At 38.2% G+C, this 230,686-nt stretch carries 227 protein-coding genes, 2 pseudogenes and 2 riboswitches (2 of these 231 only partly in view); of the genes and pseudogenes, 37 read left to right on the forward strand and 192 right to left on the reverse strand.

Annotated features, from left to right (window positions below; all coding sequences use genetic code 11):
• The 8 genes from FGL72_RS04045 to FGL72_RS04080 form a co-directional block, all read right to left on the reverse strand.
• Nucleotides 1–36, reverse strand: the beginning of a protein-coding gene (locus FGL72_RS04045) for a DUF1093 domain-containing protein (RefSeq protein ID WP_146992773.1). The gene continues 372 nt to the left of window position 1, outside the view; 36 of the gene's 408 nt are visible here — the first part of the coding sequence; its start codon is at nucleotides 34–36; the stop codon falls past the left edge of the window.
• Between the two features lie 24 nt (nucleotides 37–60).
• Nucleotides 61–1,002 carry a YdcF family protein gene (locus FGL72_RS04050; RefSeq protein WP_241652881.1) on the reverse strand — a complete coding sequence of 314 codons (942 nt, stop codon included), beginning with the start codon at nucleotides 1,000–1,002 and terminating at the stop codon, nucleotides 61–63.
• Between the two features lie 306 nt (nucleotides 1,003–1,308).
• The gene (locus FGL72_RS04055) at nucleotides 1,309–2,553 is read right to left on the reverse strand and encodes an ArgE/DapE family deacylase (RefSeq protein ID WP_085699062.1); all 1,245 of its coding nucleotides are present in this window, start codon (nucleotides 2,551–2,553) and stop codon (nucleotides 1,309–1,311) included.
• A 100-nt stretch (nucleotides 2,554–2,653) separates the two neighbouring features.
• Nucleotides 2,654–3,985 carry a dihydrolipoyl dehydrogenase family protein gene (locus FGL72_RS04060; RefSeq protein WP_085699060.1) on the reverse strand — a complete coding sequence of 444 codons (1,332 nt, stop codon included), beginning with the start codon at nucleotides 3,983–3,985 and terminating at the stop codon, nucleotides 2,654–2,656.
• A gap of 169 nt (nucleotides 3,986–4,154) precedes the next feature.
• Complete coding sequence (locus FGL72_RS04065) at nucleotides 4,155–4,721, reverse strand: hypothetical protein (RefSeq protein WP_223246003.1); 567 nt, start codon at nucleotides 4,719–4,721, stop codon at nucleotides 4,155–4,157.
• A gap of 10 nt (nucleotides 4,722–4,731) precedes the next feature.
• Nucleotides 4,732–5,592, reverse strand: coding sequence for a YceG family protein (locus tag FGL72_RS04070; protein WP_004903814.1), 861 nt, complete (start codon nucleotides 5,590–5,592; stop codon nucleotides 4,732–4,734).
• A complete protein-coding gene (locus FGL72_RS04075; protein WP_048801745.1) occupies nucleotides 5,573–6,697 on the reverse strand; it encodes a toxic anion resistance protein in 1,125 nt (374 codons plus the stop codon). The genes FGL72_RS04070 and FGL72_RS04075 overlap by 20 nt, the downstream gene beginning before the upstream one ends.
• A 103-nt stretch (nucleotides 6,698–6,800) precedes the next feature.
• Nucleotides 6,801–7,457 (reverse strand): cyclic nucleotide-binding domain-containing protein, encoded by a 657-nt coding sequence (locus tag FGL72_RS04080; protein ID WP_085699054.1) that lies wholly within the window; start codon nucleotides 7,455–7,457, stop codon nucleotides 6,801–6,803.
• A 105-nt stretch (nucleotides 7,458–7,562) separates the two neighbouring features.
• On the opposite strand from FGL72_RS04080, the gene FGL72_RS04085 reads away from it, so the two are divergent.
• From FGL72_RS04085 to FGL72_RS04100, 4 genes are all read left to right on the forward strand, one after another.
• Nucleotides 7,563–8,255, forward strand: a complete 693-nt coding sequence (locus tag FGL72_RS04085; protein WP_004903809.1) for a YjjG family noncanonical pyrimidine nucleotidase — start codon at nucleotides 7,563–7,565, stop codon at nucleotides 8,253–8,255.
• Nucleotides 8,256–8,373: 118 nt separating this feature from the next.
• Nucleotides 8,374–9,744, forward strand: coding sequence for an FAD-dependent oxidoreductase (locus FGL72_RS04090; RefSeq protein WP_085699052.1), 1,371 nt, complete (start codon nucleotides 8,374–8,376; stop codon nucleotides 9,742–9,744).
• 249 nt (nucleotides 9,745–9,993) lie between these two features.
• A complete protein-coding gene (locus FGL72_RS04095; RefSeq protein ID WP_085699050.1) occupies nucleotides 9,994–11,694 on the forward strand; it encodes an alpha-glucosidase in 1,701 nt (566 codons plus the stop codon).
• 40 nt (nucleotides 11,695–11,734) lie between these two features.
• Nucleotides 11,735–13,126 (forward strand): glycoside-pentoside-hexuronide (GPH):cation symporter, encoded by a 1,392-nt coding sequence (locus FGL72_RS04100; RefSeq protein WP_012305135.1) that lies wholly within the window; start codon nucleotides 11,735–11,737, stop codon nucleotides 13,124–13,126.
• Nucleotides 13,127–13,203: 77 nt separating this feature from the next.
• Here FGL72_RS04100 and FGL72_RS04105 read toward each other — a convergent pair whose 3' ends face one another.
• The 3 genes and pseudogenes from FGL72_RS04105 to FGL72_RS04115 form a co-directional block, all read right to left on the reverse strand.
• Complete coding sequence (locus FGL72_RS04105) at nucleotides 13,204–13,521, reverse strand: PTS sugar transporter subunit IIB (protein ID WP_085699048.1); 318 nt, start codon at nucleotides 13,519–13,521, stop codon at nucleotides 13,204–13,206.
• A gap of 19 nt (nucleotides 13,522–13,540) precedes the next feature.
• Nucleotides 13,541–14,842: pseudogene (locus tag FGL72_RS04110) on the reverse strand (PTS sugar transporter subunit IIC).
• Nucleotides 14,832–16,232 carry a glycoside hydrolase family 1 protein gene (locus FGL72_RS04115; RefSeq protein ID WP_085699044.1) on the reverse strand — a complete coding sequence of 467 codons (1,401 nt, stop codon included), beginning with the start codon at nucleotides 16,230–16,232 and terminating at the stop codon, nucleotides 14,832–14,834. Before FGL72_RS04115 ends, FGL72_RS04110 begins: the two are co-directional and overlap by 11 nt.
• A 168-nt stretch (nucleotides 16,233–16,400) precedes the next feature.
• Here FGL72_RS04115 and FGL72_RS04120 point away from each other — a divergent pair, with 168 nt between their 5' ends.
• Together FGL72_RS04120 and FGL72_RS04125 are read left to right on the forward strand one after the other, a co-directional pair.
• A complete protein-coding gene (locus FGL72_RS04120) occupies nucleotides 16,401–17,117 on the forward strand; it encodes a GntR family transcriptional regulator (RefSeq protein WP_004906438.1) in 717 nt (238 codons plus the stop codon).
• A 204-nt stretch (nucleotides 17,118–17,321) separates the two neighbouring features.
• Nucleotides 17,322–17,798, forward strand: coding sequence for an MscL family protein (locus tag FGL72_RS04125; RefSeq protein ID WP_040176890.1), 477 nt, complete (start codon nucleotides 17,322–17,324; stop codon nucleotides 17,796–17,798).
• A 65-nt stretch (nucleotides 17,799–17,863) separates the two neighbouring features.
• Here FGL72_RS04125 and FGL72_RS09890 read toward each other — a convergent pair whose 3' ends face one another.
• From FGL72_RS09890 to FGL72_RS04155, 9 genes are all read right to left on the reverse strand, one after another.
• Nucleotides 17,864–17,989: a hypothetical protein gene (locus tag FGL72_RS09890; RefSeq protein WP_004901579.1), complete on the reverse strand. Its 126-nt coding sequence runs from the start codon at nucleotides 17,987–17,989 to the stop codon at nucleotides 17,864–17,866.
• A gap of 70 nt (nucleotides 17,990–18,059) precedes the next feature.
• On the reverse strand, nucleotides 18,060–18,308 hold the full coding sequence (locus FGL72_RS04130; RefSeq protein WP_004901582.1) for a GlsB/YeaQ/YmgE family stress response membrane protein: 249 nt from the start codon (nucleotides 18,306–18,308) through the stop codon (nucleotides 18,060–18,062).
• A 98-nt stretch (nucleotides 18,309–18,406) separates the two neighbouring features.
• Nucleotides 18,407–18,541, reverse strand: a complete 135-nt coding sequence (locus tag FGL72_RS09895; protein ID WP_004901585.1) for a hypothetical protein — start codon at nucleotides 18,539–18,541, stop codon at nucleotides 18,407–18,409.
• Between the two features lie 40 nt (nucleotides 18,542–18,581).
• Complete coding sequence (locus FGL72_RS09900; protein ID WP_004901588.1) at nucleotides 18,582–18,707, reverse strand: hypothetical protein; 126 nt, start codon at nucleotides 18,705–18,707, stop codon at nucleotides 18,582–18,584.
• Nucleotides 18,708–18,803: 96 nt separating this feature from the next.
• Nucleotides 18,804–19,307, reverse strand: coding sequence for a pyrophosphohydrolase domain-containing protein (locus tag FGL72_RS04135; protein ID WP_012305131.1), 504 nt, complete (start codon nucleotides 19,305–19,307; stop codon nucleotides 18,804–18,806).
• Between the two features lie 31 nt (nucleotides 19,308–19,338).
• Nucleotides 19,339–20,226 carry a phytoene/squalene synthase family protein gene (locus FGL72_RS04140; protein WP_040176881.1) on the reverse strand — a complete coding sequence of 296 codons (888 nt, stop codon included), beginning with the start codon at nucleotides 20,224–20,226 and terminating at the stop codon, nucleotides 19,339–19,341.
• Nucleotides 20,226–21,710 (reverse strand): phytoene desaturase family protein, encoded by a 1,485-nt coding sequence (locus FGL72_RS04145; protein ID WP_085699042.1) that lies wholly within the window; start codon nucleotides 21,708–21,710, stop codon nucleotides 20,226–20,228. The genes FGL72_RS04140 and FGL72_RS04145 overlap by 1 nt, the downstream gene beginning before the upstream one ends.
• Nucleotides 21,711–21,832: 122 nt before the next feature.
• Nucleotides 21,833–22,678 (reverse strand): aldo/keto reductase, encoded by an 846-nt coding sequence (locus FGL72_RS04150; protein WP_040190209.1) that lies wholly within the window; start codon nucleotides 22,676–22,678, stop codon nucleotides 21,833–21,835.
• A 64-nt stretch (nucleotides 22,679–22,742) separates the two neighbouring features.
• Complete coding sequence (locus FGL72_RS04155) at nucleotides 22,743–23,618, reverse strand: SDR family oxidoreductase (protein WP_146992775.1); 876 nt, start codon at nucleotides 23,616–23,618, stop codon at nucleotides 22,743–22,745.
• A gap of 178 nt (nucleotides 23,619–23,796) precedes the next feature.
• On the opposite strand from FGL72_RS04155, the gene FGL72_RS04160 reads away from it, so the two are divergent.
• Nucleotides 23,797–24,057 carry a SemiSWEET family transporter gene (locus FGL72_RS04160; protein ID WP_004901606.1) on the forward strand — a complete coding sequence of 87 codons (261 nt, stop codon included), beginning with the start codon at nucleotides 23,797–23,799 and terminating at the stop codon, nucleotides 24,055–24,057.
• Nucleotides 24,058–24,176: 119 nt separating this feature from the next.
• Here FGL72_RS04160 and FGL72_RS04165 read toward each other — a convergent pair whose 3' ends face one another.
• From FGL72_RS04165 to FGL72_RS04200, 8 genes are all read right to left on the reverse strand, one after another.
• Nucleotides 24,177–25,403 carry an MFS transporter gene (locus tag FGL72_RS04165; protein ID WP_085699038.1) on the reverse strand — a complete coding sequence of 409 codons (1,227 nt, stop codon included), beginning with the start codon at nucleotides 25,401–25,403 and terminating at the stop codon, nucleotides 24,177–24,179.
• A 485-nt stretch (nucleotides 25,404–25,888) separates the two neighbouring features.
• Entirely contained in the window at nucleotides 25,889–26,353 is a 465-nt protein-coding gene (locus FGL72_RS04170; RefSeq protein WP_085699037.1) for a GNAT family N-acetyltransferase, read from the reverse strand.
• 4 nt (nucleotides 26,354–26,357) lie between these two features.
• Nucleotides 26,358–27,947, reverse strand: coding sequence for a glycosyltransferase family protein (locus FGL72_RS04175; protein ID WP_085699035.1), 1,590 nt, complete (start codon nucleotides 27,945–27,947; stop codon nucleotides 26,358–26,360).
• Nucleotides 27,948–28,196: 249 nt separating this feature from the next.
• Complete coding sequence (locus FGL72_RS04180; protein ID WP_085699033.1) at nucleotides 28,197–28,922, reverse strand: SH3-like domain-containing protein; 726 nt, start codon at nucleotides 28,920–28,922, stop codon at nucleotides 28,197–28,199.
• Nucleotides 28,923–29,095: 173 nt separating this feature from the next.
• Complete coding sequence (locus FGL72_RS04185; protein ID WP_085699031.1) at nucleotides 29,096–30,109, reverse strand: alpha/beta hydrolase; 1,014 nt, start codon at nucleotides 30,107–30,109, stop codon at nucleotides 29,096–29,098.
• Nucleotides 30,110–30,217: 108 nt separating this feature from the next.
• Nucleotides 30,218–30,427, reverse strand: a complete 210-nt coding sequence (locus FGL72_RS04190) for a hypothetical protein (protein ID WP_004901624.1) — start codon at nucleotides 30,425–30,427, stop codon at nucleotides 30,218–30,220.
• A 120-nt stretch (nucleotides 30,428–30,547) separates the two neighbouring features.
• Nucleotides 30,548–31,522 (reverse strand): S66 family peptidase, encoded by a 975-nt coding sequence (locus FGL72_RS04195; RefSeq protein ID WP_004901626.1) that lies wholly within the window; start codon nucleotides 31,520–31,522, stop codon nucleotides 30,548–30,550.
• Between the two features lie 82 nt (nucleotides 31,523–31,604).
• On the reverse strand, nucleotides 31,605–32,204 hold the full coding sequence (locus FGL72_RS04200; RefSeq protein WP_085699030.1) for an NAD(P)H-dependent oxidoreductase: 600 nt from the start codon (nucleotides 32,202–32,204) through the stop codon (nucleotides 31,605–31,607).
• Nucleotides 32,205–32,312: 108 nt separating this feature from the next.
• Here FGL72_RS04200 and FGL72_RS04205 point away from each other — a divergent pair, with 108 nt between their 5' ends.
• Nucleotides 32,313–32,774 carry a MarR family winged helix-turn-helix transcriptional regulator gene (locus FGL72_RS04205; protein ID WP_146992777.1) on the forward strand — a complete coding sequence of 154 codons (462 nt, stop codon included), beginning with the start codon at nucleotides 32,313–32,315 and terminating at the stop codon, nucleotides 32,772–32,774.
• A 57-nt stretch (nucleotides 32,775–32,831) separates the two neighbouring features.
• Here the strand turns inward: FGL72_RS04205 and FGL72_RS04210 are convergent, their stop codons facing one another.
• The 20 genes from FGL72_RS04210 to FGL72_RS04305 all read right to left on the reverse strand — a co-directional run bounded on the left by FGL72_RS04210 (nucleotide 32,832) and on the right by FGL72_RS04305 (nucleotide 51,767).
• Nucleotides 32,832–33,347 carry an Asp23/Gls24 family envelope stress response protein gene (locus tag FGL72_RS04210; RefSeq protein ID WP_085699028.1) on the reverse strand — a complete coding sequence of 172 codons (516 nt, stop codon included), beginning with the start codon at nucleotides 33,345–33,347 and terminating at the stop codon, nucleotides 32,832–32,834.
• 26 nt (nucleotides 33,348–33,373) lie between these two features.
• Nucleotides 33,374–33,568, reverse strand: coding sequence for a DUF2273 domain-containing protein (locus tag FGL72_RS04215; RefSeq protein WP_050809372.1), 195 nt, complete (start codon nucleotides 33,566–33,568; stop codon nucleotides 33,374–33,376).
• Between the two features lie 16 nt (nucleotides 33,569–33,584).
• On the reverse strand, nucleotides 33,585–34,139 hold the full coding sequence (gene amaP, locus FGL72_RS04220; RefSeq protein ID WP_085699026.1) for an alkaline shock response membrane anchor protein AmaP: 555 nt from the start codon (nucleotides 34,137–34,139) through the stop codon (nucleotides 33,585–33,587).
• 24 nt (nucleotides 34,140–34,163) lie between these two features.
• Nucleotides 34,164–34,409, reverse strand: a complete 246-nt coding sequence (locus FGL72_RS04225) for a GlsB/YeaQ/YmgE family stress response membrane protein (protein WP_085699024.1) — start codon at nucleotides 34,407–34,409, stop codon at nucleotides 34,164–34,166.
• A 177-nt stretch (nucleotides 34,410–34,586) separates the two neighbouring features.
• Nucleotides 34,587–35,711: a serine hydrolase domain-containing protein gene (locus FGL72_RS04230; RefSeq protein WP_223246002.1), complete on the reverse strand. Its 1,125-nt coding sequence runs from the start codon at nucleotides 35,709–35,711 to the stop codon at nucleotides 34,587–34,589.
• Between the two features lie 54 nt (nucleotides 35,712–35,765).
• The gene (gene msrB / locus FGL72_RS04235) at nucleotides 35,766–36,197 is read right to left on the reverse strand and encodes a peptide-methionine (R)-S-oxide reductase MsrB (RefSeq protein ID WP_004905680.1); all 432 of its coding nucleotides are present in this window, start codon (nucleotides 36,195–36,197) and stop codon (nucleotides 35,766–35,768) included.
• A gap of 332 nt (nucleotides 36,198–36,529) precedes the next feature.
• Complete coding sequence (locus tag FGL72_RS04240; protein WP_186727991.1) at nucleotides 36,530–37,810, reverse strand: NADPH-dependent oxidoreductase; 1,281 nt, start codon at nucleotides 37,808–37,810, stop codon at nucleotides 36,530–36,532.
• 13 nt (nucleotides 37,811–37,823) lie between these two features.
• Nucleotides 37,824–38,429: an NADPH-dependent FMN reductase gene (locus FGL72_RS04245; RefSeq protein ID WP_085699018.1), complete on the reverse strand. Its 606-nt coding sequence runs from the start codon at nucleotides 38,427–38,429 to the stop codon at nucleotides 37,824–37,826.
• A gap of 91 nt (nucleotides 38,430–38,520) precedes the next feature.
• Nucleotides 38,521–39,447, reverse strand: coding sequence for an FAD:protein FMN transferase (locus FGL72_RS04250; protein WP_085699016.1), 927 nt, complete (start codon nucleotides 39,445–39,447; stop codon nucleotides 38,521–38,523).
• Nucleotides 39,448–39,525: 78 nt separating this feature from the next.
• Nucleotides 39,526–40,725, reverse strand: coding sequence for an ATP-binding protein (locus FGL72_RS04255; protein ID WP_223246001.1), 1,200 nt, complete (start codon nucleotides 40,723–40,725; stop codon nucleotides 39,526–39,528).
• 83 nt (nucleotides 40,726–40,808) lie between these two features.
• Nucleotides 40,809–41,282, reverse strand: a complete 474-nt coding sequence (gene ribH / locus FGL72_RS04260; protein ID WP_085699014.1) for a 6,7-dimethyl-8-ribityllumazine synthase — start codon at nucleotides 41,280–41,282, stop codon at nucleotides 40,809–40,811.
• Between the two features lie 23 nt (nucleotides 41,283–41,305).
• Nucleotides 41,306–42,508 carry a bifunctional 3,4-dihydroxy-2-butanone-4-phosphate synthase/GTP cyclohydrolase II gene (locus FGL72_RS04265; RefSeq protein WP_004905688.1) on the reverse strand — a complete coding sequence of 401 codons (1,203 nt, stop codon included), beginning with the start codon at nucleotides 42,506–42,508 and terminating at the stop codon, nucleotides 41,306–41,308.
• On the reverse strand, nucleotides 42,498–43,097 hold the full coding sequence (locus FGL72_RS04270; protein ID WP_085699012.1) for a riboflavin synthase: 600 nt from the start codon (nucleotides 43,095–43,097) through the stop codon (nucleotides 42,498–42,500). The genes FGL72_RS04265 and FGL72_RS04270 overlap by 11 nt, the downstream gene beginning before the upstream one ends.
• Nucleotides 43,082–44,125 carry a bifunctional diaminohydroxyphosphoribosylaminopyrimidine deaminase/5-amino-6-(5-phosphoribosylamino)uracil reductase RibD gene (ribD, locus tag FGL72_RS04275; RefSeq protein WP_085699010.1) on the reverse strand — a complete coding sequence of 348 codons (1,044 nt, stop codon included), beginning with the start codon at nucleotides 44,123–44,125 and terminating at the stop codon, nucleotides 43,082–43,084. The genes FGL72_RS04270 and ribD overlap by 16 nt, the downstream gene beginning before the upstream one ends.
• A 114-nt stretch (nucleotides 44,126–44,239) precedes the next feature.
• Nucleotides 44,240–44,386: riboswitch (FMN riboswitch) on the reverse strand.
• A gap of 90 nt (nucleotides 44,387–44,476) precedes the next feature.
• A complete protein-coding gene (locus FGL72_RS04280; RefSeq protein WP_085699008.1) occupies nucleotides 44,477–45,472 on the reverse strand; it encodes an AI-2E family transporter in 996 nt (331 codons plus the stop codon).
• Nucleotides 45,473–45,515: 43 nt separating this feature from the next.
• Nucleotides 45,516–46,760, reverse strand: coding sequence for an LCP family glycopolymer transferase (locus FGL72_RS04285; protein WP_085699006.1), 1,245 nt, complete (start codon nucleotides 46,758–46,760; stop codon nucleotides 45,516–45,518).
• Nucleotides 46,761–46,888: 128 nt separating this feature from the next.
• Nucleotides 46,889–48,919, reverse strand: coding sequence for a KUP/HAK/KT family potassium transporter (locus FGL72_RS04290; protein ID WP_085699004.1), 2,031 nt, complete (start codon nucleotides 48,917–48,919; stop codon nucleotides 46,889–46,891).
• 141 nt (nucleotides 48,920–49,060) lie between these two features.
• Nucleotides 49,061–50,110 (reverse strand): lactonase family protein, encoded by a 1,050-nt coding sequence (locus tag FGL72_RS04295; protein ID WP_004905701.1) that lies wholly within the window; start codon nucleotides 50,108–50,110, stop codon nucleotides 49,061–49,063.
• A gap of 49 nt (nucleotides 50,111–50,159) precedes the next feature.
• Nucleotides 50,160–50,636: a glutathione peroxidase gene (locus FGL72_RS04300; protein WP_040176859.1), complete on the reverse strand. Its 477-nt coding sequence runs from the start codon at nucleotides 50,634–50,636 to the stop codon at nucleotides 50,160–50,162.
• Between the two features lie 81 nt (nucleotides 50,637–50,717).
• On the reverse strand, nucleotides 50,718–51,767 hold the full coding sequence (locus FGL72_RS04305) for a 2,3-butanediol dehydrogenase (protein ID WP_040190188.1): 1,050 nt from the start codon (nucleotides 51,765–51,767) through the stop codon (nucleotides 50,718–50,720).
• Between the two features lie 286 nt (nucleotides 51,768–52,053).
• Between FGL72_RS04305 and FGL72_RS04310 the strand changes: the two genes are divergently transcribed.
• Nucleotides 52,054–52,881 carry an Rgg/GadR/MutR family transcriptional regulator gene (locus FGL72_RS04310; protein WP_004901681.1) on the forward strand — a complete coding sequence of 276 codons (828 nt, stop codon included), beginning with the start codon at nucleotides 52,054–52,056 and terminating at the stop codon, nucleotides 52,879–52,881.
• Between the two features lie 66 nt (nucleotides 52,882–52,947).
• Here FGL72_RS04310 and FGL72_RS04315 read toward each other — a convergent pair whose 3' ends face one another.
• From FGL72_RS04315 to FGL72_RS04325, 3 genes are all read right to left on the reverse strand, one after another.
• Nucleotides 52,948–53,496, reverse strand: coding sequence for an NADPH-dependent FMN reductase (locus FGL72_RS04315; protein WP_004901684.1), 549 nt, complete (start codon nucleotides 53,494–53,496; stop codon nucleotides 52,948–52,950).
• A 130-nt stretch (nucleotides 53,497–53,626) separates the two neighbouring features.
• The gene (locus FGL72_RS04320; protein WP_004901689.1) at nucleotides 53,627–54,904 is read right to left on the reverse strand and encodes a 2-hydroxycarboxylate transporter family protein; all 1,278 of its coding nucleotides are present in this window, start codon (nucleotides 54,902–54,904) and stop codon (nucleotides 53,627–53,629) included.
• A gap of 14 nt (nucleotides 54,905–54,918) precedes the next feature.
• Nucleotides 54,919–56,547: a malolactic enzyme gene (locus FGL72_RS04325; protein WP_085699002.1), complete on the reverse strand. Its 1,629-nt coding sequence runs from the start codon at nucleotides 56,545–56,547 to the stop codon at nucleotides 54,919–54,921.
• Between the two features lie 145 nt (nucleotides 56,548–56,692).
• On the opposite strand from FGL72_RS04325, the gene FGL72_RS04330 reads away from it, so the two are divergent.
• Together FGL72_RS04330 and FGL72_RS04335 are read left to right on the forward strand one after the other, a co-directional pair.
• On the forward strand, nucleotides 56,693–57,580 hold the full coding sequence (locus tag FGL72_RS04330) for a LysR family transcriptional regulator (protein ID WP_004905711.1): 888 nt from the start codon (nucleotides 56,693–56,695) through the stop codon (nucleotides 57,578–57,580).
• A gap of 102 nt (nucleotides 57,581–57,682) precedes the next feature.
• Nucleotides 57,683–58,789, forward strand: a complete 1,107-nt coding sequence (locus FGL72_RS04335; RefSeq protein WP_085699000.1) for an SLC13 family permease — start codon at nucleotides 57,683–57,685, stop codon at nucleotides 58,787–58,789.
• Nucleotides 58,790–58,856: 67 nt separating this feature from the next.
• Here FGL72_RS04335 and pnuC read toward each other — a convergent pair whose 3' ends face one another.
• From pnuC to FGL72_RS04375, 8 genes are all read right to left on the reverse strand, one after another.
• Nucleotides 58,857–59,651: a nicotinamide riboside transporter PnuC gene (gene pnuC, locus FGL72_RS04340; protein ID WP_085698998.1), complete on the reverse strand. Its 795-nt coding sequence runs from the start codon at nucleotides 59,649–59,651 to the stop codon at nucleotides 58,857–58,859.
• 265 nt (nucleotides 59,652–59,916) lie between these two features.
• Nucleotides 59,917–60,489, reverse strand: coding sequence for a uracil-DNA glycosylase family protein (locus FGL72_RS04345; protein WP_004906957.1), 573 nt, complete (start codon nucleotides 60,487–60,489; stop codon nucleotides 59,917–59,919).
• A gap of 63 nt (nucleotides 60,490–60,552) precedes the next feature.
• Nucleotides 60,553–61,287 carry a 3-oxoacyl-ACP reductase gene (locus FGL72_RS04350; RefSeq protein ID WP_004901702.1) on the reverse strand — a complete coding sequence of 245 codons (735 nt, stop codon included), beginning with the start codon at nucleotides 61,285–61,287 and terminating at the stop codon, nucleotides 60,553–60,555.
• Nucleotides 61,288–61,289: 2 nt separating this feature from the next.
• Entirely contained in the window at nucleotides 61,290–61,847 is a 558-nt protein-coding gene (locus FGL72_RS04355) for a QueT transporter family protein (protein ID WP_004906961.1), read from the reverse strand.
• Nucleotides 61,848–61,955: 108 nt separating this feature from the next.
• On the reverse strand, nucleotides 61,956–63,254 hold the full coding sequence (gene rpoD, locus FGL72_RS04360) for an RNA polymerase sigma factor RpoD (RefSeq protein ID WP_004905722.1): 1,299 nt from the start codon (nucleotides 63,252–63,254) through the stop codon (nucleotides 61,956–61,958).
• A gap of 39 nt (nucleotides 63,255–63,293) precedes the next feature.
• Nucleotides 63,294–65,156, reverse strand: a complete 1,863-nt coding sequence (gene dnaG / locus FGL72_RS04365; RefSeq protein ID WP_085698996.1) for a DNA primase — start codon at nucleotides 65,154–65,156, stop codon at nucleotides 63,294–63,296.
• A gap of 450 nt (nucleotides 65,157–65,606) precedes the next feature.
• Nucleotides 65,607–66,587 (reverse strand): IS30 family transposase, encoded by a 981-nt coding sequence (locus FGL72_RS04370; RefSeq protein ID WP_139988081.1) that lies wholly within the window; start codon nucleotides 66,585–66,587, stop codon nucleotides 65,607–65,609.
• Nucleotides 66,588–67,278: 691 nt separating this feature from the next.
• Complete coding sequence (locus tag FGL72_RS04375) at nucleotides 67,279–68,208, reverse strand: Rgg family transcriptional regulator (protein ID WP_139988080.1); 930 nt, start codon at nucleotides 68,206–68,208, stop codon at nucleotides 67,279–67,281.
• A gap of 100 nt (nucleotides 68,209–68,308) precedes the next feature.
• Here FGL72_RS04375 and FGL72_RS04380 point away from each other — a divergent pair, with 100 nt between their 5' ends.
• Both FGL72_RS04380 and FGL72_RS04385 read left to right on the forward strand, forming a co-directional pair.
• Nucleotides 68,309–68,584: a hypothetical protein gene (locus tag FGL72_RS04380; protein WP_139988079.1), complete on the forward strand. Its 276-nt coding sequence runs from the start codon at nucleotides 68,309–68,311 to the stop codon at nucleotides 68,582–68,584.
• Nucleotides 68,565–69,803, forward strand: coding sequence for an MFS transporter (locus FGL72_RS04385; RefSeq protein WP_139988078.1), 1,239 nt, complete (start codon nucleotides 68,565–68,567; stop codon nucleotides 69,801–69,803). Before FGL72_RS04380 ends, FGL72_RS04385 begins: the two co-directional genes overlap by 20 nt.
• Nucleotides 69,804–70,333: 530 nt before the next feature.
• Here the strand turns inward: FGL72_RS04385 and FGL72_RS04390 are convergent.
• The 5 genes from FGL72_RS04390 to FGL72_RS04410 form a co-directional block, all read right to left on the reverse strand.
• Entirely contained in the window at nucleotides 70,334–71,386 is a 1,053-nt protein-coding gene (locus tag FGL72_RS04390) for a GW dipeptide domain-containing protein (protein WP_146992781.1), read from the reverse strand.
• Nucleotides 71,387–71,477: 91 nt separating this feature from the next.
• Nucleotides 71,478–73,664 carry an LPXTG cell wall anchor domain-containing protein gene (locus FGL72_RS04395; protein ID WP_146992783.1) on the reverse strand — a complete coding sequence of 729 codons (2,187 nt, stop codon included), beginning with the start codon at nucleotides 73,662–73,664 and terminating at the stop codon, nucleotides 71,478–71,480.
• A gap of 17 nt (nucleotides 73,665–73,681) precedes the next feature.
• The gene (locus tag FGL72_RS04400; protein WP_139988075.1) at nucleotides 73,682–74,563 is read right to left on the reverse strand and encodes a sortase family protein; all 882 of its coding nucleotides are present in this window, start codon (nucleotides 74,561–74,563) and stop codon (nucleotides 73,682–73,684) included.
• A gap of 12 nt (nucleotides 74,564–74,575) precedes the next feature.
• A complete protein-coding gene (locus FGL72_RS04405) occupies nucleotides 74,576–76,729 on the reverse strand; it encodes a coiled-coil domain-containing protein (protein WP_139988074.1) in 2,154 nt (717 codons plus the stop codon).
• A 23-nt stretch (nucleotides 76,730–76,752) separates the two neighbouring features.
• Nucleotides 76,753–77,139, reverse strand: a complete 387-nt coding sequence (locus tag FGL72_RS04410) for a hypothetical protein (protein WP_139988073.1) — start codon at nucleotides 77,137–77,139, stop codon at nucleotides 76,753–76,755.
• 487 nt (nucleotides 77,140–77,626) lie between these two features.
• Here FGL72_RS04410 and FGL72_RS04415 point away from each other — a divergent pair, with 487 nt between their 5' ends.
• On the forward strand, nucleotides 77,627–78,079 hold the full coding sequence (locus FGL72_RS04415) for a GNAT family N-acetyltransferase (RefSeq protein WP_139988072.1): 453 nt from the start codon (nucleotides 77,627–77,629) through the stop codon (nucleotides 78,077–78,079).
• A gap of 48 nt (nucleotides 78,080–78,127) precedes the next feature.
• Here the strand turns inward: FGL72_RS04415 and FGL72_RS04420 are convergent, their stop codons facing one another.
• From FGL72_RS04420 to FGL72_RS04455, 8 genes are read right to left on the reverse strand one after another with little or no spacing between them, the layout of a single operon-like run.
• A complete protein-coding gene (locus FGL72_RS04420; protein ID WP_139988071.1) occupies nucleotides 78,128–78,715 on the reverse strand; it encodes a hypothetical protein in 588 nt (195 codons plus the stop codon).
• A gap of 3 nt (nucleotides 78,716–78,718) precedes the next feature.
• A complete protein-coding gene (locus FGL72_RS04425) occupies nucleotides 78,719–79,282 on the reverse strand; it encodes a hypothetical protein (protein ID WP_139988070.1) in 564 nt (187 codons plus the stop codon).
• A gap of 3 nt (nucleotides 79,283–79,285) precedes the next feature.
• The gene (locus FGL72_RS04430; protein ID WP_139988069.1) at nucleotides 79,286–79,717 is read right to left on the reverse strand and encodes a DUF6568 family protein; all 432 of its coding nucleotides are present in this window, start codon (nucleotides 79,715–79,717) and stop codon (nucleotides 79,286–79,288) included.
• Between the two features lie 10 nt (nucleotides 79,718–79,727).
• Nucleotides 79,728–80,966 carry a phage tail tip lysozyme gene (locus FGL72_RS04435; RefSeq protein WP_146992785.1) on the reverse strand — a complete coding sequence of 413 codons (1,239 nt, stop codon included), beginning with the start codon at nucleotides 80,964–80,966 and terminating at the stop codon, nucleotides 79,728–79,730.
• Between the two features lies 1 nt (nucleotide 80,967).
• Complete coding sequence (locus FGL72_RS04440) at nucleotides 80,968–81,162, reverse strand: hypothetical protein (protein ID WP_139988067.1); 195 nt, start codon at nucleotides 81,160–81,162, stop codon at nucleotides 80,968–80,970.
• Nucleotides 81,163–81,165: 3 nt separating this feature from the next.
• Nucleotides 81,166–83,124 (reverse strand): type IV secretion system protein VirB4, encoded by a 1,959-nt coding sequence (locus tag FGL72_RS04445; protein ID WP_139988066.1) that lies wholly within the window; start codon nucleotides 83,122–83,124, stop codon nucleotides 81,166–81,168.
• A gap of 1 nt (nucleotide 83,125) precedes the next feature.
• Nucleotides 83,126–83,782, reverse strand: coding sequence for a hypothetical protein (locus tag FGL72_RS04450; RefSeq protein WP_139988065.1), 657 nt, complete (start codon nucleotides 83,780–83,782; stop codon nucleotides 83,126–83,128).
• A gap of 2 nt (nucleotides 83,783–83,784) precedes the next feature.
• Nucleotides 83,785–84,111 carry a hypothetical protein gene (locus FGL72_RS04455; protein ID WP_139988064.1) on the reverse strand — a complete coding sequence of 109 codons (327 nt, stop codon included), beginning with the start codon at nucleotides 84,109–84,111 and terminating at the stop codon, nucleotides 83,785–83,787.
• Between the two features lie 400 nt (nucleotides 84,112–84,511).
• Between FGL72_RS04455 and FGL72_RS04460 the strand changes: the two genes are divergently transcribed.
• Both FGL72_RS04460 and FGL72_RS04465 read left to right on the forward strand, forming a co-directional pair.
• On the forward strand, nucleotides 84,512–85,297 hold the full coding sequence (locus FGL72_RS04460; RefSeq protein ID WP_139988063.1) for a ParA family protein: 786 nt from the start codon (nucleotides 84,512–84,514) through the stop codon (nucleotides 85,295–85,297).
• Nucleotides 85,298–85,299: 2 nt separating this feature from the next.
• Nucleotides 85,300–85,584 (forward strand): hypothetical protein, encoded by a 285-nt coding sequence (locus tag FGL72_RS04465; protein WP_139988062.1) that lies wholly within the window; start codon nucleotides 85,300–85,302, stop codon nucleotides 85,582–85,584.
• A 37-nt stretch (nucleotides 85,585–85,621) separates the two neighbouring features.
• Here the strand turns inward: FGL72_RS04465 and FGL72_RS04470 are convergent, their stop codons facing one another.
• The 8 genes from FGL72_RS04470 to FGL72_RS04500 all read right to left on the reverse strand — a co-directional run bounded on the left by FGL72_RS04470 (nucleotide 85,622) and on the right by FGL72_RS04500 (nucleotide 96,198).
• Nucleotides 85,622–86,134: a hypothetical protein gene (locus tag FGL72_RS04470; RefSeq protein ID WP_243130165.1), complete on the reverse strand. Its 513-nt coding sequence runs from the start codon at nucleotides 86,132–86,134 to the stop codon at nucleotides 85,622–85,624.
• Between the two features lie 66 nt (nucleotides 86,135–86,200).
• Nucleotides 86,201–88,306 carry a pLS20_p028 family conjugation system transmembrane protein gene (locus tag FGL72_RS04475; protein WP_243130166.1) on the reverse strand — a complete coding sequence of 702 codons (2,106 nt, stop codon included), beginning with the start codon at nucleotides 88,304–88,306 and terminating at the stop codon, nucleotides 86,201–86,203.
• Nucleotides 88,299–91,331: a type IV secretory system conjugative DNA transfer family protein gene (locus FGL72_RS04480; RefSeq protein WP_146992788.1), complete on the reverse strand. Its 3,033-nt coding sequence runs from the start codon at nucleotides 91,329–91,331 to the stop codon at nucleotides 88,299–88,301. The genes FGL72_RS04475 and FGL72_RS04480 overlap by 8 nt, the downstream gene beginning before the upstream one ends.
• Entirely contained in the window at nucleotides 91,318–93,207 is a 1,890-nt protein-coding gene (locus tag FGL72_RS04485) for an AAA family ATPase (RefSeq protein ID WP_146992790.1), read from the reverse strand. The genes FGL72_RS04480 and FGL72_RS04485 overlap by 14 nt, the downstream gene beginning before the upstream one ends.
• A complete protein-coding gene (locus FGL72_RS04490; protein WP_146992791.1) occupies nucleotides 93,200–93,679 on the reverse strand; it encodes a hypothetical protein in 480 nt (159 codons plus the stop codon). The genes FGL72_RS04485 and FGL72_RS04490 overlap by 8 nt, the downstream gene beginning before the upstream one ends.
• 10 nt (nucleotides 93,680–93,689) lie before the next feature.
• A complete protein-coding gene (locus tag FGL72_RS09850) occupies nucleotides 93,690–94,610 on the reverse strand; it encodes an ImmA/IrrE family metallo-endopeptidase (RefSeq protein ID WP_243130167.1) in 921 nt (306 codons plus the stop codon).
• Between the two features lie 41 nt (nucleotides 94,611–94,651).
• Nucleotides 94,652–95,941 carry a toprim domain-containing protein gene (locus tag FGL72_RS09855; protein ID WP_243130168.1) on the reverse strand — a complete coding sequence of 430 codons (1,290 nt, stop codon included), beginning with the start codon at nucleotides 95,939–95,941 and terminating at the stop codon, nucleotides 94,652–94,654.
• Complete coding sequence (locus FGL72_RS04500; protein WP_139988057.1) at nucleotides 95,938–96,198, reverse strand: hypothetical protein; 261 nt, start codon at nucleotides 96,196–96,198, stop codon at nucleotides 95,938–95,940. Before FGL72_RS04500 ends, FGL72_RS09855 begins: the two co-directional genes overlap by 4 nt.
• A gap of 458 nt (nucleotides 96,199–96,656) precedes the next feature.
• Between FGL72_RS04500 and FGL72_RS04505 the strand changes: the two genes are divergently transcribed.
• The 6 genes from FGL72_RS04505 (at nucleotide 96,657) to FGL72_RS04530 (ending at nucleotide 99,164) form a co-directional block, all read left to right on the forward strand.
• On the forward strand, nucleotides 96,657–96,887 hold the full coding sequence (locus FGL72_RS04505; protein WP_139988056.1) for a hypothetical protein: 231 nt from the start codon (nucleotides 96,657–96,659) through the stop codon (nucleotides 96,885–96,887).
• On the forward strand, nucleotides 96,884–97,321 hold the full coding sequence (locus FGL72_RS04510; RefSeq protein ID WP_139988055.1) for a hypothetical protein: 438 nt from the start codon (nucleotides 96,884–96,886) through the stop codon (nucleotides 97,319–97,321). Before FGL72_RS04505 ends, FGL72_RS04510 begins: the two co-directional genes overlap by 4 nt.
• A 72-nt stretch (nucleotides 97,322–97,393) precedes the next feature.
• Nucleotides 97,394–97,570, forward strand: coding sequence for a hypothetical protein (locus FGL72_RS09725; RefSeq protein WP_180896893.1), 177 nt, complete (start codon nucleotides 97,394–97,396; stop codon nucleotides 97,568–97,570).
• Nucleotides 97,571–98,035: 465 nt separating this feature from the next.
• Nucleotides 98,036–98,293 (forward strand): hypothetical protein, encoded by a 258-nt coding sequence (locus FGL72_RS04515; RefSeq protein WP_243130169.1) that lies wholly within the window; start codon nucleotides 98,036–98,038, stop codon nucleotides 98,291–98,293.
• The gene (locus FGL72_RS04520) at nucleotides 98,256–98,567 is read left to right on the forward strand and encodes a hypothetical protein (protein ID WP_139988054.1); all 312 of its coding nucleotides are present in this window, start codon (nucleotides 98,256–98,258) and stop codon (nucleotides 98,565–98,567) included. The genes FGL72_RS04515 and FGL72_RS04520 overlap by 38 nt, the downstream gene beginning before the upstream one ends.
• Before the next feature lie 294 nt (nucleotides 98,568–98,861).
• Entirely contained in the window at nucleotides 98,862–99,164 is a 303-nt protein-coding gene (locus FGL72_RS04530) for a hypothetical protein (RefSeq protein ID WP_243130170.1), read from the forward strand.
• A gap of 89 nt (nucleotides 99,165–99,253) precedes the next feature.
• Here FGL72_RS04530 and FGL72_RS04535 read toward each other — a convergent pair whose 3' ends face one another.
• The 34 genes and pseudogenes from FGL72_RS04535 to FGL72_RS04705 all read right to left on the reverse strand — a co-directional run bounded on the left by FGL72_RS04535 (nucleotide 99,254) and on the right by FGL72_RS04705 (nucleotide 132,330).
• Entirely contained in the window at nucleotides 99,254–99,505 is a 252-nt protein-coding gene (locus FGL72_RS04535; protein WP_139988052.1) for a hypothetical protein, read from the reverse strand.
• A complete protein-coding gene (locus FGL72_RS04540) occupies nucleotides 99,498–99,866 on the reverse strand; it encodes a hypothetical protein (protein ID WP_139988051.1) in 369 nt (122 codons plus the stop codon). The genes FGL72_RS04535 and FGL72_RS04540 overlap by 8 nt, the downstream gene beginning before the upstream one ends.
• Before the next feature lie 18 nt (nucleotides 99,867–99,884).
• Entirely contained in the window at nucleotides 99,885–100,475 is a 591-nt protein-coding gene (locus FGL72_RS04545; protein ID WP_180896889.1) for a type 1 glutamine amidotransferase family protein, read from the reverse strand.
• A 13-nt stretch (nucleotides 100,476–100,488) separates the two neighbouring features.
• On the reverse strand, nucleotides 100,489–101,823 hold the full coding sequence (locus FGL72_RS04550) for a Y-family DNA polymerase (protein WP_139988050.1): 1,335 nt from the start codon (nucleotides 101,821–101,823) through the stop codon (nucleotides 100,489–100,491).
• Nucleotides 101,824–102,287: 464 nt separating this feature from the next.
• Nucleotides 102,288–102,752 (reverse strand): MarR family winged helix-turn-helix transcriptional regulator, encoded by a 465-nt coding sequence (locus tag FGL72_RS04555; protein ID WP_139988049.1) that lies wholly within the window; start codon nucleotides 102,750–102,752, stop codon nucleotides 102,288–102,290.
• On the reverse strand, nucleotides 102,742–103,164 hold the full coding sequence (locus FGL72_RS04560; RefSeq protein WP_139988048.1) for an SRPBCC family protein: 423 nt from the start codon (nucleotides 103,162–103,164) through the stop codon (nucleotides 102,742–102,744). The genes FGL72_RS04555 and FGL72_RS04560 overlap by 11 nt, the downstream gene beginning before the upstream one ends.
• Before the next feature lie 775 nt (nucleotides 103,165–103,939).
• The gene (locus FGL72_RS09730) at nucleotides 103,940–104,017 is read right to left on the reverse strand and encodes a putative holin-like toxin (protein WP_420870280.1); all 78 of its coding nucleotides are present in this window, start codon (nucleotides 104,015–104,017) and stop codon (nucleotides 103,940–103,942) included.
• A gap of 335 nt (nucleotides 104,018–104,352) precedes the next feature.
• Nucleotides 104,353–105,552 carry a restriction endonuclease subunit S gene (locus FGL72_RS04570; protein WP_146992793.1) on the reverse strand — a complete coding sequence of 400 codons (1,200 nt, stop codon included), beginning with the start codon at nucleotides 105,550–105,552 and terminating at the stop codon, nucleotides 104,353–104,355.
• Between the two features lie 16 nt (nucleotides 105,553–105,568).
• The gene (locus tag FGL72_RS04575; RefSeq protein WP_146992795.1) at nucleotides 105,569–106,504 is read right to left on the reverse strand and encodes a site-specific integrase; all 936 of its coding nucleotides are present in this window, start codon (nucleotides 106,502–106,504) and stop codon (nucleotides 105,569–105,571) included.
• A 74-nt stretch (nucleotides 106,505–106,578) separates the two neighbouring features.
• The gene (locus tag FGL72_RS04580; RefSeq protein ID WP_146992797.1) at nucleotides 106,579–108,120 is read right to left on the reverse strand and encodes a type I restriction-modification system subunit M; all 1,542 of its coding nucleotides are present in this window, start codon (nucleotides 108,118–108,120) and stop codon (nucleotides 106,579–106,581) included.
• Nucleotides 108,121–108,145: 25 nt separating this feature from the next.
• On the reverse strand, nucleotides 108,146–111,118 hold the full coding sequence (locus tag FGL72_RS04585) for a type I restriction endonuclease subunit R (protein WP_146992799.1): 2,973 nt from the start codon (nucleotides 111,116–111,118) through the stop codon (nucleotides 108,146–108,148).
• A 111-nt stretch (nucleotides 111,119–111,229) separates the two neighbouring features.
• Complete coding sequence (locus tag FGL72_RS04590) at nucleotides 111,230–112,495, reverse strand: hypothetical protein (protein WP_146992801.1); 1,266 nt, start codon at nucleotides 112,493–112,495, stop codon at nucleotides 111,230–111,232.
• Between the two features lie 58 nt (nucleotides 112,496–112,553).
• Nucleotides 112,554–113,369, reverse strand: a complete 816-nt coding sequence (locus FGL72_RS04595) for a hypothetical protein (protein ID WP_146992803.1) — start codon at nucleotides 113,367–113,369, stop codon at nucleotides 112,554–112,556.
• Between the two features lie 391 nt (nucleotides 113,370–113,760).
• Nucleotides 113,761–114,105 (reverse strand): hypothetical protein, encoded by a 345-nt coding sequence (locus FGL72_RS04600; RefSeq protein ID WP_146992805.1) that lies wholly within the window; start codon nucleotides 114,103–114,105, stop codon nucleotides 113,761–113,763.
• A gap of 681 nt (nucleotides 114,106–114,786) precedes the next feature.
• Complete coding sequence (gene pgmB, locus FGL72_RS04605) at nucleotides 114,787–115,458, reverse strand: beta-phosphoglucomutase (protein WP_146992807.1); 672 nt, start codon at nucleotides 115,456–115,458, stop codon at nucleotides 114,787–114,789.
• Between the two features lie 2 nt (nucleotides 115,459–115,460).
• On the reverse strand, nucleotides 115,461–116,444 hold the full coding sequence (locus FGL72_RS04610; protein ID WP_146992809.1) for an aldose epimerase family protein: 984 nt from the start codon (nucleotides 116,442–116,444) through the stop codon (nucleotides 115,461–115,463).
• Nucleotides 116,445–116,500: 56 nt separating this feature from the next.
• A complete protein-coding gene (locus FGL72_RS04615; protein ID WP_146992811.1) occupies nucleotides 116,501–118,759 on the reverse strand; it encodes a glycoside hydrolase family 65 protein in 2,259 nt (752 codons plus the stop codon).
• A 94-nt stretch (nucleotides 118,760–118,853) separates the two neighbouring features.
• A complete protein-coding gene (locus FGL72_RS04620) occupies nucleotides 118,854–120,206 on the reverse strand; it encodes an SLC45 family MFS transporter (protein WP_133286246.1) in 1,353 nt (450 codons plus the stop codon).
• Nucleotides 120,207–120,928: 722 nt separating this feature from the next.
• Nucleotides 120,929–121,018: a hypothetical protein gene (locus FGL72_RS09950; RefSeq protein WP_243130171.1), complete on the reverse strand. Its 90-nt coding sequence runs from the start codon at nucleotides 121,016–121,018 to the stop codon at nucleotides 120,929–120,931.
• 38 nt (nucleotides 121,019–121,056) lie between these two features.
• A complete protein-coding gene (locus FGL72_RS04630) occupies nucleotides 121,057–122,052 on the reverse strand; it encodes a LacI family DNA-binding transcriptional regulator (RefSeq protein ID WP_146992812.1) in 996 nt (331 codons plus the stop codon).
• Nucleotides 122,053–122,150: 98 nt separating this feature from the next.
• A pseudogene (locus FGL72_RS04635) lies at nucleotides 122,151–122,372 on the reverse strand (sugar ABC transporter permease); the annotation flags it as partial.
• A gap of 37 nt (nucleotides 122,373–122,409) precedes the next feature.
• Nucleotides 122,410–123,912: a MobP2 family relaxase gene (gene mobP2 / locus FGL72_RS09745; RefSeq protein WP_186727988.1), complete on the reverse strand. Its 1,503-nt coding sequence runs from the start codon at nucleotides 123,910–123,912 to the stop codon at nucleotides 122,410–122,412.
• Nucleotides 123,905–124,207, reverse strand: a complete 303-nt coding sequence (locus tag FGL72_RS04650; RefSeq protein WP_146992814.1) for a hypothetical protein — start codon at nucleotides 124,205–124,207, stop codon at nucleotides 123,905–123,907. Before FGL72_RS04650 ends, mobP2 begins: the two co-directional genes overlap by 8 nt.
• Entirely contained in the window at nucleotides 124,200–124,910 is a 711-nt protein-coding gene (locus tag FGL72_RS04655; protein ID WP_146992816.1) for a hypothetical protein, read from the reverse strand. Before FGL72_RS04655 ends, FGL72_RS04650 begins: the two co-directional genes overlap by 8 nt.
• Nucleotides 124,907–125,701: a DNA/RNA non-specific endonuclease gene (locus FGL72_RS04660; RefSeq protein ID WP_146992818.1), complete on the reverse strand. Its 795-nt coding sequence runs from the start codon at nucleotides 125,699–125,701 to the stop codon at nucleotides 124,907–124,909. Before FGL72_RS04660 ends, FGL72_RS04655 begins: the two co-directional genes overlap by 4 nt.
• Before the next feature lie 39 nt (nucleotides 125,702–125,740).
• Nucleotides 125,741–126,094: a hypothetical protein gene (locus FGL72_RS04665; protein WP_139988022.1), complete on the reverse strand. Its 354-nt coding sequence runs from the start codon at nucleotides 126,092–126,094 to the stop codon at nucleotides 125,741–125,743.
• A 203-nt stretch (nucleotides 126,095–126,297) separates the two neighbouring features.
• Nucleotides 126,298–127,281: a coiled-coil domain-containing protein gene (locus FGL72_RS04670; protein ID WP_146992820.1), complete on the reverse strand. Its 984-nt coding sequence runs from the start codon at nucleotides 127,279–127,281 to the stop codon at nucleotides 126,298–126,300.
• Complete coding sequence (locus FGL72_RS04675; protein WP_243130136.1) at nucleotides 127,281–127,709, reverse strand: single-stranded DNA-binding protein; 429 nt, start codon at nucleotides 127,707–127,709, stop codon at nucleotides 127,281–127,283. Before FGL72_RS04675 ends, FGL72_RS04670 begins: the two co-directional genes overlap by 1 nt.
• Nucleotides 127,687–128,046, reverse strand: a complete 360-nt coding sequence (locus FGL72_RS04680) for a hypothetical protein (protein WP_243130137.1) — start codon at nucleotides 128,044–128,046, stop codon at nucleotides 127,687–127,689. Before FGL72_RS04680 ends, FGL72_RS04675 begins: the two co-directional genes overlap by 23 nt.
• A complete protein-coding gene (locus FGL72_RS04685; RefSeq protein ID WP_146992824.1) occupies nucleotides 128,018–128,290 on the reverse strand; it encodes a hypothetical protein in 273 nt (90 codons plus the stop codon). Before FGL72_RS04685 ends, FGL72_RS04680 begins: the two co-directional genes overlap by 29 nt.
• Nucleotides 128,291–128,313: 23 nt before the next feature.
• Nucleotides 128,314–129,273: a replication initiator protein A gene (locus FGL72_RS04690; protein ID WP_243130138.1), complete on the reverse strand. Its 960-nt coding sequence runs from the start codon at nucleotides 129,271–129,273 to the stop codon at nucleotides 128,314–128,316.
• Nucleotides 129,257–129,544, reverse strand: a complete 288-nt coding sequence (locus FGL72_RS04695; protein WP_146992826.1) for a helix-turn-helix domain-containing protein — start codon at nucleotides 129,542–129,544, stop codon at nucleotides 129,257–129,259. Before FGL72_RS04695 ends, FGL72_RS04690 begins: the two co-directional genes overlap by 17 nt.
• 272 nt (nucleotides 129,545–129,816) lie before the next feature.
• A complete protein-coding gene (locus tag FGL72_RS04700) occupies nucleotides 129,817–131,556 on the reverse strand; it encodes an MFS transporter permease (RefSeq protein ID WP_223246000.1) in 1,740 nt (579 codons plus the stop codon).
• A 48-nt stretch (nucleotides 131,557–131,604) separates the two neighbouring features.
• Complete coding sequence (locus FGL72_RS04705) at nucleotides 131,605–132,330, reverse strand: SDR family NAD(P)-dependent oxidoreductase (protein ID WP_004899740.1); 726 nt, start codon at nucleotides 132,328–132,330, stop codon at nucleotides 131,605–131,607.
• Nucleotides 132,331–132,553: 223 nt separating this feature from the next.
• Between FGL72_RS04705 and FGL72_RS04710 the strand changes: the two genes are divergently transcribed.
• Entirely contained in the window at nucleotides 132,554–133,426 is an 873-nt protein-coding gene (locus FGL72_RS04710; protein ID WP_004906967.1) for a LysR family transcriptional regulator, read from the forward strand.
• 41 nt (nucleotides 133,427–133,467) lie between these two features.
• Here FGL72_RS04710 and FGL72_RS04715 read toward each other — a convergent pair whose 3' ends face one another.
• On the reverse strand, nucleotides 133,468–134,658 hold the full coding sequence (locus FGL72_RS04715) for an aminotransferase-like domain-containing protein (protein WP_004899744.1): 1,191 nt from the start codon (nucleotides 134,656–134,658) through the stop codon (nucleotides 133,468–133,470).
• A 256-nt stretch (nucleotides 134,659–134,914) separates the two neighbouring features.
• Here FGL72_RS04715 and FGL72_RS04720 point away from each other — a divergent pair, with 256 nt between their 5' ends.
• Nucleotides 134,915–135,460 carry a GNAT family N-acetyltransferase gene (locus FGL72_RS04720; protein WP_004899745.1) on the forward strand — a complete coding sequence of 182 codons (546 nt, stop codon included), beginning with the start codon at nucleotides 134,915–134,917 and terminating at the stop codon, nucleotides 135,458–135,460.
• A gap of 86 nt (nucleotides 135,461–135,546) precedes the next feature.
• Here FGL72_RS04720 and FGL72_RS04725 read toward each other — a convergent pair whose 3' ends face one another.
• The 9 genes from FGL72_RS04725 to FGL72_RS04765 all read right to left on the reverse strand — a co-directional run bounded on the left by FGL72_RS04725 (nucleotide 135,547) and on the right by FGL72_RS04765 (nucleotide 145,091).
• Nucleotides 135,547–135,846, reverse strand: a complete 300-nt coding sequence (locus FGL72_RS04725; RefSeq protein ID WP_004906971.1) for a hypothetical protein — start codon at nucleotides 135,844–135,846, stop codon at nucleotides 135,547–135,549.
• Nucleotides 135,847–135,863: 17 nt separating this feature from the next.
• Entirely contained in the window at nucleotides 135,864–136,703 is an 840-nt protein-coding gene (locus FGL72_RS04730; RefSeq protein ID WP_004899750.1) for a PTS system mannose/fructose/sorbose family transporter subunit IID, read from the reverse strand.
• 1 nt (nucleotide 136,704) lies between these two features.
• A complete protein-coding gene (locus FGL72_RS04735; RefSeq protein ID WP_004899753.1) occupies nucleotides 136,705–137,562 on the reverse strand; it encodes a PTS mannose/fructose/sorbose/N-acetylgalactosamine transporter subunit IIC in 858 nt (285 codons plus the stop codon).
• Between the two features lie 25 nt (nucleotides 137,563–137,587).
• Nucleotides 137,588–138,082, reverse strand: coding sequence for a PTS sugar transporter subunit IIB (locus FGL72_RS04740; protein ID WP_004906974.1), 495 nt, complete (start codon nucleotides 138,080–138,082; stop codon nucleotides 137,588–137,590).
• 14 nt (nucleotides 138,083–138,096) lie between these two features.
• Nucleotides 138,097–138,528 carry a PTS sugar transporter subunit IIA gene (locus FGL72_RS04745; protein WP_004904015.1) on the reverse strand — a complete coding sequence of 144 codons (432 nt, stop codon included), beginning with the start codon at nucleotides 138,526–138,528 and terminating at the stop codon, nucleotides 138,097–138,099.
• A gap of 202 nt (nucleotides 138,529–138,730) precedes the next feature.
• Nucleotides 138,731–140,824 carry a type I DNA topoisomerase gene (gene topA / locus FGL72_RS04750; RefSeq protein WP_085698990.1) on the reverse strand — a complete coding sequence of 698 codons (2,094 nt, stop codon included), beginning with the start codon at nucleotides 140,822–140,824 and terminating at the stop codon, nucleotides 138,731–138,733.
• A gap of 41 nt (nucleotides 140,825–140,865) precedes the next feature.
• Entirely contained in the window at nucleotides 140,866–141,735 is an 870-nt protein-coding gene (dprA, locus tag FGL72_RS04755) for a DNA-processing protein DprA (RefSeq protein ID WP_004899762.1), read from the reverse strand.
• Between the two features lie 71 nt (nucleotides 141,736–141,806).
• A complete protein-coding gene (locus FGL72_RS04760; RefSeq protein ID WP_133286214.1) occupies nucleotides 141,807–143,687 on the reverse strand; it encodes an ABC-F family ATP-binding cassette domain-containing protein in 1,881 nt (626 codons plus the stop codon).
• 156 nt (nucleotides 143,688–143,843) lie between these two features.
• On the reverse strand, nucleotides 143,844–145,091 hold the full coding sequence (locus FGL72_RS04765; protein ID WP_004899766.1) for an acetate/propionate family kinase: 1,248 nt from the start codon (nucleotides 145,089–145,091) through the stop codon (nucleotides 143,844–143,846).
• Nucleotides 145,092–145,249: 158 nt separating this feature from the next.
• On the opposite strand from FGL72_RS04765, the gene FGL72_RS04770 reads away from it, so the two are divergent.
• Together FGL72_RS04770 and FGL72_RS04775 are read left to right on the forward strand one after the other, a co-directional pair.
• Nucleotides 145,250–146,152 (forward strand): N-acetylmuramoyl-L-alanine amidase family protein, encoded by a 903-nt coding sequence (locus tag FGL72_RS04770; protein ID WP_085698985.1) that lies wholly within the window; start codon nucleotides 145,250–145,252, stop codon nucleotides 146,150–146,152.
• Nucleotides 146,152–146,451: a hypothetical protein gene (locus FGL72_RS04775; RefSeq protein ID WP_012305119.1), complete on the forward strand. Its 300-nt coding sequence runs from the start codon at nucleotides 146,152–146,154 to the stop codon at nucleotides 146,449–146,451. The genes FGL72_RS04770 and FGL72_RS04775 overlap by 1 nt, the downstream gene beginning before the upstream one ends.
• A 46-nt stretch (nucleotides 146,452–146,497) precedes the next feature.
• On the opposite strand, the gene FGL72_RS04780 is transcribed toward FGL72_RS04775, so the two are convergent.
• The 3 genes from FGL72_RS04780 to thrC all read right to left on the reverse strand — a co-directional run bounded on the left by FGL72_RS04780 (nucleotide 146,498) and on the right by thrC (nucleotide 149,884).
• Nucleotides 146,498–147,031, reverse strand: coding sequence for a 5-formyltetrahydrofolate cyclo-ligase (locus tag FGL72_RS04780; protein ID WP_085698983.1), 534 nt, complete (start codon nucleotides 147,029–147,031; stop codon nucleotides 146,498–146,500).
• A gap of 44 nt (nucleotides 147,032–147,075) precedes the next feature.
• Entirely contained in the window at nucleotides 147,076–148,308 is a 1,233-nt protein-coding gene (glyA, locus tag FGL72_RS04785) for a serine hydroxymethyltransferase (protein ID WP_004906989.1), read from the reverse strand.
• Nucleotides 148,309–148,423: 115 nt separating this feature from the next.
• On the reverse strand, nucleotides 148,424–149,884 hold the full coding sequence (thrC, locus tag FGL72_RS04790; RefSeq protein WP_004906990.1) for a threonine synthase: 1,461 nt from the start codon (nucleotides 149,882–149,884) through the stop codon (nucleotides 148,424–148,426).
• Between the two features lie 106 nt (nucleotides 149,885–149,990).
• On the opposite strand from thrC, the gene FGL72_RS04795 reads away from it, so the two are divergent.
• From FGL72_RS04795 to FGL72_RS04805, 3 genes are read left to right on the forward strand one after another with little or no spacing between them, the layout of a single operon-like run.
• Nucleotides 149,991–151,277 carry a homoserine dehydrogenase gene (locus tag FGL72_RS04795; RefSeq protein WP_004899783.1) on the forward strand — a complete coding sequence of 429 codons (1,287 nt, stop codon included), beginning with the start codon at nucleotides 149,991–149,993 and terminating at the stop codon, nucleotides 151,275–151,277.
• The gene (thrB, locus tag FGL72_RS04800; RefSeq protein WP_146992828.1) at nucleotides 151,274–152,149 is read left to right on the forward strand and encodes a homoserine kinase; all 876 of its coding nucleotides are present in this window, start codon (nucleotides 151,274–151,276) and stop codon (nucleotides 152,147–152,149) included. Before FGL72_RS04795 ends, thrB begins: the two co-directional genes overlap by 4 nt.
• Nucleotides 152,150–152,153: 4 nt before the next feature.
• Entirely contained in the window at nucleotides 152,154–153,515 is a 1,362-nt protein-coding gene (locus FGL72_RS04805; RefSeq protein WP_040176838.1) for an aspartate kinase, read from the forward strand.
• A 53-nt stretch (nucleotides 153,516–153,568) separates the two neighbouring features.
• On the opposite strand, the gene FGL72_RS04810 is transcribed toward FGL72_RS04805, so the two are convergent.
• The 9 genes from FGL72_RS04810 to FGL72_RS04850 form a co-directional block, all read right to left on the reverse strand.
• Nucleotides 153,569–154,531, reverse strand: a complete 963-nt coding sequence (locus tag FGL72_RS04810; protein WP_085698979.1) for an asparaginase — start codon at nucleotides 154,529–154,531, stop codon at nucleotides 153,569–153,571.
• Nucleotides 154,531–155,325, reverse strand: a complete 795-nt coding sequence (recO, locus tag FGL72_RS04815) for a DNA repair protein RecO (RefSeq protein ID WP_085698977.1) — start codon at nucleotides 155,323–155,325, stop codon at nucleotides 154,531–154,533. Before recO ends, FGL72_RS04810 begins: the two co-directional genes overlap by 1 nt.
• Nucleotides 155,326–155,383: 58 nt before the next feature.
• Entirely contained in the window at nucleotides 155,384–156,295 is a 912-nt protein-coding gene (era, locus tag FGL72_RS04820) for a GTPase Era (protein WP_085698975.1), read from the reverse strand.
• Between the two features lie 69 nt (nucleotides 156,296–156,364).
• On the reverse strand, nucleotides 156,365–156,841 hold the full coding sequence (locus tag FGL72_RS04825; protein WP_004899795.1) for a diacylglycerol kinase family protein: 477 nt from the start codon (nucleotides 156,839–156,841) through the stop codon (nucleotides 156,365–156,367).
• Nucleotides 156,825–157,307 (reverse strand): rRNA maturation RNase YbeY, encoded by a 483-nt coding sequence (ybeY, locus tag FGL72_RS04830; RefSeq protein WP_004899798.1) that lies wholly within the window; start codon nucleotides 157,305–157,307, stop codon nucleotides 156,825–156,827. Before ybeY ends, FGL72_RS04825 begins: the two co-directional genes overlap by 17 nt.
• A 2-nt stretch (nucleotides 157,308–157,309) precedes the next feature.
• Complete coding sequence (locus tag FGL72_RS04835) at nucleotides 157,310–158,296, reverse strand: PhoH family protein (RefSeq protein WP_004899800.1); 987 nt, start codon at nucleotides 158,294–158,296, stop codon at nucleotides 157,310–157,312.
• Between the two features lie 61 nt (nucleotides 158,297–158,357).
• Nucleotides 158,358–159,554, reverse strand: a complete 1,197-nt coding sequence (locus tag FGL72_RS04840) for an ammonium transporter (RefSeq protein ID WP_004907014.1) — start codon at nucleotides 159,552–159,554, stop codon at nucleotides 158,358–158,360.
• Nucleotides 159,555–159,696: 142 nt separating this feature from the next.
• Nucleotides 159,697–161,118, reverse strand: coding sequence for a pyruvate kinase (gene pyk / locus FGL72_RS04845; protein WP_004899803.1), 1,422 nt, complete (start codon nucleotides 161,116–161,118; stop codon nucleotides 159,697–159,699).
• 95 nt (nucleotides 161,119–161,213) lie between these two features.
• On the reverse strand, nucleotides 161,214–164,555 hold the full coding sequence (locus tag FGL72_RS04850; protein ID WP_146992830.1) for a DNA polymerase III subunit alpha: 3,342 nt from the start codon (nucleotides 164,553–164,555) through the stop codon (nucleotides 161,214–161,216).
• Nucleotides 164,556–164,682: 127 nt separating this feature from the next.
• Here FGL72_RS04850 and FGL72_RS04855 point away from each other — a divergent pair, with 127 nt between their 5' ends.
• Nucleotides 164,683–164,880: a YjzD family protein gene (locus tag FGL72_RS04855; protein ID WP_004899807.1), complete on the forward strand. Its 198-nt coding sequence runs from the start codon at nucleotides 164,683–164,685 to the stop codon at nucleotides 164,878–164,880.
• A gap of 28 nt (nucleotides 164,881–164,908) precedes the next feature.
• Here the strand turns inward: FGL72_RS04855 and FGL72_RS04860 are convergent, their stop codons facing one another.
• The 34 genes from FGL72_RS04860 to FGL72_RS05025 form a co-directional block, all read right to left on the reverse strand.
• Entirely contained in the window at nucleotides 164,909–165,793 is an 885-nt protein-coding gene (locus FGL72_RS04860; protein ID WP_085698971.1) for a type I 3-dehydroquinate dehydratase, read from the reverse strand.
• On the reverse strand, nucleotides 165,790–166,344 hold the full coding sequence (locus FGL72_RS04865) for a hypothetical protein (RefSeq protein ID WP_004904053.1): 555 nt from the start codon (nucleotides 166,342–166,344) through the stop codon (nucleotides 165,790–165,792). The genes FGL72_RS04860 and FGL72_RS04865 overlap by 4 nt, the downstream gene beginning before the upstream one ends.
• Nucleotides 166,341–167,141 carry a shikimate kinase gene (locus tag FGL72_RS04870; RefSeq protein ID WP_036058330.1) on the reverse strand — a complete coding sequence of 267 codons (801 nt, stop codon included), beginning with the start codon at nucleotides 167,139–167,141 and terminating at the stop codon, nucleotides 166,341–166,343. The genes FGL72_RS04865 and FGL72_RS04870 overlap by 4 nt, the downstream gene beginning before the upstream one ends.
• Before the next feature lie 10 nt (nucleotides 167,142–167,151).
• Nucleotides 167,152–167,994, reverse strand: coding sequence for a prephenate dehydrogenase (locus FGL72_RS04875; protein ID WP_085698969.1), 843 nt, complete (start codon nucleotides 167,992–167,994; stop codon nucleotides 167,152–167,154).
• Nucleotides 167,991–169,286 (reverse strand): 3-phosphoshikimate 1-carboxyvinyltransferase, encoded by a 1,296-nt coding sequence (gene aroA, locus FGL72_RS04880; RefSeq protein WP_085698967.1) that lies wholly within the window; start codon nucleotides 169,284–169,286, stop codon nucleotides 167,991–167,993. The genes FGL72_RS04875 and aroA overlap by 4 nt, the downstream gene beginning before the upstream one ends.
• Nucleotides 169,287–169,320: 34 nt before the next feature.
• Complete coding sequence (gene aroC, locus FGL72_RS04885; protein ID WP_085698965.1) at nucleotides 169,321–170,499, reverse strand: chorismate synthase; 1,179 nt, start codon at nucleotides 170,497–170,499, stop codon at nucleotides 169,321–169,323.
• Between the two features lie 27 nt (nucleotides 170,500–170,526).
• Nucleotides 170,527–171,609, reverse strand: coding sequence for a 3-dehydroquinate synthase (aroB, locus tag FGL72_RS04890; RefSeq protein WP_085698963.1), 1,083 nt, complete (start codon nucleotides 171,607–171,609; stop codon nucleotides 170,527–170,529).
• A 29-nt stretch (nucleotides 171,610–171,638) separates the two neighbouring features.
• A complete protein-coding gene (aroF, locus tag FGL72_RS04895) occupies nucleotides 171,639–172,634 on the reverse strand; it encodes a 3-deoxy-7-phosphoheptulonate synthase (RefSeq protein WP_085698961.1) in 996 nt (331 codons plus the stop codon).
• The gene (locus FGL72_RS04900) at nucleotides 172,618–173,463 is read right to left on the reverse strand and encodes a shikimate dehydrogenase family protein (RefSeq protein WP_040176829.1); all 846 of its coding nucleotides are present in this window, start codon (nucleotides 173,461–173,463) and stop codon (nucleotides 172,618–172,620) included. The genes aroF and FGL72_RS04900 overlap by 17 nt, the downstream gene beginning before the upstream one ends.
• A gap of 3 nt (nucleotides 173,464–173,466) precedes the next feature.
• Nucleotides 173,467–175,404 carry a transketolase family protein gene (locus FGL72_RS04905; protein ID WP_085698959.1) on the reverse strand — a complete coding sequence of 646 codons (1,938 nt, stop codon included), beginning with the start codon at nucleotides 175,402–175,404 and terminating at the stop codon, nucleotides 173,467–173,469.
• A gap of 314 nt (nucleotides 175,405–175,718) precedes the next feature.
• Entirely contained in the window at nucleotides 175,719–176,264 is a 546-nt protein-coding gene (locus tag FGL72_RS04910; RefSeq protein WP_004899844.1) for an ECF transporter S component, read from the reverse strand.
• Complete coding sequence (locus FGL72_RS04915; protein WP_085698958.1) at nucleotides 176,261–177,256, reverse strand: nucleoside hydrolase; 996 nt, start codon at nucleotides 177,254–177,256, stop codon at nucleotides 176,261–176,263. The genes FGL72_RS04910 and FGL72_RS04915 overlap by 4 nt, the downstream gene beginning before the upstream one ends.
• 157 nt (nucleotides 177,257–177,413) lie before the next feature.
• Entirely contained in the window at nucleotides 177,414–178,265 is an 852-nt protein-coding gene (locus FGL72_RS04920; RefSeq protein ID WP_085698956.1) for a DegV family protein, read from the reverse strand.
• Between the two features lie 8 nt (nucleotides 178,266–178,273).
• Nucleotides 178,274–178,774, reverse strand: a complete 501-nt coding sequence (locus FGL72_RS04925) for a dihydrofolate reductase (RefSeq protein ID WP_036069277.1) — start codon at nucleotides 178,772–178,774, stop codon at nucleotides 178,274–178,276.
• Nucleotides 178,761–179,972 (reverse strand): CCA tRNA nucleotidyltransferase, encoded by a 1,212-nt coding sequence (locus FGL72_RS04930; protein ID WP_085698954.1) that lies wholly within the window; start codon nucleotides 179,970–179,972, stop codon nucleotides 178,761–178,763. Before FGL72_RS04930 ends, FGL72_RS04925 begins: the two co-directional genes overlap by 14 nt.
• A gap of 80 nt (nucleotides 179,973–180,052) precedes the next feature.
• Nucleotides 180,053–181,315 carry a tetratricopeptide repeat protein gene (locus FGL72_RS04935; protein ID WP_085698952.1) on the reverse strand — a complete coding sequence of 421 codons (1,263 nt, stop codon included), beginning with the start codon at nucleotides 181,313–181,315 and terminating at the stop codon, nucleotides 180,053–180,055.
• 150 nt (nucleotides 181,316–181,465) lie between these two features.
• Nucleotides 181,466–181,693, reverse strand: a complete 228-nt coding sequence (locus FGL72_RS04940) for a CsbD family protein (protein WP_004899857.1) — start codon at nucleotides 181,691–181,693, stop codon at nucleotides 181,466–181,468.
• Nucleotides 181,694–181,814: 121 nt separating this feature from the next.
• Nucleotides 181,815–182,648: an aldo/keto reductase gene (locus FGL72_RS04945; RefSeq protein WP_085698950.1), complete on the reverse strand. Its 834-nt coding sequence runs from the start codon at nucleotides 182,646–182,648 to the stop codon at nucleotides 181,815–181,817.
• Between the two features lie 131 nt (nucleotides 182,649–182,779).
• Nucleotides 182,780–183,028 carry a hypothetical protein gene (locus tag FGL72_RS04950; protein WP_004899862.1) on the reverse strand — a complete coding sequence of 83 codons (249 nt, stop codon included), beginning with the start codon at nucleotides 183,026–183,028 and terminating at the stop codon, nucleotides 182,780–182,782.
• 176 nt (nucleotides 183,029–183,204) lie between these two features.
• Nucleotides 183,205–183,480: an HU family DNA-binding protein gene (locus tag FGL72_RS04955; protein ID WP_004899865.1), complete on the reverse strand. Its 276-nt coding sequence runs from the start codon at nucleotides 183,478–183,480 to the stop codon at nucleotides 183,205–183,207.
• A 215-nt stretch (nucleotides 183,481–183,695) separates the two neighbouring features.
• Nucleotides 183,696–185,009, reverse strand: coding sequence for a ribosome biogenesis GTPase Der (der, locus tag FGL72_RS04960; protein ID WP_146992833.1), 1,314 nt, complete (start codon nucleotides 185,007–185,009; stop codon nucleotides 183,696–183,698).
• 103 nt (nucleotides 185,010–185,112) lie between these two features.
• Complete coding sequence (gene rpsA, locus FGL72_RS04965) at nucleotides 185,113–186,303, reverse strand: 30S ribosomal protein S1 (protein WP_004899870.1); 1,191 nt, start codon at nucleotides 186,301–186,303, stop codon at nucleotides 185,113–185,115.
• A 95-nt stretch (nucleotides 186,304–186,398) separates the two neighbouring features.
• Nucleotides 186,399–187,076 (reverse strand): (d)CMP kinase, encoded by a 678-nt coding sequence (gene cmk, locus FGL72_RS04970; RefSeq protein ID WP_004899873.1) that lies wholly within the window; start codon nucleotides 187,074–187,076, stop codon nucleotides 186,399–186,401.
• A gap of 18 nt (nucleotides 187,077–187,094) precedes the next feature.
• Nucleotides 187,095–187,643, reverse strand: coding sequence for a brain acid soluble 1 family protein (locus FGL72_RS04975; protein ID WP_085698946.1), 549 nt, complete (start codon nucleotides 187,641–187,643; stop codon nucleotides 187,095–187,097).
• A gap of 76 nt (nucleotides 187,644–187,719) precedes the next feature.
• Nucleotides 187,720–188,304: an ECF transporter S component gene (locus FGL72_RS04980; RefSeq protein ID WP_085698944.1), complete on the reverse strand. Its 585-nt coding sequence runs from the start codon at nucleotides 188,302–188,304 to the stop codon at nucleotides 187,720–187,722.
• A gap of 66 nt (nucleotides 188,305–188,370) precedes the next feature.
• A riboswitch (FMN riboswitch) is annotated at nucleotides 188,371–188,506 on the reverse strand.
• Between the two features lie 51 nt (nucleotides 188,507–188,557).
• Entirely contained in the window at nucleotides 188,558–189,307 is a 750-nt protein-coding gene (locus FGL72_RS04985) for a pseudouridine synthase (protein ID WP_004899882.1), read from the reverse strand.
• Between the two features lie 4 nt (nucleotides 189,308–189,311).
• Nucleotides 189,312–189,899 (reverse strand): SMC-Scp complex subunit ScpB, encoded by a 588-nt coding sequence (gene scpB, locus FGL72_RS04990; protein ID WP_085699292.1) that lies wholly within the window; start codon nucleotides 189,897–189,899, stop codon nucleotides 189,312–189,314.
• Nucleotides 189,892–190,668 carry a segregation and condensation protein A gene (locus FGL72_RS04995; RefSeq protein ID WP_133286216.1) on the reverse strand — a complete coding sequence of 259 codons (777 nt, stop codon included), beginning with the start codon at nucleotides 190,666–190,668 and terminating at the stop codon, nucleotides 189,892–189,894. The genes scpB and FGL72_RS04995 overlap by 8 nt, the downstream gene beginning before the upstream one ends.
• Nucleotides 190,650–191,003, reverse strand: coding sequence for a hypothetical protein (locus FGL72_RS05000; protein ID WP_004904068.1), 354 nt, complete (start codon nucleotides 191,001–191,003; stop codon nucleotides 190,650–190,652). The genes FGL72_RS04995 and FGL72_RS05000 overlap by 19 nt, the downstream gene beginning before the upstream one ends.
• Before the next feature lie 33 nt (nucleotides 191,004–191,036).
• Nucleotides 191,037–191,933, reverse strand: a complete 897-nt coding sequence (gene xerD / locus FGL72_RS05005; RefSeq protein ID WP_004899891.1) for a site-specific tyrosine recombinase XerD — start codon at nucleotides 191,931–191,933, stop codon at nucleotides 191,037–191,039.
• Nucleotides 191,917–192,798, reverse strand: a complete 882-nt coding sequence (locus FGL72_RS05010) for a CvfB family protein (protein ID WP_004899892.1) — start codon at nucleotides 192,796–192,798, stop codon at nucleotides 191,917–191,919. The genes xerD and FGL72_RS05010 overlap by 17 nt, the downstream gene beginning before the upstream one ends.
• A gap of 120 nt (nucleotides 192,799–192,918) precedes the next feature.
• A complete protein-coding gene (locus tag FGL72_RS05015) occupies nucleotides 192,919–193,362 on the reverse strand; it encodes a GatB/YqeY domain-containing protein (RefSeq protein WP_004899894.1) in 444 nt (147 codons plus the stop codon).
• An 85-nt stretch (nucleotides 193,363–193,447) separates the two neighbouring features.
• Nucleotides 193,448–193,633, reverse strand: a complete 186-nt coding sequence (rpsU, locus tag FGL72_RS05020) for a 30S ribosomal protein S21 (protein WP_004899901.1) — start codon at nucleotides 193,631–193,633, stop codon at nucleotides 193,448–193,450.
• A 133-nt stretch (nucleotides 193,634–193,766) separates the two neighbouring features.
• Nucleotides 193,767–195,035, reverse strand: coding sequence for an MFS transporter (locus FGL72_RS05025; protein WP_004899904.1), 1,269 nt, complete (start codon nucleotides 195,033–195,035; stop codon nucleotides 193,767–193,769).
• A gap of 145 nt (nucleotides 195,036–195,180) precedes the next feature.
• Between FGL72_RS05025 and FGL72_RS05030 the strand changes: the two genes are divergently transcribed.
• Both FGL72_RS05030 and FGL72_RS05035 read left to right on the forward strand, forming a co-directional pair.
• Entirely contained in the window at nucleotides 195,181–196,728 is a 1,548-nt protein-coding gene (locus FGL72_RS05030) for a PucR family transcriptional regulator (RefSeq protein WP_004907208.1), read from the forward strand.
• A 120-nt stretch (nucleotides 196,729–196,848) separates the two neighbouring features.
• On the forward strand, nucleotides 196,849–198,243 hold the full coding sequence (locus FGL72_RS05035) for an amino acid permease (protein WP_004904071.1): 1,395 nt from the start codon (nucleotides 196,849–196,851) through the stop codon (nucleotides 198,241–198,243).
• Between the two features lie 36 nt (nucleotides 198,244–198,279).
• On the opposite strand, the gene FGL72_RS05040 is transcribed toward FGL72_RS05035, so the two are convergent.
• The 6 genes from FGL72_RS05040 to FGL72_RS05065 form a co-directional block, all read right to left on the reverse strand.
• Nucleotides 198,280–199,146 carry a YitT family protein gene (locus FGL72_RS05040; RefSeq protein ID WP_004904072.1) on the reverse strand — a complete coding sequence of 289 codons (867 nt, stop codon included), beginning with the start codon at nucleotides 199,144–199,146 and terminating at the stop codon, nucleotides 198,280–198,282.
• Between the two features lie 87 nt (nucleotides 199,147–199,233).
• Entirely contained in the window at nucleotides 199,234–201,003 is a 1,770-nt protein-coding gene (gene aspS, locus FGL72_RS05045) for an aspartate--tRNA ligase (RefSeq protein ID WP_085698940.1), read from the reverse strand.
• The gene (gene hisS / locus FGL72_RS05050; protein WP_004904074.1) at nucleotides 201,000–202,304 is read right to left on the reverse strand and encodes a histidine--tRNA ligase; all 1,305 of its coding nucleotides are present in this window, start codon (nucleotides 202,302–202,304) and stop codon (nucleotides 201,000–201,002) included. Before hisS ends, aspS begins: the two co-directional genes overlap by 4 nt.
• A 355-nt stretch (nucleotides 202,305–202,659) precedes the next feature.
• Nucleotides 202,660–204,336 (reverse strand): glycoside hydrolase family 13 protein, encoded by a 1,677-nt coding sequence (locus FGL72_RS05055; RefSeq protein ID WP_004907215.1) that lies wholly within the window; start codon nucleotides 204,334–204,336, stop codon nucleotides 202,660–202,662.
• Nucleotide 204,337: 1 nt separating this feature from the next.
• Complete coding sequence (locus FGL72_RS05060) at nucleotides 204,338–205,705, reverse strand: MFS transporter (RefSeq protein ID WP_004907216.1); 1,368 nt, start codon at nucleotides 205,703–205,705, stop codon at nucleotides 204,338–204,340.
• A 67-nt stretch (nucleotides 205,706–205,772) separates the two neighbouring features.
• Nucleotides 205,773–207,443 (reverse strand): glycoside hydrolase family 13 protein, encoded by a 1,671-nt coding sequence (locus FGL72_RS05065; protein ID WP_085698938.1) that lies wholly within the window; start codon nucleotides 207,441–207,443, stop codon nucleotides 205,773–205,775.
• A gap of 116 nt (nucleotides 207,444–207,559) precedes the next feature.
• Between FGL72_RS05065 and FGL72_RS05070 the strand changes: the two genes are divergently transcribed.
• Nucleotides 207,560–208,558, forward strand: coding sequence for a LacI family DNA-binding transcriptional regulator (locus FGL72_RS05070; RefSeq protein WP_004907221.1), 999 nt, complete (start codon nucleotides 207,560–207,562; stop codon nucleotides 208,556–208,558).
• A 43-nt stretch (nucleotides 208,559–208,601) separates the two neighbouring features.
• On the opposite strand, the gene pgmB (FGL72_RS05075) is transcribed toward FGL72_RS05070, so the two are convergent.
• From pgmB (FGL72_RS05075) to FGL72_RS05090, 4 genes are all read right to left on the reverse strand, one after another.
• Nucleotides 208,602–209,276 (reverse strand): beta-phosphoglucomutase, encoded by a 675-nt coding sequence (pgmB, locus tag FGL72_RS05075; protein WP_004907223.1) that lies wholly within the window; start codon nucleotides 209,274–209,276, stop codon nucleotides 208,602–208,604.
• 96 nt (nucleotides 209,277–209,372) lie between these two features.
• The gene (locus tag FGL72_RS05080; protein WP_004907225.1) at nucleotides 209,373–211,634 is read right to left on the reverse strand and encodes a glycoside hydrolase family 65 protein; all 2,262 of its coding nucleotides are present in this window, start codon (nucleotides 211,632–211,634) and stop codon (nucleotides 209,373–209,375) included.
• 39 nt (nucleotides 211,635–211,673) lie between these two features.
• The gene (locus tag FGL72_RS05085; protein WP_085698937.1) at nucleotides 211,674–213,017 is read right to left on the reverse strand and encodes an SLC45 family MFS transporter; all 1,344 of its coding nucleotides are present in this window, start codon (nucleotides 213,015–213,017) and stop codon (nucleotides 211,674–211,676) included.
• Nucleotides 213,018–213,121: 104 nt separating this feature from the next.
• Complete coding sequence (locus FGL72_RS05090) at nucleotides 213,122–214,069, reverse strand: LacI family DNA-binding transcriptional regulator (protein ID WP_085698935.1); 948 nt, start codon at nucleotides 214,067–214,069, stop codon at nucleotides 213,122–213,124.
• 119 nt (nucleotides 214,070–214,188) lie between these two features.
• Between FGL72_RS05090 and FGL72_RS09905 the strand changes: the two genes are divergently transcribed.
• Nucleotides 214,189–214,323 (forward strand): hypothetical protein, encoded by a 135-nt coding sequence (locus FGL72_RS09905; protein WP_004899940.1) that lies wholly within the window; start codon nucleotides 214,189–214,191, stop codon nucleotides 214,321–214,323.
• Between the two features lie 29 nt (nucleotides 214,324–214,352).
• On the opposite strand, the gene FGL72_RS05095 is transcribed toward FGL72_RS09905, so the two are convergent.
• The 6 genes from FGL72_RS05095 to FGL72_RS05120 all read right to left on the reverse strand — a co-directional run bounded on the left by FGL72_RS05095 (nucleotide 214,353) and on the right by FGL72_RS05120 (nucleotide 221,327).
• Complete coding sequence (locus FGL72_RS05095; protein WP_004904090.1) at nucleotides 214,353–214,811, reverse strand: hypothetical protein; 459 nt, start codon at nucleotides 214,809–214,811, stop codon at nucleotides 214,353–214,355.
• Nucleotides 214,812–214,834: 23 nt separating this feature from the next.
• Nucleotides 214,835–217,387, reverse strand: a complete 2,553-nt coding sequence (locus FGL72_RS05100; protein ID WP_085698934.1) for a GW dipeptide domain-containing protein — start codon at nucleotides 217,385–217,387, stop codon at nucleotides 214,835–214,837.
• Nucleotides 217,388–217,511: 124 nt separating this feature from the next.
• Complete coding sequence (locus tag FGL72_RS05105) at nucleotides 217,512–218,111, reverse strand: nitroreductase family protein (RefSeq protein WP_004899946.1); 600 nt, start codon at nucleotides 218,109–218,111, stop codon at nucleotides 217,512–217,514.
• Nucleotides 218,112–218,212: 101 nt separating this feature from the next.
• The gene (locus FGL72_RS05110) at nucleotides 218,213–218,737 is read right to left on the reverse strand and encodes a GNAT family N-acetyltransferase (protein ID WP_004899947.1); all 525 of its coding nucleotides are present in this window, start codon (nucleotides 218,735–218,737) and stop codon (nucleotides 218,213–218,215) included.
• Between the two features lie 143 nt (nucleotides 218,738–218,880).
• Nucleotides 218,881–220,068, reverse strand: a complete 1,188-nt coding sequence (locus tag FGL72_RS05115; RefSeq protein ID WP_004904099.1) for an aminotransferase class I/II-fold pyridoxal phosphate-dependent enzyme — start codon at nucleotides 220,066–220,068, stop codon at nucleotides 218,881–218,883.
• A gap of 125 nt (nucleotides 220,069–220,193) precedes the next feature.
• Nucleotides 220,194–221,327 (reverse strand): THUMP domain-containing class I SAM-dependent RNA methyltransferase, encoded by a 1,134-nt coding sequence (locus FGL72_RS05120; protein WP_004899951.1) that lies wholly within the window; start codon nucleotides 221,325–221,327, stop codon nucleotides 220,194–220,196.
• A 67-nt stretch (nucleotides 221,328–221,394) separates the two neighbouring features.
• Between FGL72_RS05120 and FGL72_RS05125 the strand changes: the two genes are divergently transcribed.
• Complete coding sequence (locus FGL72_RS05125) at nucleotides 221,395–221,682, forward strand: hypothetical protein (protein ID WP_012305111.1); 288 nt, start codon at nucleotides 221,395–221,397, stop codon at nucleotides 221,680–221,682.
• Here the strand turns inward: FGL72_RS05125 and FGL72_RS05130 are convergent.
• The 5 genes from FGL72_RS05130 to FGL72_RS05150 all read right to left on the reverse strand — a co-directional run bounded on the left by FGL72_RS05130 (nucleotide 221,674) and on the right by FGL72_RS05150 (nucleotide 227,974).
• Complete coding sequence (locus tag FGL72_RS05130; RefSeq protein ID WP_004899952.1) at nucleotides 221,674–222,312, reverse strand: DnaD domain-containing protein; 639 nt, start codon at nucleotides 222,310–222,312, stop codon at nucleotides 221,674–221,676. The genes FGL72_RS05125 and FGL72_RS05130 overlap by 9 nt on opposite strands.
• 126 nt (nucleotides 222,313–222,438) lie before the next feature.
• Nucleotides 222,439–223,746 (reverse strand): asparagine--tRNA ligase, encoded by a 1,308-nt coding sequence (asnS, locus tag FGL72_RS05135; RefSeq protein WP_004899955.1) that lies wholly within the window; start codon nucleotides 223,744–223,746, stop codon nucleotides 222,439–222,441.
• 58 nt (nucleotides 223,747–223,804) lie between these two features.
• Nucleotides 223,805–224,986, reverse strand: a complete 1,182-nt coding sequence (locus FGL72_RS05140; RefSeq protein ID WP_004904107.1) for a pyridoxal phosphate-dependent aminotransferase — start codon at nucleotides 224,984–224,986, stop codon at nucleotides 223,805–223,807.
• Between the two features lie 10 nt (nucleotides 224,987–224,996).
• Nucleotides 224,997–225,530, reverse strand: coding sequence for a cell wall elongation regulator TseB-like domain-containing protein (locus FGL72_RS05145; protein WP_004904109.1), 534 nt, complete (start codon nucleotides 225,528–225,530; stop codon nucleotides 224,997–224,999).
• Between the two features lie 38 nt (nucleotides 225,531–225,568).
• Nucleotides 225,569–227,974 (reverse strand): exonuclease domain-containing protein, encoded by a 2,406-nt coding sequence (locus FGL72_RS05150; protein ID WP_085698930.1) that lies wholly within the window; start codon nucleotides 227,972–227,974, stop codon nucleotides 225,569–225,571.
• A 154-nt stretch (nucleotides 227,975–228,128) separates the two neighbouring features.
• Between FGL72_RS05150 and mvk the strand changes: the two genes are divergently transcribed.
• Nucleotides 228,129–229,061: a mevalonate kinase gene (gene mvk, locus FGL72_RS05155; RefSeq protein WP_004907247.1), complete on the forward strand. Its 933-nt coding sequence runs from the start codon at nucleotides 228,129–228,131 to the stop codon at nucleotides 229,059–229,061.
• 35 nt (nucleotides 229,062–229,096) lie between these two features.
• Here mvk and FGL72_RS05160 read toward each other — a convergent pair whose 3' ends face one another.
• Nucleotides 229,097–230,071: a class A sortase gene (locus FGL72_RS05160; RefSeq protein ID WP_241652888.1), complete on the reverse strand. Its 975-nt coding sequence runs from the start codon at nucleotides 230,069–230,071 to the stop codon at nucleotides 229,097–229,099.
• A gap of 301 nt (nucleotides 230,072–230,372) precedes the next feature.
• Between FGL72_RS05160 and FGL72_RS05165 the strand changes: the two genes are divergently transcribed.
• Nucleotides 230,373–230,686 carry the start of a helix-turn-helix domain-containing protein gene (locus FGL72_RS05165; RefSeq protein ID WP_085698926.1) on the forward strand. It continues 790 nt past the right edge of the window, so only the first 314 of its 1,104 coding nucleotides appear in the window; the start codon lies at nucleotides 230,373–230,375; its stop codon lies off the right edge, out of view.

Below are 230,686 nucleotides of genomic sequence, written 5' to 3' on the forward strand. Positions count from 1 at the left end.
TAAAATAACAGCAATGATGATGGTATTCTTTTTCATATATTCTCCTATCTCTGATTAGACTTATGATATAAAAATCAAACTATTGATGATAATAATTAATATAACAGCACAAAAATGAAATTTCTTGTGTTTAACTAAGATTGCAATGTATTCTCTAATTAATGCATTAGGTAAAAAGTATTTACTTGTTTTTGATCCAATGCCATCGATATTTAAGCCCACTAATCTTGCAAAGCCAGCCGCTCGGAATACATGATAATCATTCGTTGTAAAAATACCTTTTTGTAAATCAAGCCCATTATCGATGATGATTTGTTTAGAAAACAACATATTTTGGTATGTGTTTTTTGACTGATCGTCAACTAAAATGTCAGATTCAGGGACGCCATTTTTGATAGCATAAGCTTTCATGGCAACTGATTCGGGTAATTTTTCATCTGAACCTTGGCCACCAGACATGATAAGAATCATTTTCTTCTTTGATTTCGCCAACTGCTTTGCTTTAAACTTGGCGGCAACTAGTATTCTTGAACCTAATAACGGCGAAACGGTATCCCCATTAATTAAGCCGGATCCTAGTACAATTGCATATTCTTTATTGTACTTCGGCTTAACAATTTTCGTCAAAAAATATGACGCCAAGAATGCCAAAACCCAAAATACAAGATAATTCTGACATGAGTAGGACACATTTTCAATGAAAGTCACAATCTTGTTATTTGGTAGATAATGATTCAGTAAATTAAACAGGACTGGCATCATAATGAGTAATATGCCAATGACTAAGGTCAGTAAATTACCTAAAGAATGACTTTCACGCCGCCAAACAATTAACCCATTCCAAATAAATAAAAAAGCACTGAAGATAGTCAGCAAAACAACAGGTATCAATATCAGTGCCATTAGGATCAAATACAGATAAATAACCAACTGGTTATTTATCTGCAGCACAAAAATGGACAGCGTCAGGAAATAGCTCATCATAGTTGCAATAAGTGCCATACCACAAAGTAAACGATACCTGTTTCTTTTAATTAGAAACCACGTCACTGCTGTTAGTAAAATAGAAACAAATAAACATAATATAGTAAAAATATAGTAAAAATTTGTCATACTTCCCATAAATTAACGCCCCTCTTTTCTCAAACCATTGTATCATGAAAAAAATTCAACTCAAACACAATAACCTAGTATCGCACTTGTTACTCATTGCATGAAAATAAAAAAGAACACTGCTTTAAAACAGTATTCTTTAACGGTTAAAATCTAAAAAAATGTCATAACAAGTCACGACGTATTTAAAAATAACTAAGCTAAATATTGGGACACAATTTCTTCATAAACTTTAATAAATTTATGATACATGTCGGCATACACAAATTCATTAACTTGGTGCGCTGTCACATTACCCGGACCAAAAACCAGTACTGCCATATCAGGATTAACTTTGATAAACTGTGAGGCATCGGTTCCACCAGAAACGCCAATAAAAGGTAACTTTTGCTCTAATATTTTTTCACCGACATTTTTAGCGATCTGACTCAACCTACTTTCTGGTGAGGATGATACTGGCGCATGTTTAATTGTGACATCTAAGCGAAGCGTTGCTGACAATGTATCATTCAACTGATTAATAATTGTCTCAATGTTTCGGATAATCAGCTCTTGACTTACTTCTGGAATTGTACGTATAAAAACAGTCATTGTTGCATGACCAGGTACAGTATTGGGTTGCTCGCCACCACTAATCTCGGTAATAACTGGTGTTGTAGTACCTAAAAAGTCGTTAGCTATACTAGTGAGTGACTCGAAATATTTTTTTTGCTGTGATATGAATACCAGCAATGCCTCTACCGCATTAATGCCTAGCTCGGGCATTGAACTATGTGCAGCACGTCCTTCACTTGTCACTTGATATGATAAAGCACCCTTATGTGCAATTTCCAAAAAATGTTGTTCCTGCGTATTATTTTTGACTATCAACTCATCCAGATTTTCTTGCAAAACAATACCCGGTAAAGCTTCTGAACTGTGGTTTTTTGGTAAACCGACAAGCGGTAAACCACTCGGTTCACCAATCAATAAGGCATCAATATGGCTAGCTAAGCCTAATTCAACCATTTGTTTGGCACCGATTTCACCACTTTCTTCGCCGACTGTTGCGTAAAATTTGAAAGTACCGTTTAGTTTGGATTCCTGTTTCTTTAAATTAACCATAGCAATTGCGGCTGCCATTAATCCAGACTTCATATCAGTTATACCGCGACCAAATATTTTACCATCGATTTTCTCACCGCTCAGTGGATTATGCTGCCATTTATTCATGTCGCCCAGTGCTACTGTATCTTCGTGTCCATCAAAAGCTAATATTGGTCCATTCCCATTGCCAATTTCAGCAATTACACCTATCCTCCTGTCAGATAATTTAACAAGTTTATTCGTAATATTGTGCTGATTAAAGAGCGCTTCTAGGTATGCTGCAACATCAGCCTCATGATTACCGGCTGTGTTCATCCCGACAATGTCTTGTAACATCTGTTCTGCTTGATTCATTCTTTCACACTTTCTAGATCATTAAGTTCATCAATACACATCACTAATAACGCTTAAAAAAAGCACCTTGTCATTATCATGAGAGACGCCTCTTGATTTTTTATAATTGTCCCCATGCAGATGAGGCAATGGTTGGAAATAGATGTACCATACGTTCAATTTCACTGGGTCCAAATTTGAATTCAATAGCAGGTAATAAGGCATTAATGACATCATCTGCTTTATGTGATACTTCAGTCGCGCCAACAAGTTTGTGATTTTTATCAAAAATTAATACATTATCACCCATTTGTTCTTGATCAACTTGTCGATACCAATCATCTGGTATGTGGTTTGTTTCCAGCGTGTAACTTTCCGGATGAGCCTTTGCTTCCTCCACCGTAACACCAACTTGCGCTAAACGTGGTGAAGTGAAGACAACTGACGGAATAACCGGATAAACAATTGGTTCTGTTGTTTCGCCTGCAAATGTGTGCATCAAATACAATGATTCAAAAATAGCTGTGGGCGTTAGCTTAGGCTGAGACTTATCAATAACATCCCCAGAAGCATAGATATTAGGGACCGAAGTGCGCAAATAATCATCAACGACAATACCCTTTGCGTTGTATTTCACACCAACTTCTTCTAGGCCAATATTTTCAACGTTGGGGATACGCCCTGTCGCATCAAGTACCCAATCGGTCTCAATCGTTGCACTGCCAGTATTAACAGTATATTGCTGCCCATTTTCAATGATTTCTTCGACAGTTACGCCACGCATAAAGGTTACACCGCGCTGGGTTAAATCGTTAATGATTTCTTCTACAAACGGCTGATGATATGCTCGAAGCGCTTTATCGCCTCGCAACAAGACTGTCACTTTTGCACCCGCTGCATTTGCCATCGTTGCAAACTCCATGGCAATATAACCCGCACCAATCACTGTAACGTGCTGTGGTATCTGCTCTAAGTTTAAAAATTCTTCAGAATCATGAGCAAAATTTGTGCCCGGAATATCTAATCGATTTGAGCGTAGACCTGTTGATATCACAATTTTATCTGCTGTCTTGGCTTGCCCCTTGATCTTTACCGTGTGCTCATCGGCTAAGATGCCACGGCCAAAGATAATATCAATATTATTGTTATCTAATAAACCTTGAATGAAGGCTGGCAAACCATCAATTACGGCATGCTTGTGTGCCTGATTAGCTGGCCAATTAATTGTTGTCTCACCAGTGACAACCCCATGCACATTTTCCATATGTCTTTGTAACGCAACTGGGGAATCAAGAATAATTTTCGCATTGCAACCACGATTAGGGCATGTGCCACCTACTAAATCTTGCTCCACCACGGCTACTTTTTTGCCTTTGGCACCTAAGGGAATAGCCCCATCAAAGGTACCGTGCCCACTACCAATGTACAAAACGTCATAATCATATGTTGCCATTTAGTTTTCCTCCAAGTTCATTCCGGGTGTTACAGACGATATGTCTCCAACTAACCTGTTAGTTATATTATATCGAAAAACACTATATATTCCTATTTTGAACCATTTATCACAAATAAAAAAGAAACGATAGTCATCGTTTCTAAGCATAATTAGACCTATTATCAGGTTAGTATTCATGGCGTCGATAATTATTTCCTGAGCGCCGTAGCAATTTAACCACCACTACAATGATGATAATTAATAAGATTAAGATAAACCAGCCAGCAAAACCACCCGATTGTGTTTGCATGCGACCGTCTTGATCATAGTAAGTGTTATTGCCAAATCCAAACATAGTATGCCATAAGGAATTTCCCATATGACTGCCAATCGACCAACCAACACCCCAACCGATGCCACGCGTTAAACTACGCCCAAAGTCAGACATGATGCCACCTTGTCTGGGTTGCGAACGATAAGATTGATAGCGTGTTTGCCTATTATTGTCGCGATTGATACGATACTTTTTTTGTTGCACTCTGTCAGTGCCAGAACGTGGTGTCTCTGATTTGGGTGTTTGATAGCTCCTAAACGTTGACGAGGGGTTTGAACGTGATGTGGTACGTCCACCACCAGTTGTATGGCTCCCACCACTGAAACTGCGAGCCGAAGCATTCTCCGGTGCAAAAGCGACCAATGGTGCAATCAATAATATTAGCCATAATTTGGCCATGTGATGTGTAATACTTTTCAATTTCTTTCTCCTAATTACCAAACCACTTTTGTAGGAAGGATTTTTTCGGATCACCAGTTGCTGATGAGGTTGTTCTGACTTTATCGTAACTGAATTTATCATAGCTGTCTGTTGTCATATAATTTTCCAACGATGCAAAAGCATGTGGTGAATAAACAACAACATCCCAACCTAGCTGATGAAACATGTTAAAAGCCACAATATCTTCGAATGTTAATTCACCCAGGGACTCTTGATGCACCACAGCCAATAATGGGACTTCTTTTGGATAGTCAACTTCCAGACTCATTTCTAATAACTCTTTAGGTAGGTCTAGCAATACCGATAAAACAAACTGCTGATTTTCGATTGTTTGCGAGACGCTGAACGGCCAATCACTAAGCAGTGCAACAATTGCTTCGGCAATTTGGTTTTGCAATAACTTATTCAGTAATTGATAAGCCCAAGCATCAGATTGTTGTAACGCTTGTGCCGTAAAATTAGACATAATAGCATTAAAGTCTTCTGATGAAATTCGCCAGTCACTTGTGTTCATATGACGCGTAACTAATGCTTGTAACCCATTTGTATCACGAATACTGTCAAGGTGTTGCCAATATGGTTTTTCATTAGCTGGCAGCCCATCAACCTTAGCAAAAACGGTCGGGATAGTGATTAATTTATTAGCATCATCTTGTACAAAACCAGAACGAATAACTGCTGGCATACCAAGCAAAATATTTAATTCAGCTAATGTTGTTTCAATCCGCACAACATCCATTTGATAAGCCTTTGTGGCAAAATCTTCCTGCAATAAAGCACTGTTCTGTGATTCTTCAAGAAGTTCATCTTGCGCCTGACGTGCTAATGTTTTAATTGTTTTCTTGACCATTATTGTCTACCTTAACATCATTAACGGCTGCTTTAAAATCAGTCATTATTTTGTTCATCTGCTGACGTGATGCTTCACGCTTTTTAGCATTCGCCTGCTCAATCGTTTTAGTTTCTTGAACTGCATCTAATATTGTTGTGACAATACTTTGCATATCTTCAACAGAGACCGTTGGTTGACCACTTGACTCCAAAATAAATTTATTGTTGACGGCCAAACGTTCCGCATTTTTCTTCATCAAGTCTGCTGTTGCCTGTTTTTGTGCATTAAGTCCCTGTTGCGCATAATTGCCTTGCAACGCTGTAACAGCTTGAATAAGGCCTGTCTGTAAGGCCGGAATCGTGTTAATAAATGCCGAATGGTACTGTTGAATTAAATTCAGATTGTTATCTTGGGTTTGTTTGATTTGAGGGGCTGTAATGGTTGCCATCGTTTTAGCCTGCTCTAAATCAAATGCGCGTTTATCCAAAACTTCAGCTGCTTGTTGCAACTTTGGTAATGCAATTTGCGCATCTTCGTCACCACCTTGTGCGGACAACAGTGTATTTTGAATCGTGATAGCTTGTCGATTACGCAAAATATAAATTAACGCAATATATTGATCCAAATTTTTAGCATATGTTGTATTGGCCACAGCAAGTTGATCCATATCATCCACACGTTTTTGAATGGTGTTTTCATAGGATTTGAGCTCAACAAATAACGTTTTAACCTCACCACCAATTGACTGGTATTTTGCTACACGTGCTTTCAGTGTTGCTTCTGCCTTATGAAATAAAGCCCTCAGTCCACGCTCTTGATCTAACTTAAGTTCCTTAAACTCAATTTGTTTTGTTAATTTGACTAATGCGTCTAGAATTTTAGTTGAGCCAATAGTATCAGCAACAGTGAGTTTATCAAGTAGTTTACCAGCAATGGCTGACATTTCATCTGCTGGTTCTTTCCCTAAATCATATAAAGCGACCGTATTTGTCAAATCAATACTGTCAGCTATTTTAATCACTTCAGGATCAGACATCAACGCCTTTGCAGTAACAGATTGCGGTTCATATTGATTATTATGTGGTTCGATAGCCGGTGTATCAACTGAAAATAAGTTTGACATGCACTTGACATCCTTTGTTTGATTTTTAAATTTCTTTATTATACAACGGTTGAGATATAAAACTCAATCAATTTGGCTACTTTATCTTAGGCTCTGTACTGTTTTAGCGCGAAATAGCTTTGCCAGCTAATTGTTTTAGTTTTGCAGTATTGACTTGGTAACGATTACGCCCGACTTTTATCAATAGCTGTGCCGTTTCAAACTGCTGATAGGTGTTTAATAGGTGCCTGTAACTGGTACCAAGATAAGCCATCACAACAGCGTGCGGTTCGCTATATTCACCGCGATAAGTATCAGCTAAAATAAATGATGCTAAACGAAATTTGAACGGGTACGATTGGCCAACAATCATCATGTCTGTACGCTCTAATAGTTTTCTTGTCAGGTATTGGTTCATGTTTTTTAAGTAGTCAACGTTAGTTAATAAATACTGATTGACCAGTACATTAGGTATTGTGATACACGTTGTATCCCCAATAGCAATAACCTGTTTTGAAGTATTTTCAGTCGTTAAAAATTCTAGTTCACCTATCCAATCATTGGGCTTTAGAAATTGAATCAAATTGGTCTGGCCTTCTTGTGATAAAAAAATGACTTTTGCACGACCCTTAACCATATAATATAGTCTGGCCGTGTGGTTATTGCTTTCTGAGGTGGTAATTATGTCTCCGTTTTTAAAATGTGTTAAAAAACTACCGTTAACGACTGCCGATGGTAGAAATTGTAATTGATTATCTTCAATAATTTTGACATCAAGCATAGTTACTCCAAATGTGCATTATAGCATATTGTTATTTTAACATATTCAGTATACTTACTTGTACTAGCAAAAAGATTGAACGATTGAACAGGAGCTATAATAACGATGCTTAAAAATATTATATTTGATTTGGATGACACCCTTTTAGATTTTAAACGTGGTGAATATGAAGGGTTACGTGACATTTTTATTGCCCAAGGGATCAAAGATTTAGACAAGGTTTTCCAAACCTATAACAAAATAAACACACAAGTATGGCTCCAAATTGAAAATGGGCATCCAGCACAACCATTACTTAACACCAGATTTTCAGACACACTTGCCCAATTCGGTATATCAGCTGACGGTGGGCAATTAGAAAAAACTTATCGCGCTAAACTAAACCAAAATTATCATGTTATCCCAGGAGCTATAGAGTTGCTTGATAGCCTGAAACAACAAAACTATCAACTTATCGTTGGCACAAATGGCGTTGCCAAAACACAATATGCGCGGTTACAAGGTGCAGGTTTAATGCCCTATTTTGATGATGTTTTCATCTCAGAAGAAATCGGTTATAACAAGCCTAATCCACAATTCTTTACCCATATATTAAAACATGGGCATCATATAACCCGAAATAATACTGTCATGGTTGGTGATCGTTTATCTGCAGATATACAAGGGGCAGTAAATGCTGCATTACCAAACATATGGTTTAATCCACGTAATGAACAATCAAGTACTACGATTCAGCCTGATTATGTTGCGCAAAACTATCATGATATGTTGACAATCATTACGCAAAACATGTCTTAACCTTAGAATTTATACAAGTCTTTTGTTACGGGTTTTTCATACCGCAAATATGCTGCAGTTATTCGAAACTTTCATTACAAGCGCAACTGTTTTACAATGATGTTAAGGAGGACATAAGATGTCAAAGACAAAAGTTATTGTAGTTGGTGCTTCACACGGTGGACACCAAGCTATTTTAGAGTTAACGCGTCAATATCCTGAGCTTGATATTAAGTTATTTGAAGCCGGAGATTTTGTGTCATTCATGTCATGTGGGATGGAACTTTATCTGGAAGATAGTGTAACTAACGTCAATGATGTTCGCAATTTCAGTCCGGAAAATATCAGTCACCTCGGTGCAGAAATTTATAATAACAGCGAAGTCATCGCAATCAATACACAACAGAAAACTGTAACAGTCAGGGACACAACGGCTAATCAAACACAAGAATATGATTATGACAAGTTGATACTAAGTTCTGGCGTTACACCTAAACGATTGCCAGTTGCCGGTAGTACACTTGAAAACGTTTATTTAATGCGTGGCAAAGATTGGGCGACAAAAATAAAAGCCAAATTGGAAGATCCCTCAGTTCAAAACATTACAGTGGTTGGTGCTGGTTATATTGGCATTGAGGCTGTAGAAGCAAGCGTCAAAGCAGGTAAAAACGTGACACTCATAGATGTCATCGATCGTCCTTTGGGTAACTATTTAAATGCACCGCTAACAACCATCATAGAAAAGGAACTAAAAGATAATGGTGTGACCGTTGTTACTGGCGCCAACATTCAAAGTTTTGAAGGTCAAGATAAAGTCACTGCTGTTAAGACCAACAACAATAATTATCCGACAGATCTGGTCATTCAAGCTGTTGGTGTTCAACCAAATACAAGTTGGTTAGATGGCGTTGTTGCACTTGATAATCGTGGCTGGATTAAGACTGATGAGTATTTACGCACGAATGTATCAGATGTATATGCTGTTGGAGATGCTGTTCTCTCCTACTCGATACCTGCACAAACTAAATTACCTATTGCTTTGGCATCAGTCGTTCGTCGTCAGGTACGTTATGTGATTACCCACTTGTTTGAAAATCAACCTGCATTACCTTTTAATGGTGTTGTGGGATCATCTGCATTGAGTGTCTTTAATTATAAATTTGCCACGGCCGGTTTAAATACAACTACAGCAGAAAAGGCTAACGTAACATTGCGGAGTGCATATTATCAAGATCAATTAAGACCAAATTATGTGCCCAAAAGTAAAGGAAACTGTGATGTCTATGTCACCTTAGATTATGAGCCACAAACTCATCGTCTTTTGGGCGGCGCAGTTCTCTCTACTTATGACATTACTGCCCAGGGCAATGTCATTGCGCTAGCTATTCAACATCATCTCCGCTTAGAAGATTTAGCTGAAGCAGACTTTTTCTTTCAACCAGAATTTGACCGTCAATGGAGTCTACTCAACTTAGCAGCACAACATGCCCTCGGAGAACCAGCTTTTTAAAATGTAAAACAATACGATTACGCTAAAGATTTTAGAAGTGATTACCAACAATGGTAATCACTTTTTTGTATACATCAATTGCCAATAAATGATAAATAATAAAATGTAAGCGCTTGCATTTTATTATTTTAAGCTATATAATTGTGGCATAACTTGGAACGTTCCATTTAGTATGTGATATTTATTTATCCTACAGCTAGTTATTTAAAGCATCGAATACGCACGAACTAACAAAAGGAGTAACCTATTATGACTTATGATAAGTGGTGGCAAAAGGCTGTTGTCTATCAAATTTATCCAAAAAGTTTTCAAGATAGCAATAACGATGGCGTCGGAGATATACAAGGTATTATTAATCGTTTACCCTATATCAAAGCATTAGGTGTTGATGTCATTTGGCTAAACCCTATCTATCAAACACCGGATATTGATGGCGGCTATGATATTTCTGATTATCAAAGTATCAATCCGCAACTGGGTACGATGTCTGACTTTGAGTCGTTAATTAGCGAAGCCCATCATCTAGATGTGAAAATCATTATGGACTTAGTAGTGAATCACACGTCATCTCAACATGAGTGGTTCCAAAAAAGTATGGTCAGCAAGTCAGCAACAAACAAATATCGTGATTATTATGTTTGGCGAGACCCAGTAAACGGACACGAACCAAATAATTGGGGCTCTTTTTTTTCGGGTCCTGCATGGACGTATGATGAGCCTACTGGTCAATATTACTTGCATTTATTCACAAAAGAACAACCTGATTTAAACTGGGATAATCCTGATGTTAGAGAATCTATTTTTGCAATGATGAATTGGTGGGCAGACAAAGGTATCGACGGATTTAGAATGGATGTCATTTCACTGATTTCTAAACCTAAGAATTTACCTGATGCCCCAGTCGAAGAAAATGATACCTACGGTAACCCAGGCGTAGTAGTTTCTAACGGTCCACGTGTCCATCAGTATATTCAAGAAATGAACCAAAAAGTGCTCTCAAAGCATCATTGGATGACGGTTGGAGAAACAACTGGTGTCACGACTGATGAAGCAAAAAGGTATGCAAGTTTGGATGGAAACGAACTGAACATGCTTTTTCAATTTGAACATGTTGGCTATGATGGCAACTCAAATGCAGCTTTAGGACAATTTTCCGGATACAAACCAACGTTGCATGACATCAGAAAGAGTCTCGTAAAATGGCAAAAGGCCTTTGCTGGTAGTGCTTGGACTAGTTTGTATTGGAGTAACCATGATCAGCCAAGGGCTGTATCCTGGTTTGGCAATAAAGCTCCGGAATTTCGCGACTTATCAGCTAAAATGCTGGCAGCACTCCTCCATTTCATGCAAGGCACACCGTATATTTATCAAGGTGAAGAACTTGGCATGACCAATAATGATAACTTTCAAGATATTTCACAATATCGTGATGTTGAAGCAATCAACCTATACCGTACTACCGTGCTAGAAAAAGGTTTGGCAACCTCAAATGACATGCTAGATTATCTTCGCGTACATTCTCGCGACAATGCAAGAACGCCTATGCAATGGGGTAACCAGTTATATGCTGGATTCAGCGCGCATAAACCTTGGTTAGAAGTTAATCCTAATTATAAAACCATTAATGCCGAGGCCGCCCTTGAAAATCAAAATTCCATCTTTTATTTTTACCAACAACTCATTGCCTTACGTCACAAATTGCCTGTCATCACAAATGGCCGATTTGATCTTGTAGCAAATAATGAAACAGATGATCACATTTTTGCCTATACGCGACAAAACAGTGACATGGTATTACTCATCATTGCTAATTTCACCGACAAAACGGTCAACCGGCACTTTGATTTACCAAAACATTATAAGTGTCTCATTCAAAATTATCATGATGATTTGTTAGATATAATCCGTCCATACGAAGTTAAAGTTTATCAATATGCCCCGAACGCTTAATGTTTCCATAGAAAATTAATGAATAAAGAAGGTTATTATTATGGCAAGTAATGTAAGTATTGAACAAAATAGCGGCAAGCTACCTTGGAATGAGCGTCTAAGCTATGGTATTAGTGATTTTGCTTGTAGCTTTAGCTTTAACCTTGTTGGCACCTATTTAATGTATTTTTATACTGATGTATTCGGTATTACAGCTAGTGCCGTCGGTACTTTAATGCTCGTAGCCCGCGTTATTGATGCTATTGACGGCCCAATTTGGGGGATTTTAATTGATCATACACACACAAGATGGGGGAAAAGTCGACCTTATTTTTTGTGGTTTAATGCCCCCTTCACTTTTTTCTCCATTCTTTGCTTCACAACGCCCGACTTACCCATGACTTGGAAAATTGTCTGGGCCTATGTCACCTATATTGGTGTAGACGTTTTATATTCAGCCATCAATATTCCATTAACATCAATTTTACCAAGTATGACAACTGATCCAAAAGAACGTGTTTTACTATCAACAATCCGTTCGTTGTTCTCTAACTTTGGTGGTACTTTAATATCCGTTATTGCCTTACCCTTAGTTACACTGATTGGTGGTAAAGATCAAAGCCGCGGTTTTTTCTGGGTAGCTGTACTAGGCGCCTCAGTATTCTTTGTACTCTATCTAGTCGCGTTTTTCAACTTAAGAGAACACGTTCAGACACGTTCATCGCAACAAGCTTTGCCAATTAAAGAGTCTTTAAAAGCACTAAAAAGAAATTGGCCTTGGTTAATTGTTGTTTTGGAAATTTTTATTTATTGGATTGGCATGAGTGCTAAGGGACAGGTAACGATGTACTTCTTCAAGTATAATCTAAACGCCCCAGGTTTAATTCCGTTAGCGCTATTCTTTAATGCAGCAGGTATCATTTCGGTTTTCTTAACGCCATATGTGGTTGGCAAATTAGGCAAGAAGAATACCATGCTGGCTGGGTTATTTATTGGCATTATTGGTCAAGCCATTCTAGGCATTGGCGCCCATATGTTAAATATTCCAATTGTTATTATTGGTATAATCGTCGGTAATTTTGGTAATGGCTTTGTGGGTGCACTACCAGCGGTATTGTTATCTGATGCTGTTGATTACGGCGAATGGAAAAACGGCGTACGTGCAGAAGGTATTGTCACTTCAGCCTCCAGTTTTACCGCTAAATTTGGTATGGGATTAGGTGGCGCAATCACAGGTTGGCTTTTAGCACTGGGACAATATGTTCCAAATAAGACGCAAAGTGCCTCTTCGCTGTTGAGTATCGAATTTAATTACGTTTGGATTCCTCTCATCGCTCTCTTTATTGGATTTATGCTTGTCGTTTTTTATAATTTAACTGCAGAGAAAGAAAAGCAGATGAATCAAGATTTAGCAATTAAACATCAGCGTGAAAACGATGAATATTCAATGTAGTCACAAACAAAAAAACGCCATTTTGGCGTTTTTTTGTTTGTGTTATATTTTTTGTAACACAATGGTATGGTAACAAGTTAATTCAACAAATCGAGTGCTTGTTTCAAAACGCGTTCACCATTCATCAGACCATAATCTTGCATACTGATTACAACCAAAGGAATGTTTCGTTCTGATAACTTTGCTTTAAAGTCATCCGCCATATAACTAACTTGTGGTCCTAACATCACACAGTCGACCTGTCGACTAGCCAGTTCTTGGTCAAAACCAGAAACAGCCGTCGCAAAAATATCAACATCAACTTTTAACGTTTCAGCTGATTTCTTCATTTTACTCACAAGTAAACTGGTACTCATACCAGCTGCGCAACATAGCATAATTGTTTTTTTTGACATAATAGTCTACTCCTATTTCTTAACGTTGCTTGGCCAAAACAGCCTCGCTTATCTTCATAAATGGTATATAAAACAAGACTCCAACGGTAAAACTAATAACTTGAACAACAATGGCTCGCCAATCGCCACCAGTTGCCAAAAAGCCATTAAGCAACGGCGGTGTCGTCCATGGCACTAATACCACCGTTTTATTCATTAGACCAAGGACAGTAGCAGAATAGGCAATTAACAACGAAATAATTGGTGTTAAAACGAATGGAATGAGTAGTGGAATATTAAAAACAATAGGATACCCATAAATAACTGGCTCGTTAATATTAAAAATACCAGGGACTATGGACAGTTTAGTAACTTCTCGACTTGCTTTGACTCGCGAGAATATGAACGTAACAACTAATAAACACAAGGTACTACCAGTCCCACCCATCATACCAAACGTATCTCTGAAAACACTGGTAATAATATATGGTACATGATCCCCGGCTGCGAAAGCCTGCATATTTTTATTTGTATTAATCAATAGTACCGGATCCAATAACGTCCCATTTATTACAGCCTGATGTATGCCAAATCCAAATAGTAGATTACCCACTGTGTAAATTAATAAAAAGCCAGGCAGACTGGTATTTACGCGTCGTAAAGGTTCTTGAATAATCGTTGTAATCAGCTTGATAAGATCAGTATGAAACACAACCAGTAAGACTGCAGAAATAATGGCCAAGATTGCAATAACAACTATGGTTGGAATCAACGTGAGAAAAGAGGCACTAACTGCTGGTGGTACGTTTTCGCCAAGATTAATTTTTATTTTTTCAATCCTAGACAGCTTGATAAATAATTCAGCGGCAAATAAACCAATAATAATGCCTGCAAACATACCTGTCACACCAATATTACTATAAGACAAGAAACCTGATATATCAACTAGTTTCTTTGTCCCCACTGGTAACGCTTGTATCGTTGTCGGCATCACGACAATTAAACCAGCTAATGCAACAATTGCTGTACCTAATGCATTTTTGTAATTACGATTTTGTGCTAGACAATAAGCAACAACTGGTGCAATCAGTAGTCCAGCTATATTTAGCGTACCATTAACTATCAGATTTCCAAAAGTTTGGTAATTTGTTAATAAACTGCCCTTTAAGAATAGTGGAAAAAACACATTGTTAATCAATACACCTAAACCGGCCAAAATAAATAAAGGCATAATCATCGCAAAAGCGTCCCTTAAGGATCTTAGATAAATTTAATTTCCCACTTTGATAGAAATTTGCGTGAACCTTTCTATGAAGCGTTGCCAAAGATTTTTAGTCGTCATTATACACTTCTCCTTTCTGACTCAGCTGAGTATCTTTTTCAGCTATGAACTTTTTAAACCAAAAATAACTTTTTTTAGGAATGCGTTTGAGATCTTTTGTATCTTTATTTGTACGATTAACATAGACTAGACCATACCTTTTTTCAACATTCCCTTTTGAACTTGGAATATCAATTAATCCCCAACCTAAATACCCAATAACATTTGCGCCATCTATCTCAATGGCTTTACACATTTCGTTAATATGCTCTTGATGATATGCTATACGGTAATCATCGTTAATCATGTTTTTGCCATCGTAATGTTCAATCGCACCAATACCATTTTCTGCAGCTAAAATTGGTAAATTATAGCGATTATGCATTTTTGTAATTGTATTTCTAAAGCCTATTGCATCAATTTGCCAACCAAAATCAGACGTCTTTAGGTTGACGTTAGCAATATGCCCATCTGACATAAATGTATTTGGTGCACGCTTGTTATCGATTAAGTTACTATCAATAACCAAACTATAATAATAACTGAAAGCTAGAAAGTCGCTGGTTATATTGGGATAGTTCAACGCAGCTTGTTCCAATTCATCAAGCAGTTGCGTGAAACCATGTTTTTGCATATACTTGATCACTTCTGGTGAACGTTTACCTGTAGCAAAAAAACTGAGAAAATCTTCATTTATAAATTCCATTGCTTTACGTGTATACATCACATCGTTAGGTAGTTGAGATGCTGGATACATTTCTTGATAGGCAACCATCCCACCAACTTTAAGGTTCGAAAAGTGATGTATATAATCAGCAATTTCAACATAAGCAATGAGCGAGTTGTTGGCTATTTTGTACAGCTCAGTAAGCGTTTGTTCCCCGACCAAATAACCCGAATTGCCAAACCCTTCTGCAAAGGTCATACAATTTTGTTCATTAATCGGAATCCAGTAAGGCACCTTTTTAGCAAATTTATCAATTACAATTTTGGCAAATCGTACAAAAGCTTCTCTGACATGATCACTGATAAGTCCATTAAATCTTTGCGCTAGCGATAGCGGCATATCAAAATGATATAAGCAAACAATTGGTGTAATATCTTGGGCTATTAAGTCATCAATAAATTGTTCATAGAATTTTAGTCCTTGTTCATTAACAGCGCCATCACCATCTGGGATAACACGTGACCAAGAGATTTGAAATCTATAAGCATTCATTCCGGCATGCTTCATCAAAACAAAATCTTCTTTATACTTGTGGTACGAATCAATTGCAATCTTAAAGTCGCTTTGTTCCTGACTAGCTTGCTTAATATCGTAAACTGATGGTCCCTTTCCCGCTATATTCCAAGCGCCTTCGGTTTGCATACTTGAAACCGAATTACCCCATAAAAACCGTTTTTTTACCATAAAACATAACCTCCGCATAAAAAATAAGTAACTTATACACGTATTATCTCGCTTTTATATAATTTGTCAATACAAATTATATATTTATATTTACAACATAAGAATATATATTTATCTATATAAAATATGGTATTATAGTGTTGATTAACTAGAAAAAGGATTTCCAGTATGAGCTTATACCAACAAGTTGCAAAAAAATTACGTCAGCGCATCGAAGCAGGTAATTACCAACCAGGCGAAGCATTACCGAGACAAGCTGAATTAGCACTAGAATTTAATACATCTCGCGTCACAATCCAGAAGGCACTAGACATTCTTTTTAACGATAACTTAATTATTAGGAAACAAGGTAGTGGTACGTACGTCTCGCCCACTTATTCTTCAGCGCTAGACATTATTTCATCTCAATATGGTGGTACAACACAGTTATTTGCTGGCAAAGCAACTGTTTCAACACAAGTATTGCACTTTGAAATTCGCCTGCCAACAGATGAAGAAAGTCAAAAACTGCATATTGAAAGTACAATACCTGTGTATGATATCTACCGCTTAAGAAAATTAGATAATAATCCATACGAATTAACTAAATCTATCATGCCGTTATCTGTCATTTCAAATTTAACTAAGGAAGTTGCAGAGCGTTCTATTTTTGCCTTTATCCAGCATGATTTAGGACTCGAAATCGGTAATGCTGTTCGACGAATAAGTGCAGACAAAACGAAAAATGACGATATCCAATACCTTGACTGTGAAACGCACGACCCTATTTTGCAAGTCTCACAAACTGTTAGTTTAAAAGATGGTCGTATATTCGAATATGCACAGACACGTCACCGCTATGATAAAGGAAGCATTGTAGTATTTAATAAAGTGCCAATGGTTTAACGTTACATGACATCAAAAACTGGCTATGTTATAATAAATCCGTAGCAATGGTCGATTGTATGTATAAATCGCCTACAAGTATAATAGGCGCGCAATTTTCTTAAACATGTTAATGAATGGCCATCGAATATGGTGGTCATTTTTATTGTTACTACGAGTATCTTGCACGTAACTAAGATCATGACATCTATCTAAGAGGACATTATGAAAAATCCCCAACAATTTTTTAAAGCACAAACGAACCAAGTCATCAATAAATCAACTGAATCTTTTGGCCAATTCAAACAATTTCTTTTTGCCCCAAACCTGTTAACATTTGTTATCTCAGTTGTTGTTGGTAATAGTTTTGGTGCAACAGTCAAGGAATTAGTCAACACTGTTTCTGGTGTATTAGCCTTTGTACATCTATGGCTTTTTTCAAAATCACATGTCATGAACTATACCTTCATCACAAAACCCTTTGGTGCATTTTTTAATAGTTTAATTACGATGATTTTTATTGCTTTTATTGTTTTTTATACAATAAAATTTATCAATGATACTTTAATTGTCAACTCAGTTGATAAGTGGGGATATAATCAAGCACACGCTGATGCACTAAAACTCCAGCAACAAAACGAAAAAACAATTGCACTTCAACACCAAATTCTTGAACAATTAAAAAAACGCAATGACCGATAGTTTGTCTGCATTAATGTAACAAAAAAGCACAACGACTAACGTTGTGCTTTTTTGTTACATTAATATTAATCCGCTTTTTTATAATCAGCGTTTTTCGGATTGTGTTCAAACACATCTTCCTTATCCGTTGAGTTTGGATCGTCTTTTTTATTTTGCTTCTTTACATCAATATCTTCTTCGTTATTAGTCATGTGATTATTCTCCTTTTTATATCTGTACAAACAGCTTAGTCAAGTTATAACCTGTCGACTATGGTAACTACTATTTACTTGTTTTGCTTGTAATCCATGAAACAATAAGTACCAGAATTACCGCACCGATTATCGAAGGAATTAGAGCCATACCAGCAAGACTTGGGCCCCATGCACCTAGTAAATGCTCGCCAAGCCAAGAACCAACTAATCCTGCAACAATATTGCTAACCCATCCCATGGCTGCACCACGACTAGTAATGGCACCAGCAATAGCACCGATAATTGCGCCAACAATAAGTGTCCATATCAATCCCATAATACCCTCACTTTCTAGTTCCTTTTAGAACTATTATCCATTATACTACTACAGGATGATTTAATCAATTACGCATGTATCTCATCATTTTATAGCGTTTAACCATGAATCTGGTCTTCCAGCTTGTCACCAGCTTTATCAATACTTTTTGCAGTGAAAATAGTTCCCGCCACAACAATTCCACCAACAATAAGGCTCGAGGCAACCATAAATTTAAAAATAGACTTCAGCATATACTATTCCTCCATTAATCTTAACTTTAGTTATACACCCTTATTTTTTCTCAATTTTAGGGCGTGTCGCTTTAATTTCATGATAAACACTGAACATCAGTTGTGCAACAGCAAGTAAAAGTGATAACTTACTCCAAAATCCCGTTCCGGTTCTTAATTTTTTCATAATAAACACCTCTTTCTGCTTCTGGTATTTCTAACCTTGCCCTAATTATACCCTTTTAAACGCTTATTTTCAAACAAGCTGTATATTGGTCACCTATCAAGACTGCCGTTGCGTAGTGATTACCTGTTTAATCTGTCTCTCTGGTGCGTACTTCTCTGCCCAACGCACTGGCTTGAGAACTTTATTAGTGACCTTATCACGATGAACTGTACCATCAGGAAATAATTTCTGCATGTTCGCATTGTGTATAATATCTAATATTTCGGTTGGATCAACACCCATTAAAACATAACTGCCAAATGATAAATAAATAATGTCTCCAAGTGAATCAGCTTGTTGCACAATGACATCATTTTGGTTCATTCCCTTAGTCATAATTTTCTCTTTTGCAGCCAGTAAACGTCGATTAATTTCTTGAAATGTTTGCGCTATTTCCTCCTCTTTATCACAATTACTTACTGCGAGTTCAGTTAGTTCTTCCAAAATAAAACCAACTCGGTTCATCAGGTCAGCCTGCTGTAATTTTTTTGGCGCGGCTGGTTCTCGATCATCAAAAAAGCGGTGAAACGCTTGCGCTTGGTTATAAAGTTGATTGGTCATTAGTTGTTCCCCCCACAAAATAGGTTATGGTTTATGCCACAATATATTTCACCGCAATTGCTTGAAATAACATTATTTTTTCAGTTCGTGTGACAAATACTCTTTGGTCTGACAATTCAAATTTGTTAGCTATCATTTTCAATAATATTTTTTTATAAACTTCTATTGACAATTCAAGGGCAAATTGCGATGTTTTGTTATCTAAATGTTTTATTATTTTTGCACTACAGTTATAGTGACTGATAGCAATGTCACTGAGCTGTTGTAATGCTTTTTTTATATCCTGTTCTTTTTTCAGCATGATATCTTCGCTGGATAACTCGGCATCGAATTGTAACAACGATTTTGGTATAAAACAACGCTGCGCCAACAAATCTTCATGGAAATCTCTAATAATGTTAGTTAATTGCAAGGCTATGCCAACGTTGATAATATCTTGCTTCATCATTTGAATAGGTTTTCCCGATAAAATGGTGTAAATCATACAACCTACCGTACCAGCAACTTGATAACAATAGACTTCAAGCTCTTGGACAGTTTCAAATGAGACATGATTGAGATCTGACTTTTGCCCAGCAATCATATCAAGCATATCTTGCGCATCTATATCAAACACATGGAATATGTAAGCAACTTTTTCGCCAATTGTAGAAAGAGAGGTCACAATAATGTCGTGAGCAATCATTGCAGTCTGCCAACTATTGACCAACGCATTGAAAGCATCTGCGTTTCCTGTATCGGCAGCATCATCTAATTGTCGCAAAAAATCATATAAAACAAAGATACTAAACGCTTGATAACGCGGTAATCTTGAAAAGGCGAAGTAAAAAGACGATGATTTCTTTTTTATTGCCTGTCGACTATCTAATAAATGCACTAACACTGAGTCAATGGCTTGCTTTTTTGCTTTTGTATTCATTAATTATCCTTCATCACTTCCCTCGCCGCTAATTCGCCACTAGTAATGACAATAGGTACACCAGCACCAGGGTGGACGCTAGCACCAGCAAAATAAAGATTATCAATCTTAGCATGTTTGTTGTGTGGTCTAAAGTAATTACTCTGTTTAAGCGTTGGTTTTAAACCAAATGTTGACCCAAAAGCACTATTATATCTAGATTCAAACGTTTTAGGTGTGTAAATATTTTTGTAAATAATGTGGCGCGATAAACCTTCTAGCGCTAACTCGTTTTCAACTTTAGCAATGATTTTCTCAGCAAACAGATCAATCTGTTCCTTATCCCAGTTATTATTTTCTTTTAAATTAGCTACTGGTACTAATACATAAAGCGCTGACTGATTATCTGGGGCAAAAGTGTCATCAATCACACTTGGATTGTAAACATAAAATGAAGGGTCTTCAGGTAGTATGCCATGATCAATGTCTGCAACATTTTTCTCGAAGTCACTAGCCATTTTAATTGTATGTAGCCGTAATTCATCATATTTTTTGTCAACGCCTAAATATAGCAAAAAACAAGACATTGAGTAATCCATTTTTTCGATTTTTTCCTGCTTATATTTACCTTTTGCCTTGTCGGCTACCCCTAACAAGTTTGTCATTGTGTATGGGAAATCGGCATTAGCAACTACCGCATCAGCGGTTTTAAATTCTTCATTAATTTTAAGCCCGGTAACATGCTTTTGATCAGAAACCGCAATTTCTTGAACTTCAGCTTGATAGACAATTTGCCCGCCTAACTCTATAAATCGTTTTTCTAAGGCTTTAGCATATTGAAACATGCCGCCTTTAATAAACCAAACGCCATAAATGAGTTCAATCATCGGGATAATGTTGTAAATGGACGGCCCGTTAAATGGTGAGATACCAATATATAGCGTTTGAAACGACATCAAATACTGTAAGTTAGTACTTGAAATATTTTTTTTAATTGCAGCATAAGACGAAGAAAATGTTTTAAGTTGGTACGCATGCCAAAGTGTTTTCAGATTAAAAAAATCGCGTGGGCCACGAAAACTTTGATAAATAAAGTTATTCTTAGCATTAATATATTTGCCATAAATATCTGTTAAATATTTAAGAAAGCCTAGCATTTCAGTTTCACCTTGTGCTTCAAACACCTTGGCGATGTCGGCTAAATCAGAAGATAAGGGAATCTTTTCGCCATCCGTCCAAACATCCATAAACGGATTAACGCGTATCATGGTGAAATAATCTTCATAATTAACCCCTGTATCGGCAAAAGGTTTTTTATAAATATCAGGCATCATAACTATTGTCGGTCCAGTATCAAACTTAAAGCCATCGGCTTGAATGGTATCCATTTTACCACCGGGATGATCATTTTTTTCATAAATCGTGACCTGGTAACCCTCACTCTGTAAATAGATACCAGTAGTTAATCCACCAACACCGGCGCCTACTATTGAAATGTTCTGCATTATATCTCCCCCTTTTCAATATACCATTATACCTTACTTCAACTTTTAAAAATTATTTTGGCTTTGTGACAATGCGGGAAAAATAAAAAAGAGACTGTCAAAGTCTCCAAATTGTCTAAACCTTAAACAAATTCTTCATAAGTTTTGGGATCTTGGTTATCAACACGACCGTCTGCTCTTCCAAGCTGATCCAGTTGTTTCATATCATCACTTGTTAACTGAAAATCAAAAACGTTAAGATTGGCGCGTTGATTTTGTGGGGATGCAGATTTAACAACGGGCAAAATACCTCGTTGTAATAGCCACTTAATAATAATTTGTCCATTATTTTTATTGTACTTTTCAGCAAGTATGTTGATCGTTGCTTCCGATAATTCAGCCTGATTACCACGTCCTAAAGGACTCCAAGCTTCTGTTAAAATATTGTACTTTTGATTGATTGCAACCAAATCTTTTTGTGGCCAGTATGGATGAATTTCATTTTGATTGACTGCTGGTACAACACCAGTGGCTTTGATAATCTTATCTAAATGCGCTTTTTCAAAATTAGATACCCCAATAGATCTGACCAAACCTCTTTTTTTAGCTTCAATAAGTGCTTGCCAAGCTTCAATATAGTTATCACGTTTCGGCAATGGCCAATGAATCAGATACAAATCTAAATAATCCAAGCGTAAACGTAAAAGTGATTCTTCGATTATTTTCAATGCATCATCAAAATGATGATATTGACCTGGTAGTTTTGTGGTCACATAAAACGCCGAACGCGGTAGGCCCGACTGCCTAATAGCCTCACCAACTGCCCCTTCACTATCGTAATTTGTAGAAGTATCAATTAATCGGTAGCCGCTTTGAATGGCATTAAGGATTTGGTTAACACCTTGCGCCCCACGAACTTGAAATGTGCCTAATCCAATTTTTGGTAAAAAATGCCCGTCATTAAGTTCATATCGTTCTTCTTGCCACATAATAATTAGTCTCTCCTTTTTCAAATTTAACTGCTAACCATAAGATTTGATTGGCAATATTTAACTATTTTAAACCACCGGTGACATTAATCGATTCACCTGTCACATAACTGGCTTCATCAGACGCTAAGAAAACATATGCACCCGCAATCTCAGAGGGTTGACCCGCCCGACCAATTGGTGTGTTTTGCCCAAATTCAGGAATGTTTTCGGGCAACTGGCCACCTGAGACCTGTAATGGTGTCCAGACAGGACCTGGTGCAACACTATTAACACGAATCCCACGATTAGCTAATTGTTTTGCTAAACTCCTTGTGGTATTTTTAATTGCCGCCTTTGTGCCTGCGTAATCTACTAAGAAAGCAGCTGGCTGCTCAGCTTGAATAGAATTTGTTGTGATAATACTACTATTTGGCTGTAAATGCGGTAATGCTGCTTTAACTAACCAAATCATACTAAACACATTTGTCGTATAAGTATCAATTAATTGCTGTGTTTTCAATTGCAAAACGTCTTGTACTGCTTGCTGCTTACCTGCAACCATCACTAAAACATTAATATCTCCCAAAAACGTGACTGCTTCGGTAACTAACTGTTGATTGAATGCCTCTGACTTTAAATCACCAGCCACTAGCTTAATACGCCTACCTAATGATTCAACGATGCCTTTAACTTCTAATGCATCACTTTCTTCTTCGGGCAAATAGTTTAAAACAATGTCAGCGCCTTCATGGGCATAGGCAATAGCAACAGCGCGGCCAATACCAGAATCACCACCAGTAATGACTGCTTTCTTATGCTTCAACCGATTATGCCCAACATATGTTGTGGCTCCATCATCAGGAATCGGTGACATCTGACTCTGTATACCTGGTTCTTTTTGACTTTGTGTGGGAAAACCATGTTGATTGTACAAGTTGTGTTTTTCTTTTTCCGCCATGACGCGCCTCCTTGAAAACCTACTTTAAACAATATCAAACAATACTGTATCGTTATCCAACAATATAACATTTTATGAAAACACTTTCAAAATTTTAAACCTGTACTTTACGATAACTATGACTCTCACGCCAAACTAAAAATGCCTATGCTATAATATATCGCAGGAGAAATTATCTATGAAAGCAAAAATTCATAATTTTGTCGGATCAATTGGTGCGCTGATTGGTACTTTTGTATTTATCGCTTATATTCCTCAAATTATGGCTAATCTAGCTGGTGACAAAGGGCAACCTTGGCAGCCACTGGTTGCTGCCTTTTCTTGTTTACTTTGGGTTATATACGGTTTCACAAATACGCCTAAAAGAGACTATATTCTTATTACACCTAACTTGGCTGGCGTTGTTCTAGGCACAATTACATTCATTACCTCGTTATAAATAGTCTAATAAAAAAGACTGAGTTCTCAAACTTGGTCTTTTTTACTTGCTATCGTGCATAAAACATTTATTTCACAAAATTTTGTGATTAAAAAAACAAATTATTACTTAGCTCTTATCTATGCATACTTGATGAAAATCCAGCCTCCTAAAACAAAGAAAATTAACAGCGATGCTGCGCCTAATTGCACCTGTCCTGTTATTGCTGCAACACTACCAAAAAGTAACGGGCCTAGAACAGCAGAAAATTTGCCAAAGATGTTATAAAAACCAAAGAACTCCCCCGCGAAAGCTTTTGGAATAATTTTGCCAAAGTACGAACGACTCAATGCTTGAATACCCCCTTGTGCACTACCAATCAGAAAGGCCATTACCCAAAAGCCCCAAGCATGGGTAATAAAAACAGACATAATGGCAATAACAATATAAATAATAATACCTATAATAATCATCAAACGCTCACCAACACTTTTGGCTAAATGTCCAAACATAATTGAAGCAGGAAATGCGACGATTTGGACGAACAATAATATAGTGAGTAACTGTGCCATCTGAATACCAATTGCCGTTGCGAATAAAGAGGCTTCGGTGATAATGGTATTAACGCCATCAATGTAGAAGAAATAAGCAACTAGAAAACCGACAATTTTAGGATATTCAGCAAGATGCTTTAATGTTGTTTTCAACCGAATTAACGTTTGATGGAATGGGTCTCTTGGCACACTAATAAAATATTTTTGCTGGACGCGCAACAACATTGGCAAAGAAAACAAAGCCCACCATAAACTTGCTAAGATAAATGCGAGCATAATACTTTGCTTATTAGATATCACATTTTGCAAAACATAGAATATAATAAATGGTAAAACACCACCAATGTAACCTACTGCAAAACCCCAGCTTGATATCTGTCCCATTCTCTCCGGTGTCGTTACATCTGTCAAAAACGCGTCATAATAAATATTAGCCACACTAAAACCAATATTTGCAATAATGAATAATATTAGCAACAACCAAAAACCTTGATCAGGTACGAACGCCAGTAAGAATGTCGCAACAATGCCCATTAATGTGGTAACAAGCCATGATGTTTTCTTCCAACCTCTAAAGTCGGCTAGTGAGCCTAATAGCGGTGCCAAAAATGCCACTAATAGTGTCGAAAAAGCATTGGCATAAGACCACCATGATGTCGTCTGAGCAGTGGATAGGCCAATATTATGTCCAACTGCATTCAACCAGAGGGGCAAAACAGCTGTTACAACAATCAAACTAAAGCCCGAATTCGCCCAATCATATAGCATCCAACCACGTTCTGCTGGCGAAAAACGCCTCACTATTTTTTTCATAAATCACCTCTATGTTAAGGCTACCAGACAACATTATAGTTTTGGTATACATTTTGTCAATTTGGGATAAAGAGCCATTAATATTGTCCTATCCACCTATTATTTAAGCGCCCTAACACGACGAACGTAAGTTTACTCTCTATCATTTACAGTCTAGTTTATGCTTTATCTTCGAGACACTTTTGAAGTGCTTTCACACTTGAATTAGTCACCATAAATCTTGGTATTTGTCTTAAACTATTTGTCATACGGTTTCCAATAATACCTGGTTATCATAAGAAAATACCCGTCATCCCGTGCAAAGCCATATAAGATGTCAAACTTTTATTCTGACTATCATACGGGTACGCGAAAACTGTGGAATCAACAGAAACATCAAAATTAAAAGACATGCGCAATCGCATGTCTTGATAGGATGTTATCTTAAATAATGTTGCTATTCATAGTGATCAACATCGTCATGTCACTGGTAATCAGGCAAAAATTTAGAGCATTTTCTTCATTCGTATGTCAGTTGGAAAAAAACCTGCTTTGTCGTAAACATGTATTGCAGCTGAATTGTTGCCAAAAACATGAAGTCCTAACGCGGAAAATCCAAGTTTTTGGGCCTTTTGACCTATTAGCGCTATAGCTTCCGTGCCAAAACCCTGATTTCTGTAATCTGAGTAGATTTCAAAATCAAAAATAAACGCGGCAGTCTCGTTTTCTACATCTTTTGCAATCCAGATATAACCAACTGTTACGCTATTAAACATAATAGAAAAAAGGTAGTTATTGGGTGTTGCTAAGCCTTTTGGCAATAAGCGTTCATAGGATTCATAAGCTTTATCGACAGCAGTGTCAGATGTCCAAGTACCAATTTTTTCTTTTTCGAGTGCGTAGTTTTTTATTGCATGGTTTAAGTAATTACGAAAACTTCCCTGTGACATTGGTTCTAACGTTAAACTCATCTCATCATAATCCCTTCAGCTTTTTGCCACCAAACATTGAACTCAGTATCTTATCTGCCAAAAAAGTGGATAAAATTGCACCAATAGCTAATAAGAATGGCAACATCATATAGATGTAATGTTCTTGCACCTCCCAAAATAGTACATAGAATAACGTCAACGCCTCAAATGTCATGAGCAGCATGCTCATAGCGTAACGTTGCTGTTCATTTTTAAGGTCACCATTATTTTTAAACAAGTAATAAATGGGTAATATAAACAGCGATAGGACAGCAGTTAATACTGTTATTGTTGACAAATGTATCATTTTTGGTGTTAACTGATGATAAATTTTTAAATATTTTTTTTGAGCTCGCAAATCTGATTTTTTTCTAAAGGAATTAAAATACTGCATACCAAAATCAGTTTTAATACCAAACAAAACATTAATTTTATTATGCCATGTTCTAATAATGCCTGTTAGTTTCAACGCAGCAAACTTCTCAAATAGTTTCTCTCTAATATAGGCTTTCCGTTGATCATAATTATGATATTTGTCTGTGATTGCATTAATTTCATTTCCGGAGCGGCCACCAAGATAATAGGCTGTCAAGAACCATGACTCAATAGGCATTTGACTATTTTTATCTTGAACTTTTTGGTAGTGCGTCTCTGACAATGTTACATTAGCAACGGCCTTAGTTGAGAATGAAAAAACTGCTAAAGCACAGATTAATGCTAACATTAAACGCCACTGTCGCGCATAAAAAATAATTAAAATGATGCTAAGCGCTAATATGACCACGATGACGTTGGGTCTTAGAAATATAGATATTGCTAAAAATAATGCTGACAAGATAATATTTTTAGTCGTTAGCCAATAGTTTGACGCCATATGAGCATATTTATGCTGCGCTTGATGATCAAATATTGCAATCGCAAATCTCACACCAACGATTAAAAATGGTAATGCAAACGTGTCAGAATAAGCAATTTGTGTAAATTGCATGAGATAAGTTGGCATAAATAAGCAAAAAAGTAAAAAAGTATTCCCTACTCTTTTCCCAAAAATAACGTCGATAATTTTAGCTAGGTGGTATATTGAAAATAGTAGCAATAATTGTCCAAAAATAGCGTGCAATAATAATAAATCATCAAAATGGTGCACAATAGATTTAAAAGGCGAATCAAGCCAGAATAGAAAAACAGTTATTGGCACATTGTTTGGAAACGTACTAAAATAATGTGACCACAACGCACCAGCGCCTGATTCTGGTTGCAATAATCTATACACTTGCACATTAACAGCCATACTATCATAGACCGGTGCATAGGGCTGATATATTAATGCACCAGCAACAACACTAATAATTAATAACCACAGCAACAGTCTAACAAAACGATGATATTTATGCGATATTTTGGCAATTAGGGTTACAACAATAATCAAAAAAACGCACAAGATTATATCTTTCACTAAGGCGTAGGCTTCAAATTTACCATTAAAAGTAGCATTAGGTGAAAAAAGATGACCAGAAAAAAGTACAGAGAGACTAATTAGGCCAGCTAATACAACCATGCTCCAAACAATGAACGACTGAAATTTGGCAGTCATTTTAAATTCTCCTTTATTCATCATAATGCGTTAAAAGATTATATATTTATCTTTTAGTCTATGATTATTGTATGCCTTTTCTTCTTAGACAAGATTGTCTCGAATCCAACATTTATGGTTGCTAAATTGTAAAAATTTTGTGACAACACTATCTCGATATTATCATAACTTTCAACGAATTAAAATAGCTGAAATGCCTACAAAAAAATCAGGAAAATCTTTTCCTGATTAAAGCAATTATCTATCTTGTTAAAAATTTAATTGATTGATGCCCGTCAATCCAGCTTGCCGCAATTGTGAACCATATTCACTATATAAATCATAATTACGTGGCAAAATGCCATATCTACCAAATAACGTGTAGTTGATTTCAGACATAATAATTTGAGAACGTGTATTTGTCCGATCAACCCACCCATAATTTTGTAAGTGAATCCATTCTGTGATAATACCATTATTTTGAATTTTAGCTATCTTGTCAACATAGAAAGAACGCATGTCGCCAACTGTCCCGCCTAAATATTCTGCACCTGGAACACCATATGGTTTTGTCCAGATACCGCCACCACCTGAGTTAAAGGCAACTTGATATCGGAATGGACTGATGTCAATAACTGCACCACGAACAACATTAGCAAACGCATTCACATCAGCGTACCCAGTTTGACCATGAATGGTGATATGCCGCCAAGTTGTTTCGCCAATCGTAATTGTCTCGCCAACTTCAGCAGCCGGTATTTTTAGACCTTCATACTGTTTCATACTGCCCAAATATTGTGCCCCATCTTGACCATATGGTTTGGTCCAAAAGGCATCATCACGATTATTTTGACTAACCACAATATCAGATTGTGTCATAGTAGCTGCCGATACCTCCTGAGTTAAATCTAATTCTTGACTGACCACTTCAGTAGCTGCTAACGTGGCTAATGTTGCTGCAATTAAAAACATATGTTTTATAGTTGTTTTTTGCATTGATACCCTCCGTAATTACATCTTTAATATAATATAATTCTATCATTGGCATTATTATTATTCAAATAAAAATTACAATGTTAATTATTATTTGAATTTATGTTTTGTTACCACTTACTTATAATATAAGATGATTGATGAATTAACTTGATGGGTCTTGACGGAATAATGGTCTATTTAAAACGATTTACAAAGTTGCGTGTCTCTATATAAGTTTGTTGCGCAATTTTGGTTTTATAGTTAAACTGATACTCATGTGAAACTTTTTCTGACTGCGCATTAAAAAAACGGCTTTCGACACTAACATCTAACTCACGTAGTCTATTGGCAAATGCCATACCTTGTGACTGAAAAGAATAAATATTGCCATCTGTAATATATGTCGGTGGAAACGCCTTATTGACATGTTGCACAAGAGACGCTTGTTGTAGGGCAGTAGAAGATTGCCATTTTTGAGTGCCCAATTCACTCCATGCTACCGTATTAATAAACCACTTCATCATGATTGATGCACTTTTCTCATGTCGGATTTGCTGTAAATTCAACGGCCCACAGTAAGACACCGTGGCACGTAGTTGATTAACATGCAGCACTCTGGCCATGCCTAGCGATTTAGCATATTGCGAATTTGTCTGCACGGCAGCGTATTGTAAAGCAATTTGTGCACCAGCCGAATCACCACCCAGAATAGTTTGCTTAAAATTATACCTTTCACGCAAACGGGCGTCCTTTTTAAAAAAAAGGACAGCATCATTTAGTTGTTTGACTTGACTCGGATAAATCGCAGCAGGCGCAGTTTGATAATTAATGCTGATAAAGGCCACATGTGTATCATTGACTAGTCTTGTTGCAAATTCTTGCACGCCAGATTTATCGCCACCAACATAACCACCACCATGCACCCATATAACCAGTGTTGTTGGCTTACTCATCCCCTTTGGCGTATAAACATCTAATGTATTTTTTGATTGGTATGACGGGTAAAGTATATTTTTTTGAATAATAACATGTTGTTTAGCAACATCATAACTTGTCGCATCTTGTATGACAACAGGACCACTGAACAGACGACTAACGAGATATGCACTTGGCCAAGGTGATACTGTCAAAGCAACAATAACTAACGTAACTATTGCTATAACTGTTAAAATCAGCCATTTAATAAAACGATTAACTTTTAAATGCATATGCTGCCCCATTCCACATGATTACAATACCAACAATTTAAAAGTCACTAAATACTAATGACAGTATTTAGTGACTTTTATTATTACAATGAAAACAGCAATCAATGATTATTGACTAAGACTATGAAAAATTCGCTGAACTAACACAAATAATAAAGTCATGACGGTTGCCACAATTAAACCAACAGTAAGCGCGAGCGATAATTTTAGAAAAAATAGCAAAATAACTGTTGTCAGCACAAAATAAACACACCATACACTGATGATAAAAACAATGTAAATCCAAAAAGCTAATGTCTCTTGACGATGTTGTTTCATTTATGCCTCCCTCTTATATATGAGTATACCATGTCATATTCAATTATTAATGCTATCTCACGACACTAAAGCCCCTAATCATATAGCTATTGCAAAATGCAAGATTTTAATTATCCTCTCTTACCCTTTCAAAATAGTAATTTTCGGTGTATCTGTCGTTGCATCAATCAACACTTCTCCCCCCAGAGGCATAGTGAATATAGGCTGCGTGTGCCCAAAGTCCACACCATAAATCACTGGTACTTGCCTTAATTTAGGAAATTTATGCAGTATCATGTGTAGTGCGGATTCAGTCATATTGTTTTCAATTGGAAAACGTCCGATCACTAACGCTTTTAAATCAGGATGTATCTGCATAATTTGTGCTAGTTCACGTGAAAACTCTAGTGGTTGTCCCCCTTCAGCTTCTTCAACAAAGACAATGGGGTTCAGGACTTGCGGAAAAAATGTTGTGCCGGCCTGTAGATAATACGTTTGTATATTACCACCTGTTATAATGCCCTGAGCACTACCATGCTGAAAAATACGCCATTGATTGGATAATGGCTTTCTTGCTTTAGTTTTATCAAACCATGGATCGCTTGTCCAGACATCACTTGGCAAAAGCTCATAACTAGTCTTTGTCAACGCTAGAAACCAAGCATTTGTCTGATATAACTGTAGCGCATCCATCTTAAATGAAGAATAACACGGTCCGTAATAAGTCATTAAACCAGTTTTGGCTCTAATAGCATTATGTAAACTAGTAATGTCAGAGTAGCCGATAAATGGCTTTGGGTTATTTCTAATAATATCCCAATCAATATATGGTAATAACTCATTCGAATTAAGGCCACCTATTGTCGTTAAAACAGCAGCAACCTGCTTGTCTAAAAAAGCAGCATGCAGATCCATCACGCGAGCATTAATACTACTGGAGTAAAATTCATCATTATCGTGTATATGTTGTCCAAAAGTGACATGAAAACCCATTGCTTCCAAACGCACTTTAGCAATAAGGTTATCCTCAAATCCGCCGACTCTGTCTATAGAAGAACTTGGCGAAATCACTCTAATCTGATCGCCCACTTTTAGCTTTTTTGGAATTATTGACATGTTATTTTATCTCCACAAATCATCTTGTTATCATGATAACATAGCTAACTTGTAAAACAAAAATGTTGTGGTGCGCGTCAGGTTAAATGTACTTCCCCACAGTAGTTAACATTTTGGCACGACCTGCCGCATTTGTATCTTCAGCATTAAAATTATGCCATTTAAAATTTTTCATACCCAGCTTGCCAAAAACACCCCGTTTCAACATTTTTTCAATCGGATTACCATAAACTAACCGATAAATCCAAGTAGGTGTACCTGAAATAGTCAATATGCGGATTGGTTTATTCACTGGAAACATTTGTCGTGGTGCGCCCTTTCCAGAGCGCTTGACTTGACCTTTTGCTAATACTTTATCCAAAAAACCTTTTGTCATAGCGGGCATCATTTCCCACCATATTGGAAAGAGCATAATTATTTCATCAGCAGCGTATAATCTGGTAAAATAATTTTCCGTTTGCGCATCAACAAAGGGTGCTGTACGCCAATTGACTAAATCACGACGTTGCATTCTCGGATCAAAATTATCTTGATTTAAATCAATAATATCAACTTCTTTACCTTGAGCTGTTAGAGACTTTACCGTAGCAACAAGTAAAGCCGCTGTAAAGGATCGGTTATGTGGCTCATTATAGCCTGAATTTTGACCATAAGGATGATCAAAGACAATCACTACTTTCATAAATATATACCTCCATCGATAATATTTGTTGTTATTTTATATTCCAAGGAATATAATAAGTATAGTCTAAAATTAATATCTGTCAATATATATTCCAAGGAATTTAAAATGAAAAATTCATACCATCTACTCGTTTCCGAACTAAATATTTTTCGTCAACATTCTGGAGAAGAAAATATTCACCGTTATCTGACAAATTATGATCAAGTACCAAATAGTCAGCAATTGAATATTTCTGATCTTGATGTCATCACATTAATTTATCATCATGACGATTCTCGTATCAGTGATTTACTAGCACATACAACTTTAACCCAAGGGGCAGTGTCTAAAATAGCCACTCGTTTAACCAAGTTAGGCTTTGTTAGTAAATCTCACCACCCTAACAACCAAAAAGAGACTTATTTAACGTTGACGCAATTTGGCAAAATCATTGCGACCATACATCAACAATATCATGAAGATAATGACCAAGCATTACAAACTGTTATGTCAAAGTATTCCAATGCGGAAATTATGACATTCACTTCATTACTTAAAGAAATCAATCAGATCAGGCAAGACCATTAAAAAAACGACATGCTATGTAACATGTCATTTTTGGGATAAGAAATTTTTCTTACTGTCTTACTTAACACGGTCAGCATCATCGCCCATTTCCGAAGCGGAGCGCTTAACGGCATTAACACCATCACTTGTTTTTTCTTTGAGTGTGTTGCCTGCATCTGTCACACGATCTTGAAGAGACACTTGCGCATTATCAAATTCCGCCTTTGTCTGAATATCAATCACCTCAACATTTAGTTCCACTAGCTCTAAGCTCGTTGTTTCAGTTAACTGTTTAGTAATAACCTTGGTTAATTCTTTGTAAATATCATGTGCATTATGACCAAAAGCCATAATAATATTTAAATCAACAGCTACTTGCTCCTTGCCTACTTCAACTTCAATACCATCTACTGGGTTATCACTGTTCACAATTTTATTCTTGATATTGGCCATAAAGCCACCATCAACGCCTAGTAGACCAGAAACGTTTTCAATGGCATAACCGACAACCTTTTGAATGACTTTGTCATTAAACGTCAATTCGCCTTTAGGTGCTGTTTCTGTAGCCTGTACACTTTTGTTCTCAGTAACCATTATTCATTCCTCCAATTATTCTACTATTAGTTTTTCTGATCAAATATATCGGTAATACGGGATAAATCAACATGATAGCTATCTAACAAATACCCTATCCAAGCTGCAATGACTGTGATTAGCAGGACAAAGATAGTTTTTGGAAAGCCAATTGTCATCCATAAGGTGGCAAACACTAATCCCGATATGCCACCGATAACCATTTTGTTATTTTTAATCATAATTATACCCCAGCTCTTAAATCACACGTGATGTCTTACGCTGACCACTGGATGATTTATTAATTTGAATATTGACCTTAATCGGTGCTTGATCAACGCCTGCCAGAAGTGTTGATATTTGTTGCGTGAGTTTCTCAGTCATTTCTGGCAACTTAGCGATAACATGTTGCTGATAAGTTGCATCAGCTAAAATCTTAAACTGCTTTTGTCGTCGCGTATTTTTCATCTTAACACGCACATTAGTTAAGCCTTCACCTGATAATTCTGTCCTAATAAAATGATTTATCCCGTCATTGCTTAAAGCCAATCGACCTTGCTTACCTTCAAGCAAAAGAATATCTTTTTTCTGTGTTGGCTGCATGACTACGGCTAAAAAGATAAGAACTGTTAAGGCTAATAGCACAAAGCCATAGTCGGTGATAATCATTTGACTATCAATGGCCCATTTGAAACCAACATCATTCAATTTGTCAGAGGCTCGCTCTAAACTGTCAGGCCAGATTAATAAAGCAATCCCGACTAAGTACACAATACTCAAAAAACTTAATACTACTTTTTGCCATTTTTTCATATCTCACCTCTTTACTGGCTGAGCTTATCCTCTGGATCTAATACCGAACAGGTATGAAACCACCAAAACAAGAATAACTGCACCAATAATAGAAGGGATAAGTGCCATGCCAGCCAAGCTTGGACCCCAATCTCCTAAGAGCCACTGACCAATTGCTGAACCAACTAATCCAGCAATAATATTACTAATCCACCCCATTGATTCGCCACGATTGGTAATCGCACCTGCAATGGCACCAATAATAGCACCAACAATTAATGACCAAATCATAATTCTATCCTCCTTTTAAAATCGGATGTTCTAAGTAGCGCTACTTATTATATAAATTATATCATACAATGAAAACGCTTACAATATGTCTCAAATTTTTTCATTTGTTTCAGTAAGTGAATTAAATCACATCAAATTAAAAACACACCAGCAAAAAATCACTAGTATGTTTTTAATTTAGTTAGTAAGTTGTGTGTATATTTTACTATTCATGTCGCTTAACGAAATGGCATGATTTCTAACGTTAGAAAATAAAACAATGTAAATTCGCCCACCATGACTAAAGCCATTTGACACACTCCAACCCGACAAATACCCACGATTAACAATTAAGGCAGGGTCATTATAGAAACCCATCCCATATTGTGAACTACTACCTGGTTTTAACATGGCGTTTAAGCTGTCTGATTTTAATAGTTTGTGTGTGAAGAGCGCTCTATCAAAAAGGTACATGTCAGTAGGGTTCATATACATATCCCCAACACCAAACAGTTGAGAAAAATTAGGTAACGCGCCCGGTGTCATATGCCCTTTTTCCAATTCATAACCAACCGAGGCTTGCTTAGATTGCTGATAAGTCGTATCATTCATAAAGCCTGTCCCCGTCATATAACTTGGCGCTATAATATGTTGCTTTAGATAAGTACGATAATCGGTATGCGTAATTTTTTCTAACAGTTTGGTCAGAATAATATAATTAGCATCTAAATAATGCCAGCGCCCTGGTTGTCCTACCGTCCCATTGGCTTTAATTTCATTGACCAATTCATCACTCGTCTCAGCCTGATTTGTTTGATTTCGACCAAAAATACCCGATGTATGATTGAGCAAGTTGAATAGCCTAATATTTTGGCCATTTGGAAAATCAGGAAAATATTTTGCAATGGCATCCGTTACTTGAAGCTGTTTCTTTTCTTGTAACTGTAGAATAGCTGTCGCAATCATTGCTTTTTGTGTTGATCCAATCGGAAATAAAGTATTGGGACTATTCGGTATCTTTTGCTCATAATTAGCTTCACCGTAGCCTTTACGTAAGATAACTTTATTATCTTTTACAACCAAAACAGAACCTGAGAATCCAAGTTCTGAAATGTAACGATCTAGGTTAGTATCGGCAGTGACTGTTGACAATGTTTCTGGTTGCTTGGCTGGCTCAATAGACTTGTTTTTTGCTTGTTGCGTTGTTTTATTTGATCCCTCACGAGCACGCTGCCATTGTGGCAGATAATAAAAAATGGTTGTAACAACCGCTAAGATAACAAGCACAGCAATGAGGCTGCTCAACCATATTTTCTTATTCATAATCTTTCCTAAGCTAAAAGCATGATATTCAGCCAACATGTGTTGACATAGTCATTACAACGTGCTGAGGTACTCAGCATAACCCGCCTTCGCCATATCCTTTTTTGGTATAAATTTCAGAGCAGCTGAATTAATACAATATCTCATCCCACCGCTTTCGCTTGGACCATCAGGAAATACATGACCCAAATGCGAATCGGCTTCTGTTGAGCGCACTTCAATACGTTTCATACCATGAGAATGGTCGGCAATCTCTGTTATATGCTTGTCAATTGGTTGCGTAAAAGACGGCCAACCACAACCCGCATCATACTTGTCTCTGGAGCTAAACAAGGCCTCTCCACTAACAATATCAACATATATGCCATCTTCATAGAAAGCATCATATTGACCAGAAAAAGGTTTTTCAGTTGCACGATTTTGTGTGACATCGTAAACTAATGGCTCTAATGCTGTCTTACGAGCAGCTAATTCTTTATCGTTCATTTTATGCCTCCAATGCTATTCATTCTAATTTGTTAAGCCTATTATACGATATACCACGCAGTTGTTAACATTATAATTTAGTGAGATTTTATCGATTGACTATATAGCAACGTATTTTTTTGTTTTTCGGCATTTAATCAGCAGAGATGTACGCGACCAGGCTTAATTGTTCGATATCATTCAGGTAACATTATTTTTAGTAACAGATGACTTGTGATTGGCATTGAAACTGTTTTTCTCATGTTTACCTATTCTTTTTATGGCTATAAAATCATATTTTCACCATAAAAGGAGCAAAATACTTTGCTCCTTTTTGTTTAATCCAATTTATTTTATTGATGTTCTGAAGCGCCAGTATCCGCATCAGCCGTTTTATTAGTTGTTACTGGTTTGTCATTAGCGTGCTCTGAAGCACTTGTATCTGCATCAGTAGTCTGCTGGCTATCAGATGTCGCTGAATGTTCTGAGGCACCTGTATTCGCATCCTTTACTGACATAGGATTGTCTATTAGAATTTTGCCTGTCTGTCTGAGATAAGAAGCCACAATAGGCCATAAATCAACTACCCATTCGTTAACGCCACGGTACTGACCTGTTTCATCATGCATCGCCTGGTAATAATGCATAACATGCTTTTTTGGACCATTACCCGGTACTGGCATTTCAATGCGCGCCACTTTTCCTTCCCGTAAAGCATGAATAACTTGCTTAACATGTTTAACAGCACGTGGCGGATGAACAGCAGACATAGGATTTCCTACCTGTCCTGGCTTTCTGGGCGCAAGCATATCTTCAGTAGCTAAATTCTTATTATAGTAAATAAACTGATTATTATCATCAGCAAAAGTTAGTTCTATTGGCATTGTGTTAAGAAAATAGTTCAATTGATTAACTGTCAGCAATCCTCTGTCTAACTTGCCATAAGCATTCCCATCAACTGCATTTGTTTTAAGTGCAGCTTGTTCTAACCAATCACTAGCTGTCATATCAACATCCGAAACTGTCGTGTCGGTACCATTGGTGGCATCCAAATTTTCCGATTCGTACGCTGTATCTTCTTGCTTATCTAATGTATTAATCACCTTAACAAAAGTGATAAACTTACGTAAAACAGCATGTATGAAATTAACCGTGTCAGTATCTTTTAAAATACCAAAGTCATCAAACGCTTGCTTAGCATTAGCAACCAGGACCTCGTTGCCTGGCAACACAACTGCATTGACACCCGGCGCTTCTAAAATTTGACGTAGATGTAATTGTGCGCGGGATGTGCCTTGCGTTAAGTAAGAAGCACCCACAATCATCACTGGTTTCCCATCAAACGGGTGTACTTTATAAGATAACCATTCAATCACACTTTTTAATGCTGCCGGAACTGTGTGATTATGTTCTGGGGTCGCAATAATTACACCATCAGCTGACTGTATTTTTTGACTTAAAAATGCTACGGCATGATTATCCACTGTTGCATCATCTTGGGTAAACATTGGTACATCATTAATATCTAACAACTCAATGTCAACCTCTTGATTAAATTGCATAGCAATAAACTTTAATAGTGTGCGATTGTATGATTCTTCTGCAATGGAGCCTGCGATACCAACTAATTTTATCATTTGAAATCCCTCACTTGTCATCCCAAGAAAAAGCCTCAGACTGGGCTTTTTTTATATCATCCGTATTGTTCAGCGCTGCAGATATATCCACAAATAACAAAAAGTCCTTAAACAGGCCATCTAATTGTTGACTTGTTTCTTCATCAATCAGTCCTTGTTCCGAAAACGCTTCCAATGAATGTCCTAATAAAAATTCAGACCCTGGCATGACACGCGCCTTAATTTCTGGTGAATCAAGCACCTGTCGAAGTTGGGCTTGCGCCCGCGAGGAACCCAATGAACCATAAGAAGCGCCAGTAATCATGACTGGTTTATTCACAAAAGGATGTGAAGTATACGATGCCCATGCTAGCGCATTGAGTAATAATGCCGGAACAGCATGATCATATTCTGGCGTACCAATGATGACACCGTCTGCTGGCAGAATTTTGTTTATTAGCGCTAATGCTGGTTCTGGCATGAATCGGTCGGCAGTTTTCTTGAAAATCGGTAAATTAGTTAAACTAATAAGCTCGATAGTCGCTTCCTCTGAAAAATGTGTTTTCATGTACTGTAACAAATGTCTATTTGTCGAAGTCGAGGATTCGGAGCCAACTAATGCAACAAAGTTTTTCATCATATCGCCTCATTTTTTGTCTTTATTTTCACAAGTGCTTTGTACATCGTTCTTGATGACAAATCAATCGTTATTGTGTATCAAAAAAATGTCAGCGCACGCTATCAAAACGTTGGATTAACCCAGAGGTTAACACGACTTCATTTTGCTTTGTAATAAATATTGCTTCAATATTTGGCAAACTTTCAACTAATCGTTTACCGGCCTCTAATCCTTGATAGAACGCAATTGTTGACCAAATTTTGCCGTCAATAGATAACTTGCTGACAATCGTCACACTGGCCAAACTATTTTCAATGGGAAATCCTGTTTGACTGTCAAACATATGGTGATATGTCCGATTTCCTACTATGAGTCGCCTTTCATAGATACCAGAAGTGCCAATAGCACACGCTGACGTTCTAATATAACCAACAACTTTGTGACGTAAATCACTTGGATTTTGGATACCTATTCGCCATGCTTGATTATCAGATAAATGCTGTCCAACTAGTAAAATATTACCTCCAAGATCGATTATGCCTGATTTAATATGATTTTTGAGCCATATCGTTTTGATATAATCAGCAATGTAACCTTTCGCTATACCACCTAAATCAAGGGCCATACCTTTTTTCGTCAAAAAGACGCTACACTGGGCTTTATTTAATATAATATTCTCAGGATTAATCTGTGTTATAACAGCTTCAATAGCTTTTTTTTCAGGCTTATGAGCCCCTTCAAAGCCAATTTTCCATAGTTTAACTAGTGGCCCAATGGCAACATTGAATCCAAGTCCTAATTGACTAGCCTGCACAGCTTGCTGTATCAAGAAAAAAGTATCCAGAGACACTTTAACCGGTATAATACCAGCATTTTGATTAATACTGACAACCTCTGAATGGTCTCGGTTAACAGTTAAGCGATTCTCATAATTTGTAACTAAGCGACGCGTCTCTACAAGTATATAATCTGAGACATCATCAAAAATCGTTAAATTAATTTTTGTTCCAAGTGCTTTAAATGACTGTTTTATCATACCCACAACCTATTAATTGACCGACATCATGATGTACTACTACTGATTAATAAAATGAAAATCATCCTGACTCGCCATTCAAAAACGTGGCGAATCTGTGTCATGCTGCGTCTCAGGTGCCACAACATGAACTAATTTGGGCTTTTTGCTTTCATATAATTTAAGCAGACCATCCCCATTTGCTAATTGTGGTAGTTTTTTTCGACTCTGTTTAGCTAAAATACTATCAATTTCACTACTATCTTGCAATCGATGTGCCAAAACACTACCAAATTGGCCACGAATTTGAGTCGGTAAATCTAGTGGTGATTGTGTTGATAATACCGCATAAAGACCATATTTACGACCTTCTCGAAGTAATTTAAAAACACCTGAATCCATTACCTCAGCATTTTTTGGTACGTACCGATGATATTCATCTAACAATACAGTGACCGGTAGGCGAAGATTACTTTTTGCACGAATAAATAATAATTGTTTGAGTAAGATATCCATCACAAGTTGACTGGTCTTAGTATCGTCTTGTATGTCACTAATATCGATAATTAATGTACGATGCCTACTCTTCATTCCTGAAAATAACTTCAACACATAGATTAAATCAAATTGTGTTTCAGTATCTTGATCACTATTAGCGAAAGAATGAGGTAAACCAAAGACTTTTTGCGTGTGACGGTTGGATAATAGTAATTTAGCATGTAAAATATCATCCCAATATTTCTGAATTTCAGCATGATTGTATTGCTGACCTAAGAAGTTAAAATTGGCTGTACTATTCTCTAATGGTTGAATAAATTCCTCTGTTATTTGATCAGCCAATTTTGATGCATCGTAATCGCTACCAGCATAACGTAAAGCTTGTACCCGTTTGTTATACGTTGTCAACTCTTGATTGATTTTGATATAAGTACCAGATTGATGCATTACATTCTGATTTATTTTTAAAGACTGCACTGCGTCAACCAATTTTTTATACATCGTTGATGCATCAAAAGATAATATCCGAGCAATATTATCAACCGATAACTGTGATAGCGGCAAGTTAGCGTTAACACCTAACTTATAAATAATGGCATCATGCAAGTGATTAAATTCACCGGTCGCATCAAAAATAATACCAATGTGATTTTCACGTTGTAATTGTTCAGCCAAGCTTAACAAGGTACTTGATTTACCACTACCCGTCATACCGGTAACGAGTAAGTGATGTGATAATAGTTGATTCAAGTTGACTGAAACTGGTTTCCCATGTTTTGTTTGAATAAATTGCGCCATCATATATGCCCCCAATTAAAGCAAAAGAAAATATCTGGTTTAAGTATACGCTTAAATCAGATATTTTAAAATTATAACCAATATTGTCAAGACAGTTGTTTTATGTCATCATATAAACTTAATATTTCTAACAAGCTTACCGTGACTTCAGCACCCTTATTTCCTGCCTTAGCACCTGCACGCTGTTGCGCTTGTTCTAGTGTATCTGTTGTTAAGACACCAAACACGATAGGCGTATTCGTACTTAAGCTAACTTGAGATACCCCATTTGCTACACCGTTGATGACAAGATTGTAGTGATCTGTATCGCCCTTAATAACTGCGCCCAATGTGACAATCCCATCAAACATACCTGATTCTGCCAACTGACTCGAGACCATAGGAATCTCCAAAGCACCTGGAACCCGGAAAACACTGATGTGATGATCGTCAACACCATGCATACTTAATGTATCCCGCGCGCCTTTTAATAAAGGCTCAGTCACTAATGCATTAAAGCGGCTAACTACGATGGCAATACGCCGTTCTTCATGCCCTGTTAATTTTCCTGTGTATATCATTGTCATTTCCTCGGTTTCTATTTTTAGAGTATGTGCTTAAATTTTTTTCTCTTCGTCGCGAGATAGTGCTTATTAATATCGTTTATCCCAGTAATTAACGGAACTTGGTCAACTATCTCAATGCCAGCCACTTTTAAATGATTGATTTTATCTGGATTGTTGGTCAACAATCTTATTTTCGTTAGACCAGCTAGTTTCAAAATTTCTGCTGCTTGTTGATAGTCTCTTTCATCCGGTGCATGATTTAGGTGGACATTGGCTTCATAGGTATCATAATTATTTTCCTGCAAAACATACGTTTTCAGTTTTTCTGCGAGTCCAATACCTCGTCCCTCTTGTCTAAGGTATAAAAGCGCACCACCTTCTTCATTAATCTGACGCAATGCTGCTTGAAGTTGCGGTCCGCAATCGCAGCGATATGAGCCAAATATATCGCCCGTCGCACATTCAGAATGGAGCCGAACTAAAGGGTTATTTGTCGTCGCAGTTTGTGTTTGACTACGAATCAACAGAGCCGGTTCTTTGTCACCTGTATCATAGTCAGTCATCTGAAAGCTGCCATAGGTACTGGGCAGATTCACAGTCACACCTTCTTTAACGTGATACTGATTTTGGGCTTGTTTAAAGGCAACGATATCTGAAATCGCCAATTTAATCATGCCTTCCTGTTCTGCTAAACTTTCTAATGCTTTTTCTCGGGCCATTTGACCGTCTTTATCAAGAATTTCAATAATATAAGCAATCGGTGGTACTCCAGCAATTTTGGCTAATTCAACAGCCCCTTCTGTGTGCCCTTGCCTTGATAACACGCCACCTTCGTTAGCTACTAGAGGAAATACGTGTCCCGGTGTCTCAAAATCTTCAGCTGACGCACTAAGATTTGCAAGCTCACGAATAGTTTTTGCCCGTTCAAAAGCGGATACACCAGTCGTGCTCATGATATGATCAACACTGACGGTAAATTGTGTGGCAAATTTTTCAGAATTATGGTCTGTCATTTGCCTCAGACCTAGCTTATCTGCGCGTTGTTTACTCATAGGAACGGCCAGCACACCACGAGCCAATGTCAATGCACTATTGATTCGTTCAGGTGTCACAAACGATGCAAGTCCTACTAAGTCACCCTCGTGTTCGCGATTTTGGTCATCAGTCAAGATCACAAATGCGCCTTGTTTTAGGGCAGTAACTGCTTTTCGCACGCTTTGTTCAACAACATTATCCAACATATTGCCCTCCTGTCATATATTTAGCCAAAATATCCGTTTCTATATTTACCCAATGACCAACAGTTAATTTTGATAATGTTGTTTGTAACTGCGTATGGGGAATCAATCCAATTTGAAACGTCTGACTGGTTTTTTCAATCACCGTGAGGCTTACGCCTAATATTGCGACAGAACCTTTAGCAACTATTTCTCTCATCAAGATAGACTCTTTAGGCTTGAAGCTAAGTAAAATCGTGTTATCTATCACCTGCTTATTCACAATTTCAGCTTTGCCGTCAACATGACCAAGGACAAAGTGGCCATCAAATCTCTCCCCCGCACTTATTGCCTTTTCAAGATTAACTGATTGTCTCATCATGTAATCACCAATAATGGTTGTTTCATAAGTTGGTCTCATAATACCAAATTTAGCAGTATGGTCTGTTTTATGAGTAATAGTTAAACATACGCCGTCGACCATTATGCTATCACCGATAGTTGCCTCTGAAAAATAGGGCGTTTTTGTTTCAATTGTGATATGCTGATTATTTTTTGTGTGACTTTCATTTGTTATAACTTGACCCACTGTCTGTGTTATTCCTGTAAACATGACACACTCCTATCATTTAGATAACGACTCTTAAGCGTATTACCCACACGGTATGAAGACACTGAATTAAACAATGGTTGTACACTGGGAACCCCGTCTTCAGATAATATACTATCTGCTGTATAAACAATGAATTCTTGCCAGAGATTCGCTTTTAAGAATGCTGTAATCAATGACGGCCCACCCTCTACCATAACAGACTGAATATTCTTACTAGCTAAACTTGTCAGGACACTAAGTAAACCATGTGACATTAAAAGAACATTGTCATATTGTTTTGCAAAGTCCGTGTTTGTCGTGAAGATTAACCAATTATTTGTCGCTCGATCCATTTTATTTTGTAAGCGGCCACGTCGATCGATCACTACCCTTAAAGGTTGTGGATGATTTATTGGTACATGTCGGACTGTTAAATTTGGTTGGTCAATCAACATAGTTTCACTACCAATTAGAATAGCACTTTTACTAGCACGCTCTTTGTGCACATCAATGTCAGCTAACCGATTTGTAATTTTTGTGGATTGTCCTTGTGAAGACGCCACAAAGTGATTAGCGGACTCCGCTAGTTTCAACTGTACATATGGTAAATGTCTTTCAAAATAATGATAAAATGCGGGATTTAATATTTGACTATCTTCTGTTCCCAAAACATCGACACGGATACCTGCTTGTCTTAAAAATGTAACACTGCGTCCATGTGTATCGGGATTAGGATCAAAACTACCAACTACAACACGTTTGACTCCCCATTGGGCTATTGCCAACGCACACGCACCTACCTTTCCCGTGACAAAGCACGGCTCTAATGTGACATACATCGTTGAATCAACAATATCTGTTTGATCCTTTAAATTTTCAAAAGCATTAATTTCAGCATGCGCTGCGCCAAAAGAATGATGATATCCAGTCGCCAAGATCTGCCCATTTTTAACAATAATTGCCCCAACGCGTGGATTTTCATATGTTTCATCTGGTCCTGCTTTGGCAGCTACTTTTGCTGCTAATGCCATATATGTTAAATCATCCATCTTTTACCTCCTGTTTGTTCAGGACAAAAAACCCGACGTATTTTATTAACATCGGGTTTAAAGTATTTAGATCGATTCAAAAAAGACAGACTTATCCTAGCTAAGTCTATTATTTTAAATCTTCTCCCATCCAGACTTTAACTGTCGGTCACAGAATTACACTGTGTCAACTGCATTATTAATAAATAATGCAGGTCACGGACTTAGATCTTAAAGATCTTTACCGTCGGTCGGGAATTACACCCTGCCCCGAAGATTAATTAATTTAACATTTACAGATTAACATCTGAACAATGCTATGTCAATAAAAAAACGCACAATAATGTACGCTGTAAACAAATTATTCTGATATTACGCTTTGAATTTTTGTATTCGGAAGAAATCTAACAAGAATGTTAAGATTGGCAACCCAATGATTAAACCCCAAACACCAAAAACTTTTTCCATAATAATTAGATTAAGTAAAATAACTAATATTGGCATATGCGTGCGTTGTGACATAAAGTGCGGATGTAAAAAATATGACTCCATAAAATGAATTACAGCAACAGCAACCAATATAACCAATACTGTATGCCAGTCACCGATAATAAACGCGGTCACTGTCAGCGGTACAAGTGAAATAAGCACACCGACAACCGGAATCAAACCTAAGATGAAAATCAAAATTGCAAAACCAATTAAATAAGGGAAATTCAAAAAGGTTAATACGATAACCATTGCAATCGTGTTAATTACACAAATCATTAGCTGGACTTCAAATAAACGGCCTAAAATAATGATAAAGCGATGCACGATAATATAAAACTCACCAAGAAATCTTTTATAAGGGCTATGTATGAAAGTCATAGACCATGACCGTAATTGTGGGTAAGTCATGCTGAATATAAAACTAAACAGTAACGCTAAAATCAGTTCATAAAGGACGTGCCCAACTTGATTCAATTGGGTAAATCCTTTAGAGATTAACTGCTCTGTATTCAAAGAGTTACTGTACTGCTGAATATTTTTGTAGACTTCTTTAAAAATACCCGTTGTGTGCCAACTAGAATCGGTTGCTAAGTGAATCATGCTCTTAACTTGATGTGCAACAGTATTTGCCCCGTGTTCGACAGCCCAGATGATAAAAGCCATCACGACGATATAAACAAGCGCAATTGATAATGACCTTGACAGGCGTGTCACGCGTTGCACCCTTTTGCCAGCATTCATCGCAAGATAAGAAAAAATAATTGTTAATAACAGTAACGTCATAAACTGTTTGAGTAAAACAATCAGTAAAATAATGACAGACAAAACAAAATACCGATAGAATCGGCGATTTTGAAATGATGAAAATATGTTCATGTAGTGCTCCCTCTTTAACACACTAACTTAGTACATGACAAGATTAGTTAGATGTCAAATTTTCGTTCGATTTTGTATTGAATTGTGAGAATAATGTATCGGCAGAACCCACTTGTGCAATCTGTGATTCTGTCACTGTACTACCAAATTCCGAACCAGTATCTTCAGGTTTTAATTCAAGTGCTGCTCTCAACTTGTTAGTAATAGCCTGTCGTTGCGCCGTTGTCACACGCTGGTAAGATACACCGTCATACATCTCACCTTCACCTTGAACTGTATATGAGTCAATTGTCTTTGTCGCATTCATATAATTTGAGCCGAGTGCCAACATATCCGACATCTTCATATTTGATGCAATGTTTTTAGTTGTGGCACTAATAAACTTCGTATTGAGAATCGTTGACGGATCAGATTTAATTTTTGTCATAATGGCCTGCAACAAAATTCGTTGGCGTTGCGTACGACCATAATCGCCTTGCGGATCTTGATATCTCATACGTGAAAAGGCTAACGCCGCCTTGCCATCCATCTTGTCATACTTTTTAAAGTTTTCGCCGTCTGCAGCGTATTCAAAGCTTGTTTTGCCTTCGGTAAAATCGTACAAATTATTACCGTCCTCATGCGCCGTGTCTTGGCTAAACTTAAAGCTCAATGGTGATTTGGCTTTGACACCTCCTAATTGATCAACAACATCTCCCAAACCACTCATGTTAACCATGGCAAAATAGTTAATTGGTATGTTAAACATTTTTTGAATCGTTTCCATAGTTGTCCCAACACCGTCTCCTAAAGAGGCTTTATCGTCTGAGGCTTCACGAAATGCATACGCGGCATTTAGCTTTTGTGGAAAGCTGCTTTCAAATCCTGAAATAGAGGTCATAATATCTCGGGGTACTGAAACTAATGTTGTTGTCTCTTTTTGTGGATTCACCGTCACTAACATCAAGGAATCAGTTAGCCCAACTCTGTCTCTTCCAGAGCCAAAGCCACCATCCGTTCCAGTGTCTGTCCCGAGAACTAGAAATGAAATCGGCTTTTTTTCTTTAATTAGTGTGCTTGCTTCTTTTTCTGAACCTAGTCCGGTTGCAAAGTAGGCTTTATCCAACGAACTCTTCACACTACTTGCATAGTAGGTACCAAAACCTGCACCTAGAAGTATGAGAAATCCTAAAATCATTAAAATAATTCGTTTTTTGCCTCGTTTTTTTGGCTGACGTTGCTCAACACGGCTCATAGTTGTTTGATCTTGATTTGATAAATTGTCTGAGCGTTTGTTTTCGTTAGACATGAAGGTCTATCCCCCGGCAATATGCTATTTTTTATATAATATTAAATTTAACACAAAACGAGCCAAATTAACAATTTAAATTAATTTTAGCTCGCTTTTCCTTTCACAAAAATCAAACGATTGATTACTTATTCAGCATCTGGTTTAACGACATTTTTAACTGTCAATTGTGTTAGTTTTTTGCGGTTCGTGCTAGATATAAATAATGGTACGATTTCTTCGACGACATCACTAAATTCTAAACCATAAAAGTCGCTTGGCGTCGCTGTATGTGATTGTAACCAAACACGGCCACCAATTAAAAAGCGATCCCAGGCATGAATATTAGGCAAATTTAACAGATCTGCATAGTATTGACTAGCAATAACATACTTAAAATCACCAACGTTACCGTGCTTTTCCATCGCATACTTTTGAAATTGTGGCTTCAAAACGCCTTGTTTAATCAAAAGACTTGCAATTTGTTTCAGATAAATATGAATTTGTGGTTCTACCTTAAAACCCAAATAAAATGTGACATGCACGATATTATCTGTTCCCAACATATCAACTTCGTAACTCTTTCCAAACGGATCCGAAGATTCACGCATGGTCACAAACCAATAAATGGCAGCTCGTTTGGGTCTTGAACCAATCAATGAGTATATAATCGAACGCTTCAACATATAGTTCTGATGCATATTGGCAATATACACTAAATTCGTGGCAAACACAGATTCCTCAGTATCTTTTGACAAATTAATTAACTGCTTACGGTAATCTTTTAAAGATAAATAGTCGTTCTGTTTAGAAATTGCTTCACGTCGTTTATTACCGTAAAACCACACCACCATAATTAACAAAATACCAAGCATAATAATTAATGTTGCATAACCACCATGCATGAATTTACCTAGGCTAGCAATTAGGAAAACAGTTTCAATGAAACCAAAGACAACAATAAAGACCATAGCCAAAACGCGTTGACCATTTTGTCTAATAAATTCAAACAAGAGCAATGTTGTCATCAACATCGTAATTGTGATGGCCAAACCATAGGCAGCCTCCATATTGTGCGATGTCTGGAAAAACCATACAACCAATAAACCAATAGCACATAAAATCCAGTTCACGGTGCCAATATACATTTGACCACGTGCAACACTAGGATAAAAAGTTCGTAATCGTGGTACGACTTTCAGATTAATTGCTTCACTAACTAACGTATACGCGCCGGAAATGAGTGCTTGAGAAGCAATTATTGCGGCTAACGTGGCTAATATGACACCAATAAAGCGCCACTGTCCTGGTAAAATTTCAAAAAAAGGATTAACAGATTGTGCTCGTATGTTCACCTTGGTCGCATGTGTCATAATCCATGCGCCTTGGCCCATATAATTTAAGATTAACATCGTATATACAAACGGCCAACTGATATAAATATTACGTTTGCCAACATGGCCCATATCTGAATACAATGCTTCAGCACCAGTAGTTGCCAAGAAAACACTACCTAAAATAAAAAGGCCGCTTTTGTTTTCTGGACTCATTAACACGCTAATTGCGTATGTTGGTGAAAGTGCTTTTAAAATGCTGAGATCAGAAAAAATGTTTAATAAACCAAATGTCCCGATAAAAAGAAACCATAACAACATGACTGGTCCAAATATATTACCAATTTTTTTCGTTCCAGCTTTTTGAAATGCAAATATAATCAACAAAAGGACTGTCACCACAGCAACTACGACAGTTTGATTATCGGGGAACAAGAAAGAACCAATTTTTTGATTTTTTAGTCCTTCTATTGCGGTTGTGACAGTCACTGCTGGTGTTAAAGTTCCGTCAGCCAGTAAAGCAGAACCGCCAATTAGGGCCGGAATTAACAGCCACTTCTTATTGCTCTGTTTGACACGACTATATAAAGCAAATATACCACCTTCGCCATGGTTGTCAGCTCGCAAAGCAATCCACACGTATTTAACTGTCGTAATAAGCATCAGTGTCCAAAATACCAAAGACACCGAACCTAATACAAACGTGTTGATTTGCTCGGCACTACGTGCACTGTTTAGGATAGAATTCATAGTATACAGTGGAGAAGTACCAATATCCCCATATACAATGCCTAAGGCAATTACTGCGCCTATCGGTAGCCATTTAGGACTTTTTTCCATAGCCATTTTTCACCTCTGTGAATTTAATTAATTACTTCTGTATGGCGATTATTATCTCACATTTGCAAAGAAATATATAGCTATTTTTTTGCATCATAAAATCAATACAAAGAAAAAGACTTGCACACGGATACAAGTCTTTTATCATTAATAAAACATCACACGGACACCTTCTGGTATCGGAAAATCCTGTTGTATTTTAGTTAATAAACCACTTTCTTGATTACGCCTAAACACGGTGACATTATCGGTATTTTGATTAGCCACAACAATATATTGACCAGATGGATCAATATTGAAATCTCTAGGAAAATCGCCTGCAGTGCCAATAGTTTGTACTAAATCTAACACTCTACCTTGATGTGTCACTTTAAATACAGCTAGCGAGTTGTGCCCACGATTAGAAACATAAACAAATCGACCATCATGAGATACACGAATAGCTGCTGCCCCATTGTGAGCAGTCCAATCATTGGGAATAGTAGGGTAAGTTTTATGTAATATCAATGCAGCAGTGTCTGTATCGTATTTAACAACTGAGATAAGTGATGAGAGTTCGCCTAACACATAGGCAACATTTTGGTAAATTGGATTAAAGCGCATGTGTCTCGGGCCAAATCCAGTCCCAGTCTCAAAAACATTTTGTAACGTCAACTTGCCATCCGTCACATCAAATATTGTAACTTTGTCAGATCCTAAATCAACGATTGCAAGCCGACCATCAGGCGTTAAATTAGCAAAATGAATATGTGCTTTATTTTGTTCCGGTCTTGGTCCCTTACCAGAAGCCGTATACTGATCGGTTTGCGTCACAGTCCCATCACTTTTGATTTTAAAAATAGTTAATGTTGCTAAATGATAATTTGCCGCAAAAAGCAGCTGACGTTTCTCGTCAATTGCTAAATAAGCTTCTGAAGCATCAGGGGTTAGCCATTCTTGAACTTTTTTTGGTTCGCCAGAATTGTTAAAATCATACACATTGAAACCACCAAGACCACCTGTTGGCCCTTGACCATTTTGTCGATTAACCGCGTATAAAAAACCTGCCTGACTCATCACAGTGTAGGTAGGCGATCCAGTTTGAATCAATAGTGTTGGTTTGGTTAGTTTACCAGTCTCTAAGTCTAAAACAGCCTGATAAATCCCTGATGATTGGCGACGCGTATATGTCCCAAACATTACATTTTGAAATAACATAATATCTCCTTAATCAAGTCATCGTTTAAATTAATACGACATGACATTACTATAATAGCCGTTCAATATCTGCAGTCATATCCTGTGGTCGTGTTTTTGGAGCATAGCGTTTCACTGGTACGCCATCACGTCCGACCAAAAACTTAGTAAAATTCCATTTAATTGTGCTACCCAATGGGCTTGGGGTATTCTGTTTGAGATATTTAAACAACGGATCAGTATTTTTGCCATTCACTGCAATAATTTGGTGCATCGGAAAAGAAACACCATAGGTTAATCGACAGGCTTCAGCAGCTTCGTGGCTCGAATTAACCTCTTGTTTAAACTGATTTGATGGAAACCCTAAAATAACTAGTCCCTTATCACCATACGTCCGGTATAACGTTTCTAATTCTTCAAATTGTGGTGCGAAGCCACATTTAGTTGCCGTATTAACGATAATAATGATTTTGCCCTTTAGTGTAGCCAAAGAATATAGTTTCCCGTCTTCTTTTACCACATCAAAATTATATACTGTATCTGCCATACTACACCTCCAACTATCATAATTAGTTAAAAAGAAAAGCAGTCGTTTTGATGTGGATAACGACCACTTAAAAATCAATATTTATTCTTGGCTAAGATCAACCAAAATCTTTGCTTGAGACTTGTCATGTGTTAACGATTCAAATCCTGCTTCTACAATATTATCTAATACAATCGTATCTGTAATAACAGGCTCAACATCGATTTGGCCACTACTTACAAGGTCAACAGTTTGTTGGAAGGTTTCTTTTGAATAGGCAATCGTTGTTGTCAGTTTAACCCCTGCATTCATTAATTGCATTGGATTAAAACTAATTGGCCGAGCAAAAATAGATACAATTACCATGGTTCCACGTGGTCGCGTAGCATCAATTGCCTGTTCAAACGTAGGTTGTACGCCAGCAACTTCAAAGGAAACATCTGCTCCTTCAGGAATAATCGCCTTAATAGCACCGATGGCGTCTTTAACTTGACTAGGGTTAATCACATCTGTTGCACCCATCTCAAGTGCTTTATTCAAACGCACCTCAGATAAATCGACAACGACAATTTTAGTTGCACCGGCAGCTTTTGCTGCAGCCGCTACCAACACACCAATAGGCCCAGCACCAAAAATAACAACTTTTTGACCAAAGCGCAAACCACCCTCTTTAACGGCTTGAACAGCCACAGCAGTTGGTTCGATTGTTGCAGCCAGCTTCAATGAGAAGTCTTCGGGTAAATGATACAAATTCTCTTCAGGCACATTGACAAATGACGTAAAACCACCATCTGTACTTAAGCCAATAAAACTATAACCATCATAAACATCGACATCATCTGCCCAGTTACCCTTTGTAACTGTTGGATTAATAGATACATGATCCCCGACTTTGAAGTTAGTCACATCGGCACCAACTTTGTCAATAATGCCTGAAAATTCATGGCCCATTGTCAATGGTGCTTGTCCACCAGTCAACTCATCTTGTTTATCAACTGGAATGAACACTGGTCCTTCAAGGTATTCATGTAAATCACTACCGCAAATGCCAGCGTAAGCAACACGAACAACGACTTCATTTGACTTCATGGGTTTTAGTTCAACGTCCTCAACACGAACGTCTTTAACACCATGCCATACTGCTGCTTTCATAAGTAATATACTCCTTTACTGTATATGTGACAAGACAAGTCCTTTGCCTCTAGCTTCATTATAACACTTGATTTCGTCTTTTTATTAATTTTTTCAGACTATATAATGTCTCAATAATAAGTATATTGTGACTGTTTTATAATTTTCATTTACTTTTATTCGCTGAATACTTCACAGCGCAACGACATCAAAAAAACCAATTGTGAAACGTTAACCATTTCCATAGACAGTGTGAAATAATGGGCCTTATAATATACAAATCTTAATATTAGGTCTCGGGGAAAATATGAATTACAAAAATGGTGAACTCATTCGTAAAACAAGGCAAAAGCGTGGCATGTCTCAAGCCAAGCTTGGTGCGCTAATCGGATCACAGTCAATGGTTTCCAGAATAGAAAACAATCAAACTGACCCAAGTGATCAAACTGTTTTAATGCTTTGTGATGCATTAATGATTACATTTGAAGAATACTTTTATAGTATTTTTGATAAAAAGCAATCCAAGCTATCTGCCTTAGCAAACCAGTTAGAAATAATTGATCACAACAACGATGGTGTCATGCTCGATAAATTATACGTGTTAACCCAGTCACAGTCACGTAGCCAACCTGATAGCTTGCTTAATCGCCACTTATTCTTGATGACAAAAGCAACAAAGTACCATCTAAAAAAACAGCTAGCGCCTCATGCGATACAAGATGAATTAGTCGACTATTTTTTTGACATAGAAAACTGGCAGTATTACGATATCCTATTGTTTAGCCGTATTGTATACATGGTACCAGTTAACCGACTTTCACCATACATTAAAGATATACTAAACCAATACAGACAGCATGAACTATCTACACACTCAGAACGCACATTAAAAAAAGTAATTAATAACTTATTAGAAGCTAGCGTTGTTCAAAATAATTATACTTTCACACAACATCTTATTAATCAACTCAAAAGCATGGCTATATTAACCGATGATTTAGCATTACAGACATGGTTGTTATTTTGGCAAGGGGTTATTTTAAGTGATAACACATTAATTGCTAATGCCTATCAAGTCACCTCGATTTTGCATCAAAAAAGCATGTTAAAACGTTTCAACAAGTTTATACCGTAGATAATGATGAAAAAAAAAGCCTATGCTCAACCGCATTGGCTTTTTTGTGAATGACTTAATCGCTTATTACTTAATAAAGCGCTGAGCAAAATCAGCAAATTGGTTCCCTGCGTTGGCAAGAAACGCCTTCGTATCAGCATTACTAATCTGGCCTGTTTCATCAGCAAGATTAGCAACATTACCTATATAGAGTTCTGGTTGTTGCATCGTTGGCATATCCAAGAAAACTAATGATTGACGCAAGATATGATGCGCTAAGACACCAGAGATACCAGAAATAGATTGTGAGGCCACCAAAGCTGGCTTGCCTTGCCAAACGTTTTGTCCCCAAGGCCTTGAAGCAACATCTAAAGCATTTTTTAATGCAGCAGAAATACTACGATTGTGCTCTGGCGTGACAAAAATAAATGCATCTTGTGCTGCCACTGTTGCTCTAAATTGCGTGTAAACTTCTGGTGATTCTTCATCAAAATCTTGATTATAAAGTGGCAACTCTGCAATGTTCAAGAAAGTTACCTCCGCTTCTTCAGGCAATCCAGCAACAATAGCTTCAGCGACGCCATGAGAATATGAATTCTTACGCGTCGATCCAACAACAACACCAAACTTAGTCATACAATTAATTCTCCTTTTCACTTACTATTTGTTAGTATACGCCTAAAAATTAAAAGTTGCAACTCTCTTTCACATAACCACGAAAAAACGATATAACCGTAAGATTATATCGTCAAAAGTCAAATATTAATTAATGTAAATAATGAATCAAAATGCCGCCAAATATCAAAACAAGCGCACCACCCATACGATTACCCATTTGTGCAAAGGCAATCATTTCCATACGATTTGACGCAGATAGTACGGCAACATTACCTGTGCCACCCATACTATTATCACTCATACCTGCAGCAATAGCTGACTCAACAGGATATAGTCCAAATAATTTACCAATAAAAGCACTAGCAATACCCATGACAACTACGCTTGTTAAGGTCAAAATAACGAACTTCCAAGTCAAAGATTGCGCCAAGACATGTAAGTTAATCAGTGCTAAACCGATACCGGCCAACACAGCATGTGTTAAATTACCCATAATCACTTTATTAAACATAACCACAGATTCCTCTAATTGCTTAGGAACCCAATTAAACGCCTTAAATATAATTACTAAAATAATAATAAAAGCATAAGTGTGTACTTTAGGTACAAAATAATTCAATATTGTTCCCAAAAGGAAAAACGTAAATGCAATCATCATACCGACGCCGATTTGCGTTGCATCTAACGTGCGTAGTGGTTTGGTTTTTTCATCTTCGCTAATTGGGAGTAACACACCATGTCCATCATACTTAGTGTTGGCACCAACTTTTGCAATCAATGCAGCACCAATTACCGCCAGCACATTGCCTAACGTAATTGCTGGAATAATTTCAGAGAACATTGTGCCAGAACTAACACCCAAGCCTTGTGCGTAGATATGAGAAAGTGGCACAGCGCCCGCTCCTATACCGCCTGCCATCATCGGCATCGAAATAAACATGACTGCATGGCCAAAACCAACCCCCAAAATCATGCCCACCAGTCCGACAGAAAAGAAGCCAATAATCATTGCTGCCAAAGATACCGGTATAAAGCGTACAGCGGCCTTTAAAAGCAAATTCCGATTCATACCTAATATTGACCCTACAATAAGTGCAGCGATATAGAAATCCAACAACCCGTTATCGTTCATAAACGTTTTTGTTGCATTAACGATTGGTGCTGAAATGATTCCGGACGTTGCTAGTGCAGCCGAAGCAAAAATCGTAAATACTGATCCACCACCAAGATATGACTTGACAATTGGTAACCTATTGCCAATATAAAAGAATAGATGGCCAAACAACACTAACATCAACGTCAGTCCCAACATATTTAAAGGCAATTTATTCAGAGCAATTGTTGCAGCTAAAACGACCATCATGGCAACATAAAGTGGTAGACTCACACCACTAATTTTTGTGCCCCAAAATTTTTGAGATATCATAAATTATAATCCTATTAGTATTCTGCTGACCACTTGGCGTCTTGCACAGCCTTTTTTGCATCAGTTATAGCTTCACGGTTTAGCTTTTGGTCCAAAACGCTTTGCGCTGTTACTTCAGCAATTTTCTGTGAGAATGTCGTTAAATGAGAGACCGGTGGTAAGACTGCTGCACCAGGCTCTTCAGAATCTACCAAGCCACCTAATGCATGAATTGCAGCTGAAATTGTTTCCTGTGTTAACAACTTTGCTGTCGACGCTACCAAGCCAAAACCAAGTCCTGGATAAATCAAAGCATTGTTCCCTTGACCAATTTTATAGGTTACACCCTGGTAGTCAACATCTGCTGCCGGTATTCCAGTTGAAACCAACGCCTTTCCGTCGGTCCATTTGATCAAATCTTCAGCTTTGGCTTCGGCCAACTTTGTAGGATTTGATAGTGGGAAAATAATTGGACGTTCAGTATGTGCGGCCATCTCTTTCACAATTTCTTCAGTAAACGTTCCCGGCTGTGTTGATGTACCAATCAAAACTGTTGGATGCAGTGCCTTTACAACGGCTGATAATGACGTCAATGTTTCGGCATCAGCAAACTCATCACGTGAACGTGTGAAAGGTATTTGTGCAGCTGTTAATTCTGGTGTGTCATTAAATAACAAACCTTGCTTATCAACAAGATAAAAATGTTGGCGTGCTTCATCTGCTGTCAAACCAGCTTGTTGCAACTCTGTAAATATTTGATTGACAATACCCATACCAGCGGTTCCAGCACCAAAAGTTACAAATGTTTGGTCAACTAACTTTTCTTTTGAAATATTCAAAGCGCCAAAAATACCTGCTAAAACAATCATACCTGTACCCTGAATATCATCGTTAAACGTTGCAATTTGGTCCTTATACTTATCGAGAATCACTTGCGCATTGCCTCGACCAAAATCTTCCCAGTGTAGCAATGATTCAGGGAACAATGATTGCTCAGCTTGTACAAACTGGTCAATAAATGCCAAATAAGCATCCCCTTCAATACGTGTATGCCGATTACCAAGGTAACGGGGATCCTCCAAAAGTGCTTGATTGTTAGTCCCTGCATCAATACTGATTGCTAATACACTGGCTGGGTCAATGCCTGCAGCAGCTGTATAAACCATTAATTTACCTACTGCAATATCAACGCCGTTGACACCCCAGTCACCCATACCAAGAATACCCTCGGCATCTGTTACAACCACCAGCTTAATATCACGTCCTGCAGCGGCATTAACCAAGGATTGTTTAATATCTTCTGGTCGATCAACTGATAAGAATGCAGCATTTTGTGGATTAGTAAAAATATCATTATATTTTTCAATTGATTCTGCCACAACCGGGTCATAAACAATCGGCATAAATTCTGATACGTGCTGATCCATGAGGTGATAGAACAAAGTCACATTTTCATTAAAAAGATTCATCAAAAAAATACGCTTTTCTAAAGGAGCATCCTTTGATTGAAACTGATGATATGCTTGATCAGCCTGTTCATCAATTGTTTGCACACGACTTGGCAAAGCACCTGTCAAACCGAGCGCTTCACGTTCTTCTATTGTGAAGCCTGTCCCTTTATTCAAAAATGGGTTACGTAATACATCATATCCTGTCATCGTCATTGCCTTATTTCCTCCAAATATTATGTTTATTGATTAATAACAGCCTTGACTATACACGGCTATTTAGTTTATAGTCAAATGAGTAACATGTCATAACTAAAAGTTATAGCATTAGCCTAAAGTGTTGATAATAAAGGATAAAAACATGCAAGTCAATGACTTAATGTACTACAATGCATTATACAGAGAAAAAAATTTTACAAAAGTTGCTAAAATTTTTGGTATCAGTCAGCCCTCCATTAGTAGTGCTATAAAACGACTAGAAAATTTTTTTCAGATTAAATTAGTTATTCGTGGTAATGCCCAATCCGAGTTAAAATTTACTGCTGCTGGTGAACAATTACACGAGCATAGTTTATCGATTTTAAATGAAATTGATAGTGCCAAACACGAATTAGATCATTTGCGTTCACATACCACAACAATAGGCCTACCACCAATTATCAAAAATGCCTACTTTGCTAAAATAGCGATGGCTACTAAAGAATTCGATCGTCAATTTAACATTAGTCACATGAATATTTACGAAGCTGGATCCAATAGTTTAAAGCAATCTCTGATTGATGGCGACATCGATATTGCCCTGTTGGGTTCCTTAGGTGATGCCGTCGATGATAAATTACAAATTTTTCCTTTTGCCAAAACCACATTCTATGTTTATATGTCTGCTAAAAATCCATTAGCCAAAAATCCTGGTCTATATTTTGAAGCACTAAAAGAGCAGCTATTTATTTCCTTGGATAGTAGTTTTATTCATGAGCAAGCTATTAAACTTTTATCTAGAAAAGCCGGATATCGACCTAAGACTTTTATGAAAACAAGTGATGTTTATTTTCTAATGAGTCTAGTTGCTGAAAACCTTGGCATTGCCATCCTTACCAATATTGTCAAATCTAATCATGACGATATTATCATGGTGCCTTTACTTGATTCATCACAACCAACATTCAATGTGAATGTAGCATTCAGGAAAAATCATGTATTAACAACTGAAGAACGTATGTTAATGAATATCTTATCCCAACAACTATAGCCGAAATGGCCATTGCCTATTTTTTTGCTGGTTTCTCCTTTAAAATCAGTTATAATTGAACAAGCATCATCATACTAAATTCACAAAGGACATCGCATAATTATGTCAAGTGTCATCAGAAAAATCGCCACCGATAAAACATTTTTAATTACCCTATTCCTAGCAATTATTGCTTTTATTTTCGGGCACGTCACTGTTGAAGATATTGATCTCAAAACAATTTTATCGCTACTATCGCTTATCATCATCGTTTCAGTATATGAGCAATTACATGTGTTAAAGTATATCGCCAATACAGTTGTCATCAAATGTCGATCGACTCGTGACATCATACGTGTCATGCTTTTATTTTCATTTGTCGGTTCTATGCTGTTCACTAACGATGTGGCCATTCTGACATTGGTACCTATTTTTTTTAAAATTAGTCAGCAAGTGGCCATCAAAAAAATTGTTCCAATTAGTCTACTGACAATCTATGCTAATCTTGGAAGTGCGCTGACACCTTTTGGTAATCCGCAAAACCTGTACCTTGTTTCTTTTTATCATTTAAGCTTACCGACATTTTTGGGCATGTCTATCCCTTTGGGTTTGATTGGACTGATTAGTCTCTTTGCTGTGAGTTTTCTATTTCCAGCCAAACCTATTGATAATATCTCAACTGATTCTGTGTCACTAGACCATCACAAGGTATGGTGGTTAATACTTGCAACAGTGATTGTCTTATTAGGAATTTTGTCTTTTATTGCGATTTGGTGGTCCTTATTAGCCAGTGTATTAAGTGCCTTCTTGCTTGATAAACAAGTATTCCAACAAGTTGATTATGGGATTATTTTAACTTTCATCAATTTCTTTATTATTGTCGGTGCTGTTAGCAGAATCGATATTATCCATCAGCTCTTAGTAGCGACAACCCAAACACAATTTCATGCATTTTTTGCAGCAATTATATCAAGCCAATTCGTCAGTAATGTACCTGCTGCTGTGCTGTTATCCAAGTTTACAGATCATTTTTATGGTATTTATTTAGGGGTTACAGTTGGTGGTCTAGGCACACTAATTGCCTCCTTAGCTAACCTGCTCGCCTTGCGTCAATATAATATTTTTTCGCAAGACAGAACATCTGTCACTTTCTTTAAGACTTTTACTTGGCTGAATTTAATTTATTTAATTATTTTTGTTATTATTGGCAGTTTAATTTTATTCATCTAAATAAAGCAGTGCCAGCAATTTTTTTATTGCTGGCACTGCTTTTTATTTATGATATGATGCGTGCTGTTTATTGCACTAAGTTTTGTTTAGACTGATTAAACCACATATACTGCCCATAGAAAGCATTAATTAACATGATAACTTGCAATACTAGCATTGAGGTTGCGCCGGCTGAGCCATCCATACTTAACGCTCTCGCCCAGATAATAACATTAATAATATCAAGAGTTATCCAAGCAATCCATTGTGAGCGATAGCCATAAGTCATTAAAATTTGTCCGACAATACCCAGTGGCAATAACGTTGCATCTAAATAAATTTGCGAACCATGAAGTGAGTGACTAACAAATAAAACCACGCCATATATAATAATCGTCATCGCAAAATAAGCCATTCCCTTTTGAAAAGAGAGTTTTTTTGACTCAACGACATGACGACTACTTTTATTTTGATGCCAAACTGAAATACCGATAAACTGCATTACAAAGTAAAACGATTGCGAGGCAATATCACCAATCAAGTGGTTATTTAATGCTACAATGAGCCAAACGACGGTGCTTAACATACCCCAACTATAATTAGTTAGGCGACCTTGGTCGACCAAAATTAAATTAATAACTGTTGAAATACCTGTTATCAGGCTAATCCAACCAATTGGAGAAAAATTATCACCAAATATAAATGCCACAACCGTTGCCAATAGCATAACGCCCATCAATAACCTTGAAGTTTTAGTTAACGCCTGTATGTCGGTTAAATTTGCTTTGAGGCTGAAAGTGTATTGTAGCTGTTTGGGTAACAATATCATGCCTGTTTTAAAATGATTCCATTTTTGTGCTACGGTACCTGTTAATGTGTTCATTGACTTTTATCTCCTATTGTTTTTTAGTAGCCGTGTTCGGAAGCAACGCTACGTGAATTTGTCAATTTAATGATAGTTTAACTAACTTTATGGCGGTTTATTTATGCGCATCATCTGTACTCACTTCTATAATTTGTGATTATCTACACGTAATCACTGATGATAATTATAACGCATATACGCATTAAAAGTTACCTTGTTAATTTATACTATGGTAAATAACTAAAAAAGCACCTGTCTGATTGTATTCAAACACGTCCTTTGATTATTGTTTCAAAATTGCCTGCACTTCTTGCTTAAGCATTGGCAATACTTCTTGCTCAAACCACGGATTCTTCTTCAACCAAATATTGTTCCTTGGTGATGGATGGACAATCGGAAAATATTTTGGTAAATAATGCTGATAATTTTTAATAGTCGCTGTTATCGTTTCTTTGTTTGTCAAATTCAAATAATAACGCTGTGCATAAGCCCCAATCAAAATAATCAACTTGACATTTGGCATTTCACCGAGTAATTTAGGGTGCCATTTTTCAGCAACACCCTTTCGAGGTGCCTTATCACCCGAAGCGGCTTTTCCCGGATAGTAAAAATCCATGGGAATAACACCAATTTTACCAGACTGATAAAATACTGTCTCCGACACACCCAACCAATCGCGCAAACGATCACCCGACGCATCATGCCACATAATACCAGTCTCTTGCACGCGCTTACTTGGTGCTTGCCCAATAATCAATATTTCTGCCGTTCTCGGTGCAGCGTATATAGGCAGCCATCCCTTTGCTTTATATACCTTATTGTCCTCATCATTTGCAATTTCTTCAAATAATGACATATCAATTGCCCCCAAACTTATATCTTTCCTAAGTATATCACATTCAAATCACGCAACAGAAGCTCAGTGTCCCAAAGTCCAGCCACCATCAATGGGTATTACAGTGCCGTTGATGTAATCAGCTTGTTGACTAGTCAGATACAAAGATAATTGCGCAACTTCATCAGGATTAGCCCAACGTTTGGCAGGTGTTTGCGCAGCCACCTGTTTTGCCATCTCAGCGTCACCTGCAAAATCTGCTGCATTCATCGGCGTTTTAATCGCACCTGGTGCAATAGCATTAACATGTAAGCCTTTTGCAGCATAATCAAAAGCTAATTGTTTCGTATAACCTACAATTGCATGTTTAGCTGAAGTATAAGCTACACCACCACCACCGGCAGAAAAACCGGCAATGGAAGCCATATTAATAATATGACCGTAGCCTCGAGATAGCATTGCTGGCAAAACAGCATTTGTCAGAATAAACATTGGGGTCAAATTAATGTCAAGCACATGCTGCCAGTCATCCAGCGTGGTGTCTAAGGATGTCTTGTAATCATCTAATACACCAGCTGTATTCAATAATATGTCAAAAGATACCGATTGTGTTAGTGTTTCAAGCCATACCTTAAGTTGTTTATGTTGACTAATATCCAATTTAAATGTTTTCAAATTAATGTGTTGATAAGCAATGTCTTGCCTGTCTACAGCATAAACTATTGCGCCCGCCGCCAGATATGCCTCTAATTGCGAAAAACCGATGCCTGAAGCAGCACCGGTTAATAAGATATTTTTATTGCTATAATCTTGCGTCATCGTTATCTTTCCAAATTAATAATTTTGCTCAGTGCATAAACCACAATACCACCAATAATTAATGACACAACTTCGCCCGGTACTAAACTAACGTAATAAGCTCCCCATTGTGCCAACAACCCACCCTTAGCACCTGATGGTGAGGCACCATGTGCACCAATATTAAATGCAAAGGTAAATTCTGCTGCAAGTATCGCCATCCCAAGTGTTGCCACCACAAATGTACTAATCAATATCTTAATGATTGGTTGCGTCACACGGCGTGTCAACAAGTAAGTGACACCAGTCATAATTACTGTGCCTAAAGTACCGAAGATCCAATCAATCCAGCCTAGCGGTGATACCAGGTTAGCAATCAAAACACCAATACCCAATGAGATAATATATCTTTTATTCCAAGCAGCTAAATGATTTAGCCCCTCCGAAACACGTAATTGTACTGGTCCGAAAGCTATGGGTTGAATCACAAAAGTGATTGCCGCATATATGGCAGCGACAATCGCAACTAACGTGATGTTTCTAGCCTTGTTTGGTGATGTCGGTAAATTATTATTCTCCATAAAAAATCTCCTAGTTTTGATAAGCGGGATGGTTGATGAACCGCTATTTATTAGCATAGCATAGCACAATAAAAAAAGCCACGTTATACGTGACTTCTTGCACTATTATTAGTTGTTACCATCATCCATAAAATCTTTAAGTTGCTTTGAACGGCTAGGATGGCGCAACTTACGCAACGCTTTTGCTTCAATTTGGCGAATGCGTTCACGTGTCACACCAAAGACGCGACCAACTTCTTCTAAGGTACGTGTTCTACCATCTTCTAAACCAAAACGTAAGCGCAAAACATTTTCTTCTCGATCAGTCAATGTTTCAAGTACAGACTCAAGTTGATCTCGTAACATTTCGTACGCTGCAGAATCAGCAGGTGAAATAGCTTCGTTATCTTCAATAAAGTCACCCAAATGCGAATCATCTTCTTCCCCAATTGGTGTCTCTAGGGATACTGGTTCTTGCGCAATTTTCAAGATTTCACGCACCTTATCTGGTGTCAAATCCATTTCCGCCCCTATTTCTTCAGGCAAAGGTTCACGGCCTAAGTCTTGTAAGAGTTGACGTTGGATACGGATTAACTTATTGATTGTCTCGACCATATGAACAGGGATACGAATTGTTCGAGCTTGGTCAGCGATTGCGCGTGTAATCGCCTGACGAATCCACCAAGTTGCATAAGTTGAGAATTTGAATCCTTTGGTATAATCAAATTTATCCACGGCTTTCATCAAGCCCATATTACCTTCTTGAATCAAATCGAGGAACTGCATGCCTCGGCCCACGTAACGTTTAGCGATAGACACAACCAAACGCAAATTAGCCTCAGCCAATTCTTGTTTAGCTTCAACATCCCCATCTTCGATACGCTTAGCAATATTTATTTCTTCGTCACCTTTTAGTAGATTAACGCGCCCAATTTCTTTCAAATACATGCGAACTGGGTCGTTAATTTTAATGCCTGCTGGTGTTTCTTCAGCTTGCGCTAACTCTTCTTTAGAAGGCTTATTTTGCTTAGCCTGAAGAACTTCCGGCGCTGGTTCACCTTTTTCATCAACAATAGCAACACCGGCGTCTTCAACTTTTTCCATCAAACGTTCAATATTTTCACCATCAAGATTAAATGGTTCTGCCAAACGCTTTGAAAGAATCGCATAAGTCACTTCCTTAGCTGGCTTATATTCTGTAATCAAAGCTTTAACAGCTTTATCGTACTCAGGATTTTTGATAATACCAGACTTTTTAGCTGCCTTGGGCTTGGAAGCTTTACCGGCGGCGGCTGCTTCTTCCGGTGTTTTCCCTTGCGCAAGCGCAAGCAATTCAGCTTTTTTAGCACGGCTGTTATATGAGATGTTCTGTGAATCCAAATATGCTTTGATATCTGAAATCTTGCTTGAAGCTAAAATTGTTGCCATTAATATCTCTCCTCAATAAAAGTCGTTTCTCAAATACGACTACTTGTTTCGCTGTTTTTTTATGTTAATTAATTCAGTGGTTAACTGTAATAATTTATTATCATCATGTTGCTGTTTGGCAACCTCAATGGCTTGTTGTAGTGTTTTAATTTGTGCTTCAACTGGTGCGTCGTGCATAATAATGCGTAAATAATCGGATATAGCCCCAGGCTCTACTGCCAAATCGCCAAAAGTACGATCAATTGCCAAAATACGCTGATTCAACTCAGGCTTCTGAATAAAATCCATAAACTGTGCCAAATCGAAATGAGCCTGTTGCTTTTGATAGATGGCAATTAACATCATTAATAATTGATACTCTGGATGAACAAATGCAAAGCCAGTGGTGTCGCTGACCTGTTCTAATACTTGCGGTGACTTGATCATCGCCATAATTAATGCTCTTTCAGCTTGTTCAATTTGGTTAGTACTTTGCTGATTACTGCTAAAGGCCGCATCATCCCCAGTCAATGGTGGCTCTTCCATATCCGTTATTTGTGGCGACTGCTGATGAAAATGTTGTGATGTCCTATTGACAGTTTCTTTTGACTGCCGCTTTGGCGTTTGTTTTAACTGTTCAATCAGTGCTTGTTTGGATGTACCAAATTCATTAGCAATGCGGGTTAGCTGCATATCTTGCTCAACAGGCGTCGCCTGCTGAAGAATTGTCATCGCTTCACCTAAGAAAGCCAAATATTGCGTTTGATTACTCAGATTCTTATTGTATCTAGCTGCTTGAATCAAGAAAGCAATCGGCGTCTGAATGTTTTGGTCTAAAGCTTGCTTTAAAACCTCTTTGCCCTTTTGCACACGTACTTCATCAGGATCAAGGTCATCTGGCAAATGCACAATGCCAATATCAACGTCTTGTTTTTGCGCCTGTATGAGATGAATTGACCGTTTGGCGGCATTTTGACCTGCTTCATCACCATCATATACTAACAAAATACGTTTTGCTAATCGCGTCAGTTGTCTCACATGGTCTTGGGTCAATGCTGTGCCCATCGTTGCAACTGCTGCCGGTCTACCAGCTATTTCCGAAGATATGACATCCATAAACCCTTCGAAAATCATTGCTGTACCAGTTTTACGAATGTCACCTTTAGCCAAATCAAAGTTATAAAGTATTTGACCTTTATTGAAAAAAGGGCTTTCAGGACTATTCATATATTTAATACTATTTTTTGAATCCAGTGTCCTACCGGAAAAGCCGACAACTTGACCATTCGTAGATCGTATGGGCCAAACAACACGTCCGGCAAAACGATCTCGCAAGCGGCCCTCATCATTGCTCAAAAACAAGTCAGACGCTAGCATAATTTCACGTGAAATATTTTGGGTCTCAGCATATTGCAACAACACATTATCATCAGGTACAAAACCAATGCCAAATTGTTTAATTGTTTCATCAGTCAATTGTCGCTTATCGTGTAAATAATGTAGCGCCGTTTCGCCTGACGTTGTATGCTGTAAAATATGTTGATACAATCGCTGTGCTGCGGCCTGCAAGTCAAAGATAGCTTGTGTTTTTGGGTCAATTCTTGGTGTGGCATCCGCCACAAATTGACTGTCAACTTGCATATCAACTGACTCAGCCAATGATATGATTGCTTCAGGGTAGCTCATACCCTCTTTTTCCATCACAAATGAAAAAACCGAGCCTGATCGTCCACAAGAGAAGCAATTAAAAACTTGTTTATTTTCTTCCACGAATAATGAAGGATGACGGTCATCATGGAATGGACAGGAACCAGTCCACTGTCGGCCACGCTTTACTAACTGTGTGTATTGACCGATGACATCAACAATGTTGACTTTCTGACGCACTTCTGCAATGAATGATTCTGGAATACGATTCGCCATAAATCACCTTTCAACAACAAAAGTCGCAAATAGCAATTTGCGACACTACAATCGAACTGTATTACATTATACGTTAAGAAATAACAATTTGTCAAGAGGTTGAATTGCCCGATAAACCTTGACACATCAACATTTTCGTTTTAGGCTTGCCAGATTATGTCAACCTGTACTCAACAGGCACATGTCAACCCCAATTCGAAATAATTACATAAAACTCAACGCTCTAATACTAAAAAATTGAGCAAAAAGCCTATTAAATCAACGATAGGACGGATTGTTGCAATTAAGTTACAAAATCATCGTTTTTGGTACCATTCTGTGCATTTCGTAACTAATTAGAAAACATGGTCACAGTTTAGGATTTCAATTCTTGGCAATCCTAAACTGTTTTTGATACATGTTAAGTCCCTAATTGTAGATTAATCCCAAAAGACCACATGCTTGCTTCCACTATTTCTTTTTTCGAGTAGCCATATCAAATTTAAACTGCGGTGAATGCCAGTCCAAAACTTTCATTGGTTTGCTGTTGATTTCTTTCATAACAGCGTCAATGCTCATTTGTAGTTTACTAGAAAACGATGTTCCCTTCGGGTAGTATTCTCTAATTCGGCTATTGCGTTCTTCATTTGAACCGCGTTGCCATGGTGCAAACGCATCAGTAAAGTATATTTGTTTCCCGTGCGCATGTGTAATATTCATCACGTTGCCGATATTTGTAAACTCATTACCGCGGTCAAATGTACAACTTTTAACATAATTTCCATATAAGCTGAAAAAATAGTTCATGGCTGCGTTTATGGATTTGTTTGTTTTACTTCTCGATTTCACTGCAACCAAATAACGTGTTTTTCGCTCTAAAAATGTCAACAATAACGAATCACTTCCTCTAGGACCTTCAACGCCATCTATTTCCCAATGCCCAAATTCTGTTCTATTCTCAATTTTTTGGGGACGCAATGAAATGTGATGCAAGCTAAAAACCTCACGCTCGGTTTTTACACCATGATATTTCTTTTTCTTTAAGCGATACTTTTTTGGCTTATACCGTAAATAACCATCTTTCGCATAATTATAGAGTGTATTTGTGGTGTATGGCACCCTTGTTCCCAGAGCAACTTGTTCTAATGACCAATTTTTCTCTAGATAGCCATTAATGACCTTTTGCCAATGACGAGTCAGCCTGACTTTTCTTCTTGAAGCGGATGAACGTCTACGCCTTGAATGCACTTCTGCCCAATCTGCGTTGTATGGAAATATTTTGGTATTATTGGTGACATCAGGGCGCATGGTATTTCTTTTAATTTCGTTATGAATTGTTGATATGGAGCGATTTAACCTTTCTGCAATAGCTGCGTATGTATATCCCTCTTCTCTGAGTGTCTCGATCTTTTGTCGCTCACGATAACTCAGTTGTAAATATTTTCTCCCCATTATGATGCTCCATTTCAATCAGAAAATCTTGGTTTGAAACACAAGACTCCTTGTAGAGTAACTCAAACCAACTACTTTAAAAATAGGTTATGACCCTGTCATATAGACGTATATCCGTATGTTATGGGTATAAGATGATGTATTGATATACACGTATATAAGTATGTTATGGGTATAAGATGATGTATTGATATATACGTATATAAATGTGTTATGAGTATAAGATGATGTAATGGTATATACGTATATAAGCATGTAATTCTTTAGATAATGACAAGTAAATTGTGTATGCTCCTTCAATCATAAACATTTTTATTCTGAATTTATCTATTATTCAAATTTGCATAAACAATCCAACTTTATTTATACCATAGCAGGTAGAATAAGGAAATCTACATAAAAAGACTATATCTTGTTTGATATAGTCTTTAAGAAATGTCAAATTATCTTCGCATTAATCATATCAATAATTATCAAAACCAGGAAAATCATCATCCACACAAAATATTTTGCGCCCTCGTACCCGTATACTATTGAAAATGAATAGATAGGTTTGATTTTACAGTATCTTGCCTTCTAATTAATGGTTTATAGAGCATAGTTAATGTTTTACCTTTTAATCAATTATTATAATTAATAATAGTTTTTCATTTACATTCAAAATAAATGACCTACTAGAAATAATATTTTTTTAAATATATATTGAAATTACACGTGACCCGTCAGGCTTATATCCTTGTTTTTTTTCATCTTGTCTTCTTATATGATGTTCCAGTTGTTTACTTAAATTGATAGCCTGTTCTTTGTAACCCAACGAATTATAAATGTCTATAGCAATGTTCGCTTGGCGTACACCTTTTGTAATATGTCCTATTTCGATTTCATACCAACCTTTATTAAAAATCAATGTAATTTTCTCGGTCAAATCCACATTATTCATTAAATGTTTTTCAGCAACGTTAAGTAATTTATATGCAGAAGTAGGCTGCTCATATACCAAAGTGGAAAATGATGTCCAAACGACATGCATCAATTGTGTTTGAATATTCAATAATGAATGTTTATAAAGTTGAACCCGTTTAATTGCTAACTTTGTTAGTAAATATAGAATCTCAGCTGGCAACATAAATGATATTAATGTGAATATTTGTAATTCATAAATACCCCAGGTTTCAACACCAAGCAAATAATCTTGCACAGGTTTAGCTAAATTGTATAATTCAGTACTAGGCCATTTTTTAACCTCCTGATTTAATAGTAAAAGTAGGCCACTCGCTAAGATTAATAAAAATTCAGATGTATTATCACCTTGATTTTCTAGTTGATCTTTTTTTATTGTTTTATAAAATTTTTGAACCAATTCCCTAGTAATAGCTTGGTTATCAATTAATTTGATCCGCTTAGATAAATAGTTTTCGTTATGTTCTAGCAGTAGAAATTCGAATTCAGCTTGGCTTACATGCATTTTTTCTAGTAATTTAAAAAAACGTGAAACAGACATATTTGTTTGCCCTTTTTCAAATTTTCCAATAAAAGACGCGGATGCATTTTGATCAGATAAAGCTGTGAGTGTTATTTTTTTGTTTGTTCTTAGTTGATGGAATGTTTTTTCAATTGTCATTAGCTGTTCTTCGATTTGTCATATATGCCGTTTTGAGATTGTTTATTAATTGTATCACTTAAAATATAGATATACATAATAAAAAGAAGAGGTAATATATATGATTTGTGACAAAGAAAGTGAAATGCCTAAGTTGAAAGATGCTCTACTATCAGCACAACATGGAGATAAAAAACTAAGTTCACGTAACTGGATTTTGGATATAGATGATGTAGAAATTGTAACTGATATTCCATTTATGAGCTCTTTTTCAGCCAATGATGAGACTGATCTCAACATAAAAATTAAGCGTCTGATTCAGCTTTCCAACAAAATAAAATACGCTAAATTAGATGGAGATAAGGACAATATGATTAATGATACTGTTACGAACTAATAAATTATTAGGTATTTTAACACTTTCTCAATTTATTGAGTTACTGGGAGCCGCTTTTTTTAATATTGCGTTATTGGTTTATGCCTCACAGACTAGCAATCCAAAAGCTGCCACAACAGTTGTTGTAATTGCCAACACAATTCCCAGTATTTTGCAGATTGGGTTAGGTTACTTTGCTGACAAAGCAAATGATAAGCTGCGTTTAATGATTTCAACTCGAATACTCCAAGCAATCCTCTATTTCTTTTTAATGATATTATTTGGATTATCAATGAATGAATGGCTGTTATTTTCATTCATTATTATGATTAATGTATCGAGTGATTTATTGAGTGGTATTACATCACTTGCCACACTCCCTGTTATAAAGCATATCGTACCATCAAAAAAAATATTGGAAGCTCGGTCTTTACAAGTTTCAATTATGTCGTTAGTCAATGTTATTGGACAGGTCATTGGTGTCACCTTTCTAACATTTTTAAATAATAATTTTTCATACTTTTCAGCACTAAATACACTACTGTTTTTAATTAGCGGACTGGTATTATTAGTTTCAAGAAAAGCATTTAACGAAAAAATTCAGATTGCCAGTAAAACATCTGTTTCTGAAGCCGAAAACAATTTTTTGCAATCTATAAAAATAAGTATGCATGTCGTTCGAGCTAATAAAAGTCTAATGAATATTTTATTTTTGTTTGCATTTCTAAATCTACTTGTTGGTTCAGTTGAAGGACTTATTAGTTTATCGTTATTACAATATCCGAAAATTTATATTCAAAGTTATGGCTTTTCATTATCATTGGCTAACACAGCCTTGGCTTCCGGACTTATATTGGGTTCGTTTTTAACCAATGACTTTTTTAAAAGTTTTAAATTAAATACACTAATTATTGGATTACTACTATTTCTAATTGTTCTTTGTTTTGATATTATTTACTTTCCGAACATTTACGTCATAATTACCAGTTTTTTTGGCATCGGTTATATTCTTGGAAAGATCAGCCCACGTGTTAGCACCTATGTTATGACAAACGTTGCAGAAACACAATTAGGTCAAATTACAGGATTTATGAATACCTTAGTAACACTTAGCGTCCCGATTGGACAACTTATTTTCCTATCGATTGCAAATTCATTTACTGTGAATATTTCATGGATAGGTATGCTTATTCTTTCAATGCTATTGATAATCTATATTTTTCTATACAAAAAAATATAAATACAATGTTATTACTAAGATAACAACATTTATTACTACTCTAACTCCATTGAAAGATAATTTCTTCAAATAGGTAATATACATTTAACTTAATATCGATAGGTACATTTAGTTAAAGCGACCAGCTACCATATGGTCGCTTTTTTGCTATTTTGCATATAAAGATTAAGAAAACCAATAAGTAACGTGATGTTTCAAAAGATAAATTTTTATTATAAAAAATAATTAATTAAAAAAACAATTAGTTTTCTTTGAACTAATGCGACTTGTACAGCCTCCACATAAATACTAATTTTCTATATAAATATAAGATGATCTATTGATAAATAGATATATAAATATAACTGACCATCAAAACTTGACGTTGTTATTGAATCATGACGATTTATCTACTAAACTTTCATATTATTCAATCTTGCATAATACTGTTAACCTGCAATATTTATATCACAATGGATAGTTTAAATAAAATGAAAAAAAAACTACATCAATCAAAATGTAGTTTTTCGGAAGATGTTCTTTATTAAGAATCAATAATACCAGTTATCAAAACCTGGCAGACCGTCATAACCACGTGCAAGTGTTGAACCTGAAATACCGCCAAACATAAATGGGTCATACTGGTCTTCGACATAAGACGTTGTGTGCCACTTAGGGTCAGTCACATAATGTCCTCCTTGGTGAAAGTTAATGAATTTGACCGTATTACGGTGTACCCAACCCACGTTAGTTAGATGAACCCACTCTTGAATGGTGTCTTTGCCACGTTCGCCAACGGAAACAACCTTGTCAACATCGTATAATTTATTTCCTAAACTAGAAACGCTACGCATGTACTGGCTGTTATCTAGACCATAAGGGCGCGTCCAAACATCACCCACATTACTTTTGATTTGTACTTTGTAAGTATGGTTAGTCGTATTCGCTAACTCTATGGCTTTTGTGTTTTTCATCTCCAAACGGCTAGCGTCAACCCAAGAAAAATCATTGACGTTATCTATGGGACTAATACGCGACCAAGTTGTACCGTTCTTATCCATAAATGAACCAGACACTTTAACCGCCTTACCGTTATAAGGGTTCAAACTACCCACAATACCAGAATAGCCACCAAAAGTAACGTCCTTGTCACGTCCCCAATCGTTGCTAAAGCGATTATCCCATGAAGCAACGATTGCACCCTGGTCTTGCTTAGTAATAAAGGCTTGGTCATTCGTGTAATATTCAACACTACCAACATCATTTGGTTGGGTTAATGTGTTTGAGTCAACGAAACCGCGTTGGCCATGAAAATTGATTTCAACCCAAAGGACACCACTATCCGTATCCTTATAAGCGCTGTAACCAGCGACTTTTTGTCCTGCAATGTCTCGGACATTACCTAAATAACTGGCACCACTTTGACCGTAAGGACGTGTCCAAACGCCACCATCCTTACCTTTGGTAGGTATTTGGACATCAATATTTTTAACATAAGTCTGCCCTTGGTTATTATCTGCAGAAGCTGATTGCGCCCCAATTGTGCCACCTAGACCTACTGTTGCTAGTACCGCTGTGCTTAGTAATAATGTTTTAATCGTCATGTTACTCTCCTAGTAATCTTTTTATTTTTGGGCTTCCCACCCCATTCGGTTACGGCTGAGCCTGGGTAACGTCCAACTGATGGTTTAAATATTATTTATTAAACCATTTCTTAATTGGCTTCCAGAAAACTAATAAGCCAACAACAAGACTGACAGCTGCCAATGAAGCATACAGCAGACCCTTTGGCTTTTCACCATAACTTGTATTTGGTGTCTTAGGTGTTTCTGGTGTTGATGGTTTTTCTGGAGCTTTTGGTTGATCACCAGTCTTGTTTGCCACTTCATTACTTTGATACAATCCATCGTTTAACAAGAGGTTATATTGGTTTTTAAATGTCGTGTTTGCTTTATTGGCTTTCACATGAACCATGATAATCGGTAGTTCTTGCACGACGTTCTTAGCTTGGTTAATTTGCTTCAGGTAGTTCTCACTAACTTTTGCTGTGAATTCATGCGTTTCTTTGTTGAAATCAAATGTCACAAATTTGCTCAGATCAGTTTTTCCATCTTTAGTGGTGACTGTCGCTGATTCGTAATCCACTTCAACTGGTAATTTATCTGAATATGTCAGTGAGGTGACATCAGTGGTTCTGTCCTTTGGCAAAGCGTCTGCACGCAAAGCATAAGTCAATTTATCCCCAACTTTAACTTCCTGCTTATCAATTGATTTTGCGTTGACATCATTCGTCTCATCTGCTTTAACGTCTTTTGTTGGCGTTGGTAGATCAAGTAATGTTGTGAGTTGTTGCGTTGCGGTTTCGGACTGAGGCTTTTCAGGCTCAACAACATTCTCAGGTGTCGGCTTAACTGGCTTTGTTGGTGGTGTTGGTTTCACCGGTCTTGGGTTAAAAGCCACATCATCAAAGTTCATAAAGTGATTGTTATCAATGTCGGCTGCCTCACCATTTGTTGTGTTCACACCACCCCCGTAAAAAGTGAGTTGCGTCGTAGTGAATTCACCAAACGTGACACCAACCATTTGAGCAAAGTTTTCGGGGTCCTCATCAGCGCCCTTACCACTCTTTTTGGATTGCTCATCTTGTGCCTTGGTGGCTTCTGCTGTTCTATCAGCTGCTACCGCATAATAGGAAGTAATCCCATCTTGAGGGGCGCCTTTGATATTGCTGACAAATGACTTATTGCCAATAAAGGCATTTTTGGCATCATTAGTTTGAATATATTCATTAGCTTTTCCTGAACGATGTGGGGTCAACGAGCCACCCAAGAAGAACAACTTACTGTCCTTATTCGCGCCATTCAACTCATCAAGTGATAGTTCTTTGCCGTCATCGCTCCAATTGAATCGCAGTTGGAATTTATAGGATGCGTGAGCAATGTTGAAATTATCAATCAGGTTGTTTGAGATCGCTACGGATGGCTTTTGATCACTTCTACCAGTGAACTTAGTTGGCGTTAAGGCAATGGTGACATTGGCTTTTCGACCACCAACCGTGACAGAATTTTTATAGGTCTTCGTCAGTGTTTTGCCAATAATATCATGACCGGAAAAGACCGCAACACCAGTGGACTCACCTAGCCCCCAATAATCTTGGCCACCAAAGGACATGATTTTGCCACCATCATAAGCTGTTTTACTGAAATTGGGCTTATCTTGGAAGGTTTGCTTGGGCTTAATATCCCCTTCAACGTCAGAATTATCAACTGGTCTGGTTTTATCCATTTTCATGGCTTGATCAGTGTCAGAAGTGTTAGATTGCGTTTTGCCATCTTCATTTTCGTGAGTTACCGTATCAGCTTCGTACTTCTTGAGGTCATCATCATATTTTGTCATGTCCTTTTGATACTGCGCTTCGTCTGCTTTGTACTGCTCTGTGTCTTTTTGATACTTGTCATCAGCGGCCTGATTAGCTGCTTTGACCTGGTCAACTTTCGCTTTCTTGTCATTGTAGTCCGCATCAGCTTTTTTCTGTTTTTCCACAGCTGCTGTGATGGCCTTGATTTGCGAGTCGTAATCTTCAGCGATTGCTTTTTGATTCTTTTTCAAGTCAGTAGACTTTGAAGTGATCACTTTAGGGCCTTTAGTGGTGACTTTAACGGCCGCGGCCTGCGCCTGCTTGACCGCATCGTCAAGTTTACTGTGATCAACAGCGACATCAATGCCTTTATTTTTGTCGGCTGTTGATGCACCTTGAGATGTGTTGTCATCGGCGCTAATAGACGCCACACCTGTAATCATTGGCAGCGAAACCCCCGCTAGCATCACGGCAGTCCGCCAGTTCTTTTGTAATTTTGTCTTCACTACTGTTTTGTTTGTCATGCTATTTTCCTTCACTTTCACTGTAATTGTTGTTTGATTTTAGTATCTGTTTCATTGAGTGGCTTTTGATTCACGAGTTGACCAGTCAACACGATGCGCTTATCAGCTTTAAAGTTGGTATACCCACTGCGCTTAACTTGCGCCCAGAAAGCATCATCCTCAAGACACGCCACCAAATTGATTGTTGGTTTAGATGTGTTAGCGTGTGCTAAATTCGCCTCATACGTTGCAACTGGGATGCCATAATTTAATTTGGTCACCCGATATTCATAAACGGTCTGCCCATCTGATAAATACATGGCTTTGTTCAACACGTTTTTTTCAGACATATTCTGCAATGCACTGAATTTAGTTGGTTTGTATGGCCATAAGGCATTGTAGTCACCCATATTATGACCGTAGATTGATATATTGCCTTGCCCAAAAACTTGATGTGGTGCGTTAATCCCAACACCAATAGCCAGTACATGATCACTTGTCCCTTCATACACGGGCTCGCTAATCTGATAGGTCGGCATGGCCACATGACCACGTAATATTTCTGGTTGTGAACTTGCGGCCAACTTCAGCATATTTTCTTTGGATGTCAAACCACCTTGCCCAGAGTAATCAGGGGTAACCCTTTCCTGCTGGCTCACTTTGGCAACATCTACGGCTGGCACCGCTTTTGTAATTGAGCCACTATGAGATGCCTGAGATTTACCTGGATGCTTTTTAATCGTTTTACTCAACTGAGCCGCAGTCTGCCACTGTGAGTGATTACCATAAATCGCACAAATAGCAATGAAAATCAGTGCAGGGACTAGCAAAACAGCTATTTTGAGCAATTTTGTTGGTGACTTTTTAGCTTTGACACGGTGTGTTTTGCGTTGCTGCAATTGCTTTTGATTTAATCCCACAACATCACCTACTTAATCCATTGGCACGTTGTAGTTATAGCCATCATGGAAAACAGTAATGGCTTTTTCCTGAATTGATACAATTTTAGCCGTCACCGCCGCTCCATTGATGGTCACTGGTATGTCTTGACCAACATGAAAGCGACTTAAAAGCGGATTATTTGCCGCTTGGTTGTCGTTCTTTGAAACAGATGAACTTACACCAGAAGAATTAGAACTGGCAGATTTTGTTTCTACTTTACTATTTGCGTTACTGGATGCTTCATGTTTGGATGAAGTCTGAGCAATGGTTGCCTCAGAAGGAACTGCTGCGGTTTGTGCACTATGTGTTGGCACGTTTTGATGTTGTGCCATGACATAACCACCAATACCAGCTATTGTTATGGCTGCTGCTGATAACAAGCCAACTAATATTGGCTTCCAAACTGGTACTGTTTTAACTTCTGTCACGAGAGGCGTTTGCATTTGATGAGACAAAATATCTAATAGCCGATCATTCGTCTTATCATCTGTGATTGACTGATTTTTTTCTGCTAGTGCTTTGGTAAGCTGTGCTTGTAATTCTGTTAATGCTTGATTACTAGTCGCATCTTTTGCTTTTAACTGACTTTCCAATTTATTATTTGCTGTTTTTAAGACTTGAATTTGCTTTTCCAGTTCACTCAAGCTGCCTTCTTGTGTACGCGCCGCCGCTAACTTTGTCGCATTTAAGACAGCCTCGTCATGTTGCTTTTGATAAATCGCTGATTGCTTGTCTAGATCAGTCGCCAAATTAGCTTTCATATCCATGAGCGACTGCATATTCTTAGTCAATAAATCATCACGCAAAGCTGTTAATTGCGTCATGGCATCTTCTTCAGCTTGCTGAGCTAACTTGGCCATATCTTCTGACAAAGAAGCTTGAAAACTGTTGGCGAGTTCTTTTGAACGTTCAGTATACCAGTCATCAATTTCTTGATTTACTGAGACTTTCAACGATTCAATGTCACGAACATAAGCCCCTTTCAAAGAAACTAGTGTTTGCTCATGGCGGGCATTTTCATCACTTAGTTCAGAATCAAAACCAGCTTTGCGAGCTGCCTGTGCCCGATTGAAACGTTCCTCATAAACTGCTGGTCGTTCAGTTGCCAACGTGTCATTAATTGCGCTGAGAACATCAGTTTGTTGCAAGGCTTGCAAACGTTCTTTCTTGTTCTCATTTAAGCGATGTAACAAGTCAGCTAAGGTTTTACGGACTTTTTGTGTGTACATCGTACTCGTCTCGTCCAAGAAGGTATTGGCCTTGCGACGTTCCTGATTGATTTGCGCTTGCACGTATTGCTCATTAACAGGCGCTACATCTTGTAAGTCTTTCGAGATCTCAAATCCCTGTGGTTGCAGTTTAACCTGATCAATGAGTTTCTGAGCTTCAGAGCGACCACTCACCAGAGTCGGTGGTGTTTTGACGCTCACCTCTTTGCTATGTCCGATTACGGGTGCCACAGTAGATTGTGGCGCAGGTGCTTTCGTCTTCGTCTCTACAGGTGCACTAGGTGTGACAGGCTCATTAGCCTGTTCTTTAACTTTCTCAGTATCTGCTAACTTACCGTTCTCAAATGGTTGTCTTGTTTTAGTCTGTTGGATCACAAATTTTTTGGCTTCAACGGTAATAAGTTCTCCATCTTCCTGAGCTTGACGATACTGTTGTGCATCAGGTAAGACAGGCATATCGTTAACTGACAATTCAGTATTTTCAAGCACAGCCTCAAGAAAAGGTGTCAAGGCATCAATAATTGTGTCATAGTCAGTCTCTTCGTCTTGTCTCACTGATGCTGCATTGAAAATGTGTTCAGCAGTCGCCACAGCAATGTTTTCAAATGCTGGTGTAATTTCAGCATTATCCCAACTCAAACCAGTTGGCTCGCTACGACCTTTGTTGTCTTTTTCAAAATAAGTAATGTTACCGATTTTGAAATTACGGTTGCTCGCTCGTACAATATCGTTAGTTAGCAAAGACAAGAATTGTTGTAAGTCAGCTAAACTAGCGTTTGGCCAAGTTGACACCAAATCACCAGATTTCTCTGCCAGGCTTTGCACCAAGTCTTCATTAAAATCTAGTGTAGTTTCATCAATGCGGGCATAGTAGTTTGTCTCAATGACAGTTTCCTTTTTTCTAAATCCAAACATGTGCGCTCCTCTTCCCTATTGTTTTAGAAAGGCCAATTGATGAAGTTACCACCACCAGCAGAAGTAATTACCCCGTAAATCCAAGTGATGATCATACCTGTTAAGCAACCAACAACAATACCAAGCAAAGTTTTAAGTAGTCGACTTTGCCCTTTTTCATGTAAGCGTTGACTACCACTGGCCATCATAATGCCAGCAACTAGCAAACTGATTCCACCAACAATAATTAGGCCAATAAACAGGAATTTGGCTACATCTGAACCAGTTGATTTAGCAGCATCACCAACGTCAGCAGATGCAACAATGGGCATCATAGCGGAAAGTGAAGTTCCAAATGCGACAGACAGGGATTGTTTTTTTGATTTTAAAACAGCACCCCATCTGGAAAAATAATGTTTTGACTTTTGCATAAGAAAAGCCCCCTTTTTTATAGTTTGTGTCCGAAACACACGCATACTATAACAAGAGAGCTGATTTTGACAAAAAGTGAACCGAAAAAATCTATGGTTTCAATAATAAAAAATGTTCAGGATAATTTAGTTTTGAAAGTATCCACACAGCCAATAACTACAAACTACAAAAAGTAGTTTGTAGTTATTGGTACAGCATCCATATTTATATATGAATTCATTATTTTCATCTATTTACTCAATTTATTTTAGCTGAATAGTGAATCTTTCCATATTTAATCTCAGAGCAGACGATGTATTATTTCAACTACTTATTAATTTGCGTCTTTGGGCAAAACTGGTTTGAATTATCGTGTAAAATATGAACTTACTAAATAAAGTGGAATTTAAATAAGTTAGTTTTTTTTCGTTCTTATATTTATTAAATTTTCAATTCTTTATATTTCGTTGAATATGGTATGATAAGTTAAAAATTTAGGAGATCAAAATGGGTCACCGTATTATCAAATTAGAAGAAAAACATATTGATGAAGTAGTTTCTCTATACATTGATGTTTTTTCAAGAGAACCATGGAACGAGAAAAATGAGTCTAACGAAATAAGATTATATGTTGAGCGAATGCTAAATTTAAATAGTGAGCAAAGTTTTCTTTATACAGAAAATAAACATTTAATTGGGGTTGCAATAGGTTTTGTTAAACCCTGGTACAAAGGTGAAGAATACATTCTCGATACTTTTCTGATTCATCCAAATCATCAAAAGAAAGGATTAGGGCAATTGTTTTTAACAGAATTAAAGAAGACTTTAAACAATCAAGGTGTTGAAAATATTGCTCTTGATACTGATAAGCACACCCCCGCAGAAAGATTTTATCTAAAAAATGGGTTTAAGGAAAACCAAGAAAGTATTTTTTTATTTTCTTCTACACATATTGAGTGAATATTCATTCAGTTTGCTTTTTTTGGATTATAATAGTTTTCTTTGAGTCTATAAAATAGAGCTATCACTTTGTATTTGGAAAGCCCCAATGCGATCTAATTGTGTAATGACATCTGTTTGTGTGTTGTAGCTGATGTTGTATACGAAACGTGTTGTGGCATCGGGCTTGCCTTCATAATGGCTTTTGATGTAGACAACAACCTTTCCTTTGACTGTTTGGTCAGTGACACTAGTAGGCATAAAGTCCATGTGATCATAGGCCATAATTACTTTTGTTTGCGTCATCATGCGATCAGTATCGGGTTTGAAATCTAAACTATGTCTAATTACCTCTTGACTGACTAATGGACTCATAGCTTTTGCCTTACCATCAAATTCTTTCTGATTTGCAATCGTCCAATCTAATGCATAAAGCTGATTTAATTTTTTGGTTGCAGCGGCAATGTTTGGTTGTTTAGAATCAAGCGTCATATTCATTTGTTTGTTTGACTTCTGCTTGTCTAAACGCGCGGCACTAACCTTGACTTGATATTGATTAATAACTGACTGGGTAAAGTGATTAACGCCTGATAACATGCCCCACATCAAAAGTAAGCCAATTGGAATGCTCCACCACCATAAGTTTCTCTTATACATATTCTATTTTCCCCCACTCCCTGAAGTATCGCGTACTTTTCCTACCTGTAACTCAGTAATTTGATTCCCCTGCATGTGCATCAATAAAGATATTTCTTGTTTCTTGCCGCTTTGCGTATAGGTTACCTGACCGAACCCAATACCTGTACCATCAGCTGACTTTGAATAGGTCATATCTTCTTCAACAAGCTTTATGACTGGTCGGCCTTCATCCACATCACCACCAAAGGTTGCACCCAAAAAAGCTGAGACAACCTTATCATTCGCTACCTTGCTTTTTGGATCATTGATCTGTTGCTTTTTCAAAAGGTCAAACATTTCAACGATAAATTGATGACCTGTTTTTTGGAAGTCATCAGTATTACGTATATCGCTTGATTCAACTTGCTCATAGGCTATTGCTGCTTTCTGATTATTTTGGGTCTGATGACTCAATTGTTTAATCTCAGTCTGTGAAGCTTTGATGGTATCGTTGTTTCTTTTGGCAGTAGCAACTGCGTCAATTAAACAAGCAAGCGCTAAGAGAGTAATAAAGCCATAGACCATTCTGTATGTTATTTTTTGCATCGTTTATTCCCCTGTCATTACACGTTTTACATTTTTAGCATGGGTTGACGTCGTGCTGTCAATCACTTGTGTACCTTCAAGGTAGATAATTGTTGGTACTTCCGTGACACCATATTTAATCATGAAAGTTTTAGCCTGATTGTTGTTGACGTTTATCACAATGTAATTGATACGCGTGTGATTAGTTTTGATAGTTTGCTTAACAAGTTCTCGAACGTTCTTACAATCAGAGCAACCAGGACGATGGAATATCAGCACTGTTTTTTGTTTGTTAGTGGCATCTAATTGATTAATTTTTTGACTGAAGTTTTTAGTATCAGGATAACCATTTACGCTATATTTTTGATAAAACAAACCACTGATCAACATAATTATCGACACGACGATAATACCTATAAGTGCTTTAATGCGTGTTTTCTTATTTCCTTTTGTCATCCTTTTTCTCCTATTTTTTGTCAGAATCGAATGGGCCGTTAGGCACAACGACGTTGGTCCCCACCTTTTGTGGTAGCTTAAGATAATTGCCAGGTGATTTTAAGCCGTTACTTTGTGGCGCCCAGCCAAATTGATCGTGCGTATTCACTGCAAAATGGACGTGAATACCAGTTGCCATACCAGTTTGACCTTGATGACTAATGTGTTGACCCGCTTTGACCTTGTCCCCATTATTAACGACAATTGCTTCTTGAGTTGGCGCATGACCATAATAAGTGAAGACATTGTCTGTGCCTTTGATGACAAGCCAATTTCCACCGGTACTATCAGAACTTTTAGCCACAACCGTGCCATCATGAACCGCATAGACATTACCACCAGAACTAGACAAAGCATGATCAGTGGTCTGAAAATCAACACCATAATGCATGGCCCCTGTTAATCCACCATAGTTGGGGTAACCACCCGTAATAGAATATTGCCCCTTGACGGGTAACCCGTTGTCATTAGAACTTAAACCTGAATCACAAGTGGCCTCTGATAAGCCACTGGTATTCGCATTAGTTGAATTATCACCTATGCCAGAATTATTGTTACCGTGATCAAACACATTGATACTGCCAGGAAAATCTAGAGCGAAAACCTTTTTGATTTCATTAGCTGTTTTCAATGTATCAGCGACTTTTCTTTGTGGGTCATTGACCCCCACGCCTTCAAATTTAGTGTCCCAAGCAACCAATGAACTATTAATATTATCAGCTGTTGCTAAATCAATCAAAACCCCTTTATGGCTGCTTTTTAGTTCATTAATGGCTAATTGCACTTGCGACTCGACATTATCCTGCGTATCTTTATAATGATCACCGTTAATGCCACCAGCACCCCATTGCCAAATCCCCTTAACAGCACCGCCAGGATTAACGGCTTTAGGATTGAAACCACTTTCGCGTAATCCCACAGCTAGTGCTGCTGCGATGTTGTCACCTGACATGTGGAGTTCTTTTTGAAAACGATCAGTGGCATGACGCATAGCTTTGTAAGTATTTGAATTATGATCTTGCCAATCACCGCCAATTCCTTGACCTGCTTCAGCCACGGTTTGATCATCATTGAAACACTCTGCATTTTTAGTCGAAAAAATCATGATAAACATCATAATTGCAGCAATTACGACGACGACAGCTGTTGCGATCAGTGTGCCATAAGCGTATAGTTTTAATTTTTTGTATCGCCACCAATTTTCAAACATGTCATCCTCCTATCCAGTGAGATAATAATTTGAGAATAGCCACGAAGACAAAACCACCAATCATATAGTAAATGACTTGATTTTGTACTGGACTCTTATGCTGATTCGCATCAAATTTTTGCCATTGTTTTTCAGCTTGTTTAAGCATCCTTTGGCGATTTTCTTTAGCCCGTTTGAATGGATGTGGTAGTTTCATAGTTTATAGTCCTCCACCGAATAGGTTGATTTCTTCTTGGCTCAAGTCAACGTGCATAAATGTGGCTTGTTTGCCAATCAAATTCATTAAGAAATCCCCCTGAGATATATTTTGCAAAGCAGCTAATTGACCATCAGTAATATTGTTTTCACTCACAACGGAACGTAATCTTACCGTGTCGGCTTTTGATAAACGGCCAATAATTTGCTTAGGAAAACGCCCGAAGAAAGATGAAGCAGCACGACTAGCATCATTGTCTTGTGCTTGGCCAGTTGGAACAACGTTTTTAAGTCCTGGGAAGATCGCAATCATACCAAAGAAGTCTTTACCATGTTGTGCCATCAGGTTATCACCAAACGTAATTCCTAAAGCGTGTTTGGCATTGAAAATGTCATCGGCTTCATCTTGTATCCACCAGAAGTATTGCGGGTATTTTTTGTGGTAGGTATCTGATTGATTTGATATTTCGCCATTTTTAATCCGTTGACGCTGAACAGTCCCATTAATTGTGATGTAACTTTCCATAAGAGACAGAATGGTGAAGTATTGGGCGTTATAGAGATCACTCTCTAAACGAGATAAACCACTTGTGTCAAAGCGGACAAGCTTTTCATCACTTAAATCAGGCACAGTGGTGATGCCATTGACCATGTCGCCATGATTCTGAATCAAACTACGGATAGTTGATAAAATGTTGTCCAATCTTTCAACTGCTGGTTGTGTCATATTGCGTGTCATCATGTTCTGAGTTTCTAAGAAGGTTTCAAAGTCCTCCATTATAGGGTAATCTTCATTACGCAAATTAATGACACGTAAATCTTGTGGGTTATCTTTTGGTGATGGGGACCACATGCGACGTTCAATATAGAAGTCAGTGATATAGTTGCCTAACATCTCCAATTCTTTTTTGTCAGCTTGCGGATTCAATGTTGCGTAATAAGTGATGACTTTGGTCCGATGTTGGTTGAAACTCGCAATCACGTCAATGTTACCGTCAGCATCCAATACCGTACCAAAAACCTGCAATAAATTAATGATATTTTGACTACCATCCAAAGTTAATGTGACTCCGAAATAATAATTAACCAGGTCACGCCATTCGTTAGACTTATCGAATACCCATGCTTTATCACCTCTAGCCAGTAATGAAGGCAGATTCTTTTTTGCAAAGGCACTCTTACCGGAACGCTCACCACCGACAATCAAGTTATAAGCAGTGAGTTGTGTGCGATGATCATTGTAGCTAGGGTCATACATAACTTCCCCACGTTGAGTCGTTAAGCCAAGATAAGTACCACGTGGATGTGCAATAAATGTTTGATTAAAGGCGTAAGAACCAGCTAAGGCATAGGCTTTCATTGGAAAACCTTTGTCGCGTATTGTATCGTTTTCAATAGCCATTGCTGGTTTGAAGAATTGTTGGAAATGCGTTAGTTGCTCCGAAGGATAAACTTTCATGCGATAGTTTGAAAGCTGTTGCTGGATTTCTTTGACACGACGACGTAACTCTTCTGGTGAAACATCAGAAACCAATAGTCTGACATAGACACGTTTATAGATCTCACGACCATTACGCGCATCATCTAAATCATCTAGGGTAATTTGAGAGTCTTTACGAGCCTCCAAAGCATCACCTTGAGACGTTAAATCACTATTTGCTTTTGAACTGTACGCATTCGTCGCACTTTCCAAAGCTTTCTGCACTTCAAATTTGCTGTTCGTGCCAATCTTAATATCAACAATAGTGTTCTTATGATTGATTAACTCTTTAAACCACCCAGCACTTTGGGCTGTTTTTGGAAAATCATAGACATCGATAATCGCAGATGCTGTCATACCGTCATCAAAATAATTTGTGTGAAAAGTCATACCGCTTGGGTTTTGAACTTCTTCAATGAAATCAAGGCTATAGCCTTGCGCTTTCCAAGCAGATCGTTTGGCATTATTAATACTCATTCTCATGTTACTTTTCCTCCAATTCGAGTGTTTCACCAGGATTATTGATTTGATACAAAACCATCTTCTTTCGCTCCAAAGAAACGGGTTCTGGGGTAAAAGCTAAGCCTGCATGTTCAATGAAATCACGTTTATTCTTTTCCAAAGCAGCGATTGTTTTCCCATAAATCACGGCTGTATATTCTTGATGTTTAATGTCACTGACAACATCTTTTTCGATACTGATTTCGCGAAGAACTGTGCGACGCAGTTGCAATAGTTGTTGGTAGTGTTGTTCTGCTTGGTTTGTGTCTGCTAGTTGTGCATCAATTCTGACGAGTTCTTGACCCCATGAGGCTTGTTGCACTCTGGTGTCTGCCGGCAGCTGAATGATTTTGATGTCAAAATCTTCTAAATAAACAGACAGTAGTAAATGAAAATCAGAAATAATCGACTTTGAACTATTAATGCCCTCACTATCCAGGAAATCTAGGTCTTTGCCAGGCAAATTTAGTAAGTCAGCATATGTATTATCCTGCAACAAAATCGGCTCACCCTTACGCTTCACAATAATGTCCTTATAAGGTAAAAAATAAGGAATCGCAATCGGGCGTTTAGCTGCAATCTTATTTTTGATATAGGTCATTGATTTGACCTGGCTTTGCTTTGACTTTTTAATACCCATAATTACATATCCTCTTTTTTGTTTTTAGTGACTGAGTAGATGTCTGCGATAGCTGGCTTATCGAGTTTGAAAAGCCCACGGACAATTTCTTGATACATCAAACCATTAGGGTTACTAGGACTTGGTAAGATAAAGAATATCGTTAACAAGGCATTGTTTATGATAAGAATCAAACCAAAGATACCAATATTATATGGAAAGGCTTGCTTTATCATGATGTAAGTGATGCCAAACATGATACCGACAATCGTGATGCGTTCCATCGTGAAAAAGAAATAGCGCGATACTTTTTTCCAAATATTACGCCCTGGGGTAAATTTTTCGTACATAAGACACTCCTTTATTTGTTAATTAGCCTGGATTGTAAATCAATCTGTGGTCATGATAACAAGTAATGATAAAAGTACAAAAAGTGGAACGGAAATATTTGACCTCTGTCCTGTTTAGCTATGAAAGAACAAAAAAACACCTCAATAATCAGCAATACACTGACTATCGAAATGTTTTGTGGTGTATATATCAATATCTTATGGGTGCCTTATGGTGTATATATCTATATCTTATGAGTGTGTTATGGTGTATATATTTATATCTTATAAGTGTGTTATGATGTATGTATCATTACACCATAAGTATGTTATAATATAGGCATTGATAGTTTTACATGCCTGGATTGGTAAGTCTTTCGTTATTTCGTTTTGACAGATAAAATAACTAAGGAGCATTATCATGAGTAAAACAATTACATTTTCAGTCCCTAAAGGTGGCGCTGGTAAAACAACCGTTACTTTCAACTTCGCTGGTTTATTGAATAGTTTGGGATATAAAGTCCTGTTAATTGACAGTGATTATCAAGGGAGTTTATCATCAACCTACAATCAATTTACCAACGATCAATCATTATTTAATGTCTTCAACGGTGGTGACGTGCTCATTCGTGGTATTAGTCCCCTGTTGAGCATTTTACCCGCAAGTCCTTGTCTTGAAGAATTAGACGGCTTATTGAATAGTAAGAATAACAAACATTTCTTGATGATGATGTGGCTGCAAGATCATGTTGATTTAATATCAGATTACGACTATATCTTGATTGATACGCACCCCGGGTTTAATACAGTGACGCAAAACATGATTGCGGTATCGGATTACGTGGTTGTCCCCTTGATGCCAACAGATTACGGCTTTATTCAAGCAAAGAATCAATTTGATTTGCACTTTGAGTCCTTCAAAGCTGATGCCGTTGATGTGCGTACAAGGGAATCATTAATTGAAGCAAAACCAATTTATATTGGTACACAGGTTAAACACAACACCTCAATCAGCCATGAGTTTGTACGCATGACAAAAGATATTTCAGACTTTGTTGGTTACACAGTTCATCGAGAAATTTATAACTATGCCACCACGATTGGTGTGCCAATCATGCTTGCGGATGATACACATAAACATGACCTGAAAGCCGAAAAAGAGATTGCAGAAGTATACGGTCAGTTACTTGAAAGGATAAAAGATTAATAATGGATTACAACAAGAAAAAAGAAGCCGTATTTGATGACGAAGCATCAAAGGCACAATTAGCTAAAGCATTTGCTAAGCAGCCAGAAGAAGAACAAAAAGAAGTGACATTAAGCGATGACTTCAATCTACCCAGCACATCACAGTTCCAACGTAAGGTGCAGACGACCTACACGATTCGGCCCGACATTAAAGAAGGCATTGATAAATTAGCAGCTGAACAAGGATTTAGATCAGCTAGTGCATTCGTTGATCTGATATTAGAGCAAGTATTGAAACAAAAATAAAAAAGCGACTTACCATATGAGGTAAGTCGCTTTTAGTTTATTTCTTTATATCATCAGGATTGACTGCTGGATATGCTTTGTGAAAATCTTTGACTGTTTCAAAATATTCTACTGATTTAAAATCGTTGGCAGACACACTGTCAGCAGTATTAGACAGTGGTTTGATGTCAATACTTGTATTTGAATATGTTTTTGACGTTCCAAAGTTAGTTTTAGCTTTATGTTTATCATCAAGACTCATTGCATTATATTTATTTGCCCATTCTTTGAAATCATTTTTCGTCCATGTAGTAAAATATGACTCATTGAGTCCTACACTAAAAACGTGCCCTTTCATTTTATCTGCCTCTTTAGCATATTTTTTTTGATTCTCTTCATCCTGATTCTTTTGTGATGAATAAGAAGCTTTAACACTAGATTGAAAAGAAGTTGTTTCTGATTCAGGTTTAGCCTTATTTTGGTTGAGTAATATTAATGACAATATAATAACAATAACGATACCAAAGCCCACAACTGTTAACCACATTTTATTTTTTTTAATTTTTTCCATGATAACCTTCCCCTTAAACGGTTATTATCATTTTAACCAAAATTTATTTGAAAAGAAAGGCACAAACTAATTTTTAGGATGCTCTTTGTTATATTTTGCGATAGAGCGATCAATAGCTGCTCTAGCAATCGCTTGATCGTGCGCCTTTCTTTGTTCTTTTGTCATTTGCGTTATTGGAATCTTAGGTGTTGGCGCTTGATTTATTTGTAGAGTAGACATACCAGTGCCTTGTGCAGTATCAAATTTAGATTGGCTTGATGGCATAGACGGCTCGTGACTTGAACTGATTGTTGATGTTGGGCCAGTATAACCAGCTGGTGGGTTTAACGGTGCTACGGTTCCCCCATCTAGATATTTCTTATTACCTGTTGGCTTTGGGGCTGGAGCAAAGCGAGGAATTGGCGTTGAGTCTTGTGGCGCAATCGCACTGTCATTGTTTGAATTGTCTTTATTTTCTTGACGTTCTATACCGTTTTTCACGCGGTTAAGCGCATCATGTGCACTGTTGGGCTGTCTAGTAGTATCAGCAGTTTGATCCAAAGCACGATTTGGATTGACTGGTGTATGCCGCTGATTAAAAGCGTCAACAGCTTGTTGTCCGCCTTCGAAACCATCTTGGATGCTACCAGCGTAATCTTTAGCGCCTTCAACTGCCTTATTTACTCCGCTCTTTGCTTTGTTCAGTGCAGCTTGTCCACTACTTTTGACTAACTGTGACGGATTTTTAACCGCTCCAGCTACACGGCCAAGTCCTGAAGCGAACGTTGCTGCCTTACCGGTGTTCCCATTTTGGTCAGCAGCTCCATATAATGTGTGATCTTGTGTATTAGCATTTTCTAAGCCCAAAGGATGACGATTGGCGAAATTCTGAGCTGATTCACGATTCTTCTTTTGTTGCGATGGCGAAACTGCTTGTAACCCCTTACCAATGTTCTGTTTAGCTGATTTTGCCATACCACCAACCATTCGTGAGGCTTGGCTCGCTAACATCATTGAAGCCACAGGATTATGTCCTGAACGAACGCCAGTCCATTGTTCAATCATTTCGAAGCCGCTGAACAAACCTTTCCCACCAGCGTATAAGGCGGCGATTGATAGGATAGTAAATGGCCAGACTGCCAAGTTCAAGCTGTTGATTAAATCAAAAGCGAAACCAATCCATGCAAAGAAGAATATTAATGAGATAGGCATCATCACAATACCAGTAATCTGTCCTTCGATCATACTCAAAATTTGTTGTACTCGCTTACCTTGTGTGCCATCTCGCAAACCAAAGTAAACAATTGAACCCGACATAAAGGCCATTTTATAAATTGAGGAAAATAATCGCATGATAGCACCACAAACTACGAAAATAAAGACAATTTCACCAGCGATAATACCTAACCAGTTTGTTTTCATGACAGGATATTCGTCTGCGAATGTCTTGCCTAGTACAAGGGTTCCCCCTGTTGTGTCTACTAGTTTAGATTCATTACCACTAACTTTTTTAGTAAACACCTTCTTTTGATCATCATTTAAGCCATCAGTGTAACCTTGATCGCTCATAACTGAGTGATAGTCAGAACCTTTTATCTTTTTATCATCAATTTGCTTTTCCTTGACTTTAGTATATTTGTCTAAATCAAAGTTTTTTGCGGCTAATTCGCGTAAGTCTGTTGAATTACCTTGCCATAGTTTGGTTAAAATACTAATATCACCATTTCCCATAATGTCCTGAGAAACGGAAGTACCTATTGTTGTAAGCATGCCTATAATCAGGGGTATAGAAGTTATGATAGCCATTGTGATTGAAATGCCTTTTGGCCACTCTCTACCTTTTCGGCCATCGGTAATAATAAATTTTATCCATTGGACAATCATCATCAGGCCAAACACCACGAAACCAAGATAAATCATATCTCGTATGATCAATCCTAGATTCCATCTTTGATACACACCATTGTTTGGTGAAAAGAAAATATTTAAGAAATCAAGTAACTTAAATGAATTTTGATAGGCATCAAGGACGCCTGACCCAAGATAATAAAAGATTAAGGCGATGCTGTGCATAAACAGCATCACTAAAGTCAAGAATATATGAGGCATGGGTGAAAGATATTGTGACCAGTCTTGATAAAAACCAGTGGTTGGGCCGCCAGTCGGCAGTGTCATCATTAATGTATTAAGCATCGACATTTTCTCCTTGAGTTGCTTCAGCTAAGGTCTTATAGAAAGTCCATAAGTAACTTGGCTCATTATTTAGCAATCGTAGAACGGTTGCGTAGTTATTATTTTCTGGTACTTTAAAGAATTCACCATCGGACAGGAAAGCATAAGCAGTCGCTTGTTCTGGGGTGTTTTTGCTTCTAGGTAACATACGTTTGAGTGCTGTCTCCATACGCTTTCTTAATTGAACGTTATCTACTTGCTCCTCAGTCATAAAGGGTTCACTGAAATCAAGATTATCTTTCCAGTTAAGATACCGCTGTTCATCGGTTAGCTCATCAGCTGTGCTATCAGTGAACTTATTAGCTATCTCACCTTGTTGTCCTGTTTCATAGTCTGCAATAACTGCTTGAATGTTTTGATCATCAACGTCGGCAACATAGTTCGGTTGTATAACATCATCAGCGCTTGGGTTAGTCGTCAAAGCAACCTCTTGCATTAATTCTTCAAAGAAAGGCGTAAAATCTTTGTACAAGTCATCATAAGCTAATTGACTAGCCGCCGATTTGATATTTAAGTCCGCTGTATAGTAGTCGAGCGAGTATTGTTTGCCCAGAAGTTCGTAAGCAAACGGCATACGATAAGCGCCCGTAGAGAAGATTGGTAGTGGCCGGACATCATGCGCTTTCTTGTCACGTCGCTTAATTGTGCGAATGGTAATCATTTCTCTTTCACTTAGACGGCCAATATCATTAGCCTCTAACAACCTTACTTTGTTGACCTGACTCTGACGATTACCGCGATCTTCTCGATCTAAACCAATTTGTGAGTTTACTGATTCAGTCTGCACCTCGACTTCGCCTAATTGCTTAGATAGCGCCTCATTTGTTTGCTCATCATTGGTTAGAATATGAAACCAGTTACCGGTATTGCCGTTAATATCATTTGTTTCCATCTCAGAATAATGCAAACGTGGCTGTGTCAACGTCTGAATATATAAGTCAACAAGATGACCGTAAGTTAAACCACGGGTCAAAATATTAGTGAACCCAGGAATACGTGGGAACATGGAAAACTCATTAAGTTTATACAAGATCCAGCTGTCCATCTTACGGCGTGTAATGTTTGAGGCAATGTCTGTGTTAACAGAAAACACTTGTGAAATAAACAAGCTGGCCAAAGCAGAGAAATCATCGTTAGATTGTGGTGTGATAATAAACACAGCCATTGGATCTTCAGAATACCTTAGGGTAACGGCTGGTGTTTCGTTTGTCCCAACAGGAGTGACCTGGTCTACTAAACAACGTAATAAGGGCTGCTTTGAGTAAGAATCAATTTTGGTCTTGCCATTTAATGCTTTTCGTTGTACAATTTTTCCAGTTACAATGAACTGTTGTTTGCGAACAGCCTTTGTATTTCCTTGATGGTTAAGGTCTAAAACAATTTGCCAATTCTTTGGTAAATGTTCATGAATAGGATAAGTTAGCGTGCCTGATTGAGACACGGTTAGCTTATCCTTTTCTATTACCTTCTTTTTACCAGCCGCATAAATGTGAATGCTAACGTGAACACCAACATATTCGCGGGAAAACTTAAGCTTTAACATTCTTGGAAAACCCAGGTCAGTGAGATTAATCGTATTGAAACTCGTCAAACGCGTAATCGATTCTGAGGCAAACAAGTTCAGACGATTCATAACAGAAAACGCGATAGAAGACTTGGTATCACCAGTTGCAGAAAGATACTCCCCTGCGTTAAGGGTAATCATATTTTTAGCTGGCGTACGAGGCAGTTGGCCAATCGTGGTAATGTATTTGGTTAAGCCATCACCTTTTTTATCACTGAACTTACTCATATCATTGATAAATTGCAGCACGTTTGAGATAGTGGCCATAGATTTATCCTGGTGTCTAACGGCTATGTCTAAAACGGTTAACATGACGGCTTGAATGGTACTTTCAGCAGCACCGTCCCACACATCTTTATGCGCTGATTCTTCACCACTTGAACCACCAATTACTTGCACCACTTTACGTAATTCCGTATTGGCACTATCCCAATCACCATCAAACGCATAATCAATGGCAATTTCTAGCGGATTCCAGGATTCTGATTCACTCGGATTCATGATATTTAGAAGCTTCACTTCATATCCTGCTTTTCTCAGTGATTTATAACTCATCTTGGCATCTTCGTTTTTGGCATCGGTATCTAGAATATTCCATTTCACTTCTGCGCGACGAATAATGTCAATCAAAGTGTAACCTCGCATCTGATCCTTTGATGAACGCGTCATACCAGTTGTTTTGGCATGCGTGTTGCTCGGATCGATCCAATAATAGCCATCAAAGCCCCCAGTGACTAATTGTTGTTTTTCATACACTTGTGGGAAAATTTGCATCAATTTTGGTCGAACACGTTTGTAGATACCCTTGAATTCTAGGCTGTTCATACCTAATGGCCGCTTGAGCCATTGTAGTGCCCAGAGAAATGGGTGAATCATAAAGAACTCAAATGTATAGCCTTGCGTGTGCAACACTGGTTGCCCTGGTGTCCCTTTGTAGTTCTTATTGCGATCAGGAATCATCTTATAGGTTTCATCAACTTCACGAACTTCCGCAAAACGATTGGTGTTACGAGTTTGATCCCGATACAATTGAAACCAATCATACACAATTTTTAAGACATATCGCTTTTCTAACCAAAGCAAGCTGATGATAAGAACACTGCCTGTGACTAAAGTTAATCGAAATAGTATCGTGAGTAGATTCTTTGGATGAAAGACCGTCATGGTCATATTGATCATGTCGCCAAATTCTGGCCATTGTGCCACACCTGTTTGAATTAATGACATCATGGCTACGATATAGGGACCAACAACGCGAATAATAAAGTCAACCATCGTCGTGATATACAAACTAGCAATGATGACTAAAATTGTTGTGATGATGCCATAAGTCCAAAGAAACCAGGCTTGTCCGCGCCAACGAATATAACTTTGCCGCATAAAGTCACGTTCTGATTGATAATCTTTTCTAAAGAGTTTCATATTGTCCCTCCATGGTTGTCGAAATACGAGGCTGCCAATCACCGTATGGACTGGTTAATGAAGGTGGATTACCCACAGCTCGAAAGACAAACGTATTGTAATGAGCTAATTGCCCTTGGCGTTGTGCCATAATGGCTTGTGCGACAGGATCACTGACATAAGTCGCAATCGTATCATCAATGGGACGGACTCCGCGTGAGGGCTTATAGCCCACATCTGCAATATATTTGGTAATAGATGAACTAGTTACTTGTTCCCCATCTATATACTCATAACCAAGATCAAACGATGAAATGTAATTCGTCACTTCAGTTGGGTCAAAAACTATCCGTAACCCTTGCGCTTTAGCTTTGTCGTCTAAAGTTTTTAACTTCAGAGAAACAATGCGTTCAATATCGTCTAATGTTAGGACATCAAAGACAATCAAAGCACCAATACGTGCCAGGAATTCTGGACGATACCCGTCACCTTGTAAAGCTATCTCTAACTGCTCTTCAAAGTTAGCTTGCCGCTTTAAGTCATTTTTAACGTAGTCAGATTTGGCATGATGATTCATAATGGCTTTTGCCCCCGAGTTCGTTGTCATGATGACGATTAAGTCCTTGAAGTTAATCACACGACCATATTCATCACTCAACCGACCATCATCTAAGACTTGAAGCAACAAATCCATGACTTCTGGGTCGGCTTTTTCAATCTCATCTAGCAATAAGACAGCGTAAGGATTGTGTCGTACTTTGGTTGTCAGTTGGTTCTTAAATCGTTCTAAACTCGTTCCAGCAAATTTAAACTCAGACATATCAAAACGAATGAAACTTTGCGCATCACCGAATAACAGTGCGGCGAGTTGTTTAGCTGTTTCTGTTTTACCCACACCAGTTGGCCCTAAGAATAAAAACGATTCTGGCTTGGTGTTGTCCCCTAGTCCAGCTTCTCGATTGGTGATTTTCATTGTGATTTTATCCAATGGATGGTCTTGACCAATTACCCGCGATTTCAACTGCGCTGAAAGGTTGAGCAGTCGTTCATCAGTGGTTTGATTAATCACGTACTTCGGCACATGATAATCAGCATGGATAATATCTGCCACGTGATTTGACGTGACCTCGTCTTGATTTTCTAAACGCGCCAAACTTATCGCACTATCAAGTAGCATGATAGCTTTTTCAGGGAAAAAACGATCAGTGACATAACGCTCTGATAGCTGCATAATCTGCGTTTGCACAGATTCTGGTACTGCAATCCTTTGACCCATTCTGGTCGTAATTTTGCTCAAAATTTGTTGTGTTTGACCATAGCTGAGTTCAGACACTTCAATAAGATCAAAGCGGCGCATCAATGCACCATCCTGGGCAATGTATTCATGAAACTCTTTAGTTGTCGTGGTACCAATAATTTGTAAATCATCACGACTTAAAGCTGGCTTGATGATGTTTCCGGCATCCAACGCGCTGCCATTAGTATCAGCACCTGTGCCCACGATTTGATGAATTTCATCTATAAAAGCAATCAAAGTCTCTTTGTGTGCCATCAATTCATCTAATATTTTTTGGAATTTATAGGCAAATGATTCGCCATCACTGCCTTTCATCAAATTAGCTAAACTAATTTGAATGATTTGTTTCTGGGCAAGGTGTGGCTCGCTACTTTGATAAAGTTGACGGGCTAAGTCTTCGATAATAGCCGTTTTACCAACACCAGGTTCGCCAACTAACAAGGGTGAATTTTGAATTTGCTTCAGCAACGAAATTAATACACGTTGTGTCACGTTTTCACGCTCATAAGCATGACATTTTTCAGGGTTCTTGATAATTTTTTTACTAATATTGGTCGCAAACTGATCAAGATAAGGGGTCGTACTTTTATTCTCACTCATATTGACCACCTTCCCCAGTGACTAAGTTACCGTAATCTGGTGTCTCAATCATTTGTTCTTTTTCTTGCTCGTGAGCCAGCGTTAATTCACTAATCTCTTCTGGACTGAGATCAATGGCTGCCAACATCGCTTGACGTTCCTGTCGTAATTTTTCGTAGAGATCAATATCTTTCGGTGTTGTCATTGCGTCAGCCATTAGTTCGAAATCGCCCACTTCGTCCACCGCAATAAAATCGCCTGCGGGATTATAAATGGATTTCACTTGGATATTTGTCCCACTTTCTTCAAAGACAGCAATCATAGCCACCCCAAGTTCGGGGTCACCAGCAGGAAAGACCTCAAGATAGTGTGGTGTTGCTAGTGTTAAAGCAATTACGGAAGTCGCGTTTTTCTCTTGAAATGATAGAATGATCACTTCTGGTGATTTGGTAATGGCTGTGATATAACCATATAATTCTTTTGTTTGTGTCATGCGTTTCTCCTTAGCGATGCCGCTGTGTTGACTGAAAGTTTTGTTCAACGACAGCTAGTTTGTCGGGTTTAAAAACTTTTTTAGTTGTCACTTGTTTCTTCTCACCCTTTTCAAGATTTGATGATAAATATTGCGTCACATCGGTACTGGCTTGTAGGGCCTGATTTAATATTTTCCCTGTTTGTGGGACATCAAGTGCTTTTAATTTCTTTGACCAATTGTCAATATAGGCAATGCTTTGTTGCCCTGGATCAATCCCAAGATTTTTAGAAATCACGTAGCTTGATAACTCAGCCTGTGTCTCCTTAATAGCTGTTGTCCACTTATCTTTTGATTGCGCAGAATGTAGTTTTGCGTGAGCTACTTCATGGGCTAACGTATGAATCTTATCCGTGGGTGTTAAATCACTGCGCAATAAGATGTATTTTTTTGTTGGGTCTGATTGAGATTGTAGAAAAGCGCCTTTTGCTTGTCCTTGCCAGGTCATTGGGCGTTTGGCCAATTGATCATCAACACCTTGATCATAAACAGTTACTTTCATGGCTTCAGCGTACTTTAACAATGTTTTGTAGGCATTATCTAGATGTATAGGACTCTTATCCGTGGCTAAATCAATTGGCCGATTTGGTAATAGCTCAGGCAATTGTTTTGTTGTTGCATTGGTTTGGCGGACGTCAAATACTGTTTCAACTGGATAGTGCTTAACTGTCTGTACGGGTAATTGTTTTGTGTTGGCTTGATTTTTTTGCTCAGGTGTCGCATTTGCCCAACGAATTCGTTCCCCATTGGTATCAATAATGGTTTTTAAATCAACGGGAGCGCCAAAGATTTTAATGCCTGTCTCGCCTTTGTTAACTTGAATCCCATCAGCTGACCATTGTTTATAGCCTTTTAATAGTGTGGCATCAGGTTTTTGTAATTGAATCAACATTGAGTTACGGGCAGAGTAATTCAACCCTGTCGCGGTGAAATCTAGTAGTTTTTTAACGCACTCGGATCAGTTTGATAAGCGGTCACTTTCCCCATCGCCTCTTTGATAATGGCTTTGTTCTTTAAAGCGTTGTCTTTACGACGTTGTGCTTTAGTCATTTTTGTCTTGGCTGATTGTTCAAATGGCGTTTGCGCTTTGTTTTTAGCTGGGACTTTTGAGACACGGTCATCTTGATTGTCAAAAGGATTATCTTGTGTTTCTTGTGCTGCAAGTTGTGATAATTGTTCAAGACGTTGCGCATTCTCACCCATAGACAAGGTCTGATAACCTGAGATACCGCCTTTTAGTTGTTCGTTCCAATCTTTTCCTTTGGTAGGAATCTGGCGTTCTGCAACAATCATTTCGTTGGTATTGGGATTTTTGAATTGAAAACGATCATAGAAATCAGCGGCTTTAAATCCTGCCTGGTCATTATCAAAGGCAACAATAACCTTATTAAACTGTGCTTGTTTCGCGCCAATACTGTCATTTAAGAACTGCGCACCACGTTTGGCATCAGTGCCAGAGATAGATAACAAGGTGGCGTTATTGTTAGTCAACTCTTGATGATTCTGTTGCGCATAACTGAGTAAATCAATCGGACTTTCAAAGAGCACCAAAGTTTGATTGCCTTTGCCAAAGGATATGTTATAACCAGTTGCGGTATCACTGCCAGCAAACACCTTTTTGGATGTCCCCCGTTTTTTAAAATGTTCAAAATCTTGTTCAGTCCCTTGTCGGTCAGCACCAACGATTTTGCCATTTACATCACGCCAAGGAAAGATAACAGGATTTAGATGCATCTGATCGTTTTCTCGATAACGACTGCCCTGGACAACCGCGCCATGTTTGATTAGATTAGCGACAAAACGTGGATCAAGATGTCGTTGTTTTACTAAATAGTCTTGAGCTACTTGCGTTTCTTTAGTGCGATAAACCTTGTCATAATCGAATTTATAGGCGGGCTCTTTGGGCTGATAGAGCTTGTCAATATCAATATTGTCTCCTTTAACATGACGAGCATAGGCCAGTTGATTACGTATAGCATTACCTTTACTTTGTCCTTCCTCATTTCCCAATTCGTAGTAGTGAATGAAATCGACTAAATCACCTTTAATCCCTCTGGCGTTCCAAACAAAAAGGTTCAATTTAGGTCGCACAACTAAACTGTCATGATCAATCATCCTGAGTTCACTAGAGGATGTTTTGTTATAAGCTATGCCTTTCCAGTCACAATAGCCTTGTATAGGTAATTTCTTTAATTGCGCACGTTCTTCTTTACTTATTCTCATGACGCACCGCCTCGATCAGAGTCATGTAAATTGTCGAGTTTGGCAAAAGCCGCATCAATCGCTTCTGGATTATCTTCTTCTAGGTTGAACTTGGTCAATAATTGACGACCCAATTGAGTGACCAGTTGATCATTAAGAATTTTTAGGTCTTGACGAACTTTTTTCTTCTCGTCTTGAATAGATTTTGCTTGTTGGTCAAGTTGATCTAAGCGTTGATTTGCTTCATTTATGAGTGCTTTGATTGATTTTTTAGCCATAGTGGACTCCTTTTTTGTTAGATAACACAGTCACTATAACAAGAAATAAATATGTTACAAAAAGTGGAACGGAAATATTTGAGCATTAGGTCATGCCCCCAGACCCCCGGACATGCACTTGACAGGCGTGGTTAATACCACACCAATCAAGTACATTGGGGGTTCAAAGAAAACCACGCAATATTAAGCAGTTCTAGCTTAATATTGCGTGGTTTTTATGTTCCCTGCTGGCTGTTTAATCTGTTTCATTCTTGCTTTTGTGACTACCAAAACTTTAACAAGCTAAGCAAATCTAAGGTCTAAAGACCTAAGATTTGGGGCTAAATTTGCAAGGTCAAGCACTACGTGTCGCTTTGCGAACCTTGCAAACCCGCCCTAGCCTGTTCTAGTTTGTCCGTTCACAACGCAATAAGAATTAAAAAGACGACACATCAGCCGTCAGGAAAGTGAGAACTCACATGAAGTTATTTTACGTACGCCTAGAAACGCTCATTAACGGACACACCAGACGTTATGCCAGTACCGACAAAACAATCGTTATGACCGGTGGTTATCCTGTTCACTTTGAAATATATGGTATCAAGCGAAATGATAACTTCATTTTGGGGCATACACACACTGTCTTACAAGAACGCTATGGACAAGATGTTGAATTGATACAAATTGATAAGGACGGTAACCAAGTATGACACGACAATATTATGATGATTTTTCAAAATTACCCTTAGCTAAAATGGCGCAAGCTATGACAGACATGACCTTTAACTACAATGAAACTAAGGTGCCTACTAGTCATTATAAAAAGCAATTGGGCAAAGGTTTTGAAGAGTTAATTGAAGCAAATGTGAGTGTATCAATTGTGTCAACTATCTTTAATACTTTGCAAGCTTTGCAAAAAGAGAGTCCTAAATTATTCTATCAAGCCCTACTATGCCTTGATACGAATGTTAAACCAAGTAGTATTACAGCCAGTCAATATCAGGCAATGGAATTTACTTGGTCACAGTTTGAATTAAACAAACAAAAGCATATTATTGATAAGTCTTACGTGCAAATGTTTAACCAAGTTGAAGAAAATGGTTTGACTTACTATATGGATAATCAACAGGAGCCAGACGTTTAAGCTCGTTTATTTTGCAAGAATTGACCGATAATAAACATATCACGCTTAGAGTAACTAATTAAGGAGATCAAAGTGTCAATCGTTACCGTTAAATATATGGAAATATTGGAAAAACAGCTAGAGAAAGCAATAGAAATCGACAGACAAATGTATCGTGATGAAAAAGTGGTATTAGGTTCAGATGACTTAACTGCCAATGAAATTCAAGCAATACGTAATGAATTTGCTACTGAATTCGAACAAATTTAATGAAAGAAGTCTTGATATAGCGCTATATGTTTTCACTTTGAAATTGATTGTTATTCTCGTGTTAATCATGATAATTGGATATTACATTGCGGGCGTGGTTAATAATGCCAGACGTCATGACGATGAATAACTATGGTGAATTTTTTCGCCATGTTCCCCAGACCCGCAAGCGGGATCGAACACGCTTCGCTCGCCTGCCCAAGCTCATGGGTGCCACTTCGCTTTGAGTCAAACAGTGTGCCACAACCAGTGACTTGTAAGCTGTGGTGGTTTTACCACAGCAACAAGCACTAGAACATAATAAAAGGGCTGCGTAAATTCGCTCTGCTCACCCTTTTATTAAGCTCTGCTTGTGGCGCATGTTCTTCGTCAAAACGAAATAACACACCAATCTCAGGCAGGGCCGACAGGAAAAAGGTTTTGCCTGGTTGGGTACATAGAGATTCGATTCTCAGGAGGACTATCATGATTATGACTCATCTTACTCAGTTCATTGCCAGCATTGCCGCACTCATTATCAGCCTGGATGTTATTTTAATGGTCATTAATGGCACAATGCTCTATGTTGTAATCACCATCGTCGGTTTTTATTTCATTCTGAGTTTAGCTTTCAAAAAACCAGCCTTGAAAGTTTTGCGATGCTGGATTCAAACGGGCCAAACAAAAATAAAGGACAAACATTATTATGAACAGAAAAAACATAGCAGTCGAATCAAATTTTGAGGCACTACCAACAGTTGAAATTAACGGTAAGCCTACTTACCCATGTCTAGCTCAAGAAATTTTAGAAGACAAAGTGTTTGGACCACGGGTATTAAGACGTTTGAATCATCTATTAATGGCCCATCCTAATGGCTTATCTGAATCGGGTCATGATTGGTATTTTGGGTATTTAGTCTGTGCTTATACACAAACACACTATGGCGTTAAAAATTTATTAAACTATCCTTCTGTCACAAAAAACCTTTTTGTTTTATGTACGCAGCAAGTTGCTTGATGGAGGTTGAACTATGTTAATTTTTTGTTTATGCTTATTAGCAATGTTTGTCTGTTGGTTATTTGGCCACATTTTAGGTTACTTGATATATTTAGTGATTCTTTTTACGGGCCATATCATCAATTTTTGGGCATTTTACCTATCAATATTAACGTTGGTATTGATGATTCATTGGATCGGTGTCACACAATTAACTGAAATCTTAATATTAATTCTCGTCATTTTAATTATTTCGTTGCTTTCTTTATTAGTAGCAAGGCAATTGAAGAAAAACTAAGAGCATAAGAAAAGGCCTTGGATAAAGCTATCCAAGACCCAGAGCGCATGGTTGATAAGACGCCTCTTACCAACCCCACTATTTTATCATATATCAAGATAACGCCACAGAAAGGAACGGCTATGAATTACCAGCAATACCTTAAACGTTATAAAAATGATAACCATCGTCGTCATGACGCTTTACCTGAACCAGGCAAAGCTGTTCTAATCGCGGCAGAACTCAGTCGACGCTATGCGCCTGACCAAATTACCATTCGCTCACGAGTAAGACTAGCTCAGTGGTTTAATATTACGGTTCCAGTATTGATTCGGTTATAACACCTGGTAGCCAACTATCGTTATCATAAGTTTTGTCCGCTTAAACAAGAAACAATATCTCTGCCTAAAGTAGACAATAGATAGATACCTTAATTAGTTGTCACGGTTAATTTGGTACGCTGTTGCAATTCTTGCTTGATGACGCTTAATTTTTCTCGATAGCTGCCATTTAAGCGACCCACCTGTTTGGAAGTTGTTGCAAACCCTATTTTATGGTATTCAAAGAAGATATTAACTTCATCGCTGTACGGTTCATATATGATACGGACAGCATATAACGTATTCTTTTGCTTAGTAAACAACTTAGCAATATCTTGGACAATTTTGTCTAACTCAGTCATTGGAAATTACCACTGCTCTAATATCTTCGAAGAGAATTTGTTGTTGATCAATAACAACACCACGGTCAGTAAAGCCAGAAACCAAGCCGGTGATATTAGGTAACATATCACCATCGGCATGTTGTGTGTCTGTCTGAACAGTCGTTAATAAATAATTTGTGGTGGCAAACTGCAATTGATGCTTAATTTCTTTTAGAGGCATTCTTGGTAATCTTTTGTTTACAGTATGTCTCTTTTTTTCGTCATTATTTAGGAGTGCAGTATGATCTGACAGAAAGTAACCATTCCACTTAATTTTGCCGCGTTCTCGATAATCATTTTTAAAATAGTTGTTTACTGTATTTTTAAAATCGTCATTCATATGTTCTCTCACCAAAGTTTATGTAAAAGGATTACCGTATTTTTTAGAATACTCATAAAATCCTAGTTTCTGTAAAGCAATTTCTTTTTCAATAGATGCTGTGTCTTTGAAATTAATCATTTGTAAAACCTCGAATGCGAAATCTAGTGATGCTGTGCCATTAGCAGTTACTAGATTCTGATCTCGAACTGATTGTTTTTCTAAGAAATGTTGTTGATTGTTATAGTCGGTATACTCTTTCCAAAGATAAACAGAATTTCCAGTATGTTTAAAGTTATTCAAAAGTCCTTTTTTTGCTAAATAATCAACTGCTCCACAAATTGCCCCAACAGGTTGACCATTCAAAAGACGTTTTTCTAATAAATGATATAATTCTTCATTCTCTATAGCCCAAGAGTTCCCTCCAATTAAAATCAAGAGGTCAATATTTTCTGGGATTTCATCTATCGTTATATCAACAACTGTTCTAAAACCGCCGATTGAAGGTACTTCCTTGTTGATCGAAGCCGTCTTTACTTTCCACTCTTCAGCTTGATTAAGCATGCTTGATAAGTGAGCACCTTCCCAATCTGCATAATCATCTAATATCAAAAAAACTGCTTGTTTCATAATATTTCCCTTTCTAGTCATAACTGTTTCCGCCATTGTGTCCACCGACTAAAGTGGCACGATTAATGGCTGTTGCCCCTTCTGTTTTCGACATTGCACGCATGATAGCAGTTGTGCCGAATCGTTTTCGTAGTTCATCAACTACTTTATCAATTTTATTACTGTTAATTTGTTTTTCCGGCTGACTAAACAAATCAAGCTGCACCCCAACATCATCAACTAATCCACCATAGTCGATACCAATGTTGCGAATGACTTCGCCTTGCCAATATTTTTCAAATAATGTGATCATGATCTGCATCAAATTTCGAGTGTCATTAGTTGGCTGTATCCGTAATTGCTTCCTGAAACCATGCGAATGCTGCTTTTCAGCTTCAGCAAATGAATAACCAATGAAGAGGCTAACTAATGAGGTTTGTTTTTTGTGTGAGCGGATTCTGGAAGCTACCTGATCAGCCATTTCTCTGATTACCACTTCAATCTCATCACGCTTATGATAGTCCCTTGGTAAAACTTGCGAATTACTATAAGATTTGCTTTTGGGGACAATGACATCTGTCAATTCAGTACGATCTATGCCCCAAGACAAAGCATACAGTTGTTCACCAACAATACCAAGTTTAGCTCGGAAAAAATAAGGATCTTGATGAGCTATATCATAAACCGAATGAATGCCCATTTTGTCTAGTTTCACTGCTGTTCGATTGCCAATGCTCCAAATATCATTCAACTTGGTTATTGGCCATAATTTATTGGGCACGTCATCATAATGCCATACACCCATGAGTTGCTTGTCATGCTTAGCTTCTATATCAAGCGCAATTTTGGCCAAGACAGGCGAATCGCCGATGCCAATCGTTAAATAAATACCGGTTTCCTTTCTGACCCGTTCTTGAATCTGACGTGCAACTTGTTCTGGTGTTGAACCAAAAAATCCCCAGGTCTCCGTTAAATCAAGAATAGATTCATCAATCGAGTAAGGTAATACCTTATCTTCAGTGGTGTACTCGCGATAAATCTGGTTTATTTTTAAATTTTCTTGAATATATAGATTCATTCTTGGATGGGTAATGACGAGTCGTTGGTCTTGAGGTAAGTCTCTTTGTCGCATGACATTAGTGATTCCTAGCTGCTTTTTGGCCGTTGGTGATGCTGCTAAGACTAGCCCACCATTAGTATTTGCTTGTTCAGACATCACCACCAAGAAAGACTTTAATGGATTAAGTCCGCGTTTCACGCTTTCAACACTAGCGTAGAAACTTTTGGAATCAATCAGCATGAACACGCGTCTTGTTTCACTCAGATAATTGTACTCGGATATGGCTAATGGTTCTTTATTTGCAATCATTGTTATAACCTCAAATAACTAATAGACTCTTCTTTTATTATACGAACAAACGTTCCCTTTAGCAAGAAGTAATTCTTTTTTATTTTCAGTTAACTTTGTAGCTTTATAATGTAGTTATAGTCAGTTAGACATGACTATCTCTCTTCCACAATTTATTTCCATTCTCTCCCATTAAAGAGCTGACTAACTCCCAGGTCAGCTTTTTTATTTAATATAGCGTCAATATTTTTTTACAACGAATACTGTAATATAAAATCAAAAAGCCATAGCGCGAACTACAAATCATAGCAAAACACTTTCGAAAGTAATCATATTATCATTAGAAAAAATAACCATTATCTTGGGAAAGATAACGGTTATTTTTTGTGCTGTTTTTATCAACACAAACAACTAGAGTAATCAACGCGCCATTAGCCATATATAGGTATATCGCTTAATGCCTAACTTAATACAATTGTCTACAATCACTGTAATAAACTTCCTTTAATTAAATCCAAAAGTAAATTATTAAAAGTTGACGTTTGATCATTTAAACTACCAAAAAATTCTTTATCAATATTTTCAACAATTGGAACAGATTTTTCGACTAAAAAATGTCCATTATCTGTTAAAGTAATCAATTTTGCTCTTGTATCAGTATGCGAAATATTCCTTGTCACAAAGCCCTTTTTTTCAAGATTCTTTACAATAGTGGAAATGGTCATAACATCTATATTAGTAGCGTTTGCTATATCTACTTGATTCACTTTTTCTTGGTTATTAATTAGAAAGGATAAGCTAGTCAAAACGATAAACTGAGGGTGTGTCAAACCAACCTCACTAAGCGCTTTCTTTATTCTTTTATGCCAAAGATTATAAACTCTGATGAAAGAATAACCTATTGATTTATCTGATTGTTGATCAAATTCGGAAGGGAAATTATAATTCATTAGCTGCCTTTACTAATCCAAATACTGAATTTGGTACGTCTTTAAATATTTTTCCAACAAATCGGCTATCTTCAAAGGTCTCAAGACGATTATCCGGAACAAACTCTACAGAATGCTTAACCACAATTTTGTCATCTTTTGAGATGAGTTGGTGGATAAAAGAAATTTCACCAACATGAGGAATAACAGTTAAATCAGTGAATTCAGAATTCTTTTCTACCTTAACTAATTCAAATGACATTTCAGGTTGCCCTTTTAATTTCATAGTGCCCTTTGTACCTTGCACAAATTGACCGGATAAAGAAATATCTTCTAGATCCGATTCCCATTTAAACCAGTTATTGACATCTGAATACATATTCCAGATTTTATCAATATCAACTAATGTTTCTGTCTCAAAACTGAACTTCATAATCTACACCTCTTTTTAATATGTATTATTATTATAAGTGTTAATATCATTATTTGCAAGCATTTCTCTATTTAATCAGATTCAATACTTATATATTAGTGTGTAAAAAAATCCTTGATGTCAGCTGTTAGTTCACTTGAATGTGAAAGATAGTGCTAGGCTAAATAATCAAAATATAAAAAATAGACCACTTATCTTCAGTTACTTAGGCCATGTTTTAAACGCACTAGTGACTCAAAAGCATTAGTCTATCAATCTATGAGTGATTATTACTTTGTAGCCTTTGAATGAACTTCATGTCTTATCTGTTCCTCGTTCAATAAATGAAAAACATTATAAATTTGCCGAAATATGGTTTAGTTGTTCAATATATCTGTTGGATAAATCAAAATGCAAAGTTCCAACTTATTGACTTCTGAGCAATGTCTCTTAGCTGGTTATTATGCTTTTAGTCAAACATTCATTGCGTACGCACGTGGTACTATCTTGGCTTAACTACTCAGCGTAGTGAAGCCATTTATGATTAAAGTTACAATGGCCATCTAGCACTTTGACAATTTATTTCTAATCCCGCCAATAAAAGAACTGACTAGGAAATTAGTCAGTTCTTTTATTTAGTCAATTGTCAATAATTTTCCAAAAATAAATTCTGTGCTATAATAAAGACATAGAAAAAGAGCCGTAGCACGAACTACGACTCCTAGCAAACCCGTTTCGACGGTGGCTAAGAATAATCACTAATTAATGACCATTAACTCGCCAAAGTTAAAGATGGTCATTTTTTTGTGCTGTTTTTGATTAACACAACAACTAACGTAATCAACGATAGGATAAACATCCCAAAGCTAATCATTAGTTGTAATGCATCCGATACGGACACAAGGCCTCTCCTTTCCCAGAATCTGGGTTTACAGTTTTAACACCATAAGCACCACCTCCATTCAGGATAGCCCCCTCTTAACTTGTTTGCTTTTAACAGTATAGCATAACGCAAAATATGAATTGGTCTAAAATGGGTTGACTTGTGAAATTTAGATAAATGGTGACTTTGTGAACAACAAAGATAAGGTAGAACTAAGTTTGTGAATTATCTTTTTTCACAAACAAAAAACAGGCTTTGGAAAGCCTGTCATAGCGTCACTTTGGATAGCATGTATTATGTTAATTTAAATTGGTATAGGTGAATTTTTATATAAACATTTTTTGCAGGAAACCTTTTTTCTGTTCCTTGAGCAAATCTAACTTACGTTGATGAAGAGCGATAGTATCATCTAATTGTTTGAAGAATGAACCTATTTTTTGTTGCTCAATATTATTACTAGGAACCGTAGCGCTATAATTGGATATTTCATTTAAAGAGATATGTTTAATAGTCCCACCATGGGACACTTTTGTCATTTCATTAAAAAAAGAACCCTGATTTAACCACTGATATACAAATTCAGTATTTTTATTGGCTACTAGTCGGGCAACTCGTTGAGCTAAAATCAGATTATCATCTACCACTTTAGCAGTCCTTCCAACGGTTCCATCCATTGTGACTAAAATGTCATTTTTGTTTAAATAATATCGTTCTTTAATCTCATCAGATAGATCATCTACTCTATTACCTAATGATACATCTACGGTAGAAGATTCATTTTGAATATTTCCGTTGGTAATAACTAAATATTTTCCATTGTCAACGAAATCTTCGTTTTTAAATGGAAAGCCTGTTAAAACTAGGGCTAATTCCCCCAACTTACGCTCTTCCCAATCGTCAGTGAAATTCTCAAATCGCAATTCAGGAACTCTTGCGCCATTTTTGGGGAACATTTTTTGCAAGAAGCCTTTTTTCTGTTCCTTGAGCAAATCTAACTTACGTTGATGAAGAGCGATAGTATTATCTAACTGTTTAAAAAACGCACCGATTTGCTTTTGTTCTTCATAATTTGGAATTGTAAAGACAGTTGATGAAACTTTTTTCCAATCCGATCTAGGCATTTTTGTCCCCGACGTATCGTTAGCAACCTTTTGATAATGATTAGATTGAATTAAACTATAAACAAATTTAGGATCAGAATTTATTGATTGAAATACCCAAAAATCGCCTAGTGCTATTCCCTTAAAATCAGCCAATAGCCAGTTTTTCAAATAAGGACGCAATTTCCCATATAAAATATTTTGTGATTCAAATAAAATACCTTTTCTATCATCAAATTTATGAGATACATCTTTATTAAGGCGACCTTCTCCAGCGACAATATCTTCAAATTCAACCTTAGGCAATTCACTGTTGTGTGATGTTTTACTTAGTCTCGATACTATATCAGTTAACTTACGCTCTTCCCAATCATCCGTATAACCTCTAAATCGCAGAGAAGGTGATTTTCTTTTTTTTGTTTGCATTCCCTCACTCCTATTTCTACCAATTAATTAAAATACTGGTAATTTTTTCGTTTGCCTTTTGTTCAGTGCTTTTTAATAAATGAATGTAAGTGTTCTGAGTAGTAATACTATTTGCATGACCTAGTCGTTTGGCAACAACCTGAACACTAATACCATTGGCTATCAAAACAGAAGCATGCGTATGCCTCAGTCCATGGAGCGTAATGATTGGTACTTTTGCCAATTGACAATATTTTTTTAACCGGTTATTAATAGTAGAATTATAAATCACAGGATGTCCTTTTCGTTCTAGACTCGGGAATATCGGCATTGTATGATTGATGTTTTCAACAATAGGTCGTAGTATCCATGCAGTTTTTAAGTCTAAAGCAATCGTTCTGATAGATGATTCATTCTTCGTAGGCTGAAACCTTTGATTAACAAAGCCTTTTTGCTGATAATTATATGACTTGGTGACATGTATAACTAGATTTTGGAAATCAAAATCATCCTTGGTCAGTGCGAGTGCTTCTGAAAATCTGAGGCCTGTCGTGAGTAATAAAGCTAAAAAATGTTCCCAAGTTAGTTCACCTTTTTTCTCTAGTTCAAACGATTGCATCAAATTCTTGGCTTCAGTTTCTTCCAAAAATATATTCTTGGATTTAACTGCTTGTCCCCCTAAAAATACTTTTCGTGTAAAATCCTTGTTAATAATGCCATCATCATAGGCATCCAAAATACTTGCACGAATTTGCCGATGAAAATCCATGACTGTTTTATGACTATGAACTTGACTATATAGTCTAATGATTTCTTGATAATTGCTTTTTGATAATTTAGAAATAGGTATTTCTGTTTCTAATTTTTTAAGCCATGATCCGGTGGTTTTATATTTAGCCAGTGTTTTGTCACGTACAAAACCCGCTTTGTGGTTTAAAACCCAAGATTCAAAATATGTTGACAAATTATACATTTTTTATCCTTTCTACATGAAGTGTTTAGTCTGTACACTTCATATTGAAAAAATAAAACTTCTTGAGACGATAATTATTCTTCAGTGGAAACTAGCTGTTGATATAATTCGTTAAATTTCTGTTTGCTTTCGTCTATCTCCTTATCAATTGCAGTAAGTGACGCATCAACTTTGTTTAAATCAATTGCCTCTTCTTCTTCAAACGTGTTTACGTAACGTGGAATGTTTAAATTAAAGTCATTTTCCTTGATTTCATCAAAAGTTGCCACATGAGCGTATTTATCGACGTCCTCATGCTTCAGATAAGTGTCAATAATTAAGTCAATATCTTGCTGACGAAGCATGTTGTTGTTTTTTTGTTTTTCAAATCCTTTAGATGCATCAATAAACATGACATCATCGTTTTTTCTATTTTTTTCTAAAATCATGATAATCGTTGGAATACCAGTGTTTGTGAATATTTTTTCTGGTAACCCAATCACTGCAGATATGTTACGATTCTCCAGTAATTGCTGACGAATACTGCCCTCGGCTGCACCACGGAAAAGAACACCATGGGGCAAAACAATTGCCATACGTCCATCTTGTTTCAAATGATACAATCCATGTTGCAAAAATGCGAAATCAGCTTTTGATTTAGGTGCAACGCCAGCTTTGAAACGTTGATCATCCTCTCTATTTGTATTATCCCAGTTTAGTGAATATGGCGGGTTCGCCATCACAGCATCAAACATGCGAGGACTATCAACACCACTTTGAACACCATCTGGCCAATCAGAACTCAATGTATCATCATTGTTAATATGAATATCATTATATTCAACGCCGTGCATCATTAAGTTAATACGTCCCAAATTATATGTGGTTGTAATCACTTCTTGACCGTAATACTTAATGGCTCCACGTACACCATCATTGTGCATGTAGGAGGCAGTCGTCAAAAGCAACGATCCTGATCCCATCGCCGGGTCATACAGACTATACTCAGGCATGTCTTCACGACCCGCAGTCAAAATACGGGCCATAATATCTGAGACTTGATGGGGCGTATAGAATTCACCGGCTTTTGCACCAGAATTAGCTGCGAACATTCCAATTAAATATTCATACAGATCACCCAAAACATCCGCATCTTCGTCTAGTTCTATTTGATCAATTAAACTAATCCAATCCATGAGCGTTTTTGTACGAGTTTGAGTATTACTGCCCAATCGACTTGATGAAAGATCCATATCATCAAAAATACCATCAAAAGTTGCTTTAGCACCTTTTTGGATGCCTTGATTGAAATGTACCAATGCATCTGCTACATTACTAACATTAAATTGATCAGTATTGATAGCCTCCTGCCAGTCACTAAACAATTCACCAGGCTGAATGACGTAACCTAACTTTGATTGCATGAACGCTGCCGCTTTTTCCGGATTTTGGTTCCAAATATTAGCCCATGTTTCACCACGCAGTTGGCCAATAAGCCAATTTTGAGCTTTTTCAGATAAAAACTTATAGAACATCAAACCAAATATATAGTTCTTGTATTCAGCTGGTTCAATTTTGCCACGCGTTTCGTTCAATGTTTTCCAAATTAATGTTTTTTTATCAGCGGTTAATGCCATTTTTATTTCCTTTTTCTAAATTATTTTAATGTTTTGTAATCTTAGCAAAATAAGTTAACACATTTTCTTCAAAGTCTGCGGTCTCAAAGAAACCAATATTCAATTTGTTTTCCATGTTTTGCAGTAATTGATTTAATTTTGTATTATCAACTAATTCTACGCCGGGCAAATATGCATTGTAGGCCTCGAGTATGTCATTTCCATTATAATTATGATCAGCTGACCACTTGTAGATATTTAACTCCTGTTGCGTATTACGAATTACTTTTCTAACTGACTTAAGCTTCTCGGTATCAAAATGATCTTTATAAGTGCCTTGTTCGATGCCATCTAAGACCTGACTTATCTCATCACGGCTATCTTGATCCAGTGGTTGCACATGTTCCTCGACAGCTAGACGATTCTCAGGAATAGTTGTATCCATATATTCATTTAGCAAATCCACTAATTTATCGTAGTCAATGATTTCGTTGGCATAGGATTGAATGGCTATTTTGATGTTGGTTAAATCAATTTGTTTTTCTGCGGGCAAGATTTCGTTAACATCATTCATCCGGGCCTGCAGAGCACTTAATTGCGAGTTGTTTTTAATACCCAAACTAATTGGACCATCAACACCTTCAACCTGACTCCCTATTACGTATCCTTGTTGAACTAGTTGCTGTACCTTCGAGTTAACATCGGCAGCAGTTACTGCAAATTCCACTTGGTCTTTTTCAGAACGCGGCATTTGTGAAAAGTCTTCACCAGCTAAAACTTGTAATCGGTTAATTTTTGGTTGCAAGTCATGAATTTGATCTGCCATTTTTGGGGCCAGAATGCCGTCATCAAACAGCTCCTTTTGTTCGGTTTCATCGGGAATCTTTGCTGCATCAGCAATCGTATCATTACCACCTTTGGTGTAAATAACTAAGGCATTTTTGACATTATCTTCCATAACCGCGCCCTTACGGTAAAAACGTACTTTACCATGTGGCTTCGCTGCTTTATTAATCGTACGGTTAGTCCGAGACATAGCTTGAATTAATGGCCCTTCTTTCATCAATTTATCCATATAAATGATATTGACATATTTAGAGTCAAAGCCAGTTAACAACTGATCAGCCACAATAATCAAATCTAGACGGTCATCATCTTTATTCTGGTTATACGGCTTTTTCCTAGAAATTCGCTTTGTAATGTCATTCAAGTATGATCGCTGCGGGTCATTATCTTCCAAAAAATTGTGTGTCCCGTAGAGAGTCATGTAATCTATCATTGCTTGTTTTAATACCGCCTGTAGATCCGATGTTCCCACCCCGTTATTTTCATCGCGAGAAAAAGTCATGGCTACCCGTAGTTCGGGAAACATTTGTTTGAACAAACTGTAGTAAGACGCAACCGCTTGTTTTCCAGAGACAGCCAGAATCGCTTGAAACTGATTTGGTTTTCTAACCCCCATCTCAATTGGACCACTGGCGTTAGTTGACCAGTTATTTTTGATGTCATTCAAAACAGCTTGACGGTATGGTAAACTTTCAAAGACTTTTTGTTCCAACTGTTTTTCGGTTAATTCTGACTTCGAATTATGTTCAAAATCAGTTTCATAATAAGTCACATCAAATCCCAAAACATTGCCGTCGCCAATTGCGTCTTTAATGGTATAGCGGTGAAGTCTGGGCCCAAAAATATCAAACGTTGAAATGTTTTTTGACGTTTTAACTTCATTAACCTCATCGCTATAAAAATTAGGGGTTCCTGTAAAACCAAACCATGTTGTTTTAGGTAAGGCCTTTTTAATACGGCCTAAAGAGTCACCACTGGCGGATCGGTGAGCTTCATCCATTAAGATAACCATCCGATGGTCTGACAATAATCCAGACTTAACAGCACGATCTAAACCTTGAATCGTTATCAAATAAATATTTGAAGTTTTATTTTGTTTTAGGGCACGTTTGATTTCCGTACTATTAACTACCTTGATTCGGTTTTCAAAGGTTTTGTAGGCAAATGATCGAAAATTATCATACGTCTGATTAATTAAATCGACTCTATCAACGATGAATAAAACATCTTGAACACGGGGCATCGCGGCCAATAATTGTGCCACCTTAAAGGAAGTCACAGTTTTTCCAGAGCCTGTTGTATGCCAGATGTAGCCACCCTCTCTTTCAACAAAACCATTTTGATTCATCTCACGCATACGATCAAGAATTTGGCGAGTGGCTTGAATTTGATAAGATCTCATGACCATCAAATTATCATTAGCCGCATCGGGAATCATATTTGTTGTCACTAAACGATGCAGTGCAGGAATGCCCATTACTTCGTGAATAAAGGCCATCGTATTTGTGACATCTTGGCCGTTGTCATCGCGCCATCCAAAAACAAAGTCTCTATTATAAGCATCACTATCTTTTGGACGCGCAAAATAATGCGCTGAATTTTGCGATAACACAAACTGCACTTGAACAAAAGAAAATAATCCAGTGTACATACCATCACTATCATATTTTTGAAGTTGTTCGAATGCATTCCATTGATTCTGAAGAGATTCATCTTTCTCTTCTACGTGAGCGACCGGTAAGCCATTAATTAATAAAACAATATCGACGCGCCGTTTGGAACTCAAACTGAACGTCAAATCATTAAAGGTAATTTGATTCACAATTTCATAGCGAGAATGTCCCCCAGCTACTTCATCACCATAAAAAATTTCTAACTCTAATTGCGTGCCATCATCACGAATTAATGGGATGGTTCCCACGCCACCAGCCCCAGCAAGCATAAGCTGAGCGTCGTATGGTGTTTTGATTTTCAACAATTCTAATTTTATCTGCTCAAACTCATTATCAGATAATAGTACGCCTTCTAACCTTGTACGATTATTATCATTTAATATATCACGCCAATGATCATAGAGGCGGTTAACAGTTACACCTGAATAATCTGCCAGGTAATCCCAACCTTCACTTTTCAACTTTTCTATAACGGCTTCTTCAAATTTATCTTCTGCCATGAATCATTCTAATCTTTCTATTTGTCTATTTTATAGTCGTAACTACGTCATTGTTCACGGATGTTTTCACGCCATATTCAGTCACTGGATTAAATTATTAATCACATGTCACTAGATTGTTTTAGCTGACGATTTGCCGATAAACATTCTAATATCTTGCGATTTATCATCTATCGCGTAGATAACCTCTGTAGGCGTAGTCAATTTATCGATAATATTTGAGGCTATTTCATCGACACGTTCGCCAAAAATAGGTTGAACCATTTTGTCAAATTGATCTTCAAGTTCAATAGTGGCATTCTCTTTTATTGTCTCTGAATGGTTTTTGATTGCTTGCGTTTTGTTTTCTAAGAATTTAGTTGCTTTCCCAGGAATTTTGTTTGTAACGTGACCTAGTGCTTCAATCGCTTTGGTTCCAACATCACCAACGGTGTCAGTTCTTGTAATTAAGTTGAGTGCTCTCTCAATAATAGGTTCTTTTATTTTTACAATGTAATCATTAGTATTATTGGTAAAACTCGATTCATATTCTCTCTTGAATGTATTAATTCGTTCCTCAATAATTTGTGGTTCAGTCCCATTTTTAGCGAACGACGTAATGATAGTAAGTCTTACCAACCAGGATAAAGAATCCGCAAAATAGGCCATTTTGAAATCCATCATAAAGTCACTATTTCGAATATTTTTTAACATATACGCAATTTTGGCCGCATCGTTTAGCCCTTTTGTTTTTAAAAGTTTCGACTGATCAAATTGGTTAAGTAAAATATTGTATTGTCTGAAAATAATTTGTGCTTCATTAGCCAATTGGCTTAGTTCTTGTAAATTAGTCGGCGAAATATTTTCTTGCTGTGTAATTGTTTTGATTCGTGCATCGATAGTTTGTAATACAGCCAATTTTTCTGCGTGCATCATACCAATAACGCTATTTAACTTTGAAGCAATATCGTCTATCTTTTGATTAATTTTTTTGAACTGTTGCTTGATAATAACGGTCGTTAAAACAGCCAATGCTACTTGGGGATTAGCCAGAGTAGACGTTAATGTGCCAACTTGCTTAAAGCCAGAATGACTAATTATTTTACCCCCATCACCTTTCACAATTGAAGATAATGTTTGATTAGCATATTGCTTTAATTGTGTCATTGAAACCGTATTTGTAAAGAGCTGTAATCCATTAGCGGAAAAATTCAAAGTTTGGGTTAAATTGCTTAATCCATATATTGAACTACCAATAATTTCACTGTTAATTAGCAGTTCTTGAAAACTGTCAGACTTCAAATTACTGGGATCCGTACGAATTAAACTTAATTCTTCTCCTATCGTATTCTGTAAGACAATCTCGTTGGCATTATCAATGACACTTTTCTTTTTCATATTCTCAATTTTCTCCAAAGTTAAGTTTAATTAATTGTATTACGACCTTATAAAGTAATTATTGATAATTGAGATTTCCCGAAGTCACTTTCATAGTTGCTTTATCAACATAAAATTCAATAACATGGCGAGGTGTATCGTATATGTGTACTACAAATTGGTTCCCGTTGTCCTGAGTTTCACTTGATTTGACTTGTGGTTGGAATCCATCGGTAATACTATGTTTGAAACTATCGAAATAAGTCATGGCTAATTCTTCAGCCTGAGAGGCACTCATTTTTGAAAGTGATGGTTGTGTCGCATCGATAGAACTTGTAAATGCAGCGTTATCATCTTTCTCAGATTGTCTAAATGGTTCATAATAAGAATCTGGAATAGTCATACCGTATGAGGTCGTATTTTGACCTGATTTAACTTCTATTAGTCCCAAAGTATTTTGGTAATGAATCAATGTTAGAGTGGTATCTGCCCCATTTTTACTAACAACTACAACCCAATTGTCACCTTCAGGATGAACACTGACTAACTTTGAATGATTGAAAGTTGGAACAGAAGCAACAATATCAAGTGCTGTTGCTTGATCAAAAATTTTAGTCATAGGAGTAGGCTTAGCAAAGACCCCTCCAACTCCACCGGCTAATCTTATATTATAATCTGTTCCGGAAGCATTTAATATATTATCAGATGTCGCGATGGATGTTTTGTTACTTGAGGTTGTATTTTTGGTTGTTGATTTATTTTTTTTCGATGTTGTACTAGCCGATTCGCTTGGTCTATGATATTTTTTATCATCGTGTCCAAGATAGAACAGCCCACCAAGAATAATGGCAGTACCTATAACTGTAGATAATGTGATAATCATGATCTTTTTCATGCTAATGCCTCTTTTTTATGCTTAATCATCTTTGCTTGACGCACTAAATAAAATAGCATTAATGATGATTTTTTAAATATACTTATCCCTTTGTACTTACTCAATACATTTAAATAAGAAGATGGGTTACTTTTACATTTACATAATATCAAAAATGTAAATTGAGATTTTCCAACTATTCACGTTGACTTTCATATAAGCGTTATAGATTACGTTAATCAATTATTCATATGCTTAAAGAAAAAACTTTTCAAACATCTATCTATTAGGCGATTAATTATTTGATTATAGTATTTTGTAATATACGTTTGCACTAACTAACCATTTTTGTCATTTGATTTTTTGAGTAATTATATTTTATCTGAAAGTAACCCTATAGCTGTAACTAAAATTACATAACTTGCAGATTTAGTAGTTCACCTAAATCTTTTGTTGTTGCTGGATTCGCTGTTTTATAATCAAATCTTTTTCCTTTAAGTGGTGTCTTTCCTTCATAAGCCTTTAAATTGAACCAAACGCGCCCTGCATCAGCACCTGTTAAGTAATATCCAGCTTGATCATCAATGCTATAATCAGCGATTACGGTTTGCTGAAACATCACAACAACGTGCGTTATATTTTTCTTAATGATAGTATCAAGATTTATTTTCCAAGCCTTACTTGCCCTTTTTTGAAGTTTTTCCTCACTGTTTGGTAATTCGCTTAGTTTAATGATCATTACTCTTTCATTAATCATATTGGTATATGCACCTTTCTGTGTGATTTTTTAATTCAATGTATTACTCATTTACCCTTTTATTATATTCTCTCTAAAATATAAAGTAAAATTTAAAAACACACAAATAGTGTATACGAAATTCAAACAGTTTTTTTTCATACAAAATAAGAATACGGCTTTATTTTCTAATTCAGTATTTTGTCTATAACAGATAGGCATATTAATACGATGTGCTTTGAAGTCAATAAATTACTCTATTATATTCACTCAAAGAACATTCATATGATAATGGCCGTATGGAAGCGTTTCATTCAATATTGAAGTGTGAAAAGCTTTATTTAGAAGCACACAAAACATTAACTGAAGTCCAAGCAGCCTCCTATTGGTATATCAATTTTTATAACTGCATTGGCATTTCAAATGTGGTCTAATTAACTGAATAAAAATAGTCCAATTTATTTACTTCTCAGCAGATTTAGATGCCATAAAAAATTTAGGAATCCCCTGCCTCTCACAGCTGCAATTGGCGCAGCAAAACTTTGCACAAATGAGCGAATTAGCTATTACGTCTGACATACACCACCGCATACCGTAACTTCTACCGATATCACACTCAATCAAGGCAGTACGGTGGCAAACATTAATTAGAATAACAAAAGAGTGTCAGTGTTTTTATGCACTGACACTCTTTTTAGTTATCTATTGCATTTTAGCTTCAATATTTGCTAATGTTACTTCTGAAGTAGACTCAAAATTCAGATCCGCTCCTGACAACACATCTGAAATACCAACTGCTAGTGATGTTTCACCTGCGCCATTGATTGAGGAAATTCCAGCAGCTGAATCTTCCAATCCAATGACATTTTCTGGATCTAAATGTAAGACTTCCGCAGCACGAACGAAGATTTCAGGATCAGGTTTTCCCTTTGTCAAAGTGGCGGGATCAACAATGTCAACAAAATACTCAGTTAATCCCAAATGATCTAGAATCATTGGTGCATTTTTAGAGGCTGAAGCTACCGACATTTTATAGCCGGCTGCCATAGCTGATTGAATGAAATCTTTCATGCCAGGTAAAACATCATCTTCCGTCAATGTGGAAATAAGTTGTTGGTAATGATGATTTTTCTTCTCTGCTAATGCTTCTTTATCCGCTTGCGAAAAATCATCGGCATGATTCCCAGCATCCAAAATCATTTGCAAAGAAGACATACGACTAATGCCCTTCAAACTTTCAGCCAACTCTGGTGTCCAAGTTGTGCCAACCTCATCAGCTGTTTGATGCCAAGCTTCGCCATGAAATCGCGCCGTATCAGCAATAACCCCATCTAAATCAAACGCAAAACCTTTAATATCTGAAAATTTAGCCATTTTTATTTATCCTCACTTTTTTTAATTTGGTAAGTTACAGTATATGTTTTTGTTTCATTTGCCGGCAAAACAATATCACCAAAGTCTTCATGATTAACCGCGTCAGGCAAGCTCTGCATCTCAATAGCAAGCGCTGTTTTAATGGCACTGTTATCGTCAGGATTGGCAGTGAATACAACAACACCATTGCGATCTGAATCTACTGTCAAGGTCAGGCTTTCATCTGGTGAAGTTAGTTTTAATCCCTCGCCTTGACGGCTTAGATCTAATACCCAAGCATCATCATAATGCTCCTGTCCCAAGGCGTGCAAATGCGCAAAATCAAATTTTGTATTTTGATTATCAAGCACGTTACCGGTTGGAATCGTGTGATTATCAACTTCAAGATGTTGACGTGACGCAATTTGTAATTTATGCTGACTGATATCTTGATCCTTACCAACTAAATTAAAGTAGACGTGCGTCATTGGGTTGAACAATGTATTTTCAGTTGAAACGCCACTAAATATAATATCTAGACGATCCTCATCGTCCAATCGATAGGTTACTTGGGCAGCTAATTGTCCGGCGAATTCATCATCAAAAGTACGTGTGAAATTAATTTCCGCCGCTGTACCCAAATTTCTTGCTTCACCGTGCCAATTAACCGCATCAAAGCCATTGATGCCAGAATGTAAAACATTGCCATGATCATTTGATGTTAATGTAAAATGTGCCCCATTAATATCATAGTCAGTTTTTGATAAACGGCCACCAACGCGACCAATTGTGTTTCCAAAATGGAATGGATTATCTAAATACGCGGCTAAATCATCAAATTGTACTAATAATTCTTGTTTGACACCATCACGTTCAACGGAAAATGACTGCCAAGTTGCTCCGTACGAAATCGCAGTAATCTGTGTGTGTTTAATATTTTCTAGGGTAAACGCCGTCACGATTTTTCCGTCAGGTAATTGTCCAAAATCCTTCTCTACTACTTTCATGATATCCTTTCCTGCTATACAGCAAATGAGCGATTTCTCGCTCATCATCAGGCTTATTACTTTGTCAATTCGACATCTTGTCCTAATAGGTCAATAACTAATGGTTCACCTGAAATCAATTCAACATGTGCACCTTGACTATCAACTGACACTTCCAAAACATGACCTCGGAATACCAAACGGAAAGCATATTTTGTCCAATTCTTTGGCAAGAATGGCTTCAAGTGGAGTTTACCATCACGCACACGCATGCCGGCAAATCCTTGCACAATCGCTAACCATGAACCTGTCATAGCGGTTATATGCAAACCATCTGACGTATCATTATTATAATTATCTAAGTCCAAACGGGCCGCACGTTCGTACATTTCAACTGCTTTATCTTCCATTTGTAAGTCAGCAGCCAAAATTGAGTGAACAGATGGCGACAATGATGACTCATGCACTGTCAATGGTTCATAGAATTCAAAGTTGTTACGCTTTTCTTCTTCAGTAAACGCATCTGGGAAATAGAACATGGCATGTAATGTATCAGATTGCTTAATATATGGCGAGCGCAAAATGCGATCCCATGACCAGTTTTGGTTAATTGGACGAATGTCTTGTGGCATATCAGCGATTGGTGTCAAATCTTTATCCAAAAATGTATCATGTTGAACAAAGATATGCTTTTTACCTATCTTGGTATCAACATCAGCCTCTGGCAAATACATCTTATCAACAATTTCTTGCCACCTTGCTAATTCTTCATCTGTCAAAGCCAACTTAGCTTTTTCGTCAGCATGAATTTCATCGTAGTGTTCAAGTGAGTATTGCAAAACCCATTTTGCCATCCAATTTGTATAGAAATTGTTATTAACATTGTTTTCATACTCGTTGGGACCCGTGACACCATGAATCATGTACTTATCGTTTCGGGCAGAATAGTGGACACGATCTGCCCAGAAGCGTGCGATATTATACAAAACTTGTGCGCCATCACCGTCAAGCCATGAGTGATCTCCCGTGATGTTTGTATAATTATAAATCGCATAAGCAATTGTCGAATTACGGTGAATTTCTTCAAAAGTAATTTCCCACTCGTTGTGTGACTCAATACCATCAAAGGTGACCATTGGGTACAAAGCACCTTTTAAACCTTGTTCTTTGGCATTGTGGAATGCACCATCCAATTGATCAAAGCGATATTGTAGCAATGAACGAGTCACAGACGGATCAGCAACACCAAGGTAAACAGGAATTGCGAATGCTTCAGTGTCCCAATATGTGGCACCACCGTACTTCTCGCCAGTGAAACCTTTTGGTCCGATATTTAAACGTGGATCATTACCATAGTAAGTTGAGAATAACTGGAATAGGTTGAAGCGAATACCCTGCTGCGCCGCATCATCTCCTTCAATTTGAACATCAGCTTTTTCCCAACGATTAGCCCATTCTTGCGCGTGTGCTGTATAGATATCGTCGTATGTTTGTGTGGCAAGATCCGCAGTTAGTGTCTCGCCTGTTTTAATCGCTTGAGCTAGGCTATCATAATCACGCGAAGTTGTCACAATCACGCGCTTTTCAAAACTAACGGAACTTTTGGCTGGTACTTCGATGTCAAAGTTATCAGTCACTTCTTTTTCAGAGCGGTTCACACCATGCTTTTCACCGCCAACAAAGCTCTGACGGGCAACAACTGTAAATTGTGGCACACTAAACGGATTTTCAATCGTTTGCGTAGCGATAAACGATGAATTAGTCTCATTACCTGCATCCAAAACTTGCCAAAACTTTTCATCATAATTTGAATCTTCATTGACGACGTCAGCATCAATACTAGCATCAAAACGAATTTTGTGTGCTTGTCCATCAGCAGATGACAAGTCATAGTGAATATCTGCTAGTTCCTTCACTGCTGCTGAAACTAAGCGCGTAATTTTAAACGTCACGCCAAACACAGTAAATGTTCGATGCAAAACACCATTTTTCATATCCAATGACACTTCAAAATCAGTCACATCATTCTTAGCTAAATCAACTTGATTGTCATCAACGTAAATGTCTGCTTTGACATAATTTAGGGCATTGATAGCTTTGCCAAAGTAAAGTGGGTAACCATTTTTCCACCAACCGACACGTGTTTTATCTGGAAACCAAACACCACCAACGTAAATACCTTGATGTGTGTCACCGGAATAGACTTCTTCGAACATGCCACGCATGCCCATGTATTCGTTGCCCAAACTCGTCATAGATTCTTGGAGACGCTTATCTTTGGGATTCAAATCATGTGATGTAACTGTCCAAGGATCAACTTCAAAAATTCGTTTCATAAGACTTTCTACCTCTTCAATTTTTCTAATGCTTAGCTTCAGCACTAATATCTACGACGACCGATCGCACATATTAACGCCGAAGCGTTAGCCATTATTGTGCATCTACTGGATTACTGTGAATTTCATTGATAAGCCCAACACTAACAGCACCAATTAACATTAAGATTCCGGATACTAAGATCATTGATGGGAAATGTGAACCAAGTGCAGGAAATAGTGCAAAACTAGCAACCGAGGCTAGAATTTGCGGTAAGCAAATTGAACCGTTAAACAATCCTAGATACGTACCCATGTGATCACCAGGCAATGCGTTGGTTACCATAATGAATGGGTATGCCATCATACCTGCCCATGAAATACCGATTAAAATAAATGAACCAATCAACAAATACTGTGAGTGAATAAAGAACACCGATGTGAAACCAATTGCCCCCAAAAAGAGTGACAAAGCATAACCCGTTTTGTTTTTAGTTGCTGGAATCTTTGATAAGACTAGTGACCACACGACGGCTGCAATAGCATAAACCGCTGACATGATACCAAACCAATTACCACCATTCTGATACCCAGCCGTTGTTGGATCAGTTGCATGGAAAATATTGTCTGCCACAGCACCAGTACCATATGTCCATAAATATTGGAATGCCATCCAGCAGAAGAACTGAGTCAAAGTAACCATCCAAAATGTTTTTGGTGCACGCTTTAACAAAGTTAAGAAGCCACCTTCACCATCATCTGGTGTATTCAAGGCATAGCCATGATATAACTCATAAGTGGCATCATCATATTCTTTCACGTTAAAGACTGCAATGAGTGAAAAGATAACTAAGACTAACGCACCAACATAGAATGAAATAATCACAGAGGCTGGCACCTGACCTTTAGGTGCTGTATTAGCAACACCAATCGCTGTCAGCAAGAATGGAAAAATTGTTGCCAGGACAGACCCTGTATTAGATAAGAAACTTTGAATTGAGTACGCGTATGATTTTTGGTCTTCATTAACCATGTCACCCACAACCATCTTGAAGGGTTGCATTGCAACATTAGAACTCAAATCCATGAACAAAATTGTGATTGCTCCAAACCACAAACCAGCAGTAGTTGAAAAACCAAAACTACCTGAATTAGGCAACAAGAACATCACAATAACTGACACAAGAGCGCCAACCAATAGGTAAGGCATTCGACGACCAAAGCGTTTTGTCCAAGTGCGATCTGAAAAATAACCAACTAGTGGTTGAACAAACAACCCTGCCAATGGTGGTAGGATGAAGAAAAATCCTAACTTAGTGGGATCAGCACCCAAGGTCTGAAAAATACGTCCCATTTGGGAACTCTGCAATGAAAATGCCATCTGCACGCCCAAAAATCCAAAACTTAGCATCCAAATGGTGCTTAGCGGCAGGTTTGGCAACCCCTGCCCTTTTTTCTTATCTACCATCATTACTTCCTCCAAAATTTTTTTGAAACATAACTGATTTGCTCTAATCATGCACCATTTATATGAACAATTCGTGATGAAACTGTTTTTTTTAGAAATCAGGAACATGTTCTAAACACCAATATATGTAACCGTTTACATTTTATAGTATAGAACATTTGGATAATTAATGGAAGCGTTTGCACAATGTTAACGATAACATTATGCAAACTTGTTGTTTATCGAACAGATATAGCTGCTGAAATGCTGGTATTTTCTAATTCTATCGTTTTTTGATTCAATTTAAGAAATAATTTGTGCGACAATTTTTTCAACAATTAAGGCAAACGCTTGTCTTATGGGTGTTTGATTTCAGCTGAACCGCACTTAGCACAACAAGTGCAATCTAATCGCTCGCACGGATAATCGTAGTCGGCAATTAGAAATTGTGCATTAAGTTCAATACTAATCTAACGATAAAACAATATAATAAATATCACGATATCCCTGCCGGCACATATATTGAGTCGTTTATTCAATGCCTGCTCGATTATTCACGTCAATAGATTGTGTCTCTGCCGTAATATCTAAGCTAATTTTCAGTGTCTAACCTTTTTGTTGTAAATTATAGCTAATCGAATCAATAATTCGGTTCAACTGTTGTAACATCTTCTAAAAGTAAGAAACGAATGACATAATGGCGTTGGTTGACTAATGACCGTACGACTTGATTTGGCAGATAGTCAACGGTCTTTTTTTATTGCATGTTGTACTAGCACCATCAATTCAGGTGATACTGGATTTGGATGATTAATTACATGGCTAAGTGTCATTTTTGAGACATGTGCCTTTCGTGCAATATTATTTTAATTCACCACGTCTCATCACAAAATTCAGGTAAACGGTATGGCACAATCACGCTTGTTGCCTTAGTTTGCTCCAGGACAGAACGCTGATCGTTAAACAATAATCGAACCGCTTCACTGCCCAAACTACGTGGCAACACATCAATTGAATAGAAATCCTTACCACCAAGTCGTGCATATTCAGAACGATTAAAAGCTATCGTTGGCAATTTTGGATGTGTGGGTAAATGAGCTTGTGCTTGATTACGTGCCAGATAACCGATTTCGTCATCACTAGCAATAATGCCGTCAATTTCGTGATGCAATTCGAAATAACTTTCCAATACCTGTTTTTGCGCTTGAAAATCAAGTGGTAAAGATAAGACTTGACCGTCTGGTTGTGCAATATGAAAGCCGATTTCACGATTTCGCTCATAACGCCAATCAGCCAAAGTGCGAACAAGAAGCGGTGCTTTTAGGTTAAAATGGCCAACTAACTGTCTAGTTGCCTCTTCACCAGCTCGACGATTATCATTATCAACATATAAAACATCATTAGCTTGCTCGGGTTCACCAGTGACAACAACCCGGGCGTTGTTTTCTCGTAATAATTCAGAAATTGGATCATTTTCAACAGTGTAAAGCAGTATAAAACGGCGAACTTGTCCAGCTTCCACCATCATTTTAACGGCATTGTAGACTTCAGACCAATTGCTGCCCGTCGCAGTGGTCAATAAGTATTGTCGGGCAACGAGTTGAGAATTAATCCCGAATAGTAATTGCATTGAGAAAACATTTTCAGCACTATCTTCAGCTTGTGGTTGAAAAACAACCCCAACCGTGTTGCTTTCACTTTGTGTTAAGTTGCGTGCAGCAAAATTTGGCGTATATCCCATATCTTGTGCAATTTTTTTTATACGTTCCTTTGTTTTAGCACTAATTTTCGGTGAGTCAGACAACGCGCGCGAAACCGTCGAAATAGCAACTCCGGATTTATTTGCAATATCTTGTATTGTTACCATAGCGACCTCCTGTACACGTTATTTTAACATGAAAAAGATTGGGACTGACGTCTCAATCTTTTTAAACCTTTGACCGATTTACTTGTCACACCAGAAACCTAGAATCGTTGCAACATAATAAATAAAATCGTAATTGGAATTGCAATAATCACTGCCCCCGCAGCGAAACTCATGAATAATGAATTGGCTGTCTCTTTAGTCATTATCGAATATAATCTGATTGCAACGGTATAGTTTTTAACGTTGTCACCCATAATAATCTGAGCAAAAATGAATTCTATCCAAAGACCAGTAAACGCTGTCAATGACGTAAAAACTAAGAACTATTTCTTGTCTGGGTATGTCACAGCTTTTCCTCTAAATGGTACGGTGATTTTGTGATTCTATTTCTTCAATTTGTTGCCCCCTCGCTGCGCTTTTTTGGTTACGTAAGAATTGACGTTCTGCGTTTGTTTCAGCTCGAATGTCTTGTTGCCACATCCGGTTTATTTTGAAGAATGATCTGTTGCTTTTCAACATCACGTTATCTATTCGTGTTTTGTTGAAGTTATTTTTGACAGGAACATTATTTATTTGTGCTACTTTTGAATTGCTTTCTTGAATGTTGTTTTCCTTGAGGCCAGTTTTAATCATAGTCTTTTTGAGATGACTACCTTGGTGATCGTAAATTCTTGACCCAATGTTAATTAATTTTTGATCAATTGTTTCTAAATCATTATCTTGAATTTGATTAAAATGGCGATAGAGTTTATTGGTAAGTCGCTTACGCAACGCCTCATCTTTGTTTTCTGACAGCTTGCGCTGACCCTTGCGCATCAGACCCTGATCCTCAATGTTAAAAGCATCAAATTGTTGACCCAATTGTTTGAACTCATCATATTCTGACTTGAATTCGTTTTGAAACATATCATTAAGCAATTGATTGGTAAGGTAGTTGGCTTTCGCCATTTTTGTATTATTGTCCATTAAGCGGTTGTTTCCGACTTGCCAATGGCCTTTTTGGTCTTGAGGCAAGGCGAAAAAAATAGCTTTAAGTTGACCAACATAGCGTCCATTAGATAATACTTCTTCACTAGACGAGACAATATCTTTTTTCAATTGCCCTAACCCCTTCAAAACATCAGTCCGCTTTTGTCTTGATTTTTCGTTCATCAGCTCATTTCTGAACTCACGCTTGGTTAATTCAATCTTTTGTAATGGGATAACCCCTGTCGGTTGGCCTTTATAGGGACCTGATTGTTTTAACATTTCAGGTCTTGTCTCTTTCGATTCTTTTGCAAACCAGAGGTGCATATTTAAATGATCGGTGTCCTGGTGAACCACCCCAAACCAGACAACATCTTGTTCTGATTCACCCAAAGGTAATTTAAAACCCTTGTTAATCAATGTTTTCGCGACTTTTTGTTGGGCATGTTTTAATTTATCTTGATCAATGTTACCTGTTTTTGGATCATACAAGTTGTTCTCGACTAACCAGTCACCACGTAGAGAAAACGCTAACTCGTGAATGTTGTTGCCATTTGCTTGCGCTCCGTCTAGTCGTTTCCGCAAATTAGATATGTCGTGATTATTGTAATGCAATTTATCACTGCTAAATATTGGTTCTTGTTCAGTTGTTGCAGAGGTACGTGTTGCGTAACCAGACTCACCGAATTGTTTTTTTAAATCTAATAATTCAGTGATTGATTCATTATTTTGATCGTCGGTTTTATCCTTGTTGTTTGCGTAATCAACTAAGTTAGAATACTTTTGACCTTTAGCATTAGCTGAACTGGCTGTCACAAATTGTGCTGGCAGGTTAACCATCGCGGTTTTTTTTTCACCTAATTTAAACGCTGCTAGTTTTCCTGTTTTAGCCATTTTGAATTGCCTCTTGAATTTCTTCAATGCTATCAAACTCTTGATCATATTTTTCGGACAAACGAAAAACTTTGACTTTAGGAATATCTAAAATACTGGCGACACTCTCCAATGATTGATGAAAATTGTTTCTTAATACCAAAACCATCTGCGCATTATAGTAATCAACTAAATCTTTGATCGGTCGTGTTGCTACCTTGTTTTTATAGGTTGCTGGTTTGTGCCAATCATGTTCTTGTAATTTTTTCAGATACTGTTTTAACTGTTTATTTCTATTCTGTTTGGTTTTATTCATTTGAGATGATTCCCCTCTCTTGATTTATTTGTTGAATCCGTTGCTTATCCCGGAAGCGAATGCTTTTATAAGCGGCAAACGATTTTGCTAATTCCGAGTCTTCCTCTAACTCTGTTTCAGTTCCCAAAGCCTTAAGTTCAATTTCACTCATTGGATTAAGCATGTATTGTACTTCATTAGTTGCATCCATAGATTCAGGAATTGAATCCAGCTGACGATAAATCATTGCCATTATGAAACTTAGAGATTCTTCAATATTTTTATTTTGCGCTGTCAATTTAACTTCATTTTTGGATTGCGTGAGGGCATTTAACCTTGAGGCCAGTTCGCCCATAGATAAGTTAGCATTCTTTGAGTTGAGGACAATATTCTCAACAAAAAAATGAAGAGTAAATTTATAAATCGTACTTCTAGCGAATTGACCATTGATCACATCTGGATGCCGCTTTAGCCAATTAAGCAGTTGTTGGAAATACCACTCTTCGTCTTTTGAATTTCGTATGGTAACCATTTTCGGACTTGATTGATAAATTTCCTCAGGAACATCAGAATCTGCCAATAAGGTATCAATGAGTTGGAGTTCGTCCTGAATTTTTTTGGGAACTTCTGAAGCTAGTTGATTGGAAAATTTTTTGGTGAGAAAATTTTTCCTTTTGGCCAGGCTTTTGATGTGTTCAGTTCTGATTTCAAGCACATCTTTCATTCCTTTTCCCCTTTTGTTGCCTGCCCATTTTGGTAGTTGATTTGCCAACTATCTTGCACATTGAAAATGTAAACATTAAAGCTTATCGCAGTATCTTTTAGTGACTGTGCCATCATATGAACCCCACGAGGCACCAATTCCATATTGCGGTAGATTGGCGTCACTTGATAGCGCACATAATGACTAGTAGATTGTCTTAAATAATCAGCTACTTCTGTTTCGTAGGTCACCATACTTTTAGCATTTGGACGACTGTCTGCGTTTAATTGGTTAGTGCCAGTAATGAGGTTTTTAGGCTCGTTATTCAAACCTGTAAATTGATAGCCAATCAGATGGCTCCGGTTATACAACCAGTCGCTGACATTGACGCTCGTTTTGATGGCATGGTAACCAGGTGTCTTCACAGTTAGGCGTTCACGTGCTTTATCTTTTTGAGATGTCGGCATCAGTTTTCTGTTCAACAATGCGTTGGCAACCTGAGGACGACCGAGCCAATCCAGTGCAGATAGTTTTTGCCAACCAGTCGCTGAAATTTTCATTTCATCATTCGAAAATGTCGGTTGATTTTGATTGACCGATACAACGGATTGGCCATTAAATTCCTGAGTGGCTAGTTGCTCATTTTCTGTTGCATTGTGCGTTTTTTTATCAATACTAATGATTGGTGATTCGGTACTGAGTGAAACCATTTTCTGCATAATAGTGACACGATTGAAATAGCCGATGCCGATTAAAATGACGAGTATTATCAAAATACTTTTAAAATGTTTTGCACGTTTATAATTTTTCATTGATTACCTACTTTCAAACGACTAACTATCTCTTTGCTACTATTTTGTTTCATCATTTTTTACTTTAAACGGGTTCTTATTCTTCCCGACATCTGGTAATTCCATTTTGGGTAAATAAAAATCTAAGCGTTCGATAATTTTTTTTGCTAACTCACCTATAACCAAAGTATTTTCATTTTGTGTTTCGATCAACCGATTATTTGCTTCGATTAAGTCATCTATGTACGCATGCAAAACATTTGATGATTCCATTTCTTCAAGCCTGTTTGCATAATCAGCAATCACTTCTTTAATCAATTGATTGGATGTTGTATTCGTTTTTTCGGCATAACGATCAATCACATCAATGATACTTTTTTCAATACCACGAATTTCTTTCCTAACTTTAGACATGTAGACCTCTTTTTAAATTTGTAGATTATAACAGGTTAAGGGGGAATGCCGGCAGTTTCTGCCTAATCCCGCCGTGCGGGCATTCAAATGACGGTACCCTAAAGTAAATGTAATACGGTTGTTGTACCCATATAATACGGTTGTTGTACATGTTTTTCGTGCAAAAAAATGACCCTTTTGGGTTATTTTCTTTTTTTGTTCAATTACATTTCCTTGGTTTTTGGTAACTGTGAGTGTCCTTTTTTAACCTGCTTAATGGTTGCTTCGTATGTTTCAACTTTAGTCTTTGCGTTGCCAATATTGTTGCGTGCATCAGAGATTTGACTACGAATTTGTGTGATACTACTCCGTGCATTTTCAATGCTTGTTTGCAGTGAGCTATCAGTTGTATTGGCTTGTTGTTTCTCCAAATCTTTAATCGCATCTGTCTGTTGTTCAATCGCTTTTTGATATGATGCAATCGCTTGTTTATTCTTTCCAATTACTTCATTTTGACTTGCTATTTTTTCTTGATATTCTTCAATAGTTAAAGTCCGTTGCGAGGCATCTGTCAGCGTATTTGAATACGATACTTTGTCGCGATTGACCGTGAACTTACCTTGGTTTGCTTCAGATTTAGACGCCTTTGTTGTACTACTACTTGAAGCGATTGCACTCGCATTATTGGGTGCATCAATTTGATTTGTGTTGACATTTTTGTCGTGTGCTGTCACGGTAACCACGTTAAACTTTGAACTTAAATTGGTGAATTTCACGACCATAGTATTGTTCGAAGTTGGGATGTAATAACCTTTAACTTTTCTGCCTTTTGTATCGGCAATGGCTGTAAAGTAAATGTTATTAATATCTACGAATTGATTTTTTGAGTCGCCACCATTTGAGATGCGATAATGTAATTCTAAGACGCCGTTGTTTGGATTGAATGAAGATTTTGTTAACGTCGCAGATTTATTCATTGAGCCAAAAGGCATTGGGGTATTGAGTGGCGTACTTGGAATATTAGAAGGACGTGGTACGACACTGACAAGAATTGTCACTGAGACAGCCACAAGCATGAAAATGGCGAATATCGCGAGTAAGTTCCTTCGCTGGTGTTCAACAAACCAGGTAATAAAACGTTGATAGCTTTGATTCAAAAAAGTAAATTTATCACCAAACCATTTAAAGAAATTCATTGTTGCAATCATCAATATTCACCTCCCCATTCATTGAAATCGGCACTGTCAAAGTTCGGTATTGGTGGCAAATCAGAACTCGAACTTTGCTGATTTGTATCAACAGTTTTTGCTATTTTTGGTTGCCCATAAATTCTGAAAAAATTGACAACATTTTGCATTTCATAAACTACTTCTGTTGTTTCTGGTTTTGTATATTGATGGTTTCTCATGTTGAAATCGACCTCAACAACTAGTCCTTTTTGTGTCAAGAGATCACGAACTAATTCGGCCGTTTTACCAAAAGCAACATAGTCAATGTAAGTTGCCTTACCGTCTTTTAAATCGTTAATGGCAAGCGAGAAATAAGCGACAGGGAACTCCTTTTCTCCGCGAAGGTAAAACTTAATCTCGCGACTGAGACGGCCGACGTGGTGATTAGTTTGCATAATAATACTCATCCCTTCTTTGTTGCATCACTTGTTTAATTGGAGCTATTTTTAACTTCAATGTTGCCGACAAGGTTTGGTGTGTATCAAACAACCGTAAATAGCTATTTGTCGGCTTCGGCACATCTTGTGGTAAAGAACGGCAGCCAACATATTGCTGACCAAAGCAATCTTCAAAAACGTAATTTCGAACTGTTCTGCGCTGATCATGCTTCATAATCAAAGCCCTAAACTTTTCAGAAGACAGGCATTCATTTTTAAGTGGTTGGACTAAAATCAAAACCTCTTGATCCTGTGATAGCCTGTTTAATACTTGCACATCAAACAGGGATATTTGGTTGGGCTTCATCCTGAACCTCCTTTGGCTTAGCCGCTTCGTGAAATGGCAAATTGTAGGCCGTCATTAATTTTTGAATGGCCTGATAAGACGTCTGCGATGTCCGGTACATTCTGACCGCCCCATCATCTTTTAATGTCCCATTTTCGATGGCTTTTAAAATTTTTTGTGTGAGTTCTCCTGATGACTGCGCAGTAAATAATATCTTTGCGTTAAAATAATCTACTGCTAAAAAGACGTTGTATTTATGTAACATGCGCTCCCCCTTATAAAAGCTATTTAATACCCCATAGCGTATTTGTGAGTCGTAACAGCTGTTCGTATACGAGCAGCTAATCCTTTCGCAAAGTATCGACCGAATTGTTGATTATCAATTAAATTTTCATTCATGTAAACTAATTGCTTTTTAGCATTTTCTTCAAGAATGCTGATGAGTCTTACCTCGCCGTGAATGCGTATTTGGTTTTGCAAAATGGTGTTGCCACTTCGTAATTCATCTTTTAAAAACCCTAACGAATTAACTAATGATTTGACCACGATAGCAGATTGTAGAGTATCAGTAACCAGTAAATCGGGAATTAGTTTATGCACCACGTTTCTTAGTTGTGGATATTGCACTAATAGATTACCTGTCGTGAGTAAGTCGTTGACAGGCATTGAAATTTGATTTTGGTTCTCGGTCTCACCAATATATTTATCATCATCATCCAAAGAATTATTTTTAGTTTCATTCAAATCAGTATCACTTGACTCAGTATCACTTGACTGTCGTTTTGACAGTTCTTGATCTGTCATTTTGACAGTTCCGGTACTGCCGTTTTGACAGTTCTGGTACTGTCGTTTCGACAGTTCCTTGTCCCCCAGGGTATCAGGCCTGTGGATAACTTCTTTTTCGACATTTAAGTTGCCTATGTATAGTAAATTTGGACGGTTTAGTCCCTGGCGCTCCTCCTCAAGTAACCCGAAAGCATTGAGTTCTTTTTTGATGGCAATCACTTTCTTTTCACCAACATTCAACATCCGTTGCAGATCACCATTTTTGTAAATTAGATAGACGTCCCCAACATCGTCTATCCAATCATTCTTCAACGAGAGCTCGAATCGGTCTTTTAAAATGGCATATGCTAATTTTGACTCTGGCATCATTTTGCTATACTGATCATTTTCAAACAAAGCCTTCGGCACACGATAAAAGCGTTCACTATTCTCTACCTGTTTCTGACTAATTCGATCCATCATGTTCCCCAATTCTTTCCTTTAAGCGCTGGTACAGCAGTTTATCCGCAAAACTAACTTCTTCTTTGTCACTCTTCTCAACGGTAACCATGATGTCACTGACGGATAGGTATAATCCTTGAGATAAACGATTTGCTTCGAATGCATAAATTTTTGTCCTATCATGCTCGATGCGAAAAAGTCTGTTTTCTGACAAGTTAGTTAGTTTTGATAATTGGCGAAGTGATAAGCCGAGTTCTTCTCTTCTGTTGCGTATAAATTCACCTACACTCATAAATTTCTCCCATAACATATTTTTGTGTTACAATTCTAAAACGTTCTCACAACAATTTGCTAGGTGTAACTTAAACTCACAAAAAAACACCATATTATGAAAAGTAGAAGAATACTGTTATATCAAGGCTTTTAGGCCTTAATAATTGTAATATTCTACTTCATAATATGATGTACAACCTGTACTCAACATGGAATTGTGCTTGATAATCATCGCAATCCCTTTTTAAATCATACGAAGTACAAACTTAGCACGTTACATTATGGTCATAATTAATGTTTCAATCTACTTGTATAAAACATGCCTTTAATAAAGTAAATCAACCAATAGCCGCCAAGTGCAAGCCATGTAATAATAAATATAATCAGACTAATTTGATGTACTAAGGTTTTATGATATGTCAGACGAATTGTTTTTGCGCCATTTGGATTAACAGATAAAAAGCCACCCTTATTTTTGTATGCCTTTAGTCGTTTACCTTGCGTATCAAAAGCAGCAAATCCTTTAAGATAAGTAATCGGTGTTTGAACACTTCTAGTATTGCGCGGTACACCAATAATATAAAAATCTTGGCCTTTGACCATTGTTCGATTAGGTAATATTTGCTTATCAAACTGAACAAGAGAATCTGAATAAATTCTTTTAGCGTTACGCTCTTGACCTTGCGCACGATAATCATCCAAGACGAGAGATGGTCTATCTAACATCACTTGAATATTATCATTAGTCACGCCAAACAATGAATCGGTTTTAAGATTATCCTTGTTAGGTGCAACAATATGGTTCGTTGCATTATTAAAACCATCAACATGGCAATTTTTGGCAACCGTATTAAGCATCATGCCATTAAATGACAGGTATATTAACATGACTGACACAATTGGCAGCATTTTTTGCTTGATTTTCATTAAGTCTGTTACAGCAAAAGCAACAAATAGACTACCTAAAATCGCTGGCATAAAATGCCAACGATACGTCATCTGAAGAGCGCCACTCAGCTCACGGTTAAATAGATACCAAGGAAATAGATTAGAATACAGGAATAGTAAGGCTACGATATAAGATAAGCCCAATATTTTATAAACATAATTAAATTTTTTGTAGAAAATAAGTAGCGCAGTAAGACCTATAATTAGGAGCGACAAGACATCAGATAGGTTGAATATTCTCATCAACACGGTACTAAAGTTCGCACCAAACAAATCAGGGTTATTCGGTAAATTCGCCCAATTATTAGCCAATCTTTGCTCGATAAACGGAAAAACAAAGGCAGCAGACAGGCCTAACGTGAGCAACACTGATCGTAATAACTGATTCATGTCATTAATGGACAATTGCCTCTTGAAGTAAGCCACAACGACCATACATAAAACAGTTAAGACAATGCCCAATGTTGTTGGAATTGATAACATCACGGCAAAGCTACTATAAATTGCTGCACGTAACCAGGTGCGATTATCATGAAGGAAAATAATGTTATAGAAGCTTAGGACAACAACCGGTGCTAGTAGAATCACTATATTTGATGCATATTGCGTCATATACGCAATTCTAACAACAGCCACATTATCTAAAATGGCGTTACCAATGGCAGCCGTCAACACATATGTCAAAGCAAATGTGAATGCTAGTTTTATTTTAGAGGTTATTTTATAAACAATCGCAAAATTAGACCATAATGCAAAATAAACTACGATAATATCAAAAATCAAAATTGAGGTCACTGGTAATTTTGTTAGACGCCATAAAAATATTAGAGGATAAAACAAATACGTCGGATAAAAAAATTTTAAACCATAACCCCAACTATTTGTCCCTGAGTATCTAATGATGTCTGGGAAAAAATGGCCATTTTGCTGTGCCATGATTAACTCATGAAATTGGGCAATGTGAAATTGACTATCACGCCAAGTTACTAGCTCGCCATTTAACAGCAACGGCAAAAATAATATCATAGCGATAATTAAAAAGATAAGATGTAATCCCAGGTAGGATTGTATGTATTTCTTCAAAAGACTCCCCCAAAAAACAGTCATGTTTTCAAAAATTTGGTGATTATGCTAAATCGATTGAATATATGATTTCAGCACTTTCACAGCAACTGATAAGTGGTATTTCGTTGGCTTCAGCACAACATTGTGCCCAACATCATCAAAAAAATATCCTGTGACACCATCAAAATCTGAAGAAAGCGCAAGATTGCGAGCAAACGGCACATCATTTTTTGCTAAATTTTTTGTGTATGGCATCAATTGACTGCGAACATCACCAGGAAAAAAAGAATTAACCGTTGTATTTTGATGCGCAAGTCTATCCGCTAACAGCACCATTAACAACGTTTTATGTGTTACAACCCAAGCCGCCCTTGCTAACTGATTTGTTTGCAGTTCGCATATTGGTGCGAGACTGATTGCTTTGGGATTGCCACTGACGATTAACACACGGGCATTATTTAATCTCTCATTCAAGCCTACGGTAAGTTCATAGTGTGATAACAAATTATTTTTAATATTTTCATCAGCAGTTTGTGGCATTATACCAGCACTGTGAATCAACACATCAACGCTTGAAAAAGTGGCATTTATCTTTTCAACCGCCTTGTCGATACCTACGCGCTTAGACAAATCAGCTGATATACTGCTGACATTTGGCCCTAAATGTGCGACTGATGATACTAATTTGGTCTCATCTCTGCCAATAATAATTACCTTATTGTCACGCGACAAATCTTTTGCAATGGCAAATCCAACCCCTGATGAACCGCCAGTAATGACAATATTTTTCATGTTTGCTCCCACTCATACTCGATTAGTTTGTCAAATTACTAACGCACTCGAGTATACGCCAAGTCGTTTAATTTATCTACAATTTGTTGTAACCCATCACAAGATAAATTGTGATGATTAATTTATACCCTAACCACCATCAACTATATTATAATTAAATTACTCATTTTCATTAAAAAATAACGATAGCATATATTTTTTACACGCTAGGAGGCGGTTTACAATGAATACTTTTGTTTATGAAACTATCGTGTCAATTGTCGAGGAAAAATCCTTTCAACGTGCATCTGAACATTTAAACGTGACTGCTAGTGCTGTTAGTCACGCAATCAACCAAATCGAGAAAAAATACGGTTTTCCTATCTTTATTCGTAATCGCTCAGATGTGGTATTAACCTCAAATGGCCAAAAACTTTACCCTATACTACGGAAAATTCTTGCCGAAGAAAAAGAATTAGAAAAAGCCGTCCAGTCAATCCAGGGACTCGAATCTGGCATCATTAAAATTGGCGCTTTTAGTAGTGTTTGTATCAATTGGCTCCCCGATATACTCAGAAACTATTCTGGCCATTTTCCTAATATTGATATTTCTCTAACACAGGGTAATTTTTCTGAAATCAGCCAACTTGTTGAGTATGAAGAGTTAGATATAGGCTTTACACTCCTACCCGTAACAAATAATGTTAAGGTAACAGAATTAATAAAAGATGAAATAAAGTGTGTCACACCTTCTAACTTTAAACCACTTAACGGGCAAACAATCACACAAGCTGACTTACAGGGCTTACATTTCATCCTTCAGAAAGCTGACTATGACCGCGATACAAAAGAAACGCTAGATTATTACGACGTCCAACCTAACACAATTAACTTTTCAATTGACGATCAATCCATTGTTTCAATGGTCGAAGCCGGTCTGGGTTTTGGTATTTTACCAGATTTAGCCTTACAAAAATTGAGTGGAGATGTCAGCGTCTTTCCATTCGATGAGCCTTTTTACCGTACAATATCTCTTGTGCAGAGCAAAAATTCGCTAATTCCACCAGCCGTTGATGCACTCGTTCAAGCTATAAAAACTTATCTTAATGTCGCTTGATAATAAAAACACACTAACAGCATTAGTGTGTGTTTTTATTATCAGATGCTTTTTAATACCTGTGCTAAGCGCATAATGCCATCTTTAATGTCCTCATGCGATGGATACGTGAAATTTAATCTTAATTGATTTTTAATTTGACGTGAAGCATATTGTATTTCGGATGGTACGTAAACAACGTTGGCTTCTTGTAAAACTGGTCCCAGCAATAGTTTACCTGCATCTTGTGCTTCAGGTAAGCTAAGCCAAAGAAAGAACCCCCCTTCAGGTTTAGTAAATTGCACATGAGCTGGTAAATAGGTCTCAAGATAATGCACCATTGTTGCACATTTATCTTTATAAACCGCATTAACTGCTCGTATATGCTCATCAATATTGTTTTCAGCTAAAAATTGATCAATCGCTAATAAACTAATTTGAGATGGCTGAACATCTAAAGCTGATTTGATATCTAAAAATAATGCGATTAACTGTTTATTAGCAATCAACCAGCCTGTACGCAGTGCTGGTGATAAAATTTTTGAGAAACTAGAAATTAAAATAACTTTTCCACTGGTATCTAGTGATGCAATTGATGGCACCATATCACCTGTGTATCTTAAATAGCGGTAAGGACTATCTTCAATGATATAAAAGTCATATTCTTCAGCCAATGCTAGCAAAGCTTTTCTTTTCGCTAAGCTCATCGTTACACCGGTTGGATTTTGAAAATCTGGTACCGTATACACAAACTTGATATCCGGAAATTGTCTCAAAATTTGTTTAAGATGCGCAATGTCCATCCCATCGTCATTAACTGGCACCTCATGATAAGTCGGCTCATAACTATCAAACGCTTCTAAAGCCCCCATGTATGTCGGCCCTTCAACAACAATATGATCATTTTTATCAAGAAAAGCTCTGCCAACCATGTCAATCGCTTGTTGCCCGCCTTGAGTCAATATCACCTGCTCGGCACTGGCAGTCAAACCAAAGTATGTTTTTGTCATTGCCGCAATTTTTTGGCGTAACGATGCCGGGCCTTGCGTGCTATGGTACTGAAATATATCTGCTCCTTCTTGCGCAATTGCTTGCGTAAAAGCTTTTTGTAAAGCTGCACTAGGAAAAACAGTTTCGTCTGGCAGCCCCATGCCAAATGAAATATTGTTTGCTTGATTGGCTTGCGCAAATAAATCAGTCATTTTGAGACCAGTATTTGGTTGATGACGTTTTGATGCATTTAAAATTGCCATGATGTATTGCCTCCTTGTTATCTGAAGATTATATTACAGAATAATCTACATGCATGTCGGGAGACTATTTCCGTTTGAGTTGAAATAAATTCATGCTCGATTAAAACATCACGCTCACTGCTATTTCTAATATATAGCAACTATCAAAACAATAAACAACTCAGTAGGTTTAACTTATACAGCATATTAATTGACAAAATCTTTCACGCTATGTTTTGATTAAAGTATCACAACTAATTAACAATAGGAGTTAAATATGTCAAACATTCAAACTGAGCGTTTAATCATTAGACCTTTTTCGGATAAAGATGCACCAGACCTATTAGCTTATATGTCCCAACCCAGCGTCAATTGTTTTGCTGATGAACGTATCCATACACTCGCCGAAGCACAAGCTGACATCAAAGTACGAATGAAAGATGAACTGCAATTTGCTGTTGCCACGAAGGATAATAATCACTTGATTGGCCACCTATTTGCTCATCAAGAAGATGATGAGGGCCAAGATACTTATAGTGTTGGCTGGCATTTTAACCCGACATATAGTGGTCAAGGTTATGCAACAGAGGCAGCAGATGCTTTACTAAATTATCTCTTTAATGACAAAAGCGCACGACGAATATATGCTTACGTTGAAGAAGATAATATCCCTTCTCAGAATCTTTGCAAACGCCTTGGTATGCGACAGGAAGGCACATTTATCGAGTTTATCTCTTTTGTAAAAAACCCTGATGGTACCGATAAATACGAGAACACACAACAATATGCCATTCTAAAAAAAGAATGGCAAAACCTTACTTGATTACCGATAAAAAACATCTTGCTCAACAGCCAACACCAATATAAACTGGTGCTGGCCGTAAAAACAAGATGTCAAACAATTTCAAGTTATTTACTGACTACTTGATTTATCTTGGCATACTGGTCAATGACCTTGTCAAGATTTTTTTTGCCATGATATATAGCATACCCAACTGCAAGAATCAGAAGTAAACCAACAGTTGCACATGTAATACCTGCAACGAACAACCATAAATGATGTTGCCTAAATAGATAGGTTAATACAATACCAACACCCACAAGCATGGATAGAAAAGACTGCCAACGTTGCAAATTACGAATCATCTGCCGTTGAAAGATAATTTCATTTTTATATCCTTTGTCGATAGCTTGTAAATTATGAACCATTGGTTATCTCCCTTCCTTTAATACTTGAGTCCTGGGTTAAAGAAGCCAGTTAGTACACCAATCAACGCTACTACAACCAAAATTAACATGACTTTGATAGGCGAAATATTCTTTTTTGCCATAAGCCACCAGCATAAAACAATAAAAGCGGCTGTTAATAATCCTGGATAAACTGAATCAAGCTTATCCTGTAGCACCAAGTATGCTTTTCCTGAACCATTTCGCAAAGTAAATGATGTTTTTACAGTCACCCAGGTTGCAGCAACACCGCCGACAACCATACCACCAACAGTGGCGATGGCCTTACGAATCGCTTTTCCCTGGGCGCCAACTAAAATACCAACCGCTTTATCGCCTAATTCATAACCTTTAAAGTAGGCAAAACGCATACCAAAGTAACCAAGCAAATTCCATACAATAATATAGAAAATAGCACCAAGTGGTGAACCACCATCTGACATACCTAAAGCAATACCTAGAATAACTGGAATTAGCGTGCCAACAACTAGCGAATCACCAATACCAGCAATCGGACCCATCAAACCAGCGCGCAAGCCATTAATCGTTGCATCATCAACATGCCCATCATTTGCTCGTGCTTCTTCCAAGCTGGCGGTAATCCCCACAATAATTGAACCTAACTGTGGTTCAGTGTTGAAAAAGGCTGTATAGGTCTTCATTGCCTTTTCTTGATCTTCTTTATTATCATATAATTCTTCAACAATAGGCAGCATTGATGTTAAATAACCAAAAGTCTGCATATGCTCTTGTGAAAATGCCGTCAGATGACCATAAAACCAGTGATGAAAAGACTTATTCAACGTCTTACGAGAAATTTTCTTACCTGTATTCTCCATTTTATATGTCCTCATCTTCTTCATCATCAACTGTGCCACCTGTATTAGCTGGCGCGGCTTGTCGATTTGTATTAATCGCCATATCTAACTTATAAGAAATCATAGCAAAAATTAACGATACCACTGTAACAGATACTAAGTTCAATTTTAAGGAAGCCGCAAAAGTGAATCCAACAAAGAACGGAATGAAATCAACCGGACCATCAACTATCTGCTTAAGCAAAATTGCAATACCCACACATGGTAGTAAAGCGCCAACGGTAAACAACGTTTTCATTGGTATCCCATCCATTGGTAACGCGGTTTTTAGTGCCTGGACAGCGCTAGAACCGAAATGTGTCATTAAAACTGTTGGGATAAAAGAAAATATAAGATGTGAAATCCAAGGATAGCCCCAATCAACGGCATACAATTTTCTGAACTCACCTCTTTCAACAGCTCGCCAACCCATGTGTTGCCACACAAGGTTCATTGTTGCTGTACCATAGAAAAGGACTGTACCAACAGTACCAACCAAAGTACCCATTGACTTGGCTAAATCGGCTGCGTTTGCTGATGTTGCTGCTAACCCCTGTGAGTGAATGGCTACCATTGCTAATGGAATACCAATATATGAAACCGCACGCACATCAGCCGACACTGTACCACCTGGTGTAACCAAGGCAATATAGACCAACTGCATGGCGACACCTGCAGCAATACCCATTTTTAAGTCGCCTAAGATTAACCCACAGACTAAACCACCCACTAATGGTCGTCCCAAAGTGTAATTACCAATTGTCGACCCAGCCATACCAGGCATGGATGACAAACTGGCAAATATACCTAAGATACTTGCTTGTAACCAACTAATCGTCATATTCTCAACCTCTCATTTACCTGAATTACAGATTAAATTTACTTTTGAAGTCATTCCAGTAGCCAATCGAAACATCAGGTAAGAGTTGCAGTTTAACCTGATAGCCTTTAGCTTGAATTGCTTCAAATGCCTGTGCCTCCTCAGGTGTGATGGATTGGTTGTTTCCTAATTTAATAGCCTCAGGACGATCATTAGCAGGCCCGACAATTACTTTTTCAATATCGCTAGGCACAAACCCATAATCAACAAGAATAGTTTTCATATCTTGTGGTGTTTTGGTAATTAAGAAATATTGTCTCTCAGAGTCAAGTACTTGTTGCGCTTTTTCTTTAAAATGAGCTAAAGTCCAGACAAAGGTCTTTTTTTCTGATGCACTTTTGAAAGCATCTTTTAATACTGGATTAGTTGCCGCAGCATCGTTGACTGCAATCAGTCCATCACAGGGGTATTCTTTGGCCCAACGCGTAACAGTTTGCCCGTGAATAATTCTATCGTCAATACGTACAAATGAAATACTCATAATCTTAATTCCCTTCAAATTTCGTCTTCATCTTCGTCTGCTTCAATGAGTTCAAACTGTTTCACTGCTGTGGTCGCCTCATGCAATACAGCTGATACTAAGTCGTCCCCGCTCATCGTGTTCTTTAAAATGGCAGCATTCAAAGCCATGGGGAAGTTCATCCCCCCCAAGACTATCGTCTCTGATAGACGCTGTTGCTGATTAAGTATATCAGTTACTGTCGTTAATGGGCTGCCCCCTATGATATCACCCAAAACAATTAAGCCGTCATCAGGCGCTATATCACTGAGTAATGATTTAAATCGACTGCCAAAGTTCGTCGTATCTTCACCCGATTTTAATCCAATAGCTCTAACCTGCTCAATATCATCACCAATGAACATGCTCAAAGCATCTCTTAATCCCTCTGAAAACTGACCATGACTTACCAATATGAGGTAGTTCATTCTTATTCCTCTCACTTTCCATAATTAAAATGTAAGTTTCACGGTTTAAATGTAAGCGCTTCCATAACCTAAATCATATTCTACTCTTAATTTTCATAAAAAACAATCCTATTTTAGTAAAATGTTATTTTTATTTAATCTACATATGTTAGAGAAAAAAGTTCTCATAATGTCATGGTATTGACATTGTGAGAACTTAATCTTAGTCTGTAGTTTTTGTTTGATTTTCACTATCTTCTTTTGGTGTTGTGCCATCTGGTAGAGTTTTATCTGTTGGTTTCTCCCAAGAAACAAAGTCGCAATCAGGGTATCTTGAGCAACCATAAAAAGTACGTTGTTTTTTGGTTTTTCTCTCAACAATTTGTCCTTTGTGACATTTTGGGCACAAAAGCCCAATTTCTTTAACAATTGTCTCCGTGTGACGACAATCTGGGAAACGAGCACACGCATAGAACTTGCCATAACGCCCCATTTTTACAAGCATAGGCGCTCCACAAACTGAACAATCAATACCAGCCAACTCATCATGCATGATAATCTTTTCTAATGTTGTTTCAGCTTTTTCAACTTCTTTTGAAAATGGTTTGAAAAATTCATCAATGACCGGAACCCAATATTTTGCACCAACTTCGACCTCGTCTAACTCATGCTCAATTCTAGCTGTAAACTGTGTATTGGTCACGTCAGGGAAGCTTTCTTCAACAATTGTCTGCACAATTTCACCGAGTTCAGTAGGCACAAATTTACGTGCGTCTAATCGTACATAATTTCGCTTTTGAATCGTTTCAAGAGTTGGCGCATAAGTCGAAGGTCTACCAACACCATTTTCTTCCAAAGCTTTAATTAAAGCAGCTTCGGAGTACCGTGCAGGCGGTTGGGTAAAATGTTGTTCAGGATCGGTTTGTTCTATTTTAACTTGATCGCCCTCTTCTAAATGAGGTAATGTATTATCTTTCTCTTTAGCGGCTGGATAAGCTTTAGTAAACCCCGGGAATTTCGTTTTGGAACCGTTTGCTCGGAATAAGACACCGTTTTGAGTAATTGTCACGGCCATTGTATCTAAAATTTCTGGGGTCATTTGACTTGCAACAAATCGCGACCAAATGAGACTATATAGTTTGAACTGATCAGGGGTTAATTTATCTTTGATACTATCCGGTGTTCGTGTCACATCTGTTGGTCGAACTGCCTCATGGGCATCTTGTATGCCTTCAGCACTAGGTTGTTTAACTAGTTGATGCTGCGCGTATTCTTCTCCCCAAGTTTCATGTATATACTGTGTTGCGGCGTGACGTGCCATCTCAGAAATTCTCGTTGAGTCTGTACGCATGTAGGTAATGAGTCCTGTCTGTCCAATACCCCTACCGAGATTAATGCCTTCATACAGCTGTTGTGCTGCCATCATTGTTTTTCGTGTTCTAAAATTCAACTGAGTGTTAGCCGTCTGTTGTAAAGTAGAAGTTGTAAACGGACGCTGCGGATTACGTTTCCGTTCTTTCGCTTCAACTTTTGCAATTTCAAAGGGCTCATTGCGATTAAGACGCTTTAAAACATCTTGAACACTATCATTATCTGGTAGCTGCTGCTTCTTATCATCCACACCATAAAAAACTGATTGAATTTTTGAGCGTCCTTTTTTAAATACGGCGTCTAATGTCCAATACTCTTCCGGTTCAAAAGACTGAATTTCTTTTTCTCGTTTAATAATAAGGCCGAGAGCAACAGATTGTACTCGGCCAGCTGACAACCCACGCTTGACTGTTTTCCAAAGAATTGGCGAAATAGAGTATCCCACTAACCGATCGAGTATGCGACGTGCTTGCTGCGCGTCTACTAAATCTTGATTGATTAAACGTGGGGTTTTAAAAGCATTTTTTACAGTATCTTTTGTTATCTCGTTGAATACTACACGATTTGGTGCCGTATCGTCGAGTTGTAGTATATGCTGCAGATGCCAAGCAATTGCCTCGCCTTCACGATCCGGGTCACTTGCTAGGTAAACATTTTTGGCTGCCTTAGCTGCTTGACGCAAACCTTTAATAATATCGCCTTTGCCACGAATATTAATATACTTTGGTTCATAGTTATTATCGACATCGACCCCTAATGTTGATTTAGGTAAATCTCTCACGTGTCCTAGGCTAGCAATTACTTTGTAGGTACTTCCGAGATATTTCTCAATTGTTTTTGCCTTCGAAGGACTTTCCACAATGACAAGATTCTTTTTTCTTGTTTTTGTTGTCGTTTTTTTAGTTTTTTTTGTTGTGGTTGTTTTCTTTTTTTCTGATTCTGCCATCTGGTATATGCCTTATTTTTTACTTCTTAGTATATAGCATATCAGATTGTATTAAGTAATTGCACACTTTCTAAAATATCTTCCGGCTGAACGACGAGTTTTGCACCCAAGCTCAATAGTTCGTTGGTGCCTTGCGCTGTCTCTGAAAAAATACTACCAGGCACCGCCAGAACATCACGATTATTTTGTAACGCTAAATTAGCTGTAATTAGACTACCCGAACGTTTTTTAGCCTCAATGACTAATGTTGCAGATGATAAACCAGCAATAATACGATTACGCTCGGGAAAATGCGACCTGAGTGGTTTGCTACCGGCTGGATACTCACTAATCAATAAGCCTGAATTCGCTATTTGTTTTTGTAAGGCAGCATGTCGATTAGGATATACCACATCTAATCCTGTACCAATGACACCAATAGGCACACCACACGCTGCAAAAGTTATCTGGTGTGCCATAACATCTATCCCTTGCGCTAGACCTGACACAATTGATATACCCTTGGAAATCACCGTTGGTAATAAATGCCGAATCGTTTCTAGTCCGTATGGTGTAGCTAGCCGTGTCCCAACAACAGATAAACTTGGTAATTTAAGTGCATCTAAATTACCTTCATAAAACAATATCAACGGTGGCTGGTGGATTTCGCGTAATGCCTCAGGATAGGCTTCATCAAAATAACTAAGATAAGGTAATTGAAAAGTCGACGCCCTATCCAGCGCTTTATCATAAGATTGCGCAATACGCATACATTGTTGTGGTTCAGCTAATCGTGTAATCGTTTCTAACGACCAAGGATACTGTGTTGGTAAATTACCAGAAATTATAAAATGCAATAAGCGCGTGCGGGTGACTAGACCAATCCCTTCGGTCATTGTTAGTGCTAATAATTGTGTTCTTAAATTCATCATGATTACCTCCACAAATAATACGAAATCAATCTAAAAACGCTAAAAAAGCAGATGATTGATTAATCATCTGCCTATCCCTCAACAATCTCGCTCAAATAACTCCAGCGTGTCATTTTTTCATCTAACTGTTTTTCTAGTTGCTCTTGTTCTTTTTGTAATTCACCCAATTTAACATAATCAGTACCAAACTGTGCCATTTTATCAGGAATGGTTCGAATGCTTGACTCGATTTCAGTAATTTCATCTTCAATCGTGGCCCACTCTTTTTTTTCTTGATAAGTCAATTTTTTCTTGGTTGCTTTGGTTATCACAGGCTTGGCGTTCGGCGCTATTTTATCAGTTTCTGGTGACTGTAATAATTGCTCATCTAAATAGTCACTAAATAAACCATTGTATTGCTCAATATTACCATTACCTTGGAACATGTATAGTTTTGTTGCTACCTTATCCAAGAAATAACGATCGTGGGAAACCGTAATGACAGCACCAGAAAAACGGGACAAAAAATCTTCTAAAACGGTTAACGTGCCAATATCTAAATCGTTTGTCGGTTCATCAAGTAACAAAACATTTGGCTGTTGCAAAAGTAGTTTCAACAAATACAGCCGCCGTTTCTCGCCACCAGATAACTTACGAATTAACGTACCGTGCATAAACGGTGGAAATAAAAACTGCTCTAATAAGTCAGATACACTAATTTGGTTGCCATCTTTGTCTGTTACAGCACTAGCAACATCAGAAAGATAAGCAATCACACGCTTATCCTCAGGAATATCTTCTGTGACTTGAGTATAATAGGCTAACTTAACGGTATCTCCTAGTTCTATTGTGCCACTGGTTAAGGGTAATTTCCCTGCGATAGCATTGAGAAGCGTTGATTTTCCTGCACCATTTGCACCAGTAATGCCAATGCGATCGCCAGAAGACACACGCAGATTAAAGTCATTTAAAATAACTTGTTGTCCAAACGTCACGCCAGCATGTTCAATGACAATGACTTTCTTACCAAGTCGCTGTTGCCCAAGGTTAACAGCAACATCTTCATCGACCTGTAAATTTCCCATTTGTGATTCTAACTCGGCAAAAGCATTTTCTCTGGCTGTCTGTTTTGTTGTTCGTGCTCTGGCAGATTTTCTCATCCATGCTAATTCGCGCTTATACAACTGTTGTTGCTTATGTTCAGCTAGTTTACTTTGTGCAACGCGCTCTGCTTTACCGGTCATGTAATCTTGGTAGTTACCTTTATATTCGTATAACTGACCGAAAGATAATTCAAAAATACGATTTGTGACAGCATCTAAAAAGTAACGATCATGCGTCACCACCAGAACTGCACCTTTATAGTCGCTCAAAAATTTTTCCAACCAAGCGATAGAATCAAAATCAAGATGGTTGGTTGGCTCGTCTAGAATCAATAAATCCGGTGCTTCAATTAGTACTTGCGCTAAACCAACACGCTTGCGTTGACCACCAGAAAGTTCGCGTACGCGATGTTGTAATTCTGGCATATGTAGCTGCGTTAAAATCGATTTGATATGCGCCTCTGTTGTCCACGCATCCTCCGTATCCATTTCATTCTGAGCAATTTCAAATTTTTGGGCAATTTTGGGATCCGTGGGATTTGCGCTAAACTGCTGTAAAGCATACTCATAAGCGCGAATTGTTTTAAAAATAGGTTGACTTCCCGATAGAATGGCATCCATTACTAAAGCATCATCGTTTAATTTCGGGTCTTGAGTTAAATAGCCAATGGTATAGTCGTTTTGTGTGGTAATCGTGCCACCGTCAGCAAGATGAACACCCGAAATAGCATTCAGTAATGATGTCTTGCCAGAGCCATTGACGCCGATAAGTCCAACGCGATCACCCTCGGTGATTAAAAACGAGATGTCATCAAATAAAATTTTTTCGCCGTATGTACTTTTTAAGTTTTCTACTCTAAATTGTTTCATATTTCTATTATACTTGATTTTTGAGCTATAATAGCAAACTAATGAAAAAAATCTATCTTTAAGGTAGCGTTATTTGATTAGGCAAATCATTCTCATATGCCCAACAAAAAAAGCACTAGCCAAATGTCTCTGCGCATTGACTCGTGCTTTTTTTAGTTAACGTAATGCTTCAACATCACGTGCAATCATCAACTCTTCGTTAGTTGGAATCAATAATCCAGCAACAGATGAGTCTTGTGTTGTCAAAATAGTTTCTTTACCACGAACGTTATTGGCTTCAGCGTCGAGCTTCACACCAGCAAAAGCAAGTGATTCTAACACCTTAGCACGTGTTACTGCATCGTTTTCACCGATACCAGCTGTGAAGATAACCGCATCAACACGGCCCAGTTCAGCAAAGTATTGTCCAGCGTAACGAATAACACGATCATAAAACATATCTAATGCTAACTTGGCATGCGTATTTGTGTCTTGAACATCTTCTAAATCACGCATGTCACTTGAAATAGTTGAGATACCCAGTAGGCCGGATTTTTTATTCAAAACAGATAGCATCTCTTCGTTAGATAATCCTTCACGTTCTTGAATATAATAAACCAATGATGGATCAACATCGCCCGAACGCGTTGCCATTGTGACACCTGCTAAAGGTGTGAATCCCATAGACGTGTCATACGATTTACCATTTTTGATTGCTGTAATTGATGCTCCAGCACCCAAATGGAAAGAAATCGCGTTGAACTGTTCTAATGGTATGTTTAACATTTCAGCAGCACGTTCTGTAACGTAACGATGTGATGTACCATGAGCACCATACTTACGTGCGCCATAACGTGCATAATATTCGTAAGGAATACTATAAAGATAGTTCTTTTCAGGCATTGTTTGATGGAATGATGTATCAAAAACAGCAACTGAGAGCGCATCTGGCAATAGCTTTTGGAAAGCACGAATACCCATCGCATTCGCTGGATTGTGAAGTGGTGCATAGTCTGCTAAACGATCAATTTTTGCCAAGACTTCTTCTGTGACAACAACTGAGTGATTAAACCACTCACCACCGGCAACAACACGATGTCCAACCCCTGTAATTTCACTGAAATCCTTAACAATACCAAGATCTGTTAACTTCTGCAGTAAGACATCAATGGCCTGATCGTGATTTTTAATTGCCATCTCATGTTCAAATTTTTGACCACCATTTTTTGTTAGTGAAATATGACCTTCTTCGGCACCAATTAAACGCTTTGGTTCAATATCTTTACCGTACTTAATTGTAATTTCGGCATTATCTTGACCAATACGTTCGATAATTCCTTGCATCAATACTGTTTCCTCAGGCATTTCTAGCAATTGGAATTTCAATGATGAGCTACCAGCGTTAACCGCCATGACTTTTGACATCGTGTCTACCTTTTTAACCTTTAAATGTATTCATAACAGTGTTTACCCTATTATGTCATAAAAACATTGTAACATTTTTTGAAAATAAAGAACACGTTGATATAACAGTAATATGTTACAATATTTATACATTAAAAAGTATTTTCAGTAGGTAAGAAATGATAAAAAAATGGTTGTTAAGCAATTTAATCGGTGTTATTATTACGGTTTTTGTTTTAATAAGCACTTTTGGATCAATATACACGCTTGCTAACAAAGACCGTATCACAACGCGACCAATGAACGTACAATTGCGAACTGGTCCTGGTATACAATATCAATCAGCAGCAACGTTAAAAAAGGGTACCAACTTACTAATTATGGAGAAAGTACGTGGCTGGTACAAAGTGCGTCGTACAGACAATGAAAAAATTGGTTGGGTTGCAAGTTGGGTCGCTGAAGCGAAAACATTGCGTGTTGCCACCCCTATCAGCGAGGCAACAATTGTCCTTGATCCTGGGCATGGTGGTGATCCAGATAAAAGGTATGATGGCTTGCCAGGTGATAATGGCTCATCTTCAGCTGACGGAAAGCATTTCGAAAAAACATATACACTTAGCACTGCCAGAGCAATTCGCGACAAACTTCAACAGACCGGCGCTCGCGTTTTCATGACACGCGATTCAGACGTTATCATCCCCCTACTACACATTCCACGCCTAACAGAAAAGTACCAAGCAGACGCGCAAATATCTATTCATTTTGATCATGATGGGGATGAAAACAATGCAACCAGTGCCACGGGAATTTCCCAATACTATTATCATAACAATGGTAAGCAACTCACTGAAGCATTACATCAGTCGTTAAACCAACTCCCGCTACCTAACCGAGGAAGTGATACCGCTAAGTACGTTGTCCTAGATCAAGTGACTCGCCCTGCAACGCTTTTAGAGTTAGGGTACATTAATAATCCTTCTGATTTTAAACATATTCGTACAGCAGTCTATCAAAAAGAAATTGCTAACGCTGTAACTGCAGGTCTGCAATCTTATTTCAAACAAACCATGGAGAGAAAATAATGCCACTTTTTAACAAAGCAAAACAAAAATTAAAAGCTACAATTGATACGCAAACTACCGAAAAGGTGGAAACACATTTAGAAGGTTTACTCGTACAGCCCTTCGCTTATAAAAAACTACTCATCATCTACCGCATTGAACAATATCCTAGCACAAGCAATCATATCGATAATAAAATTTTGACTTTTGATAAAAAAGAGCCGTTATCAGAACAGCGCTATCACGAAATTATCGAACGCCTAAAAAATGACGATAGCGACCGTATCGCAATTGTTAATATTTTACCTCTAGTTGAATGAAATGCTAAAAAAGCACATGCTGATCTTATCAGATTACATGTGCTTTTTATACTGTTATGATATGTGCCACTTTTTGATCATGCTGCTCAACTGGTAATACTGCTAACATTTGTACACTTAAAGCCAATGCCACACTATTGCCAGTATACTGAGCTAAAAAGCGATCATAATACCCCGCGCCAAATCCTAAGCGCTGACCCGATATAGTATATGCTAATCCGGGTACAATAACCAAATCAATGGCCGCTGCATTAAAAGTATGATTACTTGTCGGCTCCTTAATATCAAATGCTGCACGAGTATACATTGAATCAGCGTTAATAGCAATAAATTGCATTTGATGATCCATGATTTTTGGTACCACCACCACTTTATGTTCATCCCATGCTTTTTCAATGATAGGTTGCGTATCTAGTTCAAAAGCTGTACTTAATACGACAGCAATAACTTGTGCTTGTTGCCATTGTGATGAATGAAATAATTGACGGCGTAAGTTATTCTCTTCGGTTTGTCTAGGCACCCCAACAAATTCAACTAAGCGTTCTTTTTGCTGTATTCGTAATTTTTTTTTATCTAACATGACTAATCTCCAATATAAAAAAGCTGGTAACCCAGCTGATTATATTATTCAAATAAATGTGTCATAGCTAAAATTTCAGCTTCTTTTTTAACGTCTTTCAGCACTTTTGCATCATCGTAATGATGAATAGCTGTCACAATAAGTTCTGCCACATGGCGTGCATCCGCTTCATTGAATCCCCGTGTCGTAATTGCTGGTGTCCCAATACGAATACCTGAAGTGATGAATGGACTCAATGTTTCATTGGGAAGTGCTTCTTTATTTGTTGTAATCGAAACACTGTCTAAGAGTTCTTGTGTCTGTTTGCCATTCAAACCAGTTTTTGTCAAATCTAAGTTAAACAAATGGTTGTCTGTACCGCCAGCAACAACACGAATATCTTCGGTTGCTGTGAAAACTTCAGCCATAGCTTGTGCGTTTTTAATAATTTGTGCCGCATACGCTTTAAATTCAGGCTGCAATGCTTCGCCAAATGCAATAGCCTTTCCTGCAATAACATGCTCTAATGGACCACCCTGAGAACCTGGGAAAATGGCAGAATTAATTTTTTTCGCATATTTTTCTTGCGACAAAATCACACCACCACGTGGTCCACGTAATGTTTTATGTGTTGTGGAAGTGACTACATCAGCAATACCAACTGGATTTGGATGTAACCCAGCGGCCACTAAACCAGCAATATGCGCCATATCAACCATCAAATAAGCACCCACTTCATCAGCTATTTCACGGAATTTATTGAAATCAATGATACGTGAATAAGCAGAAGCACCAGCAACAATCATTTGTGGTTGTACTTCACGAGCTTGTTTAGCAATTGCTTCATAATCTAACTGTTCACTTTCTGCATCTAGACCGTAAGTATATGATTGATACATTTTACCTGAAAATGATACCTTGGCACCATGTGTTAAATGCCCACCGGCATCAAGATCCATACCTAAAATCTTATCGCCTGGCTGCAAAAATGCCATGTATGCAGCTGCATTAGCCTGAGAACCAGAATGTGGTTGAACGTTGGCATATTCAGCACCAAAAAGTGCCTTCAAACGATCAATAGCCAATTGCTCGACAACATCAACATATTCCGTTCCGCCATAATAACGTTTGTAAGGATATCCCTCAGCATACTTGTTCGTCAATACTGATCCTTGGGCTGCACGAACACCCTTTGACGCGAAATTTTCAGATGCAATTAACTCGATTGTACGATTTTGACGGGCACCCTCTTGTTGAATAGCACTCCATACCTCAGGGTCTAGTTCTTTAAATGACATGACGTTCTCCTAAATTCATTAATAGCTTAATTATAACTTGTTTTTTGACTTTTTTCACTTTTAATTATACGTGTAAAAACGAATTATTGGTTTTTTTATCTAGAAATGTTCGTCATTAAAAGATTTGATGCCTTAAAACTGTTGTCATTTGATTTGGTGCGATAGTTTGCGTATGAATCACTGGTCGCTGAAAAAGCAACTGAATTTGTTCCGGTATGACAACATTGCTTTTGTCAGCGAGTTGCTTTAGGCCATCATATTCATTCAGGGGTGTTTCACCTAGCGCATTGAGTACCGTATCAGCGAATTTAAACGGACTAGCAGTAGCAGCTAAGATAGTTGTCCCAGATATGTCAAGTTGGTTATAAACATATTGCCCAACAGCTGTGTGTGGATCAATTACATAATTTCCCTCTTCAAACACACGTTTAATTGTCTTCAAAACTTCTGTTTGTGAAGCACTCGCGGCTTTAAACTGTGATAAGTTGGCCTGTGTTGACGGTTTTAAAGTGTAATGCCCTTGTTCATCTAAGGCATTCATATATTCTCTTACTTCCTCAGTATTACGACCAGACGCAAAGTATAATAGACGCTCTAAGTTACTGGAAACTAAGATGTCCATTGCAGGGGCGTTGGTTACCTTAAATGTGCGTTGTCGATCATATGTGCCAGTGTTAAAGAAGTCTGTTAAAACATTATTTTCATTTGACGCCACAACAAATTGTGCAACAGGCAAGCCAATCTGACTAGCATAGTAAGCCGCCAACATATTACCAAAATTACCGGTAGGTACAACGATATTAATGGCCTCACCACTTGCAATTTGATGTTGTTTAACTAATTGCGCATAGGCATGAATATAATAAACAATTTGTGGCACTAACCGCCCGATATTAATGGAATTTGCCGAAGAGAATCGCAAATGCTTGTCGGCTAAATCGGCTGCTAACGATTGGTCTGACAATAATGATTTAACAGCTTTCTGCGCATCATCAAAATTACCACTAATAGCCGTTACGTGAGCATTGTGCGCTGGCTCGGTTTGCATTTGTCGTCTTTGAATGTCACTAACACCAACCTCTGGATAAAATACAACAATATCAGTATGTTGTACATCTCCAAAACCACTCATAGCAGCTGTTCCGGTATCACCAGAAGTTGCAGTTAAAATGACAATGCCATCATCAAGACCTTGCTTTTTGGCAGCCGTTGTCATCAAATGTGGCAAAGCCTGTAATGCAACATCTTTAAAAGCTAATGTTGGGCCATGAAATAGTTCAATATAAAACAAATCATCGGCTTGATGATATGACACAATGTCCTCAGTCGTCCACTGTTTACCATAAGCTTTGTCTATCACACAATCGATTTCATTAACACTAAAGTCATCAAAGAAACCGTCAAAGATTAATGTTGCGATATCAGCATAAGTTTGTTTTTGCAGTTGCGTCCAATCCAATTCAATATTTGGCCAACTTTCTGGTACATATAGTCCGCCGTCAGGTGCTATGCCATTGATTATAGCTTGGCTAGCTGTCACCGCTGGTGCTTGACCACGCGTAGAAATATAGTTCATCTTATCTTGGTTCCTTTTGCATTATTGACTAAATTATAACAAAAAACTTCAAAATTATGAAGAAAAATGATAGTATTATTAAGAATAACACGAAAAGGAATTAACTATGGATATTGGAATTGGGCTTTTTGGATTAGGCACCGTGGGCAGTGGTGTCGTAAAAATACTACAAGATAACGCTGACCAAATAGCGAAACGTACTGGCACTCATCTACTTGTTAAGCATGCTGTTGTTAATAATTTAGAGAAAAAGCGCACTGGATTTATTAACAACTTCCCCATTACAAATGATGCCAAAGATATTTTAAACAATCCGGAAATTCAAATTGTAGTTGAGGTCATGGGGACATTAGATCAGGCTTATAAAATTATTAAAGATTCCCTCACTGCTAAAAAGCATGTTGTGACCGCTAATAAAGACCTTATCGCCAGTCGTGGACAAGAACTAGTTGCTATTGCTGAAGCTAATGGCGTGGATTTATTTTTTGAAGCAGCAGTTGCCGGTGGTATTCCAATTCTCAGAACCCTCGCCAATAGTTTTACAGCTGATGAAATTTCTCGTGTTGCCGGTATTATTAATGGGACGAGCAATTTTATATTGACACAAATGACAACCAATAAATTATCATATGCAAATGCTTTACAGTTAGCACAAAAAAAGGGCTTTGCTGAAGCTGATCCCACCAATGACGTGGCAGGATTTGACGCTGCCTATAAACTGATCATTCTATCTAATTTTGCTTTCGGTGTTCAGCCAGCTTTGGACGATCTCACTATCAATGGCATCACACACCTTACCGATGCCGATATTGAAGACGCTAATGCTTTTGGTTATGCTGTTAAATTGCTAGGTGTTGCACAACGTGTTGGTCAAGATGCTAATGCTATTAGCATTGATGTATCACCCTATTTAGTTCCTTTCACACATCCTCTGGCAACAGTTCATAATGAGAATAACGCTGTCCTTGTTAATGGTGAATCTGTTGGAGAAATCATGTTGTATGGTCCCGGTGCCGGTGAACTACCAACCGCCAACTCTGTTCTGAGTGACTTAACCAACATTGCCACGGATATTGCTTTAAACACACCAGGCAGACCATTCAATTCATTTAATCAAAACTTAGATATCGCCAAACCCTCTCAACGCCTATCAAGACGATTCATTGTAATTGAAGTCGATGATACACCCGGTGCTATGTATTCAGTAACGGGCATGTTTGCGGCAGCAAAGATTAGTTTTTCTGATTTAAAACAAACACCAGCAGCTAACGGCACAGCGCGATTAGTTGCACTCACTCATCCAGCAAGCGATGCACAACTTAATGTCATTCAAACGACAATACGCAATGCGGATGGTATTAACCTAGCAGCGGAGTATAAAATTTTCTCATGATAAAAATTAAAGTACCAGCTACTAGCGCCAATATTGGTCCTGGTTTTGATTCGTTGGGTCTTGCGCTAGATCTTTTTCTCACCCTTGAAATACATGAGGCAACAACAACCTGGCAAGTCATTCATGAAGAGCCAGATTTACCACATGATATCACCCATTTTATTGTGCAAGCAGCGCTAACATTAACTAGCAACATGCAACCACATCGTCTTGTGGTGAAGTCAGATATCCCCTTGGCTAGAGGCCTTGGTTCTTCATCGGCTGCTTTATTAGCTGGTTTAACTATGGCTAACATACTTGCCGATCTTAATTTATCCCCAAAAGAAATACTCAAGCAAGCTACAATGTTAGAGGGACATCCTGACAATGTGGCGCCTGCTTTGCTTGGTGGCGCCATTTCAGCTTATTATGACGGTCATCAGGTCTATAACAGCAGTTTCCACATACCTGAAAACATCATCTTTACGGTATTTATTCCAGATTATGAATTAAAAACGGCTGAAGCCAGAAATGCTTTACCTGATGACTTCCCTTTTAAAAAGAGCATTGCTGGTAGTGCCATTAGTAACACACTGATTGCGGCACTAGCCAATGATGACTGGCAAACTGCAAAACAATTGATTGAAAAAGATCAGTTTCATGAACAACAACGTCATCATCTAGTTCCTCATTTATTAGAAATTCGTCACATTGCACATCAGTATGATGTACTAGGAACTTATTTATCTGGGGCTGGGCCAACCGTTATCATTATGGCACCAAAAAATGAGGCCAAAATTTTACTCCCAGCCTTAACCCATCTTACAACGTCTGGAAGGACTATACAGTGCCATTTAAATCGTTCCGGCTTAACTATTACGAAAGAAGAATAATCACATGAAGGTTTCAAAGTTTGGTGGTTCATCACTAGCTGATGGACACCAGTTACAGCGTGTTTTTAATATTGTTAATGCGGATAGCAACCGTAAAATAATTGTTGTCTCTGCGCCGGGTAAACGTTTTACAGATGATATTAAAGTTACTGACCTGCTCATTAAATATGCTGAGGCCACAATCAACGACCAAAATACAGAGACAATTATTTCAGACATCAAACAACGCTATCATGATATTGCTTATCATTTTGGTCTACCACAGGAATCATTGACAGATATTGACCAACAAATTGATCATTTGGCTAAAAAGCATTATCGTTCGTTTGATTATTTATTTGCTGCTTTTGCTGCACATGGTGAATACCTCAATGCGCAGTTAATTGCTAAAGTTTTTACTTACTTGGGCTTACCCGCCCGTTTCATTGACCCAAAGCAAATTGGTCTATTAGTTGATGATAATGCACGTTCTGCAACTTTCAATACACAATCTTATGAAACAATTGCCAAATTAGATCTTTCCACCAGTGAAAGACTCATTATCCCAGGATTCTTTGGCTATACAAATAATGGTGATATGGCAACTTTCTCACGAGGTGGTTCTGACATCACTGGCGCCATTATGGCACGCGCTTTAAGTGCTGATTTATATGAAAACTTCACAGACGTTAGTGCAATTTATGCTGTTAACCCAAATATTATTACTCATCCTGCTGCTATTCACCAGATGACATACGATGAAATGCGTGAATTATCTTATGCTGGCTTTGCTGTATTTCACGATGAAGCGATTATTCCTGCTATCCAAGGTGGTATTCGTATTAATATTAAAAATACAAACGATCCTGATGCACCCGGAACATTTATTGTGCCACCAACTGAAGTCCAAGAAACGCGACCTGTAACTGGTATTGCCAACTCTAACCGATTTGCTGCATTATACTTACATCGTTACTTACTAAACAAGGAAGTTGGCTTCACGCTTCGTATTCTAGAAATTTTAAAGCGTCATAACATTTCCTACGAGCATATGCCGTCAGGAATTGATGATTTGACCATTATTTTTGACAAAACAAATCTTTCTCAAGATAAAGTCGATGCCATGCTGGCTGATATTGCTGCAGACATCAAGCCAGACACGCTGAAATGGTTGCCCAGTTATGGCATTATCATGATTGTTGGCGAAGGTATGCGAAACCGTATTGGTGCGTTAACAGAAATTGTCACACCATTAAAAGAAAATGGCATTAGTCTGCAAATGGTCAATCAAGGGGCAAGTGAAATTTCAATTATGTTAGGTATTCAACCAGACCTTGCAGATAGTGCAGTAAAGGCGATCTATAATAATATTTTTAAAATTGAATAAAACAAAAAGCGTTAACAAATATCAGATTGTTAATGCTTTTTACTTTAATTATCTTAAAGTTGATGCAAATAAGTGTGCAAGGCCGAATCATCTAACCTATTGTCTAACCCAATTAGTAACTTCAACCTTGCTTTTTGACCATTAATACTGGTAGCAAAGATGACGCCTGCTTTTTCAAGCTGCACACCACCACCTAAATAATCATAAACTGGCTCAGCAACGCCATTAAAACTCCTTGATACAACAACGACCGGAATGTTTCGTGACAGTATATATTGCACGCCTTGCGCAGCTTCTCTGGATAAATTACCTGCTCCTAACGCTTCGATAATAATGCCATCAATATTCGAAGCCGCTAGCAATTCCAATAATTGACCATCCATACCTGCATAAGCCTTTAGAACAGGAATTCTTTTATCAACATGGGCTATGGGCAGTATGTGTCGCTTAGGAAGATCATAAAAATAGATAATTTGCCTTTTAGTTAGTAAACCCATAGTTCCACTAATTGGTGAGCCAAATGTGGCCACATTAGTCGTATGCGTTTTAGTGACGAAACGTGCCGCATGAATTTCATCATTCATCACAACCAAAACACCACGATGCTGAGATTCATGTTCAGCTGCAACGCGTAAGGCCGATTGATAATTATACAGCCCATCAGAGCCTAGTTCATTAGATGAACGCATAGCACCTGTCATAACAATTGGCATTGACACATCCAATGTGCTATCTAAGAAAAACGATGTTTCTTCCAGGGTATCTGTGCCATGTGTAATAACGACACCATCAAAAGCACCCTCAGCTTTTAAAATACGTTGTTGCAGCTGTAACATATGTATCGGCCCAATATGCTCGCTTGGCAGATTAAAAATATTTTCTACCGTCAAATCCACATCAGGTAACGTAACCTGTACCCCTGTCAATGGATTTTCAATACCTGTCTCCACATCTCCATCTTCATCTTCGTGCATTGAAATCGTACCACCCGTGTGGAGTACTAATATTTTCTTCATTATTCTGACTTTCCTTCCCCATTTTGCCTAAAATTAATCAACGTATTTTGCCAAGCATGCATTTGTTCGATAAACGTTTTAGCCTTTGGCTTCAAACCGATTTGATTATCATAAATATGGTCAATAACACGCTGTAACCCACGCTTAGTCGTTTCCGAAATATTGATTTGATTAATTTGCCGCAAATCAATAATACTAAATTGTCTCAAATAAAAGACAGTTTTCTGATCTAACATTAATCGATGATCATCTAAGTCGTAATGTTTGTCCGAAATAATGCCATTATACTTCTCAGAATAATCAAACTGACCAACCGATTCACCGCTAATTGGGTCTTGACGCCAATTAGGTGCAACACCTAATGGGACTAAGAGTTGGATTTCGAAAATATTGGCTATAATCTGCGGATCCATTCCTTCATCCAACTTCTGTAAACCTAACACGAATTGATTGTACCAACGTGTTAATTGTTCACCCTCCTCAAATGTTTGATCAATTAAACTAGCAATCAAAGCTGCATAAGCATTGACTTCAATATCATCAATAAGCCGTTGATATATTTTTATTGTCTGTATATCGTTAATATAACCTAAGCCTTGATTATTTTTCGGAAAAGCACCTTCAAAGCTAAGCACTGCATGTGGCTGTAATGCTGAGCCTAATGCGGACTTTGGTTTTTTAGCACCACGCGCCAAAAAAGTTCGCAGACCACCTGTCTCGGTGAGAATACGAACTAATAGATCGTTGTCTTTATATTGTCGCGTACTAAGGATAATCCCGTTAATTACTGTCATTATTTATTAACCAATAACCACAGGATAAACAAATAATGTGGTTTATATCAAAATAGTGTTAATAGTTTTCTTCATTATAACCTAAGGTTTGTAATGCCTGTGGCCTGTCACGCCATCGTGGCTCTACTTTTACCCAAGTTTCTAAAAAGACTTTGTCTCCCATCAGTCGCTCAATATCTTTGCGGGCACGTGTACCGATGTTTTTAATCATTGTCCCTTGCTTCCCAATAATAATATTTTTTTGCGTTGGCCGTTCAACAATAATGGAAGCTTGAATATGAATTTTTTCTTCATCTTCACGGGCAATTTTGTCAATAACTACTGCTACTGAATGCGGCACTTCCTGACGTGTCAATTGCAGTACTTTTTCACGAATTAATTCGCCAATGACAAATCTTTCTGGATGATCCGTTAGCTGGTCGGCATCAAAATACTGTGGCCCTTCATCTAAATGAGACACTACATTATCTAACAGTTCCGGTACATTATCACCTTCAGTAGCAGAAATTGGAAATACTTCAGTCCATGTCGGTGCGTCAACTTGATAGCTTTCGATAATTGCTAATAATTCTTCACGCGCAATGAGATCAACCTTATTGATTAGCAAGTATACTGGTGTTTCAGTGACTTCATTTAATCGACTAATAATAAAGTCATCGCCACGTCCTCTTGGCATTGATGCATCGACAACGAACCAAATGGCATCAGCTTCATGTAAGGCAGAAAAAGCTGATTTCACCATAAAATTACCCAAAGAATTTTGTGGCTTGTGAACACCTGGTGTGTCAATAAAGACAACTTGAGCATTATCTGTTGTATAAATTCCTTGTATCTTGTTTCTTGTTGTTTGTGCTTTATCAGACATAATTGCGATTTTTTCACCAACAATACGATTGAGTAAAGTTGATTTACCAACGTTTGGACGTCCAATAATAGCTACAAATCCTGATTTGAAAGTACTCTCTGCCATAAATTTATTGCGACCTAATGGTCGACTTTCTCCTATTCATCTTCTCATTCAAGCATGTTGGCAATGTCATTACTTCTGAAAATGATGTAACAAATCAGAAAAATTAGTAACAATACCAAACTGACGCCATATATATGGTTGAAATATTAATAACAAAATAATAATTTCAACACCAACGGCCACTAAGACGGCACCGGCAGCGACGTCTTTAGCTAATTTTGCAAGTGGATGATATTTTTTTTCAACAACTAAGTCCACAACTGCTTCAATAATTGTATTCAAAAACTCACTAAAAATTACAATAAACACAGCCATTGTCACCCAGAGCCAATCTGCACGATACAAACCATAATGTAAACCTGTGACCAATATCAAAAAGGCTAACAAAATATGAATCCGCATATTGCGTTCCCGGACCAAAATCATCCAGATACCATTGAGAGAATTACGTAAAGCTCTAAAAAAATTACTATTTCTAGTCGTCTGTTTTTTTTGTGATTCAGGCATGCCTTCTAATGTCGTTTTTTCATTATCTCTTGAGGCCATAATTATCCAGAATTTCCCGTTGCAAGTCAAACATCTCTTTTTCTTCAGCGTCACCTAACATATGATCATAACCATTCAAATGTAGGAAGCCGTGGACTACCAAAAAGCCTAATTCACGCTCATAACTATGTCCTAAATATTCGGCTTGCGCGCCAATAATATCTACCGAAACAATAATATCTCCGATATTCTTAGCGATATCTTCAGTCCAAGCATCATCTGATATTATATCAAAATCATCTTCCCCTTCTTCGATTGCAAAACTAATAACATCGGTTGGTTTATCTACGCCTCGATAATCTCGATTATAGCGCTGAATTTCATCATTGTTAACAAATGTCACGGACATTTCAGTATTAACGGGTAATTTCAAAGCCTCCCCAGCAAAATTCAAAACACTTTCAACTAAATCATGATGGTAACGGCTAACACCATCATGCGTTTGATCAATAATAGCTAAGTCCATTTTTAATGCTCCTTTTTCAGCAATGCAAGTCGCTCTTCTGCTGCCTCATAAGCATTAACAATTAGACCAACAACAGGATGACGAACAACATCTGCACTACTAAAGCGTACAAATGCAATACGATTCACATCTGCCAAAATCTTTTGTGCTGAAATCAAACCAGACTTGGCCCCACGAGGTAAATCAATTTGGGACACATCGCCGTTAACGATCATCTTAGAGCCAAAACCCAATCGGGTCAAGAACATTTTCATTTGCTGATTTGTTGTATTTTGCGCTTCATCCAAAATGATAAATGCATCATCTAAAGTACGGCCACGCATATAAGCCAGTGGCGCAATTTCAATTACACCCCGATCCATCAAACGCTGTGTTTGCTCAGCACCAATAATCGCATTCATAGCATCATATATTGGACGCAAATATGGGTCAACTTTTTCTTTAAGGTCACCAGGCAAAAATCCCAATGATTCACCAGCTTCAACAGCAGGTCGTGTAATAATAATACGTTCAACTTCACCACGTTTTAGAGATGAAATTGCCATAACAACGGCTAGGTAGGTTTTTCCCGTACCTGCCGGACCAATACCAAAGGTTATATCATTCTTTCTGATTGCTTGTATATATTGACGTTGGCCAAAGTTTTTAACTCGAACAGCTCGTCCCTTGTTATCTCTGATTAATGTTTCCGAGTATAAATCGCCAAAATACTCCAGCGTCCCTCTTTGTGCCATTGTTACGGCACTAACGACATCTGTCGGCGACAGATTGATTTGATGTTTAATCAAGTTAGTTAATTCTGATAACACTGCCCGCGCCAACTGCACTTGCGATTCATCGCCAGAAATGGTCATTTGATCGCCACGCGCATGTAATTGAACTGATAGTCCTTCTTCAATTAAACGGAGGAAATTGTCATTAACCCCAATCAATTTTGTCTGTTGTTCTGCGTTTTCAAATGTAAAAATTTGCTGTATTTGTGCTGACAAATTGCAAATCCCCTTTACCTTATTTCTTTTCATTTTAACACAAAAAAAGGGCTAATGCCCGTTATTCCACTGTTAAATCATGCATAATCACATCATAGCCCTTAGCCTCTTCTTCAGGAGTTAACCGCAATGGTGCAGCAATAATTTCAGTAATTTTAGCTAATATAAAAGTACCCACTGCAGCAAAGACGACTGTAAATAAAATAGCCACTAACTGTTTCCAAAGTAGTGAAGCGTCACCACTAATTAAGCCGGCCACGCCACCAATTTGTTTATCTGCAAAAACACCTGTTAGTAACGCACCAACAGCGCCACCAATACCATGTATCCCAAAGGCATCAAGGGTATCGTCATACCCAAAACTATTTTTAACAAATGTTATGCCAGCGAATCCTACAAAGCCAGCAATCAGTCCCATAATTACCGCAGCCCATGGTGCAACAAAGCCAGCAGCAGGTGTAATGGCGACTAGACCAGCCACACCACCACTTGTAATGCCGGTTAACGTCGCACGTTGGTGTAAGTAGTATTCAGCTAATGCCCACGTTAAGACGGCAGCAGCCGAAGCTAGCCAAGTGTTGACCAATGCCAATACCGCTGTTCCATTAGCAGCTAGTGCAGAACCTGAGTTGAATCCAAACCACCCAACCCATAGTAAGGCACCACCAATCAAGACGTAAGACGGCCGAACTGGAATATGCTTGGATTGGTGCCGATGACCAATCATTAGCGCTAAGACAAGACCTGTAACACCACTAGAAATATGCACAACAGTACCACCAGCGAAGTCAATTGCTCCTAATTTAGCCAGGAAGCCACCACCCCAAACCATGTGTGCCAAAGGAGAATAGATAACAATTAACCATAAAATCATAAAGACAATCATTGCTTTAATTCGAACACGTCCTATGACTGAGCCAGTGATAATAGCAGCTGTGATAATTGGAAACATGCCTTGAAATAATGCAAAAGCACCATCAGGTATTGTTAACCCTCTACTTGATCGATTAAAGGAAACGTCGAACATCAAAATATGATTTAAATTACCAATCACATCACCACTACCGCCAAACGCTAGCGAATAACCTGCAAAAAACCAAACCAAAGTAGCAATACCAATAATTAAAACTGGCACAAACATAGTATGTAATAGATTGCGTTTTTCACCAAGACCGCCGTAAAACAGTGCCAATCCCGGTGTCATTAACCAAACTAATGCCGCTGATATTAATACCCAAGCCAAATCACCTGTATTCATAAAAGAACATGCCTCCATTTCTCATTGATATAATTTTATCAGGTAGACCAATTATATAAATGAAAGATGATAGGTTTTGTGACATGTCATTTCAGAAAACGATGACACAAAAAAGACTACACTTCTGTAGTCTTTAAAACCATTATACTGTTTGCACAGTAATCATGTTAGTTGTACCAGATTGTGACATTGGCACACCGGCAGCGATAACGATTGTATCACCGCTTTCTGCCAAGCCTTGTTCCTTAACAGCTGTCTTAGCTAACGCAATCATTTCATCAATTGTTGATGGTGCATCATAAACAACTGGCAACACACCATAATTCAAAGTCAAGCCACGTTGTACGCGTTCTGAGTACGTTACGGCCAAAACATTCACATCAGGACGGTGTTTTGATACCATGCGGGCAGTGTAACCTGAGTTTGTTGAAACAACAACTGCCTTGGCATTAACACTGCGTGCAATACGTGTGACAGCTGAAGCAACAGCTTCAGTTGAATCAGATTCATCGAAGACGATTTCTTCATGACGACCATTTTCACGTAATGATGTTTCAGCCTTTTCATCAATAGCAGCCATTGTGGCAACAGATTCAACTGGATAATCACCATTAGCTGATTCACCTGACAACATTGTTGCATCTGTACCATCAAAGACGGCATTGGCAACATCGGAAGCTTCGGCACGTGTTGGACGTGGGTTCTCTTCCATTGAGTCAAGCATCTGTGTTGCTGTAATAACTGGCAAACCAATCTTGTTCATCTTGCGAATCATGTCCTTTTGAACCAAAGGCACATTTTCAGCAGGAATTTCAACACCCATGTCACCACGTGGTACCATCAAGGCGTCTGAAACTTCAAGAATAGCATCTAAGTTGTCGATACCTTCTTGTGATTCAATCTTAGGAATAATTTGAACGTGTTCCATGTTCTTTTCTTTCAAAAGTTCACGAATTTCTAACACGTCTTCTGGCTTACGAACAAATGATGCTGCAATATAATTGATTTCGTGGTCTAAACCAAAACGAATATCATCAGCATCTTTTTCTGTAATACCTGGTAAGTTAATTGATACACCTGGTGCGTTAACACCCTTACGTGATCCCAAGATACCATCGTTGTCAATGCGAACAACAAGTTCACGGTTGGCATCATCTTTTTCAAGAACAGTCGTACCAAGCAAACCATCGTCAAACAAAACTTGTCCATTGACATTAACGTCATCAAACAATCCGGCGTAAGTCACAGCAATCTTTTCTTTAGTACCCTCAATGTTATCATCCATTGAGATACGAAGTGTGTCACCTGTATGGAATTCAATCTTACCGTCGACTTGCTTTGTTGTACGGATTTCAGCACCCTTTGTGTCCAACAAAATACCTACTGTCTTACCAGTAATCTTTTCTGCCTCATGAACTGCGTTCATGCGACCCAAATGTTCCTCGTGATCTCCGTGTGAGAAGTTGAAACGGAATACGTTTGCGCCCGCCTCGATCAACTTAACGATTGTTTCGACATCAGATGATGACGGACCAAGTGTTGAGACGATTTTCGTCTTTTTCATGGTTAAATAGCTCCTTAGTTATCTTGGTTGTTGCTTGTGCAACTCTACCCAAACTCTATTTTATACATTATTATTTATTTATACAAGCCATAATCTTAACGACTTCTTCTGAATACAATATTGTCGTAGCCTAGTAATGGCGCTAGTTCACGAATGATAGCGGTTTCACTATTCATCCAAAACTTCGCGTCAATTTGCTGATTTTGATCACTTTTTTGCCAGTGAATGATGATAGGATTATCACCATGATGTTTTTTAAAAATCTCTATCACAGCGTGTCGGTTAGCCTCGTTATCGTGTTCTTCATCAAACCGCAAAAACCAGGTACCACTTTCAGCAGTCGGTATTTGCGGTGGTGCCGTTATCTGACGTGCAATAACTGACATTTTGCCGTTATAACTATCAGATTGACCAGTTATTTGAATCATGTTGCCTGTCTTCAACATGTCACTAATTTTGACAAATAGTTGATGAAAAATAGTCAGACTAATTGCTCCAGTAGTATCTGAGACAGTGACAAAGGCCATTGTTTCACCTTTTTTTGTACGTGTTTGTCTAACACTATCAATCATGACAATCATTTTCACTGGTTCTTTAGCCAGCGACACATCTGCAATTTGTTGAAAATCATTTTGTTTTATAATACTGGCAAAAGTGTCTAATGGATGACCTGATAAATTAACGCCGATAGTCTCTTTTTCATGCACTAATTTTTCAGTGAGCGTTATGTCGGCCATTTTCTTGATTTTAGTCTCACTCAAAATTAACTCACCGAAACTGGCAGCCTCAATTAAATCATCTAATGCAGTGACTAACTCAACACGATTATAACCAAAACTGTCAAGTGCACCAGCATAGACCATTTGCGTTAAAATATCCCGCTTGCGAAATTTTTCTGGGAGACGGCGAACGAGTGACTGTATCGACTCAAACGGACCATTATTTTTTCTTTCGTCAATGAGTGCTGCTACAAAATCTGTACGTACACCCTTGATGCTGTGCAAACCCATTTGTAGAAAATCTTTATTGATAGTCCAAAAACGGTCTGATTGGTTGACATTAGGGGCCTTCACAACAATGCCACGTGCTTTTGCTTCTGTGACGTAAAGTCGAATTTTGTCAGGTGACCCTAGATTAGCGTTAAGTAATGCTGTAAAAAAAGCAATGGGATAATGTACTTTCATATACGCCAATTGAAATGACAATTTGCTATACGCTACAGCATGAGACCGATTAAAACCATAATTGGCAAATTCATCAATATATGCAAAAATCTGCTCCGCTTGTGATTGGTCATGGCCTTGACTAACCGCCCCGGAAATAAATTTACCGTGCATATCGGCCATTTGTGCTAATTTTTTCTTAGACATAGCACTACGCAAGACATCGGCTTCACCTAAAGTGAATCCGGCATATTTTTCTGCTACCAACATAACCTGTTCCTGATAAACAATAATACCAAAAGTAGGGGCTAAAATAGTTTTTAAGCTCGGGTCTAAGACGGTAACAGTTTCTTGACCGTGACGACGCTTAATAAAAGATTCAATATTACGACTTGGTCCTGGACGATAAAGCGCATTTACGGCAACAATATGTTCAAATGTAGCAGGTTGTAGTTGCTTCAAAACATGCTTAATACCTGATGATTCAAATTGAAAGACACCATTAGTATCACCCTTGGCATATAATGCCAACGTTGCTTTATCATCTAAAGGCACGTGGCCAATATCAAAGCGATCAGGTAAATATTGTTTTGCATAATACAAGGTCTGTGCCAAAATCGTTAAGTTTGACAAGCCCAAAATATCAATTTTTAATAGTCCTAATGCCTCAACTGGATTTTTCTCAAATTGTGTTAACAATCGCGATTCCGAGCCTGATTGTACGGGCAATGTATTCACAAGTGGCGAATCACTCAAAACCACACCTGCAGCATGTGTTGAATAATTTCGTGGTAAACCTTCTATCTTTTGTGCCGTTTTCAGCAATAAATCACCATTATCAATATCATCTAAAACACGAGATAACGCATCAGAGTCTTTTAAAGCGTCCCCAATTGTTACCCTTCTTCCTTGCTTACCCTGTGGTACGGCATTACTAATACGACTCATCATCGTTTGTGATACGCCAAAAACACGTGCGGTATCACGCAAAGCCTGTTTAGCAGCCAGTGTACCAAAAGTAATAATTTGCGCAAAATTACGCTGGCCGTATTTTTGATGAAGATATGCTAGAACATCTTCTCGCCGATTATCTGGCCAATCAATGTCAATATCCGGCATTTGCACACGCTCTGCATTCAAAAAGCGCTCAAACAAAAGACCAAATTTAACAGGATCAATATCGGTAATTCCTAATGAAAACGCTACAAGTGACCCAGCAGCAGAACCTCTGCCAGCACCCAATTGAATGTGATTTTGTTTGGCAAAATTAACAATATCCCACACAATCAAAAAGTAATCATTAAAACCTAGTTTATTAATAATTGCTAATTCGTTGTGTAAACGCTCTAAATACTGGGCGTGTTGCTGGCTTGTAATATGCATTTTAGCATTCAAGCCTGTCATAGCTAGATTTTTGAGATATTCAGCCGCATTGGCTGTTTCAGGTGGGAGTTGAAATGATGGTAAAGCTGTTGTTTGCTTAAATGTTAATGACACATGGCTACGTGCAACAAGCTGTTCATTGTTTTTAAAAGCTAGCTTAAGCGCCTCATCATCTTGATAGCTTTGTCTTAATTGCTCAAAGTCTACTAAAACATGTGAGCCCGATTGTTGTGCTAAAGCCTTGATACCATCTAACTTAACATTAGCATCAATTGCTTTCAAAACTTGTGTTGTGAAGGCATCGTCAGCGTTTAAATAATCAACATCGTCTAAAGCTACCAATGACGCTTGATGTATTTGACTAAACTGTGCCAGTCGCGCCCGTATTTGTGGCGCAAGTTGCGGATGAATGCCAATATATAAATGTTGATCATCAATCTTATTCGATAGCTGATGCCAATAATTATCAACCTCTTGATACTCAGAGGCAATTAATTGTGATAACTCACTATCATGCGGTAAAATGACATGAATACCTTGCAAATGCTCCACCAACAGGTCAAAAGTCATCGTCGTGTCCTGAGCTGTCATTTTGGCGGATGATAACCACATCAGATTTTGATAGCCAGTTTGGTTTTCTGCAATCAGTACCAGTGGAAATGTCGTTGATGTATTAACTAAGCCATTCACTTGAAGCGTGACACCAAAGAGTGGCTTAATCCCCATGTCTTTTGCTTTTTGATAAAACTCAACCGCCCCATACATGACATTAATGTCCGTTAAAGCAATAGCCTCATAATGGCGGTCTTTCGCAGTTCTAATAATTTGCGTTATTGTATTAGGATTTTTCAATAAGCTATATGCGCTTAAAATTTGTAAAGGTGCGTACATTAGGCCTCCGTTACTTGCCGTATTCTAATACGAAACTTTGTTCCCTTTAATTATACACGAAAACCTCTTAAAAAGGTTGCGCTTTTCACAAAAAGGCGTATGATAGTTTTGTAAAGAGGTGGAACACATGAAATTTATTACAGTTGCTGTCTGGTCAGCTATTTTCGGCGAAATTTTAGGCTACATCGTTTCCCAATTAACAGCAGGCACTTATTCATTTACAACCGTTGCCATTATCGCCATTGTTGTTGGCGAAATTGCACTTGTTGCGATACCTGCTATTTCTGGTTCAGCTGCCTCAAAAGAAACGTTAGCTGAAAAATAAAAAAGACGTGCGAATTTGCGCGTCTTTTTTATTTTTGCCAAGCTTGTAATAATTCATCTATTGTTAATTGACCGGGTGCGCTTGTTTGTTGATTATCTAATGTGGCAAATGTCATTTCTGAGCCATAGCGATAACCAACTACACGTGACTGCTGGCCAATCAGTCCCATGCTTATCGTAATTAATGGTTGTTGGACTGATGCATCCTGCGTTGCATCAAGTAATAGTTGCACATCTGCTAACGTTTTTGGCATGACAGCTAACTTGATAATATCAGCGCCTGTACGACTCATATCGGTTATCAACTGATCAACTGCCCGTGTTTCATTGAAATCGTGATACGACAAGATAACGGGTGTGTTTGTTTCATGGGCAGCAGCAATAATTTTATCTCGCAACTCACTTGCAAGTGTATACTCAACATCAACAGCAGCAAAATGGTAACCTGAGTGCAATGCTGAAACCATGAAAGTAGTGTATTCAATCGGTGAAAGTTCGCCTTGTCCACCTTGCGCCTTTGTGCGATAAGTCAATATAATTGGAAAACTACCAATGGTGTTAAAGACGGACCCAGCCAATTCTTTAATAATTTGACTGTTCATGATTGGCCAGTTTGCATTAAACTCTTCCTGAGCACGGTCCATCTCAGCCAGCTTTTTAGCTTCTGTCATTGCCGATACATTTTTCTGTGATAACTCTGCTTGTGCGCCCGCTTTGACTTGCTGCCACACCATGACTTGACTAAATTCATCAGCAATATAGTCAGCGCGCCATTCAACAATATCTGGATTTTTTTCTTGTAGCGCCCGAGCAAAGGGCGTTAACTTATCAGTTGGTCCCAATGTCAATGGCACGGCAATAATTGGCTTATCATCTAAGCTAGCTGGTAACTTCAATAATTCTCTTAACGTCATTTAATTTGATAAACGACCCATACCATCTGCGGCTGCAAACTTTGGCGTACTTGGTACTTAGGGTCTTCACTTTCTGGTAATTTTAGAAACTGTTCTTCCGATACTATTGTAAACCGATTCTGATCATTTATAAAGCCCGCCAAGGCAACTGGCTTACTTGGTGAAAAAACGACAGAAGGCCCCCAAGCATTATCTAAACCTTGCTCACGTAAGTAGCGCAAAAGCAACCCTTCTGTGGCAGCGTGGATAATTGCCACATTTCGCTTAAACTTTGTATTTTCAACCAAACTAAGTGTCAGTAATGGTAAAGCAAAAGTTGTCACTATAGCAAGGCGTTGCCATTCTGAATAATTAATATCAGCCCAATTGAGTTCGGGTAAACGATTAGATTTAAATGCCACAGGCACAATTAATTGATCACCGACATAATCGTCTAAATGTAAAAAAATTTCTTCAAAACTGTCATGCAGTACTATTTTTTGCGTCGTTATGAAATGCATTGCAGCACGTTGTGAATCCGTTCCTGTAGGGCCTAATGTGTGTAATTTCATCGTTTCAACTGCTTATTTTCCTTTGCAATAGCTGATGACGTCAAAATTGTCATTATCTGATCAATCATTTCATCTGTAATATCTTCAGATTGTTCAAAATCATATTTTAGTAACGTACGCATGTTACGCATTCTTTCCTGCTGTATGGTTGCCATACCAAATTGCGCTTTATAGTGAGCGACAGCTGTGACCACTTGCATCCGCCGTTCAATAATCTGAAAAATTTGACGATCGAACGCATCTATTTCTGAACGTAATTGCAGTAATGCCAACTCATCTTCATTAGTACTAAATAGCGCAATAATCTCTGCGGCAATTCTTTCCGGTGTTTTGCCAACAGTTTCAACTGTAAAATTAGCAATCATTTTGTATTTAGGATCACGTAACTGCCATAAATTAAAAAAGTCAGCTGTTGATTTTTCTTGTAATAACGGCCGCTGGCCTTCTATTAATAGTCGATTAATGGTACTCTCTAAATTACCGTGCAAGTAAATAACTGTTGCAGCAGATTGCTTCAGTATCTCTAAATTTTCCATGCGTTCAACCACACCGCCACCTGTTGCTACGATACCTTTAAATGTTTGTAAACTAGCTAATACCTCTGATTCAATCTGGCGGAAACCTGCTTCACCCCGTGACCGAAAGAGTTCAGGAATAGACTGTTTAGCTATACGTTCAATTTCAGAATCAATATCTACAAACTGTGAGTGGTGTTGACGGGCAATTTCTTGGCCAACGGTTGTTTTTCCTGCTCCCATAAAGCCAACTAAAATGAGTGTTTCTGGTTCTTTAATCATCATTATTACCTCATAATTGTTGTCGTGCGTGTTGCGCTTGTGTGATGAGCTTTTCTAAACCAAGACTGTCATTTTGACGTAAAACTTGATTAAAGCGATGCAATTCATCAATCAAGTCCTGATTACTCGATAAAATAGCAGCTTTATTACTGAGTAATATATCACGCCAAACTTCTGGATTACTTGCTGCAATACGTGTTGTGTCTTTGAAACCACCGGCCACATAGGGACCAAAATCAGAAACTGAATGGAAATGTTGCATAATTGCATTCATTAAGGCAAATGAGACAATATGTGGCACATCACTAATCCATGACACCAATTCATCATGTTGCTGCGCATCTATTTCAATGAAGCGTGCCGCTATCGGTGCCAGAATACTCTGTAATTTGATAACCGTCTCTTTTGGCGCATGTTTTGTCACTAGAAAATATGGTACTTCACGATATAAATCACTATTTGCGGCGCTAACACCGCTATTCTGTGTCCCAGCCATTGCATGGCCACCAATGAAAGTCGCTGTTTTAGGGACAAACGCTTCAGCCAGTGACATAATTTCTGACTTAGTCGACCCCGTATCTGTAATAATAACATTGGGTTTAAGTGGTAACACTGCTAATTGTTTTAGTGTTTGCTTAATGACAGCAATCGGTGTGGCTAAAATAATAACTTCGGCGCGACTGACGACATCAGCTAAACTAGTAGCCGTCTCATCTACAATGTTGTTTGCCATCGCATATTGGCGTGATAACAGCTGATTATCAATCCCTATCACGTGATTCTCAACACGCTGACTTAAAGCACTTGCTAATGACGCCCCCATCTCCCCGAGACCTTGAATCACAATAATCATAGCATAACCTCAGATAAATCTTCTAAAAAGCCAGGATAAGATACACTCATCGCATCTTCGCCAGTCAATATCACATCGCCTGTTGTAATCAGTGCAGCGATGGCATTCATCATTGCAATACGATGATCCCCACAGGAATCGAGCAGCACAGCATCATTATCTGCAGTCAATGACTGACCACCATGAATAATCATACCGTCGGGTTTTTCTTCAATATTGGCTCCAAGCTTACTTAACTCTGAGATAACAGTCGCAATACGATCTGTCTCTTTGACACGTAACTCTTCTGCGCCAGAAATTATCGTATCGCCATCGGCTTGTGTCGCTGCTAGAGCAATAATTGGTAGTTCATCTACTGCACTGGGTATATCAGCAGCCGTAATATCAATACCATGCAAAGTTTGTGTTCTAACTGTCAAATCAGCTAAGGGTTCACCTTGCGTGTCTATCGGCGTCACTTCAATACTAGCGCCCATGCGCGTTAATATTTTTAAGATACCATCACGCGTTGGGTTAATACCAACACGATTAATGGTTAATTCAGAGTTTGGTGTAATTAAGGCAGCCACTAAGAAAAAGGCTGCACTGGAGATATCTGCCGGTACGTCAACATGTTGCCCTTGAAGTTGTTGCTGTTTTTTTAGCGTGATAACACCGTTTTTAGATTCAAGTTGACCACCAAATTGTCGCAACATACGCTCAGTATGATCTCGTGATGCTATTTTTTCAATCACACGCGTTTCACCTTCAGCCTGAATACCCGCTAATAAAATAGCACTTTTAACTTGTGCTGAGGCTACTGGCATATCGTAAGTGATGCCACGCAGTGTTGCATTAGCCTGAATGACACCTGGTAAAGTCCCGTTGGCAGTTAAATCAATTTTGGCGCCCATCTCTGTTAAGGGTTTCATCACACGTGTCATTGGTCGCTGGCTTAATGATTCATCGCCAATGATTGACATATCAAAATTTTGTTTGCTCAGTAACCCCATGAGCAGCCGTGTGGATGTACCAGAGTTACCCATGTCAAGTGGCTTTTTAGGTGGTGTTAAACCGTCAAATCCTTGCCCTTGAATACGCACACTATTTTCATTTTGTTGAATAGCCACACCTAAATTACGAAAAACTGTCATCGTGTGTAACACATCATCTGAAGCTAAAAAATTAGTAATTACCGTTTGCCCTTTGGCAATAGCGCCAAACATTAACGCACGATGTGATATTGATTTGTCACCAGGCACAGTGACATGTCCATGTAACCCATGTGCTGAGGCAGGCGTGAGTCTAATCATGCTATTCCTCCTGAAATGATATCATTATTGTCTATTAAAATGCTTTGACCTCTTGACGGTAGGCAGCAACTTGCTCTTTCATACGATCGATGTTATCGGCATCAAATTTATCTAAAACCGCTTTGGCCAACTCAATAGCTACCATCGCTTCAGCAATAACAGCCGCAGCAGTCACAGCCGTTGTATCAGAACGTTCAATTGATGCCCGATGATCTTGATGTGTATCAATATCAACAGATTGCATTGGACGGTAGAGTGTCGGAATGGGCTTAACAACACCTCGTACAACGATGGCTTCACCTGTGGTCATCCCCCCTTCAAACCCACCTAAATTATCAGAGCCACGATAAAATCCCTTCTCAGGTCGCCAAAAAATTTCATCCATGACTTGGTCGCCATACTTTTCTGCATTATCAAAACCACCACCAAATTGCACCCCTTTAAAAGCATTAATGCCAACAATAGCCCGTGCAATTTTAGCGTCTAATTTATCGTCAGCTGAAATATAGGAACCTAAGCCTACAGGCACCCCTGTTGCCATTACTTGAACCTGACCGCCCACGGTATTGGCATCACGTTTAGTGCTATCAATTACATCTCGAATCGCTTTATCAGCAGCAGCATCTAATGCACGCGTCTCAAAACTCTCAGTCACCTGACGTAATGCTTCTAAATCTTGATATTGTGTTAACGTTGATAAATCCGATTTAGCTGGGCCAACATTAACAACGAAGCCATGTACATCAACACCAATTTCGGCTAATAATTTTTTAGCCACAGCACCAACTGCTACTCGCATTGTTGTTTCACGTGCAGATGATCTTTCTAAAACATTACGCAAATCATCATGGTGACGATATTTAATCCCACCAACTAAATCAGCGTGACCTGGACGGGGCCGTAAGACCTTACGAAGACTATTCTCTGGTGTTTGTGGCTCGTTTGGTGCCATAATCTTTGACCAATTATTGTGGTCATCATTATGTACATTTAGGGTAATTGGCGAACCTAAAGTCTTTTGATGACGTATGCCAGTCAGAAAAGTGACTGTATCCGTTTCGATTTTTTGTCGTTCTCCTCGGCCATATCCTTTTTGTCGTCTAGCCAATTGCGCATTAACATCTTCCTGTGTGATGTGTAATCCGGCAGGAATACCTTCAATAACCGCAATTTCTTCTGGTCCGTGGCTTTCACCAGCAGTTGTATATCTCATGATGTTTTATCTAACAAATAAATATTGCTATCTGTTATTCCCTTCATTTTCATTAATAAAATCTGGCATGTCGACAATCGCTTTTTGCACAATCATCGGCTGACCTATATCTTTAAGTACAACTAAATTTAATCGCCCACCGCGATTTTTTTTATCGTTAACCATGTGTTTGAAAAAAGCTGGCGTGCCAATCAAATCAGATGTTGTTGGTAAATCAACTGTTTCAAGTCTGGCACGCAAAGCCGCGGTTAATGAAGCCGGTGTCAGACCGTCACGTGTCATACGTGATGACATAGCAATCATACCAATAGCAACAGCTTCACCATGGCGTAATTCACCATGAGCCAATAATTCAATGGCATGACCAATAGTATGACCAAAGTTCAAAAATTGCCTTTGTCCTGCTTCTTTTTCATCAGCCATTACCACTTGTGCTTTATATGCAACCGCACGGGTCGATAATTTTTCCGCATTGTCACGTATGTCAGTCACACCATAAATACGGCCTGTTAAATCAAAGAAACTACCACCGGCTAACACCGATGTCTTGACAACTTCTGCATAACCTTCAACCAAATCGCGATCTGCTAGTGTATCAAGGTAGGTCGGATCGACAAGGACTAAATCAGGTTGATAAAAAGTACCTGCAATATTTTTCGTGTGCGACAAATTAATAGCCGTTTTGCCGCCGACAGATGAATCGACCTGTGCAGTAAGTGATGTCGCAATTTGTATCAAAGCAATACCGCGCATGTAAAGCGATGCCACAACACCACCTAAGTCACCAATGACACCACCACCTAAGGCAATTAAACCGTCATCACGCGTAAAACCTTTTTCGGCCATCTTGCCAATCAATTCACCTACTGTCTTCAAGGATTTAGAACTTTCCCCAGCTGGTACTTGTAATGGTAAAACCTCAAATCCAGACATCTCAAGTTGTTGTTGCACCGCTGTTAAATAAAGTGGCCCAACATGACTATCTGTCAGTAACGCTATTCGTCTTGGTGTCCAGACAAGGCTAACTGCTTGCCCAATTTCTTGATGTAGACGGCGGTCTATTTTCACTTGATACTGTTTTTTTTCTAAGGACACTGTGATGACTGTCATGCGTCAAAATTCCCTTCGTTTTTTGTCTTTTATTCTTCTATCACCGCACGAATGCCATTAACTTTCTGACTCAGTTTGGCAAATTGATCAGGTGTTAACGCCTGTGCGCCATCAACGAATGCATGCACTGGATCATCGTGTATTTCTGTCATGAGTCCTTGCGCACCAGCAGCCACAGCGGCCAATGCTAGTGGTGTGACAAACTTTGCAACGCCAGCAGCATGTGATGCATCAGCAATAACTGGAAAATGAGTTAAACTTTGCAGCACTGGTATGGCTGACACGTCGATAGTATTTCTAGTGTACTTGTTGTCATAAGTACGAATACCGCGCTCCATTAAAATAATTTGATTATTACCACCAGCTACAATGTATTCAGCAGCATTTAATAGGTCGTCTATTGTTGCTGACATGCCTCGTTTTAAGACCACTGGTTTGCGTTTTTGTCCAAGTGCTTTTAGTAAAGCAAAGTTTTGCATATTACGTGTGCCAACTTGAAAAATATCTGTGTATTCGGCAACTAAATCGACATCTTTGGTATCTAGTATTTCTGTTACCATATCCATTCCTAAAGCATCAGCTGCCGCACGATGAGCCTTTAAGCCCGCTTCACCATTCCCCTGGAATGAATAAGGCGACGTTCTTGGCTTAAAAGCACCACCACGTAAAACAGTTGCACCGGCTGCTTTCACAGCTCTTCCCATCTCAAGCACGTGTGCTGCACTTTCAATGGCATCTGGTCCTGCCATGAATACAAAATGTTTACCACCAATCATACTGTGCTTCGTTTTAATGATGGTGTCTTCTGGATGAAAATCTCGTGATGATGCGATAGCTGTATGGTGATTGGTAATCACTTCTAAAATATCATTTTTTAAATCGTCTAACGTTGCTTCAGGTAAAATCTTAACACCAGCCAACGCCACCCGATTATGATGTACAAAAACAGGTTTGATGGGATTATTTGTGTCAAGTTTCTGTGCGATTCTATGAGCTGTATCATTGTCTTTAGTTACTAATATCATTATCTTTTCCTCTTACTGCATTTGCCATTAATTGACGGTCTGCCGGTTGATTAAACCAAAATTCGAAGCTTAGTGCGCCTTGGTTAATTAACATCGACAGGCCATTTTGTATTAAAAGTTGTTGTTTTTGTGCGGTCTTAAGCAGACCAGTTTGCTGATTGCGATAAATCATATCCACAACCAATGCATGTTGTGGTAATAGACTAATTTGATAGTCTGTAAGTAGTGTTCTGGCATCATTCATCCCAACGGTTGTGGCATTGATTAGCATGTCGGCATTGACTAACGCGTCAGTCAACGCCTGATTGTCAGCTAAATCTGATAACTGACCAATACCTTGGCTTAGGTAAGCAACTTGTGTCTCTCGTTGCGACCAATCAGTGTGTGAACGATTAAAAACTGCTAAATGACGTACACCATAATGATGTGCTGTAGCAATAACCGATTTAGCAGCCCCACCGTTACCAAGTATGACAACATGTTCATGTGGTTGATGCGGATTAATACTTTGCCAAAAACCATCACCGTCTGTTGATGTACCTACCAAACGGCCATTAATGTTTTTAACTGTGTTAACAGCCTGTAATCGTTGCGCTAAAGGCGTCAATTCATCTAAAAATGGTACAATAGCTGATTTAAATGGCGTCGATACGTTAAAGCCACCCACATGCAAGGCACGCAAACCCAAAACTGCTGATTCTAAATCGCTGGGTATAATATCAAAACTATGATAATGACCGTTAATTTGTCGTGCTATCATCATCTCATTCTGCATGATAGGTGATAACGAGTGTGCTGCTGGGTGAGCAATTAAGCCATATAAAGTCATGCGTTATTTCTCCAAATGTTGATTAATTTTAGCAACAATACAACTGGTGGTCATGCCGAAAGTATCTAATAGTGTCTGTGGCTTGGCACTTAAGCCAAACTCATCAATACCGATGACTAGACCATTATCACCTGCTACGGCTTGCCATCCCAGCGTTGTGCCTGCCTCTATTATCACATTTTTCGCACCATCTTTGGGTATGATTTCTGCTTTACTATCTGAACTTTGAGCTAAAAAGCGAGTCATATTAGGCATAGAAATGACACGATTAGTTTGCTGTAGTTGTTGACTAACTGCCAAAGCTAATTGTACTTCAGACCCAGAAGCGATGATATTGACCACAGGACTTTCATGTGCCACTATTTGTGTCGCTCCATGTTGAATGGCTAATTGTCCCGATAATTTATCGCCTTGTGTGCCAATCACACCGCGACTCAGAATCAATACTGTTGGTCGCTTTTTCGATGATAGAGCAAATTGCCAGGCGGAAGCAATTTCTTCTGCTGTACCAGGCCGCAAGACATCAACGCCTGGTATTAATCGCAACCCCATTAACTGTTCTATTGGTTGGTGTGTCGGGCCATCCTCACCTACGGTAAGACTATCATGCGTAAAAACGTAAATCACTGGTAACTTCTGTAAAGCACTTAAACGAATAGCTGCTTTCATATAATCCGAAAAAGCTAAGAATGTTGCTCCAAATATTTTTGTGTCACCGTGTAGTGCAATACCATTCATAATACTGCCCATACCAAATTCTCGGACACCAAAAGCAATGTTACGTTCCGTGCGATTATCAGGTGAAAATAAACCAGAACCAACTATCTCGGCTTGCGTGGAAGCAACTAAATCAGCCGATCCACCCCATATCTGGGGCATTTGTTTTGCAAACTGTTGTAAAACGTGACCCGCTATTTGTCGTCCAGGGCGTGACTTGATATGTTCTGATAGATTTGGTAATTCTAACGGGATCTCGGCCATCTGCTGCTTATAAGCTATCAACTCAGCTTTCCTTGGGACAGGCATCGTAGACAAACGGTGTTTAATACGTGTACGTATTGAAGACAAGATATTTTCATCTAATGTAAATCGTGTCATTTGCACATCAAGTACAGCTGATAAATCCTCTAACTGTTTGGCTGTCAAAGGCGTGCCATGCGCTCTGTGACTATTTTCAAATGGTCCATGAATGCCAATAATATTCTTAACAGCAATCAACGTTGGTTCGGGTGATAACTTGGCATTTTCAATCGCATCGTGAATCATGCTAATATCATTACCATCAGCAACATGGCGTATATCCCAGCCGTAGCTTTCAAAACGTTGTAGTTGATTTGATGTATCCGAACGTGATTTCGAACCATCTAACGTGACGTCATTATCATCGTATAACACAATCAGTTTAGATAATTGTTGTTGACCTGCGAGACTAGCTACTTCATGACTAACCCCCTCCATTAAATCACCATCACCAACTAATGCGAATGTTAAATGATTAATAACGCTAGGAAATAATGCATGCTGTCGTGCCTCTGCCATGGCCATACCAACAGCCATGCCTAACCCCTGCCCCAACGGCCCTGTCGTCGCTTCAACGCCAGGTGTTACCCCTTTTTCTGGATGACCGGGTGTTTTCGAATGCAGGGTACGAAATTGTGATAAATCAGATGGCTTAATATCAAAACCAGCAGCATATAGCGTAGCGTATAATAAAGCCGCGCCATGACCAGCAGACAAAACAAAGCGGTCACGGTTGAGCATTCCCGGATCTTGCGGATTAATACGCATTTGATTAGCATATAATTCATATAATATGGGTGCAGCACCTAATACAATACCAGGATGACCAGATCCAGCTTCGGTAATCATTTGATTTGCTAAAACACGTAAATGATTCACATGTTTCAAGTCAGTCTCAGTCGTAGTTAATAATTCACTCATACTATTCCTCCAAAAAAATCGTACTAGGTGCAGTTCACCTAGTACGATTTTCTAAATAGTCATCAATTGACAAATAAAAAGCCACTAAGTGATGCTCACCTAGTGACTCAGCCTCGAAAAGCTTCTGGTCGCTAAGTGCGTCGTATACCGACGCACTTAACATGCGACGGTTCTACATAAACCAGAAGTAATAATAACGATTGCTTTTCAAGATTGATGTGTTCATAATTTTTCTCATTTCTGTTAATGTTTATATCATATAATGATTAATTAGAATTGTCAACCACTATGTTAAAATGAAATGTGATTAAATCTCATTTAATATAATGCGTTATGGTCTTATAAACAGCTGCAACAACATAGACCCCGATTAAGCGATCAAGAAAATCCGTCCCAACTTGAATAATAAAGACGGATAAGGCTTGATTGAAACCGAGACCATACAGTATTTGAACCAGTAAACTCGAACCTGAAGAAGTAATCCCATGAAATAGAATCACTGTAATAATTGTACTCACGATTGTCGCCGGTACAGAGATAATCAAGGCTAGCCACCAAATATTTTTTACATCCGTTGCCCGTACACGACGATAAATAAAACCAGAGACTAGCGCTGTTGTCATTTGACTTGGCATAAAATATATTGAAAATAAATCACCGGTTGTGCCGTTAATTAAAGCCGTTAACACACCAGTGATTAAGCCACCAACCGGACCAAAAAATGCACTGCCTAGTAAAGTGCCAATAGTGTCAAGATAAATTGGCAATTTTGTATATAAAGCCAAATGGCCTCCAACAATATTGATGACAATAAAAAGTGCGATTAAAGCTATTTTCTGTGCTGAAATATGCCTAGTCATGATAAGCACTCCAAATCAGTCGCAATGTTGTCTAACTCTTCCATAGCTCTTTCTAAGGAAATATTCAGTAAGCGAGCTATTATAAAGGCCATCGCTGCTCGCGCATCAATTTCTTGTAGAAGTATGGCATTTGGCTTTTCATGCCAAAAGTCAGCGATATCAACAATACTCTGACCCAATGCAATGCCACTCGTGACGACTGTCATGAAGGTTGTAAGCTGTCTTGATAATTTTGGATGTAGCGCATAAAAAACAACTAATGGGTCATTAATGACTGCGCCTAAAACATGTTCCTGCTGCCAATGAAAATCAAAATAAAATTGAATAATCTTTGTTACAAATTCTGATTTTTCTGGGTTAATGTATTGCATCATTTGCAATATATTAGGCGTCATCACTATTTTTCTTGTGACATCTAATGGCACTAATTCAATCATGATAGGACTGTTTTGTAAGACATAATCGGCTGCATCAGGATCGACCCAAAAATTATATTCTGCTACAGGCGATGTATTCCCATTTGTTTTATACGCCCCACCCATGATAATTAAACGTGACACATGTTGCCACAATGCCGGTTGTCGCTGTATAGATGCTGCAACATTTGTTAGCGGACCAAGTGCCATAAACCAAACATCTTGCGCCGATGCCAGCAATTGACTGTAGCCATCGACCTCGTTCAAATTATAGGTCGTAACGCCTTCAACTGACGATAAATCGCTTTCACCCAAACCATCCATACCGTGTGTGTCTTGCGCACTGACATACTCATGATGTTGTGGGTGTGTTGCCCCCGCAAATACTGGTATATCTAAACGCTTTGCTTCTTGTAACACTTTTAAAGCGTTTTGTACGCCAATTGTTACTGGCACATTACCCGCGACAATAGATATACCGATGACATCCAACTCTGGTGAATTGAGCGCCATAAGTAGTGCTAGGCTATCATCAATTCCTGGGTCGGCATCAATGATTACTTTTTGTTTTTGCATTATCTCTCCTACCTTTCAAGGTTACTTGGTTTTTTATCCTAGGAAGTTTCCGAACTAGTCCAACACATTGTGTTGCTTTTGATAAATGCTTATTAAGCATAGCAGAAAAATGAGCAAAATAAAACCCAAAACGATTTTTCACCGTTTTGGGTTTTATTTAACGTGCACGATATAATATCGCTAAAGCACCGATACCAGTATGCGTTGAGATAATTGGACCAGTCGTCATCACTTCAATTTTTATTTCTGGCCAGATAGCATTTAAACGCTGCGCCATTTTTTCGGCGACTTCCGGTACGCCCGCATGCGACACACCAATAGCTAACATTTCTGAATAGTCCTGCATCTTAGCAATCACGCCGTCATTAAACTTAGCAATGGCTTTCATACCACGGCCCTTAGCTAAGACTTCTACAGAACCAGTAGCATCCACACCGGCACCAACTTTAATATTCAATAGATTACCAATGATACCAGATGCTTTGCTAAGGCGCCCACCGGCGACCATGTTATCTAACGAGGTGAAACTCAAGAAAGTATGTGACTCTTGACGGACTTGTTCCAGTTCAGTCAAAATATCAGACATTTTTGCCCCCGATTGCGCCATTTTAGCTGCTACAAGCACTTGAAAGGCTTGAGAACGATCCGCGTTTAACGTATCAAACGTAGTAATTTCAGCTGAAGTTAAAGCAGCCGCTTGCTCAGCAGCATGAACTGTCCCTGACAGACCAGAAGATAAATGAATACTTAAAATTTCTGCATCGGGATAATGTGTACGAATATCTTCGTATGCTGCTTGAAATTTACCAATAGATGGTTGCGATGTCTGCGGTAAATTTTGACTAACTGCCATTTGCTCCAAAAAAGCTTCACGCTGTAGTGTCACACCGTCCTCATAGACTACGCCATCAATTTGTACTGTCAATGGTACCACAGTAATTTCATACTTTTGAATTTCTTCTGGTGTTAAAGCAACGGCTGAATCCGTTACAATTCTAATATTAGACATAAGGCTCCTCAGTTCTGACGTTCATAGCGTTCAACAACGAAACTATAATCGTGTTTATCATCTTTGTCATGTGCTGTTGCACTGACTAGCTTAAATTGCGATAAGTCAATCGCATCAACAAAAGTATCACCGGCAATTGTCACGTCAATGCGCGTCACAATCAAATCAGTTGCGTAGGGCATGAACGCATGATATATTGCAGCGCCACCAGCAATGGAAATATCTCTAGTTTCTTTTTCAATATAATCTAGGACTTCATCAACAGAGTGCGCAATGATAACATCATCATACGGTGTTTTAAAATCTTTTTGATGTGTTAAAACTAAACTCGTCCGTCCTGGTAATGGGCGACCAATTGTATCCCAAGTCGTTCGCCCCATCACCATTAATGTATTGATAGTTTCCGCTTTAAACAACTTTAAATCATCAGGTAAATGCCAAGCGAGTTGACCGTTTTTACCGATTGCATGCGTGCTATCTTCTGCCCAGACCATTCTAATTTTTTTCATTATCTACCAATTCCTTTGCATATTCTAACAAACTATCTGGTCGATTACTGATGATACGCTGAATAACGGCATGCTCTAATTGTGTCAAAATGCGTCCCATTTGTGGTCCGGGAGTAACAATGTTGTTAGCCAGGAGGTCGCCCCCACTAATACACATATCGCGATTGTGTGTTATAGGTAGCGCATCAAATATTTGTTTGACACGCTGTTGTGTCGCCAACGGTGTACCAACAAGGGTTAACACTTCAAACAATAATGCCTGATAATCATAAATTGCGTACAGTTCAAAGACACTAACAGTTTGCACATGTTTAACAATAGGGACGATACTTAATACCGCACGCATATCTTCCCGACTAGTCTTCCAACTTCGCATAAATAACTGTAATTCATTTAGTCGAAGCGACAACCGTGATAAAAAGTAAGGCCAGATGACTGTTCTTGCCTGTGGCTGATTGCGCTTGAGATCAGCTGTGATGGTCAACCAATCTTCTCTTTTAATGTGTCCGGGTAAATACCGGATTAAGTCAGCTTCAATAGCGACAGACAAACTATTTGAAGCATATTGCCCCATTAACAATTTTTCAAACTCGACGCGAATACGCTCAACCGCAATCTTTTCAAGATTGGGGCCTATTTGCTTCAAGGCTGCCTTAGTATGTGGCGCAATATCAAAACCAAGTTGTGCACTGAATCTCAACGCACGCATAATTCGCAGGGCATCCTCGTTAAAGCGCACCTCAGCATCTCCAACAGCTCGAATACGTTTTTGTGCCATATCAGTTAACCCATCAAATAAATCGATGATGTCACCATCTTTAGTCATTGCAATGGCATTGATTGTAAAATCACGTCTTTTTAAGTCTTCCGCTAAACTACGTACAAAAGTAACTTTGTCTGGTCGGCGAAAATCTGTATAAGTTGACTCCGTCCTAAAGGTCGTGATTTCGTAGCCATCACCATGATCCAAAACCATAACCGTGCCATGCTGAATACCCGTGTCAACTGTTTTAGTAAATAGGGCTTTTATTTCTTCGGGAAAAGCAGAAGTAGCAATATCCACATCATGAATTGGCTTATTTAATAACATATCACGCACAGCGCCACCCACAAAGTAAGCTTCAAATCCAGCTGATTCGATATGTTCCAAAATGGGTTGTGCTTGCATAAATTCTTGTGGCAACGTACTGATTTTCATGTTAAAGTCCTTGAATTTATTATACCAAAAATTACTGTATACAAAACAATAATCATTTATATCATGCGATATCTACTTAATTAATAAGCCAAATCTTCTAAACGCATTTGCATATCTAAATCATCAGGTACGAGGAATAGATAGCGCTGAAGTGCTTCAATCTCAGCTTCAGGTTGTCCTTGCTCATGATACCAATTAATTAAGTCCAACATGAAATCTGAATTTTCTTGAAATAACGGTGTAGCTTCTTGCCAGTATTGCTTTGCCTTGCCATCATCGCCAATAGCCTGATAGATACGTGCTAAATACCAATTGAAACGCTCATCCTCTATTTCTTTATTCTCTTTTTCTAATAGTGATAACGCTTGCGCATACTGATTATGTTGTAAGTATAAGTCAGCCAACATAAACAGCGCCGTGGTATCACTCTCGTCAATTGACAATGCCTTTTGGTAATAAGCCTCCGCTACGGTATCGTCCCCACTTTTTTCTGCTGCATGACCAGCCAAATGGTAAAGCTTCGTGTTCATTTCATCTTGAATTAAGCCAGCTTGATAAACGCGAAAAGCTTCCTCAGGTTGTTGTAATCGTTCATAACTCTGGCCCAATAATGGATATATTGACGTATATTTAGGGTCGCTATCCAAAATCGCATTAAATAACTTAATCGCTTCTTCTTCCCGATTTGTTTCTTGATACAGCACAGCAAGTTGAAATTGTGTATCCAAAGTCATTTGCTGTGGTTTAATCTGTTCCAAGTAACCAATCGCATTATCGTAATTACCAACAGCAGCATAGGCAACGCCTAAACGTGCAACAATATCTACCCGGCTAATTTCTCTCTCGCCTTGGAGTAGTAGCTTACGATATCTGGGGATGGCTTTTTGGTAAGCAAGGTTAGCATAATAAAATTCTGCCAAAGCAAATTGGATGATTATTTCTTCTGGTGCCAAATCTTCTGCTTGCAATAAGCTATATTCAGCCGATTCTGTCAGCCCTTCGGCTTGGTAAATGTCTGCCTTGACAAGCAAGGCTTGCAAATAAGCTGGCGAGTCTGGTTTGATTTGCGCTAAATAATTCTGTGCCTCATCCACTTCACCATCTTCAATAGCAATATCGGCTAGCGCCGTACGAATGTCATCTTCATCGGGATATTTTGCCAATAATTTTTTATATGCTCGCCTCGACTGGTTTAAAAAGCCAAGCGCATACAGTTCCTCAGCTAAACTGTAGATTAATTCATCACTATCCTGTCGCAACGATTTGGCAAACGCAGATTGCGCAGCATCCATTTGTCCTTGTGATAAGGCGTCCAACATTTCTTGGGCGTAATTGACTTCCATGACATACTCCTTGCTTGGTGACTCATTTTTTATGTTTGATTTCTCGACATTCAGTCATCGCATACTTTTAATAACATTTAATTTTATCATATAAACCGTCTAAACAACTAAAAAAGGCCATCTCTTAAGAGATGGCCTTGACGTCACTGCTTACTTTTTTAAATTATCAACGCTATCCTTAACGGCATCAACCGCCTCTTCTGCCTTATCTTTAACTGTTTCAGCAGCATCTGATAGCTTATCTTTGGCTTTGCCAAAAAATCCTTGCGCTTTACCTTCGGCTTCACGCGCCTTATCCCCGGTAACCTTGCCTTCTACTTCTTTTGCCTTACCAGCAACCTTGTCCTTAGCATTATCAAACTTTTCTTCGACTGACATATTGATGTTCTCCTTGAAATTTATTTGATGTTACATTTATATTATATCATATTATTGATGAGAAATGCTACAGAAAGGCATTATACAAATCTCATGAATGATAGAGAACTAAAAGTTATGCTTAAAATTCCTGGTAAACAGCAGGATCTTGGTTGTTCGTACGCCCATCCTTTTTAGAAAGACAATCAATTGCTAACATTTCTGCCGATTCAAGCTCAAAGTCAAATACATTTAAATTGCCAACTTGTCGGGTATAACTGACTGCTTTAGGAATCGGAATGACACCCTGTTGTGTTTCCCAGCGTAAAATAATTTGACCGACATTTTTATGATATTTTTCAGCAATCTCTAACAATAGATTATCCTTTAAAAGTCGACTTGCTCGTCCCAAAGGACTCCAAGCTTGTGTCAGAATATTTTTTTCTGTATTGTACTGAATCATTTCTTTTTGATTGAAATACGGATGCAGCTCAATTTGATTAACTACTGGTAAAACGCCAGTCTCTCTCTGAAGGCGTTCAATATGTTCTGGCAAAAAATTACTAACACCAATGGATTTTACCAACCCAAATTTTTGCAGCTGGATGAGTGTTTGCCAAGCCGTTAAATAGTGATCGTCGATTGGATTTGGCCAATGCAACAAATATAGATCAAAATAATCTAGCCCCGTACGATATAGTGATTCTTGAACCAATGCTATAGTGGCCTGCTCATCTGCATAATACTTACCCGGCAACTTAGATTGAATAAATAGTTCATTTCTAGGCACCATTGACGCCTTAATACCACGACCAACTGTCCCTTCGTTTTGATAATTATAGGCCGTGTCGATTAACCGATAACCCACTGTTAAAGCTGAGCTAATCGCCTGTGCCCCTGAAAAACCATTTAATTTATAGGTACCAAAACCAATACGTGGTATCTTAAAACCGTCGCTTAATGATACAACTGACATTATGTCGTCCTCCTATAATAATAATTTTTAACTTAAGACAATTCTAGACTTTTCTTTCTGAAATCGCAATGTCGAATAATTTCAGCGCATCAAAAAAGCCTAATCAGATCTGATTAGGCTTTTTATAATAATTAGTTTGTTTGACGTAGAAATGAAAAATATTCATAAACTGCCAAAATAACAAACAACGCTATTCCGAGGTAAACTGAACTTGAGATACTAATGACAGCAATAACCGTCAATCCAATCGCTGAAGTGGTAAAAATCAAAGAAAATTTTTGTAACTTTGTTAACTTCTGTGTGTCCCCTTGGAAAGAAATGCCAGTCAAAATTGTCCCAACTAAAATCATTAAACCAAATAAAACATGTAATACAATCATGGTGTATCTCCCTTTAAATACATGATTAATCTTGAACGTGTGAAAAGATCAAAGCCTAGTCTATGTAAAATAAAAGAGCAAACCCATTAAGAGCTTACTCCAAGTATGCTTATTAGTTAAACACATAAAAATGTCTACTAATAAGAACATCTATAAACCGCTAGACGTGGAATAGTTTACTTAACAGCTTCCTTCAAAGCTTTACCAGGCTTGAATGCTGGTACCTTTGATGCAGGAATTTCGATTTCTGCGCCAGTTTGTGGGTTGCGACCCTTACGAGCAGCACGATCACGAACTTCGAAGTTACCAAAACCAATCAATTGTACTTTTTCGCCGTTCTTCAAAGCTTCTTCGATTGATGCAAATACTGCATCAACTGATGCCGTAGCATCTTTCTTTGTCAAACCTGTTGCCTTTGCAACTGAATCTACTAATTCTTGCTTGTTAGCCATGTTGTTTCTCCTAAGAGTATTTATTAACCGCTATACGGTTTTGAAGTGTTTTGAAATGTGCCGAAACATTATTTCATGTAATTAGAATAACATAAGAAACGCCCAATGTGTAGTGTTTACGCGGGTTTTCAGCGTTTCGTAATCTTTTTGTCACATAAAAAACATAGGTTCGAAAAGATGATGGGCACAACGTTTTTTAATTGCAACAATGCTGCTTACTTACGTGCACGTACAATCAGCTTTATTGGTGTGCCAGTAAAATCAAATGCTTCACGAATTTTGTTTTCTAAGAAGCGCTCGTATGAGAAGTGCATCAATTCAACATCATTAACAAATATAACAAATGTTGGTGGCTGAATGGCAACTTGCGTCGCGTAATACACTCGTAAACGGCGCCCATTGTCTGTAGGTGTTGGATTAACAGCAATGGCATCCATAATCACATCATTTAATGTTGACGACGAGATACGCTTACGATGATTATCGTCCACATCTTTAACCAACTGTGGAATACGATCTAAGCGTTGACCTGTTTTTGCTGAGACAAACATAATTGGCGCATAGTCCAAAAACTTAAACTCTGAACGAATCAAATTTTCGAATTCTTTCATCGTGTGACCGTCTTTTTCAATCGCATCCCACTTATTAACAATAATAATCATCGCACGACCTGCATCATGAGCAAAACCTGCCACGTGCTTGTCTTGTTCTCTGATGCCAGCTTCAGCATCTAGCACCATTAAAATCACATTACTATTGTCAATTGCTTTTAACGCGCGCATGACTGAATACTTTTCTGTATTCTCGTAAACTTTACCACGTTTACGCATACCGGCAGTGTCAACCATGATAAACTCATCGCCTTCTGCCGTCACAAAGCGCGAATCAATGGCATCACGTGTTGTCCCTTCAATATCAGAAACAATCACACGATCTTCACCAAGCATCGCATTAACAATAGATGATTTCCCGACATTTGGGCGACCAATAATACTAAAACGGATGGCTCCGTCATCTTCTTGTTCGGCTGCCTCATCAGGAAAATGCTTAACAACAGCATCAAGTAAATCTCCTAGACCCAGGCCATGTGATCCAGAAACAGGAAATAGATCACCCAAACCAAGTGAATAAAAATCATAAATATCCTGACGCATCTCAGGATTATCTACTTTATTGACAGCTAAAATCACTGGTTTATCTGTCTTGTATAACATTTTTGCGACAACTCCGTCAGCTGCGGTTACACCTTCTCGACCAGATGCTACCATGACAATGACGTCAGCCTCATCAATGGCTAATTCAACTTGTGCTCTAATCTCAGCTAGAAATGGTTCATCTCCAAGCTCAATACCACCTGTATCAATCATTCTGAACTCATAGTTCAACCATTCTGCTGGCGCGTACAAGCGGTCTCGCGTTACGCCAGGTTTATCTTCAACAATCGCAATACGTTCACCAGCCATACGATTAAAAATCGTTGACTTGCCGACGTTTGGTCGACCAACAATAGCTACTACTGGTGCTGCCATGCTGACACCTCCTTTTTTCTTACCGTGGACTACCAAAAACTATCCACTCAACTTTGTTCAAAATAAAAGAACTGGCGAACCAGCTCTCTTACCTAGTCATATCTTACAACTTATCGCCGAAGATGTCACCCAATGTTGCAGCTGAATCATCTTGTTGCTTGTATGCAGCGATATCCGCACGTGATGCTGAACCATCATTGTTACGACGGTCTTCACGTTGTGGCTTTTCTTCCAAAGCTTTCATTGACAATGAAATACGTTCTTCGGCTGGCTTAATATCCAATACCTTAACTTGTACTTTGTCACCTGACTTCAAAACTTCTGAAGGGTTTTCAATACGCTTGTTTGAAATTTGTGATACATGGACAAGTCCTTCGATACCAGGCAAAATTTCAACAAAGGCACCAAAGTCTTTCACGCGCTTAACTGTACCTTCAAGCACTGATCCAGCAGCAATCTTATCAGCTGCTTCGTCCCAAGGTCCACGCTGTGTTGCCTTGATTGACAATGAAATACGACCCTTTTCAGTGTCCAAAGCCAAAATCTTGACGTTAACCTTGTCACCCTTTGTCAAAACATCGGCTGGGTTCTTGACACGATCATGTGAGATTTCTGATACGTGAACCAAACCATCTACACCACCCAAGTCAACGAAAGCACCGAAGTCTGTCAAGCGAGCAACAGTTCCTTCAACCACTTCACCAACTGACAACTTACTAAATACTTCAGCCAACTGAGCAGCACGTTCTTGCGCAGCAACAGCCTTACGTGACAAAATCAAACGTGCATTAGCAGCGTCAATTTCAATAACTTGTGCTTTAATATCTTTGTTCTTAAATTGGTTCAAATCAGAAACGAAGCGTTCTGCAACCATTGATGCTGGCACGAAACCGCGTACGCCGTTAACCATGACAATCAAGCCACCGCGAACTGCATTAACAACCTTTGCATCGACAGTGTCGCCTTCAGCAAAGTCCAAGTTTTCCCATGCTTTGCGTGCATCTAAACGCTTCTTTGACAACAAGTAAGCTACGCCTTCCTTGTCGCTAGTAACATTAGAAATAACAACAGCTTCAATGCTGTCTCCAATTTTCAATTCGTCTGCCAGGTTGATGTTACGATCGTCTGAGTACTCACGTGCTGGCACAACTCCTTCTTCACCGGTAGACAAACCAACAACCGCTTGGTTATCATTATCAATGGCTAAAAGTTCACCAGTGACAACATCTCCCACCTTAATTTGATCTGCTGCGCTTTCGAGAGCTGCTAAGAACTCGTTGTTTGTTTCACTCATGACGTCTAACGTCCTCCTACAATTTACACTATGGGTATAGTTTACCAGAATAATTGCCACTTGTATAGTAAAAAACAGCGTTTTCACGCTGTAACTTAGGGTTTCTGTTTTTTTTCAATAATCTTTGTAATCTCTGATACTACAGCTTGGATACTTTGTCCGGTAGTATCTACCAAAATCGCGTCTTTTGCCTGTATCAAAGGACTGATCGCTCGATGAGAGTCTTTGTAGTCTCGTGTTTCAATATCACTTTTTAGTGTTTCTAAATCAACTGTCATGCCCTTGGCTTTATTTTCTTTGTAACGTCGCTCTGCTCTTTCTAACACACTAGCTACCAAGAAAATTTTAACTTGAGCATTTGGTAACACCGTTGTCCCAATATCACGTCCATCCATAATGACATTTTGACTATTGGCTATGTCACGTTGGCGACGAACCAAGTCTGCTCGGACAGCTTTATAAGAAGCAATCAACGACACGTTATTAGTGACTTCAGTCGAACGAATCGCCTCTGTCACTTCACTATCGTTCAGAAAAACACGCTGCGTTGGCACTCCGGGCTCAAAACGAATCACTGTTTTTGCAAGTAAATCAACAACACCTTGTTCATCTTCATAAGCCAGACCTGCCTGTTTAGCGGCTAAAGTCATGGTGCGGTACATGGCTCCTGTATCGACATAAACATACTTTAAATTTGTTGCTAATATTTTAGCAATTGTTGATTTTCCAGCCGACGCTGGCCCATCAATTGCAATCTGAAAATTGTGACTCATATCAACCTCTAAAATTAGTTATTTAACATTTAGTGTTCTGCCAGCATATTGTGTATAATTATTCACTGACAAACCAGGATTAAGCGCAATGACTTGATCCGTTGTCATGCCATGTGTCACGGCAAAATTATATAGTGTTTGGCTAGCGCCCAACACTGCTGAATTAGTTGTTGGCGTACTTGGTGCCGTCGGTGCACTGCTGGCAGCTACTTCACTTGAAGCCGCAGCTGGCGCTTCTGTGCTACTAGCCACTGTTTCCGATGAACTTGCTTGTTCTGAGGAACTTTGTGCTGATGTCTCAGATGATTGTTCAGATGAAGCTTTTTGAGACTGTGATGTCGACTTTTTACTAGTTGCTGTCGCTATCTGCTGTGGCGTTTTCTGGTGATTAAGTGCACCATAAATGGGCACACTTGATAAAATAGCAAATCCCAAAACAATCAAAAATATTTTAAAGCCCTTATGCTTATGGCTACTTCTATCTGATTGGCGCGCAAATTCAGGCTCAACTTTTTGTTTTTTTGAACGTGCCATACGGCTCATGTTATTTGGCTCAAAATCGCTCATAATAAAACGACCTCCATTATAATAGGTTCACTTAAAAGTTTACCACATTGAGGTCGTCTCTGTTTATAACGTTTCATTAAGATATCACTTTACGTTGCATCGGTTTCATAACCGAAAGCACAATAATACTTGTTAGCCCCCAAATAATACCTTGTGCAATATTGAATGGTATCACCATGGCTATAAAATAACGTCCCAGGCCAATGATTCGCGCAATGTCAAAATGTGCAAACTGCGAATAAAGTGGCACAGCAACGAACCAATTCATCAACACAGCAGCAACAGTTAACCCAACTGTTGCTATGATTATTGCTAATAATTGGCGTGGGAATTGACGCGTTTCAAACATTGGCATGACCCAAAACATTAACAAGGTAAATACCATTACTGCTACTAAATTGACAGGCAACCCCAGATAGGTATTAATTCCCTCATTTGCCAAAATGAGCTTTAAGACTGTTCGCAGTATGACAACCCACATAGCGGCCGTGACATTAAGCCAATAACCAGCTAGTAAGACAGGCACAATGGAAAAATCAAGCTTTAAGAAATCCGCTCCCGGAATCAAGGGTATCTGCGGAAAAAGCATTAGACCAAATGAGATTGCGCTTAAAATAGCAATCAACGTCAAATGCTGTGTACGTGTAAATGAAATAGACATATTCTTTGCCTCAAAAAAACTGCACAATTTGTCAGGGTATCACAAAAAGGCAGTCTTAACTTTCTTTTTTAACTTCTTTATACCCGACTTTACGGTCGGCTCTGGAATTTGACCAGATCAGCTGTTTGCACAGGTCGCGGGCTTACCATGTTCAACATGTCTCACCGCCGGTTGGGAATTACACCCGACCCTGAAGTAATATTTAATTTTACAACTGATATCATAACAAAATTACTGATTAAAAGCAATCTATTTATTTTCTACGATAATTTTTATAATCCTGTGCTTTGAGTCGTTTAACCTCAACACCAGTTAATTTACGATATTCACCGGACTGTAAGCCAATTAAATCAAAGAAAGCATATTGTTCACGCGTTAATTTATCCACTGGTAAGCCCACTTTTTGCAGCATATCTTTGACTTGATGATTACGTCCTTCATGAATAATAATACGTACCATACTAGTTTTTTTATCTTTGTCGACACGTTCAATCGTGACACGAGCTGGCGCTGTTTTTCGGCCTTTGATGATAACGCCTTGCTTCAAAGGCGCTAATTTTTCAACAGTCGCAATCCCAGACACCTTAGCAAGATAAATTTTGTCGACACGTGACTTTGGATGCATTAATTGGTTAGCAATAGTGCCATCGTTAGTCAGTAACAAGGCGCCAGTCGTATCATAGTCTAGTCGTCCAACAGGGTAAACACGTTGATCAATATCTTCTAGTAAGTCCAGAACTGTCTTACGACCCTTCTCGTCGCTAGTTGTGGTAACGACACCACGGGGTTTATTTAATAGGTAATAAACTAGCTTTTCACGTCCTTCAATCGGCGCACCATCTACTTCCACAGTGTCATGTATGCCAACTTTGACACCAAGTGTTGTGACAGTCTCACCATTGACTTTGACACGCCCCTCAGTAATCATTGTTTCAGCTCCTCTTCGTGAAGCTAGCCCCGCTTGGGCAACAACTTTTTGTAAACGCATTTCTTCTTCAGACATTTTTTTACCCTTCTTTCATTTCTAAATTTTCTGATTCCAGTACGTTTGCAAATAATGTCCCACCATCATCAACATCTAACGTTTCAAAATCAGGTAACGGTGGCAACTCAGTTAACGACTTGAGACCAAAATAATCTAAAAACATCGCTGAAGTACCATACATAATTGGCCGTCCCGGTTCATCTTTTCGCCCCGTTTCAACAAGCAACTGGCGTAACATCAATTTTTGAAGCGTGCCCGCCGACTGTACACCACGAATTTGGTCAATTTCCACACGTGTCACAGGTTGTTTATAAGCTACGATAACCAATGTTTCAAGCTGTGCTTGGGACAGTGTGGCATTGTCAGGTGCATCAAAAAAGTTTTTAACTATGCCCCCTAAGCTAGGCTTGGTGACCAATCGGTAAGCGCCATCAGTTTCTCTTACTTCTAGAGCGCTCATCGTGTCATTAGCATATTTATTAGCTAATTGTTCAATTAATGCAATCACTGCCGGCTTATCAAATTGTGTTATTTGGCATAACGCTTGACTAGTAATCCCTTCATCGCCAGCCACAAATAACAAGGCCTCTATTTGCGCTAAATTATTCATCATCACTTAATGTCTCAATTTCTAAAAAAATATCAGCTGATGCATCAGCTTGGTGAAACGAAATTTTAGTTTCCTTAGCCATTTCAAGTAAAGCCAAAAAAATCATAACCATTGCTTCCTTATCAGCCATATTCTCAAACAAGTCATCAAAGGCTATAATTGCGCCTCTGGGTTGTCCGTGTAGCTGTTGGGCAATATAATCAAATGCCATCGCTAACGTAAATTTTTCACTGACAACACGTCTACTAATTGGTTGTTGCTGCCTTTTTTTACGTAAAAGATGTTCAAAAGCAACTTGTAAATCTATCAGTTCAAGCCCTGGTGCGAGCGGCTTCAGCGCCATTTGATTGAATTCCGGTGACAAGGCTGGTAAACGCGAAAATGATTGTTGGTTGGTATTTTCACGTTCTCGCAAGGATTCACTTGCCACTTGAAATTGCTTGTACGTTAACAATTGCAACATTAGTGTCTCTTTAGGATCAAGAAAATCCACTTCAATATCGTCAACTTCAATTGTGTCATTTGGCAGTAAATCAGATGATTTAATTTGAACAAGCGTTGCTGCCATGACCAAATACTCACTAGCAACATCTAATTGCATGCTCTGTTGTTTTTGAATGAATGATAGATATTGTTCAGTTATCACAGCAATAGGCAGATCAAAAATATCTAATTCCGCTTTCTTAATAAGATGTAGCAGCAGATCTAATGGCCCTTCAAATTCACTTAATTTGATTGTTAAACGCTGAGTCACAATGTTCTTCTCCATTTATTAATCAACTTTTGATTATCCAAAGTACCCATTAAGAAAACATCTGGATTTTGTTTCTGAAACTCAGTGAGCATAGCAAAATAATGGCTCGCTGAACGTGCCTCCGGTGTCAATGCTAGATGACGAATGAGTACAATGTCTTTTTTTAAGAATTCTACACCCAAAACGCCTTGCGCTTGTTCTTCACCACGCCAAATATATAATCGTCTTGTATCACGGTCATTATACCAAGCGATTTCAGCGTTAAGATGTTGTAATTCTCTTAGACCTGGTAGTAATGATAAAATACCCATCACTGTTTTTTCATTGTCATTTCTTGCCTGCGTTAACATATATTCTCCTGTATCACTACTAGATGACCCTGTTTATGCGCGTGGGTGGTACTCATCGTATACTTCACTTAATCGCTTTTTTGAAATGTGAGTATATATTTGAGTTGTCGAAATGTCGGCATGGCCTAATAACTCTTGCACAATACGTAAATCAGCACCATTTTCAAGAATATGCGTTGCAAAAGAATGACGCAATGTATGCGGTGAAACATCTTTTGTAATGCCAGCTTCCAGTACCAATTTTTTAATAATCTTCCAAACACCTTGCCTTGTTAACTGACCACCACGATCATTAACAAATACGTAAGGTGATTCTTGCGCTTTTAACAGCGTTAAACGAGCACCAGCAAAGTATCGTTCTAACCAATCAACTGCCACTTCACCGATTGGTATAATCCGCTCTTTATCGCCCTTACCAAGCGTCTGAATGAGACCTAATTGTATATGTAAATCACTCATTTTCAGATTAACTAGCTCACTCACACGCAAACCTGTAGCGTACATCACCTCTAATAAGGTCCGATTTCGCATTCCCAAAGGTGTACTAGGTACTGGCACGCCTAAAAGTGTATCAATTTCTTCAAAACTTAAAACTGCGGGTAAATGTGCGGCTTTCTTAGGCGGCTTTACATGACTCATTGGATTATGCGTAATCATATTTTCCTGAGTGAGATAGCCAAAAAAACGACGTAAAGAGGTGACCATTCGGATGACTGAACTGTTGGATTTACCGTTTGTTCGTAAGCGATTTAACCACGACAAAACAACGATATGATCAACTTCTCCCAATAGTAAATGCTCTTGGGATAAATACATACCGAATTGATTCAAATCCTGACGATAACTTGTAATGGTATTTTCGGATAGCCCACGTTCGATTCGAATGTAGTGTATATAATCCGAAATTGCATCTTCAATTTGTTGTGTCATCACTTTCAACTAACTGAATACCTTGATCCACTTGCGTAATTAAACGTGCTTTATATAAATGACCCAGTGCCCGTTTAAATTGACTTTTACTAAAGCCAAACTGCTTTTTAATCGCTTCAGGGGCACTTTTATCATTAAAAGGTAGAAAATGATCAGCACGACGTTGTAACTGTAGCAGTAAGAATTGCGCATCTTCATCCATTGTCTTATACGCTAATGGCTTAACAGATAGATTCAAGCTGCCATCTTCTCGAACGCCAATTACTCGCGCGTCAACAACTTGACCTAAGCGGGGTTCATCGTATCGTTGCGAAGGATGAATAAAGCCAAGATAGTACTCTTCTGTCACAATGAGTGTTCCCGCAATTTTGTTACGATAAACGGTTGCTTTCACCTTTTTAGATTTCATTTCTTCTGGTGCGCGTCGTGAAACGGCATCAAAAATCGATTGCTGTGCAATCTCGCCCCACAAACGTCCCTTACTATCAGATTTCATTGCCACCATCAGGCGGTCACCTTTTTGTGGCCACAATGTGGTTATCGTTGGTAAATCATCTAATGAAACAACCAAATCTTTATTAGGTAAACCGATAGCTACAAACACACCTAAGTCATGGCGCGTAGCGACGACTGTGCCCCAGCCATAACTGTCTTTTTGCACTGTGGGTATTTTTTTTGTAATCTGCAACTTATGATTTTCGTTTTCGTAAGCAAAACCCGTCACAAAACCACCTAATTTTAGCGGCTTTTCTAGTTCGAGTTTATCTACTTCGTATGTGTAACCGTCTACTTGGGCAAAAAAATAGGCGTCATTTTCATCTGTTACTTGGGCTTTGATTATTTCGCCAACTGTTGGGTTCGTCATTATTTTTTCCTCTGACGCGCAACTTCACGCGTTTTTCTTTAATACTTTAGTTTAACATGTCTTGTTGACATTATGCTAAAAAATCGGCTGAGCCGATTTTACCTACATACTTATAAACGCTTATGCCAATGCCGCTTTGACCAAGTTAGCAACTAACTTGCCATCTGCCTTCCCCTTAACTTGGGGTGTAACAATCCCCATAACTTTTCCCATATCTTTGGGTGTTGTAGCACCTGTCTGCGTAATCGCTTCTTGAATAATGGCTTTCACTTCATCATCAGATAGCTGCTTTGGCAAGTACTTAGATAATACATCAAGTTCGCTACGAATACCTGCCGCTAAATCTTCACGATTACCTTTTTCAAATTCAGAAAGGGAGTCATGACGTTGCTTAACCTCACGTGACAAAACAGTTAATTCTTCATCCGTTGTCAAAGTGTGCCCTAAATTAATTTCCTCATTCATCACCGTTGATTTAACCATTCGAATGACAGATAAAGCCTCCTTGTCCTTATTCTTCATTGCTTGCTTCATATCAGCGTTTAGTGTTTCTAATAAGCTCATTATATTTCTTCTTTCTAGTTTGTATGCCTTTATTTTAACATAGAATACAAAAGAAAAACGCCACCTAAGTGACGTTTAGAACCAATTAACGGCCCTTCTTCTTGTTACGCTTTTGTGCTGCTTCAGACTTCAATTTACGAGCAACTGAAGGCTTAACATAGAATTCGCGCTTACGGTATTCTTGGAGAGTACCGTCCTTTGAAACACCGCGCTTAAAGCGACGCAATGCATCATCCAAAGATTCGTTCTTACGTACGATGACCTTTGCCATGTGATAACCCTCCTTTCTCGCATTTTATTTCGTTTTAACGACATGCTGTAAATACTTATTAATTTTATCAATAATATCTTCTGGTGTCAATGACATTTTCAATCGATTGCGTTAGCTTTGGTGCCCTCTCAATCTATCGTGCATCTAAGGTGGATGTATGCTTTGTGTCAGACATTCGCCAATAAACAATTAAACTAATCGCAATAACCACTGTTACGTAAACAAAAAACAAAGATTCATGCTGAATTTTCTTTAAATATAAAGCAAGATATTCAACAGTTCCGCCAAATATGGCAACTGTTAATCCATAAGGTAAGCCAACACCCAATGCCCTAATTTCTGTTGGAAACATCTCTGCTTTGACAATGGCATTAATTGATGTGTAACCACTAACAATCACAAGCCCAGCTAACATCAAGCCAAAAGCAACCCAGCCATTTTTTGTGTGTGATAATGCAGTAAAAATAGGAATCGTGAAGAGCGTGCCGAGGCCACCAAACCAGAATAATAAAGGTTTACGACCAATTTTATCTGATAACGCTCCGGCAATAGGCTGTATCATCATAAAGATAAATAATGCTGCAAAGTTAATCCAAGTGACCTCTTGTTTAGGCAATCCCACAGTGTTAATCATAAATTTTTGAAGATAAGTCGTATACGTATAAAACGCAATGGTTCCCCCCAATGTTAGACCAACAACTGTCAGCACAGCTTTAGGGTAGCGTAGCAATGCCCGCAACTGCCCTTTATCATGGTTTTCTTGTGCGGTAAATTGATCTGATTCTTCCATACTAAGACGAAGAAATAACACAATAATAGCACCCAACGCACCAATTACAAAAGGTATACGCCAGCCCCACTGTAGCAAAGTGCTTTCAGATAAGGTCATTTGCAACACAATCTGAACCCCTAAGGCAATTAACTGCCCACTAATTAGAGTGACATATTGAAACGACGCATAAAAACCGCGATGTCCTGGGCTAGCCATTTCTGACAAATAAGTCGCTGAGGTGCCATACTCACCACCCAAGGATAAACCTTGGAATAATCGCGCTAACACCAAAATAATTGGTGCGAGAATACCGATTTTGGCATAGCTAGGCGTAATAGCAATCACAAATGACCCAGCAGCCATAATCAAAACTGATAAGGTTAAAGCCGCTCGACGGCCATGTTGATCAGCATATTTACCTAGAATTAAACTGCCTAAAGGTCGCATCAAAAAACCAATGGCAAAGACTGCTGCCGTGCTCAATAGCTCTGCCGTTTTATCATGTGCTGGGAAAAACGATGGTGCAAAATAAACGGCAAATGAGGCATAAACATACCAATCAAACCATTCAATGAGATTACCCAAAGAACCCTTTAATACATTACTTATAATCTTCTTTTCAGTTCGCATAAGGTACACTCCTTTTAATCATTATAGCGCAACTTATTCGCTTATGAAAAGCAGAGTGTCATGCAAAGTGCAGCATAAACTGATTAAATTTGTGCACATTGGATAATAAGAGTAGAATAAGAAAAAACTAATGTGAGGTGAGAATATGAAATTAAATGAGATGCTCAATCACAAGGTCTTAGCCAATATCAGAGTTGTTGCTGGCTTTGACGGACTAACACGAGATGTTTCTCAGGTCGGCATGATTGATGCCCCAGACATTACGGACTTCTTATTTGACGGTCAATTATTGGTAACTTCTGGTTACCATTTTCAACAGCAACCATCGCTTTTACGAGACCTCATAATTGGTATGGCCAAAAATAACGCGAGTGGTATTGCGATTAAAAAAGGCCGTTATATGACAACGATACCAGCCAATATTCTGAAGTTAGCTGATGAACTCAATATACCAATATTGTGGACACCTGCAAGTGATTTTTTGTCGCTTACTGTAAAACGTCTTACCGCCGTTATATTGGCAACACAAAACACCGAGCTCAAACAAATTATCTCAATTAATCAACAATTATCTGATCTAAACGCACAAAACATTACGTACCAACATTTACTAGACCAAAGTGCACATATTTTAGATACATCATTGGCCCTACTTAATGCTCACTTTACCGCACTGTACGCCAGCAGTGAATGGGTTGCGCAACGTGAATTTTTAACACACTTTTTACGCCATGACTCTAAAATTGATTATCTTAACTTAACTACACCTACACGTGTCACTTTTAACCACCGCGCGATTGATATCTTACCCATTTTTTCAGCATTGAATGAAAATAAAGCTTTTGCTGCCTTTGTAGTGAACGAGGATGAACCTTCTAGCTTTCAAATTCTTAAACGACAACAAGTCATGAACACACTTGGCTTAGCTAATTCACGGACAGACTTATTAAACGAAACTGCATTTCGTAATCGTTCTGGGTTCTTTTTAAATGTGATGCAGGGTGGTCTTAACACTGAAGCCATTGACAATTATTTGTATGAAGCAAAAATTGATAGTAAACAGCATTTTCGTGTCGCAATTGTCGACTTTGCGGAAAAAGAAAAAATTATTGAATCTCATCAACTCGATATTCGTCAACAATTAACACGTTGGTTTATACAAGAATTTCATTGGCACGTTTTAACTTTCTCACATCGTCAACAACTTGTTTTACTCATGCATGAAACCATTGCACCACAAGAATTTTTGACAGCTTTACGTCATTTTTTGTCTGCGCAGCAAACTTTGCATCACCCGCTACGAATAGGCTTTTCTAGAATATCTGAATCAATTCATAATTTAGCCGAGTTATACAGTCAAGCCAATCATGCATTAAAACTAACTTCTATACAACAGCCAATCATGCGCTTCCGTCCAAAAAGTGCCGAAGAATTGTTACATCTCCTCCCAGAGCAAGAATCGCAAACATTTATCGAGCAAACACTAGGCCCTATTCTTAGTAATTCTGAATTGCTTGATACCTTGAAGACATATATTTTTTTACACCAAAATGTCACTGCGGTTGCCAAAACCTTATTTGTACACCGCAATACAATAACTTATCGACTTAAACGTGTTAGTGATATACTCGGGGTCGATTTAGAAATGCCCGATGTGCTGCTAGATATTAGATTGGCTTTGATGCTATTGTGATTGTGCAGATTTAACAAAAACGAATTAATAAATTGTTAACTTTAGACACTTCAAGAGACTATGTCATGTTAATATTGTTAAACAACACGATATCATATGCTTTATGACGGAGGGCTTTTTATGATTGAATATTCAGATTTAGCAATCAACGCAGACGGCACAAAACGTGGATTAAAAAAGAAACATGTGCAAATGATTGCCATAGGTGGCACAATTGGCACTGGCTTATTTCTTGGTGCAGGTAACTCAATCGCCAAGACAGGACCTTCAATTTTAATTGTTTATGCTATTTTAGGTCTATTTTTCTTTCTGATGATGCGTGGTATTGGCGAAATGTTGTATGCTGATCCTTCTCAACACACTTTCGTTGCCTTCATCAGTAAATACGTCAGTCCAGGTGCTGGCTACTTTGCGGGCTGGTCTTATTGGATTGGTCTGACATTCGTTGCCATGGCCGAGCTTACAGCTGTTTCAACTTATGTTAAATTCTGGTTTCCGACATGGCAAACATGGTTAATCCAAATTTTCTTTTTAGCTATTCTGACACTGGTGAATTTGGTTGCTGTTAAAGTTTTTGGAGAAACCGAATATTGGTTTGCCATGATTAAAATTATTGCTATTATCGCTATGATTGTTACTGGTCTCTTCCTAATTTTTACTGGATTTAAAGCCCCTGCGTCGGGTGGTAATACGGTTGCATCATTTGGCAATATTACGCATCATTTTTCATTATTTCCAAATGGCCCTGCTATGTTTTTCGCTGCTTTCCCAATGGTATTCTTTGCCTTTCAAGGAATGGAGTTCGTTGGTATTACAACCGCAGAAACAGAAAACCCTCGCGGCGTGTTACCGCGTGCAATCAATACAATTATTTTACGTATTTTAATCTTCTATCTTGGTGCTATGACGATTATTATGTCCATTATTGACTGGCATGTTATTGCCAAAACGCCTGAACAAAGTCCCTTTGTTATGGTCTTTCAATTGGCTGGTTTCAAGGCCGCCGCCGCTGTAATTAACTTTGTCGTATTGACCTCAGCTGCTTCTGCTTTAAATTCTGCTATCTATTCTGCGGGACGACACTTCTATCAATTAGCACAAGAATCGCATATTCCTGTGATGTCAAGATTTGAAAAAATTTCTAAACACGGTGTGCCTGCAAATGCAATTTTGCTGACTGCCACTTTAGTTTTATTGTCTCCAGTCATCAACGCCATTCCCCAAATCACATCATCATTTAGCTTCATTACCGCCGTCTCTTCAAACATGTATATTATTGTCTACGCAATGACGATGTATGCACACCGAAAATTCCGCGCATCATCTGACTACCTACCTAATGGCTTTACCATGCCCGCTTATTCATTAACGAGCCCGCTCACTTTATTATTCTTCGCTGCTATTTATGTGAGCCTCTTTTTCCAATCCGACTCAAGAATGCCAGCCATCGGCGCAATTATTTTCACCTTGATTTTTGGTACATTAGCGCATAGAAAATTTGCTGGAAAATCGTAAGTAATAAAAAAGCAGAATCATCAGATTCTGCTTTTTTTATAGCTCCGGCTCATAAAATCGACCAACTGTGTGTTCAATTTTCCATGTCGAAGAAAATGCTTTTTCATCAACAGATTTAATCGCCTCACGTAGTTCATAACGTTCTTGCTGGGTAATAACAGTAAGCAAAACATAACGCCCTTCACCCGTATAACCACCGCGCGCGTCGTTAATGATTGTGACACCACGCCGCATTTTATCATAGATACCTTGGACCATTTGATCAGGTTTTGTTGTGATAATCATAACCTGCATTTGCTGTTGTCTAGTATAAAAAGCATCAATCATACGTGAACTGATAATCACACCAACAATGGAATACAAAGCGTACTTCCAACCATAAGTCAAACCAGCACCTATCATGATTAGCGCGTTCACACCAAGATTAACAGGTCCCATCTTGAAGCCAAACTTTTTCTTAACCAAAATGCCAATCACATCTAATCCGCCAGTTCCCACACCATAACGTAATGCGGTACCAACGGCCATACCGTTTAAGGCGCCACCAAACATCGCGTTAATTAACGGGTCAGGCGTTAGTATACGCGTTGTATCAAATACTGGCATCAACGCCGCACTAAGCAACACGGCTAACGTTGTAAATGTCGCAAATCGCCAAGAAAGCTTCACCCATGCAATGACCAACATCGGTAGATTGACAAGTGCCAGTGCTAACGCAACAGGTACTCTGCCCCCTGATAAGGTCGACACTAACTGGGCAAATCCTGTAAATCCAGATGAATAAATATGACCCGGTCGCCAAAAATAATTCATAGCGAAGGCGACAATAACGCCATAAAAGATTGCGCCGCCAAGTCGACCCGCATATTGGTTCTTCATAAAGTTGTGAAAAAATTTTTGCATTATTTTCGTACGTTCACGTACATCCCTCTTGTCTATATACTCACTATATCACAGGCAGAACTAAAGTCCTACCACAATTATTAGAAACTATTCAACGTCTGATACAAACAATCCCAAATCATTTAATTGTTTGTGGTCAACACGGGTTGGTGCTTGCGTCATTGGTTCTGTGGCACGAGAATTCTTTGGGAAGGCAATCACTTCACGAATATTTTCTTGGCCTGCCAATAACATGGCTAATCGGTCCAAACCAAGTGCAATACCGCCCATTGGTGGGAACCCAAACGTCATACCTTCAAGCAAGAACCCAAATGCTTCATGAGCAGCTTCCGGTGTAAATCCAAGTGCTTTGAGCATTTTTTCTTGTATATCCATGCGATGAATACGGATTGAACCAGAACCAAGTTCGTAACCATTTAATACTAAATCATAACTTTGTGCATGAGCTTGATGTGGATCCTCACCATCGTCAAGATAATGCAAATCTTCTTCATTTGGCATTGTAAATGGATGATGCGCAGCAATCCAACGATCAAAATCTTCAGAATATTCAAATAATGGCCAATCTACAATCCAAGCAAATGCCCATGGATTTGTCATATCAATCAAATTCAAATCTTTAGCGGTTTGACGACGTAAGTAATCTAAGGTTGCCGCAACAATATCGTTTCGACCAGCACCAAATAGCAGTAAGTCGCCTGGCTTTGCACCGGTAACCTGTAATAATGCTGCATGATTAGGGAAAAACTTTGCAATAGGTCCTGAAATACCTTCATCGGTTACTTTAAGCCAGGCCAGGCCTTTAGCGCCGAAGCGTTCAATGTATTGCGCCATTTTGTCGATGTCTTTGCGAGAATAGTTTTCTGCGCCACCCGGTACAGCAATCGCTTTCACAACACCACCGGCTTCGACAGCTTTAGCAAACACACCAAATTCAGATGATTTGACAGTTTCTGAAACGTCTTTTAATTCATAAGCAATACGCAAATCTGGTTTATCTGTTCCAAAACGATCCATTGATTCTTGCCAAGTTAATGTTGGAATCTTTGTTGTATCTAAATCAAAATTAACGACATCAGACATCATAGCCTTAACCCATGCATTGACTAATTCACGAATTTCTTCTGCTGACATAAATGATGTCTCGACATCCATTTGCGTAAATTCTGGTTGACGATCGCCACGTAAATCTTCATCACGGAAAGCACGGGCAATTTGGAAGTAACGATCGAAGCCAGAACCCATCAACAATTGCTTGAACAGCTGCGGTGATTGTGGCAAAGCGTAAAATGAACCAGGGAAAATACGTGATGGCACTAAATAATCACGTGCCCCTTCCGGGGTTGATTTGGCTAAAATAGGCGTTTCAATATTAATGAAGTCATTTTGATCCATGAAGTTCATGGCACTAGACATGATTTTTGAACGAATACGCAAATTCTTTTGCATTTCCGGACGACGCAAATCTAAATAACGATACTGTAACTTCAGCTCTTCATTAGCATTGACATTATCTTCAATATAAAATGGTGGTGTTTTTGACGTTGCTAAAATTTCTGCCTCAATGACATCAATTTCAATTTGACCTGAATGAATTTTGTTATTAATTTGACTTACTTCACGCCGCACCACTTGACCTGTAACCGATATAACATACTCATTACGCATATTCTCAGCGACTGCAAGCGCCTCAGCATGTGTCGCATTAAACGTCAATTGTACAATACCTTCACGATCACGTAAGTCAACGAAAATCAAATCGCCAAAATCACGACGTTTCTGAACCCAACCCGACAGGGTAACCGTTTGGTTAAGATATTTTTCGTCAACTAATCCAGCATATGTTGTTCTTTTCATTGTGCTTCATCTCCTTGTGAATCAATAATTGTTGGTAAATCGGTATATAAATCGGCTAATTTCACAGTCTGCTGCATGCCTGTTGCCATATTTTTAATATTAGCAACGTGATTTGCTAACTCAGTCTCTCCTACAGTCACCACATAACGACTATGGTGGCGATCGGCCGATTTGAATTGTGACTTGGCAGATCGTCCGAGATAATCACGTTCAGCAACATAGCCAAATGAACGAATGGCTTGTACAATCTGCGTTGCAACGACATTTGTTGATGTCCCAATATTGACAACATAAAAATCTAAACCATCATCTTTTACAGGTGCAACGCCCTGTGCTGCAAGCAAACTAATTAAGCGCTCAACGCCAATACCAAAGCCAACACCAGGTGTTTCTGGCCCACCAAATTCAGCTACCAAACCTGAATAACGACCACCGCCAGCAATTGTGGCTGCGCCTTTCAAGCTATCATCAACTGTCATAATCTCAAAAATCGTATCATTATAGTAATCTAGCCCGCGCACCATAGTCGAGTCAACTTCAAAAGTAATATCAAGTGCTGTCAGTAGTTCTTGAACCGTTTGCCAATGTTGACTCGAATCATCAGAAAGAAAATCTAGAATAGAAGGCGCATCTTCAACAAATACTTGATCACGCGGGTCTTTTGAGTCCAAAACACGTAATGGATTCTTTTCTAATCGTGCTTGTGAGTCTGGCGATAATTCATCAAAGTGTGGTTTCAAGTAAGCAATAAGTGCTTTTCGGTAAGCTTCTCGAGAAGCTTGGTCACCTAGTGTGTTAATTGCTACCTTTAAATTTTTTAAGCCTAATGTTTGAAAGAAGTCGACCGCCATGGCAATAATTTCAACATCTAGAGCAGGTGCCGTCGCACCAAATGCCTCGACACCAATTTGATGGAATTGACGAAAACGACCGGCTTGTGGTCGTTCATAACGAAACATTGGCCCAATGTAAAAGGCCTTGTAGGGCTTATCAAACTCTGGACCATACAGTTTATTTTCAACATAGGCGCGCACTACCCCTGCCGTGCCTTCAGGGCGTAAAGCAATGTGACGATTGCCTTTATCATGAAAATCATACATTTCTTTAGTTACAACATCGGATGTATCTCCGGCTGACCGGGAAAAGACGTCAAAATTTTCAAATAATGGCGTTCTAATTTCTCTAAAGTTATAATCACCAAATAACAACCGCGCGATGCTTTCAATATGTTGCCATTGTGCCGTTTGTTCGGGTAACAAGTCAGCCGTTCCTTTTGGTTTTTGAAAAGTTGGTTTTGCCATTTTTATTTAACTACTGTCATTGAAACACCTGTTTCAATGACAACAGATTCTCCTTTATTATCATTACAAGCCTAAAAAGCGCCCTTAGTAACATCTGTTACTAAGGGCGCTTTTGCACGGTACCACCTTGTATGTTAATGCTTACGCATTACTTAGACTGCTTATCGCGCAACCACGCACTGTCTTATACAACAGCGACCTCCAAGGTGTCACAAACCAAGTTGTTGTTTTGCTTCCATCGTCCGCAAAATTTCTATCTGTCCAAACTATGATTTTTCCAATTCATCGGCTTCAATATATATTTTAATCATATATGTTCCCTATTAGAAAGTCAAGATTTTATCACAAATTATGCTTAGAATTGGTATACCTTTGCTTCATAAGGTCGTAACGTTTGACCTTCATCGTCATCATAGTTACCAATTAACAACCTAGCATCATCAGGCACACTATAGTTTCTTGTCAATACTTGATCAGTAAAATTGTTAATCACTAATAATTGCTCACCCTGACCAATCCGACGATAAGCATAAACGTCGTTGTCTTCAGGATCTAATAACTGGTATTTGCCTGTTGTCATGATTGGTAAATCATGCCGTAACTGAATTAATTTCTGATAATAGTAAAAGACTGATTTTGGATCTGCGAGCGCATCTGCCACATTAATTGTTTGATAATTATCGTTCAATTTAAGCCAAGGTTGTCCCGTTGTAAAGCCCGCATTATCGCTATTATTCCATTGCATTGGTGTACGAGCATTGTCGCGACCTTTAGCATGAACATAACGTAGCATCGTTTCTTCGTCTAACAAATTGTCTTTGTCAATCAAATATTTAAAGGCATTTTTAATTTCAATATCATCAAAATCTTCCCGTTTTAAGTTATAGGCATTCGTCATCCCAATTTCTTCACCTTGGTAAATGTACGGTGTGCCTTGCATGAAGTGCAATAGTGTCGCAACCATTTTAGCTGAAATGACACGATAAGCTGGTGTGTCATTTCCATAGCGACTAACAGCACGTGGTTGGTCATGGTTATCCCAGTAAAGTGAATTCCATGCTTTACCAGCAAGTTTATTTTGCCATTTAGAGAGATTTTCTTTCAATGCCGTTAGTGACACTTTTTGATCATACCACTTTCCTAAAGCAGGGTTAGGATTGTTATCAAGTCCCATATGTTCAAACTGAAAGACCATATTTAATTCTGATGTATCTTGGTTGGCATATTGAATAGCATTTTGTATGTCAACACCAGACGCTTCACCCACCGTCATCATGTCTGCACGGTTTAACACCTTGTCACGCATCTCTTTCAAATAGTCATGAACATGTGGCCCATTAGCAACAGCCTTATCGGCATTACCATACACCCCACCTGTCGGCACTTGACCATCCGGTAAACCGTCTGGCTTTGAAATCAATGAAATAACATCCATTCTGAAGCCATCAATACCCTTATCAACCCAAAAATTCATCATATCAAATACCGCTTGTCGTACTTCCGGATTAACCCAATTCAAATCGGGTTGTCCTTCCGCAAATAAGTGTAAGTAGTATTGACCAGTTGCGTCATCGTATTGCCAAGCTGGCCCTGAGAAAAATGATCCCCAGTTATTCGGTTCATGCCCCGCAACTGGATCGCGCCAGATGTAAAAGTCACGTTTAGGGTTATCCTTTGACTTGCGACTTTCGATGAACCATTGATGCTGATTAGAAGTATGATTAACAACTAGATCCATCAATATTTTAATATGCTTATCGTGTGCTTTTTGCAGTAGACGGTCAAAATCTGCCATATTGCCAAATTTTGCATTAATATCTTCATAATCTGAAATATCATAACCGTTATCCTCATCAGGTGAAGTATAAACCGGATTCAGCCAGATAACATCTGCACCAAGTTTTGCGATGTAATCCAGATGTTGCTCAACCCCTTTCAAATCACCAATACCATCCCCGTTTGCATCCTGAAAAGAGCGTGGATAAACTTGGTAAACAACGGCTTTTTGCCACCACTTAATATTTTCTGTCATGTTATTTCTCCTTTTTTGTCGTATACACTTGTGTTTTTTCTTCTTTCACAATCCAAATCAAACAACCACCAATAATCAGAAAGATGCCAGCAATCGCTAACATATGAGCCATAGATTTTCCAACTGCTGGGAAAATAACAAAACTAGCCACAGAGGCAACAATTTGCGGAATACAAATAAAGCAGTTAAACAAACCGAGATATACGCCATCATGCTTGCCATCTAAAGCATTGGTTAAGATTGTGAACGGAATTGAAATTAGAGCAATCCAGCCAATACCAATTAATACGAAACCGATAAGTGATGACGCATGTGTATGACCATAAGCCACCACCATGAAGCCAATACCACCAGCAATGAGGCTCAAAAAGTATGCCATCTTTCGCGTACGATTGTTCAACCTTTGGAATGCAATACCAACGATAATGGCAACAATTGAATAAACTGCCTGCAGTATACCAAACCAATTACCAGCGGCCTGATAACCTGCTGATGCTGGATCGCTAACCCCCCAGATATTCTCTGACAAGGCACCCGTTGAGTAAGTCCACATATAAGGAATACCGAACCAAACGAAAAATTCAACCAATCCTAACGTCCAAAAAACTTTTGGTGCATGTCTTAAAATATCCCCGAATGATTCTCGTACTTTATCGTTGGCTTGATAGCCATGACAATAAGCTAATGTTTCTGGATCATACTCTTTAACATTCATAATTGTAAAAATAGTTGATAATAGCAATATCGCTGCAGCAACATAAAATGATATTTTAACTGAATCAGGCACAACACCTCGTGCTGCCGTGTTAGCAACACCCATCGAAGTTAGAATAAAGGGAAACACAAACGCAATGACGCCGCCTAAACTTCCCCAAATATTTTGTAAGCTCCAAGCGCGATCTGTCTGCGCAGCGTTAACCATATCCGGAATAATCATTTTAAAAGGTTGCATTGATACATTAGCTGATAAGTCCATGAACAATACTGTCACTGCCCCAAACCACAAGGCGGTCATTGACCCATAACCAAAACCAAAGGACCCCGTATTTGGTAACAACAATAACACAATCAACGAAACTAAGCATCCCCCAATCAAATAGGGCATTCGTCTTCCTAGCTTTGGAATCCATGTTTTATCGGACAACAAACCAATCACTGGTTGAGTAATCATTCCTGCTAATGGCGGCAATATAAAGAAAAAACCTAGCTTTGTCGGGTCAGAACCCAACGTTTGGAAAATACGTCCCATGTTTCCTGTTTGAACTGAGAAAGCAACTTGCACACCCGCATACCCAAATGTCATCAAAAACAGCTGCATGCTGCTCAACATGGGTAGTTGGCCTCTTTTTTGAACCGTACTACGCAACATATTCTCTTCTCCTTCTTGAAGTGACTTTATTCGCTTGAATCAATTATTCAGGCCACTACTTCAGATTTTAAAATAAATATACCTTGGCTTCGTAAGGGCGCAAAGTATCGCCCAAATCATCATCATAATTACTTATCAACACAGTTGCAGAATCAGGTCGCTCATAGTGACGCTTTTGCATCTTTTCTGTAAAATTACTAATAACTAAGAGCTGTGCATCGTCGCTTATTCGACGGTAAGCATAAACTGAGTCATCCGCTATATCTAACACAACATATTTGCCAGTTGTTATAAGTGGCATTGTTTGCCTTAAGTGAATTAATTTTTGGTAATAATAGAAAAGTGATTGTTTATCTGACAATGCAGCTGACACATTGATTTCTGAATAATTGTTATTTACTGGTAACCAGGGCTTATCGTCGGTAAAACCAGCGTTTAACGTCTTATCCCATTGCATCGGTGTTCGCGCATTGTCACGTGATGAATGGTAAATATAGGACATCATTTTGTCAGGTGTCATGCGCTTTTGTTTTAACACCAAATCATCGTAAGCATTTCGCGTATCAATATCTTTGTATTGCGTAATACTTGGCCATTTGACATTCGTCATACCAATTTCTTCACCTTGGTAAATATAAGGGGTTCCTTGCATAAAATGTAGCGTTGTCGCTAACATTTTGGCTGATATCACACGATATTGGTCAGAGTCATTGCCAAATCGCGAAACAACTCTAGGGCGATCATGATTGTTCCAGTACAGACTATTCCAAGCTTTGCCATATAAATCATTTTGCCATTTTGACAAAATGCGCTTAAGCATCACTAAATTAAATCGCTCATCACTCCACTTCCCAAAACCTTCACGACTATTATCGACTTCGGTATGCTCAAATTGAAAAGTCATCTGTAATTCATTAGCAGTCGTGCCAGCATATTTAATTGCATCTTTTGTTGTGACACCAGGTGTTTCACCAACTGTTATAATGTCATATTTTGATAAAACTTCATGATTCATTTCCTGCAAATACGCATGAATTTTTGGCCCATTAGCTATAAAATTCATCGATGAGCTATGATTTTCTGTTGTAACATTTGGATCATCAACGAAATGCACTGGCTTCGATAGCAAGTTAATGACATCCATCCTAAAACCATCAACCCCTTGATTTAACCACCATGTCATCATGCTATAAATTTCGTGACGTAATGTTGGGTTTTCCCAGTTTAGGTCGGGCTGCTTTTTTGAAAATAGGTGAAGATAGTACTGTTGCGTCGTGTCATCAAATGCCCACGCTGAACCACCAAAATCTGATTGCCAATTGTTCGGTTCGTGACCATCGACCGGATCACGCCATATATAATATTGTCGATAAGGATTATCTTTACTTTGGCGACTAGCCTTAAACCAAGCATGTTCATCAGATGTATGATTAATAACTAGGTCCATCATGATTTTTAAACCTAGACGATGTGCAACTGAAAACATTTCTTGGACGTCTGCCATGGTGCCAAATTCTGGTAAAATACGACAGTAGTCGCTAATATCATAGCCATTATCGTCATTAGGGGATTCATAGATTGGACTTAACCAAATCACCTGAACGCCTAATGACTTCAGATAAGGCAGACGTGCGATAATGCCTGGTATATCACCGATACCGTCATGATTACTATCTTGAAAACTTCTTGGATAAATCTGGTAGACAACTGCTTGTTGCCACCACTGTTCACCTGTCATATTAACTTCCTTTAGCCTTATATCGAACACTAACAATAATTTGCGTAAACGTTTACGCATTAAATTGTAACCGCTTTCATTATTCCTGTCAACCTTTTTAGTTTATAATATAAAATATGAAAGTAACCATAAAAGACATTGCTAATAAAGCCGGTATTTCGCCTGCTTCTGTCTCGCGTATTTTAACTAATCGCGGGCGTTTTAATGCTGATACGGCAGTGCGCGTTCGTGCCATTGCAACAGCTATGGGATATTTAAAAAATCAGTCTGCTGCTGATTTAGCACAAAAGCAGAGCCACGTGGTTGGTGTCTTAGTACCAACCGAACATACGAACTTTGCCGATGAAATTATTAAGGGTATGCAAGCCAAAGCGCACGAGTTAAATTATGAACTATTGGTCACCTTTATTGAAAGTGATGAAGTACGTCAACTACAGACAGTTCAGTCATTGCTATCCCGACAAGTGTTGGCAATTTTTATGTTAGCTATTGATCCTTCAGATGCCTTGCTGGAGATGTTAACGCGTAGCGATGTGCAGTTAATCAGTATTTCTAACCAATTAAATACAAAAATTCCATCAATCTCGTCGGATAACTATGCTATGATGCATCAAGTTGTCGATTTTCTATATCAGAAGGGTCACCGTGACATCGCTCTTATTGGTTCTTCCGAGCCGGATCCTATCGTAGCGCGCTTGCGTCGGCAAGGTTTCATTGAAGCTTTGGCCAAACATAACCTGCCGTATCATCCCGAATTTATTTGGGGTGATAAAAACAACTACGAGACTGGTTTAGCAGCAATCAAACATTTTAAAACACCACTACCATTTACTGCTGCTATCGGTTCTGCAGATATTATCAGTGTCGGCTTACTGAACGGTGCCAAAGATGCTGGGATTGTTGTCCCAACTGATTTTTCTATTATTAGCGTTGATGGAACTGAATTAACCCAGCTGACACGACCACCACTTAATACTGTGCAACAAAATTTTCATTTAATGGGTAGTCTAGCAATTACCGCACTTGTCGAACAAACTTTAGCGCCAAGCGCTGTCCTTTTTACTGAAACCAAATTAATAGCTGGTGGCACGGTTGAAAAAATCATAGCATCATAAAAAGCACAGAATTAACAAATATTACTGTGCTTTTTATTTGATATCATATATTTTTCATATCATGTGCAATATTGGCAAGTGTCACACTTTCCGTCGACGGATAAATTAAATTTGCTGCCGATAAAACTGTTGCGTTACCAATACCAAGTGAGGTTTGTCCAGCAGCGTTAATCGCTGTAATACCAGCAGTGGCATCTTCTAAACCTATGACTTGTGTATTATCTAATGACATGATGTCTGCTGAACGTAAAAATATTTCTGGGTTTGGTTTACCATTTTTTAGGGCCGTTGGATCAACAATCCCATCAAAATAATCAGTTAGCTGTAGTTGTGACAAAATGAGTGGTGCATTTTTCGATGCCGAAGCAATAGCCATTTTATAGCCATTGTCATAGGCAGAATCAATAAATTTCAACATACCAGGCAAAATATCTTTTGGTGTTAGTGTCACAATTAGTTGCTGGTAATGTTGATTTTTTTTGTCAGCGAGCTCTTTTTTGGCGGCCGTTGATAACGCTAGTAAACGAGTACTAGCATCAAGAATTATCTGCAACGATGCCATGCGACTAACCCCTTTTAATGACTCTGCCAAAGATGTTGTCCAAGTTGTTCCGACTTCCTCAGCTATTTTTTGCCAAGCCAATGCATGAAATTTAGCAGTGTCAGCAATGACCCCATCTAAATCAAATGCGAAACCCTTAATATTTTCAAACTTCATATACACTCTCCTTTAATTGCATATGTCACGTGATAAGTCTTTGTGACGTTAGCAAGTCATGTTTGCATTTCAATTGCTATGGCTACATGGTAGGGCCTATTTAGATGTCAAAAAAACATCCGCCCCTAATAAATTAATTGTTAAATTTTTGCCTGATATTAATGCCACTGTTGTTTCTTTTTGATTAACAGTGACTTCTAGTACGCGACCTCTAAATACTAGACGAAAACTATACTGTTGCCATTTTTCTGGTAAAAATGGTTTCAAATATAATTTATTTTCTCGCACTCTCATACCCGCAAAACCTTGCACAATAGCTAACCAAGAGCCTGTCATTGAGGTAATATGTAGACCATCAGCTGTGTCATTATTATAATTATCTAAATCAAGTCTAGCTGCACGTTCGTACATTTCAACAGCTTTGTCAGCCATTTGTAAGTCAGCTGCAAGAACTGAGTGAACCGAAGGCGACAATGACGATTCATGTACAGTCAAAGGTTCATAAAAATCAAAATTCTGCTGTTTTTCTTCAGTCGTAAAAGCATCAGGAAAATAAAACATCGCGTGCAATGTATCTGACTGTTTGATGTACGGTGATCGTAAAATACGATCCCAAGACCAATGTTGATTAATCGGGCGAATAGTTTGTGGCATGTCGGCAATAGGCGTTAAATCTTTGTCTAGGAAGGTATCATGTTGGACAAAAATGTGCGTCTTCTTACCATGTAAATCAATATCTGCTTCAGGTAAATACATTTTATCGACAATGTCTTGCCAGTGCGCAAGCTCTTTTGATTCAATGTTTAATACTGCCTGTTGTGCTTTATCAATCTCATCATAGTGTGATACTGCATAGCCCAAAACCCATTTTGCCATCCAGTTTGTATAAAAATTATTATTGACATTATTTTCATATTCATTAGGTCCAGTTACACCATGAATCATATAGCAATCTCGACGTGTTACGTAATGTACACGGTCAGCCCAAAATCGCGCAATATTATAAAAGACTTGTGCGCCATAACCGTTAAACCACGAGTGATCTCCAGTGATATTAGTATAATTGTAAATGCCATAAGCAATCGTTGCGTTACGGTGAATTTCTTCAAAAGTAATTTCCCATTCGTTATGTGATTCAATCCCATCAAACGTCACCATTGGATACAAAGCGCCCTTAAGTCCCTGCATCTTTGCGTTATGGAACGCCCCTTCTAATTGATTGAATCGATATTGCAATAGCGCCCGCGTTACAGCAGGATCAGCAACACCTAAATAAACCGGAATAGCAAAGGCTTCCGTATCCCAATAAGTTGCCCCACCATATTTTTCACCAGTAAAACCTTTGGGCCCAATGTTAAGACGTGGGTCATTACCATAATAAGTTGAGAATAGCTGGAACAAGTTAAAACGAATGCCTTGTTGAGCCGCATCGTCACCAACAATTTGAATATCAGCTTTAGCCCACCTTTGAGCCCATTCATCTTGGTGTGCTTGATACAATTCTTGATAAGTGGTGGACTGAATAGTTTCAGTTAAGTGCTGGCTTGCTGCAATCGTGGCTGTTAAATCATCATAATCGCGTGAAGTGGTCACAATCACGCGTTTTTCAAAGCTTGCTTGTCCTTTAGCTGGCACCTCAATATTGAAAGTATCTGTGACTGCTTTTTCTGTTTCGTGTGCTGCTTGTTGTGTGCCACCTTGAAAACTTTGACGTGCCACCACCGTAAATTGCGGTACCTTGAAAGGATTGGGCATTGTTTGTGTTGCCATAAATGCTGTCTGCTGTTCATGACCAGCAGCTAAAACTTGCCAAAACTGCTCATCATAATTGGCATCTTCGTTAGTAACATCCGCATCAATTGTTGCATCAAACCTCACACGATGCGCTACACCGTCTAGCGACATAAATTCATAATGACTGACCATGAGTTCCTTCATCGCAGCTGAAACCAATCGTGTAATTTTCACTTGGACGCCAAATACGGTAAATGTGCGATTCAAGACCCCTGTTTTCATATCGAGAGAAAGCTCAAAATCAGAAAAAGGATTACGCGCTAAATCAATTTTCTGGTCGTCAATATAAATATCAGCCTTAACAAAATTCAAAGCGTTGATGGCTTTACCAAAATATTCTGGATAACCATTTTTCCACCAGCCAACGCGTGTCTTATCCGGAAACCAAACACCACCAATATAAATGCCTTGATGCGTGTCGCCCGAGTAGGTTTCTTCAAACATACCGCGCATACCCATATATTCATTTCCTAAACTCGTCATTGATTCTTGTAACCGTTTATTTTCCGAGTTAAGCTCATGCGTTGTAATTAACCAAGGATCAATATCAAATATACGTTTCATTATTTCTACCCCTTTTATTTCTTACTAATAAATATCAAACTAATTAATGTTATGCTGGGCTTCTTTAATAAAGCCAACACTTAGTGCGCCAAGTAGCATTAAACAACCTGACACCAAAATCATGGTTGGAAAATGTGACCCTAATGCTGGGAAAATTGCGAAACTGGCAACTGAGGCAACGATTTGTGGTAAACAAATCGATCCATTAAACAGACCCAAATAAGTGCCCATATGGTCTCCAGGTAATGCATTAGTGACCATAATGAATGGATACGCCATCATACCCGCCCATGATACACCAATTAATACAAACGAACCAATGAGGGCGTACTGCGAGTGAATAAAGAAAACCGAAACAAAGCCGATAGCACCTAAAAATAATGATAGTGCGTAGCCCAATTTATTTTTACCTGCAGGTATCTTAGACAACACTAATGACCACAATACCGCTGAGATAGCATAGACAGCCGATAAAATACCGAACCAGTTACCCCCATTTTGATAGCCGGAACTTGTTGGATTAATAGCGTTAAACACATTGTCAGCGACAGCTCCTGTGCCATAAGTCCATAAATATTGAAAAGCCATCCAACTAAAAAATTGTGTCACAGTGACCAGCCAGAATGTTTTGGGTGCACGTTTTAACAAAGTCAAGAAGTCAGATTGCCCGTCTTCTGGTTCATTTAATGCATAACCATGATACAATTCATAAGTTTTGTCATCGTACTCTTTCACATTAAACACTGCAATTAACGAAAAGATAACTAAGACAACCGCCCCAGCATAAAATGAAATCACCACAGACGGTGGTACTTCACCTTTTGCTGCCGTGTTAGCAACACCGATTATCGTGAGTAAAAAAGGGAAAATTGTAGCCAATACAGACCCCGTATTAGATAAAAAGCTTTGTATTGCATAAGCATATGATTTTTGTTCTTCATTGACCATATCTCCAACAACCATTTTAAATGGTTGCATGGCAACATTCGAACTCAAGTCCATAAACAAAATTGTAATGGCACCAAACCAGAGACCTGCAGTAGTTGAAAAACCAAAACTACCTGAGTTGGGCAATAAAAACATGACAATGACTGACACCAATGCACCCACCAATAAATAAGGCATTCGTCGGCCAAAACGTTTGGTCCAAGTTCTATCTGAAAAATAACCCACAATAGGTTGGACAAAAAGACCAGCTAAAGGTGGCAAAATAAAGAAAAATCCAAGTTTTGTTGGATCTGCACCGAGGGTCTGAAAAATACGACCCATCTGCGAACTTTGCAGTGAAAAGGCCATTTGGACGCCAAGAAAACCAAAACTCAACATCCAAATTGTACGCAGTGGCAAATTTGGTAAACCCTTGCCGCGTTGTTGATTACGCATGATAAACTCCTTTATACTAAATTTTGTAAACGCTTACAAAATTTAGTATAAAGTCGTCTTGCAAAAAATGATATAGTGTTTTACATGTTAACGATAACATGTTTTTATACTTGACGCGTTGAATCTCTTTTTACTAACCGTGGCTGAATTAACTCCATTTTTAATTCACTATGATGCAACTGGTTCAGCAAATTAGACACTAAAGTATTAGCCAACTGCCGAAATGGTTGCTTAATCGTGGTTAACTTAGGTGATGTGATTTGATCAATAAAGACACCATCAAATCCGACAACACCATAGTTTTCAGGTATCTGGCTTTGTGCTTTCAATGCTCTGACAACTCCTAACGCAATGCGGTCCGTAGCGCAAACAATGCCTGTATTTTTTGGTAGGTGCGCTATAATATTCTGGATTAACTTTTCTGCATCGTGCGAATGATTAGACACGTCATAAGTTCTGGAGACAAGATGATGTTTAGCCATTGTTTCCAAATACCCTTGTTCTCGCTCCCATACAAAAGGGAGTGCCATTGTCATACCAATATAAATCACCTTTTTGTATCCTGCTTCAATGAGATGTGTTGTAGCTAAGCTTGTTCCCATACGATTATTCACATCAACGTAAGGTAAATCATACCATGTAGGCGCTTGCCCATAGAGCACCATTGGCACATTAATTGCTGATAGACGTTCAAGATCTGAATCACGCCAGCCACTAACAATCAGTCCATCAACGTGACTATTTGGTTCCAGTATGGTACTAATTTCTAGAGTATAGCCTTTTTGATTCAACACTTCAGCAATTTCTAATAATAATATGGCATAATTCGGTTCAACGGTAGCAATATCTTCTAATACAATAAATTGAATAACATAGTTTTGCTGATTAACTAATGCTTTAGCTATTCGATTTGGTTGATAGCCTACCGCCTTAATGGCTTGGTTAACCAAGTCACGTACTTCGTCAGACACCTGATTTGGGTGATTAATGACGCGACTAACTGTCATTTTGGAAACATGCGCTTGTCGCGCAACATCAGCTAAATTAACCATTTTATACTCCTACTGATTCGTTGTTATTAGTGTTATTTTATCATGTTCACATCAATTTAATGGCAGTAACTCAGCAAATAACGTATACTAGATAAAGTAAATAAACAGGAGGATTGACAATGGGCCGTTATCAAATTGATTTTAAACAAAAACAAGCTAACGCTAAATACAAATCAACACAACAAACACAACTGACAAAAGCTGAAAAACTAGCTGAGATGAAAGAAAAATTTTTGAAAACAAAAAGCAAGTAACCCGTTAATACGGATTACTTGCTTTTTAATTAAAATCCTTGTGACTTAAGATAACTAATAAAGTCTTGCTTGGCGGCATTTGACTTGATGATATAGCCATTAATATCGTTATTAGAAAATGCACCATCGTCAATCCCTGCTTGCCTCATAGCCTGTCTTGCAGCCGCAACTGTCATGATTTGGCCAGCTTGACTTGATTGTTGCGCAATTTGCTTTTCTTCCGACTCATGTCCGGCACCATTAGCAACAACACTACTGCTTGCACTAGGTTGTGCATCAGTTGTCGTTGCTTGTGACGTTTGTTCCGTCTGAGACGTTGCGATACTTTTATCTGACGGTTCACTCGACATGGTGGTTTTAGATTGCGATTGTGATGTCGCCTTCTCTGTGACAGTTGTCGGCGTTTTTTTGTTACTATGTCCCCACACGACTAATCCACCAACGATAACAATCAAAACAATCACACCACTAATTATTTTTTTTAACATTCTTTGCCCCCTACTATTAATTATTAATCAAACGCATTGAGTACATACCTTGCTATACGCGTAATCATACTACTTGCATAATTCGGATCAGTTGCATAACCTGCTTGTTGCAAATGTGTTGCGGCATCACGATAATTTGTTGAATTTGATCTTAATGCTTGACGATAATTGGTAGCCATTTTATCGACATAATCATTTAAACCATCCGCTTGTGTCGTATATTTTTTAAATGCTGCCATCACATAATAGCTATCACCTTTTTTAACATGTATGGTTTTATTGGTAAAATCGACAACCGACATCTCCTGATGAGCGACTTCGCGTGTCTTCACATTATATACAGCACCATGCCAATCTGATGTGGCTTTGACACCAAACAAATTATTCGCCTGCGTTGCAAGTTCACTTTGGCCCCAAGCACTTTCAGTAATTGCTTGTGACAACACAACTGATGGCCACAAATTATTATTCCTTGCAACCGTTACAGCATCTGGCAACAAGTTGCTGAGCCATTGTTTCTGTGTTACAGAAACCCCTGTTAATGATAACTGATTAATATTGATATCTTTTTGTCCAGTAGGTGTTTGACTAGCTGATAACGCCCGCAAATCAATCCAATACTTTTGACCGCTCCGCATTGTAATCTCGGCCCAACTACCATTCTTTGTATCGGCCGTTTGTGTGACAGTAACGGTCTGTTGATCATACTGTGGTGCCATACCAGCCGCATGCATGCTATTTAATGTCGCACGCCATGGTCCACCGATAAACAAACCATCATTACGGCCATTCTCATTAATGCGTGCCTGATAATTAACAGCCTTTTGATTACTCATAGCATCAAATGATTCTAGTGTCTTCAGTGCCCTGATATCAATCCAATACCTTTGGCCGCTTGTTAAGGTCATTTCAGCCCAACTACCATTCTTTGTGTCAGCTGTTTGTGTGACAGTGACACGTTGTTGATGGTATTGTGGTGCCATACCTGCTGCACGCATGCTGCTAACAGTTGCACGCCATGGTCCGCCGATGAACAAACCATCATTTCGACCGTTTTCATTGATTTGTGCTGAATAGTTAACTGTTTTTTGGTTACTCATGGCATCAAAAGCATTTATGGACTTTAGCGCTTTAATGTCAATCCAATATTTCTGACCACTTGTTAATAGAATTTCAGCCCAACTACCGTTCTTTGTATCAGCAGTCTGAGTCACTGTCACTGTCTGGTGATCATATTGCGGTGCCATACTTGCTGCACGCAAACTACTAATGGTTGCGCGCCATGGCCCGCCGACAAACAAGCCATCATTTCGACCATTTTCATTAATTTCCGCTGCGTAATTGACTACTTTCTGATTGCTCATGGCGTCCACAGCTTGTAGCGCTCTGCTATCAATCCAGTACTTTTGACCAGTTGATAACATAATTTCAGACCAGCTACCATTCTTTGTGTCAGCAGTCTGAGTCACTGTCACATGCTGCTGATCGTATTGTGGCGCCATACCTGCTGCACGCATACTGTTGATAGTTGCACGCCATGGCCCGTCAATAAACAAGCCATCGTTACGACCGTTCTCGTTAACTTGTGCTGTGTAGTTCACTATTTTTTGATTACGTATCGTGTCGACAGCTTGTAATGCTTTTATGTCAACCCAGTACTTTTGACCATTGGTTAATACGATTTCAGCCCAGCTGCCATTCGTTGTATCAGCAGTTTGTGTGACTGTTACGCGCTGTTGGTCATACTGTGGCGCCATACCTGCTGCACGCATACTGCTGTTTGTAGCACGCCATGGCCCACCAATAAACAAGCCGTCATTACGACCATTTTCATTAATTTGTGCTGAATAGTTCACTGTTTTTTGATTGCTCATCGTATCAAATGAACTTTTGTTGTAATAATAAGCAACCAAATCACGGAATTGACTCATATCATATTTTTGATAAAAATACTTTTGCCCACGACCATTCCAGTAAGCCACAGGGTCAACGTGATCTGTCCCGCCCCATTTATACGAAATATTTTCATGACTAGCCAAATTACCATCTAAGTCTTTATTGGCAATTGACACTAACTTTGGCGCTCCCATACCATACCTAATCATTTGGTTAGCTGTCCAATTTGCCAGTGAGGCAATCTGTTGCGCAAATTCGCCTTTACTGTTCACTCGAATTTGCTCAATTTGGTCAGCATAGCGATTACCAAAAGGGCCAGCACCCCAGGCAATTTTAGAAGTATCCGCAATTGTTTTTAATTGACTGCCATCAACAAAACTATGCACAAATGCACTGTCCTGATGGTTGACCATATAAGTAATTTCATTATCTATGGTACTAAATTCGACCCCGACATCATGAATAATCACCATCTGTGGCTTGCCAAATTTAAAGTTCATATTAATCCCACCATTATTAGCAGGATTTTGCATCGTAATACGATAATTCACTTGTTCTCTTGCAGGTGTAATATTATTTTTTAAAATATAGTCATTCACTGCACTTGAGGCAGAGACGCGCTCTATGCCAATAAAAAATGTCGTCGATAAAACTAACACAATCCATTTAGTCTTCTTCACAATGCCATTCTCCAATATTTATATTCATTACGATTATACTAAATATGTATTACACTTAAATGTCTAGGTTGTCACAATTTAAAAAGCCACCCATGATTATCATGGGTGACAAGACAATGCTTAATTAGTTAAAATACTTAAAACGCTCATCATCAGCAATAGTATCTTTATTTGATGGTACTGCCAAAATTTCCCCAAAAGGCATTTGCGCACGTAAACGCCACGCGTCAGGGATATTAAATGCTGCAGCAACTTGATCATCAATTAATGGATTGTAATGTTGTAACGAAGCACCCATACCATTCTCCGTCAATGCTAGCCATGTAGCATACTCTGCAATGGCGTGACCCTGCTCTGACCAATCATAAAAATTTTCAGCATACAATGGCACATTCTGTTCAAAAGACTTAACCACGCTCATATCTGTGTAAAAAAGCACAGTACCATAGGCAGATAAAAAGCTATTCTTAATTTTTTCTATTGACTTAGTATAAGCCGCTTGATCAGATACTTGCGTTTTTAAACTGTCGATTACAATTTGCCATAGTTTGTCATGTGAATTTCCAGTCAGTACCACTACTCTGACGGATTGATTGTTAAAAGCTGTTGGAGAGGCCTTAACCGCTGTGGTTACAATATCAGATATTGTTTCTGGTGTCTGCGCAATATTTTTTCCGAGTGAGTAAATAGAGCGCCGTTGCTGTTGTAGTTGTTTAAATAACATATCATTGAATACACGTGCTTTTTTTAAGAGCGTGTATTTCCTCCTTTTGCAAATAGATACCTTATTATCATATCAGCTTACTAATAATAAGTAAATAAACACTAAATCACAATTTGATATGCCCATCTCAACTCACGCGATTGTCCATCATTAATGTAAACATGCCCCTTTAAATGAAAGCCATTACCAGTGATAACAGCCTGCATAGGGACATTATTTGGATGGGTATCTATTCTGAAATCACGACAATTTAATGCTATGAAATAAGTAAAAATACATGACATCAAACGTTGGGCTAGTTTTTGACCATGATAACGATTAGAAATAACAAAACGATGAATCGCAGCATAGTTAGTGGTTGAATTTAACCATTCGCCATTTTCAATCGCATCATAAATTGGGTCTTGCCCTTCGATCACCGCTGCATAACCAACAACTGAATTATCTAATAGCAAAACATAACCTTGTTGACGCGCTATATCATCACTAATCGTGTCTTTGTTGGGATATGTCCCTTGCCATTGATTTAAACCTTGAGCTTTTAAAAAAGCGCGACCTTGATTGATGATTTGCTCAATCACTGTGCAATCAGACTGCTGCGCTTCTCGCATGTATACTGCTGGCATTATTATTAAAATACTCGATTAATTTTTGATAGCATATCAAGTTAACCAAATATATCTCCTTTTTTCATGATTCATAGATAAAAACTAACAACTAAAGTAAGTTGAGTAGTCACATTTTACCATGTGCCTGATAAAAATACAGACTATTTCCTAATAATTCCTGCGTAACAAGTCAATCGCGCTACAGCCTCTTCTAACTTAGACATCGCAGCAGCATAACTGACTCTAATATATCCCGCACCACCGGGGCCAAATCCCGCACCCGCAACAACTGCTAATTGTACTTTGTCTACCAAATCGTTAGCAAACGCCACGTCATCTTGTATAAAATCATCTGGTACTTTAGCAAAAACATAAAAAGCGCCATTGGGTACTATGCATTCGAACTCTAATTGCTTTAGTGCCTTGACTAAATAGTCACGTCGATGCTGATAATCTTGTTTCATTTTAGCAGTTGATACTAGGCTTTCTTGGCTACTAAAAGCCACTTTGGCTGCAGCCATCGCGGGATTAGAAGGTGTCATAATAATAAAACTGTGGACCTTATTGAATTCATTTATTAATAGTGTTGGCCCTGCCAATACGCCAATGCGATAACCTGTCATGGCATACGCTTTAGAAACCCCATTAATGACAACAGTTTGTTCAGGTAGATAGCGAGCAATAGATTCATGCTGTCCATTATATGTTAATTCAGAATATATTTCATCTGAAATAATCAAAATATTAGTATCTTTTAATACACTAACTAGTGCCTTAATTTGTGTTTCAGAGTAAGTGATTCCTGTGGGATTGGATGGATTATTGATAATAATTGCTTTAATATGGTGATGCGTTGCTATTGTCTGCTTTAGCTTTTCTGGCGTTAACACAAAGTCGTCATCAGAAACATCTATGAGCACTGGTTGACCACCATTGATGCGCGTCATTTGTGCATAAACCGGGTAAGCCGGCGTAGGTATCAGTATCTCATCATTTTCATCTAAAATACTGGCTAAGACAACATACAGTGCTTCAGTCGCACCAATCGTAATTAATATATCTGTCGTTGCTCGATAGTTCAAATCATAGTGTCTTTTTAAAAATTGACTAGCTGCCTGTCTCAATGCCAAGGTACCAGCGGATACTGAATAATGTGAATCATCTGAACTAATCGCTGCAACGGCGGCTTGTTTTATGTGTTCCGGAACATTAAAATCCGGTTCGCCAATTGTTAATTTTAGAATGTTTGGGACATGATCGACCGCTTCACTAAATGTATGAATAGGACTAGGTGTGACTGTCTTTAATTGGGCAGAAAAAATATCCATCATCTTGGCTTCTTTTGACATAATGACACTCTCTTTCTAAAAATCATTAATCTGCTCACCATTCTAACAACAAATAATCGTACATAATGCTCAGTAATAGACAAAATAAAAAACAAACTTTATGCATGATGCATAAAACTTGTTTTTTATTTTGCACGCTTACCCCAATATTGGAAATAATCAACTCGCATAGCGCCATTATATAATTTACGACGTTTAGTTGCTTTTTCCCCGAATGAAGTTTCAAAATCCAAATCACTTGTAAGAATGTATTTACTCCAGCTCGGTAATTGACGATAGACGTCACCCATTTCTGTATAAAGTTCACGAGCGGCCTCTAACTCACCTAATCTTTCACCATAAGGTGGATTTGACACGAGAACACCATTCACTTTGTCCGTAGTCCAGTCCTTAGCAGCTAATTGTTTAAAGGTGATATCTTTTCCTAGACCAGCATGTTTAGCATTTTCGATGGCAATATTAACCATATTTTCATCGATATCAAAAGCTTCAATATCCAACTGTCGATCGTAATCTGCCTGTGCTTCAGCCTCATCGCGTACAATGTCAGATAATGACTTATCAAACCAATCCATTTGTTCAATGTCAAAATCACGAATCAAGCCAGGGGCAATATTGCGACCGATTAGTGCTGCTTCAATTGCAATCGTGCCTGATCCAGTTGTCGGATCAACAAAAGGCCGATCAGGATGCCAATTAGTAAGTAAGACGAGTGCAGCCGCAAAGTTTTCCTTTAATGGTGCACCGCCCTTGTTCACACGATAACCACGTTTGAACAAAGATGGTCCAGTGGTATCTAATGTCACCATAACATGATCTTTATCAATCATGACCTCTAATTGCGCAAAATAACCATTTTCTGGTAACCGCGTACGAATATGATAGGCCTCTTGTAATCGGTTGACAATCGCTTTTTTAGTAATGGCTTGCACATCAGGGACACTAAATAATTCTGATTTTTTTGAACGACCAGCGACCGGAAATTCAGAATCATAATTCAAAAAATCTTCCCAAGGTAATGCTTTAACACCTTCAAACAAGTCGTCAAAGGTTCTGGCATCAAACTCTCCGACAATGATTTTAATTCTATCCGCCGTGCGTAACCAGACATTTGCCGTCAAAATATCACGTGCAGTGCCCGTAAAACGCACACGATAATTTTCAACTTGGTTATCATAACCTAATCGATCTAATTCTTTTCCAACTAAAGACTCAAGCCCCGCTGCAGCAGTAGCCATAATTTGATATTTTTTTTCCATTATTTTTCCTTTATACTACTATGTAGTGATGTGATTAATAAAAATATGCTAGTCAGGCAGGAGATGCATGATGAAACTTAGTGATTTTCAAGACTTAACACAATTTATGTCTAATAAAAGTCTTATTTTTTGGCAAAATAACGATCAAATATTAGCGATAGGCGAGCTACAATATTTACCAGATTCCCCAAATATTTGCTTAGAAACTAGCAAAAAGGCCATGACATTGTCTCAATTAACCGCTAGGTTACAAGACATGGGACGTGAAACACAACTTTATTCGCCTAACTTAAAACCAATTTATGGCTTTCATTTGGACTTAGAAAAAGCTGTACCCAAAATTATTTTAAAATAAATTATCATATGTATAAGTGACCCCTCGCCTTTTTTGTTTAGCAATCTGTGCTTGCGCTGGCGTTTTAATTTGGTCTCGTTGCCAGTTAATCAGAATTGTTTCAATATATCTTAAACTCCGAGCATTATTCGCCACAGCCTCCTGTATCGCAAGCAACATCAAATCAGGCTCAAAATGATCTTGATCAAACCATTGCCCAATTGTTTGCATTTCCATAGGTGTTAATGGTCGACCGAATTCTGATTCAATTGTTTGAAAGATTTCACGTCGTGTCGACTTACCATCTGACATAACTGGTGTGGTACTAATCTTTTGACCTTGTACTAATTTTTCAATCATAGGCAGAAAATCATACGTTTCAACTTGCTTGGTCGCTGTTGAAATAACCATTAGGTCTCGCGCTATCAGGCTTTTCAACCGCGCAATCACAACGGTCTCTGTAATATGTAGCACTTGTGCTAAAATTTTAGGCGTTGCTTGATTGCCTTGCGCTTGAATACGCATCACCTGAAGATATAACGCGAGGTCATCATTATCCATCCCTATATCTTGATAATGTAGCAGCAAATCATTATTAATATTCGTTTGTCCTGCCTGAATATATTGTTGTAATCTTTTTTCTAACGCCATATCCTACCATCATATTCTATCTAAAACACTTGATAAAAACGTCCAAGTCTAACTTGGACGTTTTTTACTATAGTCAATTTTAACATTTTTTACCCAGTGGTAAAGGATAAAAATTGATACTGCCACTTAAGGTCTCAGACGGTTTGTCATACGTGGGAATGGAATCGCTTCTCTAATGTGTTCTTCCCCTGTTACGAAAGTCACCATACGCTCTAGTCCTAATCCAAAACCAGAATGTGGTACAGAACCATATTTACGTAAATCAAGATACCATTCGTATTCATCCTGATTCAACCCTTCGGCCGCAATACGTTCCTTGAGGTAGTCATAATCCGTATCACGCTCAGAACCACCAATAATTTCACCATAACCTTCAGGTGCCAACAAATCAGCAGATATAACCACATCATCACGCGTTGCATGGCGCTTCATATAAAAAGCTTTGATGGCCTTCGGGAAGTTCACAATAAATACTGGTTTAGCAAAGTGATTAGCTAAGAAAGTTTCTTCAGGTGACCCAAAATCAACACCCCACGCAACATCAAAACCATTATCTTGGAGTAACTTAATAGCATCATCATAACTCACGCGTGGATAAGGCAACTCAGTATATGACCGTAACAAATCCTTATCTCGTTCTAATATATCAAGCTCCTGCTCGTTACGTTCTAATACCTTGGCAATCAAGAAGGCAATATAAGCCTCTTGTATCTCCAAACTTTCTTCTTGATGCATAAATGCCATTTCGGGTTCAACCATCCAAAATTCAGTAAGATGGCGTCGTGTTTTTGATTTTTCAGCTCTAAAAGTAGGGCCGAAAGTAAAGACCTTTCCAAAGGCCATAGCCCCTGCTTCAGCGTACAATTGTCCTGTTTGTGACAAAAAGGCTGGTTCCCCAAAATAGTCTGTTTCAAAAAGCTCTGTCGTACCTTCTGGGGCAGAGCCAGTAAGCAATGGTGAATCAAGTTTAGTAAAGCCACGTTCATTGAAAAATTCGTAGGTCGCAGCAATCAATGTATTACGAATTTTCAAGGTCGCAAATGGTTTTAAATGTCTCAGATAAAGGTGACGTTCATCGAACAAAAACTCTGTCCCATGCTCTTTTGGTGTGATTGGGTAATCATGACTCTCGCCGATAATTTCCACATCAGAAATAGCAATTTCATAACCAAAAGATGACCGTTCATCTTCGTGAATTTCGCCGACAACATAAAGGCTTGTTTCTTGTTTCAAACTCTTGACAACGTCAAATACTGATTCGGGAACATCTGCTTTGGCTACGACGCCTTGAAAGAAAGCTGTACCGTCGCGCAATTGTAGGAAAGCTATTTTCCCAGAACCACGCTTTTGACGGAGCCATGCGCCGATTTTTACGGTTTGTCCGACATATTTCTTAGCATCAATGATTTGAATGGTAGGTATTTCTTGTGACATTTTGTTTCTGTATATCGCCCGCTAAATGCGAAATCAATATACTACTCCTATTTTAAAATTATTTATATTGTTGAAAAAAATTTGTCAATCTTTGAACCGCTTCGTTTAAGACTGCCTGATCTTTTGCGTAACCCATACGTAAATAACCCGGCATACTGAAGCCTTCGCCTGCAGGCAGTGCAACATGAGCCTCTTGTAACAATTTCATTGAAAGATCATTTGTATTATTCACACCAGCAGCCAACATTATGCTGTTATCGACTTTCGGAAAGAGATAAAAAGCGCCTTGCGGTTTAACAGCAACTTGAAGCCCTGGCACACTATTGAGTGCATCGAATGTTTTGTTCAAGCGCTGTTCAAATGCTAAACGCATCGTTTCCACAGTTGATTGGTCACCAAGTAAAGCTTCAATCGCTGCATACTGTGCCACAGCTGTTGGATTGGATGTCATGTGATCCAACAACTTATTCATTCCCTTAATGATTTCCGATGATGCTAAGGTCCAACCAATCCGCCAACCAGTCATAGCATAAGCCTTTGACACACCATCGACAATAATCATACGGCTATTTTCAAGGGACTGAATTTGCAGACCAGATGTGAAAGTTGTGCCATTATATACTAATTGTCCATAAATTTCATCCAAAATGACATAAGTCTCATGCGCTTCTGCCCATTCTAAAATCGCCATTATTTCGGCTTTAGAATACACTTGTCCTGTCGGATTATTAGGGGAATTAACAATGATTAACTTAATTTGCTCAGGAAAAGCGTCTAAGTCTTCGCGAGTTAATTTCAATTCTGGATTGTTTGGAATAATCGCATGAAGCTTCCCTGAAGCCAGCTTGATTTGTTCTACGTAACTCACCCATAGCGGCGCCGCTGAAACAACATTGTCTCCTGGATTTAGTAACACTTGCATCAAAGCAAATAGCGATAATTTTGCACCAGTGGTTACTGTGACGTTATCTATCAAAATATCAGCAGCATATCGCGTTTTTACCTGACTAACAATGGCAGACTTTAAAGCGTTCAAACCACTGGTTGGTGTATAAAAACTCGTTTGATGATTCTCAATGGCTTTAATAGCCGCTTGCGTGATATTATCAGGTGTTTGAAAATCAGATTCCCCCACACCTAAATTAATGACATCAATACCTTGAGCTTGCATATCCTTTGCCATACGGCTCATTGCCAAAGTTGCTGCAGGTTGTACTGCTTGTATACGCTTTGAAATCATTTTATCTCCCTTACAAACCATTAATTGTACGATAAGATTGACCGGTCTTAAAATCTAGTGTCACAAAATTCAAACTATTATTTTGTGAACGATAGCTCACTTCCCAAACCAATGCACCTTTGTAATCGCTAATATTAGCTGAATACACTTTTTTAGGCTGATACGTTTTTAAAATTAAACGACGTAATTGGTCATTGGATAAGCCAGCCGCCCTATCATAAGTTTTAACTTGTGACGACTGACCATGGACAATGGCTACTTTTTCATGACCAGAAGTTGTTGTCCCTATAACTGCGTAAGTTGTTCCTTTACGATAATCAACGCTGACCTGCTGCACGGTAGCAATATCAGAATGTGCTTTTACCAACTTCTGTAAACGGTCTTCATCCTGCCTTATAGGTGACAAAGCGATATAAAAATAGCCCAAAACTAATGCAGCGATGACGATACCGATACCAGCGATAATAAACCAAACACGCGCCCAGTGCACATGTCGCCGGCGTTGACGTTGGCGAATTCGAATATCGTCTCTAAATTGCATCATCTTATCTTTTCCTCCAACGCATAACTAGATTAATTATATCAAAAATCATTCAAAATATGGTCATACTGTGTTATCAAATTTTGTTTATGATTCAAATTAGATATAATTTTCAGTTGTGATTTGAATCGATGACGCTGCATGGCGTTCAATTGTGTAACCAATAACGCGGCAGGATGACGCTGCATTTCCGTCAAGACCAATGCCAAACGGGAAACCGGCTGCCAAACAGAGCGTTCTGGTACCACGACAATACGTGGCAACTCTTGATCACGGAGCCACATTGTGGTTAAAACTTTTGGCGTCAAAATAACGATATTAGGTTGTTCACTGTGACTTTGTCTCTGGATTTTTTCTAATGATCCTGTAATGCCTTCAGCTACCAGATTATACTCTGTTGTAATCACATGTCTTAACTTTTGATACCAATGATTCACACGTTCTATATCAGGTACAATGACCACAATTTCACCAATGTTTTTTTGTGTCATCGCCTGTAAATGAAGTATCGGTGATGTTTTACCAAGTTGAACTAAACTGATGGCTTGCGTATCATTATGAATAAAGTCACGCTCTACCGTCATATTTTCAGGTGTATCACGTAAAAATTCGCTAATTTTAGTATCCAAATACTCACTGATGACCAATAGTTTATGAATGTGGTTGATAAACATATTGTGATAGGCATACGTAATTGGTACACGATAGTGATAAATAATGGCTTTTTGATCGTTTACTAACGTTTCATCGATTTGATTTTCAATTACTGTTTGCTGTTGTAATCTTCTTACCTTAGCTAACTGTTGCTTCACACTTTGCCATTCACGCGGTAATGAACTGTGTCCACTAATTTGCAAGACTTCCGATAAGCGCGAGATAATAATCAATAGGCGTTCTATTCGTTTTAAATTTGTCACTGTGTGTTGCGATTGATAAATCTGACGAATAAGCTTTAAAGCCTCACCAACACTTTGTTTGATAAACAATCGTTGCTTGTGTGTTAAACCAACAATTTCCTGATTAACAATACTTTTTAAGCTATTTTGCAAGGCTTTAAGATCAATGCTAACATGATAAAACGCTTCTAAATCACTAACAAATTGGTTCGGCGTCTCCATCGTGACCACGGGCCATTTTTTTAGATGACGTGCTGTTAATAATGTATTGGCTTGGTTAAAGTATGTCTCAAAATTCATGATTAACACGTCCGAGGCATCAACAGTCGCTTGCGCACGCTTAAAAAACAGACCTGACGCGTCACTGCGTATTTCATCAATCAAGGGTATGTTACTGGCTCCAACTTGAATTTCATGTAATAAGCCAGTATTGGTTTGCGTCAGCCAAACTAATACTCGTGCTTTAAAAAATTGTACTTGTGCCGTATCTTCAGTACGTTGGCATAATTGATTAAAGATAGCAACATCAATGTAGTCTGAGGCATCATATAGCGTAGCAACTTGGACACGAATATCAAGTAGCTTAGCAATTTTTTGTACTAACTCGCGTTGCTGTATTTGTAAACTTTCATCATTAGTCAACAGCATTAAAGGCTTTGATGCAGCATTTAACAATAAGGGGACTAAATAACCCAATGTTTTACCGATTTTAGGCGCCGTTAACATGGTTAAAATGCCGTCCGCTCGTTTCGATATAAAAACATTTACCCGATTCATTAGCTCATTTTGAGCTTCCTTTGGTGTGAGCCAATGCCCAAACTGCGCAGCTTTGTCTTGGGCAGTCGTTGGGTATACCGGCAATTTTTGTGGGCCACTCTCAATAACTGGCGTTGGCTTTTTAACTGCCAATTGTGAAACCACTTCGATATCTGATCTTTTTGACTTTGCTTTAATAAGTTGCAAAAATGCCTGTGTTTGACGCAGTAATGGCCAATTACCATTTTGTAGCTGCTGTAATACTAATGTCGGTAGTTGCTCTGCACGTTGCCACAGACTTAGAAATAGTAACGCAGTAGCATGCGCATCTGCATTGGCACGGTGAGCATTATTTAAAGTAATATTGAGATAGGTTGTCAAATCCAGTAAACGATATCCCGGTGCAGTTGGCAATAAAATCTGTGCTAATTGCACCGTATCAATTGCAGCATTTGTTAACTCAGGAAAACCGGTACGTGCAAACTCATCATTGAGATAAGGATAATCAAAATTCACGTTATGGGCAATAATTACCGTATCTGTCAATAGATTTTGAATCACAGGCGCGATTTCTTCAAAATAAGGCGCATTTTTGACTTCTTTTTGAGAAATATGCGTTAACTGTTGGATATTACGATCAATTGGTTGTGCTGGGTTAACAAATGATTCAAAATGATCAATGATTCGACGGTTTTTAATAAAGGTCATCCCAATTTGGATGATTCTACCACCCTTCGCGACGCTTTGCCCTGTTGTTTCTAAATCAACAACCACAAATGTTTTGTTGGCGTTCATAAAAACACCTTTCTTTTATGTTATTTTCGAATAGCGCTGTTAACTTTCACCTAAACAAATCACCTAGATTAAACTTAACAACGCTATTCTTCTATCATTTTACACTATTTACTATCTTGCGGTACAATAGTATAGGACAAATTGGAGAAAAAACATGATCAGTCAAATGATTGGTGTTGGTAAAGCCCATGCCAAAATAATTTTAGTTGGTGAGCATGCTGTTGTATATAACCAGCCCGCAATCGCCATCCCGTTAACAAATCTTACCGTCACAACAACCATTCAACCCGCTTTTGTTGGGCAAACAATTGAAAGCAATACGTTTCATGGTGGCCTTGATGAACTCGGCGCTAACGTCGAAGGCTTACGGCAATTAATTTTACGCTTAATTACACACTTTCAACTACAAAAAGCACCATTCACGATTGAAATCGATACAAATATCCCACAAGAACGAGGCTTTGGTGCTTCGGCTGCTTTTGCAACGTCTATTACAAAGGCTTTTTTTGACTTTGCTAATACACCCTTATCTCCCGAGCAATTAAAATATTTTACGGACCTTGAAGAAAGCATTTCTCATGGTTCAGCTTCCGGACTTGATGCAGCCACTGTTAATTCAACAGATCCCATCTGGTTTGTTAAAAATGATTTACCAACCCCCTTCAAAATGTCATTAACAGGCACCCTCGTGGTTGCCGATACTGGTATTCATGGTCAAACCATGCATGCTGTCAATATTGTAAAAGGTAATCTAGACAGCGATTATGACTTAACCTGGCAAAAAATTGCCCATCTCGGCAAGATCGCTGAAAAAGTGCGTATCGACTTAGCTCAGAATCAGCCAGAGCATGCTGGTTTACTATTTACGGCTGCCCATCATGAGTTACAGTCATTAGGTATATCCCATCCAAAGCTAGATAATTTAGTTAATGCAGCAATTCATGCTGGTGCATTAGGCGCAAAACTGACGGGTGCAGGCATTGGTGGCGCAATGTTTGCTCTGGCTAAAAATAATGATGAAGCAATCACAATTGCCAATGCACTTACTAAATCTGGGGCGCAAAATACATGGATTCAACCCCTTTAAACCATAAAAAAGCACGACCAAAAGGTCGTGCTTTTTTATGGTTTGGTGCCCCCTGCATCACCATTAGCACCCTCTTCGATACCTGGATTATACCAGCTAGCATGCGCATTAGTTACTCTAATCTTTAAATTAAATTGATTAACATCATGCCGTGATGCATGATTCCAAGTGTCTACCTGAACTAATTTTGCATGTGTCACAATACGATACTGAACTGATGGAAAAAGGCAACTGACAATAGTTAGTTTTGGTGTCTGACTATCGTTTAATATAGCTGTATCGTCTTCGCTAACCGTCGTTTGCCCAACAATACTATAACGATATATACCTTTATTGTTAGCTAGCAAAATGTATTTACCATTTAACCAAGATGATTTGTTCAATTGTCCCTTTACATAATAAGGTGCGTTGTGATTTGTTGATTCCTGTAAACTACTAAACCCAGTACGACCATCATTGAAATTATGTGCTGCCAGGCCATAATTTCCTTGCCCCATTATTGGAATCTTATCACCCTCAGGATCATTTTGCGAACAATTAGCATAATTAGCCCCAGCATTTAATCCAACGGTTGAATAAGCATCATTATAAATCGGTAATAAAATCCCCTGACTCGGTATTGACACAAATCCTTGTTTTTTTAATCGCTGCTCAGTTTGCGCTTCGCGCATAACCATTTTTTGTATTGTAACCACAGAGGTATTATCTGCTCTTATTTTTTTGTTAAAACGGACTTGTTCACGTACCATACTAATGTGACGCGTTTTATCACTAATATTGAAAAGATTTTCTTGATAGACCCAAATGCCTAAACTAAATAAGCTAAGCAGCACGACAATAGTTAAGCTCGTCTTATAAAGCCACCTATATTTTTTCTGATAGTGTTTGGCCCATAGCATGAGCAAAACTAACAAAAACCAACACCCTATGATAATGAGAGGCTGCATATGATTTTGGAAAAACACACCGATATTAAATTCACTAGTAAATGATAGACTTTTTAAATTCATACTTGCTAATTGATACTTTTTAACGATAAGTTGATGTTGCGACACTAATTTTTAGCTCTAACCATCTTGATATCGGGCCATTTATATCACAATGATTGTTTTTTCTAATTAAACTTATTATCATCTACTAAAATATATTAATCATGTTAAATAAAGTTCTTTAATATCAAAAAAAGAACCTTCTATCGCAAAACAGAAAATATGCAATAATGAATGCTCTATAATGTAAGGGTATGTTGGCACTATTTATAATTTAATAGATAAATAATGGTGCAGACTAATTACTGGGGGTTTTTAATAGATGACAGAGTTAGAAAAATTAGCGGACATCCTTCATGCAAAAGCATTTCAATTAACCATTGACACACAAAAAATTATCGCTTTAACACCTATATCGGATTCAAAAAAACACACCTTACAACAATTAATCAAAAAAAGCGACATAGAAAATGATAGTACCTACCAATCGTTTAGCTATCACTTAGGTCACTTTTTATTAGTTAGAACAGATATTAATATAGCTGTTCTTTTTTGGTTTGACTATAGTGATTCTTTTACGCGATTTAATGAGCTGTTGCTTGTGAGTACATTAACAAATTTAAAATCTATTGCACA

This window comes from Leuconostoc citreum, from assembly GCF_007954785.1.
Taxonomy (GTDB): domain Bacteria; phylum Bacillota; class Bacilli; order Lactobacillales; family Lactobacillaceae; genus Leuconostoc; species Leuconostoc citreum.

What these genes read in the sequence shown, in the direction of transcription:
- FGL72_RS04050 (WP_241652881.1), bottom strand. Translation starts at nt 1,002, where the DNA reads ATGGCACTTATTGCAACTATGATGAGCTATTTCCTGACGCTGTCCATT.
- FGL72_RS04055 (WP_085699062.1), bottom strand. Translation starts at nt 2,553, where the DNA reads ATGAATCAAGCAGAACAGATGTTACAAGACATTGTCGGGATGAACACA.
- FGL72_RS04060 (WP_085699060.1), bottom strand. Translation starts at nt 3,985, where the DNA reads ATGGCAACATATGATTATGACGTTTTGTACATTGGTAGTGGGCACGGT.
- FGL72_RS04070 (WP_004903814.1), bottom strand. Translation starts at nt 5,592, where the DNA reads ATGGTCAAGAAAACAATTAAAACATTAGCACGTCAGGCGCAAGATGAA.
- FGL72_RS04075 (WP_048801745.1), bottom strand. Translation starts at nt 6,697, where the DNA reads ATGTCAAACTTATTTTCAGTTGATACACCGGCTATCGAACCACATAAT.
- FGL72_RS04080 (WP_085699054.1), bottom strand. Translation starts at nt 7,457, where the DNA reads ATGCTTGATGTCAAAATTATTGAAGATAATCAATTACAATTTCTACCA.
- FGL72_RS04085 (WP_004903809.1), top strand. Translation starts at nt 7,563, where the DNA reads ATGCTTAAAAATATTATATTTGATTTGGATGACACCCTTTTAGATTTT.
- FGL72_RS04090 (WP_085699052.1), top strand. Translation starts at nt 8,374, where the DNA reads ATGTCAAAGACAAAAGTTATTGTAGTTGGTGCTTCACACGGTGGACAC.
- FGL72_RS04095 (WP_085699050.1), top strand. Translation starts at nt 9,994, where the DNA reads ATGACTTATGATAAGTGGTGGCAAAAGGCTGTTGTCTATCAAATTTAT.
- FGL72_RS04100 (WP_012305135.1), top strand. Translation starts at nt 11,735, where the DNA reads ATGGCAAGTAATGTAAGTATTGAACAAAATAGCGGCAAGCTACCTTGG.
- FGL72_RS04105 (WP_085699048.1), bottom strand. Translation starts at nt 13,521, where the DNA reads ATGTCAAAAAAAACAATTATGCTATGTTGCGCAGCTGGTATGAGTACC.
- FGL72_RS04115 (WP_085699044.1), bottom strand. Translation starts at nt 16,232, where the DNA reads ATGGTAAAAAAACGGTTTTTATGGGGTAATTCGGTTTCAAGTATGCAA.
- FGL72_RS04120 (WP_004906438.1), top strand. Translation starts at nt 16,401, where the DNA reads ATGAGCTTATACCAACAAGTTGCAAAAAAATTACGTCAGCGCATCGAA.
- FGL72_RS04125 (WP_040176890.1), top strand. Translation starts at nt 17,322, where the DNA reads ATGAAAAATCCCCAACAATTTTTTAAAGCACAAACGAACCAAGTCATC.
- FGL72_RS09890 (WP_004901579.1), bottom strand. Translation starts at nt 17,989, where the DNA reads ATGACTAATAACGAAGAAGATATTGATGTAAAGAAGCAAAATAAAAAA.
- FGL72_RS04130 (WP_004901582.1), bottom strand. Translation starts at nt 18,308, where the DNA reads ATGGGATTGATATGGACACTTATTGTTGGCGCAATTATCGGTGCTATT.
- FGL72_RS09895 (WP_004901585.1), bottom strand. Translation starts at nt 18,541, where the DNA reads ATGCTGAAGTCTATTTTTAAATTTATGGTTGCCTCGAGCCTTATTGTT.
- FGL72_RS09900 (WP_004901588.1), bottom strand. Translation starts at nt 18,707, where the DNA reads ATGAAAAAATTAAGAACCGGAACGGGATTTTGGAGTAAGTTATCACTT.
- FGL72_RS04135 (WP_012305131.1), bottom strand. Translation starts at nt 19,307, where the DNA reads ATGACCAATCAACTTTATAACCAAGCGCAAGCGTTTCACCGCTTTTTT.
- FGL72_RS04140 (WP_040176881.1), bottom strand. Translation starts at nt 20,226, where the DNA reads ATGAATACAAAAGCAAAAAAGCAAGCCATTGACTCAGTGTTAGTGCAT.
- FGL72_RS04145 (WP_085699042.1), bottom strand. Translation starts at nt 21,710, where the DNA reads ATGCAGAACATTTCAATAGTAGGCGCCGGTGTTGGTGGATTAACTACT.
- FGL72_RS04150 (WP_040190209.1), bottom strand. Translation starts at nt 22,678, where the DNA reads ATGTGGCAAGAAGAACGATATGAACTTAATGACGGGCATTTTTTACCA.
- FGL72_RS04155 (WP_146992775.1), bottom strand. Translation starts at nt 23,618, where the DNA reads ATGGCGGAAAAAGAAAAACACAACTTGTACAATCAACATGGTTTTCCC.
- FGL72_RS04160 (WP_004901606.1), top strand. Translation starts at nt 23,797, where the DNA reads ATGAAAGCAAAAATTCATAATTTTGTCGGATCAATTGGTGCGCTGATT.
- FGL72_RS04165 (WP_085699038.1), bottom strand. Translation starts at nt 25,403, where the DNA reads ATGAAAAAAATAGTGAGGCGTTTTTCGCCAGCAGAACGTGGTTGGATG.
- FGL72_RS04170 (WP_085699037.1), bottom strand. Translation starts at nt 26,353, where the DNA reads ATGAGTTTAACGTTAGAACCAATGTCACAGGGAAGTTTTCGTAATTAC.
- FGL72_RS04175 (WP_085699035.1), bottom strand. Translation starts at nt 27,947, where the DNA reads ATGACTGCCAAATTTCAGTCGTTCATTGTTTGGAGCATGGTTGTATTA.
- FGL72_RS04180 (WP_085699033.1), bottom strand. Translation starts at nt 28,922, where the DNA reads ATGCAAAAAACAACTATAAAACATATGTTTTTAATTGCAGCAACATTA.
- FGL72_RS04185 (WP_085699031.1), bottom strand. Translation starts at nt 30,109, where the DNA reads ATGCATTTAAAAGTTAATCGTTTTATTAAATGGCTGATTTTAACAGTT.
- FGL72_RS04190 (WP_004901624.1), bottom strand. Translation starts at nt 30,427, where the DNA reads ATGAAACAACATCGTCAAGAGACATTAGCTTTTTGGATTTACATTGTT.
- FGL72_RS04195 (WP_004901626.1), bottom strand. Translation starts at nt 31,522, where the DNA reads ATGTCAATAATTCCAAAAAAGCTAAAAGTGGGCGATCAGATTAGAGTG.
- FGL72_RS04200 (WP_085699030.1), bottom strand. Translation starts at nt 32,204, where the DNA reads ATGAAAGTAGTGATTGTCTTTGATCATCCTTATGGTCAAAATTCAGGC.
- FGL72_RS04205 (WP_146992777.1), top strand. Translation starts at nt 32,313, where the DNA reads ATGAAAAATTCATACCATCTACTCGTTTCCGAACTAAATATTTTTCGT.
- FGL72_RS04210 (WP_085699028.1), bottom strand. Translation starts at nt 33,347, where the DNA reads ATGGTTACTGAGAACAAAAGTGTACAGGCTACAGAAACAGCACCTAAA.
- FGL72_RS04215 (WP_050809372.1), bottom strand. Translation starts at nt 33,568, where the DNA reads ATGATTAAAAATAACAAAATGGTTATCGGTGGCATATCGGGATTAGTG.
- amaP (WP_085699026.1), bottom strand. Translation starts at nt 34,139, where the DNA reads ATGAAAAAATGGCAAAAAGTAGTATTAAGTTTTTTGAGTATTGTGTAC.
- FGL72_RS04225 (WP_085699024.1), bottom strand. Translation starts at nt 34,409, where the DNA reads ATGATTTGGTCATTAATTGTTGGTGCTATTATTGGTGCCATTGCAGGT.
- FGL72_RS04230 (WP_223246002.1), bottom strand. Translation starts at nt 35,711, where the DNA reads ATGAATAAGAAAATATGGTTGAGCAGCCTCATTGCTGTGCTTGTTATC.
- msrB (WP_004905680.1), bottom strand. Translation starts at nt 36,197, where the DNA reads ATGAACGATAAAGAATTAGCTGCTCGTAAGACAGCATTAGAGCCATTA.
- FGL72_RS04245 (WP_085699018.1), bottom strand. Translation starts at nt 38,429, where the DNA reads ATGAAAAACTTTGTTGCATTAGTTGGCTCCGAATCCTCGACTTCGACA.
- FGL72_RS04250 (WP_085699016.1), bottom strand. Translation starts at nt 39,447, where the DNA reads ATGATAAAACAGTCATTTAAAGCACTTGGAACAAAAATTAATTTAACG.
- FGL72_RS04255 (WP_223246001.1), bottom strand. Translation starts at nt 40,725, where the DNA reads ATGATGGCGCAATTTATTCAAACAAAACATGGGAAACCAGTTTCAGTC.
- ribH (WP_085699014.1), bottom strand. Translation starts at nt 41,282, where the DNA reads ATGATATACACAGGAAAATTAACAGGGCATGAAGAACGGCGTATTGCC.
- FGL72_RS04265 (WP_004905688.1), bottom strand. Translation starts at nt 42,508, where the DNA reads ATGTTGGATAATGTTGTTGAACAAAGCGTGCGAAAAGCAGTTACTGCC.
- FGL72_RS04270 (WP_085699012.1), bottom strand. Translation starts at nt 43,097, where the DNA reads ATGTTTACAGGAATAACACAGACAGTGGGTCAAGTTATAACAAATGAA.
- ribD (WP_085699010.1), bottom strand. Translation starts at nt 44,125, where the DNA reads ATGGATGATTTAACATATATGGCATTAGCAGCAAAAGTAGCTGCCAAA.
- FGL72_RS04280 (WP_085699008.1), bottom strand. Translation starts at nt 45,472, where the DNA reads ATGAACATATTTTCATCATTTCAAAATCGCCGATTCTATCGGTATTTT.
- FGL72_RS04285 (WP_085699006.1), bottom strand. Translation starts at nt 46,760, where the DNA reads ATGTCTAACGAAAACAAACGCTCAGACAATTTATCAAATCAAGATCAA.
- FGL72_RS04290 (WP_085699004.1), bottom strand. Translation starts at nt 48,919, where the DNA reads ATGGCTATGGAAAAAAGTCCTAAATGGCTACCGATAGGCGCAGTAATT.
- FGL72_RS04295 (WP_004905701.1), bottom strand. Translation starts at nt 50,110, where the DNA reads ATGTTATTTCAAAATGTAATGTTTGGGACATATACGCGTCGCCAATCA.
- FGL72_RS04300 (WP_040176859.1), bottom strand. Translation starts at nt 50,636, where the DNA reads ATGGCAGATACAGTATATAATTTTGATGTGGTAAAAGAAGACGGGAAA.
- FGL72_RS04305 (WP_040190188.1), bottom strand. Translation starts at nt 51,767, where the DNA reads ATGAAAGCAGCAGTATGGCATGGTGTTAAAGACGTTCGTGTTGAGGAC.
- FGL72_RS04310 (WP_004901681.1), top strand. Translation starts at nt 52,054, where the DNA reads ATGAATTACAAAAATGGTGAACTCATTCGTAAAACAAGGCAAAAGCGT.
- FGL72_RS04315 (WP_004901684.1), bottom strand. Translation starts at nt 53,496, where the DNA reads ATGACTAAGTTTGGTGTTGTTGTTGGATCGACGCGTAAGAATTCATAT.
- FGL72_RS04320 (WP_004901689.1), bottom strand. Translation starts at nt 54,904, where the DNA reads ATGATATCTCAAAAATTTTGGGGCACAAAAATTAGTGGTGTGAGTCTA.
- FGL72_RS04325 (WP_085699002.1), bottom strand. Translation starts at nt 56,547, where the DNA reads ATGACGATGACAGGATATGATGTATTACGTAACCCATTTTTGAATAAA.
- FGL72_RS04330 (WP_004905711.1), top strand. Translation starts at nt 56,693, where the DNA reads ATGCAAGTCAATGACTTAATGTACTACAATGCATTATACAGAGAAAAA.
- FGL72_RS04335 (WP_085699000.1), top strand. Translation starts at nt 57,683, where the DNA reads ATGTCAAGTGTCATCAGAAAAATCGCCACCGATAAAACATTTTTAATT.
- pnuC (WP_085698998.1), bottom strand. Translation starts at nt 59,651, where the DNA reads ATGAACACATTAACAGGTACCGTAGCACAAAAATGGAATCATTTTAAA.
- FGL72_RS04345 (WP_004906957.1), bottom strand. Translation starts at nt 60,489, where the DNA reads ATGTCATTATTTGAAGAAATTGCAAATGATGAGGACAATAAGGTATAT.
- FGL72_RS04350 (WP_004901702.1), bottom strand. Translation starts at nt 61,287, where the DNA reads ATGACGCAAGATTATAGCAATAAAAATATCTTATTAACCGGTGCTGCT.
- FGL72_RS04355 (WP_004906961.1), bottom strand. Translation starts at nt 61,847, where the DNA reads ATGGAGAATAATAATTTACCGACATCACCAAACAAGGCTAGAAACATC.
- rpoD (WP_004905722.1), bottom strand. Translation starts at nt 63,254, where the DNA reads ATGGCAACAATTTTAGCTTCAAGCAAGATTTCAGATATCAAAGCATAT.
- dnaG (WP_085698996.1), bottom strand. Translation starts at nt 65,156, where the DNA reads ATGGCGAATCGTATTCCAGAATCATTCATTGCAGAAGTGCGTCAGAAA.
- FGL72_RS04370 (WP_139988081.1), bottom strand. Translation starts at nt 66,587, where the DNA reads ATGGGGAGAAAATATTTACAACTGAGTTATCGTGAGCGACAAAAGATC.
- FGL72_RS04375 (WP_139988080.1), bottom strand. Translation starts at nt 68,208, where the DNA reads ATGACAATTGAAAAAACATTCCATCAACTAAGAACAAACAAAAAAATA.
- FGL72_RS04380 (WP_139988079.1), top strand. Translation starts at nt 68,309, where the DNA reads ATGATTTGTGACAAAGAAAGTGAAATGCCTAAGTTGAAAGATGCTCTA.
- FGL72_RS04385 (WP_139988078.1), top strand. Translation starts at nt 68,565, where the DNA reads ATGATACTGTTACGAACTAATAAATTATTAGGTATTTTAACACTTTCT.
- FGL72_RS04390 (WP_146992781.1), bottom strand. Translation starts at nt 71,386, where the DNA reads ATGACGATTAAAACATTATTACTAAGCACAGCGGTACTAGCAACAGTA.
- FGL72_RS04395 (WP_146992783.1), bottom strand. Translation starts at nt 73,664, where the DNA reads ATGACAAACAAAACAGTAGTGAAGACAAAATTACAAAAGAACTGGCGG.
- FGL72_RS04405 (WP_139988074.1), bottom strand. Translation starts at nt 76,729, where the DNA reads ATGTTTGGATTTAGAAAAAAGGAAACTGTCATTGAGACAAACTACTAT.
- FGL72_RS04410 (WP_139988073.1), bottom strand. Translation starts at nt 77,139, where the DNA reads ATGCAAAAGTCAAAACATTATTTTTCCAGATGGGGTGCTGTTTTAAAA.
- FGL72_RS04415 (WP_139988072.1), top strand. Translation starts at nt 77,627, where the DNA reads ATGGGTCACCGTATTATCAAATTAGAAGAAAAACATATTGATGAAGTA.
- FGL72_RS04420 (WP_139988071.1), bottom strand. Translation starts at nt 78,715, where the DNA reads ATGTATAAGAGAAACTTATGGTGGTGGAGCATTCCAATTGGCTTACTT.
- FGL72_RS04425 (WP_139988070.1), bottom strand. Translation starts at nt 79,282, where the DNA reads ATGCAAAAAATAACATACAGAATGGTCTATGGCTTTATTACTCTCTTA.
- FGL72_RS04430 (WP_139988069.1), bottom strand. Translation starts at nt 79,717, where the DNA reads ATGACAAAAGGAAATAAGAAAACACGCATTAAAGCACTTATAGGTATT.
- FGL72_RS04435 (WP_146992785.1), bottom strand. Translation starts at nt 80,966, where the DNA reads ATGTTTGAAAATTGGTGGCGATACAAAAAATTAAAACTATACGCTTAT.
- FGL72_RS04440 (WP_139988067.1), bottom strand. Translation starts at nt 81,162, where the DNA reads ATGAAACTACCACATCCATTCAAACGGGCTAAAGAAAATCGCCAAAGG.
- FGL72_RS04445 (WP_139988066.1), bottom strand. Translation starts at nt 83,124, where the DNA reads ATGAGAATGAGTATTAATAATGCCAAACGATCTGCTTGGAAAGCGCAA.
- FGL72_RS04450 (WP_139988065.1), bottom strand. Translation starts at nt 83,782, where the DNA reads ATGGGTATTAAAAAGTCAAAGCAAAGCCAGGTCAAATCAATGACCTAT.
- FGL72_RS04455 (WP_139988064.1), bottom strand. Translation starts at nt 84,111, where the DNA reads ATGTACGAAAAATTTACCCCAGGGCGTAATATTTGGAAAAAAGTATCG.
- FGL72_RS04460 (WP_139988063.1), top strand. Translation starts at nt 84,512, where the DNA reads ATGAGTAAAACAATTACATTTTCAGTCCCTAAAGGTGGCGCTGGTAAA.
- FGL72_RS04465 (WP_139988062.1), top strand. Translation starts at nt 85,300, where the DNA reads ATGGATTACAACAAGAAAAAAGAAGCCGTATTTGATGACGAAGCATCA.
- FGL72_RS04470 (WP_243130165.1), bottom strand. Translation starts at nt 86,134, where the DNA reads ATGGAAAAAATTAAAAAAAATAAAATGTGGTTAACAGTTGTGGGCTTT.
- FGL72_RS04475 (WP_243130166.1), bottom strand. Translation starts at nt 88,306, where the DNA reads ATGCTTAATACATTAATGATGACACTGCCGACTGGCGGCCCAACCACT.
- FGL72_RS04480 (WP_146992788.1), bottom strand. Translation starts at nt 91,331, where the DNA reads ATGAAACTCTTTAGAAAAGATTATCAATCAGAACGTGACTTTATGCGG.
- FGL72_RS04485 (WP_146992790.1), bottom strand. Translation starts at nt 93,207, where the DNA reads ATGAGTGAGAATAAAAGTACGACCCCTTATCTTGATCAGTTTGCGACC.
- FGL72_RS04490 (WP_146992791.1), bottom strand. Translation starts at nt 93,679, where the DNA reads ATGACACAAACAAAAGAATTATATGGTTATATCACAGCCATTACCAAA.
- FGL72_RS09850 (WP_243130167.1), bottom strand. Translation starts at nt 94,610, where the DNA reads ATGTTGATTCAATTACAAAAACCTGATGCCACACTATTAAAAGGCTAT.
- FGL72_RS09855 (WP_243130168.1), bottom strand. Translation starts at nt 95,941, where the DNA reads ATGAGAATAAGTAAAGAAGAACGTGCGCAATTAAAGAAATTACCTATA.
- FGL72_RS04500 (WP_139988057.1), bottom strand. Translation starts at nt 96,198, where the DNA reads ATGGCTAAAAAATCAATCAAAGCACTCATAAATGAAGCAAATCAACGC.
- FGL72_RS04505 (WP_139988056.1), top strand. Translation starts at nt 96,657, where the DNA reads ATGAAGTTATTTTACGTACGCCTAGAAACGCTCATTAACGGACACACC.
- FGL72_RS04510 (WP_139988055.1), top strand. Translation starts at nt 96,884, where the DNA reads ATGACACGACAATATTATGATGATTTTTCAAAATTACCCTTAGCTAAA.
- FGL72_RS04515 (WP_243130169.1), top strand. Translation starts at nt 98,036, where the DNA reads ATGATTATGACTCATCTTACTCAGTTCATTGCCAGCATTGCCGCACTC.
- FGL72_RS04520 (WP_139988054.1), top strand. Translation starts at nt 98,256, where the DNA reads ATGAACAGAAAAAACATAGCAGTCGAATCAAATTTTGAGGCACTACCA.
- FGL72_RS04535 (WP_139988052.1), bottom strand. Translation starts at nt 99,505, where the DNA reads ATGACTGAGTTAGACAAAATTGTCCAAGATATTGCTAAGTTGTTTACT.
- FGL72_RS04540 (WP_139988051.1), bottom strand. Translation starts at nt 99,866, where the DNA reads ATGAATGACGATTTTAAAAATACAGTAAACAACTATTTTAAAAATGAT.
- FGL72_RS04545 (WP_180896889.1), bottom strand. Translation starts at nt 100,475, where the DNA reads ATGAAACAAGCAGTTTTTTTGATATTAGATGATTATGCAGATTGGGAA.
- FGL72_RS04550 (WP_139988050.1), bottom strand. Translation starts at nt 101,823, where the DNA reads ATGATTGCAAATAAAGAACCATTAGCCATATCCGAGTACAATTATCTG.
- FGL72_RS04555 (WP_139988049.1), bottom strand. Translation starts at nt 102,752, where the DNA reads ATGAATTATAATTTCCCTTCCGAATTTGATCAACAATCAGATAAATCA.
- FGL72_RS04560 (WP_139988048.1), bottom strand. Translation starts at nt 103,164, where the DNA reads ATGAAGTTCAGTTTTGAGACAGAAACATTAGTTGATATTGATAAAATC.
- FGL72_RS09730 (WP_420870280.1), bottom strand. Translation starts at nt 104,017, where the DNA reads ATGATTAGCTTTGGGATGTTTATCCTATCGTTGATTACGTTAGTTGTT.
- FGL72_RS04570 (WP_146992793.1), bottom strand. Translation starts at nt 105,552, where the DNA reads ATGCAAACAAAAAAAAGAAAATCACCTTCTCTGCGATTTAGAGGTTAT.
- FGL72_RS04575 (WP_146992795.1), bottom strand. Translation starts at nt 106,504, where the DNA reads ATGTATAATTTGTCAACATATTTTGAATCTTGGGTTTTAAACCACAAA.
- FGL72_RS04580 (WP_146992797.1), bottom strand. Translation starts at nt 108,120, where the DNA reads ATGGCATTAACCGCTGATAAAAAAACATTAATTTGGAAAACATTGAAC.
- FGL72_RS04585 (WP_146992799.1), bottom strand. Translation starts at nt 111,118, where the DNA reads ATGGCAGAAGATAAATTTGAAGAAGCCGTTATAGAAAAGTTGAAAAGT.
- FGL72_RS04590 (WP_146992801.1), bottom strand. Translation starts at nt 112,495, where the DNA reads ATGAAAAAGAAAAGTGTCATTGATAATGCCAACGAGATTGTCTTACAG.
- FGL72_RS04595 (WP_146992803.1), bottom strand. Translation starts at nt 113,369, where the DNA reads ATGAAAAAGATCATGATTATCACATTATCTACAGTTATAGGTACTGCC.
- FGL72_RS04600 (WP_146992805.1), bottom strand. Translation starts at nt 114,105, where the DNA reads ATGATTAATGAAAGAGTAATGATCATTAAACTAAGCGAATTACCAAAC.
- pgmB (WP_146992807.1), bottom strand. Translation starts at nt 115,458, where the DNA reads ATGGCTAAATTTTCAGATATTAAAGGTTTTGCGTTTGATTTAGATGGG.
- FGL72_RS04610 (WP_146992809.1), bottom strand. Translation starts at nt 116,444, where the DNA reads ATGAAAGTAGTAGAGAAGGATTTTGGACAATTACCTGACGGAAAAATC.
- FGL72_RS04615 (WP_146992811.1), bottom strand. Translation starts at nt 118,759, where the DNA reads ATGAAACGAATTTTTGAAGTTGATCCTTGGACAGTTACATCACATGAT.
- FGL72_RS04620 (WP_133286246.1), bottom strand. Translation starts at nt 120,206, where the DNA reads ATGGTAGATAAGAAAAAAGGGCAGGGGTTGCCAAACCTGCCGCTAAGC.
- FGL72_RS09950 (WP_243130171.1), bottom strand. Translation starts at nt 121,018, where the DNA reads ATGACACTTAGCCATGTAATTAATCATCCAAATCCAGTATCACCTGAA.
- FGL72_RS04630 (WP_146992812.1), bottom strand. Translation starts at nt 122,052, where the DNA reads ATGGTAACAATACAAGATATTGCAAATAAATCCGGAGTTGCTATTTCG.
- mobP2 (WP_186727988.1), bottom strand. Translation starts at nt 123,912, where the DNA reads ATGGCTAAAACAGGAAAACTAGCAGCGTTTAAATTAGGTGAAAAAAAA.
- FGL72_RS04650 (WP_146992814.1), bottom strand. Translation starts at nt 124,207, where the DNA reads ATGAATAAAACCAAACAGAATAGAAATAAACAGTTAAAACAGTATCTG.
- FGL72_RS04655 (WP_146992816.1), bottom strand. Translation starts at nt 124,910, where the DNA reads ATGAAAGATGTGCTTGAAATCAGAACTGAACACATCAAAAGCCTGGCC.
- FGL72_RS04660 (WP_146992818.1), bottom strand. Translation starts at nt 125,701, where the DNA reads ATGAAAAATTATAAACGTGCAAAACATTTTAAAAGTATTTTGATAATA.
- FGL72_RS04665 (WP_139988022.1), bottom strand. Translation starts at nt 126,094, where the DNA reads ATGTCTAAAGTTAGGAAAGAAATTCGTGGTATTGAAAAAAGTATCATT.
- FGL72_RS04670 (WP_146992820.1), bottom strand. Translation starts at nt 127,281, where the DNA reads ATGATTGCAACAATGAATTTCTTTAAATGGTTTGGTGATAAATTTACT.
- FGL72_RS04675 (WP_243130136.1), bottom strand. Translation starts at nt 127,709, where the DNA reads ATGAGTATTATTATGCAAACTAATCACCACGTCGGCCGTCTCAGTCGC.
- FGL72_RS04680 (WP_243130137.1), bottom strand. Translation starts at nt 128,046, where the DNA reads ATGAAGCCCAACCAAATATCCCTGTTTGATGTGCAAGTATTAAACAGG.
- FGL72_RS04685 (WP_146992824.1), bottom strand. Translation starts at nt 128,290, where the DNA reads ATGTTACATAAATACAACGTCTTTTTAGCAGTAGATTATTTTAACGCA.
- FGL72_RS04690 (WP_243130138.1), bottom strand. Translation starts at nt 129,273, where the DNA reads ATGATGGATCGAATTAGTCAGAAACAGGTAGAGAATAGTGAACGCTTT.
- FGL72_RS04695 (WP_146992826.1), bottom strand. Translation starts at nt 129,544, where the DNA reads ATGAGTGTAGGTGAATTTATACGCAACAGAAGAGAAGAACTCGGCTTA.
- FGL72_RS04705 (WP_004899740.1), bottom strand. Translation starts at nt 132,330, where the DNA reads ATGAAAAATATTGTCATTACTGGCGGTTCATCAGGGGTTGGATTTGCC.
- FGL72_RS04710 (WP_004906967.1), top strand. Translation starts at nt 132,554, where the DNA reads ATGAATACTTTTGTTTATGAAACTATCGTGTCAATTGTCGAGGAAAAA.
- FGL72_RS04715 (WP_004899744.1), bottom strand. Translation starts at nt 134,658, where the DNA reads ATGGCAATTTTAAATGCATCAAAACGTCATCAACCAAATACTGGTCTC.
- FGL72_RS04720 (WP_004899745.1), top strand. Translation starts at nt 134,915, where the DNA reads ATGTCAAACATTCAAACTGAGCGTTTAATCATTAGACCTTTTTCGGAT.
- FGL72_RS04725 (WP_004906971.1), bottom strand. Translation starts at nt 135,846, where the DNA reads ATGGTTCATAATTTACAAGCTATCGACAAAGGATATAAAAATGAAATT.
- FGL72_RS04730 (WP_004899750.1), bottom strand. Translation starts at nt 136,703, where the DNA reads ATGGAGAATACAGGTAAGAAAATTTCTCGTAAGACGTTGAATAAGTCT.
- FGL72_RS04735 (WP_004899753.1), bottom strand. Translation starts at nt 137,562, where the DNA reads ATGACGATTAGTTGGTTACAAGCAAGTATCTTAGGTATATTTGCCAGT.
- FGL72_RS04740 (WP_004906974.1), bottom strand. Translation starts at nt 138,082, where the DNA reads ATGAGTATTTCATTTGTACGTATTGACGATAGAATTATTCACGGGCAA.
- FGL72_RS04745 (WP_004904015.1), bottom strand. Translation starts at nt 138,528, where the DNA reads ATGAACTACCTCATATTGGTAAGTCATGGTCAGTTTTCAGAGGGATTA.
- topA (WP_085698990.1), bottom strand. Translation starts at nt 140,824, where the DNA reads ATGGCAGAATCAGAAAAAAAGAAAACAACCACAACAAAAAAAACTAAA.
- dprA (WP_004899762.1), bottom strand. Translation starts at nt 141,735, where the DNA reads ATGATGAATTTAAGAACACAATTATTAGCACTAACAATGACCGAAGGG.
- FGL72_RS04760 (WP_133286214.1), bottom strand. Translation starts at nt 143,687, where the DNA reads ATGAAACAATTTAGAGTAGAAAACTTAAAAAGTACATACGGCGAAAAA.
- FGL72_RS04765 (WP_004899766.1), bottom strand. Translation starts at nt 145,091, where the DNA reads ATGTCAAAAGTCATGGCGGTTAACGCTGGTAGCTCATCATTGAAATTC.
- FGL72_RS04770 (WP_085698985.1), top strand. Translation starts at nt 145,250, where the DNA reads ATGATAAAAAAATGGTTGTTAAGCAATTTAATCGGTGTTATTATTACG.
- FGL72_RS04775 (WP_012305119.1), top strand. Translation starts at nt 146,152, where the DNA reads ATGCCACTTTTTAACAAAGCAAAACAAAAATTAAAAGCTACAATTGAT.
- FGL72_RS04780 (WP_085698983.1), bottom strand. Translation starts at nt 147,031, where the DNA reads ATGTTAGATAAAAAAAAATTACGAATACAGCAAAAAGAACGCTTAGTT.
- glyA (WP_004906989.1), bottom strand. Translation starts at nt 148,308, where the DNA reads ATGTCATTTAAAGAACTAGACCCTGAGGTATGGAGTGCTATTCAACAA.
- thrC (WP_004906990.1), bottom strand. Translation starts at nt 149,884, where the DNA reads ATGAACTATATTTCTACGCGTGGTCAAGCACCAGCGGTGACAGCTAGC.
- FGL72_RS04795 (WP_004899783.1), top strand. Translation starts at nt 149,991, where the DNA reads ATGGATATTGGAATTGGGCTTTTTGGATTAGGCACCGTGGGCAGTGGT.
- thrB (WP_146992828.1), top strand. Translation starts at nt 151,274, where the DNA reads ATGATAAAAATTAAAGTACCAGCTACTAGCGCCAATATTGGTCCTGGT.
- FGL72_RS04805 (WP_040176838.1), top strand. Translation starts at nt 152,154, where the DNA reads ATGAAGGTTTCAAAGTTTGGTGGTTCATCACTAGCTGATGGACACCAG.
- FGL72_RS04810 (WP_085698979.1), bottom strand. Translation starts at nt 154,531, where the DNA reads ATGAAGAAAATATTAGTACTCCACACGGGTGGTACGATTTCAATGCAC.
- recO (WP_085698977.1), bottom strand. Translation starts at nt 155,325, where the DNA reads ATGACAGTAATTAACGGGATTATCCTTAGTACGCGACAATATAAAGAC.
- era (WP_085698975.1), bottom strand. Translation starts at nt 156,295, where the DNA reads ATGGCAGAGAGTACTTTCAAATCAGGATTTGTAGCTATTATTGGACGT.
- FGL72_RS04825 (WP_004899795.1), bottom strand. Translation starts at nt 156,841, where the DNA reads ATGGCCTCAAGAGATAATGAAAAAACGACATTAGAAGGCATGCCTGAA.
- ybeY (WP_004899798.1), bottom strand. Translation starts at nt 157,307, where the DNA reads ATGGACTTAGCTATTATTGATCAAACGCATGATGGTGTTAGCCGTTAC.
- FGL72_RS04840 (WP_004907014.1), bottom strand. Translation starts at nt 159,554, where the DNA reads ATGAATACAGGTGATTTGGCTTGGGTATTAATATCAGCGGCATTAGTT.
- pyk (WP_004899803.1), bottom strand. Translation starts at nt 161,118, where the DNA reads ATGAAAAAGACGAAAATCGTCTCAACACTTGGTCCGTCATCATCTGAT.
- FGL72_RS04850 (WP_146992830.1), bottom strand. Translation starts at nt 164,555, where the DNA reads ATGTACGCACCTTTACAAATTTTAAGCGCATATAGCTTATTGAAAAAT.
- FGL72_RS04855 (WP_004899807.1), top strand. Translation starts at nt 164,683, where the DNA reads ATGAAATTTATTACAGTTGCTGTCTGGTCAGCTATTTTCGGCGAAATT.
- FGL72_RS04860 (WP_085698971.1), bottom strand. Translation starts at nt 165,793, where the DNA reads ATGACGTTAAGAGAATTATTGAAGTTACCAGCTAGCTTAGATGATAAG.
- FGL72_RS04865 (WP_004904053.1), bottom strand. Translation starts at nt 166,344, where the DNA reads ATGAAATTACACACATTAGGCCCTACAGGAACGGATTCACAACGTGCT.
- FGL72_RS04870 (WP_036058330.1), bottom strand. Translation starts at nt 167,141, where the DNA reads ATGATTAAAGAACCAGAAACACTCATTTTAGTTGGCTTTATGGGAGCA.
- FGL72_RS04875 (WP_085698969.1), bottom strand. Translation starts at nt 167,994, where the DNA reads ATGATTATTGTGATTCAAGGTCTCGGGGAGATGGGGGCGTCATTAGCA.
- aroA (WP_085698967.1), bottom strand. Translation starts at nt 169,286, where the DNA reads ATGATTAGACTCACGCCTGCCTCAGCACATGGGTTACATGGACATGTC.
- aroC (WP_085698965.1), bottom strand. Translation starts at nt 170,499, where the DNA reads ATGAGATATACAACTGCTGGTGAAAGCCACGGACCAGAAGAAATTGCG.
- aroB (WP_085698963.1), bottom strand. Translation starts at nt 171,609, where the DNA reads ATGACAGTCATCACAGTGTCCTTAGAAAAAAAACAGTATCAAGTGAAA.
- aroF (WP_085698961.1), bottom strand. Translation starts at nt 172,634, where the DNA reads ATGATATTAGTAACTAAAGACAATGATACAGCTCATAGAATCGCACAG.
- FGL72_RS04900 (WP_040176829.1), bottom strand. Translation starts at nt 173,463, where the DNA reads ATGACTTTATATGGCTTAATTGCTCACCCAGCAGCACACTCGTTATCA.
- FGL72_RS04905 (WP_085698959.1), bottom strand. Translation starts at nt 175,404, where the DNA reads ATGAGTGAATTATTAACTACGACTGAGACTGACTTGAAACATGTGAAT.
- FGL72_RS04910 (WP_004899844.1), bottom strand. Translation starts at nt 176,264, where the DNA reads ATGACTAGGCATATTTCAGCACAGAAAATAGCTTTAATCGCACTTTTT.
- FGL72_RS04915 (WP_085698958.1), bottom strand. Translation starts at nt 177,256, where the DNA reads ATGCAAAAACAAAAAGTAATCATTGATGCCGACCCAGGAATTGATGAT.
- FGL72_RS04920 (WP_085698956.1), bottom strand. Translation starts at nt 178,265, where the DNA reads ATGTCTAATATTAGAATTGTAACGGATTCAGCCGTTGCTTTAACACCA.
- FGL72_RS04925 (WP_036069277.1), bottom strand. Translation starts at nt 178,774, where the DNA reads ATGAAAAAAATTAGAATGGTCTGGGCAGAAGATAGCACGCATGCAATC.
- FGL72_RS04930 (WP_085698954.1), bottom strand. Translation starts at nt 179,972, where the DNA reads ATGAAAATCAGTACGTTGCCACAAGAATTTATGCAAGCACAACCCATT.
- FGL72_RS04935 (WP_085698952.1), bottom strand. Translation starts at nt 181,315, where the DNA reads ATGGAAGTCAATTACGCCCAAGAAATGTTGGACGCCTTATCACAAGGA.
- FGL72_RS04940 (WP_004899857.1), bottom strand. Translation starts at nt 181,693, where the DNA reads ATGTCAGTCGAAGAAAAGTTTGATAATGCTAAGGACAAGGTTGCTGGT.
- FGL72_RS04945 (WP_085698950.1), bottom strand. Translation starts at nt 182,648, where the DNA reads ATGTCAGTTGTATCATTAAGCGACGGTTTTAAGATACCACGTATTGGT.
- FGL72_RS04950 (WP_004899862.1), bottom strand. Translation starts at nt 183,028, where the DNA reads ATGATTGTATTACATGTTTTATTTGGTTTAATGATTTTAGTTGGGACA.
- FGL72_RS04955 (WP_004899865.1), bottom strand. Translation starts at nt 183,480, where the DNA reads ATGGCTAACAAGCAAGAATTAGTAGATTCAGTTGCAAAGGCAACAGGT.
- der (WP_146992833.1), bottom strand. Translation starts at nt 185,009, where the DNA reads ATGGCAGCACCAGTAGTAGCTATTGTTGGTCGACCAAACGTCGGCAAG.
- rpsA (WP_004899870.1), bottom strand. Translation starts at nt 186,303, where the DNA reads ATGAGTGAAACAAACAACGAGTTCTTAGCAGCTCTCGAAAGCGCAGCA.
- cmk (WP_004899873.1), bottom strand. Translation starts at nt 187,076, where the DNA reads ATGAGTCACAATTTTCAGATTGCAATTGATGGGCCAGCGTCGGCTGGA.
- FGL72_RS04975 (WP_085698946.1), bottom strand. Translation starts at nt 187,643, where the DNA reads ATGAGCGATTTTGAGCCAAATAACATGAGCCGTATGGCACGTTCAAAA.
- FGL72_RS04980 (WP_085698944.1), bottom strand. Translation starts at nt 188,304, where the DNA reads ATGTCTATTTCATTTACACGTACACAGCATTTGACGTTGATTGCTATT.
- FGL72_RS04985 (WP_004899882.1), bottom strand. Translation starts at nt 189,307, where the DNA reads ATGTCTGAAGAAGAAATGCGTTTACAAAAAGTTGTTGCCCAAGCGGGG.
- scpB (WP_085699292.1), bottom strand. Translation starts at nt 189,899, where the DNA reads ATGAATAATTTAGCGCAAATAGAGGCCTTGTTATTTGTGGCTGGCGAT.
- FGL72_RS04995 (WP_133286216.1), bottom strand. Translation starts at nt 190,668, where the DNA reads ATGGAGAAGAACATTGTGACTCAGCGTTTAACAATCAAATTAAGTGAA.
- FGL72_RS05000 (WP_004904068.1), bottom strand. Translation starts at nt 191,003, where the DNA reads ATGTTAACGCAGGCAAGAAATGACAATGAAAAAACAGTGATGGGTATT.
- xerD (WP_004899891.1), bottom strand. Translation starts at nt 191,933, where the DNA reads ATGACACAACAAATTGAAGATGCAATTTCGGATTATATACACTACATT.
- FGL72_RS05010 (WP_004899892.1), bottom strand. Translation starts at nt 192,798, where the DNA reads ATGACGAACCCAACAGTTGGCGAAATAATCAAAGCCCAAGTAACAGAT.
- FGL72_RS05015 (WP_004899894.1), bottom strand. Translation starts at nt 193,362, where the DNA reads ATGAGCTTATTAGAAACACTAAACGCTGATATGAAGCAAGCAATGAAG.
- rpsU (WP_004899901.1), bottom strand. Translation starts at nt 193,633, where the DNA reads ATGGCAAAGGTCATCGTACGTAAGAACGAATCTTTGGATGATGCATTG.
- FGL72_RS05025 (WP_004899904.1), bottom strand. Translation starts at nt 195,035, where the DNA reads ATGCGAACTGAAAAGAAGATTATAAGTAATGTATTAAAGGGTTCTTTG.
- FGL72_RS05030 (WP_004907208.1), top strand. Translation starts at nt 195,181, where the DNA reads ATGAAATTAAATGAGATGCTCAATCACAAGGTCTTAGCCAATATCAGA.
- FGL72_RS05035 (WP_004904071.1), top strand. Translation starts at nt 196,849, where the DNA reads ATGATTGAATATTCAGATTTAGCAATCAACGCAGACGGCACAAAACGT.
- FGL72_RS05040 (WP_004904072.1), bottom strand. Translation starts at nt 199,146, where the DNA reads ATGCAAAAATTTTTTCACAACTTTATGAAGAACCAATATGCGGGTCGA.
- aspS (WP_085698940.1), bottom strand. Translation starts at nt 201,003, where the DNA reads ATGAAAAGAACAACATATGCTGGATTAGTTGACGAAAAATATCTTAAC.
- hisS (WP_004904074.1), bottom strand. Translation starts at nt 202,304, where the DNA reads ATGGCAAAACCAACTTTTCAAAAACCAAAAGGAACGGCTGACTTGTTA.
- FGL72_RS05055 (WP_004907215.1), bottom strand. Translation starts at nt 204,336, where the DNA reads ATGACAGAAAATATTAAGTGGTGGCAAAAAGCCGTTGTTTACCAAGTT.
- FGL72_RS05060 (WP_004907216.1), bottom strand. Translation starts at nt 205,705, where the DNA reads ATGTTGCGTAGTACGGTTCAAAAAAGAGGCCAACTACCCATGTTGAGC.
- FGL72_RS05065 (WP_085698938.1), bottom strand. Translation starts at nt 207,443, where the DNA reads ATGACAGGTGAACAGTGGTGGCAACAAGCAGTTGTCTACCAGATTTAT.
- FGL72_RS05070 (WP_004907221.1), top strand. Translation starts at nt 207,560, where the DNA reads ATGAAAGTAACCATAAAAGACATTGCTAATAAAGCCGGTATTTCGCCT.
- pgmB (WP_004907223.1), bottom strand. Translation starts at nt 209,276, where the DNA reads ATGAAGTTTGAAAATATTAAGGGTTTCGCATTTGATTTAGATGGGGTC.
- FGL72_RS05080 (WP_004907225.1), bottom strand. Translation starts at nt 211,634, where the DNA reads ATGAAACGTATATTTGATATTGATCCTTGGTTAATTACAACGCATGAG.
- FGL72_RS05085 (WP_085698937.1), bottom strand. Translation starts at nt 213,017, where the DNA reads ATGCGTAATCAACAACGCGGCAAGGGTTTACCAAATTTGCCACTGCGT.
- FGL72_RS05090 (WP_085698935.1), bottom strand. Translation starts at nt 214,069, where the DNA reads ATGGTTAATTTAGCTGATGTTGCGCGACAAGCGCATGTTTCCAAAATG.
- FGL72_RS09905 (WP_004899940.1), top strand. Translation starts at nt 214,189, where the DNA reads ATGGGCCGTTATCAAATTGATTTTAAACAAAAACAAGCTAACGCTAAA.
- FGL72_RS05095 (WP_004904090.1), bottom strand. Translation starts at nt 214,811, where the DNA reads ATGTTAAAAAAAATAATTAGTGGTGTGATTGTTTTGATTGTTATCGTT.
- FGL72_RS05105 (WP_004899946.1), bottom strand. Translation starts at nt 218,111, where the DNA reads ATGTTATTTAAACAACTACAACAGCAACGGCGCTCTATTTACTCACTC.
- FGL72_RS05110 (WP_004899947.1), bottom strand. Translation starts at nt 218,737, where the DNA reads ATGCCAGCAGTATACATGCGAGAAGCGCAGCAGTCTGATTGCACAGTG.
- FGL72_RS05115 (WP_004904099.1), bottom strand. Translation starts at nt 220,068, where the DNA reads ATGTCAAAAGAAGCCAAGATGATGGATATTTTTTCTGCCCAATTAAAG.
- FGL72_RS05120 (WP_004899951.1), bottom strand. Translation starts at nt 221,327, where the DNA reads ATGGAAAAAAAATATCAAATTATGGCTACTGCTGCAGCGGGGCTTGAG.
- FGL72_RS05125 (WP_012305111.1), top strand. Translation starts at nt 221,395, where the DNA reads ATGATGAAACTTAGTGATTTTCAAGACTTAACACAATTTATGTCTAAT.
- FGL72_RS05130 (WP_004899952.1), bottom strand. Translation starts at nt 222,312, where the DNA reads ATGGCGTTAGAAAAAAGATTACAACAATATATTCAGGCAGGACAAACG.
- asnS (WP_004899955.1), bottom strand. Translation starts at nt 223,746, where the DNA reads ATGTCACAAGAAATACCTACCATTCAAATCATTGATGCTAAGAAATAT.
- FGL72_RS05140 (WP_004904107.1), bottom strand. Translation starts at nt 224,986, where the DNA reads ATGATTTCAAAGCGTATACAAGCAGTACAACCTGCAGCAACTTTGGCA.
- FGL72_RS05145 (WP_004904109.1), bottom strand. Translation starts at nt 225,530, where the DNA reads ATGATGCAATTTAGAGACGATATTCGAATTCGCCAACGTCAACGCCGG.
- FGL72_RS05150 (WP_085698930.1), bottom strand. Translation starts at nt 227,974, where the DNA reads ATGAACGCCAACAAAACATTTGTGGTTGTTGATTTAGAAACAACAGGG.
- mvk (WP_004907247.1), top strand. Translation starts at nt 228,129, where the DNA reads ATGATCAGTCAAATGATTGGTGTTGGTAAAGCCCATGCCAAAATAATT.
- FGL72_RS05160 (WP_241652888.1), bottom strand. Translation starts at nt 230,071, where the DNA reads ATGAATTTAAAAAGTCTATCATTTACTAGTGAATTTAATATCGGTGTG.